183 protein-coding genes and 1 riboswitch (2 of these 184 running past the window's edge) are annotated in these 230,686 nt (G+C 64.0%); of the genes, 105 read left to right on the plus strand and 78 right to left on the minus strand.

Annotation, left to right across the window (positions count from 1 at the left end; genetic code table 11):
- Nucleotides 1-663, plus strand: the 3' portion of a protein-coding gene (locus tag AC3Z8Y_RS13780) for a LysR family transcriptional regulator (protein WP_490086269.1). The gene continues 237 nt to the left of window position 1, outside the view; only the last 663 of its 900 coding nucleotides appear in the window; its start codon lies off the left edge, out of view; it ends in the stop codon at nucleotides 661-663.
- On the opposite strand, the gene AC3Z8Y_RS13785 is transcribed toward AC3Z8Y_RS13780, so the two are convergent.
- Nucleotides 660-1,280, minus strand: a complete 621-nt coding sequence (locus AC3Z8Y_RS13785; RefSeq protein ID WP_490086270.1) for a TetR/AcrR family transcriptional regulator — start codon at nucleotides 1,278-1,280, stop codon at nucleotides 660-662. The genes AC3Z8Y_RS13780 and AC3Z8Y_RS13785 overlap by 4 nt on opposite strands.
- A gap of 126 nt (nucleotides 1,281-1,406) precedes the next feature.
- Here AC3Z8Y_RS13785 and AC3Z8Y_RS13790 point away from each other — a divergent pair, with 126 nt between their 5' ends.
- Nucleotides 1,407-2,786 (plus strand): aspartate aminotransferase family protein, encoded by a 1,380-nt coding sequence (locus tag AC3Z8Y_RS13790; protein WP_490086271.1) that lies wholly within the window; start codon nucleotides 1,407-1,409, stop codon nucleotides 2,784-2,786.
- A gap of 27 nt (nucleotides 2,787-2,813) precedes the next feature.
- On the opposite strand, the gene AC3Z8Y_RS13795 is transcribed toward AC3Z8Y_RS13790, so the two are convergent.
- Nucleotides 2,814-3,707 carry a LysR family transcriptional regulator gene (locus AC3Z8Y_RS13795; RefSeq protein WP_490086272.1) on the minus strand — a complete coding sequence of 298 codons (894 nt, stop codon included), beginning with the start codon at nucleotides 3,705-3,707 and terminating at the stop codon, nucleotides 2,814-2,816.
- Nucleotides 3,708-3,858: 151 nt separating this feature from the next.
- On the opposite strand from AC3Z8Y_RS13795, the gene AC3Z8Y_RS13800 reads away from it, so the two are divergent.
- The 9 genes from AC3Z8Y_RS13800 (at nucleotide 3,859) to argE (ending at nucleotide 12,315) form a co-directional block, all read left to right on the plus strand.
- Nucleotides 3,859-5,226 (plus strand): MFS transporter, encoded by a 1,368-nt coding sequence (locus AC3Z8Y_RS13800; protein WP_490086273.1) that lies wholly within the window; start codon nucleotides 3,859-3,861, stop codon nucleotides 5,224-5,226.
- Between the two features lie 14 nt (nucleotides 5,227-5,240).
- The gene (locus AC3Z8Y_RS13805) at nucleotides 5,241-5,693 is read left to right on the plus strand and encodes a type II 3-dehydroquinate dehydratase (RefSeq protein ID WP_490086274.1); all 453 of its coding nucleotides are present in this window, start codon (nucleotides 5,241-5,243) and stop codon (nucleotides 5,691-5,693) included.
- A 264-nt stretch (nucleotides 5,694-5,957) separates the two neighbouring features.
- Nucleotides 5,958-6,944, plus strand: a complete 987-nt coding sequence (locus tag AC3Z8Y_RS13810) for an ABC transporter substrate-binding protein (RefSeq protein WP_490086275.1) — start codon at nucleotides 5,958-5,960, stop codon at nucleotides 6,942-6,944.
- 10 nt (nucleotides 6,945-6,954) lie between these two features.
- On the plus strand, nucleotides 6,955-7,758 hold the full coding sequence (locus AC3Z8Y_RS13815; RefSeq protein ID WP_490086276.1) for an ABC transporter permease: 804 nt from the start codon (nucleotides 6,955-6,957) through the stop codon (nucleotides 7,756-7,758).
- Complete coding sequence (locus AC3Z8Y_RS13820; protein WP_490086277.1) at nucleotides 7,746-8,582, plus strand: ABC transporter ATP-binding protein; 837 nt, start codon at nucleotides 7,746-7,748, stop codon at nucleotides 8,580-8,582. Before AC3Z8Y_RS13815 ends, AC3Z8Y_RS13820 begins: the two co-directional genes overlap by 13 nt.
- Before the next feature lie 155 nt (nucleotides 8,583-8,737).
- Complete coding sequence (locus tag AC3Z8Y_RS13825; RefSeq protein WP_490086278.1) at nucleotides 8,738-10,057, plus strand: flavin-containing monooxygenase; 1,320 nt, start codon at nucleotides 8,738-8,740, stop codon at nucleotides 10,055-10,057.
- Nucleotides 10,058-10,059: 2 nt separating this feature from the next.
- Nucleotides 10,060-10,476: a RidA family protein gene (locus tag AC3Z8Y_RS13830; RefSeq protein ID WP_490086279.1), complete on the plus strand. Its 417-nt coding sequence runs from the start codon at nucleotides 10,060-10,062 to the stop codon at nucleotides 10,474-10,476.
- A gap of 13 nt (nucleotides 10,477-10,489) precedes the next feature.
- Complete coding sequence (locus AC3Z8Y_RS13835) at nucleotides 10,490-11,167, plus strand: DUF1028 domain-containing protein (RefSeq protein WP_490086280.1); 678 nt, start codon at nucleotides 10,490-10,492, stop codon at nucleotides 11,165-11,167.
- Nucleotides 11,164-12,315: an acetylornithine deacetylase gene (argE, locus tag AC3Z8Y_RS13840; protein ID WP_490086281.1), complete on the plus strand. Its 1,152-nt coding sequence runs from the start codon at nucleotides 11,164-11,166 to the stop codon at nucleotides 12,313-12,315. Before AC3Z8Y_RS13835 ends, argE begins: the two co-directional genes overlap by 4 nt.
- Nucleotides 12,316-12,365: 50 nt before the next feature.
- On the opposite strand, the gene AC3Z8Y_RS13845 is transcribed toward argE, so the two are convergent.
- Nucleotides 12,366-13,280, minus strand: coding sequence for a LysR family transcriptional regulator (locus AC3Z8Y_RS13845; RefSeq protein WP_181116558.1), 915 nt, complete (start codon nucleotides 13,278-13,280; stop codon nucleotides 12,366-12,368).
- A 260-nt stretch (nucleotides 13,281-13,540) separates the two neighbouring features.
- Between AC3Z8Y_RS13845 and AC3Z8Y_RS13850 the strand changes: the two genes are divergently transcribed.
- The 3 genes from AC3Z8Y_RS13850 to AC3Z8Y_RS13860 are packed head-to-tail and all read left to right on the plus strand — an operon-like array spanning nucleotide 13,541 to nucleotide 17,885.
- Nucleotides 13,541-15,028 carry an aldehyde dehydrogenase gene (locus AC3Z8Y_RS13850; protein ID WP_490086282.1) on the plus strand — a complete coding sequence of 496 codons (1,488 nt, stop codon included), beginning with the start codon at nucleotides 13,541-13,543 and terminating at the stop codon, nucleotides 15,026-15,028.
- Between the two features lie 18 nt (nucleotides 15,029-15,046).
- A complete protein-coding gene (locus AC3Z8Y_RS13855) occupies nucleotides 15,047-16,660 on the plus strand; it encodes a GMC family oxidoreductase (protein WP_490086283.1) in 1,614 nt (537 codons plus the stop codon).
- Nucleotides 16,661-16,700: 40 nt separating this feature from the next.
- Nucleotides 16,701-17,885, plus strand: a complete 1,185-nt coding sequence (locus AC3Z8Y_RS13860) for an acetyltransferase domain-containing protein (protein WP_490086284.1) — start codon at nucleotides 16,701-16,703, stop codon at nucleotides 17,883-17,885.
- 46 nt (nucleotides 17,886-17,931) lie between these two features.
- Here the strand turns inward: AC3Z8Y_RS13860 and AC3Z8Y_RS13865 are convergent, their stop codons facing one another.
- Both AC3Z8Y_RS13865 and AC3Z8Y_RS13870 read right to left on the minus strand, forming a co-directional pair.
- Nucleotides 17,932-18,834, minus strand: coding sequence for a hypothetical protein (locus AC3Z8Y_RS13865; RefSeq protein WP_490086285.1), 903 nt, complete (start codon nucleotides 18,832-18,834; stop codon nucleotides 17,932-17,934).
- On the minus strand, nucleotides 18,831-19,523 hold the full coding sequence (locus tag AC3Z8Y_RS13870) for a hypothetical protein (RefSeq protein WP_490086286.1): 693 nt from the start codon (nucleotides 19,521-19,523) through the stop codon (nucleotides 18,831-18,833). Before AC3Z8Y_RS13870 ends, AC3Z8Y_RS13865 begins: the two co-directional genes overlap by 4 nt.
- A 234-nt stretch (nucleotides 19,524-19,757) precedes the next feature.
- Between AC3Z8Y_RS13870 and AC3Z8Y_RS13875 the strand changes: the two genes are divergently transcribed.
- Complete coding sequence (locus tag AC3Z8Y_RS13875; RefSeq protein ID WP_490086287.1) at nucleotides 19,758-20,954, plus strand: DUF2252 domain-containing protein; 1,197 nt, start codon at nucleotides 19,758-19,760, stop codon at nucleotides 20,952-20,954.
- 122 nt (nucleotides 20,955-21,076) lie between these two features.
- Here the strand turns inward: AC3Z8Y_RS13875 and AC3Z8Y_RS13880 are convergent, their stop codons facing one another.
- Nucleotides 21,077-21,940 (minus strand): LysR family transcriptional regulator, encoded by an 864-nt coding sequence (locus AC3Z8Y_RS13880; protein ID WP_490086288.1) that lies wholly within the window; start codon nucleotides 21,938-21,940, stop codon nucleotides 21,077-21,079.
- A gap of 105 nt (nucleotides 21,941-22,045) precedes the next feature.
- Between AC3Z8Y_RS13880 and AC3Z8Y_RS13885 the strand changes: the two genes are divergently transcribed.
- Together AC3Z8Y_RS13885 and AC3Z8Y_RS13890 are read left to right on the plus strand one after the other, a co-directional pair.
- Nucleotides 22,046-22,438, plus strand: coding sequence for a tautomerase family protein (locus tag AC3Z8Y_RS13885; protein WP_490086289.1), 393 nt, complete (start codon nucleotides 22,046-22,048; stop codon nucleotides 22,436-22,438).
- Between the two features lie 57 nt (nucleotides 22,439-22,495).
- Entirely contained in the window at nucleotides 22,496-22,891 is a 396-nt protein-coding gene (locus AC3Z8Y_RS13890) for a GFA family protein (protein ID WP_490086290.1), read from the plus strand.
- Here the strand turns inward: AC3Z8Y_RS13890 and AC3Z8Y_RS13895 are convergent.
- Nucleotides 22,888-23,313: a DoxX family protein gene (locus tag AC3Z8Y_RS13895; RefSeq protein ID WP_490086291.1), complete on the minus strand. Its 426-nt coding sequence runs from the start codon at nucleotides 23,311-23,313 to the stop codon at nucleotides 22,888-22,890. The two genes, AC3Z8Y_RS13890 and AC3Z8Y_RS13895, sit on opposite strands and share 4 nt — an antisense overlap.
- A 251-nt stretch (nucleotides 23,314-23,564) precedes the next feature.
- On the opposite strand from AC3Z8Y_RS13895, the gene AC3Z8Y_RS13900 reads away from it, so the two are divergent.
- Nucleotides 23,565-24,209, plus strand: coding sequence for a hydrolase (locus AC3Z8Y_RS13900; protein ID WP_490086292.1), 645 nt, complete (start codon nucleotides 23,565-23,567; stop codon nucleotides 24,207-24,209).
- 53 nt (nucleotides 24,210-24,262) lie between these two features.
- On the opposite strand, the gene AC3Z8Y_RS13905 is transcribed toward AC3Z8Y_RS13900, so the two are convergent.
- On the minus strand, nucleotides 24,263-25,603 hold the full coding sequence (locus AC3Z8Y_RS13905; RefSeq protein WP_490086293.1) for an MFS transporter: 1,341 nt from the start codon (nucleotides 25,601-25,603) through the stop codon (nucleotides 24,263-24,265).
- A gap of 225 nt (nucleotides 25,604-25,828) precedes the next feature.
- Between AC3Z8Y_RS13905 and AC3Z8Y_RS13910 the strand changes: the two genes are divergently transcribed.
- Nucleotides 25,829-26,638 (plus strand): shikimate dehydrogenase family protein, encoded by an 810-nt coding sequence (locus AC3Z8Y_RS13910; protein ID WP_490086294.1) that lies wholly within the window; start codon nucleotides 25,829-25,831, stop codon nucleotides 26,636-26,638.
- 47 nt (nucleotides 26,639-26,685) lie between these two features.
- Nucleotides 26,686-27,459, plus strand: coding sequence for a substrate-binding periplasmic protein (locus tag AC3Z8Y_RS13915; RefSeq protein WP_490086295.1), 774 nt, complete (start codon nucleotides 26,686-26,688; stop codon nucleotides 27,457-27,459).
- 3 nt (nucleotides 27,460-27,462) lie between these two features.
- Here the strand turns inward: AC3Z8Y_RS13915 and AC3Z8Y_RS13920 are convergent, their stop codons facing one another.
- The 9 genes from AC3Z8Y_RS13920 to AC3Z8Y_RS13960 all read right to left on the minus strand — a co-directional run bounded on the left by AC3Z8Y_RS13920 (nucleotide 27,463) and on the right by AC3Z8Y_RS13960 (nucleotide 37,646).
- Nucleotides 27,463-28,473, minus strand: a complete 1,011-nt coding sequence (locus tag AC3Z8Y_RS13920; RefSeq protein ID WP_490086296.1) for a GlxA family transcriptional regulator — start codon at nucleotides 28,471-28,473, stop codon at nucleotides 27,463-27,465.
- A 105-nt stretch (nucleotides 28,474-28,578) separates the two neighbouring features.
- Entirely contained in the window at nucleotides 28,579-29,577 is a 999-nt protein-coding gene (locus tag AC3Z8Y_RS13925; protein WP_490086297.1) for an ABC transporter permease, read from the minus strand.
- Nucleotides 29,578-29,599: 22 nt separating this feature from the next.
- Nucleotides 29,600-31,129, minus strand: a complete 1,530-nt coding sequence (locus AC3Z8Y_RS13930) for a sugar ABC transporter ATP-binding protein (RefSeq protein ID WP_490086298.1) — start codon at nucleotides 31,127-31,129, stop codon at nucleotides 29,600-29,602.
- A gap of 75 nt (nucleotides 31,130-31,204) precedes the next feature.
- On the minus strand, nucleotides 31,205-32,290 hold the full coding sequence (locus tag AC3Z8Y_RS13935; protein WP_490086299.1) for a sugar ABC transporter substrate-binding protein: 1,086 nt from the start codon (nucleotides 32,288-32,290) through the stop codon (nucleotides 31,205-31,207).
- An 88-nt stretch (nucleotides 32,291-32,378) separates the two neighbouring features.
- Nucleotides 32,379-33,089: a ribose 5-phosphate isomerase A gene (gene rpiA, locus AC3Z8Y_RS13940; protein ID WP_181116682.1), complete on the minus strand. Its 711-nt coding sequence runs from the start codon at nucleotides 33,087-33,089 to the stop codon at nucleotides 32,379-32,381.
- A 21-nt stretch (nucleotides 33,090-33,110) separates the two neighbouring features.
- Nucleotides 33,111-33,950 carry a MurR/RpiR family transcriptional regulator gene (locus tag AC3Z8Y_RS13945; RefSeq protein ID WP_490086300.1) on the minus strand — a complete coding sequence of 280 codons (840 nt, stop codon included), beginning with the start codon at nucleotides 33,948-33,950 and terminating at the stop codon, nucleotides 33,111-33,113.
- Nucleotides 33,947-34,621 (minus strand): HAD family hydrolase, encoded by a 675-nt coding sequence (locus AC3Z8Y_RS13950; RefSeq protein WP_490086301.1) that lies wholly within the window; start codon nucleotides 34,619-34,621, stop codon nucleotides 33,947-33,949. Before AC3Z8Y_RS13950 ends, AC3Z8Y_RS13945 begins: the two co-directional genes overlap by 4 nt.
- Nucleotides 34,622-34,643: 22 nt before the next feature.
- A complete protein-coding gene (gene xylB, locus AC3Z8Y_RS13955; RefSeq protein WP_490086302.1) occupies nucleotides 34,644-36,158 on the minus strand; it encodes a xylulokinase in 1,515 nt (504 codons plus the stop codon).
- A 3-nt stretch (nucleotides 36,159-36,161) separates the two neighbouring features.
- On the minus strand, nucleotides 36,162-37,646 hold the full coding sequence (locus AC3Z8Y_RS13960) for an aldehyde dehydrogenase family protein (RefSeq protein ID WP_490086303.1): 1,485 nt from the start codon (nucleotides 37,644-37,646) through the stop codon (nucleotides 36,162-36,164).
- Between the two features lie 282 nt (nucleotides 37,647-37,928).
- Here AC3Z8Y_RS13960 and AC3Z8Y_RS13965 point away from each other — a divergent pair, with 282 nt between their 5' ends.
- From AC3Z8Y_RS13965 to AC3Z8Y_RS13975, 3 genes are read left to right on the plus strand one after another with little or no spacing between them, the layout of a single operon-like run.
- A complete protein-coding gene (locus AC3Z8Y_RS13965) occupies nucleotides 37,929-39,071 on the plus strand; it encodes a fumarylacetoacetate hydrolase family protein (RefSeq protein WP_490086304.1) in 1,143 nt (380 codons plus the stop codon).
- Nucleotides 39,068-40,033, plus strand: coding sequence for a C-terminal binding protein (locus tag AC3Z8Y_RS13970; RefSeq protein ID WP_490086305.1), 966 nt, complete (start codon nucleotides 39,068-39,070; stop codon nucleotides 40,031-40,033). Before AC3Z8Y_RS13965 ends, AC3Z8Y_RS13970 begins: the two co-directional genes overlap by 4 nt.
- Before the next feature lie 12 nt (nucleotides 40,034-40,045).
- Entirely contained in the window at nucleotides 40,046-40,807 is a 762-nt protein-coding gene (locus AC3Z8Y_RS13975; protein ID WP_490086306.1) for an SDR family NAD(P)-dependent oxidoreductase, read from the plus strand.
- Nucleotides 40,808-40,837: 30 nt separating this feature from the next.
- Here AC3Z8Y_RS13975 and galE read toward each other — a convergent pair whose 3' ends face one another.
- Nucleotides 40,838-41,905 carry a UDP-glucose 4-epimerase GalE gene (gene galE / locus AC3Z8Y_RS13980; protein WP_490086307.1) on the minus strand — a complete coding sequence of 356 codons (1,068 nt, stop codon included), beginning with the start codon at nucleotides 41,903-41,905 and terminating at the stop codon, nucleotides 40,838-40,840.
- Nucleotides 41,906-42,193: 288 nt separating this feature from the next.
- Between galE and AC3Z8Y_RS13985 the strand changes: the two genes are divergently transcribed.
- From AC3Z8Y_RS13985 to AC3Z8Y_RS14000, 4 genes are read left to right on the plus strand one after another with little or no spacing between them, the layout of a single operon-like run.
- On the plus strand, nucleotides 42,194-43,369 hold the full coding sequence (locus AC3Z8Y_RS13985) for a glycosyltransferase family 1 protein (RefSeq protein ID WP_490086308.1): 1,176 nt from the start codon (nucleotides 42,194-42,196) through the stop codon (nucleotides 43,367-43,369).
- Complete coding sequence (gene glf / locus AC3Z8Y_RS13990) at nucleotides 43,357-44,559, plus strand: UDP-galactopyranose mutase (protein ID WP_490086309.1); 1,203 nt, start codon at nucleotides 43,357-43,359, stop codon at nucleotides 44,557-44,559. The genes AC3Z8Y_RS13985 and glf overlap by 13 nt, the downstream gene beginning before the upstream one ends.
- Nucleotides 44,546-45,718: a beta-galactosidase gene (locus AC3Z8Y_RS13995; RefSeq protein ID WP_490086310.1), complete on the plus strand. Its 1,173-nt coding sequence runs from the start codon at nucleotides 44,546-44,548 to the stop codon at nucleotides 45,716-45,718. The genes glf and AC3Z8Y_RS13995 overlap by 14 nt, the downstream gene beginning before the upstream one ends.
- Nucleotides 45,715-47,481, plus strand: a complete 1,767-nt coding sequence (locus tag AC3Z8Y_RS14000; RefSeq protein ID WP_490086311.1) for an ABC transporter ATP-binding protein — start codon at nucleotides 45,715-45,717, stop codon at nucleotides 47,479-47,481. The genes AC3Z8Y_RS13995 and AC3Z8Y_RS14000 overlap by 4 nt, the downstream gene beginning before the upstream one ends.
- Nucleotides 47,482-47,499: 18 nt before the next feature.
- Here the strand turns inward: AC3Z8Y_RS14000 and AC3Z8Y_RS14005 are convergent, their stop codons facing one another.
- Nucleotides 47,500-48,351: an aldo/keto reductase family oxidoreductase gene (locus AC3Z8Y_RS14005; protein ID WP_490086312.1), complete on the minus strand. Its 852-nt coding sequence runs from the start codon at nucleotides 48,349-48,351 to the stop codon at nucleotides 47,500-47,502.
- A 99-nt stretch (nucleotides 48,352-48,450) separates the two neighbouring features.
- Here AC3Z8Y_RS14005 and AC3Z8Y_RS14010 point away from each other — a divergent pair, with 99 nt between their 5' ends.
- The 3 genes from AC3Z8Y_RS14010 to AC3Z8Y_RS14020 all read left to right on the plus strand — a co-directional run bounded on the left by AC3Z8Y_RS14010 (nucleotide 48,451) and on the right by AC3Z8Y_RS14020 (nucleotide 53,155).
- Nucleotides 48,451-49,395 (plus strand): LysR family transcriptional regulator, encoded by a 945-nt coding sequence (locus tag AC3Z8Y_RS14010; RefSeq protein WP_490086313.1) that lies wholly within the window; start codon nucleotides 48,451-48,453, stop codon nucleotides 49,393-49,395.
- Between the two features lie 64 nt (nucleotides 49,396-49,459).
- On the plus strand, nucleotides 49,460-50,497 hold the full coding sequence (locus tag AC3Z8Y_RS14015) for a GGDEF domain-containing protein (RefSeq protein ID WP_490086314.1): 1,038 nt from the start codon (nucleotides 49,460-49,462) through the stop codon (nucleotides 50,495-50,497).
- A 99-nt stretch (nucleotides 50,498-50,596) separates the two neighbouring features.
- Nucleotides 50,597-53,155 carry a bifunctional diguanylate cyclase/phosphodiesterase gene (locus AC3Z8Y_RS14020; RefSeq protein ID WP_490086315.1) on the plus strand — a complete coding sequence of 853 codons (2,559 nt, stop codon included), beginning with the start codon at nucleotides 50,597-50,599 and terminating at the stop codon, nucleotides 53,153-53,155.
- A gap of 38 nt (nucleotides 53,156-53,193) precedes the next feature.
- Nucleotides 53,194-53,382, plus strand: a riboswitch (cobalamin riboswitch).
- Here the strand turns inward: AC3Z8Y_RS14020 and AC3Z8Y_RS14025 are convergent.
- Nucleotides 53,352-53,507 (minus strand): hypothetical protein, encoded by a 156-nt coding sequence (locus AC3Z8Y_RS14025; protein ID WP_490086316.1) that lies wholly within the window; start codon nucleotides 53,505-53,507, stop codon nucleotides 53,352-53,354. It overlaps the preceding riboswitch by 31 nt.
- On the opposite strand from AC3Z8Y_RS14025, the gene AC3Z8Y_RS14030 reads away from it, so the two are divergent.
- The 6 genes from AC3Z8Y_RS14030 to AC3Z8Y_RS14055 all read left to right on the plus strand — a co-directional run bounded on the left by AC3Z8Y_RS14030 (nucleotide 53,506) and on the right by AC3Z8Y_RS14055 (nucleotide 59,352).
- Nucleotides 53,506-54,507 carry an ABC transporter substrate-binding protein gene (locus AC3Z8Y_RS14030; RefSeq protein WP_490090004.1) on the plus strand — a complete coding sequence of 334 codons (1,002 nt, stop codon included), beginning with the start codon at nucleotides 53,506-53,508 and terminating at the stop codon, nucleotides 54,505-54,507. The two genes, AC3Z8Y_RS14025 and AC3Z8Y_RS14030, sit on opposite strands and share 2 nt — an antisense overlap.
- Complete coding sequence (locus AC3Z8Y_RS14035) at nucleotides 54,504-55,532, plus strand: FecCD family ABC transporter permease (protein WP_490086317.1); 1,029 nt, start codon at nucleotides 54,504-54,506, stop codon at nucleotides 55,530-55,532. The genes AC3Z8Y_RS14030 and AC3Z8Y_RS14035 overlap by 4 nt, the downstream gene beginning before the upstream one ends.
- Entirely contained in the window at nucleotides 55,529-56,302 is a 774-nt protein-coding gene (locus tag AC3Z8Y_RS14040) for an ABC transporter ATP-binding protein (protein ID WP_490086318.1), read from the plus strand. Before AC3Z8Y_RS14035 ends, AC3Z8Y_RS14040 begins: the two co-directional genes overlap by 4 nt.
- A gap of 136 nt (nucleotides 56,303-56,438) precedes the next feature.
- Nucleotides 56,439-56,864, plus strand: a complete 426-nt coding sequence (locus AC3Z8Y_RS14045) for a DoxX family protein (protein WP_490086319.1) — start codon at nucleotides 56,439-56,441, stop codon at nucleotides 56,862-56,864.
- Nucleotides 56,865-57,014: 150 nt separating this feature from the next.
- Nucleotides 57,015-57,920: a glyoxalase gene (locus tag AC3Z8Y_RS14050; protein WP_490086320.1), complete on the plus strand. Its 906-nt coding sequence runs from the start codon at nucleotides 57,015-57,017 to the stop codon at nucleotides 57,918-57,920.
- Nucleotides 57,921-57,936: 16 nt separating this feature from the next.
- The gene (locus AC3Z8Y_RS14055; protein WP_490086321.1) at nucleotides 57,937-59,352 is read left to right on the plus strand and encodes an alginate export family protein; all 1,416 of its coding nucleotides are present in this window, start codon (nucleotides 57,937-57,939) and stop codon (nucleotides 59,350-59,352) included.
- Nucleotides 59,353-59,391: 39 nt separating this feature from the next.
- On the opposite strand, the gene AC3Z8Y_RS14060 is transcribed toward AC3Z8Y_RS14055, so the two are convergent.
- On the minus strand, nucleotides 59,392-60,807 hold the full coding sequence (locus AC3Z8Y_RS14060; RefSeq protein ID WP_490086322.1) for a Dyp-type peroxidase: 1,416 nt from the start codon (nucleotides 60,805-60,807) through the stop codon (nucleotides 59,392-59,394).
- A gap of 468 nt (nucleotides 60,808-61,275) precedes the next feature.
- On the opposite strand from AC3Z8Y_RS14060, the gene AC3Z8Y_RS14065 reads away from it, so the two are divergent.
- The 4 genes from AC3Z8Y_RS14065 to fes all read left to right on the plus strand — a co-directional run bounded on the left by AC3Z8Y_RS14065 (nucleotide 61,276) and on the right by fes (nucleotide 66,856).
- A complete protein-coding gene (locus AC3Z8Y_RS14065) occupies nucleotides 61,276-61,779 on the plus strand; it encodes an RNA polymerase sigma factor (protein ID WP_490086323.1) in 504 nt (167 codons plus the stop codon).
- Complete coding sequence (locus AC3Z8Y_RS14070; RefSeq protein ID WP_490086324.1) at nucleotides 61,776-62,753, plus strand: FecR family protein; 978 nt, start codon at nucleotides 61,776-61,778, stop codon at nucleotides 62,751-62,753. Before AC3Z8Y_RS14065 ends, AC3Z8Y_RS14070 begins: the two co-directional genes overlap by 4 nt.
- A gap of 85 nt (nucleotides 62,754-62,838) precedes the next feature.
- Nucleotides 62,839-65,241 carry a TonB-dependent receptor gene (locus tag AC3Z8Y_RS14075; protein WP_490086325.1) on the plus strand — a complete coding sequence of 801 codons (2,403 nt, stop codon included), beginning with the start codon at nucleotides 62,839-62,841 and terminating at the stop codon, nucleotides 65,239-65,241.
- A 1-nt stretch (nucleotide 65,242) separates the two neighbouring features.
- Complete coding sequence (gene fes / locus AC3Z8Y_RS14080) at nucleotides 65,243-66,856, plus strand: enterochelin esterase (RefSeq protein WP_490086326.1); 1,614 nt, start codon at nucleotides 65,243-65,245, stop codon at nucleotides 66,854-66,856.
- Nucleotides 66,857-66,866: 10 nt separating this feature from the next.
- Here fes and AC3Z8Y_RS14085 read toward each other — a convergent pair whose 3' ends face one another.
- From AC3Z8Y_RS14085 to AC3Z8Y_RS14130, 10 genes are all read right to left on the minus strand, one after another.
- Nucleotides 66,867-67,970, minus strand: a complete 1,104-nt coding sequence (locus AC3Z8Y_RS14085; RefSeq protein WP_490086327.1) for a catalase family protein — start codon at nucleotides 67,968-67,970, stop codon at nucleotides 66,867-66,869.
- 123 nt (nucleotides 67,971-68,093) lie between these two features.
- The gene (locus AC3Z8Y_RS14090) at nucleotides 68,094-69,092 is read right to left on the minus strand and encodes an MBL fold metallo-hydrolase (protein WP_490086328.1); all 999 of its coding nucleotides are present in this window, start codon (nucleotides 69,090-69,092) and stop codon (nucleotides 68,094-68,096) included.
- A 154-nt stretch (nucleotides 69,093-69,246) separates the two neighbouring features.
- Nucleotides 69,247-70,434, minus strand: coding sequence for an ABC transporter substrate-binding protein (locus tag AC3Z8Y_RS14095; RefSeq protein ID WP_490086329.1), 1,188 nt, complete (start codon nucleotides 70,432-70,434; stop codon nucleotides 69,247-69,249).
- Nucleotides 70,431-71,420 (minus strand): CobW family GTP-binding protein, encoded by a 990-nt coding sequence (locus tag AC3Z8Y_RS14100; protein ID WP_490086330.1) that lies wholly within the window; start codon nucleotides 71,418-71,420, stop codon nucleotides 70,431-70,433. Before AC3Z8Y_RS14100 ends, AC3Z8Y_RS14095 begins: the two co-directional genes overlap by 4 nt.
- Complete coding sequence (locus tag AC3Z8Y_RS14105; RefSeq protein WP_490086331.1) at nucleotides 71,417-71,716, minus strand: hypothetical protein; 300 nt, start codon at nucleotides 71,714-71,716, stop codon at nucleotides 71,417-71,419. The genes AC3Z8Y_RS14100 and AC3Z8Y_RS14105 overlap by 4 nt, the downstream gene beginning before the upstream one ends.
- Nucleotides 71,717-71,785: 69 nt before the next feature.
- Nucleotides 71,786-72,532, minus strand: a complete 747-nt coding sequence (locus AC3Z8Y_RS14110) for an SDR family NAD(P)-dependent oxidoreductase (protein ID WP_490086332.1) — start codon at nucleotides 72,530-72,532, stop codon at nucleotides 71,786-71,788.
- Between the two features lie 9 nt (nucleotides 72,533-72,541).
- Nucleotides 72,542-73,306 carry an SDR family NAD(P)-dependent oxidoreductase gene (locus AC3Z8Y_RS14115; protein WP_490086333.1) on the minus strand — a complete coding sequence of 255 codons (765 nt, stop codon included), beginning with the start codon at nucleotides 73,304-73,306 and terminating at the stop codon, nucleotides 72,542-72,544.
- Between the two features lie 13 nt (nucleotides 73,307-73,319).
- Nucleotides 73,320-74,645: an MFS transporter gene (locus AC3Z8Y_RS14120; RefSeq protein ID WP_490090005.1), complete on the minus strand. Its 1,326-nt coding sequence runs from the start codon at nucleotides 74,643-74,645 to the stop codon at nucleotides 73,320-73,322.
- 54 nt (nucleotides 74,646-74,699) lie between these two features.
- Nucleotides 74,700-75,581: a polysaccharide deacetylase family protein gene (locus AC3Z8Y_RS14125; protein ID WP_490086334.1), complete on the minus strand. Its 882-nt coding sequence runs from the start codon at nucleotides 75,579-75,581 to the stop codon at nucleotides 74,700-74,702.
- A gap of 77 nt (nucleotides 75,582-75,658) precedes the next feature.
- Nucleotides 75,659-76,999 (minus strand): amidase, encoded by a 1,341-nt coding sequence (locus tag AC3Z8Y_RS14130; RefSeq protein ID WP_490086335.1) that lies wholly within the window; start codon nucleotides 76,997-76,999, stop codon nucleotides 75,659-75,661.
- A 295-nt stretch (nucleotides 77,000-77,294) separates the two neighbouring features.
- Between AC3Z8Y_RS14130 and AC3Z8Y_RS14135 the strand changes: the two genes are divergently transcribed.
- Both AC3Z8Y_RS14135 and AC3Z8Y_RS14140 read left to right on the plus strand, forming a co-directional pair.
- On the plus strand, nucleotides 77,295-78,299 hold the full coding sequence (locus AC3Z8Y_RS14135; RefSeq protein ID WP_490086336.1) for a GntR family transcriptional regulator: 1,005 nt from the start codon (nucleotides 77,295-77,297) through the stop codon (nucleotides 78,297-78,299).
- A gap of 67 nt (nucleotides 78,300-78,366) precedes the next feature.
- Complete coding sequence (locus AC3Z8Y_RS14140) at nucleotides 78,367-78,879, plus strand: VOC family protein (protein ID WP_490086337.1); 513 nt, start codon at nucleotides 78,367-78,369, stop codon at nucleotides 78,877-78,879.
- Here AC3Z8Y_RS14140 and AC3Z8Y_RS14145 read toward each other — a convergent pair.
- Entirely contained in the window at nucleotides 78,863-79,606 is a 744-nt protein-coding gene (locus AC3Z8Y_RS14145) for an IclR family transcriptional regulator (protein ID WP_490086338.1), read from the minus strand. The two genes, AC3Z8Y_RS14140 and AC3Z8Y_RS14145, sit on opposite strands and share 17 nt — an antisense overlap.
- 81 nt (nucleotides 79,607-79,687) lie before the next feature.
- Between AC3Z8Y_RS14145 and AC3Z8Y_RS14150 the strand changes: the two genes are divergently transcribed.
- The 4 genes from AC3Z8Y_RS14150 (at nucleotide 79,688) to AC3Z8Y_RS14165 (ending at nucleotide 84,078) form a co-directional block, all read left to right on the plus strand.
- Nucleotides 79,688-81,229: an MFS transporter gene (locus tag AC3Z8Y_RS14150; RefSeq protein WP_490086339.1), complete on the plus strand. Its 1,542-nt coding sequence runs from the start codon at nucleotides 79,688-79,690 to the stop codon at nucleotides 81,227-81,229.
- Entirely contained in the window at nucleotides 81,226-82,257 is a 1,032-nt protein-coding gene (locus AC3Z8Y_RS14155) for an HlyD family secretion protein (protein ID WP_490086340.1), read from the plus strand. The genes AC3Z8Y_RS14150 and AC3Z8Y_RS14155 overlap by 4 nt, the downstream gene beginning before the upstream one ends.
- A complete protein-coding gene (locus tag AC3Z8Y_RS14160) occupies nucleotides 82,254-83,660 on the plus strand; it encodes an efflux transporter outer membrane subunit (RefSeq protein WP_490086341.1) in 1,407 nt (468 codons plus the stop codon). Before AC3Z8Y_RS14155 ends, AC3Z8Y_RS14160 begins: the two co-directional genes overlap by 4 nt.
- 85 nt (nucleotides 83,661-83,745) lie before the next feature.
- On the plus strand, nucleotides 83,746-84,078 hold the full coding sequence (locus AC3Z8Y_RS14165; protein ID WP_490086342.1) for a hypothetical protein: 333 nt from the start codon (nucleotides 83,746-83,748) through the stop codon (nucleotides 84,076-84,078).
- Between the two features lie 63 nt (nucleotides 84,079-84,141).
- Here the strand turns inward: AC3Z8Y_RS14165 and AC3Z8Y_RS14170 are convergent, their stop codons facing one another.
- The 5 genes from AC3Z8Y_RS14170 to tpx form a co-directional block, all read right to left on the minus strand.
- Entirely contained in the window at nucleotides 84,142-85,599 is a 1,458-nt protein-coding gene (locus AC3Z8Y_RS14170) for an efflux transporter outer membrane subunit (RefSeq protein ID WP_490086343.1), read from the minus strand.
- The gene (locus AC3Z8Y_RS14175; RefSeq protein WP_490086344.1) at nucleotides 85,596-88,703 is read right to left on the minus strand and encodes an efflux RND transporter permease subunit; all 3,108 of its coding nucleotides are present in this window, start codon (nucleotides 88,701-88,703) and stop codon (nucleotides 85,596-85,598) included. Before AC3Z8Y_RS14175 ends, AC3Z8Y_RS14170 begins: the two co-directional genes overlap by 4 nt.
- Nucleotides 88,700-91,888, minus strand: coding sequence for an MdtB/MuxB family multidrug efflux RND transporter permease subunit (locus tag AC3Z8Y_RS14180; protein ID WP_490086345.1), 3,189 nt, complete (start codon nucleotides 91,886-91,888; stop codon nucleotides 88,700-88,702). The genes AC3Z8Y_RS14175 and AC3Z8Y_RS14180 overlap by 4 nt, the downstream gene beginning before the upstream one ends.
- A complete protein-coding gene (locus AC3Z8Y_RS14185) occupies nucleotides 91,885-93,183 on the minus strand; it encodes an MdtA/MuxA family multidrug efflux RND transporter periplasmic adaptor subunit (RefSeq protein ID WP_490086346.1) in 1,299 nt (432 codons plus the stop codon). The genes AC3Z8Y_RS14180 and AC3Z8Y_RS14185 overlap by 4 nt, the downstream gene beginning before the upstream one ends.
- 164 nt (nucleotides 93,184-93,347) lie before the next feature.
- Complete coding sequence (gene tpx / locus AC3Z8Y_RS14190; protein ID WP_490086347.1) at nucleotides 93,348-93,848, minus strand: thiol peroxidase; 501 nt, start codon at nucleotides 93,846-93,848, stop codon at nucleotides 93,348-93,350.
- A 311-nt stretch (nucleotides 93,849-94,159) separates the two neighbouring features.
- Between tpx and moaA the strand changes: the two genes are divergently transcribed.
- The 9 genes from moaA to AC3Z8Y_RS14235 all read left to right on the plus strand — a co-directional run bounded on the left by moaA (nucleotide 94,160) and on the right by AC3Z8Y_RS14235 (nucleotide 106,997).
- Nucleotides 94,160-95,158 (plus strand): GTP 3',8-cyclase MoaA, encoded by a 999-nt coding sequence (moaA, locus tag AC3Z8Y_RS14195; RefSeq protein ID WP_490086348.1) that lies wholly within the window; start codon nucleotides 94,160-94,162, stop codon nucleotides 95,156-95,158.
- Between the two features lie 130 nt (nucleotides 95,159-95,288).
- Entirely contained in the window at nucleotides 95,289-96,248 is a 960-nt protein-coding gene (locus AC3Z8Y_RS14200; protein WP_225773632.1) for an AAA family ATPase, read from the plus strand.
- A gap of 10 nt (nucleotides 96,249-96,258) precedes the next feature.
- The gene (locus AC3Z8Y_RS14205; RefSeq protein ID WP_490086349.1) at nucleotides 96,259-97,224 is read left to right on the plus strand and encodes a DUF58 domain-containing protein; all 966 of its coding nucleotides are present in this window, start codon (nucleotides 96,259-96,261) and stop codon (nucleotides 97,222-97,224) included.
- Nucleotides 97,221-97,733 (plus strand): DUF4381 domain-containing protein, encoded by a 513-nt coding sequence (locus AC3Z8Y_RS14210; protein ID WP_490086350.1) that lies wholly within the window; start codon nucleotides 97,221-97,223, stop codon nucleotides 97,731-97,733. The genes AC3Z8Y_RS14205 and AC3Z8Y_RS14210 overlap by 4 nt, the downstream gene beginning before the upstream one ends.
- Entirely contained in the window at nucleotides 97,726-98,787 is a 1,062-nt protein-coding gene (locus tag AC3Z8Y_RS14215; protein ID WP_490086351.1) for a vWA domain-containing protein, read from the plus strand. The genes AC3Z8Y_RS14210 and AC3Z8Y_RS14215 overlap by 8 nt, the downstream gene beginning before the upstream one ends.
- The gene (locus tag AC3Z8Y_RS14220; protein WP_490086352.1) at nucleotides 98,784-100,505 is read left to right on the plus strand and encodes a VWA domain-containing protein; all 1,722 of its coding nucleotides are present in this window, start codon (nucleotides 98,784-98,786) and stop codon (nucleotides 100,503-100,505) included. The genes AC3Z8Y_RS14215 and AC3Z8Y_RS14220 overlap by 4 nt, the downstream gene beginning before the upstream one ends.
- 2 nt (nucleotides 100,506-100,507) lie before the next feature.
- Nucleotides 100,508-102,121, plus strand: coding sequence for a BatD family protein (locus AC3Z8Y_RS14225; protein WP_490086353.1), 1,614 nt, complete (start codon nucleotides 100,508-100,510; stop codon nucleotides 102,119-102,121).
- Nucleotides 102,122-102,135: 14 nt separating this feature from the next.
- Nucleotides 102,136-103,368 carry an exonuclease SbcCD subunit D C-terminal domain-containing protein gene (locus AC3Z8Y_RS14230; protein ID WP_490086354.1) on the plus strand — a complete coding sequence of 411 codons (1,233 nt, stop codon included), beginning with the start codon at nucleotides 102,136-102,138 and terminating at the stop codon, nucleotides 103,366-103,368.
- On the plus strand, nucleotides 103,365-106,997 hold the full coding sequence (locus AC3Z8Y_RS14235; RefSeq protein WP_490086355.1) for an AAA family ATPase: 3,633 nt from the start codon (nucleotides 103,365-103,367) through the stop codon (nucleotides 106,995-106,997). Before AC3Z8Y_RS14230 ends, AC3Z8Y_RS14235 begins: the two co-directional genes overlap by 4 nt.
- Before the next feature lie 233 nt (nucleotides 106,998-107,230).
- Here AC3Z8Y_RS14235 and AC3Z8Y_RS14240 read toward each other — a convergent pair whose 3' ends face one another.
- The 5 genes from AC3Z8Y_RS14240 to AC3Z8Y_RS14260 all read right to left on the minus strand — a co-directional run bounded on the left by AC3Z8Y_RS14240 (nucleotide 107,231) and on the right by AC3Z8Y_RS14260 (nucleotide 111,410).
- Nucleotides 107,231-107,416 carry a hypothetical protein gene (locus AC3Z8Y_RS14240; protein ID WP_181116827.1) on the minus strand — a complete coding sequence of 62 codons (186 nt, stop codon included), beginning with the start codon at nucleotides 107,414-107,416 and terminating at the stop codon, nucleotides 107,231-107,233.
- Between the two features lie 95 nt (nucleotides 107,417-107,511).
- On the minus strand, nucleotides 107,512-108,672 hold the full coding sequence (locus tag AC3Z8Y_RS14245; protein WP_490086356.1) for a lactonase family protein: 1,161 nt from the start codon (nucleotides 108,670-108,672) through the stop codon (nucleotides 107,512-107,514).
- A gap of 63 nt (nucleotides 108,673-108,735) precedes the next feature.
- A complete protein-coding gene (locus tag AC3Z8Y_RS14250) occupies nucleotides 108,736-109,008 on the minus strand; it encodes a DUF5629 family protein (protein ID WP_490086357.1) in 273 nt (90 codons plus the stop codon).
- A 63-nt stretch (nucleotides 109,009-109,071) separates the two neighbouring features.
- Nucleotides 109,072-110,064 carry an AraD1 family protein gene (araD1, locus tag AC3Z8Y_RS14255; RefSeq protein ID WP_490086358.1) on the minus strand — a complete coding sequence of 331 codons (993 nt, stop codon included), beginning with the start codon at nucleotides 110,062-110,064 and terminating at the stop codon, nucleotides 109,072-109,074.
- 35 nt (nucleotides 110,065-110,099) lie between these two features.
- Nucleotides 110,100-111,410 (minus strand): MFS transporter, encoded by a 1,311-nt coding sequence (locus AC3Z8Y_RS14260; RefSeq protein WP_490086359.1) that lies wholly within the window; start codon nucleotides 111,408-111,410, stop codon nucleotides 110,100-110,102.
- 197 nt (nucleotides 111,411-111,607) lie between these two features.
- On the opposite strand from AC3Z8Y_RS14260, the gene AC3Z8Y_RS14265 reads away from it, so the two are divergent.
- The gene (locus AC3Z8Y_RS14265) at nucleotides 111,608-113,347 is read left to right on the plus strand and encodes an IlvD/Edd family dehydratase (protein WP_490086360.1); all 1,740 of its coding nucleotides are present in this window, start codon (nucleotides 111,608-111,610) and stop codon (nucleotides 113,345-113,347) included.
- A 126-nt stretch (nucleotides 113,348-113,473) separates the two neighbouring features.
- On the opposite strand, the gene AC3Z8Y_RS14270 is transcribed toward AC3Z8Y_RS14265, so the two are convergent.
- A complete protein-coding gene (locus AC3Z8Y_RS14270; protein WP_490086361.1) occupies nucleotides 113,474-114,463 on the minus strand; it encodes a hypothetical protein in 990 nt (329 codons plus the stop codon).
- Between the two features lie 394 nt (nucleotides 114,464-114,857).
- Here AC3Z8Y_RS14270 and AC3Z8Y_RS14275 point away from each other — a divergent pair, with 394 nt between their 5' ends.
- From AC3Z8Y_RS14275 to AC3Z8Y_RS14295, 5 genes are all read left to right on the plus strand, one after another.
- Nucleotides 114,858-115,631: a hypothetical protein gene (locus tag AC3Z8Y_RS14275; protein WP_490086362.1), complete on the plus strand. Its 774-nt coding sequence runs from the start codon at nucleotides 114,858-114,860 to the stop codon at nucleotides 115,629-115,631.
- Nucleotides 115,632-115,764: 133 nt separating this feature from the next.
- Entirely contained in the window at nucleotides 115,765-116,514 is a 750-nt protein-coding gene (locus AC3Z8Y_RS14280) for a hypothetical protein (RefSeq protein WP_490086363.1), read from the plus strand.
- Nucleotides 116,515-116,571: 57 nt separating this feature from the next.
- Entirely contained in the window at nucleotides 116,572-117,324 is a 753-nt protein-coding gene (locus AC3Z8Y_RS14285; RefSeq protein ID WP_490086364.1) for a hypothetical protein, read from the plus strand.
- A 252-nt stretch (nucleotides 117,325-117,576) separates the two neighbouring features.
- Complete coding sequence (locus tag AC3Z8Y_RS14290) at nucleotides 117,577-118,464, plus strand: EamA family transporter (protein ID WP_490086365.1); 888 nt, start codon at nucleotides 117,577-117,579, stop codon at nucleotides 118,462-118,464.
- A 124-nt stretch (nucleotides 118,465-118,588) separates the two neighbouring features.
- Entirely contained in the window at nucleotides 118,589-119,311 is a 723-nt protein-coding gene (locus AC3Z8Y_RS14295) for a FadR/GntR family transcriptional regulator (protein WP_490090006.1), read from the plus strand.
- Between the two features lie 485 nt (nucleotides 119,312-119,796).
- Here the strand turns inward: AC3Z8Y_RS14295 and AC3Z8Y_RS14300 are convergent, their stop codons facing one another.
- From AC3Z8Y_RS14300 to AC3Z8Y_RS14340, 9 genes are all read right to left on the minus strand, one after another.
- Nucleotides 119,797-120,864 (minus strand): lytic polysaccharide monooxygenase, encoded by a 1,068-nt coding sequence (locus AC3Z8Y_RS14300; protein ID WP_490086366.1) that lies wholly within the window; start codon nucleotides 120,862-120,864, stop codon nucleotides 119,797-119,799.
- 208 nt (nucleotides 120,865-121,072) lie between these two features.
- Entirely contained in the window at nucleotides 121,073-123,466 is a 2,394-nt protein-coding gene (locus tag AC3Z8Y_RS14305) for an efflux RND transporter permease subunit (RefSeq protein WP_490086367.1), read from the minus strand.
- Complete coding sequence (locus tag AC3Z8Y_RS14310; protein ID WP_490086368.1) at nucleotides 123,463-124,449, minus strand: WD40/YVTN/BNR-like repeat-containing protein; 987 nt, start codon at nucleotides 124,447-124,449, stop codon at nucleotides 123,463-123,465. The genes AC3Z8Y_RS14305 and AC3Z8Y_RS14310 overlap by 4 nt, the downstream gene beginning before the upstream one ends.
- 146 nt (nucleotides 124,450-124,595) lie before the next feature.
- A complete protein-coding gene (gene pepN, locus AC3Z8Y_RS14315; RefSeq protein WP_490086369.1) occupies nucleotides 124,596-127,253 on the minus strand; it encodes an aminopeptidase N in 2,658 nt (885 codons plus the stop codon).
- A gap of 12 nt (nucleotides 127,254-127,265) precedes the next feature.
- On the minus strand, nucleotides 127,266-128,096 hold the full coding sequence (locus AC3Z8Y_RS14320; RefSeq protein WP_181121496.1) for a DUF2797 domain-containing protein: 831 nt from the start codon (nucleotides 128,094-128,096) through the stop codon (nucleotides 127,266-127,268).
- Between the two features lie 11 nt (nucleotides 128,097-128,107).
- The gene (locus tag AC3Z8Y_RS14325; protein ID WP_181116860.1) at nucleotides 128,108-128,368 is read right to left on the minus strand and encodes a YeaC family protein; all 261 of its coding nucleotides are present in this window, start codon (nucleotides 128,366-128,368) and stop codon (nucleotides 128,108-128,110) included.
- Nucleotides 128,369-128,384: 16 nt separating this feature from the next.
- Nucleotides 128,385-129,263 (minus strand): rhomboid family intramembrane serine protease, encoded by an 879-nt coding sequence (locus tag AC3Z8Y_RS14330; RefSeq protein ID WP_490086370.1) that lies wholly within the window; start codon nucleotides 129,261-129,263, stop codon nucleotides 128,385-128,387.
- Entirely contained in the window at nucleotides 129,260-130,231 is a 972-nt protein-coding gene (locus tag AC3Z8Y_RS14335; protein ID WP_490086371.1) for a metallophosphoesterase, read from the minus strand. Before AC3Z8Y_RS14335 ends, AC3Z8Y_RS14330 begins: the two co-directional genes overlap by 4 nt.
- Nucleotides 130,231-131,121, minus strand: a complete 891-nt coding sequence (locus AC3Z8Y_RS14340; RefSeq protein WP_181116870.1) for an NAD(+) kinase — start codon at nucleotides 131,119-131,121, stop codon at nucleotides 130,231-130,233. Before AC3Z8Y_RS14340 ends, AC3Z8Y_RS14335 begins: the two co-directional genes overlap by 1 nt.
- Before the next feature lie 121 nt (nucleotides 131,122-131,242).
- Between AC3Z8Y_RS14340 and AC3Z8Y_RS14345 the strand changes: the two genes are divergently transcribed.
- Nucleotides 131,243-132,181, plus strand: coding sequence for a DUF1853 family protein (locus AC3Z8Y_RS14345; protein ID WP_490086372.1), 939 nt, complete (start codon nucleotides 131,243-131,245; stop codon nucleotides 132,179-132,181).
- A gap of 108 nt (nucleotides 132,182-132,289) precedes the next feature.
- Here AC3Z8Y_RS14345 and AC3Z8Y_RS14350 read toward each other — a convergent pair whose 3' ends face one another.
- Complete coding sequence (locus AC3Z8Y_RS14350; RefSeq protein WP_490086373.1) at nucleotides 132,290-133,564, minus strand: MFS transporter; 1,275 nt, start codon at nucleotides 133,562-133,564, stop codon at nucleotides 132,290-132,292.
- Nucleotides 133,565-133,719: 155 nt separating this feature from the next.
- On the opposite strand from AC3Z8Y_RS14350, the gene AC3Z8Y_RS14355 reads away from it, so the two are divergent.
- Together AC3Z8Y_RS14355 and AC3Z8Y_RS14360 are read left to right on the plus strand one after the other, a co-directional pair.
- Nucleotides 133,720-134,256: a PaaI family thioesterase gene (locus AC3Z8Y_RS14355; protein ID WP_490086374.1), complete on the plus strand. Its 537-nt coding sequence runs from the start codon at nucleotides 133,720-133,722 to the stop codon at nucleotides 134,254-134,256.
- Nucleotides 134,257-134,473: 217 nt separating this feature from the next.
- On the plus strand, nucleotides 134,474-135,922 hold the full coding sequence (locus AC3Z8Y_RS14360; protein ID WP_490086375.1) for a high affinity choline transporter 1: 1,449 nt from the start codon (nucleotides 134,474-134,476) through the stop codon (nucleotides 135,920-135,922).
- Nucleotides 135,923-136,020: 98 nt separating this feature from the next.
- On the opposite strand, the gene AC3Z8Y_RS14365 is transcribed toward AC3Z8Y_RS14360, so the two are convergent.
- From AC3Z8Y_RS14365 to AC3Z8Y_RS14375, 3 genes are all read right to left on the minus strand, one after another.
- Nucleotides 136,021-136,746: a gamma-glutamyl-gamma-aminobutyrate hydrolase family protein gene (locus tag AC3Z8Y_RS14365; protein WP_490086376.1), complete on the minus strand. Its 726-nt coding sequence runs from the start codon at nucleotides 136,744-136,746 to the stop codon at nucleotides 136,021-136,023.
- 211 nt (nucleotides 136,747-136,957) lie between these two features.
- Nucleotides 136,958-138,286: an ATP-binding protein gene (locus tag AC3Z8Y_RS14370; RefSeq protein ID WP_490086377.1), complete on the minus strand. Its 1,329-nt coding sequence runs from the start codon at nucleotides 138,284-138,286 to the stop codon at nucleotides 136,958-136,960.
- On the minus strand, nucleotides 138,283-138,966 hold the full coding sequence (locus AC3Z8Y_RS14375) for a response regulator (protein WP_490086378.1): 684 nt from the start codon (nucleotides 138,964-138,966) through the stop codon (nucleotides 138,283-138,285). Before AC3Z8Y_RS14375 ends, AC3Z8Y_RS14370 begins: the two co-directional genes overlap by 4 nt.
- 132 nt (nucleotides 138,967-139,098) lie before the next feature.
- Here AC3Z8Y_RS14375 and AC3Z8Y_RS14380 point away from each other — a divergent pair, with 132 nt between their 5' ends.
- A complete protein-coding gene (locus AC3Z8Y_RS14380; protein ID WP_490086379.1) occupies nucleotides 139,099-139,902 on the plus strand; it encodes a TlpA family protein disulfide reductase in 804 nt (267 codons plus the stop codon).
- Between the two features lie 19 nt (nucleotides 139,903-139,921).
- Here AC3Z8Y_RS14380 and AC3Z8Y_RS14385 read toward each other — a convergent pair whose 3' ends face one another.
- From AC3Z8Y_RS14385 to AC3Z8Y_RS14410, 6 genes are all read right to left on the minus strand, one after another.
- Nucleotides 139,922-141,451, minus strand: a complete 1,530-nt coding sequence (locus AC3Z8Y_RS14385) for a DHA2 family efflux MFS transporter permease subunit (protein WP_490086380.1) — start codon at nucleotides 141,449-141,451, stop codon at nucleotides 139,922-139,924.
- Between the two features lie 52 nt (nucleotides 141,452-141,503).
- The gene (locus tag AC3Z8Y_RS14390; RefSeq protein WP_490086381.1) at nucleotides 141,504-142,712 is read right to left on the minus strand and encodes an EmrA/EmrK family multidrug efflux transporter periplasmic adaptor subunit; all 1,209 of its coding nucleotides are present in this window, start codon (nucleotides 142,710-142,712) and stop codon (nucleotides 141,504-141,506) included.
- A gap of 15 nt (nucleotides 142,713-142,727) precedes the next feature.
- Nucleotides 142,728-144,185, minus strand: coding sequence for an efflux transporter outer membrane subunit (locus AC3Z8Y_RS14395; protein WP_490086382.1), 1,458 nt, complete (start codon nucleotides 144,183-144,185; stop codon nucleotides 142,728-142,730).
- On the minus strand, nucleotides 144,182-144,655 hold the full coding sequence (locus tag AC3Z8Y_RS14400) for a MarR family winged helix-turn-helix transcriptional regulator (RefSeq protein WP_490086383.1): 474 nt from the start codon (nucleotides 144,653-144,655) through the stop codon (nucleotides 144,182-144,184). The genes AC3Z8Y_RS14395 and AC3Z8Y_RS14400 overlap by 4 nt, the downstream gene beginning before the upstream one ends.
- Nucleotides 144,656-144,831: 176 nt before the next feature.
- The gene (locus AC3Z8Y_RS14405; RefSeq protein ID WP_490086384.1) at nucleotides 144,832-145,431 is read right to left on the minus strand and encodes a MiaE family protein; all 600 of its coding nucleotides are present in this window, start codon (nucleotides 145,429-145,431) and stop codon (nucleotides 144,832-144,834) included.
- 85 nt (nucleotides 145,432-145,516) lie between these two features.
- Nucleotides 145,517-145,984 (minus strand): DUF1289 domain-containing protein, encoded by a 468-nt coding sequence (locus tag AC3Z8Y_RS14410; protein ID WP_181116905.1) that lies wholly within the window; start codon nucleotides 145,982-145,984, stop codon nucleotides 145,517-145,519.
- A gap of 392 nt (nucleotides 145,985-146,376) precedes the next feature.
- Here AC3Z8Y_RS14410 and acnB point away from each other — a divergent pair, with 392 nt between their 5' ends.
- Nucleotides 146,377-148,977, plus strand: a complete 2,601-nt coding sequence (gene acnB / locus AC3Z8Y_RS14415; RefSeq protein WP_490090007.1) for a bifunctional aconitate hydratase 2/2-methylisocitrate dehydratase — start codon at nucleotides 146,377-146,379, stop codon at nucleotides 148,975-148,977.
- 87 nt (nucleotides 148,978-149,064) lie between these two features.
- On the opposite strand, the gene AC3Z8Y_RS14420 is transcribed toward acnB, so the two are convergent.
- Nucleotides 149,065-151,716 (minus strand): glycosyl hydrolase family 28-related protein, encoded by a 2,652-nt coding sequence (locus tag AC3Z8Y_RS14420; RefSeq protein WP_490086385.1) that lies wholly within the window; start codon nucleotides 151,714-151,716, stop codon nucleotides 149,065-149,067.
- A gap of 235 nt (nucleotides 151,717-151,951) precedes the next feature.
- Here AC3Z8Y_RS14420 and AC3Z8Y_RS14425 point away from each other — a divergent pair, with 235 nt between their 5' ends.
- Nucleotides 151,952-152,944 carry an aldo/keto reductase gene (locus tag AC3Z8Y_RS14425; protein WP_490086386.1) on the plus strand — a complete coding sequence of 331 codons (993 nt, stop codon included), beginning with the start codon at nucleotides 151,952-151,954 and terminating at the stop codon, nucleotides 152,942-152,944.
- Between the two features lie 48 nt (nucleotides 152,945-152,992).
- On the opposite strand, the gene AC3Z8Y_RS14430 is transcribed toward AC3Z8Y_RS14425, so the two are convergent.
- From AC3Z8Y_RS14430 to AC3Z8Y_RS14445, 4 genes are all read right to left on the minus strand, one after another.
- Entirely contained in the window at nucleotides 152,993-153,475 is a 483-nt protein-coding gene (locus AC3Z8Y_RS14430) for a hypothetical protein (RefSeq protein ID WP_490086387.1), read from the minus strand.
- A gap of 112 nt (nucleotides 153,476-153,587) precedes the next feature.
- Nucleotides 153,588-154,097, minus strand: coding sequence for a hypothetical protein (locus AC3Z8Y_RS14435; RefSeq protein WP_490086388.1), 510 nt, complete (start codon nucleotides 154,095-154,097; stop codon nucleotides 153,588-153,590).
- 95 nt (nucleotides 154,098-154,192) lie between these two features.
- Nucleotides 154,193-154,702 carry a hypothetical protein gene (locus tag AC3Z8Y_RS14440; protein WP_490086389.1) on the minus strand — a complete coding sequence of 170 codons (510 nt, stop codon included), beginning with the start codon at nucleotides 154,700-154,702 and terminating at the stop codon, nucleotides 154,193-154,195.
- Between the two features lie 125 nt (nucleotides 154,703-154,827).
- Nucleotides 154,828-159,693: an NAD-glutamate dehydrogenase gene (locus AC3Z8Y_RS14445; RefSeq protein WP_490086390.1), complete on the minus strand. Its 4,866-nt coding sequence runs from the start codon at nucleotides 159,691-159,693 to the stop codon at nucleotides 154,828-154,830.
- A 550-nt stretch (nucleotides 159,694-160,243) separates the two neighbouring features.
- Here AC3Z8Y_RS14445 and AC3Z8Y_RS14450 point away from each other — a divergent pair.
- The 3 genes from AC3Z8Y_RS14450 to AC3Z8Y_RS14460 all read left to right on the plus strand — a co-directional run bounded on the left by AC3Z8Y_RS14450 (nucleotide 160,244) and on the right by AC3Z8Y_RS14460 (nucleotide 162,427).
- Nucleotides 160,244-161,260, plus strand: a complete 1,017-nt coding sequence (locus tag AC3Z8Y_RS14450; RefSeq protein ID WP_490086391.1) for a GlxA family transcriptional regulator — start codon at nucleotides 160,244-160,246, stop codon at nucleotides 161,258-161,260.
- A gap of 68 nt (nucleotides 161,261-161,328) precedes the next feature.
- Nucleotides 161,329-161,676 (plus strand): hypothetical protein, encoded by a 348-nt coding sequence (locus AC3Z8Y_RS14455; RefSeq protein ID WP_490086392.1) that lies wholly within the window; start codon nucleotides 161,329-161,331, stop codon nucleotides 161,674-161,676.
- Nucleotides 161,677-161,683: 7 nt separating this feature from the next.
- Nucleotides 161,684-162,427: an amidohydrolase family protein gene (locus tag AC3Z8Y_RS14460; RefSeq protein WP_490086393.1), complete on the plus strand. Its 744-nt coding sequence runs from the start codon at nucleotides 161,684-161,686 to the stop codon at nucleotides 162,425-162,427.
- A 71-nt stretch (nucleotides 162,428-162,498) separates the two neighbouring features.
- Here AC3Z8Y_RS14460 and AC3Z8Y_RS14465 read toward each other — a convergent pair whose 3' ends face one another.
- On the minus strand, nucleotides 162,499-163,032 hold the full coding sequence (locus AC3Z8Y_RS14465) for a hypothetical protein (RefSeq protein ID WP_490086394.1): 534 nt from the start codon (nucleotides 163,030-163,032) through the stop codon (nucleotides 162,499-162,501).
- A 48-nt stretch (nucleotides 163,033-163,080) separates the two neighbouring features.
- Nucleotides 163,081-165,714 (minus strand): DNA ligase D, encoded by a 2,634-nt coding sequence (gene ligD, locus AC3Z8Y_RS14470; protein WP_490086395.1) that lies wholly within the window; start codon nucleotides 165,712-165,714, stop codon nucleotides 163,081-163,083.
- Nucleotides 165,715-165,892: 178 nt separating this feature from the next.
- On the opposite strand from ligD, the gene AC3Z8Y_RS14475 reads away from it, so the two are divergent.
- The 6 genes from AC3Z8Y_RS14475 (at nucleotide 165,893) to AC3Z8Y_RS14500 (ending at nucleotide 173,207) form a co-directional block, all read left to right on the plus strand.
- Nucleotides 165,893-166,525, plus strand: coding sequence for a 2Fe-2S iron-sulfur cluster-binding protein (locus tag AC3Z8Y_RS14475; protein ID WP_490086396.1), 633 nt, complete (start codon nucleotides 165,893-165,895; stop codon nucleotides 166,523-166,525).
- Nucleotides 166,526-166,535: 10 nt separating this feature from the next.
- Nucleotides 166,536-167,549, plus strand: coding sequence for an FAD binding domain-containing protein (locus AC3Z8Y_RS14480; RefSeq protein WP_490086397.1), 1,014 nt, complete (start codon nucleotides 166,536-166,538; stop codon nucleotides 167,547-167,549).
- A 14-nt stretch (nucleotides 167,550-167,563) separates the two neighbouring features.
- Nucleotides 167,564-169,783 carry a xanthine dehydrogenase family protein molybdopterin-binding subunit gene (locus AC3Z8Y_RS14485; RefSeq protein WP_490086398.1) on the plus strand — a complete coding sequence of 740 codons (2,220 nt, stop codon included), beginning with the start codon at nucleotides 167,564-167,566 and terminating at the stop codon, nucleotides 169,781-169,783.
- A gap of 224 nt (nucleotides 169,784-170,007) precedes the next feature.
- A complete protein-coding gene (locus AC3Z8Y_RS14490; RefSeq protein ID WP_490086399.1) occupies nucleotides 170,008-171,903 on the plus strand; it encodes a type VI secretion system family protein in 1,896 nt (631 codons plus the stop codon).
- A complete protein-coding gene (locus AC3Z8Y_RS14495) occupies nucleotides 171,896-172,549 on the plus strand; it encodes a DUF2931 family protein (protein WP_490086400.1) in 654 nt (217 codons plus the stop codon). The genes AC3Z8Y_RS14490 and AC3Z8Y_RS14495 overlap by 8 nt, the downstream gene beginning before the upstream one ends.
- Nucleotides 172,536-173,207, plus strand: a complete 672-nt coding sequence (locus tag AC3Z8Y_RS14500; protein WP_490086401.1) for a DUF2931 family protein — start codon at nucleotides 172,536-172,538, stop codon at nucleotides 173,205-173,207. Before AC3Z8Y_RS14495 ends, AC3Z8Y_RS14500 begins: the two co-directional genes overlap by 14 nt.
- A 118-nt stretch (nucleotides 173,208-173,325) precedes the next feature.
- On the opposite strand, the gene aroA is transcribed toward AC3Z8Y_RS14500, so the two are convergent.
- The gene (aroA, locus tag AC3Z8Y_RS14505; RefSeq protein ID WP_490086402.1) at nucleotides 173,326-174,582 is read right to left on the minus strand and encodes a 3-phosphoshikimate 1-carboxyvinyltransferase; all 1,257 of its coding nucleotides are present in this window, start codon (nucleotides 174,580-174,582) and stop codon (nucleotides 173,326-173,328) included.
- A 79-nt stretch (nucleotides 174,583-174,661) separates the two neighbouring features.
- Nucleotides 174,662-175,561 carry an EamA family transporter gene (locus AC3Z8Y_RS14510; RefSeq protein WP_490086403.1) on the minus strand — a complete coding sequence of 300 codons (900 nt, stop codon included), beginning with the start codon at nucleotides 175,559-175,561 and terminating at the stop codon, nucleotides 174,662-174,664.
- Nucleotides 175,562-175,735: 174 nt separating this feature from the next.
- Here AC3Z8Y_RS14510 and AC3Z8Y_RS14515 point away from each other — a divergent pair, with 174 nt between their 5' ends.
- Nucleotides 175,736-176,641, plus strand: a complete 906-nt coding sequence (locus tag AC3Z8Y_RS14515; RefSeq protein WP_490086404.1) for a glycosyltransferase family 2 protein — start codon at nucleotides 175,736-175,738, stop codon at nucleotides 176,639-176,641.
- Here the strand turns inward: AC3Z8Y_RS14515 and AC3Z8Y_RS14520 are convergent.
- The 4 genes from AC3Z8Y_RS14520 to AC3Z8Y_RS14535 form a co-directional block, all read right to left on the minus strand.
- Nucleotides 176,616-177,668, minus strand: a complete 1,053-nt coding sequence (locus AC3Z8Y_RS14520) for a hypothetical protein (RefSeq protein WP_490086405.1) — start codon at nucleotides 177,666-177,668, stop codon at nucleotides 176,616-176,618. The genes AC3Z8Y_RS14515 and AC3Z8Y_RS14520 overlap by 26 nt on opposite strands.
- Nucleotides 177,661-178,746 (minus strand): glycosyltransferase family 4 protein, encoded by a 1,086-nt coding sequence (locus AC3Z8Y_RS14525; protein WP_490086406.1) that lies wholly within the window; start codon nucleotides 178,744-178,746, stop codon nucleotides 177,661-177,663. The genes AC3Z8Y_RS14520 and AC3Z8Y_RS14525 overlap by 8 nt, the downstream gene beginning before the upstream one ends.
- Before the next feature lie 75 nt (nucleotides 178,747-178,821).
- On the minus strand, nucleotides 178,822-179,289 hold the full coding sequence (locus AC3Z8Y_RS14530) for a PA2171 family ribosome-binding persister protein (protein WP_490086407.1): 468 nt from the start codon (nucleotides 179,287-179,289) through the stop codon (nucleotides 178,822-178,824).
- A 50-nt stretch (nucleotides 179,290-179,339) separates the two neighbouring features.
- Nucleotides 179,340-180,560 (minus strand): zinc-dependent alcohol dehydrogenase, encoded by a 1,221-nt coding sequence (locus AC3Z8Y_RS14535; protein ID WP_490086408.1) that lies wholly within the window; start codon nucleotides 180,558-180,560, stop codon nucleotides 179,340-179,342.
- 194 nt (nucleotides 180,561-180,754) lie between these two features.
- On the opposite strand from AC3Z8Y_RS14535, the gene AC3Z8Y_RS14540 reads away from it, so the two are divergent.
- The 8 genes from AC3Z8Y_RS14540 to cysC all read left to right on the plus strand — a co-directional run bounded on the left by AC3Z8Y_RS14540 (nucleotide 180,755) and on the right by cysC (nucleotide 197,989).
- The gene (locus AC3Z8Y_RS14540) at nucleotides 180,755-180,970 is read left to right on the plus strand and encodes a hypothetical protein (RefSeq protein ID WP_490086409.1); all 216 of its coding nucleotides are present in this window, start codon (nucleotides 180,755-180,757) and stop codon (nucleotides 180,968-180,970) included.
- A 139-nt stretch (nucleotides 180,971-181,109) separates the two neighbouring features.
- Nucleotides 181,110-184,424: an autotransporter outer membrane beta-barrel domain-containing protein gene (locus AC3Z8Y_RS14545; RefSeq protein WP_490086410.1), complete on the plus strand. Its 3,315-nt coding sequence runs from the start codon at nucleotides 181,110-181,112 to the stop codon at nucleotides 184,422-184,424.
- 169 nt (nucleotides 184,425-184,593) lie between these two features.
- Complete coding sequence (locus AC3Z8Y_RS14550; RefSeq protein WP_490086411.1) at nucleotides 184,594-188,010, plus strand: autotransporter outer membrane beta-barrel domain-containing protein; 3,417 nt, start codon at nucleotides 184,594-184,596, stop codon at nucleotides 188,008-188,010.
- Between the two features lie 132 nt (nucleotides 188,011-188,142).
- Nucleotides 188,143-191,076, plus strand: coding sequence for an autotransporter outer membrane beta-barrel domain-containing protein (locus tag AC3Z8Y_RS14555; protein ID WP_490086412.1), 2,934 nt, complete (start codon nucleotides 188,143-188,145; stop codon nucleotides 191,074-191,076).
- Between the two features lie 59 nt (nucleotides 191,077-191,135).
- Nucleotides 191,136-192,509, plus strand: a complete 1,374-nt coding sequence (locus AC3Z8Y_RS14560; protein WP_490086413.1) for a sigma-54 interaction domain-containing protein — start codon at nucleotides 191,136-191,138, stop codon at nucleotides 192,507-192,509.
- A 169-nt stretch (nucleotides 192,510-192,678) separates the two neighbouring features.
- Nucleotides 192,679-193,827 (plus strand): iron-containing alcohol dehydrogenase, encoded by a 1,149-nt coding sequence (locus tag AC3Z8Y_RS14565; protein WP_490086414.1) that lies wholly within the window; start codon nucleotides 192,679-192,681, stop codon nucleotides 193,825-193,827.
- 75 nt (nucleotides 193,828-193,902) lie between these two features.
- Nucleotides 193,903-195,342 carry a hypothetical protein gene (locus AC3Z8Y_RS14570; protein ID WP_490086415.1) on the plus strand — a complete coding sequence of 480 codons (1,440 nt, stop codon included), beginning with the start codon at nucleotides 193,903-193,905 and terminating at the stop codon, nucleotides 195,340-195,342.
- 112 nt (nucleotides 195,343-195,454) lie between these two features.
- Nucleotides 195,455-197,989: an adenylyl-sulfate kinase gene (gene cysC, locus AC3Z8Y_RS14575; RefSeq protein ID WP_490086416.1), complete on the plus strand. Its 2,535-nt coding sequence runs from the start codon at nucleotides 195,455-195,457 to the stop codon at nucleotides 197,987-197,989.
- Nucleotides 197,990-198,009: 20 nt separating this feature from the next.
- Here cysC and AC3Z8Y_RS14580 read toward each other — a convergent pair whose 3' ends face one another.
- Nucleotides 198,010-198,939 (minus strand): GNAT family N-acetyltransferase, encoded by a 930-nt coding sequence (locus AC3Z8Y_RS14580; protein ID WP_490086417.1) that lies wholly within the window; start codon nucleotides 198,937-198,939, stop codon nucleotides 198,010-198,012.
- Between the two features lie 182 nt (nucleotides 198,940-199,121).
- Between AC3Z8Y_RS14580 and AC3Z8Y_RS14585 the strand changes: the two genes are divergently transcribed.
- From AC3Z8Y_RS14585 to AC3Z8Y_RS14630, 10 genes are all read left to right on the plus strand, one after another.
- Entirely contained in the window at nucleotides 199,122-199,349 is a 228-nt protein-coding gene (locus AC3Z8Y_RS14585) for a hypothetical protein (RefSeq protein WP_490086418.1), read from the plus strand.
- A gap of 187 nt (nucleotides 199,350-199,536) precedes the next feature.
- Nucleotides 199,537-203,250 (plus strand): autotransporter domain-containing protein, encoded by a 3,714-nt coding sequence (locus tag AC3Z8Y_RS14590; RefSeq protein WP_490086419.1) that lies wholly within the window; start codon nucleotides 199,537-199,539, stop codon nucleotides 203,248-203,250.
- A 116-nt stretch (nucleotides 203,251-203,366) separates the two neighbouring features.
- Nucleotides 203,367-208,466 (plus strand): trifunctional serine/threonine-protein kinase/ATP-binding protein/sensor histidine kinase, encoded by a 5,100-nt coding sequence (locus AC3Z8Y_RS14595; protein ID WP_490086420.1) that lies wholly within the window; start codon nucleotides 203,367-203,369, stop codon nucleotides 208,464-208,466.
- 54 nt (nucleotides 208,467-208,520) lie between these two features.
- On the plus strand, nucleotides 208,521-209,399 hold the full coding sequence (locus AC3Z8Y_RS14600; RefSeq protein ID WP_490086421.1) for a LysR substrate-binding domain-containing protein: 879 nt from the start codon (nucleotides 208,521-208,523) through the stop codon (nucleotides 209,397-209,399).
- Nucleotides 209,400-209,489: 90 nt separating this feature from the next.
- Nucleotides 209,490-210,527 carry a putative 2-aminoethylphosphonate ABC transporter ATP-binding protein gene (locus AC3Z8Y_RS14605; RefSeq protein ID WP_490086422.1) on the plus strand — a complete coding sequence of 346 codons (1,038 nt, stop codon included), beginning with the start codon at nucleotides 209,490-209,492 and terminating at the stop codon, nucleotides 210,525-210,527.
- Nucleotides 210,527-212,233, plus strand: coding sequence for a putative 2-aminoethylphosphonate ABC transporter permease subunit (locus tag AC3Z8Y_RS14610; RefSeq protein ID WP_490086423.1), 1,707 nt, complete (start codon nucleotides 210,527-210,529; stop codon nucleotides 212,231-212,233). The genes AC3Z8Y_RS14605 and AC3Z8Y_RS14610 overlap by 1 nt, the downstream gene beginning before the upstream one ends.
- Nucleotides 212,234-212,253: 20 nt before the next feature.
- The gene (gene phnX, locus AC3Z8Y_RS14615; protein WP_490086424.1) at nucleotides 212,254-213,081 is read left to right on the plus strand and encodes a phosphonoacetaldehyde hydrolase; all 828 of its coding nucleotides are present in this window, start codon (nucleotides 212,254-212,256) and stop codon (nucleotides 213,079-213,081) included.
- 29 nt (nucleotides 213,082-213,110) lie between these two features.
- Entirely contained in the window at nucleotides 213,111-214,130 is a 1,020-nt protein-coding gene (locus AC3Z8Y_RS14620) for a putative 2-aminoethylphosphonate ABC transporter substrate-binding protein (protein ID WP_490086425.1), read from the plus strand.
- A 17-nt stretch (nucleotides 214,131-214,147) separates the two neighbouring features.
- Nucleotides 214,148-215,284 carry a TIGR03364 family FAD-dependent oxidoreductase gene (locus AC3Z8Y_RS14625; protein WP_490086426.1) on the plus strand — a complete coding sequence of 379 codons (1,137 nt, stop codon included), beginning with the start codon at nucleotides 214,148-214,150 and terminating at the stop codon, nucleotides 215,282-215,284.
- Between the two features lie 135 nt (nucleotides 215,285-215,419).
- Nucleotides 215,420-216,931 carry a phospholipase effector Tle1 domain-containing protein gene (locus AC3Z8Y_RS14630; RefSeq protein ID WP_490086427.1) on the plus strand — a complete coding sequence of 504 codons (1,512 nt, stop codon included), beginning with the start codon at nucleotides 215,420-215,422 and terminating at the stop codon, nucleotides 216,929-216,931.
- Here the strand turns inward: AC3Z8Y_RS14630 and AC3Z8Y_RS14635 are convergent, their stop codons facing one another.
- Nucleotides 216,932-217,984: a diguanylate cyclase gene (locus AC3Z8Y_RS14635; protein ID WP_490086428.1), complete on the minus strand. Its 1,053-nt coding sequence runs from the start codon at nucleotides 217,982-217,984 to the stop codon at nucleotides 216,932-216,934.
- A gap of 302 nt (nucleotides 217,985-218,286) precedes the next feature.
- Here AC3Z8Y_RS14635 and AC3Z8Y_RS14640 point away from each other — a divergent pair, with 302 nt between their 5' ends.
- From AC3Z8Y_RS14640 to AC3Z8Y_RS14655, 4 genes are all read left to right on the plus strand, one after another.
- Nucleotides 218,287-221,295 (plus strand): PAS domain-containing protein, encoded by a 3,009-nt coding sequence (locus tag AC3Z8Y_RS14640; protein ID WP_490086429.1) that lies wholly within the window; start codon nucleotides 218,287-218,289, stop codon nucleotides 221,293-221,295.
- 96 nt (nucleotides 221,296-221,391) lie between these two features.
- Complete coding sequence (locus AC3Z8Y_RS14645) at nucleotides 221,392-222,240, plus strand: transporter substrate-binding domain-containing protein (protein WP_490086430.1); 849 nt, start codon at nucleotides 221,392-221,394, stop codon at nucleotides 222,238-222,240.
- Nucleotides 222,241-222,273: 33 nt separating this feature from the next.
- A complete protein-coding gene (locus AC3Z8Y_RS14650; protein ID WP_490086431.1) occupies nucleotides 222,274-222,996 on the plus strand; it encodes an ABC transporter permease in 723 nt (240 codons plus the stop codon).
- A 9-nt stretch (nucleotides 222,997-223,005) separates the two neighbouring features.
- Nucleotides 223,006-223,743, plus strand: a complete 738-nt coding sequence (locus AC3Z8Y_RS14655; RefSeq protein WP_490086432.1) for an ABC transporter permease — start codon at nucleotides 223,006-223,008, stop codon at nucleotides 223,741-223,743.
- A 50-nt stretch (nucleotides 223,744-223,793) separates the two neighbouring features.
- Here the strand turns inward: AC3Z8Y_RS14655 and AC3Z8Y_RS14660 are convergent, their stop codons facing one another.
- The gene (locus tag AC3Z8Y_RS14660; protein WP_490086433.1) at nucleotides 223,794-224,000 is read right to left on the minus strand and encodes a DUF2934 domain-containing protein; all 207 of its coding nucleotides are present in this window, start codon (nucleotides 223,998-224,000) and stop codon (nucleotides 223,794-223,796) included.
- 198 nt (nucleotides 224,001-224,198) lie between these two features.
- On the opposite strand from AC3Z8Y_RS14660, the gene AC3Z8Y_RS14665 reads away from it, so the two are divergent.
- The 6 genes from AC3Z8Y_RS14665 to gspE form a co-directional block, all read left to right on the plus strand.
- Nucleotides 224,199-225,221, plus strand: coding sequence for an acyl-CoA dehydrogenase (locus AC3Z8Y_RS14665; RefSeq protein ID WP_490086434.1), 1,023 nt, complete (start codon nucleotides 224,199-224,201; stop codon nucleotides 225,219-225,221).
- A complete protein-coding gene (locus tag AC3Z8Y_RS14670) occupies nucleotides 225,218-225,982 on the plus strand; it encodes a PIG-L deacetylase family protein (RefSeq protein ID WP_490086435.1) in 765 nt (254 codons plus the stop codon). The genes AC3Z8Y_RS14665 and AC3Z8Y_RS14670 overlap by 4 nt, the downstream gene beginning before the upstream one ends.
- Nucleotides 225,979-226,578 (plus strand): class I SAM-dependent methyltransferase, encoded by a 600-nt coding sequence (locus AC3Z8Y_RS14675; RefSeq protein WP_490086436.1) that lies wholly within the window; start codon nucleotides 225,979-225,981, stop codon nucleotides 226,576-226,578. Before AC3Z8Y_RS14670 ends, AC3Z8Y_RS14675 begins: the two co-directional genes overlap by 4 nt.
- Nucleotides 226,575-227,237, plus strand: a complete 663-nt coding sequence (locus tag AC3Z8Y_RS14680) for a glycosyltransferase family 2 protein (protein ID WP_490086437.1) — start codon at nucleotides 226,575-226,577, stop codon at nucleotides 227,235-227,237. Before AC3Z8Y_RS14675 ends, AC3Z8Y_RS14680 begins: the two co-directional genes overlap by 4 nt.
- Before the next feature lie 340 nt (nucleotides 227,238-227,577).
- Nucleotides 227,578-229,302 (plus strand): subtype B tannase, encoded by a 1,725-nt coding sequence (locus tag AC3Z8Y_RS14685; protein ID WP_490086438.1) that lies wholly within the window; start codon nucleotides 227,578-227,580, stop codon nucleotides 229,300-229,302.
- A gap of 141 nt (nucleotides 229,303-229,443) precedes the next feature.
- A protein-coding gene (gspE, locus tag AC3Z8Y_RS14690) for a type II secretion system ATPase GspE (RefSeq protein ID WP_490090008.1) crosses the window boundary here: on the plus strand, nucleotides 229,444-230,686 show its 5' portion. It continues 479 nt past the right edge of the window; only the first 1,243 of its 1,722 coding nucleotides appear in the window; its start codon is at nucleotides 229,444-229,446; its stop codon lies beyond the right edge, outside the window.

Here is a 230,686-nt window from a genome sequence, read left to right on the forward strand (position 1 = left end):
AACTCCGCCCGCCGCCTGGCCCACGGCGAGGCCGGGCGGCTGATGCTGGGCTTCACAGCCGTATCCGGTTACGCGCTGATCCCGGGCATGCTTGGCCACGCCCGCACCGTGCTGCCCGATGTGGAAGTGGAGCTACAGGAGATGGTATCCGGGGCTCAGGCCGAAGCGCTGGTGGCGCAAATGATCGACATCGGCTTCGTACGCCGGGCGGTGGCGCAGGATGAAATGGACTATCAATTGATCTGCCGCGAACCGCTACTGGTCACCCTGCCCAGCGGGCACCCTTTGGCGGCTTATGAACGCGCGGGGTTAGCGGACCTGGCCGAACACCCCTTCGTGATGTACGCGCCCGACGAAGGCCGCTATTTCTATGACTGCATCGCTGGCCTGTTCGCAGCCGCCGGTGTCACCCCGCGCTACGTGTATCACCTGGGGCAAACCCATTCGATCCTGGGCCTGGTGCGCGCCGGGCTGGGCGTGGCGATCGTGCCCGCGGCAGCGCAGGACCTCTACCCTGGCCAGCTGGAGTTCCGCCCACTGCTGGGCGCCGAAGCGTTCGCCGAAGTCCACATGGCGTCGCGCAAGGATAACGATAACCCAGCGCTGGGCCCGTTCCTGCGAATGGCGCAGGCGTACTTCGCCAACCTTGGCCGCCCAGCCTAGTGGCGCAGCATTCCCGTACACAGCAGCTCGAACACGCTGCGCATATGCCGCGCATGCCCTGCCCGGTCCGGCTCGGCCTCGGTGGCCAGCCGAATGAACGCCACGTTGGCGTACTGGTTGAACACCGTGGCGGCCACGTCCACATCGGTGGCGTCGCTGATCAGGCCCTCGGCCTTGAAGTGCTCCAGCACCGCCCGGGCTTGCTCCACCACGGCGGCGTTCCAGGGTTGGAATATTTCCGCCAGCTCTCCGGTGAACAGGGAAGGCGCCAGCTCTCGCCAGAGCGAGGCCGGTAAGGCGTCCAGCTGATTGCGAGTCATCAGCTGTTCAAGGTCGCACAGCGCCTCCAGCGGATGCCGGTACGCTGGCAAGCGGTCACGAAATTCACGCATCGCTTGCTGGTCCGGCTCGCTGAGCAGCGCCAGCAGTATCTGTTGCTTGCCGCCGAAGTAGTTCACCACCGTGGGTGCAGACACCCCCGCGCGGCTGGCGATCTGATCAAGCGTGGTGGCCGCGAAACCATTGGCGACAAACGCCTCCAACGCGGCGGCAGCAATCTGCTGGCGGCGCTGCTGTTTCTGGCGGGCCCTCAGGCCAAGGGGTTCTGGGTCATTCATGGGCACGATTCGCGAGTGCAGGAGACGCAGACGCTACCGGAAATACTTTCCCATTAAAAATCTTTTGTTTACAAAAATAATTTTGCGTGCGAAGAATTGCTCTCCCCTTCCCCCGAGGACACGACCGTGGCCCAGCCTTCTATAAAACGCACCACCGAGGACTACCAGGCGCTGGATGCCGCGCACCATATCCATGCCTTCGTCGATCAAAAGGCGTTGAACGCGAGTAAGCCCCGGGTGATGGTCAAAGGCGACGGGCTCGCGTTGTGGGACAACGACGGCACCCGCTACCTGGACGGCATGTCCGGCCTGTGGTGCACCAACCTCGGCTATGGCCGCAAGGACCTGGCCGCCGCCGCCACTGCTCAGCTGGCCGAGCTGCCGTACTACAACATGTTCTTTCACACCACCCACCCTGCCGTGGTGGAGCTGTCCGAGCTGCTGTTCAGCCTGTTGCCCGGCCACTACAGCCACGCGATCTACACCAACTCCGGCTCCGAAGCCAACGAAGTGCTGATCCGCACCGTGCGAAGGTATTGGCAGGTGATGGGCCAGCCGCAGAAGAAGATCATGATCGGCCGCTGGAATGGCTATCACGGCTCTACCTTGGCGGCGACGGCGCTGGGCGGCATGAAATTCATGCACGACATGGGCGGGATGATCCCGGACGTCGCCCACATCGACGAGCCTTACTGGTATGCCCACGGCGGTGACCTTTCTCCCGAAGCCTTTGGCTTGCAGGCCGCCCGCCAGCTGGAAGAAAAAATCCTCGAACTGGGTGCTGAAAACGTGGCGGCGTTCGTGGCTGAACCCTTCCAGGGCGCCGGCGGCATGATCATTCCACCGGCCACTTACTGGCCGGAGATCCAGCGCATCTGCCGCCAATACGATGTGCTGCTGTGCGCCGACGAAGTGATCGGCGGCTTCGGCCGCACCGGCGAATGGTTCGCCCACCAGGCGTTCGGCTTCGAGCCCGATACCCTGTCCATCGCCAAGGGGCTGACCTCAGGCTACATCCCCATGGGCGGGCTGATCCTGTCGCGGCGCATGGCCGAGGCGCTGGTGGAGAAAGGCGGCGTGTTCGCCCATGGCCTCACCTATTCCGGGCACCCGGTGGCCGCCGCCGTGGCCATCGCCAACCTTAAGGCACTGCGGGACGAAGGCATCGTGGAGCGGGTGAAAAGCGATACCGGGCCATACCTCCAGCAGCGGTTGCGCGAAGCCTTCGAGCAGCACCCCTTGATAGGCGAGATTCAGGGCCTGGGCATGGTCGCCGCCCTGCAGTTCGCTGAAGACCGCGCCACCCGCAAACGCTTCGACAACGAGAACGACATCGCCTGGCGTTGCCGCACCATTGGCTTCGAGGAAGGCATCATCATTCGCTCCACACTGGGCCGGATGATTCTTGCGCCCGCGCTGATCGCCACCCACGCGGAAATCGACCAGCTGGTGAACAAGACCCGCCTGGCCGTGGACCGCACCGCCCAGGAGATCGGCCGCGGCTAACCCCGCTGGGCCGCGCCGCGTCTGCGTTCAGGCGGTTCGGTCCCAGGCATTGGCCTCTTCGATGAAGTGCAGCACCGCGCTGGAGCGTTCATCGATACGGGAAATGAGCGATAGCTCGCTGACCATTTCCGGCTGCGCCAGCGGCACGATGTGTACGCCGGGCATGGTCAGCCGCGCTACGGGCTCAGGCACGATGCTGACGCCGATACCGGCCGCCACCAGCCCCGGGATACTCATCAGCGAGGGCACGTAGCGGATGTTGCCCGGGTGCAGCTGGTTCTGCCGACACGCCTGCAAGGTATGCGAGGTGAGGCCGATGCCGGCCGGGTCCTGCAGGAAAATGAAGTGTTCATGCCTGAGGGCCGCCAGCTCTCCGGAAAAGCTGTGCGCCAGCCCGTGGTTATCGGGGATCAGCAGCACCAGCCTGGCGTGGCTGAACGGGTGCGTGCGCAGGCGCTCGGGCAGGTGGTCCTTGAACACCCGTGCAAAGGCCAGGTCGATGGTGTGGTCCAGCAAGCCCTCGAACTGGCCGCGAATGCCGGCGTCCACCAGCGCTACCGTCACCTGCGGGAACGCACTGAAGTAGTAGCGCAGCAGCTGTGGCAGGTTCGGCTCGAGCAGCGCCGAGTGGAAACCGATGTTGATCTCGCCCACTTCACCCCGCCGCGCCCGCCGTGCTGCGGCGATCGCACTTTCGCCCTCTACGATCGACTGCCGTGCATGGGGCAGGAAGGCGTGCCCTGCCGGGGTTAGTGCTACGCCCCGCCCTTCCCGCCGAAACAGCGACAGCCCGAGCTCTTTCTCGAGCGTGCGGATCAACTGGCTGAGCGCCGGCTGCGCGATCCCCAGGTGTTCAGCCGCCTGGCTGAAATGTTGGAGGTCGGCGGCAACCACGAAGGCTTTCAGGTGACGCAGTTCCATGGCGCGCACTCATAAGGCGGCCTTATGGATTTGCTCGGCCAATGCCAGTTATTTTGCTGGCACGTTGGAGTACCGTCCAGTGACGTCTTCCCCTGCACGTGCTTCGGCGCCAGGAGCGGGCCCATAACCATAAAAACAATGGCAGGCCTTTATGAACGCAACCTCCGATTCTCCCCACGCTTCGCACATGCCGCGCCGGGCCGTTACCGCCGCGACCATCGGCACGGCGCTGGAATGGTTCGATTTCACCCTGTATGGCGCGGTGTCGGCCACCGTTTTGCCCAAGCTGTTCTTCCCGGCGATGGAGCCCACCGCCGGGCTGCTCGCCTCGCTGGCGACCTTCGGTGTTGGCTTGGCGGCACGACCGCTGGGTGCGATCACCTGCGGCTACCTGGGCGACAAGCTGGGCCGCCGCAACCTGATGCTCGCCACCGTCACCATGATGGGCCTGGCCTCGGTACTGATGGGGCTGTTGCCTACCTACAACCAAGTGGGCGTATGGGCGCCGGTGTTGCTGGTAATGCTGCGCATCATCCAGGGCTTCGCGCTTGGGGGAGAGTCCACCGGCGCGCAGCTTATGGCACTGGAGCATGCCGCCCCTGACAGGCGCGGGCGCTATTCCGGCCTGCTGGGCTTGTGTTCGCCGCTGAGCCAGATACTGGCCAACGCAGTGCTGATGGCCCTCGCGGCGACGTTAAGCGCGCAACAGTTCGACAGCTACGGCTGGCGCATCCCGTTCCTGATGAGCTTTGTGCTGGTGGTGGTAGCCATATTCATCCGCTTGAAGGTGGACGAAACCCCGGCCTTCGTCGCGCTGAAATCCGCCCCCGTCAAGCAGGTGCGTAGCCCGTTGAAATCCGCCTTGAGCAGCCACGGCAAAACCATCACGCGGCTGATGCTGTTCTTCTGCTCGCCAGCGGCGCTGTTCTACCTGATCGTGATCTTCTCCCTCAGCTACCTTACCAAGCACCTTGGCTTGAGCCAGTCCACAGGGTTCATGTCGCTGATGGTCGCCAACGTATGCGCCATCGTTGGTGCATTGGCCGGCGGCTACCTCTCGGATCGCTGGGGCCGCAAGAAGGCGTTGGCCTTCGGTTCCTGCATGACCCTGCTGATCCAGATGGTGTACTTCCCGATCCTCGATACCCGCAACCTGGGCGCAATCATGGCGATCATGGGGCTGTTCCTGGGCTTTACCCAGTTCCAGAGCGGCATTCAGCCTGTAGCTTTCGCCGAGGCCTTCCCCACCCAGGTGCGTTACTCCGGCTCGGCGCTCGCCTACACCGGTGCCAACCTGCTGGTAGGCGGCCCTATGCCGATGATCGCAGTGTGGCTGATGAGCCAGTCAGGTAACTCCCCGTGGCCGCTGGTGTCGCTGTGCGCGGCGATCAACCTGATGTCTCTGGCGATGATCTGCATCGGCCCGGAAACCCGGGGCATCGACCTCAACCGCGTGGTGGCTGAACAGCCACACGGTGAGCAGCCCAATGCGCTTCTCGCCAAACAATTTTCCAAATGACCCGGCAGACCTCCATGAACCGTACCGTATTCGTGCTCAATGGCCCCAACCTGAACCTGCTGGGGCGCCGCGAGCCTCATATCTACGGCCATACCACGCTCGCCGACATTCAGCGGCTTACCGAAGCCACCGCTGCACAGCTTGACCTGCGCTGTAACTTCCGCCAGACCAACCATGAGGGCGTGATGGTGGACTGGCTGCAGGAAGCGTTCGAGCAGGGCGCGGCGGTGGTGATCAATCCGGCGGGCCTATCCTTCCACTCCATTCCTGTGCTCGATGCGCTCAAATTGATCGAAGCTCCTTTGATAGAACTGCACCTGTCCAACATCCATGCCCGGGACGAACTGCACCGCCACTCCATCATGTCCACGGTGGCCAACGCCGTGATCTGCGGGCTGGGCGCGCAGGGGTACCCGTTGGCGATCAGAGCGGTTGCCGGGTTGCTGGAGGTCAACACGAATCCGTAGCAGCAAGGCTTGCCTGCGACACGGCCACCGCGGAATCTGCGGCCCTGCCTGAGTGGTGGCGGCCGAAGATAGCTATGAGCCCCTCGCCGTTAGCTTTTTCCTCGCTCCAAACCACATATTTAATAATTTTCCTTCCCCGCCCAATCGGCCACCATCGCCTTGCCCCACCGATCAAGGCTCGTCAGAAGCCGTACCTTCCTTCGCTTTTCGCTTCCTGCCCAGACAACTCGAACAACCCTTCTCTGTCGATCTCGGGAGTGATTCATGGTCCATTCTTTCGTTTCGCGTTGCGCCACGCTGCTGGCATCCGGTGCGTTGCTGGCTGGCGCCGCTACTACGGTGCAAGCCGGCACGCTGTCCATCGGCCACACCACCTGGGTGGGCTACGGCACGCTGTACCTGGCCCAAGACCTGGGCTACTTCAAGGAGCAAGGCCTTACGGTCGAATTGCCCACCATCGAAGAAGCCTCCATGTACATGGCCGCGCAGGCGTCGGGGAAGTTGTCCGGCTCGGCCTCTACCTTGGACGAAATTCTCAAGTACCGCCCGCAGTTCTGCTTCAAGGCTGTGGCCGCGCTGGATGAAAGCTATGGCGGCGACGGCGTGGTGGTGGGCAAGGATGTAAACGGCCTCAGCGACCTCAAGGGCAAGGCCATTGCGGTGAACGAAGGCTCGGTGTCGCAGTTCTGGCTCAGCTACCTGCTCAAGCAGGCGGGCATGCAGATGAGCGACCTGAAGATCCAGAACATGACCGCCGATGACGCCGCCACTGCCTTCATTGCCGGCCGCGTGCCAGCCGCCGTGACCTGGGAGCCGCATTTGTCCATGGTGCGCAACAAGCAACAGGGCAAGGTGCTGGTGGACAGCAGCAGCACCCCGGGCGTGATCGTGGACGTGGTAGCACTGAGCTGCGACGTGATAGAGAAGCAGCCCGCCGACGTGAAGGCGCTGGTGAGCGGTCTCTATAAGGCGGTGCAATACACCAAGGACCATCCTGAGCAGGCCTATGCCGCGATGGCCAAGGGCGTGGGCGGTTACCTGGCGGACCCTAAAGAACTCGCCGCCGCCGCCAAGGGCGTGCGTTTCTACGACCAGGCCATGAGCGAGAAGCTGCTGGGCGCCAACGGCAAGCCAGGCGACGCCGCCGCGGTACTCAAACTGGCCAACGAAGCCGCCAGCGCCTTGCAAGGCAAACCTTACAACGTGACCTACGACGAACTGGTCGATAACCGCTTCGTCACGCCCAAGTAAGGAGCCTCTCATGTTCAAGCGCAGCTCATGGCTGAACCGGTGCATCACACCGAAAACCTCGTTGCCCATGCCCGTGGTATGGAGCGCCAGCGCCCTGGCCTGGGCCTTGATGATCGGCCTGTGGGCGGGTTTGTCGTACGGCGGCGTGGTGCCGGCGATGTTCCTGCCCACACCCGGTGCGGTGGTAGACGCCGCGCTGCGCCTGTCCCGGGACGGCGCGCTGAGCGAACACGTGTGGGCCAGCCTCGAGGTGGTGATGGTGGGCTTTATCGTGTCCTCCGTTGTGGCCGTACCGCTGGGGCTGCTGATGGGCAGCTTCCGGGTGGTGCAGGCGTTTCTAGAGCCGGTGGTGAATTTCATTCGCTACCTGCCGGTCACCTCCTTTGTGCCGCTGTTCATCCTGTGGATCGGCATCGGCATCGAGCAACGCGTGTCGGTGATTATCTTCGGTGTGTTCTTCCAGCAGCTTGTGATGATCGCAGACGTCTCCCGCGGGATTTCCAGGGACCTGGTGGACGCCTCCTACACCCTGGGCTCCAACCGCCGCGATGCCTTGGTGCATGTGATTGCCCCAGCCTCGGTGCCCGGCATTCTCGACACCTTGCGGGTGACCATGGGCTGGGCGTGGACTTACCTTGTGGTCGCCGAACTGGTGGCTGCCTCCAGTGGCCTGGGCTACCTGAGCCTCAAGGCCATGCGCGGCTTCCAGGTGGATGTGATCTTCCTGGCCATCGCGGTGATCGGCCTGCTGGGCCTGATCACTGACCAACTTTTCCGTCTGATCCGTTTGAAGGTGGCAGCATGGGCACAATAACCGCAGCGTCCAACCGTTTCGGCGGCGTGGCTGCCGGCCAGGCCGGCGCGCCTGCCGCCACCAGCTTGAAGATCGACAGCGTGAGCCTGCGCTATCCCACCCCGGATGGCGGTGTGTTCACCGCGCTGGAAAACGTGTCGCTGGAGGTCAAAGACCAGCAGTTCGCGGTGCTGGTAGGGCCTTCGGGCTGTGGCAAGTCCAGCCTGTTGTACCTCACCGCTGGCCTGGCTGAGCCCAGCGGCGGGCAAATTTTCGTGAACGGCAAGGCAGTGGACGGCCCCGGCGCGGACCGCGGCATGGTGTTCCAGGCCTACACGCTGTTCCCATGGCTCACCGTACGGCAGAACATCGAGTTCGGCCTCAAACGCCGCAAGGTCAGCGCCGCCGAACGCAAGGACATCGTGGAGCATTACCTCAATGAGGTGGGCCTGACCCGCTTCGCCGACAATTACTCCAAGCAGCTGTCCGGCGGCATGAAGCAACGGGTAGCGATCGCCCGGGCGCTGGCCAACGATCCGCAGATTCTGCTGATGGACGAGCCCTTCGGCGCCCTGGACAGCCAGACCCGCCTGCAGATGCAACAACTGCTGTTGAAAGTATGGGAACACAGCAAGAAGACTGTGTTGTTTGTGACCCATGACATTGACGAGGCCATTCTGCTCGGCGACCAGATCTTCGCCATGGGCGCCCGCCCGGGGCGTATCAAGAAAGTGCTGGACGTGCCCATCGAACGGCCGCGCCACCTGGACATGGTGATGGACCCAGGGTTTATATCGATGAAAAAAGAAATCTTCCACTTGTTACACGACGGCGAAGAGCATTGACCGCGCCGTTATATAACACAGGCCTTTCAAAGTTATTGACCTGCTACAGGCAAGCACTTCGCTCAAATATATTCAGTGGCTAACTTAATACTATTTTACCGGTGCCCTGCCCCGCTCTAGCCTGATGTAACACGGTCTTCTTCAAGGAAACACCGATGACACTGAACAATACTTTCATTGACACACTGGTGGTTGGCGCAGGGCAAGCCGGCGTGGCCATGAGTGAACACCTAGGCGCGCTGGGCGTGCCCCACCTGGTACTTGAACGTAGCCGTATTGCCGAGGCCTGGCGCACTGGCCGCTGGGATTCGCTGGTCGCCAACGGGCCGGCGTGGCACGACCGCTTTCCCGGGCTGGAATTTGCCAACGTTCACCCGGACGGCTTTGCCGGCAAGGACGACGTGGCCGCTTACTTCGAAACCTACGCACGCCAGATCGACGCCCCAATCCGCACCGGCGTGGAGGTCAAACGAGTGACCCGCAACGTGGGCCGCCCAGGGTTCACCGTGGACACGTCCGAAGGCACCCTCGAGGCCCGCCGCGTGGTGGCCGCCACCGGGCCGTTCCAGCGGCCAGTGATCCCGGCCATCGCGCCGGCCATCGAAGGCTTGCTGCAACTGCACTCGGCCGATTACCGCAACCCACGGCAGTTGCCCGAAGGGGCGGTGCTGGTGGTGGGCGCGGGCTCGTCAGGCGTACAGATCGCCGACGAGCTGCGCGGCGCCGGGCGGCAGGTCTACCTCTCCGTCGGCGCCCATGATCGGCCACCGCGCGCCTACCGCGGCCGGGATTTCTGCTGGTGGCTGGGCGTGCTGGGCGAATGGGACGCCGAAGTGCGCAAGCCGGGCCGTGAACATGTGACCATCGCGGTGAGCGGCGCCCATGGCGGGCGCACCGTGGATTTCCGCGCGCTGGCCCACCAAGGCATCACGCTCGTTGGCCTTACCCGCGCGTTCGATAACGGCGTGGTGAGCTTCGCCCCCGACCTAGCCGACAACCTTGCCCGTGGCGACGAAAACTACCTGGCCCTGCTGGACGCGGCAGACGCTTACATCGCCCGAAACGGCCTGGACCTGCCCGAAGAGCCCGAGGCACGGCGGGTGTACCCCACCCCTGCCTGTGTGACACAGCCGCTGTTGTCGATGGACCTCGCCGCCGCTGGTATCACCTCGATCATCTGGGCCACCGGCTACGCGGTGGACTTCAGCTGGCTGGAGGGCAATGGCCTGGACAGCGCCGGCAAGCCCCAGCACCAGCGCGGCGTCGGTAGCGAACCGGGCATCTATTTCCTTGGCTTGCCGTGGCTCACCCGCCGCGGCTCGGCATTTATCTGGGGCGTGTGGCACGACGCCCGCCACATCGCTGGCCACATCGCCAAGCAACGCACCTACGAGGCCTATGAAAGCGGCCCGCTGCCCGCCTCGTCCCACCACGCCAGCCTTATGCCGAAGCGTTCGGCCGCCGCAGGAGTTTGACCATGGCCCAGCCAACCCATACCCGCATTCGCATGTTCAACACCCGCGACACCTACCCCAACCAAACTCTGGACAACGACCTGTGCCAGGCGGTACGCGCCGGCAACACTGTTTATGTGCGCGGCCAGGTGGGCACCGATTTCGACGGCAAGCTGGTGGGCCTGGGTGACCCCCGTGCCCAGGCGGAACAGGCCATGCGCAACGTGAAGCAATTGCTCGAAGAAGCTGGCAGCGACCTCAGCCATATCGTGAAAACCACTACCTACCTTACCGACCCTCGTTACCGCGAGCCGGTGTACCAGGAAGTGGGCAAGTGGCTGAAGGGCGTGTTCCCCATCTCTACGGGGTTGGTGGTTTGCGCGTTGGGCCAGCCGCAATGGCTGATGGAAATCGACGTGATCGCAGTCATCCCGGAATGACAGGAGCCAGGCCATGACGTTTTCCATCGTTGGGCGGTGCGCCGAAACAGGGCAGCTGGGCATTGCCATCAGTTCTTCGAGCATCGCCGTAGGTGCGCGCTGCCCGTGGCTGCGGCCCGGCGTGGGCGCGGTCGCCAGCCAGAACATCACCCTTCCCGCACTGGGCCCGGAAGTGCTCGATGCGCTGGAGTCAGGCCTGGTGCCTGCCGAGGCCGTGGACCAGGCCCTCACCCGCAACGGCTATAGCCAATACCGCCAGCTCACCGCCATCGACCACCTGGGCCGCACCGCGCACTTCAGCGGCGGTGCAACCCTGGGCACACACAATGCGGTAGCGGGCGAGCAATGCGTGGCCGCCGGCAACATGCTGGCCGATGCGGCAGTGATCGCGGCAATGGTCGAGGCATTCGAAACCGCCGAGGGGCAACTGGCTGATCGACTGCTCGCGGCCCTTGCCGCGGGCCAGGTCGCCGGCGGTGAGGCCGGCCCGGTGCACTCGGCGGCGCTGGTTGTGGTAGGCGAACTCACCTGGCCAATCGTCAACCTGCGGGTGGACTGGGCCGACGCCGACCCCATCGGCGAACTGGGCAAATTGTGGCAGGCCTACCGGCCCCAGCTGCAGGACTATATCGACCGCGCGCTGGACCCGATGAAAGCCCCCGGTTATGGCGTGCCGGGTGACGACCGATGAGCCACAGCCAGGCCCTGTTGCGCGAGCTGGTGGCGTTCGACACCACCAGCCGAGAGTCGAACCTGGCCTTGATCGACTTCGTGGAGCGCTACCTGGCCCAGCACGGCGTGGCCGCGCAGCGGGTGTACAACACCGAGCGCAGCAAGGCCAACCTGTTCGCTACTATCGGGCCGGACGACTGCCCTGGCATCGTGCTGTCCGGCCACACCGACGTGGTGCCCGTGGATGGCCAGGCGTGGACGTTCGAGCCTTTCAATTTAAGTGAGCACAACGGCCGGTTGTATGGCCGCGGCACGGCCGACATGAAAGGCTATATCGCCTGTGTGCTGGCGCTGGTGCCCGCCCTGCTCGAAGCACCGCTGCGCCTGCCGGTGCACATTGCGCTGTCCTACGACGAAGAGGTCGGCTGCCTCGGTGTGCGTACGTTGCTGACGGCACTGGAAGCCCGGCCGATCAAACCGATGCTGTGCATCATTGGCGAGCCCACCGAGTTACGGCCCGTGCTAGGCCACAAGGGCAAACTGGCCATGCGCTGCGACGTGCGCGGCCATGCCTGCCATTCGGCGTATGCCCCACAAGGGGTCAACGCTATCGAATACGCCGCCGCACTGATCAATGAACTGGGCCGGATCGGCGACGGTTTGAAAAGCCCGGACCAGCACGATCCACGCTTCGATCCGCCCTTCACCACCGTACAAACAGGGATGATCAGCGGCGGCCAGGCGCTGAACATTGTGCCGCAGGAATGCCGGTTCGACTTCGAGATCCGCGCGCTGCCGGCGCAAGATCCGCAGGCCGTTGCTCAAACGTTGCAACGCTATGCCCAAGAGCACGTGTTGCCCCGCATGCAGGCGGTGAACGCCCAAGGCGATATCCGCTTCACCGAGCTCTCGGCCTACCCCGGCCTGGCCACCAGCCCGCAAAGCCAGGCGGCCGAACTGATCGCCACGTTTTGTGGCTCCGCAGCGTTTGACACCGTGGCCTTCGGCACCGAAGGCGGGCTGTTCGACGCCGCAGGCATCCCCACTGTGGTGTGCGGGCCTGGCAGCATGGACCAAGGCCACAAGCCCGATGAGTTCGTGCCGGTGGAACAACTGGCCGCCTGCGACCGAATGCTGCAAAAAATCCTTGCCTTCGCCCGCCAGTAGGAGCGGGTGAAACCCGCGAATGAACCCGGGGTGGATTTTTGCCGGGGCAATCAACCGCCCCGCCCCTTCCCCAGCTCCTCCTGGCAATAATCCACGAACAACTGCGCCGGCTTGGTCAACTGGCCCCGGCGCAGCCAGGCTGCGGACAGGCCGGATCCGGTAACAGTTTCGGCCAGGGGCACGCACACGATTTTCTGGCCGTCGTAGGCGTAGTCCGAGAAGGGCTTGGTCACCAGGATGGAAAACCCGAAGCCCCGGGCGACCATGCCTCGCACCATCTCGATCGAAGGCGAGCTGAACACGATATGGGGGTTGAGGCCGAGCTCCTCGAAGATGCTGACGAAATAGTTACGGCTGGGCAGCACGTCCAGCAGGATCATGGGCTCGAGCACCAGATCGTTCAGCGACACCTTCGCCTGCTGGGCGAAACGGTGCCCTTCGGGGAGCAGCGCATGGGGCTGCTGCGGGGGCATCAGCGCCACGGTTTCGATGGTGCTGTCCAGCTCGTGCTCGTACAGGATGGCCAGGTCGATGCTGCCCCCGGTGAGTGCCTGCACCAGCTCTTGCTGCTCGCCGTCGCGAATGCGGATTTCCACCCCCGGCCAGCGGTCCCGAAAGCCTGCGATCAACCGCGGCAAATACAACGGCGCCACGGTTTCGAAGCAGCCAATATCGATCTGCCCGGCCACCACATCGTTATCGGCCAGGGCGTTCTGCTCGAACTCGTGGGCTACCCGTAGCAGTTCCAGCGCCTTGCGGTAGAACCGCGAGCCGCTGGGCGTGAGTGACATGCCCTGGGCGTGATGACGGATAAACAGCTGCACGTTAAAGCTTTCTTCGAGCTGCTTGATCGCGGTAGATACTGACGGTTGGGCGATATACAGCTTGCGCGAAGCTTCAGCGACGCTGCCGCACTCTACCGTGGCAATGAAGTATTTAAGCTGGCGCAAGTTATAAGCGGCCATTGCAACCTCCCGATCATCATTGCCATAAAGCTTACCGATTTATCGGGTAAAAGCGCAGCGGAATAATTAGACGGGACCCACTTTACAAATAATGATCCGTTAACGTGCAGCGCCGCGTATAGCGCACCAGTAACGTGCTCGCTAGCGATGATTTGGATAACGCTAAAACATATTTTTAATAATTTATCGCCGCTTCGTGCAGGGCCACTATCACGGTAATTGCTCCACCAATCAAATTGCCCGCGTGAGGATACTACTGAATGGATTTTGACAGCTGGCAACGCCTTGCCAAACAGCAGACCTTCATCGACCGCGCGGTGATCAATGGCCGGCCGCACTCCGCCCAAAGCGGCGAGACGTTCGCGGTCATCAACCCGGCCACCAATGGCCTGCTAGCCCACGTGGCCGCCTGCGGCGAAGCGGACGTGGATGCCGCGGTACGGGCAGCCCGCCACGCCTATGATCAAGGCCCCTGGGCGAGAATGGCGCCGCGGGAGCGCAAGGCGGTATTGCTGCGCCTGGCCGAGCTGCTGTTGGCCCGCCGGGAAGAACTGGCCTTGCTCGATTCCATGAGCATGGGCAAGCCGGTGATGGATGCCTACACCATCGACGTGCCCGGCGCGGCGGGCGTATTCGCCTGGTACGGCGAGGCGCTGGACAAACTGTACGACGAAGTCGCCCCTACCGGGCGCGATGCCCTGGCGACCATCACGCGGGTGCCGCTTGGGGTGGTCGCGGCCGTGGTGCCCTGGAATTTCCCGCTGGACATGGCCGCCTGGAAGTTGGCCCCGGCCTTGGCGGCGGGCAACAGTGTAGTGCTCAAGCCCGCCGAGCAATCGCCCTTCTCTGCCCTGCGCCTGGCCGAACTGGCGCTGGAGGCCGGCTTGCCGGAAGGCGTGTTGAACGTGGTCACCGGCCTGGGCGAGCATGCCGGCCGCGCCTTGGGGCTGCACCCGGATGTGGACGCCCTGGCGTTCACCGGCTCCACCGCGGTGGGCAAGTTGTTCATGCAGTACTCGGCGCACTCCAACCTCAAGCAGGTATGGCTGGAATGCGGCGGTAAAAGCCCGAACCTGGTGTTCGCCGACTGCAAGGACCTGGCCCTGGCGGCAGAAAAAGCAGCCTTCGGGATTTTCTTCAACCAGGGGGAAGTGTGCTCGGCCAATTCCCGGTTGTTGGTGGAGCGCACCATTCATGACGAATTCGTCGAACGCCTGGCCGAGATAGCCCAGGCCTGGCAGCCGGGTGACCCCCTCAACCCCGCCAGCCGCATGGGGGCGATCGTGAATGCGCGGCAAACCGAGCGCATCGTTCAATACATCGCTGGCGCCGAGGCCAGCTCAGCTACCTGCGTCACCGGCGGCCAGCAGCTGACAATCAATGGCTCTAACAACTTTATCCAGCCCACCATCTTCACCGGCGTAACCGCCGCTCAACCGCTGGCGCGCGAAGAAGTGTTCGGCCCGGTGTTGGCGGTGACTGCCTTCGACAGCGAGGACGAAGCCGTGGCCTTGGCCAATAACCACATCTACGGCCTGGCGGCCTCGGTGTGGAGCGACGACCTCAACCGCGCCCACCGCGTGGCCGGGCGCCTTAACGCCGGCACCGTGTCGGTGAATACCGTGGATGCCCTGGACGTGACCGTGCCCTTCGGCGGGGGCAAACAGTCGGGCTTCGGGCGCGACCTGTCACTGCATTCGTTCGACAAATACACCCAGTTGAAGACCACCTGGTTCCAGTTCCGCTGAAGCCTCCAAGGAGCACCCATGAGCGGGGAATTCGATTACATCATCGTTGGCGCGGGCTCGGCAGGCTGCGTGCTGGCCAACCGCTTGAGCGCAAACCCGGCCAACCGGGTGTGCCTGATCGAGGCCGGGCGCCACGACAACAACGTGCGCATCCACACACCCGCCGGCACCATCACGCTGTACAAGAGCAAAACCTACAGCTGGAATTTCCTCTCAGCGCCGCAAAAAGCCTTGAACAACCGCCGCCTGCACACCCCGCGCGGCAAGATGCTCGGCGGCTCCAGCTCAATGAACAGCATGATCTACATCCGCGGCCATGCTTCGGATTACGACCGCTGGGCTACCGCCGGTTGCCCCGGCTGGGACTGGCAGAGCGTGTTGCCGTATTTCAAGAAATCCGAGCGTAACCTGCTGGGCCAGAGCACGGCCTACCACGGCAGCAATGGCGAGCTGCACGTAGACCAGCCGCGGGACCCTAACCCGGTGTCTCGGTTGTTCGTGACAGCCGCCGAGCGGGTGGGCTTGCGCCGCAACAACGACTTCAACGGCGCTGAACTCGAAGGCTGTGGCCTCTATAACGTGACCCAAAAGGACGGCAAGCGGCTGTCCAGTTACCGCGCCTTCGTGCAGCCGGTGCTCAACCGGCCCAACCTCACCGTGATCACAGACTGCGCGGTCACTTCGCTCGCACTGGAGGGCAAGCGCGTCACCGGCGTGAACATCAGCCAGGCCGGCGTGGCCCAGCAGTTGGTCGCACAGCGCGAAGTAATCCTCAGCGCAGGCAGCCTGGGCAGCCCTCATTTGCTGCTGGCATCGGGCATCGGCCCGGAACACGAACTGACACAAGCTGGGGTGCGGGTTCTGCATCATTTGCCCGGCGTGGGCAAGAACCTGCAGGACCACCTCGACGGGCTGATTACCATCCGCTCGAAAAGCGCTTCCACCCTTGGCTTTTCGTTGGGTGCGCTACCCAGCCTGATGACTGCGCCGTGGCGTTACCTGCGTGGGCGCAAGGGCTGGCTCACCACCAACTATGTGGAAGCCGGCGGCTTCGCGCGCACTCCCCTGGCGGATGCCTTGCCCGATGTTCAATTCCACTTTGTGCCGGGTTATCGCAGCCACCGTGGCCGGCTGTTCGAGTGGGGCCATGGCTACGCCGTGCATACCTGCGTGCTACGCCCTAAAAGCACCGGCGAGCTGTGGTTGCAGGCCAACGGCGAACTGGCCATCGACTTCAACTTCCTCGCCGATCCCGAGGACGCCAAGGTGCTGGTGGAGGGCCTGAAGCTTGCCCGCAACGTGCTGGCCGACCCGCTGTTCGCGCCCATCCGCGGTACCGAAATGCTGCCCGGCAAGCACGTGCAAACCGACGAGCAACTGCTGGCGTACATCCGGGAAAACGCTGCCACCGTGTTCCACCCGGTAGGCACTTGCAAGATGGGTGTGGACCCGCTCAGCGTGGTTGGCCCGGACCTTCGCGTCCATGGCCTGGAAGGGCTGCGGGTGGCCGATGCTTCGATCATGCCTACGCTGGTGAGCGGCAACACCAACGCGCCGTGCATCATGATCGGTGAGAAAGCGGCCGACTTGGTTCTCGCCGTCGATGCACAAGGGGAGATGAAACGCGCTTGAGTGCTATGTTATGTTGTAACGCCAACGACTGAGTTGCCGTATGTTGCGTTCACTGCGGGCCGTTCCCTTGTCGGCCCCCGCTTCCATTACCCCTACCACTCGTATGCCTGCGATTGACGCCCTGCGCGGGCTGGTGATGCTGTTCATGCTGGTGGACCACGCCCGCGAAACCTTCTGGCTGCACAAACAGGTCAGCGACCCCGTTGATGCGTTGACCGTGGACCCAGGCCTGTTCTTCACCCGGCTGCTTAGCGCCCTCTGCGCACCGGTGTTCATCTTGCTTACCGGGCTATCTGCGTGGCTCTATAGCCAGAAGCACAGCGCCCGGGACACGTCCGTGTTTCTGCTCAAGCGGGGCCTGTTTCTGATCGGGCTCGAACTCACCCTGGTGAACCTGGCGTGGAACGGTACGCTGCTACCCGAAACCCTGTGGCTGCAGGTGATCTGGTGCATTGGCGTGTGCATGGTGGTGTTGGCCGGCGCGCTGCATTTCAGCCGCTCCGTGGTAGTTGCCTTCGCTGTGGCGATCATTGGCGGGCATAACCTGCTGGACGCCGTGGTGTTGACCAGCGACTCATCGCTGTTCGTGCCCTGGTCGATATTGCATCAGCGATCGTCTATCGAACTGGCGGAGGGTATGCGTGCCCGCACCACCTACCCTGTGCTGCCGTGGATCGGGGTGATTGTGTTGGGGTGGGCCATGGGGCCGTGGTTCAGCCAGGCAGTGTCTTCAGCGCGACGATGCCAGCGCCTACTCAACGCGGGGATGGGGCTGCTGGTAGCTTTCGTGGCGATTCGCTGGGCGAATGTGTACGGCGAGCAGCCTTGGGTGCACACCGGGGATACGCTTCGAACCGTCATGAGCTTCTTGACAGCCCGAAAATACCCGCCTTCGTTGATGTTCCTGCTGCCTACCTTAGGGCTGGGCCTTCTGCTACTGGCGGCGCTCGAACGCGTTCAACACTGGCGCGGTACGGCAGTGCTGGCCCTGTACGGCGGCGCGCCAATGTTCTTCTACCTGCTGCATTTGTATGTATTGAAGGGCATGTATGTCGTTGCGGTCAGTGTGTGGGGCACGAATCAGGGTGCTTATTACGGGTTCGGGAGCCTGTCCGCAATCTGGCTGTGCAGTGCGATACTGGCCGTGTCGCTGTTCTACCCCACACGGTGGTTCGCCGCCCTCAAACAGCGGCGGCGGGATGTGGCGTGGTTGAAGTATTTTTAAGCCTGTCCAGCACGTTGCTGGCGACCGGGCGTGAGGTGTGGCCCGGTCAGGGCCGTGTATTGACGACAGTCGCCATCACCTGCCCCTCAAGCGCGACCGGCATGGCCTTGACGGTCCCGTCCAGTGCCAGGTACCGGAGGTAGCCTTCACTGCCAGCCAACAAACGCCCGCGCTCGACTACCCGCAGGCCATCGAGTACGTAGCGCAAGGTACGTTCCGGCCCGGCGGGGGCCGCTGTGCCGCTGATTTCCTGCGCCACCAGCCGCAGGGTTTCGCTGACACACGCTTCCAGGGCGGCATCCACCCGGGCCTGTTCGAGCTGCCCATCGTCGATGCAATCCGCGCCGCAGCGGCGCAGCGACGGGCTGCCAACATCCACCCGGGCGCTGTAGAGCGCGCCGCCGGCGATGTCTTCCAGGCGAACGTCGCTGCTCAGCACGAAGTGCGCACGGTCCGCGGTCAGCACGATATGCGGCGTGATTGCCAGCCGCGCGACCACCGCGCCCTTCCCTTCAGGCAGGCCGGAGGCAACGGCGGCCGCCTGGTAGCGGCGGGCAAGCTGGGTGTCCATCGGCAGGCCACTGAGCAGGCCCGCCAGGGGTTTCGCATCCTGGTCCGCTGCCGACTGTGCCTTGCGCTGCAACGCACCTGCACCGGACTGAGCGCTTACGGCGGAAGTGACCGCCAAGCCGATCAAACCATTGCCACGCATGTTCGCGGCCATCTGGTCCGTGGTCGCCTGGGCAGCGCTTGCAGTGGCCGAATCGATCACCAGCGCCGCGCTCACCAAGGGGCCCTTGGGCAGGCTGACGTCCACTCGCGCACCGTGCTCGGTCACGTAAGCCTGTGCATGGGGGGCGGTGAAATGCGCGGGGCCGGCCGGTGCCTGAGCACACCCGCCGAGCGTGGCGGCCAGCCCAAGGCTGGCGATGCAGGCGCGAACGGTCATGGCGCGAAGGGTGCCAGCACTTGCTGGCGCCCACCGTCCACGGCCTGGTACCAGGCATTGGACAGGTTGGCATAACCCGGCTGATCCCACTCGCCCTGAGCGGGCTGCACTACGGCGAACGGTTTGTACCAGATGAGGTGATTGTCGGCGGTGTCCATCAGCAGCCCTACGCCACCCACCTGTGGGGTAGGCGCGCTGGTGGGCACCACGCTGTAGTAACTGCGGAAGGCGCCCGTGGAATTGACCGACACCAGTAGCAGCCGGTCGATGCCGTACTGCGCCTTCAGCGCGCTGAGGTCGCGATCAACGAAGCCTTCACGCCAGCTGGTCTGTTTGTATTTGCTAAGGTCGATCTGCTCGGAAATGCGAATGACCTTGAAGCCCTTGGCCTCAAGCCGCGCGGCAAGGTCTTCGGGCAGGGCCTTGAAATCATCGGTGCCCCAGCCCGCAACGGCGGTGCTGAGCGTGTTGTTCACTGCGGTATTGATACCCAGTTCGATCAGCCCCTGATTACCGGTGAGCGCCAGGCGCGGCGGCGGCACGGGGCCCATGGCAACGCCAATCACAGGCTTTGTATCTGCCCAGAATTGCGGGTCCAGCCCTACCGGGTTCTGGTTGTGGGCGCAGCCGGTAAGGGCGGCCAGGGCAAGGAATACAAGGAACAGCAGACGGGAAGCACGGTAGCGCATGGTAGACAATCCATTCGAGCGGGGACGCCAGGGAAGGCCTTGGCCTGCGCCTGTGTACCCTCCCTGATACAGGATCCAAGGCTATCCAAAGTGATGTCAAAATACTAGCGTCAATCTTCGGTTTGTTTCACCGTTTGTCGATTTAGTATCAATGCGCCATCCAGTCTCAAGTAACAATCTGAAACATCTAAGCCCGGCGTCGGTCAATGGCACATCGCCCTCAGAACGTACCCCATGAAAGCCGTACATCCCGCCGAACGCCTCGAACCCCTTACTCAACTTCGCAACCTGAAAATGGCCCGGTCCGCGCATGCTTATGTGCGCGGCAGTACCGTCCAGTTTTATGAATGGCTGCACAGCCAGCCTGGGCGCCGGCTGCCCAGCGGCCCGCCGGTTTGGATCTGCGGGGACTGCCATGCAGGTAACCTTGGCCCTACCGGCAGCCTGAAGGGCAAGATCGACATTCATATACGCGACCTGGACCAGACAGTGATCGGTAACCCGGCCCACGACCTGGTGCGCCTGGGCCTGTCGCTGGCCACGGCCGCGCGCGGCTCGGACCTGCCCGGCGTCGCCACTGCGCGAATGCTCGAAGAAATGATGCGGGGGTACGAGCTGGCGTTCGACCCCGGCAACGATGAAGAGCCCGAGCGCCCGCCGCAGGTGAAGGGCAGCATGCGCAGCGCCGTGCAGCGCACCTGGAAGCACCTGGCCAAGGAGCGTATCGAACACCTGCACCCCACCATTCCGCTGGGCAAGCATTTCTGGCCGCTCTCCAAGGAAGAGCGCAAGGCAATCAAGGCCTTGTGCGAAGGCCCGGATATTCACGGCCTGGTGACGTCACTTAAAGGTCGCTCACACGAGGACGCGGTAACGCTGTTGGACGCGGCCTATTGGGTGAAGGGGTGCAGCTCGCTGGGCTTGTGCCGCTATGCGGTACTGCTGGGCGTGGGCCCTGAAGAAGAGCGGGACTATTGCCTGATCGATATCAAGGAAGCGGTGGGTGCCGCGGCGCCTCGGGCGGCCCGGGCCCCTATGCCTCGGGACAATGCGCAACGGGTAGTCGCCGGCGCGCGGCAGCTCTCCCCTGCATTGGGCAACCGCATGATCGCCACCCGCATGCTGGGCCGTGGCTTCTTCATCCGCGAACTGCTGCCGCAGGACATGAAGCTGGAGCTGGACGAGCTTACTCAAGCCGAAGCCATGACTGTTGCGACCTACCTTGCCCGCGTGGTCGGCAAGGCCCATGCCCAGCAAATGGACATGACCACCCGGCAAGAATGGGTGAACGACCTGCAACGCAACCGCTCCCGGGCGCTGGACGCGCCGTCATGGCTGTGGTCCAGCGTGGTGCAACTGGTGGGCAGCCACGAGAAAGGGTACCTGGAGCACTGCCGCCGCTATGCGCTGGAACAGAGCCGCAAGCAATGACCCTTTGCGAAATGGTAAAACCCTATTCGCGAGCTTTACCCGCTTCCAACGCAGGTCTGATCCTGGCCGGGCATTGGGGGAGCAAGCGAAGCCGCAGGCGGAGCTCGCGAATGGCGCCACGCTTACGCGAGCGTCTGCACAATCACCTCAGCCATGGCGCTCAACCGACCCCCCTCATCCTCACTGATCGGCAACAGCACGAAATCAACCTCCGGTAGCACCGGCAACACGCCCTCAGGCAGAGCAATCATGCTGTGCTCAATGATCGACGAAGCATTGAGGCACGCAATGCCCAGGCCCGCCGCAACTGCTGCCTGAAGTCCGGCTACACCCGAAGCCACATGGGTGAGCTCATGAAAAATGCCGTGCGCGTTCAATGCCTGGCAGGCCACCTTGTGGAGCATGCAGGTTTCGGGCAGTAGCGCCAGTTCAACCGCATTCCCTGGCTCAAATACCGTGCCACGCGCCGCCACCCATTGCAGCGGCTCGGTGCGCAGCACGTAGGCGCCGGTGGGCAATGCAGGCCGCCCCGACGCCACCTGCATCACCACCGCCAAATCAAGCTCGCCACTGCGATGCCCAGCGTTGATTTCAGCGCTTTTGCCAATCCGTGTTCTTATCCGCAGGCCGGGGTAATGGTGGGCCATGCGCCCCAGCAGCATCGTCACCTCACCGGGGCGCAAGTAATCCGAAATGCCCACATGCACTTCCCCAACCAGGGGCACGGCATGCATGTCGCGCCACGCCGCGTCCGCCAGGGCCAGAATCCCACGCGCATGGGCCAATAGCCGCTCCCCCGCTGCCGTCGGCTTCACACCCGACTTGCCACGCACCAGCAACTGCGCGCCGGCGAGCTCCTCGAGCTTGCGTAGTTGTTCGCTCAGCGAAGAGGGCGAAAGGCATCGCAAGGGCGCGGCTGCGGAGAAGCTGCCGCTATCCACGGCCGCGACCAGTGTCTTGAGCTGTTCCAGATCGAAGCCGCGCATTGCTTATCCACCCGTTTTTCCGATGGATGCCATCGTACCTTCCCGCTTTAACGACGGATACAACCTGTGCACAATGGGCTTCTTCCCGCCAAAAGGAGCCACGCCATGCCACATATCGATCTGAAGCTTTCCGGTAACCGCGACGCCGAACTCGGTCAGCAAGCAGTGGCCATCGTTCATCGCCTTACCGCTGACGTGCTGGGCAAGGCGCCAGAGCTGATGGCGACCACGGTTCAATACATCGGCGACCGTGACTGGTTTATCGCGGGCGAAGCCTTGGCGGAAACGGGCGGCACTGCCTTCCACCTGGACATCAGCATTACCGACGAGACCAACACCAAGCAGGAAAAGGCGCGGTTCATCCAGGAGGTGTACACCGCCCTCTCCCAACTGCGCCCCAACCCGGCCATATGCTCTTACGTGCACCTGATCGACGCCCGCGCAGCGGCTTACGGCTATGGCGGGCGCACCCAGGAATGGCGCCATCAGCACGGCTGAACACCGTGCCTGCTACGCTCAAGGGCTACCGAACTCAGCGATGAACCGGAGGCCCCCATGGACACCTTTCGCGGCAGCTGCCTATGTGGCGACGTGCGACTGCAGGCTTCAGGCCGCCCTTATCGGGTAGGCCTGTGCCATTGCCTGGATTGCCGCAAGCACCACGGTGCGCTGTTTTATGCCTTTGCCATCTTCCCGGAACATACCGTAACGGTTGAGGGCCAGACCCAAGCCTACGCCGGGCGACATTTCTGCCCACGTTGTGGCTCATCGCTGTTCGCCCACGATGGGGGCGATGAGATGGAGGTGAACCTGGGGGCGCTAGACGGCCCCAATCAGTTGGCGCCCACCTATGAGTGCTGGACGATCCGTCGCGAGGCCTGGCTGCCCCCCTTTCCATTGGCCAAACAGTACGAAAAGGACCGGGACAAGGCGCGCCGTACCGAGCCCTAAGCCGCGCGGGCGCGCCAGGCCCCCTCCCGTAGCGCGCCGATCACCAGCGGCCCCGGCCCGGTGAGGGCCAGCCCGCCGAACAGAATCGCCAGCAGCCAGGCGAACTGGCCTTCTTCAATCGTCCATTCCAGGTGCACCACCCCCAAAGCCACCGCCAGCACCCCGAGCACCGGCAGGCAGGCCAGCCGCGCGTAAATACCCAATATCAGCAATACCGGGCAGAACACCTCGGCGAAAATCGCGAAGGCAAGGCTGAAGGTCGGGCCCAGCCCAAAGGGGTCTTCGATCTTCAGCACCTCGGTGGACCAATGCAGCAACTTGGGCAGGCCGTGCACGTGCATGAGCAGCGCGGCGGCGGCTACGCGCATGAACAACAAGCCGTAGGCGAGTGAAGGGGGATAAGCGGAGCGTTGGGGTGCCATGGGTCATCTCCAGTCGACGGACCCGCCACTGTTACGCAGTGCCGGTGCTCTGGATTGGCCACTTGTGCTTTTAAGTGCCCAGCAAGCTGGACGTATTGTCTCCACAATTGAACCAGTGATGTTCAATTTCACAGGATTGTCGCCACATACGTGCTTCGACAGAATGGCAACCACACCGCAGCCAACGCCCAACGGCAAGCGCGGAACCCTTTTCAACTCAACGCACTCCCCACTTTCAAAAGGAAATGACCATGTCCAAGCGCGAACTCTTGAACCCTGCCAACTCTGCCTTGATCCTGATCGACCACCAGCCGCAGATGGCCTTCGGTGTTCAGTCCATCGATCGTCAGACGTTGAAGAACAACACGGTGGGGCTGGCCAAGGCCGCGAAGATTTTCAATGTGCCGACCATTTACACCTCGGTGGAAACCGAAAGCTTCAGCGGCTACATCTGGCCCGAACTGCTGGCGGTGAATCCCGGGGCCAAACCGATCGAGCGCACCTCGATGAACAGCTGGGAAGATGCCAAGCTGGTGGACGCAGTGAAAAGCACCGGGCGCAAGAAGCTGATCATCGCCGCGCTGTGGACCGAGGTCTGCCTTACCTTCCCGGCCCTGGAAGCGATGGAAGAAGGCTTTGAGGTGTACATCGTGACCGACGCTTCGGGTGGCACTACCCAGGAAGCCCACGACATGAGCATTCAGCGGATGATCCAGGCGGGCGCGATCCCGGTCACTTGGCAGCAAGTATTGCTCGAATACCAGCGCGACTGGGCTCACAAGGAGAGTTACAACGCCGTGATGGACCTGGTGCGCGAGCACAGCGGCGCCTACGGCATGGGCGTGGATTACGCCTACACCATGGTGCACAAGGCACCGCAGCGCACCCTCGGCTAACCCAGCGCGAACCCAACGCCCGCCACGGCTTGCCCTTGCGGGCGTTGGGCTTTTTACACCCGCCCCAGTGCCGGCTCGAACGGACCTTCCGCGTTTTCGCCGTGCAGCGAAATACGGTACGTCTCCGGCAGTGCCAGCCCACCCGCCAGCGCCAGCAGGGCGATCACTACCAGGTAGAACGCCGGCGCCAGGTTGCTCCCAGTCACCCCGATCAGCCAGGTTGCCATCAACGGCGCAGTGCCGCCGAACACGGTATAGGCCACGTTATAGGTGATGGCCGAGGCGGTGTAGCGGGTTCGGGTGGGGAAGGTTTCGGCCAGCAGCGCTGCCGTCACGACGCCACATAGCAAGGCGCCTACGGCCAGCAACAGCACACCGGCGATGGCCGGGCCTACCGAGCCGGACCCTGCCAGCCAGTAGGCCGGGAATACCGTGAGCATCACCCACAGGCAGGTGAAGCCTATGGTCTTGCGGCGCCCTACCCTGTCCGAAAACGCCCCCGCCGCCGGGCATGCCCCCGCCGCGAACAGCAGCGCCACGGTGGTGACCAGCAACGCCTGGGCGCGAGTAAGGTGGCCTGCCACCTGTAGATACGTGGCGAAATAGGTGGTGAACATATAAAACGACAGCGCGGTGAGCGAAATGAACGCACCCAGGCAGGCAATCGAGCCGGCGTGGTTGCGCAACGTTTCCTTGAGCGGCGAGTGGCTGTGTGCCTTGCCGTCGGCCTGCACGGCCTGGAACGCCGGCGTTTCCTCCATGCGCCAGCGCAGGATCAGCCCCACCACCCCCAGCGGCGCCGCCACCAGGAAGGGCACCCGCCAGCCCCAACTGGCCATGTCTTCGGGCGCCAGGCTGGCATCCAGCACATACGCCAGCACCGCCGCCACGGCAAAGGCCGAGAAGGTCGACACGGGCACGAAGCTGCCATACCACGCCCGCTTGTGGCGTGGCGCGTGTTCCATCAGGTACGACACGGCGCCTGCGTATTCACCCCCTGCGGAAAATCCCTGTACGCACCGCGCAACGGTGAGCAGTATCGGCGCGAGGATACCGATGCTCGCATAGGTGGGCAGCAGGCCGATCACCGTGGTAGCGCCAGCCATCATCAGGATGGTGACCGAGAGAATCCGCTTGCGCCCCAGCCGGTCGCCCAGCGCGCCAAACACGATGCCGCCCAAGGGCCGGAGGGCGAACGCCACGGCGAATACCGCGAACGTCTTGAGCAGTGCCACGCTGGGGCTGGTACTGGCGAAAAACTGGTTGGCGATGATCGTCGCCAGAAAGCCATACACCGCGAAGTCGAACCATTCCACGAAGTTGCCAATGGCCGCCGCGGCGATCACTTTGCGTAAGGTGGCCGGTGGAACCTGATCCAAGGTATGCGTCGCCATGCGCGAACTCCCAAGTGGTGATACTGAGGATTATCGGCAGTCGCCCAAACGGGCCTGTTCAGGAAGCGCCCCCGGCATAGCCAGAAACGCGATCAACCGCACCCGCTCTATGGCAAGGGTTCGTGGAGGGAGCGTTGGGCGAACAGTACGCCAATGCAGAACCAGACGTTGCAGCGGGGCCAGTTATCATCGCAACATGGCGCATCCCCCCACCGAGACGCTTTCATGATCCATGCCACCACCGGCCTGGTTGCCATCCTGGGAACCCCTATCGCGCAAGTGCAGTCGCCCACCAATTTCAACCGCTGGTTTCAGGCGCAGGGGCTGGACCTGGCCATGCTGCCTGTCGATCTCGCACCCGAAGCACTGGCCGGCTTCATCGCCAGCCTGCGCGGCTGGAACAACTTGCGCGGGTGCGTAGTTACGGTGCCTTACAAGCAAACGGTAGTGCCGCTACTGGATGAGCTGAGCACCCGGGCCCGGCTGCTGGGCTCGGTCAACGTGATCCGCCGCGAAAGCGACGGCCGGCTGATAGGCGATAACACCGACGGCGAAGGGTTTATCAAGGCCGCGGCGGCCCATGGGTTCGATGCCAAGGGCAAACACGCGGTGGTGTTGGGCGCGGGTGGCGCGGGCGCGGCAATCGCCTATAGCCTGGCCGAGGCCGGCATTGCCGTTCTCGACCTTGCCGACCCTACCCCCGGCCGCGCCGAAGCGTTGGCAACGGTACTGCGAACGGCCTTCCCTGCGTTGGTTGTTCGGGAGCAGATTGCGCCGCTGGCCGGCTATGACCTGTTGGTGAACGCCTCGCCTATCGGCATGGGCGAGGCTGGCCAACTCCCCCTCCCTGATGATCAATTGGCGCAGCTGTTGTCTCATACCCATGTGGCCGATGTAGTCACCAAGCCGGTGCAAACGCCGTTGCTCACGTTCGCGCAAGCGCGGGGTTGCAGCATTCAGACCGGCCCGCAAATGTCGCTGGCGCAAATGCCCGCCCTCGGCTTTTTCATGGGCGTGATGCCTGAAAGCCTCTGAGCCGCGCCTTCGCTTTATCTGATAGCCAACTCGGACGATTCGCAGCCATGAGCAGCTCACTGAAGTCTGTACTGCTAGCCACCGTTCTAACGCTGTTCCTGCCGACGGCGGCGCGGGCGGCCGGCGAGATCGAAGTGGTCACCGAAGAAATGCCGCCCTACAACATGACCGAGAACGGCAAGGTCACCGGCTTCAGCACCGACATCGTGCAGGCGGTGATGAAAGAGGCCGGGATCGACGCGCCTATCCAGGTAATGCCATGGGCCAGGGCCTACGACCGGGCGCTGAGCGTGCCCAACGTGCTTATCTATTCCATCGCCCGCACCCCCGAGCGCGAGGCGCTGTTTCAATGGGTAGGGCCCATCGCGCCAACCAACTGGTACATCTACAGCCTCGCCGAACGCCCGGTCACCCTGCATTCGCTGGACGATGCCCGAGGGCAGAAGATCGCCACGGTGAACATGGATGTGGGCCAGCAGTTCCTGCTCAGCCGTGGGTTCAAGATGGGCACCGAGCTGCAATCCACCGGCCGCTACGAGAACAACTACCGCATGCTCAAGATCGAGCACGTGGGGCTGTGGATTTCGAACGAACTGAATGCCATTTACCTGATGCGCCAGAACGGCGACGACCCCGAGAGGGCGTTGGTACGCTCGCTCCCACTACCCGAGCTGAGCAGCCCTGAAGGGCTGAGCCTGGCGTTCAGCAAAGGGACCTCCCCCGCCATTGTGGAGCGCTTCAAAAAGGCGCTGAACACGGTTCGCCAGAACGGTACGTATGAGGCGTTGATGCAAAAGTGGCTCTCAAGCGCCGATCACTAGCGCTCACTCCAGCCGTTTTTCCCTGGAAGGCGGGTGCCCGAAATACGCTGTGTAGCATTTGCTGAAATGGCTGGGCGATACAAAGCCGCACGCCACCGCGACCTGCACCACGGTGAGGTTGGAGTGCTGAAGCAGGCGGCGGCCCTCTGTGACCCGAAGCTCCAGGTAATAGCGCAAGGGCGTGGTGTTGAGTTGTTGCTGGAACAGGCGCTCGATCTGCCGACGCGAGCGGTTCACGTACTCGGAAATCTGGGTGAGGTCCAGCGGCTCGTCCAGGTTGGCCTCCATCAGCTTCACCACTTCGCGCAGCGGCGCGGTGAGCTTGAGCTGCAGCTTGGGGTTCACCCGTTTGTAGCGCGACGCCTCGAAGGCAAGGATATCGACAATCCCGTCTACCAGCGCCGCGCCATGGCTTTGGCCGATCCACTCCAAAACCATGTTGAATGCGCCGTTGGGGCTGGCGGCGGTGTAGCGGTTGCGGTCCACCATGTAACTCTCGGTGGTGACCTCGCTGTGCTGGGCAATTTCCGCCAGCGCTGGCCTGTGTTCCGGGTGGATCGCGCAGCGGTAGCCGTCCAGCAGGCCGGCTTGGCCAAGGAACCACGCCCCGTTCCACAGGCCAGCCAGTGCAACGCCCTTTTCTGCGGCGCGCTTGAGCACCGTGCGCAGTTCGGGCTGGCCACGCAACGGCGTACGTAACCCGCCACACACCACCAGCAGTTGCAGCTCTTCAAGCTTGCACTTGCCCAGGCTGCCGTCGGCTCGAATCACCAGCCCCAGGTCGCTGATCACATCCTGGCCGTCCAGCGTAAGCGTGCACGTGGTGAACAATTGGGCCTGCAACAGGTTGGCGGTGATCAGGGTGTCCAACGCCTGGGTGAACGCAGGCAGCGAAAAATGCTCCAGCAAAACGAAACCAACCCGCGATTGCGGGATGGCCATGGCGCTCCTGTTTTGTAGGTAGCGCAGGTTCTTGCCCTGCATGCCGCCACTGAACAGACGTCTGTCGATCATTCAATACTCGGTCAGGTGATCTGAAAGCCGCAGGCCATGGAGCCCTCACTGCCACGACGCGGGAATGCAGCCGTAAGCGAAGTTAGCGAAACAAAAGCGGTTGCGCTACCCGAAATACCGAACGCGGAATGCGTCTATCGCTACAGCGATGAAAATCATTACCCCACCGATCATGCCGACGTAGAACGAAGGTACATTCACAATCGCCAGGCCCACCTGGATCACGGTCAGCAACAGCACGCCTCCCAATACGCCCTTAACGTTGCCCCGGCCGCCAAATACGCTCACCCCGCCAATAATGGGCGCGGCGATGGCGTAGAGGAGGTAACTCGAGCCTTGGTTAGAGGTGATCGCCATCTGCCAGGATGCCAGCAGGAAACCCGCGAGTGCCGCCAAAAAGCCGGAGATCGTGTAGGTGATGATCTTGATACGGTTAACCCGGATACCCGCCGAGTTGGAAGCCACGGCATTGCCGCCCACGGCGTATACGGACCGGCCCAGCACCGTGCGGGTAAGTACGATACCCATCACCACCAGTGCCACGACGAACACCACGGGCATCAGGGGCCAGCCGCCCAGCGTTGCCTGGCCGATCCACACATAGCCATCGGACAGGTTGGTCAGGGTGGTGCCCTGAGTGAGGGCCAGCAGCGCGCCCTGAAGGATGATCATCATGGCCAGGGTTTCGATCAGCGAGACCATCTTCAAGCGAGTGATGCACAGCCCGTTGAAGAAGCCAATGAGGGTACCTACCAACAAACCGATCACCATGGCAACCGCCCACGGCAGCCCCCACTCGGAGTACGCCAGGGCGCCCACCGCAGCAGAAAACCCCGCGTTCGCGGGGATCGACAGGTCGATTTCAGCCACCAGCAGCGGCAAGGCCACCGCAAGCCCCAGGGTGCCCAGCACCGTGGCCTGCACCATTACGTTCTGCAGGTTGAAGAGGGTAAAGAAGAACTCGTTGAAGGCGCCGAAGAAGGCTACCAGTGCAATCAGCCAGATCCACACCACGTTGTGCAACACCCAACCGAGCACAGCCTGCCCGTTGAACCTGGTGGCGGCAGGCGACAGCCCGCGCCCGGCACTCGATACATTGCTCATTTGCAGGTCTCCCATCTTGTAATTATTCACGCGGTGCTTGCCCCTGTACTGATGCGCGCAGACGCTCGACAGTGATGTCCGCGCCGGTGAGCGTTTCCTTGATGCTGCCCTGATCGAAGATGCAAACGCGGTCCACGGCCCGTACCAGTTCGTCGGTATCGGTGGACACAATAATCACCGCAACGCCCGCCTCGCTCAGCTGGTCGATGATCCGCAACACGTCCTGCTTCACGCCCATATCGATGCCGCGGGTAGGTTCGTCGACCATCAGCAGCCGAGGCTTGGTAGCCAGTACACGGCCCAGGCAAACCTTTTGTTGATTGCCGCCACTGAGCGTATTCACGGTGTAATCGGGGTTAGGGGCCTTTACGCCCATCGCCTTGAAGTAATGCGTGACCACATCGCTTTCGGCGTCGCGGTCGATGAACCCGCCTTTGGTGCGCGCGCCGAGGGAAGACAACGCGATATTGGTGCCGATGGACATCGGCCCTACAGCACCATCGCGGCGGCGGTCGTCGGACAGATAAGCGATCCCGGCATCAAAGGCCGCCCGCGGTGAACGAGGCAGCGGGCGCTGCGCCTCGCCGTTGATCGAAAGCGTACCCACGGCCGGGTGCAGCCCGAAGATCGCGCGCGCGGTTTCCTTCGCGCCCGCGCCTGGCAAGCCGGTGAACCCCACCACCTCCCCTGGCGCGATATCCAGGCTTTCCAGTGACAGGTACTTGCCCCGGACTCCACGCAGCGCCACCGCCGGCGGTTTACCCGACGGGTCACGGCGCTTGCGCTGGAACAACTCCACGCCACGGCCGATCACCAACTCGGTGAGCTGCTCAGAGGACAGCCCGCTCACGTCACTGGAACGCCCCGCCAGGCTGCCATCGCGCAATACCGTGACCGCGTCGCAGATTTCCAGGATTTCGTCGTTGTAATGAGAGATGAAGATAAACGTAACGCCGCCCTGCTTGAGGCGCAGCATGAAGTCGAACAACTGGCGGCGGTCCGTCACCGTCAACGACGCCGTGGGCTCGTCCAGGATGATCACCTTGCCACCCGAAAACATCGCCCGCAGGATATTCAGTTTGCGCCGGGCAACCGCATCCAGGTTGCCGGCCAGCGCATCGGGATCGATGCCCGAGCCTTCGAGCATCCGCGCTGCATCGGCCCGCAGTGCTTTCCAGTCCACAAAACCATGGCGGGTGGGCCAGATCCCAAGCATGAGGTTCTCGGACGCGGTCATGTTGCCGATGATCATCGGCTCCTGGGTGACCAGAAACACGCCCGCCTGCTCCATGGCCTTCACGTCCACGTGTTCCAGCAGGTGGCCATTCATGAAGATCTGGCCGGAGGTGGGCACTACTTGCCCGGAAATAATGCCCACCAAGGTGGATTTGCCCGCGCCGTTCTCGCCCAGCAATCCGTGGATCGAACCGCGCTCGATCTGCGTAGTGACCCCTCGCAGCGCATGGACCGGGCCATAGCTTTTGGTCACATTCTCGATCCGCAGAATCGCGCTGTCTGCCACCAACTCATCACGCATGTCAGGTAAGGCCATGATTGTTATCTCGCTCAACGAATAACCACCGGAGCAGGGACGCGTCGCTCCAACGCAACAAGGCAACGCCGTGGATCAGGCCTTCACGCCCCAATCGTTCTCCGCGACGGAACCCCAATGGCGTTTATCCTTTGCATTCTCGGGGGTGATCACGAACGCGGGGATGATCAGCGTGGGCCCGGTCTTGCCTTGGACGATTTCGCCTTTCTCCCAGAAGTACTTCTTGTTTTCGTACGTACCCAGGGGCACTGGCTGGCCGTTGAGCGAGTGCTTGGTGATCATTTCCACGGCGATTTCGCCATATGCCACTGGGTCCTGGGAGATGCAGGCATCCATGTAGCCGTCCTGAATCCATTTGAGGGCAACCGGCTCACCGTCGATATTGACGAAAATGACATGCCCCTCCTCCCCGATCTTTTTCCACCGGTTCTTCTGCTGAAGCGCGGTCACGATGCCCCGCGACGGCGAATCGGATGGCGCGTGAACCGCGTCCAGGTCAGGGAACTCGGAGAGCGTAGAGAGCGTGACGGCGAGCATTTTGTCCAACTGGCCGTCTGTGGGCCGGGCAAGGTATTTGATATCCGGGTACTTGGCGAACACCGAGTCCATACCTTCCTTGCGCAGCCGCCAGGCCACTGAGGCAAGGGCACCGTAACAATTGAGCACGGTACCTTTGGGGCTGCCGTACTTCTGAACCAGGCGCTTCACGATTTCCTCGGCCGCCATTACCCCGCCCTGGTGATTGTCGAAGCTGACCGTGATTGCCACATCGCCGCCATCGGCGGGCGTGTCGATGATTCCCACCGGGATTTTCTGCCTGTTGTAGCGGCGGATCGCCGAGACGATGGCCTGGCTATCGATGGGGTCCGAAATGATCGCTGAGGGCTGAGACAACATCAGGCTCTGCCATTGCTCGAGCTGGCGGGTATTGTCGAAGCTGGCATTGGTGGCCTGGAACGTGCCGGAGCGCGCCTGCACCGCGCGCTTGACCGCCTCTTCCTGGATCACGAAGAAATAATAATCCAGGCTTTTGTTCGCGTAAGGGATCGACAGCGCGTTCTGGGCAAACGCGCCGCGGCCGAGCATCGCGCCCAGCCCCAGCACTATGCCGCCAGCCAACACATTGCGACGGCTCACTTGAGACAGGTTCGTCTTTTTCATGGGAGTGTTCTCCGTTTTATTCTTGTAGGGTTACAGCGTTGTCTCGCTTGCCTCACTGATGCTTTTCGAACGGCTGCGGGCCGGGGGGTTATCGCCGGGTCACATAGGAAGACCCATCGAAACAGCCAACCACCATGCCAACGGCTTCGCGGGTGAACAGCCCGTTCTCCACCACGCCAGGGATACGGTTAAGTTCGGTTTCCAAGGGCGCGGGCTGCGCGATGACCGGGCCGCAATGGCAATCGAGAATGAAGTTGCCGCTGTCGGTGACCACCGCCTGGCCGTCTCGCATACGACGAACAATGCGCGCTCCGGCGATGCCGTGGTCGGCCAATACCCGATCTACCCGACGTTCGGTCTGCTGCCAGGCGAACTGCACCACTTCCACGGGGAGGGGGAACGCGCCCAGGCAGTCCACGATCTTGGTTTCATCGCACACGCAGATCATTTGCCTGGAGGCATGGGCAATGATCTTTTCCCACAGCAGGCACGCCCCGCCGCCCTTGATCATGTTGAACTGGCGGTCGATTTCGTCCGGGCCGTCCACGGTCAGGTCCAGTTCGCCGATTTCGTTGGGGTCGAGAATTTCAATGCCCACTTCCCGTGCCACGTCGCTGGTAGAGCGAGACGTTGTAGTACAGGTCAGCTGCAGCCCTTGCGCCACCAGCTTGCCCAGCTCCCGGACGAAAAAGTGCGAGGTGGTACCCGAGCCGAGGCCCAGCTTCATGCCGTCGTGAATGAAGTCTTCGATCACTCGACGCGCCGCGACCTTCTTGGCTTCATTTTGTTGGCTGTTCATCTGTTGCTCCTGTGTGGCCGTTCAGATCTTGTCGGTACGCCATGAATCGAGCGCAGTGAGCTGGTCCGGGAACTCGCTGCCACTGGCAATCGCGATCGCGGCAACCAGCATATTGGTGACCAGGTGATGGTTCAGGCGCGAGGCCAATGGGGTCATCAATTCGGTATGTTCGTAGGGTTTGACGGCGATCAGCACGTCCGAAACCAGCGCCAGCGGGCTGTCATTGGCGGCGATCGACACAACCTTGGCGCCCGATTTGCGCGCGGCCTTGGCCACCTCCACCATTTGGCGGGTGTGTCCCGATTGCGAGTAGATCAACGCCACTTCCCCTTCCCGCGCACTGTGCACATGCATGTCCTGGCGCTTGGCGCCCAGCAGCGCCTGGCAACGCAGGCCAAGCCGCTGAAACTTGTGCTCGGCGTCCAAAGCGTTCACTTCGGAGATACCGGTGGCGTAGATGCCGGTCCAGGTGGCGCTTTGCAGGTAGCGGGCGGCTTCAGCCACGCGGTCGGGCGCCAGGTCCTCGGCGAGCCGTTGAATGGCGTTCAACGAGTTGCGGCAGGTTTTGCGCACAATGTTTTCAACGCTGTCATCAGGCGTGATCTGCTCGTAGGCGAACGGCGCCAGGGGTACCAGGTTCTGCACCAGGTGCAGCTTGAATTCCTGATAGCTCTCAAAGCCGAAGCGGCGGCAAAACCGCATCACCGTGGGATCGCTCACGGAACAGGTTTCCGACAGCTTGGCCATGCTCATTTGCAACACCTTGGATGGCGAGCTGGCGACAAAATCGGCCACTCTCCGCTCGGCCCGGTGCATGCCTTGGCTTTCCTGCTCGATCCGTTGCAGCAAACCAAGGGTCATGGGCGTGCCTCGACCGTTGCCGGGCTGCGCTGCAGCAAATCGGCCAGGCGACCGAGGCGTTGGCCTTGGGAAGTCACCACCTTGGCCCCTCCGCCCCAAGGCACCACAAAGAACGGAACCCCTGCCCCTGCCGCGGCCTTCTGATCCACGGTTGTGTCTCCCACGTACGCCCAGGCGCCTTCGCTGACGCTCATGGCCGTGGCAACAGCCAGCAAATGCGCCGGGTCGGGTTTACAAGCCGGGACGGCATCGGCCCCCAGCGCCACCTCGAACAACGAGGACAACCCCAATTGCGCCAGCACCTTGCCGGTTACCGCGTGGTTTTTATTCGTGCAGATACCTAGGCGGATGCCCGCATCCCGAAGTGCCTGCAGGTCCTCTCGCACATAAGGGAAAAAACGGGTGAGCCCTGCCGGGTCTTCAAGGTAGGCACGCAGGTAACCGTCAAAGGCCCGTTGCACCGCGGCCTCGTCATAGGCAATGCCAAGGTCTTCGAGGATATCGATGATCAAGCGGCGCGGACCATTGCCAATGAACTGCTCCACATGGTCGGGATGAAGTTCGGGCCAGCCGTTCGATGCAAAGCCCACATTCAGGGCCTTTGCGATGTCAGGCGCGCTGTCGATGAGCGTTCCATCAAGATCGAAAATAAGCGCGGAATAGGCGGACATGGAACACACTCCAAACAAATTACTAATCAAAAATAGGATCGCCGAGCGCTGCGAAGGTCTGCCGCAGGGCCGGGTACAAATGGCAATAGATGCCATGGGCGCGGGCCAATACCTCGGTGCTGGTGCCATCGGGCGCCTGGCGGGTAATGCCCCGGCAACTCGCCGCGGCGCTCGCGGCGTCTCGCCACACACCTATACCCAGCCCTGCCACGAGCGCGGCGCCAAACGCAGCCCCTTCGGCCGCGCCTTCGGTGGTCACCACGTCGCAGCCGAAGATATCCGCTTGCAGCTGGCGCCACAGCGGCGAACGCGCGCCGCCGCCCGATGCCTTGATCACGTGCCCGGCAATGCCCAGCGGGGTCATCAATGCATGCATGTCCGCCAAGGCGTGTACCACACCTTCCATCACGGCCCGGGCCATGTCTTCGCGCCGATGACAGGCCCGCAGGCCTACAAAAGCGCCGCGAGCGACCGGGTCCGGGTGCGGGCAGCGCTCACCGTTCAGGTATGGCAGGAACAGCAGGCCGCGGGCGCCAGCGGGGCTCAGGCTGGCCTCTGCGGCGAGTTGCTCGAATGACGGCACGTTGCCGCTGACGCCCGGGCCCAGAACATCGCGCAACCAACTCATGGCACAGCCGGCGTTCAGCGATACCCCCATGCAATGCCACTTGTCCGGGGCCACGTTACAGAACACCTGCAAACGCCCCTCCGGGTTGGCCTGGGGCGCATCCAGCGCGGCCGCGAGAATACCTGCCGTGCCGATGGTTGTCTGTATATCGCCCGGGGCGATTACCCCAGAGCCGAGCGTCTGGATCACCGAGTCACCTCCCCCGCCTACCACCGGAATGCCCACAGGCAGGCCCAGCAGCGCGGCCCCGGCGGCCGAAACCCGGCCACTGACTACCTGGGACTCAAACACGGGCGGCAGCAATGCGGGGTCGATACCCACACGCTCCGTCAACCCGGTTGCCCACTGCCGCTCACGCACGTTGAACAGGCCGGTGCCAGACGCATCCGACACTTCCGTGGCCACCTCGCCGGTGAGTCGCAAGCGCAGGTAGTCCTTGGGGTTGAGCACCGTGGTCATTCGCTCGAACAGGTCCGGCTCATGCCGGCGCATCCAGAGGATCTTGCCGCCGGTGTAGCCCACTAGCATGCGGTTGTTGGTGGCGGCCAGCAGGCCCTCCAGCCCACCGGCCGCTTCGGTGATCTGCGCGCATTCGGCGCTATTGCGCTGGTCGTTCCAAAGGATTGCCGGCCTCAGTACGCGGTGGGAGGCATCGAGCGGGACCAGCCCGTGCATCTGGCCCGACAGGCCGATGCAGACCACCTCTACGCCGGGCGCCTGTTGCAGCACACCGGCAACGGCCTGGCGCGCGCCGTCGATCCACAGCTGCGGGTCTTGCTCGGTCCAGCCCGGCCGGGGTTGAGATAATGGGTAGCTGGCGGTGTGCGAGGCAATCACCGCGCCCTGAGTGTCGAGCAGCAACGCTTTGCAGCCCGATGTACCGATGTCGATTCCAAGCAGCGCCTCCATGGCTCAGCTCCCCACACCGTGATGAAGCCTTACATGCTTGAAATGGAAATACTCGAGCAGGCCTTCACGGCCGTGCTCGTAGCCCACCCCGCTTTGTTTGCGGCCGCCATAGGGCGCGTTCATGATGCCGGCATCAACGTTGTTGATGGCGACGTTGCCGTAATCCAACCCGGCGGACAGGGTATGGATATCCACCAGGTCGCGGGCGTACACATACGACGCCAGGCCATAAGGCGTGTCGTTGGCCAGCGCCACCGCCTCGGCAAGGTCGTCAAAGGGGGCAACGCCCACCAATGGGCCGAAGGTTTCCTCGGTCATTACCAGCATGTGATGGGTGCAATCGGCGACCACCGTGGGCCGGAAGAAGTGCCCTGCCCCGTATTCCTCGCCCTCTGGTGCCATGCCACCGGCGACCAGCCGCGCACCCTTGGCAAGCGCGTCCTGCAGGTGCGCGCGGGTTTTGGCCAGGGGCTCGGCCGAGGCCATGGCACCGAGGTCGGCCGCAGGGTTTTCCAACCCGTTGTGTACGCTCAAGGCGTCGGCCGCCGCACCCAGCTTGCTGACAAACTCGGCATACACCGAGCGATGGACATAGATGCGGTTGATCGCGATGCAGATTTGCCCGCAATTGCGGAAGCTACGGCGCGTCGCGCCTTTCACGGCGGCGTCTATATCGGCGCTGGCGGTAACCACCAGCGGGCAGTTGCCTCCCAACTCAAGGGACATGCGCTTGACCTGCGGGCAGCTCTGCTGAATGTGCAAGCCCACCGCGCTGGACCCGGTAAAGGCGATTTTGTCGACGCCCGGATGGTCCACCAAGGCTTGGCCAACCTGTGAGCCTTTGCCGGTCAGCACGTTCACCACGCCATCCGGGATGCCCGCCTCAGCGCATTTGCGCGCGATGGCCAAGGCTGTGTAGGGCGTGAGCTCCGCCGGTTTCACAATAATCGTGCAACCGGCGGCCAGGCTGGCGCACAGCTTCCAGCCCACCAGCTCCGCAGGGTAGTTCCACGGGGTGATGGCGCCAACCACGCCTATGGGTTCGCGCACCACCAGGCTTTGGAACCCAGGCTGGTCGTTGGGTACGATCTCGCCATGCACGCGGGTGGCCTCTTCGGCATAAAAGTGGCACGCCTCGGCAAGCTTGAGTATCTCGCCCTTGGCTTCGTTGACGGGCTTGCCCTGCTCCAACGTCATCACCTGCGCCATGCTCAGGGCATCCGCCGCGATCAGGTCACCCAGGCGGTGCAATGCGGTAGCGCGCGCCTTGGGCAGTTGCCGGGACCAGCCGCGAAAGGCGGTACGGGCCGCGGTCACGGCATCGTCTACATCATCGGCAGTGGCAGCCGCGATATGGCCGATCACCTCTCCGGTAGCCGGGTTCTCTACCGCAAGGCGCTCCCCGGTGCCCTGGCGAAACTGGCCGTTGATGAACAATGCGCCGTCAAGCGCGGTAATCGAATCGAACAGAGCATTATTGTTATTCATGAGTCTCCGTCGCCGTCCTCTGTGGAATGGGCCAGTGATGCAACCGAAAATATAGTATTGCTAGCTTTTTGCAAGCGGGTTTTGGTGGCCGATGCGCCCGCCGCCAGCCGGACCACAGCCGCCAAACCTTCTCTAAAATCGTAGACATCTAGAATAATCAGCGTGTTATCGCTTTAAATGGTGTCAAACCCGCTACACCCTCTATTTTTCCACTACAACACTGCTTGACCGAATTCAAAATCGAAACGTAGCATTGCTAGATACCAACAAGGAGAAACGTCGATGCTGCCCACCTCCCTTAACAACGCGAAACTGGTCGGCCGGGTCTGGCTTCCCGGCAAAGGCCCTTCAGTGGTTATCCTGCGTGAGAACGTGCTGATCGACGTGACCCCTACGGTGGTCTCGATGGCGGATTTCCTAGATAACGATCCCGCCCAGCGCTTCGACGCCCTCACCGGGGATGCCGTGGGCACCGTCCAGGACCTGATCCTCGATGCCGAACAGATGGGCTACCACGCCCAGCGCCCGTGCCTGCTGGCGCCTTGTGATTTCCAGGCGCTCAAGGCCTGCGGCGTGACGTTTGCCAGGAGTATGGTCGAGCGAGTGATCGACGAACGCACGTCCGGCGATCCGGCCCGCGCCGATGAACTGCGCGAACGCATCGGCGCGTTGATTGGTGGCACCTTGTCCAACGTGCAGGCGGGGTCGCAGAAGGCAGCCGAGGTCAAGGCGGCGCTGATCGCCGAGGGTTTGTGGTCTCAATACCTTGAAGTGGGTATTGGCCCGGACGCCGAGGTATTCACCAAATCGCAGCCTATGTCGGCGGTCGGCTACGGCGCCCAGGTGGGCGTGAATCGTATCTCGCAATGGAACAACCCGGAGCCCGAAGTGGTACTGGCGGTCGACAGCCAAGGCACCATCCGAGGGGCCACCCTTGGCAATGATGTAAACCTGCGAGACGTGGAAGGCCGTTCGGCGCTGCTGTTGGGCAAGGCCAAGGACAACAATGCCTCGTGCGCCATCGGGCCGTTCATCCGGCTGTTCGATGACACCTTCACGCTCGGCGACATCGAGAACGCCACCCTGACCATGGCAGTGACCGGCGAGGACGGCTTCGAGATGACCGGCCGCTCCAACATGGCCGAGATCAGCCGCAAGCCCGCCGAACTGGTTGCCCAGACCCGCAGCGATTCGCACCAGTACCCCGATGGCTTCATGCTTTTCCTCGGCACCATGTTCGCGCCTACTCAGGACCGCGGCGAAAAAGGCTCCGGGTTTACCCACAAGCGCGGCGATGTGGTGGAAATCTCCACGCCGTTGCTGGGCACCCTGCGCAACACCGTTGTGTACGCCCACGAAGCGGCGCCCTGGACCTTCGGTACCCGAGCGCTGATGCGCAACCTCGCCAAGCGAGGCCTGCTATGAGCACGCCCTCGTTGAAGCTAGTGGTTACGGATCATGCCTTCGGAAACACCCGCTATGAAAAAGCGGCTGCCGAGGCGGCCGGCGCCGAGTTTGCCGAGCACCAATGCCGGTCGGAGGATGAAGCCCTGGAAGCCGTACGGGCAGCCAACGCGGTGGTCAACAATTTTGCGCCCATGACCCACCGGGTGATGCAGGCGATGGCCCCTGGCGCGGTGATCGTGCGTTACGGGGTAGGCGTGGATAATGTCGACCTCGCTGCCGCCAGGGCGCTAGGGGTGCGAGTATGCAACGTGCCGGATTACGGCGTGGAAGAAGTGGCCGATCATGCGGCCGCCATGACCCTGGCGCTGGCCCGCAAGCTGGACAACTTCGGCAAAGGGATCCGCGACGGTGACTGGAAGATCGGCCAGATGGTCGATGGCTTGCGCTCCCTACGCGATACCACGGTAGGCCTGATTGGCCTGGGTCGAATTGCCCGTGCCTATGCAGCGCGCATGGCGGTGTTCGGCTGTCGCATCGTGGGTCACGACCCCTACGTGGACGAGGAGCAGGCACGGGCGGCTGGCATCGAGCCCCTTTCGCGGGATGAAGTGATCGCCTGCGCCCATGTGCTATCGCTGCACGTGCCGTTGACCCCTGAAACACGCCACATGATCGGCGCCGATGCCATCGCGCGAATGCCTGATGGGGCGATCCTTATCAATTGCTCCCGCGGTGGCCTGGTGGATGAGGCGGCGTTAAGCGCCGCGCTGGTGAGCGGAAAGCTGTCGGGCGCGGGGCTGGATGTGTTCGAACAGGAACCGCTCCCCGCAGACTCGCCTTTACGCACGGCCCCTCACGGGCTGCTATCGCCCCATGCGGCGTTTTTCTCTGATGCATCAGTCGACAAGCTGCAGCGGCTGGCCGCTGAAGAGGCGCTGCGGGGCCTTCGTGGCGAGCCCCTTCGCTGCGCGCTGACTTGAGGAGTGAACCGGATGAACTACCGCGACAAACTTGACCTTACCGGGAAAACCGCGCTGGTTACTGGCGCCGGCCAAGGCATCGGCGCCGCCATCGCCGAGGCGCTTGCCGAAACCGGCGCGCGGGTGATCTGTACCGACATCCTGCGCGAGCGCGCCGAAGCGACCGCGCGGCATCTTGATACCAAGGGCTACCACGCCCGTGCCGAAGCGCTGGATGTGACGGACACCGCCGGCATCAACGCCCTGGCTGATGCCTTGCCCGCCCTGGACATTCTGGTGTGCAACGCCGGTATCGTTTCCAATACGCCGGCCGAGGAGATGTCAGACGCGGAATGGGACCGGGTGGTGCAGGTGAACCTGACCGGGGTATTTCGTACCTGCCGGGGGTTTGGCCGGCGGATGCTTGCCGCCGGGCGCGGGTCGATCATCACTATCGGTTCGATGTCCGGGCAGATCGTCAACGCTCCGCAACCCCAGTGTCACTACAACGCGTCCAAGGCTGGCGTACACCACCTCACCAAGTCGTTGGCGGTGGAATGGGCCACACGTGGCGTTAGGGTAAATGCCGTGGCGCCGACGTACATTGAAACGCCTTTGCTACACGGCCTGGAAAGCCAGCCAGGGCTGATCCAGAAATGGCTCGACATGACCCCCGCCGGCCGTATGGGCCAACCCCATGAAGTGGCATCAGTGGTGCAGTTTCTGGCCTCTGATGCCTCTTCCCTGCTGACCGGCGCCATTATCACAGCAGACGCCGGGTATACGTGCCTGTGAGGAACACCAGGGCGGCGGGTGCAGGCAGCCTCAACCCACCCCCTGCTCTTTCGCCGCCACCCTGCTCGCCGGCACGGGCCGGGCAGTTTCCTCGTAACCCATAGGGTTGGCCTGCTGCCAACGCCAGGCGTCGCGCATCATGGTGTCCAGGTCGCGCTGGGCCACCCACCCCAGCTCTTCGAAGGCCCGGGTGGGGTCTGCCCAGCACTGGGCCACGTCGCCCGGCCGCCGCTCACATCGGTCCAGGGGCAGGCTTACCCCACTCACCCGTTCGAAGGCAGCGACCAGTTCCAGCACGGAGTAACCCAGCCCGGTGCCCAGGTTCCACGCGCGAAGCCCGGCGTGTTGGCGCAGGTACTGGAGGGTATTCACGTGCCCTTCGGCCAGGTCGACCACATGGATGTAATCCCGCACGCCGGTGCCGTCCGGGGTGGGGTAATCGCCGCCGAACACCGGCAACGCCGGCAATTGGCCGCTTGCCACCTTCAGCAGGTAGGGCACCAGATTGTTCGGCGTGGCCCGGGGGGATTCGCCCAGTAGCCCTGAGGGGTGGGCGCCAACAGGGTTGAAATAGCGCAACACACCGATGCGCCAGCGCTCGTCGGCGCTGGAAAGGCTTGCGAGCATCTGCTCGGTCATCAGCTTGGACTGCCCGTACGGATTGGTGGGCTGCCCGCACTGGGTCGATTCATTGATCGGCATGCAGCGGCAATCCCCATACACCGTCGCCGAGGAACTGAACACCAGAGTGAACACACCGGCATACGCCATGGCCTGGCACAGGTTGATGCTGCCGCCCACATTGGTGTCGTAATACCGCAACGGTTGCCGAACGCTTTCCCCCACGGCCTTGAGGCCGGCGAAATGCATCACCGCATCGACCGGGTAGCGCACGAAGAGTTGGTCCAGCAGCGCTCGATTGCGGATGTCCCCGGCTACCCATTCCACTCGGCGCCCGCCGAGCTGCTGGATCCGCGGAATCGCTTCGCGGCTGCTGTTACAAAAGTTATCGAGGATGACCACGTCCTCGCCGGCTTCAAGCAGCGCCAACGCTGCATGTGCTCCGATATACCCTGCCCCACCCGTCACTAGAATCATGGGTCGTCCCTTGCGTTGGTAGCGGAAGAAAGGCGTACCGGTAATCGCGAGGTCCTCCGGCGCGTGCCCCCTTTAGTACGGAAGGATTAGCGAGGCGGACAGTTCCGTCGGGGTTGCGAGCGGTGATGTCGTTCGTCGCTCCGCTGGCTGACTGGGCGGAACGAGATGGCCAAGCGAAGCCTCCACTGCTTTGAGTGTCAGCGGCTGCACCTTCGCGGTTCTGCCAGGCGGCAGGGAAAGGGCCGCGCCGCGCATCAATAACGCGTAATGACGATCAGGATCCCTCCCATGACAGTGAAGCCCCTCCAGCTACTGGCCGCCGTAGCCGAAGAGAAAACCTGCGGGCAAATACCCGCCCTTGCCCCACGCCCCTTATTGGTCTGCCTCTCTCACCTTCGCTGGGGGTTCGTGTATCAACGGCCCCAGCACTTGATGTCGCGCATGGCACGTCGATACGACGTGCTTTTTTTTGAAGAGCCCCTCCCGGCGGACGGGGCTACGGCGTACCTGGACGTGTTCCCGCAGCCCAGCGGCGTAATGGTGGTCACCCCTCGCCTGCCCGCCGGGCTGGACGCTGCGCACACGGATGCCGCGCTGCGGGATTTGCTCGACGGTTACCTGCGGGACAACCCGCATCCTGAGCTGCTGTTGTGGTACTTCACGCCAATGAGCCTGACGTTCAGCGACCACCTTGCGCCCCGGGTAACCCTCTACGACTGCATGGACGAGCTGTCTGCCTTCCATGGGGCGCCACCTGAGCTGGTCGCCCGGGAAAAACAGCTCCTGGCCCGCGCGGATGTGGTGTTCACCGGTGGCGTGAGTATCTGGGAAGCCAAGCGAACCCAACACGCCAATGCCCACGCCATGCCCAGCAGCGTCGACATCGTTCATTTCGGCGCTGCGCGCAATGGCCTGGCCGAGCCTGAAGACCAAGCGTCGATCGCCCACCCCCGGCTGGGCTTCTTCGGGGTGATCGACGAACGTTTCGATATTGCACTGGTGGAAGCAGTGGCGCGCCAGCGGACGGAGTGGCAATGGGTGATCCTGGGGCCCGTGGTGAAAATCGACCCTGCTTCCCTGCCGCGGCTCCCCAACATTCATTACCTGGGTGGCAAGGCTTACGACCAGTTGCCCGCCTACCTGAGTGGGTGGGACGTGGCGACCATGCCGTTCGCCCGCAACGAGGCCACCCGTTTCATCAGCCCCACCAAAACCCCGGAATACCTGGCGGGCGGTTGCCCAGTGGTGTCCACCTCTATCACCGACGTGGTGCGCACCTATGGGAACAGCGAAGTGGTGCACATTGCCGACGACCCCGCGAGCTTCATCGCGGCGGTGGAACAGGCGCTCATCCAACGCCAGGCACCGGAGCAACTGCGCGCTGCGGCAGATGAAGCCCTTGAGGGCATGTCCTGGGACAACACCTGGAACGCCATGATGGAGCAGATCCAATGCCTCGGATAACCCTGGAACAGGCCTGCGCCAATGCGGCCACGGGCAGCGCCGAAGGCCGCCCCTACTACGATTACCTGGTAGTGGGCGCCGGGTTTGCTGGCAGCGTGCTGGCCGAGCGCCTGGCCGCGGGGCTGGGAAAGCGCGTGCTGCTGGTGGACCGGCGTGACCATGTAGGTGGCAATGCCTATGACCATCTGGATGAGGCCGGCGTGATGGTGCACCGCTATGGCCCGCACATTTTCCACACCAATGCCCAGCGCATCGTGGATTACCTCTCGCGCTTTACCGAATGGCGGCCGTACGAGCACCGGGTGCTGGCCCAGGTGCGCGACCAGCTAGTGCCCATTCCCATCAACCTCACCACCCTCAATACGCTGTATGGCCTCGATATGGATGAGGCTGGCGCGCAGGCCTTTCTGGCCGAGCGCGCCGAGCCGGTAGAGCCGCTGCGCACGTCCGAGGACGTGGTAGTGAGCCAGGTAGGGCGCGAACTGTACGAGCTGTTCTTCCGCGGCTACACCCGCAAACAATGGGGGCGGGACCCCTCCGAGCTGGACCGCTCGGTAACCGCGCGGGTGCCCACGCGCACCAATACCGACGACCGCTATTTCGCCGACACCTTCCAGATCATGCCGTTGCACGGGTATACGCAGATGTTCGAGCGCATGCTGGGCCACCCCGGTATCGATATCCTGTTGAGCACCGACTTCGCGAAAGTGGACCAGCAGATTGACCGTGGCCATCTGGTGTACTGCGGGCCGGTGGACGAGTACTTCGGCTTCAAGCTGGGGCGGCTGCCGTACCGTTCCCTGCGCTTCGAGCACAAGACCGTGGCCCAGGCGCAGTTCCAGCCGGTGTCGGTGGTCAATTACCCCAGCGAAGACGTGCCCTATACCCGCATCACCGAATACAAGCACCTCACCGGCCAACAGCATACCCACACCAGCCTCACCTATGAATTTCCCAGCAGCGAGGGGGACCCGTACTACCCCGTGCCGGCGCCGGAAAATGCAGCGCTTTACCAGCAATACAAAGCGCTGGCCGATGCTACGCCGAGCGTGACCTTCCTTGGCCGGCTGGGCACCTACAAGTACTACAACATGGACCAAGTGGTAGGCCAGGCGCTGGCGCTGTACCACCGCCTGGAGGCTGAGCACGGCGAGGCAGACGCGGGAGCGCAGACCTATGCATCGGCCTGAAGCCTTCGCGAGCTTTTTGATGGGAGGTTTCGAATGTTCCAGTTGCCGGCGCAAGGACGGGCGCCGGCTCGACCTGCTCGCCGGTACCGGCCACGACCGCTGGGCCACCCAGGATTATCAGGCGATACAGGCCCACGGCATGCGTACGGTGCGCGATGGGCTGCGCTGGCACCTGCTGGAGCCCCGCCCGGGCGTTTACGACTGGAACAGTTTCGATCACCAACTGGCAGCCGCCGAAGCGACCGGCACTCAGGTGATCTGGGACATTTGCCATTATGGCTTCCCCGATGGCCTGGACATCTGGCAGCCGGCCTTCGTGGAGCGCTTCGCGCGTTTTGCCGGCGCGGCCGCGGCGCATGTGCGGGAACGCAGTGACGCCGTGCCCTACTACTGCCCTGTCAACGAAATCTCCTTCTGGGCATGGGCCGGTGGGGACGTCGCGTACTTCAATCCGGGTGCCACGGGCAGGGGCCTGGAGCTCAAGCACCAACTGGTGCGCGCCAGCATTGCGGCAATCGAGGCGGTGCGGGCGATCGAGCCGAGGGCGCGCTTCGTGCAAGCTGACCCACTGATCAACGTGCGCGCTGCACCGGGCCGGCCGGGCGATGCGGAACCGGCCGAGCATTATCGGCAGGCACAGTTCGAGGCCTGGGACCTGCTCAGCGGAAAAGCCTGGCCAGGGCTGGGTGGCCGCCCCGAATACCTGGACATCCTAGGGGTGAACTTCTACCCCCACAACCAGTGGTACCTCGGTGGTGGGCACATCCCCTTCGGCCATGAACACTTCAGGCCGTTGGCCGGCATGCTCAAGGAAGCGCATGTACGGTATGGCCGGCCACTGGTGATCACCGAAACCGGGGCCGAGGGCGACACCCGCGAACCGTGGCTGGATTACATCGGCCAGCAGGTCGCCCAGGCCATGGCCGCCGGCGTGCCGCTGGAGGGGGTATGCCTGTATCCGGTGCTCGATTACCGCGGGTGGGATGACGATCGCCATTGTCATACCGGCCTGTTGGGGTTCGCCGATATCCACGGTCACCGACAGGTGCATGGCCCGTCCGCGGCCGCGCTCAAACGGATGGCGCAACGCTGTGGTATCGCCGCCAACCCGAATACCGCCGATCCATTGCCAGAAGAAGGAACTGCGGAGGTGTCATGAACAGGGGTATTCCGCCGCGCGGCGCAGGCCGGTTCCTGTGGCAGTACGTGTGTCGGCACCCGGTGGCCTATGGCAGCCTGGCGGTGTTCATTGTCGGCGGCGCCAGCTGCGCGGTCGCCGTGCAATACGGCATGAAACTGCTGGTAGACACCATGAGCGAGGCAGGCCCGGCCAGTAGTCGCGTATGGATGCCGTTCGGCCTGTTCATTGCGTTGATCGCCGTGGAAAACGTGTTCTGGCGCCTGGGTGGATGGCAGGGCTGCCGCACCGTGGTGAGAAGCTGCGCGGAAATGCGCGTAGACCTGTTCAGCCACCTCACCGGCCACCCCATGCGCTACTTCGCTGAGCATTATGCCGGCGCGCTGGGTAGCCGTATCTCCGCCACCGGCACCGCCGCTGGCGCGGTGTATGGCGCACTGATCTGGAAAATCACCCCCCCGTGCGTGGATTTCATCGGTGCGGTGGTGGTGCTTGCCACCGTCAGGGTTGAAATGGCCCTGGCACTGGTCGCGTGCGTGTTACTGGTAGCGGTGATCATCACGTATTTCGGCATACGCGGGCGCAGCAAGCATCAGCGTTTCGCCGCGCACGCCGCGAACGTAGGTGGGGAATTGGTAGACCTGGTTTCCAACGTGTGGACGATCAAAGCCTTCTCTGCCCGGGAGCGGGAGCGCAAGCGCCTGGACGGGAAAATCCAGGCCGAGGCGCGGGCGCAGCAACGCAGCTGGCTGTACCTGGAAAAGGCACGGGTATTCCATGACGTGTGCCTGGCGCTGATGGCGGGTGGGATGCTGGCGTGGGCCATCCAGTTATGGACCCGGCATCAGGTCACCGCCGGCGACGTAGTGCTGGTGAGCGCGCTGACCTTTCGCATTCTGCACGGCTCCCGCGACCTGGCCCTGGCGCTGGTGGACACCACCCAGCACCTGGGGGCGATCGCCGAAACCCTGAGCATTATCGCCCAGCCCCATGGCCTGCCCGACCACGACATGGACTGGCCGGTGCGCCAGGGCGCGATCGACATCGACCAGGTGAGCTACGCCTACCCGGGCGGCAACGGGGTGCTGCACGGCGTGAACATACGCATCGAGCCTGGCCAGCGTGTGGGTATCGTCGGCCCCTCTGGCGCCGGCAAAACCACCCTGATCGGGCTGCTGCAGCGGCTTGATGATGTAAGCCGAGGGGCGATTCGCATTGACGGGCGGGACATTCGCGAGATGAGCCAGGACAGCCTGCGCCGCCAGATCGCCGTGGTGCCGCAGGAGCCGGCGTTGTTCAACCGAACCATCTACGAAAACATCCTCTACGGCCGCCCCGAGGCCACCCGCGAGGAGGTATATGCCGCGGCGCGCAACGCCTACTGCCACGACTTCATCGACCAGCTGCCCCAAGGCTATGACACGCCGGTGGGCGAGCGCGGGTTGATGCTGTCCGGCGGCCAGCGACAGCGGCTGGGCATTGCCCGGGCGTTTCTCAAGAACGCGCCAATCCTCATCCTCGACGAAGCCACTGCCGCCCTGGATTCGCGCTCCGAAGCCGTGATCCAGGCGGCGCTCACCGACCTCATGCAAGGGCGCACCGTACTGGCGGTGGCGCACCGCCTGGCGACCATCGCCGCGTTCGACCGGGTATTGGTGATGCGCGCCGGGCAGGTGGTAGAAGACGGCCCCCCTGACCACCTGCGCCGTGGCGGTGGATTGTTCGAAGCGCTGTGGCAGGCGCAAACCATGCCTGAGGTATCGCCGGGGAACGAGGTTGGTTGAGCGAGATTCAGCCCGTGCTCAACCTATCGCTTCCAGCCGCGTCACCGCTTCCGGCGCCAGCTGTAGTTGCCCTGCGGCAACGTTCTCTCGCAAATGCGCCACGCTGGACGTGCCTGGAATGAGCAGGATGTTCGGCGAGCGCTGGAGCAACCAGGCGATAGCCACCTGCATCGGTGTTGCGCCCAGTTCCGCCGCTACTGCCTCCAGCTCGGTGGACTGCAATGGGCTGAACCCGCCCAGCGGGAAGAACGGAACGTACGGAATACCGTCGGCAGCGAGCGCGTCGATAAGCGGATCGTCGCCCCGGTTGGCCAGGTTGTAGAAATTCTGCACGCACACGATAGGCACGATCGCCCGAGCCTCCGCCACTTGAGTGGTCGTCACGTTACTCACGCCGATGTGCCGGATCAACCCTTGGGCCTTGAGCTCGGCCAGCGTGCCGACCGCCTCAGCGATACTGCCTTCCTCCGGCGCATGCAGCCCGTGCATGCTGCGAAAATTCACCACGTCCAGTTGCTCCAGGCCCAGGTGGCGCAGGTTGTCCTGCACGGCCGCGGTCAGCTCGGCAGGGGAAAGCGCCGGCAGCCAGCCGCCTTGCGCATCGCGCCGGGCACTCACCTTGGTGACCAGGGTAAGGCCTCGCGGGTAGGGGCGCAGTGCCTTGGCGATCAATTGGTTGGTCACGTGCGGCCCATAGAAGTCCGAGGTGTCGATGTGATTCACCCCAAGCGTTACTGCCTCCTGAAGCACGGCGATGGCGGCGTCCGGGTCCCGGGGCGGCCCGAACACCCCCGGGCCGGCCAGCTGCATGGCGCCGTAGCCCAGTCGGTTGACCTTTCGATCGCCCAGCACATAAGTGGTAGTGGTCATGGAACATGCTCCGTCAGCCAAGAGAGTGGCCACTATAGGTGGGCGGTGCCTGCGCGATAATTGGCTATAGTGCGCACACCCTGTACGGAGCGGCGAACAATGCCGGTAGACCTCAACGACGTGCGCGCCTTTATCGCCATTGCCCAGGCGAAGGGCTTTCGAGACGCCGCAAGGCGCACCGGCGCCAGTGCGTCGAAGCTCTCCGATGCCCTGCGCCGGCTGGAAGCGCAACTGCAGGTGCGGCTGTTGCATCGAAGCACGCGCAGCGTAGTGCTGACCGAGGCAGGGGCCAGGCTGCTCGAGGCGCTGGCGCCAGCGATAGCAGACGTAACCCGGGCACTGGACGCCGTGCGGGGCACGGACGAGCAGCCTGCCGGCACTTTGAAACTGAACGTGCCGGTGGTGGCCGCGCGGCTGATCCTGCCTCAGGTGTTGCCGGGTTTTCTGGCCAGCTATCCCGCCATCAAGGTTGAAGTGATCGCCGATGATCGCTTCGTGGATGTGCTGGCCAGTGGTTGCGATGCGGGTATCCGCTATGAGGAAGGGCTGCAGCAGGACATGGTGGCCGTGCCCATCGGCCCGCGTACCCAACGCTTTGCCCTGGCGGCCGCGCCGGCATATCTCGAGCGGCACGGCATTCCGCAGCACCCTGACGACCTCGCGGGGCACGCTTGCCTACGCGGCCGCTTCGCCAGTGGTGCCGTGCCCGCCTGGCTGTTCGAGCAGGATGGGCAGCAGTTGGAGGTGGAGCCCGAGGGCCCGCTGGAGGTCCAGATCGGTGGGGCCGCCGAGCTGCTGGTGGACATGGGGATCGCCGGCAGCGGGCTGCTGATGCTCTTCGAAGACTGGCTGCGCCCGCATTTTGCACGTGGGTTGCTGGTACCCGTGATGGAAGCCTGGTGGCCAACGTTCAGCGGGCCGTTTTTGTATTACCCGGGCCGCCGCCACCTTCCTGCCCCGCTGCGGGCCTTCGTGGATTACATCCGCGAGCAAGGCCAAGGCGGCCCTGCCCTCTTCGGCGAAGCCGCGCGTCCCCTGGCTTAAAGCCGCCCCACCACACGCCGATAACCCGTGAGGCAGCTACCTGCCTTTTCAGCGAGAGCGTTTGATGGACACCCTGTCGGCCAGTGACCGTGAGCATGTGCTCGAGACTGCCACCGCCCAGTTCTGGAAGCACATCGCCCCCGTGGTGAAAATCGCTTTCGGGATTCACGTGGTGCTGTTCGTGCTGTTTCTGGCGTTGGGCCTGCGGCCACTGTGGCTGGGCAACATGGCGAGTATCGCCGCCTATGTAGTGTGCATGCAGGCTATCGGGCAGCGGCGGTTCCAACTGGCAGGCATGGTGATGTGCCTGGAGATCATCCTGCACGCGATGCTGGCGACCTGGGTGCTGGGCTGGGACAGCAACTTCTACTTCTACCTGTTTTGCATCGTGCCGATTCTGTCGTTCAGCTTCCAGACGGCACCGCTGCGCCGGATGCTGCTGAGCGTAGCGATCCTGCTGGTGGCCCTCGGCGGTTTTGCCCTGCGCCATCGCCTGGGTGGAGGGAAGGTCGTTTCGCCTTGGCTGCTGGAAATTTTCGGCTTCACCAACTTGTTCACCGCGACAGCGCTGTTGCTGCACGCCACCGTGTTATCGGTTCGTTACTCGTTGACGATGCAGTTCCATCAGTTTCATAGCGCCAACCGCGACAGCCTCACCAACCTGTACACCCGCCGGCGGATACTGCAGCAGGCACGTCAGCTTCCGCAGAGCGTGCCGGTATCGGTGGTATTGCTGGACGTCGACCATTTCAAGCAAGTCAACGACCGCCACGGCCACGCCCAGGGCGACCGTGTACTGCAGCGGGTGGCCGCGGCCATCAGCGACAGCGTGCGGGATACCGACATGCCCGCGCGCTGGGGCGGAGAAGAGTTTCTGGTGTTGATGCTCGGCACGCCGCTGGCCGAGGCCATCGCGGTGGCCGAGCGTATCCGGGCGCGCCTGAGTGAAGTGCCCGAAGCCCAGACATTGCCCGTGACCGCAACCTTCGGGGTGGCGCAACTACGCCCGGGCGAGACATTTCGTGAGCTGTTCGGCCGAGTAGACCAGGCCTTGTACCTGGGTAAACAGCGGGGCCGCGACCGGGTGATGCTGGCTGAATGAACGCGCCGTTGGTCGCGCAACGGGCCATTGCCGCTGTAGCGCAACGGTGATACGGCCGATAGCCCGTTACAGCACTTTGCCACCTTTGAGCCGAGCCGTATGTCAACCGCCCTTCAGTCGTTCGAACCTCCGCGTTCCGGTAGCCATGCTCGGTTGGCCCGCCGTTCCGCCTGGCTGGTCACTGCCCTTATGTTGTGCCTGTTCCTGGGCGCCAGCAGCGTGGTCACTCAAGTGGCATCCACGCTCAACCATGATGAAATACAGCGCAACAAGCACCTGGCCAAGACGGCGGGCGAGGCCTGGCTCACCAACATCACCTTTACCTTGCTGGACTTCGCCTTCTGGGACGAAGCCTACGAACACACCCACGGCGAGGTGGATACTGCCTGGACCTCCGAGCAAGTAGGCATGGGGCGCTCGCTGTTGTCGCAATATGGGCTCAACGGTGTGTTTATCGTGGATGCGCGGCAGGTTACCCGCTACGCATTCGTGGCTGGGGAATTCGATAACCGGCAAGCCTCGGACTGGATCAAGGGTGACCTGTCAGCCCTGCTGGCCCAGGCTCGCACCAAGGCTGGCCAACGGGCCGCAGTGACCGGGTACTTCCTGGTAGACGGCCGACCGGCCGTTGTCGCAGCCGCCGCCATCCAGCCGCTGTCCTACACACTGACTACGCCCACCAACGAGTTGGCCTACCTGGTGTTCGTGGACGTGCTGGGCCCGGCTTCGCTGGAGCGCATGGGCAGCATCTACGGCCTGCCTAACCTGCGCCAAGGCAGCGCGCAGTCGCCTGTCAGCCTGCAGCTCAGCGCCGACCCGGCGGTGTACCTCACCTGGGACATCGCCACCCCCGGCGCTACCTTCCTGCGGCTGGTATTGCCGCTGGTACTCCTGACGTCGCTGATCTTCGGTGGCGGCGCCTGGCTGCTGCTGCGCCGCTCCATTCGCGCGGCCGAGCAGATCGACCGAGGCCGCGAAGCCATGCGCTTGAGCGAGGAACGCTTTCGCGATATCGCCGAGGGCGCCTCGGACTGGATCTGGGAAACGGACGCCAACCTGCGCGTCACCTACCTTTCAGGTCGTTTCCGCACTGCCACCGGGTTCGACACCTCGCAATGGCTGGGCAGGCCGCTGCACCTGTGCCTGAACCTCGGCGCGGGCGTATTCGACACTCTGGCCTCGCAGCCTGAAGGCCATCGCCAGGTAGTGCCCTGCGCCCACACCGACGCCCAGGGTGGTCAACGGCTGGGCAGCCTGCACGCGCGCGCCATCCGTCAGGGTGGATCGGTGATTGGCTATCGCGGCACCGTAAGCGACGTGACCGAGGAGGCCGAGGCGCAGGCGCGCATTGCCTACTTGTCCGGCCATGACGCGCTCACCGGGTTGCCCAACCGCGGGCAGGCCTATCGGGCGCTTCAAGCCCGGCTTGCCGATGGCACCTGTACCAGGGCGTTCGCGATCCTGTTCATCGACCTCAGCGGGTTCAAGCAGATCAACGACTGCCTGGGGCATATCGCGGGCGACCAGGTGTTGGTAAAAGTAGCGCGGCGCCTGGGCGAAGCCTTGCAACCCGACGATGTGCTGGCCCGGCTGGGCGGGGACGAATTCCTGATCATTACGCCCAGGGTTACCCAGCGCTGCCTGAGCGAACTCTGCGAACGGTTGCTGGGCGACTTCACTCCACCGATCGTTACCGCCGAGCACGAGCTTCGCCTGGGGCTATGCATCGGCATCGCCCAGGCACCGATAGACAGCACCGATGCCGAGGAGCTGCTGCGCCTGGCCGATATTGCGCTGTATGAAGCCAAAGGGAGGGGCCGCCACAGCTGGCAGCTGTACAACGCCGAGATGAAGACCCGCATCGAGGAACGCAGGCAGCTGGAGCAGGACCTCAAGCGCGCCGTGCAACATGATGAATTCAGCGTGGTGTTCCAGCCGCGTTTCGATATCACCGGCGCGCGTATTCTCGGCGCCGAGGCGCTGGTGCGCTGGCAGCACCCGGAAAAGGGCCTGCTCAGCCCTGCGGTGTTCATTCCACTGGCAGAGGAAACCGGCCTCATCGTCGCCCTCAGCGACATTGTGATGCGCCGCGCCTGCGCGCTGGTGGCCACCTGGCCCGAGCCGGTGTTCGTATCGGTGAACCTGTCCTGTATCGAATTCATGCGCAGCGACCTGGTCGCCCGTATCGAGCGAACCTTGGCGGGCACCGGGCTACCAGCCTCGCGCCTGGAGGTGGAAGTGACCGAAAGCGTGATGATCGACAATGCCGACGGGGCCCTGGCGTTGATGGTCCAGCTCAAGAAGCTGGGCGTGAAATTGTCCATGGACGACTTCGGCACCGGGTATTCATCACTGAGCTACCTCAGCTGTTACCCGTTCGATGGCATCAAGATAGACCGCAGTTTCGTGATGAACCTCAGCGACCCCAAGGCCAACAACCAGGCGATTGTCAGCGCGGTGGTGGCCATGGGCAAAAGCCTGGGCATGGTGGTCACTGCCGAGGGTGTGGAAACACCCGAGCAGCTCGAAGTGCTTGCCACTTTGGGCTGCGACCAGGCCCAGGGTTACCTGCTGGGCCGCCCCATGCCCCCTGACGCCCTGGCGACCTTGCTCCTGGCGCAGCATGCCGTGACCGCGCAAACCGAGGCCAGCTGTTAACCGGTGTATTGCCCCGCGGTTGCCAATCCTTTCGTTTCGGTTACTATCGCCCCGCCGGTTTCCGAGAGGAACTAACAGGGAATCCACCAGGCCACGGCCTGAAACGGAACTGCCCCCGCAACTGTAGGCGGCGAGCGTGCTCTACACAGGCCACTGGGAACACCCGGGAAGGCGTGGGCACGCCACGACCCGCCAGTCAGGAGACCTGCCGGCCATCCATACAACCACTGACCGGCGGGGTGCCCGGGAAGGGCATTTCCGTGACCCCGGCCATTGCCAGGCAGGGCTTGCGGCCATGTGCTTTCCAGCGCTCGCCGTGATGGCCCAACGCTGGAGACCTGCCGTTGAACATGCTCTGCCGCCCTGCCCTCACCCTGTTGCTTGCGTTGCCAGCGGCTGCCCTGGCCGCGCCGGTGCACTACCCGCTCACGGTTGAAAACTGCGGCAAGGCGCTCACGTTCACTCAAGCCCCCCAGCGCGCCGTGACCATTGGCCAGGCCGGCACCGAGCTGCTCTATGCGCTAGGGCTGGGGGACCGGTTGGTGGGCACTTCGCTGTGGTTCGATCAGGTACAGCCCGAGTACGCGGCGCAAAATGCCAAGGTGGAACGCCTGGCGGACAACGAACCGAGCTTCGAGGCGGTGCTGGCCAAGCGACCACAGCTGGTGGCGGTGCAGTTCGAATGGATGGTGGGCCCCCAGGGCGCAGTGGGTACCCGGGAGCAATTCCACGACCTGAACATTCCCACCTACCTGCTGCCTTCAGACTGCGAAGGCAAGGACAACCTCAAGGGCGCCGACGGTACCCGCCTCGAAACCTTCGATATCGCAAGCCTGTACAAGAGCGTGCGCCAGCTGGCCGACATCTTTGACGTAACGGCGCGTGGCGACGCACTGGTGGAGCAGTACAAGGCCCGGCTGGCGCAAGCGGTTACCCGCGCCGGGCAACACCCGGGTAAAGACGTTTCGGCTGTGGTGTGGTTTTCCAGCGCGGACCTCGCCAGCGACCCCTTCGTGGCAGGAAGAAAGGGCGTGGCAGACTTCATGCTCAGCACGCTAGGCATTCATAACGTGGTGGAGTCCAACGAGGAATGGCCGACCGTTGGCTGGGAAACGCTGGCCCGCGCCAACCCCAGCCTGATCGTGATCGCCCGCATGGACCGCCGCCGCTTCCCCGCCGATGACTATGCGAAGAAACTGGCGTTTCTGAAAAGCGACCCCGTTACCCGCAACATGGACGCCGTGAAGCATGACCGCATCGTGATCCTCGACGCCGATGCGCTGCAGGCAAGCACGCGGTTGTTCACCGGCATCGAGCAACTGGCCGAAGCCAGCGAGCGTTACGCCCGATGAGGCATGGCCCGCTGGCCCTCGCCAGGCCCCTGTCGTGGAGCCTTGCGCTACTGTGCGGCGCGTTGTTGCTGGCCACCGCCATCGGCGAAACCTCACTCGACATGAGCGTGGTGCTGAAGGTGCTGGCCAACAAGCTCACCGGCGCGGCCTGGGCAGTAGACCCGATCGACGACGGCATCGTATGGAATTACCGCTTGCCCCGTGCCTTGGTGGCTGGTGCCTGCGGCGCGGGCCTGGCGATCTGCGGGGTGATTCTCCAGGCCCTGTTACGCAATGCCTTGGCCGAACCCTACCTGCTGGGCATCTCCGCGGGTGCCTCCACCGGGGCGGTGATGGTGTCCGTGGTCGGCGTGGGCGGGGGCATCGTTTCGCTGTCGGTGGGGTCGTTCCTTGGCGCGCTGCTGGCATTCGGGCTGGTGGTTTTACTCGCCCGCTCCTCGCGGCTGAGTGGCAGTGCGGGATTGATCATCCTGGCGGGAATTGCCAGCTCGCAGCTGTTCAACGCACTCACTGCGTTCGTGATCGCCCGCTCGGCCAATGCCGAGCAAGCCCGCGGCATCCTGTTCTGGCTGCTGGGCAACCTCAGTGGCGTGCGCTGGCCCTCGGTGGGCCTGGCCGTGCCCGTCGCCGTGTTGGGCCTGGCTTTATGCTGGTGGCAGCGGCGGGCACTGGACGCGTTCACCTTCGGGGCAGATTCGGCCGCCTCGCTGGGCATTGCGGTGGGCCGGGTGCAGGTGCTGCTGATGACTTGTGCGGCGCTGGTTACCGCGGTCATGGTGTCCCTCGTGGGCTCCATCGGCTTCGTTGGCCTGGTGATCCCTCACGCGCTGCGCCTGTTGGCAGGGCCGGGTCACGCCCGGCTGGTCCCGCTGTCTGCCGTGGCCGGCGCGGTATTTCTGATGGCGGCGGACGTGGTGTCGCGCACCCTCATCAAGGGGCAGGTGCTGCCGATCGGAGTAATCACTGCGCTGATCGGGGCGCCGGTTTTCGCCGGGCTGCTGTTGTATGGAGAGCGGCACCGATGAACAGCGCCCCGCTTCTCGCCTGCCAGGGCGTATGTTTTACCCGCAACGGCGTGCCATTGCTGGCAGGTGTCTCGCTGGAGGTCTACCCCGGCGAACGGCTGGGCATTGTGGGGCCCAATGGCTCGGGAAAATCCACCCTGCTCAAGCTGCTGGCCGGGATCGCCACGCCAAGCGCCGGCCACGTTCAACTGACGGGCCGGGCAATGGCCAATTTGAACCGCCGGGAAGTGGCGCGCCTGCTTGCGCTGGTGCAGCAGCACGCGGACACCCGCGAACGCATTCGAGTATGGGATGCGGTGGCGCTGGGGCGCACGCCGTGGTTGACCGCGCTGGCCCCGTGGGGCGCCGAGCACGACACGGTTGTGGCACAGGCCCTGGAAGCGGTAAACCTGGCGCACCTGGCCCACCGGCCCTGGCACAGCCTTTCCGGCGGGGAACGGCAGCGAGCCCATCTGGCCCGAGCGCTGGCCCAGCAGCCGCGGTTACTGCTGCTGGACGAGCCCACCAATCACCTGGACATCCGCCAGCAGCTGTCGCTGTTGCGGTTGATCCACAGCTTGCCGGTCACCACAGTGATTGCCTTGCACGATCTCAATCAGGCGCTGGGCTGTGACCGGGTGGCGGTGTTGGACGGCGGGCGGCTGGTAGCGATCGGGGCACCTGCTCACGTGCTCACGCCAGAGCGCCTTGCTCACACGTTTGGGGTACACGGGCGCTGGCTGGAAGACCCCGGGCAGCGCCCTGTCCTGGTGTTAGCACCGCTGGAATGATTCGGTAAAATCAACTGTACCTAATTGGGAGACAGTGAAGTTCATTTGTACCAGATTGTCCCCATCCCTTCCGCTCCGTAAGCTTCTCTCCATCGCCGGCACACACGGCAAACCTTGAACTTACGGAGCGACTGACATGACCATCACCACCAAAGACACCACCGCCACCGCCGGCCGCGTTCTGCTGGCAACCCTGTTCCTGCTCAGCGGCGCCGCCAAGGTTGGCGCACCGGCGGCAACGCTCGCCTACATCCAATCCAGCGGCATGCCCTTCCCCACGCTGGGCTATGTCGGCGCCATTGGTGTAGAGCTGGGGTTGGCCAGCCTGTTGGTGATCGGTGCGCAGACCCGGCTGGTGGCCTTGCTGATGGCGGCCTTCGCGGTGGTTACGGCGGTGCTGTTCCACAACTCGCTTGGCGACCAGGGCCAGTTCATCAACTTCTTCAAGAACATTTCCATTGCCGGTGGCCTGTTGCAGGTTGCAGCCTTCGGCGGCGGCGCCCTGAGCGTCGACGGTTGGCTGGCTCGCCGCCGGGCTCACAGCTCCCTGCAGGCGGTGTAGGACCTGGCGAAGCCAGGGAACAGCGTTGCGCCAAGTCAAAAAAGCACAGAGGTACAAGCCCTGGCCTCACCCGCGCTCTAGCCTTGCTTGCATAGCCCAAGCCCCGCGGCAGAGCGCTCCCCTTTCCGAAATCCTGTTCAGGCGGTTCCCATGAAAGCATTTCGTTGCAAACCCTTGATGCTGGCCTTGGCACTGATTGGCGCCGGCCCGTTGGCCGCCCATGCGGCGCCTACCCCTGCCGTAGCCGTGGCGCCGCAATACGACACCAGCCACGTCTACGTGGCGCCTGCGGACGTGGACCGCTTCGTGCAAAGTTTTATTGGCACCTTCGGCGGCAAAAGCACCCCACAAGTGGTGGTGAACGTGCTGCCAGTACCTAGCAGCACCACCTCCCAGCTTCTGCAAACCCCCGTAGGCACGGTGTCGCTGTTCGGCTTCACCACCCCGGTGCCCTACCCCTTCGGCCAGGAACGCAATGGTTACTTGGTGAAGGACATGGACGCCGCCCTGGCCGCCGCCAAGGCCAATGGCGCCGACGTGGTCGTCCACGACTTCCCCGACCCCATCGGCCGCGATGCGGTAGTGCAATGGCCAGGCGGTGTGAATATGCAGCTGTATTGGCACACCAAGGTGCCTGATTACGCTGCCTTCCAGAGCGTCCCGGAAAACCGTGTGTACGTCTCGCCCGAGCGCGGTGACGCGTTCATCAAGTCGTTCGTGGGCTTCGCTCACGGCAGGGTTGTGGCAGATGACCGCCGCGCCGCGGGTGAACAGGTGGGCCAGCCAGGCAAAACGTTCCGCCGCGTGAGCCTGGCCTCGAATTTCGGCAAGATGACCGTGTTCATCACCGACGGCCACCTGCCGTATCCGTACGGTCACGACACTACGGGCTATGAAGTGGCAGACCTTTCGGCCACGCTGGCCAAGGCACAGGGTTCCGGCGCGACCGTGCTGGTGCCAGCCACGAAACAAGCGGACCGTACCGGTGCCATGGTGCAGTTCCCCGGCGGTTACGTGGCAGAAATCCACCAGCTCACCAACCCTGGGAAATCCTGAGCCCGTGGTACAGCGCATGAGCCAGCACTTGCGGCGCGTAACCTGTTCATGGGCATTGGCGCTGCTGTGCCCGCTGGGCTGGGCTGGCGCTCACGCGGCAGAGGCCAGCACCACGCCCGACAGGCCCGCCTTGAAGGCCAACCGCTGGCAAGAAGATTGGTCTGCCCTGCAAAACCCCGACGTGGCCCGCGAGCCGCTGGACAGCCTCAAGTACATCCCGTTATCTGCAGACGACCCCCAGCGCTACCTGTCGCTGGGGGCTACCTTGCGGGAGCGTTTCGAGATGAACGATGCCAAGGATTTCGGCACCCGGAACGCCCAGCGCGACAGCTGGCTGATCCAACGCTTGCAGGTACACGCAGACCTGCACCTGAACGAGCACTGGCGCGTGTTTACCCAACTGGAAGACGCCCGGGCGTTCGACAAGGCGGTGGTAGGTGGCGCCGACCAGAACCATCTGGACCTGCGCCTGGCGTTCGCCGAATACGTGAACCACCTGGGCGAATACACGTTCAAGGCGCGGGCGGGGCGGCAGGACTTTGCCTTCGACCTGCAGCGGTTCATTTCAAGCCGCGACGGCCCGAATGTGCGGCAATCCTTCGATGCCGTGTGGGCCGACTGGGAAACTCCGCTGTGGCGCTTCATCGCCCTGGCCAGCCACCCGGTGCAGTATCAGGACGATCGCCACTTCGACGACAAGTCCAATTCGGACGTGGCCTTCCATATGCTGCGGGTAGAGCGCCTGCTCGGCGGCAAGAACGAACTCTCGGCCTATTACGGGCTGTACGAGGAGCGCGACGCCAGTTACCTGGACGCCGAGGGCAGCGAGCACCGCTCGATCTTCGATGCGCGCCTGGGCGGCAGCGCGGCGGGCTATGACTGGGACCTTGAAGCGATGCTGCAACAGGGTTCGGTGGGCGCCAAGGACATCCATGCCTGGGCTGCCGGCAGCCGCACGGGTTACACCTGGGCATCACTGCCCTGGGCACCCCGCCTGGGCTTGCAAATAGATGCCGCCTCCGGCGACCGCCACGCTGGCGACGGCACCCTCGGTACGTTCAACCCGCTGTTCCCCAACGGCTATTACTTCTCGCTGGCGGGCTACACCGGCTACAGCAACCTGTACCACGTGAAGCCCTCCCTCACGGTCAAGCCGTTCGCGGGCCTTTCCGTGCAAGCGGCAGTGGGGTTGCTGTGGCGGCAAACCACCGAAGACGCGGTATACACCCAGCCCAACTTGCCGGTAGCCAACACCGCAGGGCACGGTGGGCGCTGGACCGGTTACTACAACCAGCTGCGCACCGATTACGCCTTCAACAAGCACCTTTCCGGTGCGGTGGAAGCCGTGCATTACGAGGCCGGCCAGGCGCTGCGTGATGCCGGTGGGCATGACAGCAATTACCTGGGCGTGGAAATGAAGTTCATGTACTGACATCCCGCGCCCGGTCTGCCGGCCGGGCGCGGCTGGGCGTCAGAGGTTCTTCAGCCCCTGCGGCGATGGTGTGTAGAAGTACTCGCCGCCCTTTAGATGAACGAAGCCGCTGAAGTCAGAGGGTGGGGGTATGGGAATGCCAGGCCATACATGGTCGGTTTGCGCCAGCGCCGCGTTGGCGGCCTTTGCCTGGCCGATGATCGGGTCGATGCCAACCGGTGCGTCAGCTTCATCGAGCTTGGGAAACTTGCGGTCGTTCGCCCACCGCACCTGCATGAAATGAAACTGATCGGCAATGGAGGCTTGATAACTCATGAACAGCAGCCCTACGCCGTCGTTGGGCTTGTCCACGAATTGCGCAGTGTCCGGGTGCTGCATTCTCGAACCGTAGGTGATGCCACGTCGGGCCATTTGTACACTTTTGTCAAAAGCCAGCTTGCCAGGGCTGGAGCCCCGGGGGTTGGTCTTGCGGATATGGCCCTGGAACGGGCAGCGCTCGCCCGCCTCGTCCTTGCTGTAGTCGAAGTCATTGGTCACCGGGTCGGCTTTGGGCGCCGGGCTCATGGTAACCGGCACGCCATTCTCGAACCGGCCTACCACCCGGGCGCCGGCGATTTCCTTGTTCCTTGGCACCGGCTTCACCCGGCCCTGCAGCGCCTCCTCGGCGTGCTTGAACCCGGCCACGTCCTGTTCCAGCTTGCGGAACACGAAGAGGCTTGCCAACCCTTCTTCGGGGGCGAGGGGATCTTTGAACATGAACTGGCGTAGCGGCGATTCCGGGTCGTACAGGAATTTTTTCTTACTCCCTTTCTCGCGTACGAGATCGCTTTTGATCATCAAGGGCTGCGAGCGGCCGTCTACATAACCGAAGTGTTCGATGCCTTCCTCGGCCTTGTTGAAGTACGCCCGCCCTTCCTGAGTAAACAGCACCGTGAAGCCGCTGCCTTCCTTCTCGAGGGTGCCCACGCTGCTGGCGGTTATCCGTGCCAGGTCGTCTTCATCGTCGTGGGCCAACAGCAGCAAGACATCCGCCGGCGTTCCAAGCGCCGATTGCCAAGAGTCGGTGGCTTGCTGGTCCAGCACCTCGGTATCCGCTGCCATGCCACCTTCGAAGAACTCGTCCAGTGGCGTGCCATCCTCGTGCTTGAACGCTGCTGCCTTGCCCAGCTTCACCAGGCCCGCGTGGCTGATGAACACCAACTGCACCACACCGCCCGGCTCGCCCGTGTCCTTGAAACGCTTCGTCTCGCTAAACTGGGTAGCGGAGTCAGTCACCTTGTACTGATGAAGGAATGTGCGGGCCTGGCCCACCTCGGTGATTTGCAAAAACACCAAGGCAATATGATGACGGCCGTGGCCCTTCAGAATATTGGCCTGCAGCGCCGAGAGGAAACGGCGGGTGTCAGGTTTGTCGATATTGTCATCGTCGAGTGTTCCGTTCAGATCAAAAGTCATCAAAAGCGCTCCTTGTCTTTCAGGCACATCAGGCCACTGCACTCGCGCGCGTGCGCGATGCAGCAATGGCATCGGTCAGGCGAAGGACTCGATAGTGGCCGCAAGGCAAGGGTTTCGGTGGATGTCGGCCGGGCAACGCGCTGTTTGCAACGCGCCACGCCAGGAATACGCAAAGGCTGGCTTCACGGAAACGGTGACGGCAGTGGAGCAACGATGTCTTTTTTTTGTTCGAGTCATGATGCTCCAATGTTGGGGGTATAGGCCTGCAAGGCGCGGCGTGCCAGGCCTTTGGTCGGATGGATGCGCGTGTGACCGCATGCTGATAAAGCGTAAGCACGCCGTGGCGCCGCCGCGCGCTGACGCGGCCTTGATTGATGGTAATGATTCCTGTTTACTTCCTCCCAGTCGCTTGTGCCCGACCCGTCGCGCCACAGGCTCTTTCTTCCTCGAGCGCAGTGTGCCGTTACCTTGCAATCCGTTATCGATGACCTCCTTGCCCAGTATGCGGACCTGCGTCGCTACCTCGCCGGCCGCCTTCGACATCGAGAGGACGCCGCCGACATTGCCCAGTCCAGCTTTGCCCAGGCCTACGCTTATGCGCTGAATTCGCCGGTGGAAAACCCCCGGGCACTGTTGTTTCAGGCAGCCCGCAACCTGTGCATCGACCGGTTTCGCAAGCGCCGGGCCGAGCGCGTCGCCCTGGAGGAATGGTGGCTACGCACCGAGGTGCTTACGCCGTCGATGGACGAGCTCGCCATTGCCCGCCAGCAACTACAGCATTTGATCGAGCGTATCGAGCGCATGCCGCCGCTACGCAGGGAGGTGTTTGTGCGGGTGCGCCTGCATGGCCACAGCCATCGCCAGGTGTGTGAAGCCTTGGCCCTGTCGGCTAAATCCGTGGAGTTGCACATAGCCCGCGCCGTCTTTGATATCGCCGAGTTGCGCATGGCCATTCGGGAAGGCGCCGTATGAGCGGGCCGGTTACCGTGCGCAAGGTGCACCAAGCGCTGGCCTACCTTGCGGCGTTGCATAGCGGGGACCCTGAGCGCGAGCGGCAAGCTGCCCGGCAGGCAGCCCGCTGGCGAGAACGCAGCCCCGTACACGAAAACGCCTGGCAAGAGGCCAACCAGCGCTGGCACTTGGTGCACGGTTACGCACCCCAACTGCGTGAGCAACTCATGCCCCGCCACGACCATGCTCCCACCCTGAACCGTCGAGCGCTGTTGCGGCGCGCCGGGCAGGCCGGTGGTGCCCTTGCATTCGCCGGCCTGGCCGGTTGGCTGGGCACGCTATGGCGCCGCGAAGTATTCGAACAGCACCTGCTTACCGTGCATGGCGAACCACCGCGCGCGGTTACGCTCGCCGACGGCAGCCGACTGCTGTTAGCCGCCGAAAGCAACGTGCAGGTGCGATATGGGTTAGGCGAACGCACCGTGATGTTGCTCCACGGCAAGGTGTTTTTCGACGTGGCGCATGAGCGTTTGCGCAGCTTCGTGGTGCGCACCCGCGTCGGGCAGGTCGCGGTGTTGGGTACGGCGTTCAGCGTGGTCGATCGAGGGGCAGCCGTAAGGGTTGAAGTAGCAAGGGGCCAAGTGCGAGTACGCGACAACCGCGGTGCTGAGCGGATATTGACAGCGGGCCAGGCAGTGAGCATCGACAGGGCCGGCGATCTTGGGCCGATAGAGCCCGGCACTGCCCGTGGAGCAGGCTTCGACGACTGGCAGCGTGGCTGGTGGAGCTTTACCAACACACCCTTGAGTGAGGTGGTAGGCGAGCTCAATGCCTGCCTCGCTGGCGTGGTGGAACTGGATGCGGCGGCGGCCGGCCTTCGCCTGACCGGCAGTTTCCGCATCGACCAGCCGCAACGGGTGCTGGGCGCCCTTCCCCGCGTGCTGCCTGTACGCGTGGTGGAGAGAGGCAATGGCCAACGCCTGGTGCTGAAATGATCCCTGCCTACGCAAAAAAAACACTGAGGGGTAAAGCACACGAGCGCCGTCTTCATGGAGGACCACATCATTACAAGGATTGATCATGTTGTTTTCGCGCTGCCCTCGCCCCTCGAACCTGCCCCCCGCCTTGTGCCGCATGGTAGTCGCCTGTGCCCTTGCGAATTCCCCTTGGTTGGCGCTGCCAGCGTGGGCCGAAAGCGCCTTGACCAGCGCGCGCCCGGTGCAGCTGGACCTGCCCGCCCAGCCGCTGGCCAGCGCGGTACAGGCAATCTCCCAGGCCTCGGGGTCGAGCATTGCGGCCGATGGCCATGTGTTGGAAGGGCGGCAGGCGCCGACGGTGCGAGGTGCGTATACCCTTCTGCAGGCATTGACACTGCTGCTCGATGGCACCGACCTGGCCGCCAGTGAAGAAAACGGCGTGATCATCATTCGTGCCCTGCCACGCTCTTCCAGCCTTACGCTCGATGCCATCCAGGTGAATGCCGACCTCGCCAACCAGCCGCCCGTTGCCTACAGCGGCGGGCAGGTAGCGACCGGAGCACGGCTAGGGGTGCTGGGCAATACAGACATCATGGACGCGCCGTTCAACATCACGGCCTACACCGCGCAACACATTGAAAATCAGCAAAGCGGCACGCTGGGCGCGCTTCTGCGCAGCGACCCCTCGGTGCGTTTCAGCACCGGCGAAGGACATGCGTACGAGAACTTCATGGTCCGCGGGCTGGCGCTCAATTCCACCGAGCTGGCCGTTAACGGCCTGTACGGTATGGCACCGGATGGTCACGTACCTACTGAATTCCTCGAGCGTGTCGAAGTGCTGAAGGGCCCGGGCGCACTGCTGTCCGGCATGTCCCCCGGTGGCAACGTGGGGGGCTTGATCAACCTGGTTCCCAAGCGCGCTGGCGCCCAGCCTCTCACGCGGCTCACCACGCGCTATGAAAGCGAGGGGTTTGTTTCCGAACATCTGGACGTAGGCCGCCGCTTCGGGGACGGCCAACAGTTCGGTGTACGTTTCAACGGCGTGTACGGAGACGGCGATGCGGGTGTGGAGGACCAATCCAAGACCCGTAACCTGGCCGCACTGGGCATGGACTACCAGGGCGATGGCTGGAAGCTCGACCTGGACGCGTACGAATCCCATGAGCGCACGGACAACGGCAGCCCCATGATGGTCGGCTTCGGCACCTTGGGCAGCGTGCTCAAAACACCGAAGAACGACACCAATATCCTGCGCGGCACCCAATCCAAGCAAATCACCCAGGCGATGATCCTGCGGGGGGAATACCAGCTCAATGAGCAGTGGGCTGTATACGCCAACGTCGGCGGTGGTCACACCCGCTACAAGGGTTTCTTGAACGGCACCCGGTTGCGGGTGAGCGACACTGCCGGCAATGCCACCGGGGAGACCTACAATCAGGCGGGCTACACCCACAGCACCGCAGGCGAGGCAGGCATACGAGGCAGCTTCGCCACCGGGCCGGTCACGCATGAGGTCACGCTAAGTGGCTCGGTGCTGCACCAGAACATCGGCCGCGCGGACACTGTCACAAGCGCCGGTTATGCAACCAATATCTATACCCCCAGCAGGCCGATCCTCGCTGACGCCCCTGGGAGTGCCGACAAGACCGGCGACAATACCTTGTCGAGCTTCGCAACCACCGACACCCTGGGGTTCCTCGACGATCGCGTGCGCCTTACCCTTGGTTTGCGCGCGCAGCGCGTCCGTCAGCGGCTGAGCAACCCCACGTACGATGACCAGGCGCTCACGCCGGCGGTAGGCCTTGTAGTCAAGCCATGGGATGCGGCGATCTCTCTTTATGCCAATTACATCGAAGGGCTGGCCCAGGGCGGGACGGTAAGCGACACCACTGCCGCCAACTATGGCGAGCAATTCGCGCCCTACAAAACGCGGCAGATGGAAGTGGGCGCGAAGTGGGATCTGGGCACCTTCACCCACACGCTGAGCCTGTTCCAGATCGAGCAGCCCAGCCTCATGCTGGACGCGGCAAGCAACCGCTACAGCGACAGCGGCGAGCAGCGCAACCGGGGCATGGAGTGGAACCTGTTCGGCAGCCTCACTCCCACGGTCAGGCTACTGGGCGGTGCCACCTACACGCGCGCGGTGCTTACCCGTACCGCGAACGGCCAGTACAACGGCCACACCGCCCATGGCGTACCCACCTGGACCGCCAACCTGGGCGCCGAATGGGATGCCCCCTGGGTGAGCGGCCTGACCTTGACAGGGCTGGTGATTCATACCGGTTCGCAGTACCTGGACGACGCCAATAACCTGAAAATCCCACAATGGACGCGTTATGACCTCGGCGCCCGGTATGCCACCCGGTTGGTGGGCAAGGATGTGACCTTGCGCGCCAGCCTGGAAAACGTTGAAAACCGTAGCTACTGGGCAGGCGTATTCAACGACGGCTTCGCGACCATTGGCGAGCCGCGCACCTTAAAACTCTCAGCAAGCGTGGACTTCTGACATGTACCTTTCCCGACCTTTCGTGGCCTTGGCTGCTATGCCGCTGGCGTGCGCGCTCTCCGTGGCATGGGCAAATACCCCACTCACCCCTGGCACCTCGGTAAGCGGCGACGTGCAAGCCGGCGGTGACCAGCACTGGCAACTTGCGCTGCATAAAGGCGACCTGGTGTTCGGGCTCCTGAAGGGCGACGCCAGCCTGCGCCTACTGGACGAGCAGGGGAAACCGCAACGCCTGCTGGTAGACGCCACCGACATGCTGCGCGACTTCATGTTCGTGGCCGACCGGGACGGCCCGGTTACCCTGCTCCCCGAGCGGGCTGGGGCCTGGCAGCCGACGCACTATGAACTTCAGATCTCGCGAATAGTGCCCATAACCGAGCAGCATCCCTCTGCCGAGCCCATTGAAAGCCCAACGCTGCAAGCGCTGAAAGCTTCCGTACTCAAGGGTGGCACCACGCAGGCGTTCTGGGCAGAGCGTGAGCGCCAGGGCACGCCGCTGGTAGAGCCCGTCGGCACTGGAAACGACGCCATGCGCGTCACGTTTCTGTGGAGGGGGGCCAGGCATGGCGTAACCCTGTTCGGCGCGCCCTCCGGCGACCACGACGCCTTGGCGCAGCTGGCGGGCACCGATGTGTGGTACCGAAGTTATGTGGTCCCGGCCGGCACGCGCATGAGCTATCAACTGGCGCCTGATGTGCCGCAACTGGACGAACGCTTCCCGGATCGCCGCCGCGCGGTGCTGGCCACCCTGCAACGTGACCCCCTCAACCCACTCACCTTCGCCAGCGAGGCCGGCGATGACAAATACCGGCAGCGGTCGCTGCTCGTGCTTCCGGGCGCGCCCGCGCAGCCCTGGCTGCAGGCCGATCCACAGGCAACGAAAGGTACGCTTGAACGGGTGGCAGTGGACAGCAAGGCGCTGGGCAACCGCCGCGATGTCTACCTCTATCGGCCAGCGGGCTGGCAGGCAGGCTCCGCCGAGCGAGGCTTGCTGGTGCTCTTCGACGCCCAGGCTTACCTGCGCCAGGTGCCTACCCCTGCCCTGTTGGACAACCTGATCGCGGCCAAACGCATTCCGCCCACCGCCGCGCTACTAGTGGGCAACCCCAGTGCCGAATCCCGCGGGCATGAGCTGCCGCCCAACCCGCTGTTCGCGCGCTTTCTATCGGAAGAGTTGTTGCCCTGGGCCAAACGCCAAGGCATTTCAGCCGAAGGCCATCGCACCGTACTCGCAGGCTCCAGCTATGGCGGAATCGCATCCACTTATGCGGCGCTGCGCCATCCGCAGCAATTTGGCAACGTGCTGAGCCTCTCGGGCTCCTACTGGTGGAGCCCGCACGGCGAGGAGCCTGGCTGGCTCACCCGTTTGGCCCGCGACGCCCAACCGGTGCCGGTGCGCTTCTTCATGCGGGCGGGCCTGTTCGAGCGCGGCCACGGCGGGCACATGGACCTGCTGGGCAGCAACCGCCACATGCGCGACGTACTGGTCGCCAAGGGTTACGCCGTGGACTATGGCGAGTACCCCGGCGGCCATGATTACGCCCAATGGGGCGGTGAGCTGGCCACCGGGCTGGAGGCGTTGCTGGGCAAGCCCGGTCAGGCGCTCCCGGATTGATGCACCGGGCTCAAGGCACATCGCCTGCCCGTGGCTCATGGATCGGGCACCCACGGTGCTGCGCCCGGAACCCGGCGGAATGTTCGTAGGCAGGCTTGCGCACCCGCATGATCCCGCCCAGTGGGCGGTGCGCCGCCAAACCGTGCCAAGGGCTGAAGGACATGCCGTCATCCACGGCGGCTATCCGCTCCGGTGCCCAGGCAGCTTGCCGGGGCACCTGTATGCGCGCCACGGCTACATAGGGGCTTAGATCTTCCGGCCAGGCGACCGAAGCGTCCTCGATCGGCATTTTTTCTACGTCGGTAGCCAGCTGCACCCGCACTTCCCACACACCGTCCTGCTCGGCGAAGAACGCCTGTACGGCCTCGCGCAGGCCGTCGGGCTTGTCGTCCAGGTCCAGCGCCTGGCCAGTCAGTGCTGTGAGCGATGGAGATACCGGCACCACGCTCAGCTTGGCGTAGTAGGCGCCATACAGCAGGGGCACGACGGTATAGAACGTTTCGCCCAGAAGGTGGGTCAAGGGGTGGCCGCCGAGGCTGCGCAGCGTGCCGCTTTCGCCGCCCATGGCTTCAACGGTGGTTTCGATCCCACGCAATGCGGCGGACATCGCTTTTTTGAGCGCGGGGGCCTTGTCGGTGGTTTTCGCCAACAGCTTCAGGGTTTTCAGGAAGGCCTTCGGCGTGGCCGCAGTGAATGCCTTGGCATTCTGCATCACGAAATCCTGGGTCACGTCGCCTTCGCTGCCGGGCAGGCGCTCACCTTGTACGCCGATCACTTTGAGCGCCATGCCGCGCGGGGTGGACACCTTGTCATCCAGAATGTCACCCGGGTTGGTGGACAGCCGCATCACCACCGGCAGAGTACCCGGGGTCGCGAACATGCCTTGAGCCAACGCTGGTGGCAAGTCGTCGAACACCGTCAGTGTGCCGGTGAGCAAGCCATGGGCCTTGGCATGGACGCTTCGCACCGCATGGCCATAGTCGGATGCGGTGGTTTCCAGAATGCTGTGCATGGCCTCGATCAGCGCCGCACTGGTTTCGGCCTCGTCGTCCGGCACCTGCTCGAAGGCCGGGTCAAAGAGTACAGGCACGGGCCCGGGTTGGCGCGTAGTCATGGCGTTACCTCACGGTTGGCTTGGGTTAGAAGCGGCGGGTTCTGATGACCCACTCAAGGGGATTTAAAATCGACCCTGTCCGCCATCCCGGCGTTCAACCCGCGGCATGCCCACCGCCTTGCGTCAGTTACCTGCCCACTCCACCACGTTCACGTCTTTGCCTACATAAATGCGCATGAGGTCGCTGCCCAGAAGGACCTTGCCATTGGGCCAGGCCTTTTTCGCCCGGGTGACCAACGCGTCGTCGCTGTTCGTTTCATCCTGCGGGCCAGGGCGGGAGATATGGGAGAACACCGCCAGCTTCGGCTCAGCCTTGGCAAATACTTCACCTGCCTGCTCGGCAGTGGTGTGGTGGCCCACGTTGGCCTTGGCCCAGTCTTCGTCCACATGGTGCGTGGACACGCCGCCTACCTCATGTACCAGCACGTCCGCGCCCCGGGCGTTTTCGATCACCCGCTCGTCGTAGCGGGTATCTCCCGACAGCGCCACGGTATGGCCGTTGTACTGAACCTTGTAGCCGTAGCTGGGCTTGATGCGATCGCCATGGTTGACCTCGAAGGCCGTGACCTTCACGCCCTTGCGCTCGAACACCACCCCGGGGCGGTTGAAGGTATGGGCGTTGATGCGCTGGGCTTCGGGCTTCACTTCGTTGTCGTCCCGGCGAATGCGCAGGTCGGCCGACATCATCATTTCCATGCCTTCGACCAGGGTTTGCAGGCCGGGCGGGCCATACAGCTCGAACGGCGCGGTACGGCGGTTCTGCGGGCTAGGCAGGAACCCCGTGGCCCAGAGGTCGGGCAGGCCGTTGATGTGATCGGAATGGTAATGGGTGAGGAAGGTCGCGCTGACCTTGCCCAGCGGAATACCCAGCTGAGCCAGGCGAATGGCGTTGCCGCGGCCGGCATCGAATACCAGGTTCAGGCCGTTGGCCTGTACCAGGGTGGAGTAGCCGAAGCGTTTGGGGTCCAGCGTGGGGGTGCCGGTGCCCAGCAGGGTGACCACCATGTCGGCGTCCTTGGCCAGGCTGTCGGCTTGCGGCGTTTGCGGCGCGGGCTCGGCATGGGCGGCAGCACCCACAGCAAGGGCTGCGGTAAACACGGCAAGCAGCGAGAGGTGTTTCATGGGGGGATCACATCCTTTGTAGGGGGGCTGACACGCCGGCCCGGTTCGCTTCGGCGCCAGCACGCTACCGCTCGCAAGCGACGCAAGACAGTGTAATTTTCTTCGTGTGGCAGCGGTTTTGTTTATACGCCCCGGCGTTCCCCGCCAAGGCGCATCAGTTGACCCGGCTGGCGCGAAGAAAATCCGCCCACTTGCGCACAAGGTAGTTGTGTTCGTCCATCACCGCGTTCCATACCCCGATGTGGCCCATGCGTTGTACATAGGCGCCGCCTTCGCGAACCTCGCCCGGTTCGATCAGCGGCTCGCCGTCACTGCCCGGCAGGGCTTCGGCGGCCGGCTTGCCGTCGTACCAGTAATCCCATTCGGCGGGGGATAAATGATCGCGGGCACGCGGCGGATTGGAAATGTAGAAGCCCTGACGCGCCATCATCGCGCCGGGCCAACCGGAGAGCCACCAGTTGAGGTAGGCATAGGCCGCGTCCTTTACCCGCCCTTCGAGACAGCGCGATAACGAGAGGCCGCCGAACCAGGCGCGATAGCCTTCCTGGGGAACGGCCAGGCGATACTTCAGGCCCGCGCGGTGCAGGCGCATCAAGGTAGGCGACCACAGGCTCTGAATATGCACATCGGGGCCAAGCATCAGCTCGCCGGCTTCGCGGTCGTCCGACCAGAAGGCCGCAAAGTGCCCTTGGCGCTGGCGCTGGATCAAGCACCGGGCCAGGGTGTCGATCTCATCCAGGCGCAGGTTGCCGATGTTGTCAAAGTGCGCCAGCCCGCTGGCCTGCACAGCCAGTGCTGCGTCCAGCGCACCAATGGCGGCGTCACTCTGCAAAGCAGCGTGACCACACCAGCCTTTTGCCAATAGCCACGCCCAGCTTTCGGTCTGGCCGGCCAGCGAAGGAGGGAGATGCTCCGGACGGTAGGCAAAGCTGTCAGCGTTGTGGGTGAGCGGCAGCATGCTGATGAAATCGCTGCGCTGGCTGCCCAGGCTACCGTTGTGCTGCACGAACAACCGGTCACACGGCAGGCTGCCCCGGGCCAGACGGTCGTTGGAATGCAAACGGCCCAGCTTGGGCAGGTCGTTGATCTCGTCCCACAGGGCCACGCGGCGGGTGTCGATCGGTTGGATGGCACGGGCTGGCCATACGAAATCGACGTTATGAAACCACTGGTCATAGAGGTCGTAACTGTGCGGCGCCATCACCGCAATGCGCTGGGCCTCCTGAATTTCATGAATGTGATATTCCAGGCGGATGCCCAGCTCCTGCTCGGCGCGCACACGAATGGTTTCGAGCAGCGTGACCGATGTACCTAATACGCGCAGCGTGATCGGTTGGCTCATGCCGCTTGGCCAACCTCACCTAGAAAAGCCCGGAAGGAGCGGCGCAGTTGGTGGGTGTCCAGGCCTCGCACGATGAACACCAGCCGTGAACGCGGCGTACCCCCCGGCCAGGCCGGCAAGTGCACGGGGGCATGCAAGCAGTGCTGTACGCCATGGATAACGATAGGTTGCGGGGAATCAATCACGTCGAGCAGGCCCTTGACCCGAAGAATACGTTCGCCGTGGCATCTTAACAGCATGGACAGCCACACCCCAAAAGCCACCCAGTCCAGCGGCCGATCGAATTCGAGGCAGCAGATTTGAGCGGTGCCGTGGCGGCTGTCGTCTACCGCGCCGAACAGCTGCCAGCCCCGTACTTCGGCGGCCGGGTCGCTGCCTCGCAGGCCTTCGCCGAGCAACAGCTGATCGCCCGCCACGATCCGCTGGGTCAATGCCTGGCTGGCGGAGGGGTTGAGCGCGGCCAGCCGGCGCTGCACGCTCGCCAGGGTAGCCGGCGCTACTCGATCAGCCTTGCTCAGCAGCAGACGGTCGGCTGCCGTCACCTGAGTGAGCCATTCGGAGTGCAAGCGTTCTTGCAGTTGCGCCTGCTCGACATCCACCACAGTCACCAGCAGGCCCAGGTGATAGCGGCCACGCAATTGAGGATCGCGCAATAGGGTGGCAACAATCGGCGCGGGGTCGGCCAAGCCGGTCGTTTCCAGCAGCACCCGGCGAAACGCCGGTATTTCCCCACGCTCGCGCCGGCCGTGAAGGTCGAGCAGGGCCTGACGCAAGTCCCCGTTCACGGTGCAGCACACGCAGCCGCCGGCCAGCAGGACCGTGCCTGGGGCCACTTCTTCCACCAGCAGGTGGTCAATGCCGACATCGCCGAATTCGTTGATCAGCAGCGCACTGTCGCCGAGGGTGTCGCCCGCCAGCAGCCGGTTGAGTAGCGTAGTCTTGCCGCTGCCGAGGAAGCCGGTGATCACGTTCACCGGAAGGCTCATGAGCGAGCCTCCAGGGCTTCAAGAATGCGTGGGTCGAGCGGGTCCAGCGGTTTGCCGATCAATGCCTGCGCCTGTTGCCACAGTTCTTCCAGCCCGGTAGCAAGAGCCTGACGCCCCGTGGCCCCTTGCAGCAGATAGGAAGCGCCTTGCACGTCGCTTACCGTGACCCGGAAAGGCGCAATCACGCGATTGATCGCGGCGATCCGGCGCAGCCGCTCACGCCGCCGGGGCAAGCTGTCCCCCAAGGGGTCGCTCCAGTGCCCGTCCTCGCCGATCAGCCCACATAAACCACACATGGTTGTCCTCCTTTATAAAAACGCCAGCCTATGCAGGCCTGTTCCCGGGTTTCGCCCGGCCCTACCGGCTCACGGCATCACATCCCCGGAGTTGGGCCCCAGGGTCTGGCCAACGAACAGGTTGCCGCCGGGCTCGGAGGCTAGCAGCACGGCCACAGGGGCAACCTCCTCCGCCCTGCCGAAGCGCCCTAACGGCAACTCCTTCGCCTTGGCGGTTTTCCAGGCCTGGCTGATGCCCTCCACCAAGGCAGTGTCGATCGGGCCAGGGGCGATCGCATTGACCAGTACATTGTGCTGGCTTACTTCCAGCGCCAGGGACTTGGTAAAGCCGATCACCCCGGCCTTGGCCGCGGCGTAGTGGCACAGCTCCGCCCCGCCCTTTATTCCTAGTTGCGAGGCCACATTGATGATGCGGCCCCAGCGCTGAGCAAGCATGTGCGGTAGCGCGCGCTGGCTGGCGATGAACACGCTGGAAAGGTCTACACGAAGCATGTCGTCCCACATCTGCTGGGTAAGGTCCACGCATGGCGCCTGGGTGAGCATACCGGCGTTATTCACCAGGATGTCGATGCCACCAAACGCCATCACGCAGGCATCAACCCCCGCTTGCGCGCCTTCACGCAGGCCCACGTCCGCCATGCACTCCACCACTTGCGCGCCCATGTGACGGCATCGCTCGGCGACTACCGCCAAGCGATCACCGTCGCGGTCACACAACACCAGCCGCGCCCCGGCCTCTGCATAGGCCTGGGCGATGGCCGCGCCGATGCCACTGGCGGCACCCGTGATCACCGCGCGTCGGTTATTCAAGTTCATGGCTCGCTCCTATTCCGGCCAACGGACGGTAAGCCCGCCGTCGACGATGATGCTTTGCCCAGTGATGTAGCTGGCCAGATCGCTTGTCAGGAACCGCACCAGCTCGGCGACTTCACTGGCCTTGCCTACGCGCCCCAGCGGAATGCCCCGCGCCGCCTGCGCCAGGCCCTCGGGCCCCAGCGAGTTCTGCGCGTCCAGCGACTGCGGGGTTTCGATCAGCCCTGGAATCACCGCATTGCAGCGGATCCCCCGCCCCGCCAGCTCCACCGCAAGCGAGCGGCACAGCCCCGGAACGCCGGCCTTGGCGGCGGCGTAATGGGCGTGGTCCTGCCAGCCGTAGACGCCGCCGGCAATGGAGGAAACCGCCACCAGCGCGCCGCCTTGCATGTGCCGCACGGCGCTGCGAAACGTGCGCATCACCCCCGTGAGGTCCACGTCGAGCATGCCGTTCCAGGCCTCGTCAGTCATTTCCAGCAAGGGCGCGCGTCGTAACAGCCCGGCGTTGGCCACGGCGTAATCGAGCCGGCCAAAGCGTTCAACGCCGGCAGCTGCCAGTGCGTCCAGAGAGGCGCCGTCGGTGACGTCCGCGGGCAACATCAGGCACTCACCGCCTGCAGCGGCTACCTGCTGGCGGGTGTGTTCGGGGTTGTGGGGGTCTCCCGGGAAATAGCCGCCTAGCACACGCACGCCGTTGCGCGCATAGGCCACAGCAAGGGCCTGGCCAATGCCGCTGGCGGCGCCGGTGATCAGCGCCACAGGTTGAGAGGTGCTCATACGGGTTCTCCGATCACTTGATGTGGGTGGGGTCGACGTGGCGCGCCGCCCACATCACCACCCCGGACAGGAAGCAAGGCAAGGCACCGAACCACAGCGCCGCGCTGTGCCACTCGCCGCCCGCGGACAGCACGCCGGTAATGCCCAGGCCGGCCAGGATCGCCCCGACCGGCCCCATGGCATGAACGATGGCGCCGCCGGTTGCGCGGATGCTGGTGGGGAAGCTTTCGCCCATGAAGAACAGCATGGCCGAGTACGGGCCGGTGAGGAAAAACAGGCCCAGGCTGTAAAGGGCGACCACGATGCCAAGCTGGCTTGGCGCCTGCACCATCGCGAAAAAGCTGACGCCGCCCAACATCCAGCCGATGGCCACAGTGTTGCGCCGGCCAATACGGTCACCCAGCCAGCCATGGAACAGGTAGCCGATGAAGCCCACCAGGTTCGACAGCACCAGAATCCACAGGGAGTTTTCGAACGACAGGCCGTGCACGCTCACAATCACCGACGTACCCAGCACGCTGAACACCTGGATCGCCGACCAGTTGAGGAGGATCGCCAGGCTCAACACCAGCGTTGGGCGCAGCGCGGCGCCACGGAAGGCCGCCGCCACGCCGGCCTTGGCGTGATCGTCGTAGTCCACTTCGTGCTCGTGGGCCAGTGCCCGGGCCTCGTTGTCTTGGCCCGCCTTGCGCAGCGCCTGGATGCGCTGATGGACCTGGAACTGCGGGCTCTCCTTCAGCTTGCGCGCTAGCACGGCTATCACAAACGCCGGCACGGCGGCGAAGATAAAGCATCCTTGCCAGCCGATGTGCGGCAGCAGCAGCGCCGTGAGCCCGGCGGCGATCAGCGCCCCCACCGGCCAACCGCTTTGCACCAGGCTATACACAAAGCCCTTGCGCTTGACCAGACGAGGGTCGTCGGAGGCGGCGTAGATCTCGGTGAGGTAGGTGGCGTTCACGCCCTCTTCCGCATAGCCCAGGCCGGCCACTGAACGCACGCCGATCAGCGCACCCTTGCCCATCCCGGCGCACACGGCGGTAAGCGCGGAACACAACGCCGCCCCGCCAATGGTGAACATGATGCCGCCGCGGCGGCCGATACGGTCCACCAGCGGGCCAATAGCAAAGGCCACCACGGCGCCACCGACGGCGACCCAGGTGGCAATCTCAGCCTGCTCCGCCTGGCTCCAGCTGAAATGCCCACCCATCACCGGCAGCAGCGTGCCGAACAGGATGAAGTCATACACAGCGAATACCCAGGCAAAGAAAGCTATCCAGGTGGCGTAGACGACATCCTTGGACGCCAGCGGAACCGGCGCCCAACTGTCCGACGGTGGCATGTGCAACGGCGTAGCGGTTTGCGTGGTCATGGTGAGGGTCTCGATGAAGGGGAATCAGCGTTGCCGGGGCTGGCGTGAAATAAAGTCGTCGGCGATTTCATCCATGGTGACGAAGCGCACGCCTTCATGGCCGCGGATGTACTCGATCAGCCGCTCCAGCATCAGGAGCACCTGTGGCCGGCCAGAGACATCTGGGTGGATGGTGATGGGGAACACGGCATAGTCCATTTCGCGGTACACCCAGTCGAACTGGTCGCGCCACATCACCTCGATGTCGCGCGGGTTGACGAAGCCATGGCTGTTGGGTGCTTTCTTGATGAACATCATTGGCGGCAGGTCGTCGAGGTACCAATTGGCGGGGATTTCCACCAGGTCGGTTTCCTGGCCGCGAACCAGCGGCTTCATCCAGGTGTCGGGGTGGGCGCTGTAGTCGATCTTCGTCCAGCTGTCCTTCACCCGTACGTAATAGGGGGTGAAGTCGTTGTGCATCAGGCTGTGGTCGTACTTGATGCCTTTTTTGAGCAGCAGCTCGTTGGTGACGTTGCTGAATTCCCACCAAGGGGCCACGTAACCGGTCGGCCGCTTGCCGGCCAGGGCCGTGATCAGCTCGATGGCTTTATCGAGCACCACCTCTTCCTGCTCGGGAGTCATGGCGATAGGGTTTTCGTGGCTATAGCCGTGGATGCCGATCTCGTGACCCGCCGCAGCCACCGCCTTCATTTGCTCAGGGAAGGTTTCCACCGAGTGCCCCGGGATGAACCAGGTGGTGCGCAGCTGGTATTTGTCGAACAGCTTGAGCAGCCTGGGCGCGCCCACTTCCCCGGCGAACAGCCCGCGGGAAATATCGTCGGGCGAATCCTCCCCGCCGTAAGAGCCCAGCCAGCCCGCAACTGCGTCTACGTCCACACCAATGGACACCAGGATTTCTTTTGCCATCGTTCAGTCCTCAACGTGCCCGGTACGGTGGTTCGGGTGCGAAGGCCGGGCCCCGCGCACTTACAGGCGATCAGGGGTCAGGCGCCGCGCACGATGGGCTCCATGGCCAGCGCGGCGCGCAGCAGAACGGCGTCATGCCCGCTGGGGGCGGCCAACAACAAGCTGGTAGCCAGGCCTTCGGCGTTTACCCCACTGGGCAAGGCAACGCCGGGCATGTCCAGCAGGCTGCCTGGCATGGTCAGGCGCAGGGTGGCCAGGTTCGTTTGCACGAACAGTTCTTCGTCGGCTTCCAGGGGCGCGAGTAGCGGCGCTACGTGGCCCACGGTGGGGGTGATCAGCAGCGCGCCGTCCAATTCATCGGCCATTTGTTGGCGCAGGTCGCGCGCGGCCTGGTACAACCTGATCTGCTCGCTGGCCGGAAAATGTCGGGCCCTTTCGAGGCGCTTGCGTACTCGCGGGTCGAGTTGATCGGCCGCCGGGCTGTCCAGCAATGATTGATGCAAGGCAAAGGCTTCGGCGCTGCCCAACCAGCCTCTGGTTTCGATCAAATGCAGCGAGGCGTGCAAGGTGTGGACTGGCCGCTCCTCAATCACTGCGCCAGCGCTCGCCAGCCGCTGCAAGGCAGCGAGCAGGTTATCGCGTACCGCCGGTTGAATGCGGCTGTCGCCCACTACTTGCGGGTCGAACCGCAGGCGCAAGCCCCCGAGCGAAAGCGGCTGGTCCTTGACCACGCCGCCCAGGAGCGTGTCCACACAAATCACGTCCCGCACGCTGCGCGCCAACGGCCCGAGCGCATCGAGGGACCGCGCCAAGGGAAATACTCCAGTGGCCGCATAGCGTCGACGGCTGCTGCGGTAACCTACCAGGCCATTGAGCGCGGCGGGTATGCGGATTGAGCCAGCGGTGTCGGTGCCCATGGCTAACGGCACCACGCCAGCGGCGACCGCGATGGCCGAACCTGAAGACGACCCCCCGGGCGCCCGGGCTGGCTCGGGGTACAGCGGGTTCACCGGCGTGCCGAAGTGCGGATTGAGGCCCAGCCCGGAGTACGCGAGCTCACTGAGGTTGGTCTTGCCCACGTTCACCAGGCCGGCACGGGTGAGCTGGCTCACCAGTGTGGCGTCCTGGTTGGCAGGTGCCAGCCCACCTCGCGCCACGGCGCCGGCCGTGGTCACGGTGCCGGCCAGGTCGAACAAGTCCTTCCAGGCAATCGGTACGCCATCGAGCGGCGATAAGGGTTGCCCCGCCGCCCAACGAGCGCTCGCGGCTGCCGCCTCACGCCGCCCACGTGTTTCAGTGAGCGAAATAAAGGCCGCGGGAGCCTGCCGGGCGCGCGCCAAGGTGGCCTCAAACGCCAGGTCGGGCGTACTAGCCCCTAGAGCGAAACCTTCAGCCAGCGCAAGCGCATCGATAAACATGCGATCTCCAAAAACGTATACATTTATGTTTTATACGTTTTTGCTTAGCAGCCTTCGTGCCAAGGCATCAGGTCTGCCCGGCAAAAAAGCCTGTATGCGTTGGAGCTGAGCGGCCAAGGCGTGGCACACCCCGGGATTCCTATAAATGTACATAAATCCAAATGATCCATTAATGAGCATTCCTGTAACACCCGCACCACAAACCGTCACAGTGAGCTGTTACCGCGAGCCTTACCTGTGAGCAGCGCCACGCTGTGAGACAATCCCCGCATGCTGTGACCTGGACCCCTGCCCCATGCCAAACGCCGCTCCCCTGGAAGACCGCTCTGCTTCACGCTACGAGATGATCCGCGACACGCTGCGCGGCGCGATCCTTACGGGCCAGGCAGTGCCAGGGCTGGTGTTGGTGGAAGCGCCGCTGGCGCAGCTGTTCGGTACCAGCCGAGTACCTGTACGCCAAGCGCTCAACCTGCTGCATGAGGAAGGTCTGATCCGCAGATTCGAAGGCCGCGGCTACCTGATCGATGCCCAAGGGGCCGACGTACCTCCCTTGCGCCTGGCGCTCACTCGTGAGCTGCTGGGCCTTGATAATCACGAGGAATTGATCGACACACGTTCACTGGGGGAACGGGTGTACGACGAGTTGTCAGGTACGGTCACGCGCTTCATGGTGTTCGGCCATTACCGCATCGACGAACAGCTTGCGGCCCAGGCCCTTAATGTGAGCCGCAGCGTGGTGCGCGAAGCACTCATGCGCCTGCGCGACAAGGGCCTGGTGGAAAAGGAGCCCTACGCTCAATGGCTGGCCGGGCCCCTCACTGCCCACGCGGTGACTGAAGACTACGAACTACGCGCCCTGCTCGAGCCCGATGCGCTGCGCCAGCGCGCCAGCGCCCTTCCCCGCGCTGAGCTGCAGGCCATGCTCGACCGTATCACCGCCGCGCAGCAGGCTGGTGCCGAGGCTAGCCGCGCGGCCATCGAGCAGATCGAGCAGGACCTCCACGTAACATGCCTGTCGGGCCTGCCGAATGCCCGCATGGCAGGCATCATCCGCCAGTGCCAGATCCCCATGAGCATTGGCCGGGTGCTGCACGAGGCGCTGGGTACCAGCATCGACGAGGCCATGCTGATCGAGCATCGCCTGGTGATTGAATCCTTGTTACACGGAACGGTGGATTCGGCCGCGCTGAATCTGCGCGAGCACCTGCTCAGGGCGCGAGAGCGCACCCTGCAGCGGCTTAAAGTGCTGTCGGTACTGCCCGAGCCGGAATTGCCCGGGTATATGGAGCGGTTGGCGTAGGCCTCGGGGAACCGCACCGTCAACCACCCACTAAACTTGTGCTTCCACCCAAGCGGAGCACACGACCATGGCCAGCAAAAATACCGTTTGCTTGTGGTACGACGGCACAGCCCTCGATGCCGCGACCTTTTACGCCGATACCTTCCCGAACAGCGCTGTGGGCGCGGTCTACCACGCGCCTGCCGATTTCCCCGCCGGCAAGCGAGGCGACGTGCTGACCGTCGAATTCACGGTGCTGGGCTTGCCATGCGTGGGGCTGAACGGGGGGCCGGCGTACCAACCCACCGAGGCGTTTTCTTTCCAGGTGGCCACTGAAGATCAAGCCGAAACCGACCGGCTGTGGAACGCCATCGTCAACAACGGTGGGCGGGAAAGCGCCTGCGGCTGGTGCAAGGACAAGTGGGGGGTGTCTTGGCAGATCACCCCGAAAGTGCTGCTCGAGGCGATCACCCATCCGGATACCGGCGCCGCCCAGCGAGCGTTTCAGGCCATGATGGGCATGGGCAAGATCGACATCGCGGCGATCGAGGCGGCGGTCAGAGGCGATTCACCTGCCACCGGCCTTACTCCTCCTGCGTAATCAACGCCTGGCATTCGAGCAGGGCTTGCTTGTGCGCTGCCTCGTTGGCGCGGATGCGCGCCGCTGGCCCCACCAGGCTGAGGCCGTACATACCCTGGGCCGTGGCCAGCCCCACCGCCATGGCACCCACGCCTGGCATGTGTTCCTCGTAGTCGCAGGAAAAGCCGGTGGCCCGAACCTCGTTCAACTCATTGATCAGTTGGTCGAGCGTGAGGGTGTTGGGCGTGAGCTGCCGTATGTTGCCTTCCAGCAGCTCGCGCACGGCCCGCTCGGGCATCTGCGCCAGGATCACCTTGCCACAGGAGGTGGCGTAGATACTCAGCAAGCTGTTCACCCCTGGGGCGACCCGCAGCTCCTGGCTGGACACCACACAGTGCAGGATCATCAACTCCAGGCCGCTGGCGTGGGCCAGCACGGCCGTTTCCCCGGTGCGCTGCGACAGGGCCTCAAGGTGCGGCCGGGCGCGTGCGGTGAGGTCCAGGTGGCTGCGCGCGGCCAGGCGCATCAACGCCGGGCCCAGCCGTACACCCGTTCCAGCGCTGGTTTCAAGCAGCTGTTCCACCGCCAGCGCATCCACCAGCCGCTGAACGGTCGAGCGTGGTAATTCGATACGTTTGGCGATCGCGCCAAGGCTCAAGCCCTGGGGTTCGGCCTCGAGGCAGCGAAGAATGGCAGCGGCGCGGGAAATGACCTGGATACCCCCACGGTCGGCATCTGACAGTGACACGGCATTGCTCCTTGTATTGCTGGCCGGTACACTGTACCGAAATTTCCTACGTAATGCCTTTTCTTTTCTGAAGGACCCTTCGTGAGTTCACCCATTCCAGCTACGGCACCCGCTACGGCACCTGCTGCTGCGCCCGCGCCGTTCACAGGCCGCCTGGCCTTGGGCCTGGTCGGCGTATTGATCGCCGCGCTCACGTCCGGGATCAATGATCGGGTGACGGACATTGCCCTGGCAGACCTGCTTGGCGCCTATGGCCTGGGCCACGACGAAGGTACCTGGTTCAGTTCGGTGTATGCCGCCGCCGAGGTATCGGCCATGCTCCTGGCGCCCTGGTTCGCGGTCACTTTCTCGCTGCGCCGATTCGCCGTGGTTGCCACCGTCGCATTCGGCCTCCTTGGCGTGCTGGCGCCGCTTGCGCCCAACTTTTCTACCCTGCTGTTGCTGCGGGTACTGCAGGGGCTAGCGGGCGGGGCGCTGCCGCCGCTGCTGATGACCGCCGCGCTGCGCTTTCTGCCGTGGCACATCAAGCTCTACGGGTTGTCGGCCTATGCGCTCACGGCCACATTCGGCCCCAACCTGGCGCTGCCGCTGGCGGCCCTGTGGACCGAGAACGCCGACTGGCGCCTGTTGATGTGGCAGATCATCCCACCGTGCCTGTTGGGCAGCGCCTTGATCGCCTACGGTTTGCCGCAAGACCCGCTGCGCCTGGAGCGCCTGCGCCAGTTCGACTGGCGGGGCGCGCTGCTGGGCGCGGGCGGGCTGAGCCTATTGGTGGTGGGCTTGACCCAGGGCGAGCGGCTGGACTGGTTCGAATCGCCGTTGATTACCGCGTTGCTGTTGGGCGCTGCGGTGTGCCTGCCGCTGTTCGCCCTCAACGAGTGGTTCCACCCGCTGCCGCTGTTCAAGCTGCAACTGTTGGGGCGGCGCAATTTCGCTTTCGGCATCGCCACACTGATGCTGTTCATGTTCCTAGGCCTGGCCGGCAGTGCCATCCCGTCGGCTTACCTGGCCAACGTGCAAGGCTACCGGCCGCTGCAAACCATGCCACTGGCGCTGACCATCGCCCTGCCTCAGTTGCTGGTGGCACCGTTCATTGCGTTCGTGATCAACCGTAACTGGGTGGACGCCCGCTACGTGATCGCTGCGGGCCTGGTGCTGCTGAGCATCGCTACCCTGCTCGCCTCCCAGATCACCAGCGTGTGGATTCGTGATGATTTCTACCCATTGCAAGTGCTGCATACCTTCGGCCAGCCCATGGTGGTGGTGCCCTTGCTGATGCTGGCCACCGGGGTGATTCACCCGCTGGAAGGCCCCTTTGCCTCCGCCATGGTCAACAGCCTGCGCGGGCTGGCATCAGTGGTGTCCGGGGTGGTGCTGGAAAACTTCATCACTCATCGCGAACACCTGCACTCCAATACCCTGCTCGACCAGGTCGCCAGCCGGTTGCCCTCCCTCCCGGCCGAACAGGCGGTGCAAATCGCCGGGCGGGTTCGGCAGCAGGCTTTGACCCTTACTTACGCCGACGCCTGGTTGGCGCTGATCGCAATCGCCCTGGCATTGGTGCTGATCCTCGTAACGCTGCCCGTGCGCGCCTATCCACCGCAACCTCCGGTACCCACATGAAACATAGAACTTCCCTTTCCCTGGCCGTGTTGGCGGTCGTTGCGTGTGTGGCTTACGGTGGCTGGCGCTTGATGGCCACGGGCTCGCTGGAGCGGACCGATGACGCCTATATTCGCGCCGACTCAGTGCTGGTGGCGCCGCGCCTGGCCGGGCAGATTGTCGAGGTGGCTGTCGATGACAACCAAAAGGTCAAGGCCGGCCAGTTACTCGCACGCCTGGACGACAGTGAATACCTTGCGGCGCAAGCAGCCGCCCGCGCCAACGTGGCGGGTGCCGAAGCGGAGTTGAAGAACCTGGAAGCTGGCATTCAGCGCCAGGCCGCGATCATCACCCAGGCCGGCGCGACCTTGCGCGCTACCGAAGCTTCGCTCAAGTACGCCCAGGCCAATGCCCAGCGCTACCTGAACCTGTCCAACAGCGGGGCTGGTACCCAGCAAGAGCGCCAACGCTCCGAAGCCGAACTGCTCGGCGCCCAGGCCGCCCGCGACCGCGACGCGGCGGCGCAAGTGGCGGCCGCGCGCAGCCTGGACGTGCTCAAAGCCCAGCACGAAGTGGCTCAGGCCACATTGGAGAAGGCCCAGGCAGACCTTCGCCAGGCCGACCTCAACCTCTCCTGGACCCGCATCGTGGCACCGCAGGATGGGCTGATCGGCCAGCGCTCGGCCCGCGTGGGTGCGTATGTTGCCCTTGGCACGCCGCTGATGGCCGTGGTACCGGTGGATGAGCTGTACGTGATCGCCAACTTCCGGGAAACCCAGCTGGAGCACATGCGCGCCAACCAGCCGGTGAACATCCGCGTGGACAGCCACCCCAACGTGCCCTTCCATGGGCATCTGGAAAGCCTGGCCCCCGCCACCGGCCTGAGCTTCTCGGCCATCTCGCCAGACAACGCCACCGGCAACTTCACCAAGGTGGTGCAGCGCATCCCGGTGAAAATCCGCTTCGACGACGCCCCCGAAGCCTTGCAGCACTTGCGCGTAGGCATGTCAGTGGTGGTGGACGTAGACGTAAGCGGGGGCGGCGAATGAACCGTTGGGTACTGATAGCAGGCGCGGCCATGCTGGCAGGCTGCAGTGTTGGCCCGCAATTCGAGCCGCCACAGGCCGCGTTGCCGGCCCAATGGGACGCCGCACAAACCCAGGGCAACCTGGACCCGCACTGGTGGCGGCAGCTGGGCGACGAACAGCTGAGCAGCCTGGTTGAGCGCGTCGCGCGCGACAACCTGGACGCCCAGATCGCCGCCAACCGCCTGGAGCAGAGCCGCCTCTTGCGTGGCATCAGCGCTGGCGACCGCCTGCCTACCGTGGGCGGCCGGGCTGGCTATAGCCGTGAGCGCAACAGTGGCGAAGGCCTGAGCGACCCGTCCGGCCAGAACGGCCAGGCCCCCTTCGAACTCTGGACACTGGCAGCGGACGCCAGTTGGGAAGTGGACCTGTGGGGGCGGGTACGTCGAGCAGTGGAAGCCGCCGACGCGCAGGTTGCCATCAGCCGCGCCGAACGCGACGGCCTGTTGCTCAGCCTGGCGGCCGAAACCGCCAGCGACTACCTGCAACTGCGGGGGGTTCAGGCGCAATTGGCGGTTACTCAGCAGAACCTGGAAATTGCCCGGCAAAGTCAGCAACTCACCCAAACCCGTTTTGAAAACGGCGTGACCACTCAACTGGACGTGGCCAACGCCGCCGCCCAGGTGGCAACGGTGTCAGCCCGGGTGCCGGTGCTCGAGGCGCAGCGTGCTCGCCTGATCAATGCGCTGAGCGCCCTGCTCGGGCAGCCGCCCCGTGCACTGTTTGCTGAGCTGATCGAGCCCCGGCCGCTGCCACAACCCCAGGACGCCATCCCCTTGGGCCTGCCCTCGGAGTTGGCACGGCACCGGCCTGATATCCAGCGCAGCGAGGCCGCCTTGCATCAGGCAGTGGCGGCCACGGGCGCGGCCCAGGCGGATTTCTACCCGCGGCTCACACTCGGTGCCAGCTTTGGCACTCAAAGCTTCAGCGGCAACGACCTCAACGACTGGGGCGCCCGCGACTGGTCGTACGGCCCCAGCCTGTACCTGCCGATCTTCCAGGGCGGCCGGCTTACCGGCACGCTGGCCCTGCGTGAACACGAACAGCAGGCCGCGGCCATCGACTACCGCCGCACCGTACTCGCCGCTTGGCACGAAGTGGACGATGCGCTGAACGACTACGCCGCCGAACGCCGGCACCATGACGCCCTGCAGGAAGCGGTGCAACAGAATGACCGCGCGCTGGACGTTGCCCGCCAACGCTACAAGGAAGGCGCAATCGACTTCCTCAACGTGCTTAACGTGCAACGCGCGCTGCTGGAAACCCAAAGCGCGCAAGTGTCCAGTGCCACCCAGAGCGTGCTGGACCGGGTGCGGTTGTACAAGGCGCTGGGTGGTGGATGGCCTGAGGGAGCCAGGTCTTTCTGAGGATACCGTCCGTCGCCCGCCGGGCACCTGGAACGCAGCGCCGTACCCAAACAGAGGTAATCCCCACAATTGCGGAGATTTACCCATGAACATAAAAACACTGACCGGCCTGGTATTGGCCGGTGTGCTGGGCGCCACATCAGTGGGCGCGCTGGCGGCGGAATCAACCAAAACCACGGCGCCAAGCAGCGGCAACACCACCAACCCTTCGACCACTGGCGGTGGTAACGGCAGCGACGCCGGCGGCATGGGCCAAAGCACCCCGGGCACCCCGGGTACTGGTACCGGCGGCATGAGTAACGGTACCGGCGGCGGCGCGGATGGTGGCGGCGCGGGCGATGGCGGCGGGTCCAGTGGCGGCGGCAGCGGCGCCGGTGGTTCGGGCGGCGGCTCGGGCGGTGGTGGTTCGGGCGGCTGATATACGCCTGCAATGACAGCCCGGCCGTTTGCCTTGCCCAACGGCCGGTTTTTTATGCCTGTATCAAGGCCGGGGAACCGCACCATCCCAGCCACCGCCCAAGGCCACCACCAGGTTGACACTGGCCAACAGTCGGCTTTGCAGCAGGTTCAGTGCGCTGCGCTCGTTGCTCAGCGCGGTCGCCTGTACGGTGACCACGTCCAGGTAACCGATCAGCCCGGCCTTGTACTGGTTGGTGGTCAACCGCAGCGAGTCCCGCGCCGCGGCCAGCGCCTCATCCCGCAGCACCGCTTCGTTCTCGTACACCTTCAGCTGGCTCAGGTAGTCCTCAACCTCACGCATGCCGTCGAGCACCGTTTGCCGGTACTGGGCCACGGTCTGGTCATAGGCGGCTTGGGTGCGGTCCACCTCGGCGGAGCGCTGACCACCATCAAACAACGTGAGGGCCAACTCAGGGCCTACTGACCAATAGCGGTTGGGCAGGCTCAACCAGTTCGATGACGTACTGGAGCTATAACCGCCACTCATGCTTAGGGTGAAATCCGGATAGTAGGCGGCCTTGGCCACGCCAATCTGGGCATTGGCGGCGATCACCGTGCGCTCGGCCGAGGCGATGTCCGGCCGCCGTTCCAGCCACTGGGAAGGCACGCCCACGGGGATATCAGGCAGCGCCGGAACCGTGGCAACTTCGGCCAGGCTGAAATCGGCGGGTGGCTGGCCCATCAGCACCGCGATGGCGTTCTCCAGTTGTGCGCGCTGCCATTGCAGATCCACCAGCTCGGCCTGGGTACTTTTGAGCTGGGTACGCGCCTGAGCGATGGCATCACTGCCCGCCACCCCGGCGCGGTATTGGTTCTCGGTGAGTTGCAGGGAGCGCTGATAAGTTTCCACGGTGGCCTGCAGCAGGCGCTTCTGCTCGTCCAGCACGCGGACCTGCAGGTAGTCCTGAACCAGTTCCGACTGCAGGCTCAGGCGCATGGCGGCCAGGTCGGCGAAGCTGGCGCCGGCATTGGCGGTGTCGGCTTCCAGGCCACGGCGCAGTTTGCCCCACAGGTCGGCCTCCCAACTCACCCCCACCTGCGCGTTATAGGTATCACGGATACCGCTGCTGGCATTACTCAGGCTCGAGCCGCTGCTGCCACTGCCTTGTGCCGCCCGGGTTTTGCCTACATTAAGGCCCACACTGGGATAGAACGCGCCCCGTGCGCTGCGCACCAGCGCCTGGGCTTGCCGATACTGGGCCTCGTACTGGGCAACCGTCTGGTTATTGCGGTCGAGGGTGGCCACCAACGCATCGAGTTGAGGGTCCTGATAAACAGTCCACCACGCCCCACGTGCCTGATCGTCGGCCGGCGCAGCCTGGCGCCAGCCTTCGGCCTGTTTGAACTGCGCCGGCGTTTGCAGGGTGGGCCGCTGGTAGTCCGGGCCCACGGCACAGCCACTCAGCCAGCCGGCGCAACAGGCCAGGGCCAGCAGGCGCAAAGGTAAGGCTCGTGGGCGAAAAGCAGGCAGTGCGGTCATAGCGGTCTTTCCAGGGCAGCGTCGGTGGCCACGCCGCGCCAGCCGTTATAGCGGTGGCGCAAGCGGTCGAGAGCGAGATACACCACCGGGGTGGTGTAGAGGGTAAGGACCTGGCTGAGCAGCAGCCCGCCGATGATCGCAAGGCCCAGCGGCCGGCGCATCTCGGCGCCGTCCCCGCTGCCTAGCAACAACGGCAGGGCGCCAAGTACCGCGGCCAATGTGGTCATGAGGATCGGGCGCAACCGCAACAGGCAAGCCTGCCGGATCGACTCCAGCGGCGCCAGCGCCTGCTCGCGCTCCAGCTGCAACGCCAGGTCGATCATCAGGATGGCGTTCTTTTTCACCACACCGATGAGCAGGAACAACCCCAGCAACGAGATAAGGCTGAATTCGCCCCCCGTGAGATAGATCGCCAGCAGTGCCCCTACCCCCGCGGACGGCAGCGTCGAGAGAATGGTCAGCGGGTGGATATAGCTTTCGTAGAGAATACCCAGGATCAGATACACCCCTACCAGCGCGCCAAGGATCATCCACGGCTGGCTCTTTTGAGAGTCCATGAACGCATTGGCGTTGCCGCCCGCTTTCACGATCAATTCATCGGGAATGCCCAGCCCAGCCAGGCCACGCTCGATGGTGGCGGTGGCGCGGTCCAGCGGCACACCCTCGGCGAGGTCGAACGAAATGGCTTCGGACGCGAATTGCCCGTCGTGGCTTACGCTGTCGTCCGCCAGGCTGTTCTCGTAGCGCGCGATCGAGGCCAGCGGCACCCGCTTGCCGCTGCTGGTAATCACCTGGACCTGATCGAGGGTGATCGGGTCCTGGGCATAGCGCGGGTCGATCTCCATCACCACCTGGTACTGGTTGAGGCTGTCGTAAATGGTGGAGATTTGCCGTTGGCTGTAGGCATTGTTCAGCACGGTCATCACGGTGTTCATGTCCACCCCCAGGCGCTTGGCCTGGTCGCGATCCACCACCAGTGTCACTTGGGCGGTGCCGGCACCATCCCGGGCGTCGATGGCGGTGAGCTCGGGCAGCGAACGGAATAGCGTCACCACCTTGGGGAACCATTCACGCAGAACGGCCAGGTCGCCGCTTTGGATGATGTATTGGTACTGGGAACTGGCGTTGTCCCTGGCGCCGCCAAATTGAAGGTCCTGGTCGGCGAACAGCATCAGCCGCCCACCCGGGATTTTCGGCACCGTATGCCGCAGGCGCTCGATCACTTGCTGGGACGACACCCTGCGCTCTGCCAACGGTTTGAGGCGCACCAGGATGGTCGCGTTATTGGTGCCGTTGTTGCCGCCCAGCGTCGCGGCCACGCTGAGCACGGCAGGGTCGGCCAGGATAGCGTCACGGAACTGGTGCATCTTGGGTTGCATCACCGTGAAGGACAGCCCGTCGTCACCTCGGATGAAGCCCATCAGCTGGCCGGTGTCCTGCTGCGGCATGAACGTCTTGGGCACCACTACATACAGCGCCACGTTCAACACAATGGTCGCCAGCAACGACAGCAGTGTGAGCACGGGATGGCGCAATACCCAGCCCAGCGTACGGTCATAACCGGCCATCAAGCGCTCGTTGGCAGCCTCGCTCCAACGCTCCAACCGGCCTTTCGGGCCGGGTGCTCGCGGCTTCAGCCAGCGGGCGCAAAGCATGGGCGTGAGCGTGAGGGACACCACCAGCGACACCACTACCGCTGCCGCGAGGGTAATGGAAAATTCCCGGAACAGGTTCTCGATGATCCCGCCCATGAACAGGATGGACAGGAACACCGCTACCAGCGACAGGTTCATGGCGAGCAGGGTAAAGCCCACTTCCTTGGCGCCCTGGTAGGCCGCCCGCAGCGGCGCCACGCCGTCGTCGATATGCCGGGAGATGTTCTCCAGCACCACGATGGCATCGTCCACCACCAACCCTGTAGCCAGGATAAGCGCCATCAGGGACAAATTGTTGAGCGAAAAGCCATAGAGGTACATCACCGCGAAGGTGCCGATCAGCGACACCGGCACGGCCAGGGTGGGGATAAGCGCTGCCCGGCCGTTAGCCAGGAACAGGAACACCACCAGCACTACTAGCACCACCGCGATCAGCAGCGTGCGCTCGGCTTCGTGGAGGGTGGCCTTGATCACCGTGGTACGGTCCATGGCCACGTCCAGTTGCACGTTGGCTGGCAACAGCGAGCGTAACGCCGGAAGGTGGGACTTGATCGCCTCCACCGTCTCGATGATATTTGCGCCCGCCTGGCGGTTGATCACCAGCAGCACCGCATCCTGGCGATTGTAGAAGCCACTGTTGTAGCGATCTTCCACGCTGTCGCTCACCCGTGCCACGTCACCCAGGCGCAGGATGGCGCCGTCCTGCTGGCGGATCACCAAGGGGCGATAGTCCTTGGCCTGTTCCAGTTGGTCGTTGGCCTGCACCTGCCAGGCGCGGTTCGCGTCTTCCACGAAGCCTTTGGGCTGGCGCACGTTGGCGTTGTCGATGGCCGCGCGCACGTCGTCCAGGGCGATGCCGTACTGGTTCAACCGCGCGGGCTCGAGTTCGATCCGCACCGCCGGCAGCGAGCTGCCCCCGATCTGCACTTCCCCTACCCCGCTCACCTGGGCGAGCGTCGGCGACAGGATGGTGGATGCCAGGTCGTACAGGCGGCCTTTTTCCAATGCCGGGGACGTGAGCGCCAGCACCATCACCGGCGCCTGGGACGGGTTGATTTTCTTGTAGGTGGGCATGCTTTTCATGCCGCTGGGCAACAGATTGCGCGAAGCGTTGATCGCCGCCTGTACGTCCCGGGCGGCGCCGTTGATATCGCGGCCTTGCTCGAACTGCAGGATCACCCGGGTAGAACCCTGGCTCGAGCGGCTGTTCATGCTGGTGACCCCGGAAATCGCCCCGAAGGCACGCTCCAGCGGCGTGGCCACCGAAGAGGCCATCACCTCAGGGCTGGCACCGGAGAGGTTGGCGCTGACCACGATCACCGGGAAATCCATCTGCGGCAGCGGTGCCACCGCCAACTGACCAAAGCTCACCCCACCCAGCAGGATGATCGCCAGGCTCAGCAGCAAGGTCGCCACGGGGCGACGGATGAACGGGCCGGAAAGGTTCACGCACGCACCTCGGTGCTGGCGCGGCGGGTGAAGCGTCGGCTGGTGCGATCAAACCACAGGTAGATCACCGGGGTGGTAAACAGGGTGAGCAGTTGGCTCACCAACAGCCCGCCCACCATCACCAGGCCCAGGGGCTGGCGCAGTTCGGCGCCAGAACCGGTCGCGAACATCAGCGGAACCGCGCCAAACAACGCAGCCAGCGTAGTCATCAGGATAGGCCGGAAGCGGAGCAAGGCTGCCTCGAAGATCGCATCCTGCGGTGCCAGGCCCCGCCCGCGCTCCGCCTCCAGGGCGAAGTCGATCATCATGATGGCGTTCTTTTTCACGATGCCGATCAGCAGGATGATGCCGATGATCGCGATCATGCCCAGGTCCTTGCCGCTCAACAGCAACGCCAGCAGCGCGCCCACCGCCGCCGAGGGCAAGGTGGACAGGATGGTGATCGGGTGGATGTAACTTTCGTACAGCACGCCCAGCACGATGTACATGGTGATCACCGCCGCCAGCACCAGCAGCAAGGTGCTGGACAGCGAGGCCTGGAACGCCGCGGCCGCGCCCTGGAACTGGGTTTGCACGCCCAGCGGCATGCCGATGTCGCGCTGCACTTGCTCGATCACCTGCACCGCTTCGCCCAGGGATACGCCATCGCCAAGGTTGAACGACAGCGTGACCGCCGGGAACTGGCCCAAGTGGGAAATCGCCAGTTGAGCCTGCCGTTGCTCGATCCGCGCCAGGCTGGACAGCCGCACTTGTGTACCGCTGGTATCGGTGCTGGTTTCAGTGGTGCTGTTTGCCGACGAGCCGGTGCCGCTGGCCATCTGCGTGTCACTACTGGTGCTGGCGCTGGTGCTCGAGGACGCTTTCACATACAGCTGTTCGAGCGCTTGCGGCCCGATGCGCCCACCATCGGCCGATTGCAGCACCACCCGGTACTGGTTGGCCTGGGTATAGATAGTGGAAATCTGCCGCTGGCCGAAAGCGTCGTACAGGGCATTGGTGATGTCCGACACCTTGACGCCCAGGCGCATGGCGGCGTCGCGGTCGATGTCCAGGTACACCTGCAGGCCCTTGTCCTGAAGGTCGCTGGCCACATCCTTGAGCTCCGGCCGTTCGTGCAGGGCATCCACCAGCGTGCCGGTCCACTGGGCCAGCAGTTCGGCGTCCGGCGAGGCCAGGCTGAACTGGTACTGGGTACGGCTGACACGGTCTTCGATGGTGAGGTCTTGCACCGGCTGCATGAACAACCGCACCCCCACCAGCCGGTTCACCTCCGGCTGAAGCCGGGCGATCACTTCTTCCGCGCTGAGGTCGCGCTCGGCATGCGGTTTGAGGTTGATCAGCAGGCGCCCACTGTTGAGCGTGGCATTGTCGCCGTCCACGCCGATGTAGGACGACAGGCTCTGTACTGCCGGGTCCCGCAGGATGATCTCGGCCAGCGCCTGTTGGCGCTCGCTCATGGCCTGGAAGGATATCGCCTGGGGTGCCTCGGAAACCGCCTGGATGAACCCTGTGTCCTGCACGGGGAAGAAACCCTTCGGCACGATCAGGTACAGCACCACAGTGAGGCCCAGCGTGGCCACGGCGACCAGCAGCGTCAGCGGCTGGTGCCGAAGTACCCAGCCCAGCCCGGTGGAATAGCGGGCCACCAGCCAATCCAGCCACGCGCCACTGGCGCGGTAGAAGCGCGACTGCTGACCCGCCGGCGGCTCGCGCTTGAGCATGCGGGCGCACATCATTGGCGTGAGGGTGAGCGACACCACCAGCGAAATCAGAATGGCCACGGCCAGGGTGATGGCGAACTCGCGGAACAGCCGGCCAACCACGTCCCCCATGAACAGCAGTGGAATCAATACGGCAATCAGCGAGAACGTGAGGGAAATGAGCGTGAAGCCGATCTGCCGCGCGCCCTTGATGGCCGCCTGCAGGGGCGTTTCACCCTCCTCTATATGCCGGGCGATGTTCTCCAGCATCACGATGGCGTCGTCCACCACGAACCCCGTTGCGATGGTAAGCGCCATCAGCGTGAGGTTGTTGACCGAGAAGCCCGCCAGGTACATCACGCCAAAGGTGCCGATCAGCGACAGCGGCACGGTGATCGAAGGAATGAGCGTAGCGCTGAGGCGGCGCAGGAACAGGAAGGTGACCATCACTACCAGCGCCACGGCGAACAACAGCTCGGTTTGCACATCGTGCACCGAGGCGCGAATGGTCTGCGTGCGGTCGCTGAGCACCGTCACGTCCAGCCCGGCCGGCATGCTCGCGGTCAGGGTGGGCAGCACGGCTTTTATACGGTCTACCACGTCGATCACGTTGGCGCCCGGCTGGCGCTGGATGTTCAGCAGCACCGCCTGGTTGCGGTTCGCCCAGGCGGCCAGGCGCTCGTTTTCTGCGCCATCGGCGATCTCGGCTACGTCCCGCAAGCGCAAGGGCGCGCCGTTCTTGTAAGCCAGAATGAGGCTGGCGTATTCCTCGGGCGAGCGCAGCTGGTCGTTGGCGTCCAGCATGGACACCCGGGTGGGCCCATCGAAGTTGCCCTTGGGCTGGTTGACGTTGGACGCGCCGATGAGGGTGCGCACGTCCGCCAGGCTGAGCCCGGCGGCGGCCAGCGCCTGGGGGTTGACCTTGATGCGCACTGCATGGCGCTGGCCACCGGCAATGCTCACCATGCCCACGCCGCCGATCTGCGCGATTTTCTGCGCCATGCGGGTGTCCACCAGGTCGTTGACCTTGGGCAGCGGCAGGGTGCGTGAGCTGATGGCAATGGTAAGCACCGGCGTGTCGGCGGGGTTGACCTTGTTGTACACCGGTGGCGCGGGCAGGTCGTTGGGCAGCAGGTTGTTCGCCGCGTTGATCGCCGCCTGCACTTCCTGCTCGGCCACGTCCATGTCCAGCGCCAGGCTGAAGCGCAAGGTAATGACCGACGCCCCGCCCGAGCTGGTGGATGCCATCTGCTCCAGCCCCGGCATCTGCCCGAACTGGCGCTCCAGCGGGGCGGTGACCGCGCTGGTCATTACCTGCGGGCTGGCGCCGGGATAGAGCGTCATCACCCGGATGGTGGGGTAATCGACCTGCGGCAGCGCGGACACGGGCATCAACCGCCAGCCAATAAGCCCAGCCAGCACGATCGCCAGCATGCTCAAAGTGGTGGCGACGGGCCTGAGAATGAACAGGCGGGAAAGGTTCATGCGCCAGCCTTGCTCGGGCCAGCGGCTTCACTCGGCGTGGTGCCTTGCAGGTGTTCCCCGGGGCTTGTCGGCAACGCACGGTTGTCATTGACCACTTCCACTTCACTGCCGTCGCGCAGCCGGTCGGTGCCTTCGAGCACGATACGGTCACCCTTGGCCAGCCCGCTTTCGATCACCGTGGAATTGCCATCGCTGGCGCCCACCTTCAGCTGGCGCACCCGCACCTTGTTCTCGCCCTCCAGCACATACACGAAGGTACCTTCGGTACCGAACTGGATCGCCGCGCTGGGCGCCAACACTACCTGATGCAGGGTGTTGACCAGCAACCGCACGTTCACGAACTGATTGGGGAAGAGGCGTTCGTCCTTGTTGTCGAAGCGGGCCTTGAACTTCAGGGTACCGGTGGAGGTGTCGATCTGGTTGTCCGGGCTTGCGAGCACGCCGCTGGCCACCAGCTCGCGGTCGGCCCGGTCCCAGGCCTCCACGCTCAGCTTTTGCCCGTTGCGGTACTGGGCAAGCACGGGGTCGATCTGGGTTTCGGGCAAGGTAAAGGCGATGCTGATCGGCTGCATCTGGGTGACCACGGCCACGGCGGTGCTGTCGTTGGCGGCCAGCAGGTTACCGGCATCGAGCTGGCGCAGCCCTACCCGCCCTGACAGCGGCGCGCGGATATCGGTGAATTGAAGGTTCAGGCGAGCGTCTTCCACCGCCGCGGTGTTGGTTTTTACCGTGGCCTGGTACTGCGCCACCAGCGCTTCCTGGGTGTCCAGGGTTTGCCGGGCGATACTGTCCTGAGCGAACAGGTCCCGATAACGCTTGAAGTCCACCTGGGCATTTTTAAGTTGGGCCTGATTCTCCCCCAACGTGCCTTCAGCCTGCTGCAGGGCGATGCGGTAGCTGCGGGGGTCGATCTGCGCCAGCAGGTCGCCGGCTTTCACCGCCTGGCCTTCCTGGAAATTGACTTTGACCAGCTCACCGGCTACGCGGGTACGCACATTCACGGTGTTGAGCGCGGTGACGGTGCCCAGCGCCTTGAGGTATACCGGGAACTCTCCCACGGTTACCGTGCCCACCCGCACGGGGGTTGGCCCGGCGGCATCCCCGCCGAAACCGGGGCGCATCGGGTTGCCACCCGCCCGACGGGCATGGCCCTGCGCCTTGGCTTGCTCCTGCCCCGCCGGGGCCTGGCGGTGATTCCAGTACCACAGGGCGGCGCCAGCCAACGCAAGCAGCAATAGCGCCAGCAAGGCGCGTTTGATCAAAGGGGAACGTGTTTGCTGCGAACGATCGACCATGGTGCGGCTCAGCTTTCCTTCAGGACGCTGAACGATAAGCACTTGGGCGTGTTTCGCAAAGCGCATTTACCGGTCTTTTACGTATTGGCAACAAGACGTTACCAAACCGTACAAGGGATGACTGCGAGTGGCGACGCAGCGAACAGGCCGCGCCGCCGGGGGGCTTACTTCAGAACAGCGAGCGCCGCCTCGTAGTTGGGCTCCTGGCCGATTTCCGGGACCAGTTCGCTGTGCAGGACGTTGTTCTGCTCGTCGAGCACTACCACGGCGCGCGCGGTCAGGCCCTTGAGCGGACCTTCGGCAATGGCTACGCCGTAGGCTTCGATGAACTCACGGCCGCGCAGGGTGGACAGGTTGACCACGTTGCTCAGGCCTTCGGCACCGCAGAAGCGCGCCTGGGCGAACGGCAGGTCGGCGGAAATGCACAGCACCGCGGTGTTTTCCAGCGTGCTGGCCTGTTCGTTGAACTTGCGCACGGAGGTAGCGCAGGTGGGCGTGTCGACGCTTGGGAAGATGTTCAGCACCTTGCGCTTGCCAGCGAAGTCGGCAAGGGATTTGTCGCTGAGGTCCCCGGCAACCAGGGTGAACGCCGGCGCCTGGCTGCCGGCCTCGGGAAGCTGGCCGTCAACACGGACAGGGTTGCCCTTGAGGGTCACTTGAGCCATGGACTGTTTCCTTCTATAGGAGGTGGATGGGAAACGGCGAGTTAACCATGAATAGCCGGGTACCACCATCGCCGGAATGTGGCTGGATCTGACAGCCCGGGCACACCGGCGCCGCTTCGGACAGAACCCCCACCCATCAAGGCGGTCTATCAGCCCATCGCAACCAGCAATTAGACGCTTGCTGCCCCGGGCCGTACCCTGTTCGCGCAAGGGATGCTGTTTCGGTTGGCCTGGCGTACCCTGTAGGGGTGCGGGCCGTAGCTGATTCCCAAGGCCGTGGCCAGGCGGCACACTTTCCAAGCGAGGCGCAGATGGCGCAGCGGTACCTTACCGACAGTTTTGCCAGAAGGGTCGACTACCTGCGGATGTCGGTCACGGATCGCTGTGACTTCCGTTGCGTGTACTGCATGGCCGAAGACATGCAATTCCTGCCGCGCCAGCGCATCCTCACCCTTGAAGAGCTCCACGAGATGGCGCGTGCCTTCGTGGCGCTGGGTACCCGCAAGATTCGCCTCACCGGTGGCGAGCCGCTGGTGCGCGCGGGCATCGTGGAGCTGTGCGCGAAGATCGCCGCCCTCCCCGGCCTGCAGGAGCTGTGCATGACCAGCAATGGTTCACAGCTCGGCCGGCTCGCCCAGCCACTGCGTGACGCTGGCTTGAGCCGGCTGAACATCAGCCTCGATAGCCTCGATCCCGAACGCTTCCGCGAGCTCACCCGCACCGGGGACCTGGCGCAGGTGATCAATGGCATCGATGCGGCCAACGCAGCGGGCTTTACCCATACCAAGCTCAATTGCGTGGTAATGAAAGGCCGCAATGATCACGAGATCAACCACCTCGTGCAGTTCGCCATCGACCGTGGGCTGGACATCAGCTTTATCGAAGAAATGCCTTTGGGCACTATCACCGAGCACAGCCGGGCTGAGGCCTTCTTTTCCAGCGACGACGTACGCGCCCGTATCGCCGAACGCTTTACCCTCCTGCCTGCCACGGATACCACCCACGGCCCGTCGCGCTACTGGCGCGTGGCCGAGGCGCCGAACAGCCGTATAGGCTTCATCTCGCCGCACAGCCATAACTTTTGCGCCACCTGCAATCGCGTGCGGCTCACCGTCGAGGGGCGGCTGTTGCTGTGCCTGGGCAACGAACATGCCGTAGACCTCAAAGCCGTGCTACGCGCCAACCCTGGCCAGCCCGAGCGGCTGGAGCGGGCAATCGTGGACGCCATGGCACTGAAGCCGCTGCGCCATGAGTTCAAGCTCAATGATGATGTGCAGGTGGTGCGCTTCATGAACATGACCGGCGGTTGAGCCCAGCGGGGCGGGCAAGCGCAACGGAATATCCTTTAAGGCCCGGCTGCATTAAAATGATGGCCCTCGACACCCCGCCGGGTGCCCGCTTTCCATGCCAGCGGCCTCAAGGCCATTCAGGAACCCACCGATGGAACATCGTGAAGCGCTGATCGCGCTGCGCACCTTTCTCTCTACCCAGATCCTCGGCCAGGACAAACTCATCGATCGTTTGCTGATCGTGCTGCTTGCCGACGGCCACATGCTGGTGGAAGGCGCGCCGGGGCTGGCCAAGACCAAAGCCATCAAGGAGTTGGCCGAAGGGGTGGAAGCCCAGTTCCATCGTATCCAGTTCACCCCCGACCTGCTGCCCGCCGACATCACCGGCACCGAGATCTACCGCCCGGAAACCGGCAGCTTCGTGTTCCAGCAAGGGCCGATCTTCCACAACCTGGTGCTGGCCGATGAAATCAACCGGGCACCGGCCAAGGTGCAATCGGCGCTGCTCGAAGCCATGGCCGAACGCCAGGTAAGCGTGGGGCGCAGCACTTACGACCTTTCGCCGCTGTTTCTGGTGATGGCCACGCAGAACCCCATCGAGCAGGAAGGCACCTACCCGCTACCCGAGGCGCAGCTGGACCGGTTCCTGATGCACGTGAAAATCGGCTTCCCCGACGCCTCGGTGGAACGGCGGATACTCCAGCAGGCCCGTGGCGAAGCCCTCAACGGCGAAACCAAGCCGGAACGCCGGGTAAGCCAGCAGGCGATCTTTGCCGCGCGCAAGGAAATCCTCGGCCTGTACATGGCCGACGCCGTGGAGGAGTACCTGGTGCAGCTGGTAATGGCTACCCGTACCCCGGCCAAATACGACGCCGAGCTGGCCGAATGGCTGACGTATGGCGCCAGCCCGCGGGGTTCGATTTCCCTCGACCGCTGCGCCCGGGCCCACGCCTGGCTGGCCGGGCGCGACTTCGTCAGCCCCGAAGACCTGCAGGCGGTAATCTTCGACGTGTTGCGTCATCGCATCATCCTTTCCTTCGAAGCCGAGGCCGCCGGGGTGGATCAGGATCGGGTTATCCAGCGAATTCTCGACGTGGTCGCGGTGGCCTGAGCCAGCGACCATGAACAGCAACCCACGGGCCACCCCAGGCATTACCGTTACCCTCGCCGAACTCATCGAGATGCGCCATCGGGTGCGCGAGGTGCAGCTGTTTTCCAAACCCGGCCAGCGTAGCCCCTTGATTGGCCTGCACCACTCCAAGCTGCGGGGGCGCGGCGTGGATTTCGACCAGGTGCGCGTGTACCAGGCCGGGGACGACGTGCGCAACATCGACTGGCGGGTAACGGCGCGTACCCAGGAGCCCCATACCAAGCTGTTCCATGAGGAGCGGGAACGGCCGATCTTCATTCTCGTGGAGCAAAGCCGGCAATTGTTCTTCGGTTCGGCCAGCGCATTCAAATCCACCGTCGCGGCGCGGGTGGCCGCGCTGTTCGGCTGGGCCACGCTGGAACACAACGACCGCATCGGCGGGTTGGTATTCGGCGACCTGGAGCACTACGAGATCAAACCCCGGCGCAGCAAACAAAGCCTGCTGCAATTGCTCGACCGCCTGGCCCGGGTAAACGCTGCACTGACCACCGACAGCGCCCCGGCCGCCGACCCTTTGGGCACCGCGCTTCGCCGCGCGCGGGAAGTGTTGCGCCCTGGCAGCCTGGCGATCGTGATCTGTGACGAACGCGCCCTGAGCGATGCCGCAGAGCAACAACTGAGCCTGTTGGCACGGCACTGCGACCTGCTGCTGCTACCCATCAGCGACCCCATGGACCACGCCCTGCCCGCCGCAGGGCTTCTGCAGTTCGGCCTGGGTGAAGCGCAACTGGAAATCGACACCAGCGATGCGCAGTTACGGCGCGGTTATCAGGCGCTCGCCGAGGCACGCCAGGCGCGCTGGGAACGCCTGGGGCAAAAGCTGGGGTTGCTGGTACTGCCGTTGAGCACCCGTGCCGACGCCGTGGACCAGTTGCGCGAATACACCAGTGCCAGGCCCCGGCCCGGCATGCTACCCGTGGCGAGCCCCGCACAATGAACCCGTTGGCACGGCTGCAGCCGTTGATCGAACCGCCGGCCGTTGGCGCCTGGCCGCTGGCTGCAGGCTGGTGGGTACTGGCGGCGCTGCTGGTAGCGGCGGCAATCACGGCGCTGTGGTACTGGCGCAGGCAACCCTTGCCCGCAGAGCCTCCTGTGGAGGTGCCCCCGCCTGTAGCCGATAACGCCGTGGACCCGGTACGCCTCGAAGCATTGGCCGAACTGGCGCTCATGCCCCGCCCTTACGACGGCGCGCCCGCCGGTGCCTGGCTGCAGCAACTCAACGCCCTGCTCAAGCGTGTGTGCCGCAACCATTACCCCGGGGCCCACAGCCACACCCTCAATGGCCGTAAATGGCTGGCCTTTCTGGACAACCGCTGCCCCGCTGCGGGGCTTACGCGCTGGATGATCCTGGTAGAAGGGGTGTACCGGCCCGAGTGCAAACTCGACGACAAAGCCATCAACGGGCTGTATCAGGCGGTTGAAACCTGGATTCGCAAACATGCTTGAGTTCGCCTGGCCGCTGATCTTTCTGCTCGCCCCCTTGCCGTGGCTGCTGCGCCGGGTTCTGCCGCCCGCCGACAGCGGGGAACAGGTGCTGCAAGTAGGCTTTCTCGATGACCTTGCCAACCTCAGCCGGCGCCGAGCCAGCCGCGGCCTGCCTGGCTGGCGCCAGCAACTGCCTTACGCCCTGGTGTGGGGGCTGCTACTGCTGGCGGCCGCCCGCCCGCAGTGGCTGGGCCCGCCACTGCCCCTGCCGGCCAGCGGCCGCGACCTGCTGGTGGCAGTGGACGTATCAGGCTCCATGGATTACCCGGATATGCAGTGGCAGGGCGAAAACGTAAGCCGGCTGGCTCTGGTGAAGCACCTGCTGGGGGACTTCCTGGAAACCCGCGAGGGCGACCGGGTAGGCCTGATCCTCTTCGGCAGCCGTGCTTATGTACAGGCGCCACTCACCTTCGACCGGCATACCGTGCGCACCTGGCTGGACGATGCCCAGGTGGGGATTGCCGGGCAAACCACCGCGATCGGCGATGCCATCGGCCTGGCGGTCAAACGCCTGCGCCTGCGCCCGGCGGACAGCCGGGTATTGATTCTGGTGACCGACGGCGCCAACAACGGCGGGCACATCCAGCCGTTGGTCGCCGCGCGCCTGGCGGCTACCGAGCAGGTGCGGATTCACACCATCGGCATCGGCGCCGACCCGCAAGCGACAGCGGCGAACGCTGCTCAGGGGCTGAACCCGACCAGCGACCTGGACGAAACCGCGCTGCAGGCGATCGCCAGCGCGACTGCTGGAGAATACTTCCGGGCGCGGGACGGCCGCGACCTGCAAGGGATCGGCGAGGCGCTGGACCGACTTGAGCCGGTGAATCAGCAGCCGACCCGTGTGCGCCCGGTCGATGAGCTGTATCAGTGGCCCCTGGCGGCGGCCGTGGTGCTGGTGGCATTAATGGTCTGCCAGCGCTTGTTGCCATTGCTGCGCCGCTACGCCTGGCTGCGATCGCTACGCTTGCCTGCCGCCTGGCGCAGCCGGGTTGGGCGTTGGAGGCAGCGCTCATGATTGAATGGTGGCCACACTGGGCACGCCCGGGCTGGCTTGCCGCCTGGCCGGTACTGGCCTGGCTGTGCTGGGCCTTGTGGCTGCGCCGCCGCCGCAGCGGCCGCTGGCAAGCGTTATTGCCGCGGGCCTTCCACGGCACGCTGCTGCGCGGAAGCCAGAGCGGCCGGCGCGAGCGAACGCCACGGGTATTGCTGGGCCTCGCCGCGGCGCTGGCCGGGCTGGCGCTGGCGGGCCCCGGCTGGGAGCGCGAGCAACAGATCAGCCAGCGGCCAGACGACCCGCTGGTGATCCTCCTTGAACTCACGCCGCACATGCTTGCCCGCGATGCGTCGCCGGACCGCCTCGGCCAGGCCCGGCGCAAGATCCTCGACCTGTTGCAGCATCGGGCCGACGCGCAAACCGCCATCGTCGTGTATGCCGGTAGCGCGCACACACTGGTGCCGCTGTCCAACGACCAGGCCACCAGCAGCAACCTGCTGGCGGCGCTCAAGCCCTCTCTTATGCCAGAGCCCGGCCAGCGTGCCGACCTGGCGGTGCGTCAGGGGCTGGACCTTCTGGCACAGGCCGGCCAGGGTTCCGGCCGTTTGCTGTTGATCTCCTCCAGCCTCACCGAGCAGGAACTGCAGGGGATAGACCACTGGCTCGGCAGGCGCGCACCGCCGTTGCTGGTGCTCGGCGTCGGCAGCCCTGAAGGCGCCCCCGTGGCGCTGGAGAACGGTGAACTGCTCAAGGGCGATGACGGCGGGATCGCATTGCCACGCCTGGATATACCCGCCCTTGCGGCAGCCGCGAGCCATGGCCATGGCCGGTATGAAACCGCTCGCCTGGACAATCATGACCTGCGGGCCCTCGGCCTGTTCGACGCGCCTCATACGCCACTGGCTGCCGATGACGGCCCGGCGCACCCACTGGACCGATGGGCCGATCAGGGGTACTGGCTGTTGCTGCCATTGCTGGCTATTGCCGCCCTGGCCGGGCGCCGTGGCTGGCTGCTGTGCCTGCCGCTATGGCTGTGCCTCGGCGGATTGCCCACGCCCGCCTACGCCTTCAGCCTGGCCGACCTGTGGTGGCGGCCGGATCAACAGGGCCAACGGCTGCTGGCGCAGGGGCAACCTGCCCTGGCCGCCCAACAGTTCAGCGACTTTCGTTGGCGCGGTGTAGCCCTGTACCGCGCCGGGCAATATGCCGAAGCAGCCAAGCAGTTTGCCCAGGGCGACACCGCAGCCGACCACTACAACCGCGCCAACGCGCTGGCCCTGGCCGGGGAACTGGATGCCGCAGTGGAAGCCTACGAGCAGGCGCTGGAGCGCCAACCCGCCTTGACCGCCGCGCGCAGTAACCAAACCCTGGTGAAGGCGCTGCTGGATGCCCGCAAGGCCGCCACCCCGCCCAATGAAAGCTCTGCGGCCCAGGCGTCGCCTTCCCAAGGCGAGGCGACCCCCGGCCAAAGCCAGGCCAAACCGGGCGATGCGACGGCACCGCCCACCGCCCCGCCGGGGCCAGATACGGCAGGCCAGGCCAGCTTGGCCACCAGCGGCGGAACGGGCGAAAGCGATACCTCACCCAAGGGCACCAGCGGCCTGGCCACTACCGCAGACTATCCCGAGGACGAGGCGCGGGAATCGCTGGAGCAATGGCTGCGACAGATCCCCGACGATCCGTCAGAATTGCTGCGGCGCAAATTCTGGTACGAACAGCAACAACGGCAGGAACAATAACGATGAGTCGGCTCTGTGCCTTTCTATTCTGCGGCTTGATCGCATTGCTGCCCCTTGGGGCGTCGGCGAGCGTGCTGGTGGCCAGTGTCGATCGAACCCGCCTGGCGGTGGGCGAGTCTTTCGAGCTCACCCTGCAGACCAACGACGTGACCCTGTTCGGCCGGCCGGATACCACGCCACTGCAAGCGCAATTCGACGTGGGCGATGTGCGCCAGGTGAACCAGCCGGCCAGCCTGGCGGATGACCGTGGCGCCAGCACCCGCTGGATCATCACGCTGGTGGCTCGCCAAAGCGGTACCCTCACCCTCCCCGGCTTGAGCCTGGGCGAGTTGCGCAGCCAGCCGATCGTGCTTCAGGTGCTGGACGCCGACACCCCGACCGCCGCCACCGCCAAGCCAGTATTCATCGAAGCCCGGCTGGATCAGGATCAGGTGTACGTGCAGGCGCAGGTGATCCTTACGTTGCGGGTGTACCACTCTGTTGCCCTCTATGACGACAGCACCTTTGCCCCACCGCAGCTGGCCGATGCGATCGTGGAGCCCCTGGGTAATCGGCGTACCTACGAGAAGGTCATCAATGGCGTGCGCCATGGGGTGATCGAAACACGCTATGCGATTTACCCCCAACGCAGCGGCCAGCTCATCCTGCCCGCGCTGCTGTTCACCGCTACCTCGGTGGAAACCGACGATACCGGCAAGCCCAGGGCGGGCGCGCAGCTTCGCGGGCGCTCTGCGCAGATCACCATCAGCGTTCTGGCCAAGCCTGCGGTGTATCCGGCAGACGCCACCTGGCTACCGGCACGCAGCCTGACCGTCACCGAAAGCTGGAACCCGGCGCCCGAGCAAGCCCGGGTCGGCGATTCACTCACCCGCACCCTCACCCTTCGCGCCGAGGGGCTTTCAGGCGCGCAGCTACCGCCGTTGCCCAGCGCGGAGCTTCCGGGTATTCGCCGCTACCCTGACCAACCCCAGCTCAACGACCAAGGCACCGAGCGCGGCCTGGTGGGCAGCCGTCAGGAGCGTGAAGCGCTAGTGCCCGTGCGGGCGGGCGATACGGAGCTACCACCTGTGGAAGTGGTGTGGTGGAACACGCGTGAAGACCACCTGGAGCGTACCAGCCTGCCGGCCCGCACCCTGCAGGTGACCGAGCGCGCCATAACACCCGTGGCGGACAAGCCCGCCACGGCCGCTCCCCTGCCTCGACTGCTATGGCCCTGGCAGGCGGCCACGGGGGTATTGCTGTGCACCAGCCTGTTGGGGTTCGGCCTGTGGTGGCGTGCGCGCTCGCAGCCCGCGGTGGCCCGGCTGGCCGCTGTGGGGCCCAGCCCTCGCAGCCTGCTGGACGACCTTCGGCGCGCCTGTGGCAACAACGACCCGCAGGCGTCTCGCCAGGCCCTGGATGCCTGGGCCCGCCAGCAGCCGGAAACCCTGGCCCAACTGGCCGAACGTTACCCGCCGTTGTCGGACGCCCTGGATGGCCTCAACGGCGCGCTGTACAGCGAAGCCGGGCGTTACTGGCAAGGGGCGCGCCTGTGGCAGGCGGTCAGCGCCATCCCGGCAAACAGCCGCCACGTCCCCGGGGCGGAAGAAAACCTTCCGCCGCTTTACCCTAAATAGTTTCGAGACTCCTCATGCGCGTGCTGCACACCTCCGACTGGCACCTTGGCCAAAGCCTTCACGGCCAGGACCGTGACCATGAACATCAGGCGTTCCTCACCTGGCTGCTGGCGCGCATCGTAGCGCTGGGCCCGGATGCCCTGCTGATCGCTGGGGACATCTTCGACACGGTCAACCCCCCGCTCAAAGCGCAGGAGCGCCTGTACGACTTTATCGTCAATGCCCACGAAGCCTTGCCTTCGCTCACCATCGTGATGATCGCCGGCAACCACGACTCCGGTTCACGCATCGAACTGCCCGCCCCGCTGATGCGCCGCTTGCGCACCCACGCACTGGGCCGCGTGCTGTGGCTGGACGACGGCAACCTGGATTGTGAACGCCTGCTCATTCCACTCAGCGATGCCAGCGGCGCCACTGCCGCATGGTGCCTCGCGCTGCCGTTCCTGCGGCCTGCCGAGGTGACCGGGCCGCACTTGGGGGAGGATTACCTGGGAGGCATCGCCCAGGTTCATCAGCGGTTGATCGCTGCCGCCAACCAGCGGCGGCAGCCTGGCCAACCATTGATCGCGATCAGCCATGCCCACATGGCGGGTGGTGCGGTGTCACTCGATTCGGAGCGCAGCCTGGTGATCGGCACCGCCGAAGCGCTGCCCGCCAGCCTGTTCGACGACAGCGTGGGCTACGTGGCCCTGGGGCACTTGCACAAACCGCAACAGGTGAACGGTGAACAGCGCCTGCGTTACAGCGGATCGCCCATCCCGTTGTCGTTTTCCGAAGTGGACTATCCCCACCAGATATTGCAGGTGGATTTCGACGGCGAGCAGCTCACTCAAGTGCTGCCCCACCGCGTGCCGCGTGCGGTTGACCTGTTGCGAGTAGGCCCGGCGCGCCTGGACGACGTGATCGCCAGGCTGGAAGCCTTGCCCCTGCCGGACCTGCTCGCCAGCGTTGTGCAGCACCCCTGGCTGGAGGTGCGGGTGCAACTCGACGAACCCCAGCCCGAACTGCGCACCCGTATCGAAACGGCCTTGGCCGGCAAGGCCGCGCGGCTGGTGCGCATCGCCGTGGAGTACATGGGCACCGGCAGCCGCGAAGACACCGCCGCCCTGCAGCACCTGGAGCAGCTTACGCCCGAGCAGGTGTTCAGCCGCGCATGGGAGGAGCAGTACGGCAGCGCCGTGGACGAGGCTACCCTCGGCGATTTTCTGCTGCTGATGCAGGAAGACGAGTTGGAGGAACAGCCATGAAAATTTTGGCGATCCGCCTGAAGAACCTGGCGAGCCTCGCGGGCCCGGTGGAACTGGACTTCACCGCCGAACCACTGGCCAGTGCTGGCCTGTTCGCCATCACAGGCCCTACCGGGGCGGGTAAAAGCACCTTGCTCGACGCCCTGTGCCTCGCGCTGTTCGGCAGCGTGCCACGCCTGGGCGACACGGGGCGGGATACCAAGGTGCCAGACGTGGACGGCGACATCGCCACGGGCGACCCACGTAACCTGCTGCGCCGAGGCGCCGGTGCGGGCTTTGCGGAGGTCGATTTCATCGGCGTGGACGGCGTGCGCTATCGGGCGCGCTGGGAGGCTAACCGCGCGCGGGAAAAAGCCGGCGGCAAGCTGCAACCCAGCCGTCAGACCCTGCTGGACCTGGACAGCGATCGGCTGCTAGCGACCCAGAAAGGAGAATACCGGCCCCTGTTGGAAGCACGGCTGGGCTTGAATTTCGAGCAGTTCACCCGTGCGGTGCTACTGGCCCAGAGCGAGTTCAGTGCCTTCCTCAAGGCCGATGACAACGAGCGCAGCGAACTGCTGGAAAAGCTCACCGATACGGCGGTATATAGCCGGCTCGGCCGCCGCGCCTATGACAAGGCCCGCGCCGCGCGGCAACAGCTTGAAGCGCTGCAAGCGCAGGAAGGTGCATTCTCGGCGATGGGCGAAGAAGAGCGCCTGGCCCTCGATGCACGCCTCGACGAAGGCCGCCAAGGGCTGTTGCAATCCCAGGCCGAGCGCCGCGAACACGAAGCCCAGCATCAGCACCATCAGGAGCGCGAGCGGTTGGCCACCGAGCGGGCGGCAGCGGCAGACGCGCTGGCCCAGGCCCGACTTCGCTGGGATCAGTTGGGCGATGACCGCCAGGACCTCGGCCACCTCGATGCCCTGGCGCCGCAGCGAGCGCCGCTTGAACGCCAGGCCCGCCTCACCGCTCAACTCGACACCCTCGGCCCCGCCTGCACCGAAGCTGCCGCATTGCTTACCCAGGCCGAACAGGTGTCTACCCAGGCGCAGGCCAAGCTTGAAGCCGCCGATAGTCACTTGAAGGCGGCGCTGGCGAGCCACGGCGAAGCAGCACCTGCGCTGCGCGAAGCGTTCGACCAACAGGCGGCATTGCATCACCTGGAGCAGGACCTGGGGCCCCAACAGGCGCGGCAGGCTCAGCTCGAACGGCAGCACCTTGAAGGCGAGCAAACGCTAGCCACCCTCGCCCAGGCCCAGAGGCAGGGTGCCGACGTGCAGCAGGCCATCGGGGCGCGGCTCGAGCAAAGCGCCGAACTGGCCCGGCTGGCGGATGCCTGGCAAGGCTACCAGCCACGGCTGCAACAGCTGGTGGAAGTGGCCAGCCGCGTCAGCCGGCTGGACGGTCAACTGCCGCCCTTGCAGGACGCTGCCCGGGTTGCCGGGCAGGCGCGGGCATCGGCGCAAGCCCTGCTCGAGGACGTGCAGGCCCGCCTGGGCGCCACCCATGACCTCGGCGAACGCCTGCAACTGCTGAGCGAACTGATCCGCGACAACCGGACGGCACTGGAACATCTCGGCGCACTGGAAGGCCAGTGGCGGCGCTGCGCCGAAGTGGAAGAGCGGCTGAGCGAACTCGCCACGCAACAGCATCGCCTGGCACAGCAGCGCGAGCAGCGCACCGCTGAAGGCAAGGCGGTCAACGCCGAGCATCAGGCCGCCAGCCAGGCGCTGGACGTGACCGTGCAACTGCTGGAACGCCAGCACCTGGCGCGGCTCAAGGCGGGGCTGATCCCCGGTGCACCCTGCCCTGTATGTGGCAGCGCCGAGCACCCAAGCCACGGCGCCAGTGCTGACAGCGTGCTTGAAACACTGGAAGCCCAGGACCTGGCGGACATCCAGGCGGCGCAAGACAAGGTAAAAGCACTGGCCGATCGCCTGGCCGAGTTGCGGGCCGAAGTGCGTGGCCTGATGGAGCAGCAAAAAGCCCTGCACGAACAGCAGCAGCGCGGCGAGGCTCACAACACTACGCTGTTGGATGCACTCAAGGCCCTGCCCCGTCATGACGCCTTGCTGGCGGTACCAGTGGCTGGGCGGCAGGCCTGGCTGAGCGAGGGGCTCGCCCGGCTGCGGGAGCAGATCGGTACGGACGAAAACCAGCTCAAGGCACTACTGGCCGCTCAGGCTCAGGCCACTCAACAGCAGAACGAACTGCGAGCCGCGCAGCAAGCCGCCGAGGAAGCCGAGCGCGCGGCGCAGGCCGCGCAGGAGCAGCGTACGCGGGAACAGGCGCGTTTCGACGAAGAACTCGAGGCGTTCACAGGGCTGCTGCCCGACGGCCTGCTGAAGGACCTGCGCACCGGTCCGGCGAAGGCAGTGGCTGCATTGGAAGCCAGCCTTGCCGAACGCCTCGGATTGCTCGAGCAGCAACACGCGCAGGCGTTGGCCCAGAGCCAGCGGCAGCAGCAGATTCAAGTGTGCGACGCCCAGCAGCAGGGGCTTGCCCAGCAACTGGAAACACTGCGTGAGAGCTTGCAGGGGTCGCAGGCGCGGCGCGAGCAACTGCGTGTCGGCTTAGCCGAGCGCCTTGGCGCCCATGCCAGTGCCCAGGCCTGGCAAACCACCCTGGAGCAAGCGGTCGAGGCGGCGCGCATCCAGTACGCCGAGGCCGGGCAGGCGTTGCAACGCGCTGGCAGCGACGTGCTCGCCGCGCAGGCCCGCCAACAGGCCTTGCTGGACCAGCAAGCCACGGTAACGGCAGAGCTGGCGGAGTTGGGGACATCGCTACAGGGCTGGCGCAACACCTGCCCTACCCTGGACGACCCGGCGTTGCAGCGTTTGCTCGCCGTTTCGCCCGAGGAGGTGGAGCAATTACGCGCTCGCCTGCGTGAAGCCCAAAGCGCTGTGGAGAATGCACAGGTGTTGGTGCAGGAGCGGGAGCAGCGATTGCAGGCGCATGTAGCGCAGGCCCGCGCCGATGCATTGGATGCCCAAGCCCTGGCCGGCGCGTTGGCGGCAATAGCAGCCGAATGCGAGCGCCAGGAGCAGGCTTGCGCCGAACTGCGCGCCGCCCAGCTGGAGGACGACCGCCGCCGCCAGGCCCGCGAAGCCCTGGCCGCGCAATTGGAGGCTGCACAGGCTGAATACCGCCGTTGGGGCCGCCTCTCGGCACTGATCGGCTCCGCTGAAGGCGACCGTCTGCGCAAGATCGCCCAGGCCTACAACCTCGACCTGCTGATCCGCCACGCCAATGCCCAACTGCTGCAGCTGGTTCGGCGTTACCGGCTCAAGCGTGGCGGCAGTGCATTGGGGTTGCTGGTGGTGGATACCGAGATGGGCGACGAAGTGCGCTCGGTGCACTCATTGAGCGGCGGCGAAACTTTCCTCGTTTCCCTCGCATTGGCGCTGGGGCTGGCGTCCATGGCGTCGAGCACGCTGCGGATCGAATCGCTGTTCATCGACGAAGGCTTCGGCAGCCTCGACCCCGAATCCTTGCAACTGGCCATGGATGCGCTGGACAACCTCCAGGCGCAAGGCCGAAAGGTGGCGGTGATCTCCCATGTACAGGAGATGCACGAACGCATCCCGGTGCAGATCCAGGTACGGCGGCATGGCAATGGCTTGAGCGAGGTGACGGTGGTGCCTTAGCTAGCGGTAACCCCTATGGGCCACTGGGTAGCCATTCGGGAATGGCTTTGACCCGGTTCGCAGGCTTCGCCTACTCCTACACCTGTGGGGCCCAGCAGTTGGTGTGGTATTACACCAACTGGCTGGCAATCAGTGCCGCAACCACCACCGCGCTGTAACTGGCCAGGGCGAAGCAGGCGCCTTGGCGGGCGGACATCAGAATGGCCTTGGCCATGGCGCGTTCTCCGGTCGGATCAATGTTCGTCGGCGATCTTGTGGTTCAGTGCCGCGTAGAAGCTGGCGCTCTTTTGCAGGTAGTGCTGGGTGTAGCTCTGGCTCGAACGGCTGGTCTTGTCGTCCGCAACCGTGGCGCCGGCAGGCAAGGCTACCGAGGCGGAAATGGCGGATGCAGCGATAACGGAAAACAGATTGAAGTTCATGATGGCGATCCTCCGGGACGTGAGTGACTGTGAGGTCAACTTACGCCCCGGAGCGCGGCGGCAGAAATTCATTGCGCCGTTATCGGGTATCACCGCTATTGATGCGGCGGCGCGAGAAACTTCAGATCGGAGGGCGAATCCTGGCGATAGTGTTGCACCGTGCGCTGCAGCATGCCGGTCTTCGCGTCCCGCTCCATCACCACGATCTCGTTGCTTTTCTGGTTGGCGATCAACACAAAGCGGCCGGTGGGGTCCAGCGTAAACTCACGCGGGTGGTCCCCTTCGATGGAGCGGCGTTGCACAAGCTTGAGCCCGCCTTCACGGTCCACCGCATACACCACCAGTTCGTTGACCGCGCCGCGGTTGGCCACATAGAGGAACCTGCCGTCGGGCGACAAGTGCAGCCCTCCGCCTGCCCCGGTGGCCGGCTGTTGGCCAGGCACCAGGTCAATCACTTGCGTGCGTACCAGGTTGCCCGCACGCCATTGGAAGCTAGCCACCTGGGCCGGCATTTCCAGGGTAAGCCAGGCATGCTCGCCGCTGGCATCGAACAGCAAATGACGGGGGCCGCTGCCGGGCGGCAGGGCAACCGAAGCCGGGCTGGCTGGGTTCAGCGGCGCCTGGGCGTTGCCTTGGAAGCGGTAAATGAACACTTTGTCCGCGCCCAGATCGCTGGCGTACAGGTAGCCCCGGTTGCCCACCACCGAGTGCACGTGGCCGCTGGCCTGACGCTCGGCATTTACCCGGCTGGGGGCGTTCTTGAACTGCTGGATCACCTCGCCAAGGCTGCCGTCCTCCTTGATCGGCAGCACTGCCAGGCTCCCGCCCGGGTCCGGTTGCACCGCATAGTTGGACACAAACAGGAACTGCTCATCTTCGCTCAGGCTCGCGTGGGTAGGCTCGTCACCCTTGGTTTCCACCTGGTTGACCAGGGCGATCTCGTGGGTAGCGGGGTCGATGCGGTAACTGCTTACCTTCCCGACCGGGTCTTTCTGCCCGGGGCCGTTCTCGTTGGCCACGAATAGCCGGGTCTGAGCCTTGTTCAAGGCCAGCCAGGAGGGGTTATCGGTTTTGACCACCTGCACCGGCTCGCTGGCAATCTGGCCGGTCTGGCTGTCGAAGCGAAGCCGGTAAAGGCCCTGGCTGCTAGCCTGGGTGTAGGTACCGACCAGAAGGTCGTAGGTGGTTGCACTGGCAAGGGTGGAGCCAAGGGTGGCGGCTCCGGCAAGAGTAAGCGACATCAGCACTCGCAGCATGTATGAATCCTCGTTGGAAGACCGTGGCCGCGCGCAAAAGTTGAACCCCAGACTGCCTGTTGCTTATTCCTGGTCGTCATCTTCTTCGGCAGAGAAGGCTTCCAGCAAGCGTAGCCGATGCTCAGCATCGGATCCGATGATTTTCCACTGGTCGCTCTCTGTCACGAAAATTGCGCTGGCCAAGGCTTCGAGGCTGAAATGCCAGCGCCGTTCCGTTCGTCCATCCATGGTGAGGATGGTGAGGCCGTTGTCGCCCAGGTCGAATTCGAAGGCGTACAGGTCGTCGATGATGAGCATGTCGGCGCTGTCGAGCGCTTCGGCGAGGGAGAGGGTCATGAGGGACTCCGCAAAGGTAGAGGGCGCATTCTACCCTTGCGGCGCGAGCGCGGCGTATGGCGCTTACAAAACCTGCACGCCCCCTGGCTGGAACACCGCTTCGGCGTGCGCGATGCCGTTTACCAGCGGCTCGCCAAAGGCATCCAGGCTGATCTCGAAATGGTCACCCGGCTGCGCCTTGATGCCGTCGGCGAAGGACAGCGTGGCCGTGCCGAAGAAGTGCACATGTACATCCCCAGGCCGCAGGAACTGCGCGTACTTGAAGTGGTGGTATTCCAGGTTCTCGAAGCTGTGGCACATGTTGGCCGCACCGCTGAGAAACTCCTTCTCCCACAGCACCTCGCCGTCGCGGCGAATGCGGCTGGTGCCGGCCAAGTGCTCGGGCAACGGCCCTACCCGCAACTCGGGGCCGAAGGCGCAGGCGCGAAGCTTGGAGTGAGCCAGGTACAGGTAGTTCTTGCGCTCGATCACATGGTCGGAAAACTCGTTGCCCAACGCATAGCCCAGGCGATACGGGCGGTGGTCCGGCCCGATCACGTACAACCCGGCAAGCTCGGGCTCTTCGCCGGCGTCTTCGGCGAACGGCGGTAGCGGGAACGATCCGCCCGGGCGCACCAGGATGCTGCCGTCCCCCTTATAGAACCACTCTGGCTGCACGCCCGCCTGCCCCGCCGGGGGCCTGCCGCCTTCCACGCCCCACTTGAACACCTTCATGCTGTCGGTGATGGCGGTTTCGTCGTTGGCCTGCTGATGCATCTTGTCCCGGGTGGAAGCGCTGCCCAGGTGGGTGAGCCCGGTGCCGGTAACCAGCACATGGGCGGTATCGGGATGGTCCAATGGGGACAGGATACGCTGCTCATCGAGCAGTTGCCGGTAGCTCAGGCGCTCACCCCGGCCGCAGAGTTCAGCCTGGGCCGCCAGGCTGCGGCCCTCGGCAATGGCGCGCAAGGCCAGCTCGCGGGTGGACTCTACGTCCGCCAGGATCTGCACCTGGTCGCCTTCTACTACACCAACGTGGCGGTTACCGGCGGCGGTTTGCAATTGTACTAAGCGCATAGCGGTCTCTCTCTACGATTCAGAGGCAGGCGAAGTCAGGAGCGGGCACTGGCGGCGAAGGCTTCCGGCGGCAGCGCGTGGCGCCGCTCCAGTACTCGGTAAACGATGAAGGTGAGCACCAGGCCGAACAGCATCACCCCGGTGAGGAAATACAAGCCGCTGGCGAGCTGGCCGGTGGCTTCCTTCAGGGCGCCGACCACGAACGGCCCCAGATAGCCGCCGAGGTTGCCCACCGAGTTGATCAGGGCGATCCCGGCCGCAGCGCTGGCGCCAGCGAAGAACCGCCCCGGCAGCGTCCAGAACACGGCGGTGCAGGAGAACAAGGCGAACGCCACCACGCACAGCGCGGCGAGCTGCAACATGGGCGCTGCAAACCAGGCAGCGCCGAACAGCCCGGCGGCGCCCAGCACATAAAGCACCGCGAGGTGGCCGTAACGGTCGTTGAAGCGGTCCGAGCTACGGGGAATGATCAGCAGGCCGATGATCCCGAACACATAAGGCACGGCTGACACGAACCCGGTGGTGAGGTCACTGCCGCCAAACTGCTTGATCAGCGTAGGCAACCACAGCCCCAGGCCATAGATGCTCAGGGTGACGGGCAAGTAGAACAGCGCCAGCAACAGCACGCGAAAATCTTTCAGCGCGTGCAGCGGGTTGCCATGGCGGGTTTGCCCGTACTCGCGCAGGTCCTTTTCCAGTTCACCGGTGAGCCAGTTCTTTTCATCCTCGCTCAGCCAATTCACTTGGTGCGGGCCATCGGGCAACCAGCGCAGCACCGGCCAGGTCAGCAGAATGGCCGGCGTGCCGATCACGATGAACAGCCATTGCCAACCGTGCAGCCCCAACACCCCTTCCATGCCCAGCAAGCCGCCGGACACCGGGCCGGTGATCATCATGGCGATGGGTTGGGAAAGAATGAACAGGCCGAGGATTTTGCCGCGGTGGCGCACCGGGAACCACTGGGTAATGTAGTAGAGCACGCCCGGGAAGAAGCCCGCTTCGGCTGCGCCTAGCAGCAGGCGCATCGTATAAAAGCTGTAAGGCCCCTGGATGAACGCCATACCAATGGTAATGGCGCCCCAGGTGATCATGATGCGGGCGAACCAGCGCCGCGCGCCGAAGCGCTCGAGCATCAGGTTGCTGGGGATCTCCAACAGGAAGTAGCCGATGAAGAACAGCCCGGCGCCCATGCCATAGGCAGCGTCGCCGATGCCAATGTCCGCGCCCATGTGCAGCTTGGCGAAGCCCACCGCCGAGCGGTCCACATAGGCCACCAGGTACAGCAATACAAGGAAGGGAATCAGTTTGAAGGTGATGCGGCGAATAAGCCCGAGTTCCTGGCTCATGGGTCGGTCTCCAGGTCTGTTGTTTTTATGAACCTGTCTGGAATGCGGCATTGCGGCGGTCGCCCGATCGCATGCGCTCAGTGTGTGGAAGGACTATATAGTATTACTATTTGAGCAACAAGGACTTCCCATACGGGCCGATACAGCCTATTTTAGAGGCACTTGCTACCATTAGTCTTACAATAAGAGAGCCTGACATGTCTGAGAAGAAACCCACCCTGCGCTCGGCCCAATGGTTCGGCACCAACGACAAGAACGGCTTCATGTACCGCAGCTGGATGAAGAACCAAGGCATCGCCGATCACCAGTTCCACGGCAAGCCCATCATCGGCATCTGCAATACCTGGTCCGAGCTTACGCCGTGCAACGCACACTTCCGCCAGATCGCCGAACACGTGAAGCGTGGCGTGCTTGAAGCGGGTGGTTTTCCTGTTGAGTTCCCAGTGTTCTCCAACGGCGAGTCCAACCTTCGCCCCACCGCCATGCTTACCCGCAACCTCGCCAGCATGGACGTGGAAGAAGCGATTCGCGGCAACCCGGTAGACGGCGTGGTGCTGCTCACCGGCTGCGATAAAACGACCCCTGCCCTGCTGATGGGTGCCGCCAGCTGTGACGTGCCGGCCATCGTGGTCACCGGCGGGCCGATGCTCAACGGCAAACACAACGGCCGTGACATCGGCGCCGGCACCATCGTGTGGCAGATGCACGAAGCCTATAAAGGCGGCCTGATCGGCCTGGACGAATTCCTTTCCGCCGAAGCTGGCATGTCCCGCTCCGCCGGCACCTGTAACACCATGGGTACCGCCTCTACCATGGCGTGCATGGCCGAATCCCTGGGCGTGTCGCTGCCCCACAACGCCGCCATCCCGGCAGTGGATTCACGCCGCTATGTGCTGGCGCATATGTCCGGCATGCGCGCGGTAGAGATGGTGAAAGAAGACCTGCGCCTGTCCAAGGTGCTCACCCGCGAAGCGTTCGAAAACGCCATCCGGGTGAACGCGGCCATTGGCGGTTCTACCAACGCGGTAATCCACCTCAAAGCCATCGCCGGCCGCATCGGCGTGGACCTGGAGCTGGACGACTGGACCCGCGTGGGCCGCGGCACCCCTACCCTGGTGGACCTGCAACCTTCCGGCCGCTTCCTCATGGAGGAGTTCTACTACGCCGGTGGCCTGCCCGCCGTGCTACGCCGCCTGGGCGAGAACAACCTGTTGCCCAACCCGGATGCCTTGACCGTCAACGGTAAAACCCTATGGGAAAACGTAAAGGCATCGCCGATCTATGGCCAGGACGAAGTGATCCGCGCCATCGACAACCCGCTGGTGGCCGATGGCGGCATTTGCGTACTGCGCGGCAACCTGGCGCCCAATGGCGCCGTGCTCAAGCCGTCCGCGGCAACGCCAGCGCTGATGCAACACCGTGGCCGCGCCGTGGTGTTCGAGAACTTCGAAGAATACAAAGCGCGCATCAACGACCCGGAACTGGACGTGGACGCCACGTCCATCCTGGTGATGAAAAACTGCGGGCCCAAGGGTTACCCAGGCATGGCCGAAGTGGGCAACATGGGCCTGCCTGCCAAGCTGCTTGCCCAAGGCGTGACGGACATGGTGCGCATTTCCGATGCCCGCATGAGCGGCACCGCCTACGGCACCGTGGTGTTGCACGTAGCCCCCGAAGCTGCCGCCGGTGGACCATTGGCCGCGGTGAAAGAAGGTGACTACATCGAACTGGACTGCGCCAGCGGCCGCCTGCACCTGGACATCAGCGACGAAGAACTGCAAGCCCGCCTGGCCGACTGGCAACCGGAGAAGAGCAACCTCATCCCCGGCGGCTATCGCCAGCTGTACATCGAGCATGTGATGCAGGCGGATCAAGGCTGCGACTTTGACTTCCTGGTCGGGTGCAGGGGGTCGGAAGTGCCGCGGCATTCGCATTGATGTGTAGTAGCTGCAAGACATTCTGGTAGCAAGCGGCGGGGCCGGCCATCCGGCGAAGCTCGCGAGGACATTCGCGAGCTTCGCCAATCTTATAGTTTTCGCGCGAAAAACCTCCTATCTAATCCATTAACCGATCTTCAGCGCATAGTTCTTACGAACGTGCTGGTTAATGTAGGTGGTCAAACCTGAGCCGCGCTTGGCCAGCCGCTGCATTTCATGCACAGCGGCAAGGCCTGGTCGGTTGGCGTCGTACACATACAACGTTGAACGGTCCACGAAGCGCAAGGTGATGCTGTCGCCTTCGATGAGGTAGGCAACAACGCCACTGCTGCCGTTCGGGCCGCCATAGGGGTGCATGGTGCCTGCCTGTTCTGGTGCGGGCTTGGGAGTTGGCTTGGGCTCTAGCAGTGCACGGGTACCGTCTTCGGCGTCCTTGATGGCTCGGTTGACTTTTTTTTGCCACTTTGAGAAGTCTTCCGGCTTGTCCTTTTTGGTGAAAAGATGCCGCTTGCTAAGGTATTCAGCTTCGAAAGCTGTACGGGTAACGGACCGCATTTCCGAAATCCATTTGCTCGAAGCTTTCAAATCGCCAGTTCGATTTGACCACATCGCCAGCTGAGCGATAAACCCGAGATTCGGGTTTTGCATATTTAACTCACCTGGGCCATTGGGGTTATTTTGAGCTGCCTTCAAAGCGCCTTCCACATGACCCATGATATTATCGAGCTGCTTGTCATCTACCTCGTCGACCAGCGCTTGGTGGCGCATCAAGGCCGCATCCACTTTTCCGATATCCGCCTCGCTAAGCAATTTGGCATTTTCAAGCGCGGCTTTATAAATAGCATCCGCTTTGGATTTTTCCATTTTTTGAGCAGCCACATCCGCATCAAGTATCTTTCTAAAATACTCTTGCGCCAATCCGTTCTCTGCGTATGGACCAGTGTCGTTCTGCATGCTTCCAAATGCCAAGCCGCTGTTCGCTGTCGATATGCTTGATTTATACGGATTGGTACGCGCAACTTCTCCACTCTTTACTGCCAGCCTTACATATTCTTTCAGGAAGGCGGGCGAAGGCCCTTTTTGCGTCTCCGGAGACTTCGATTCAATTTCACTCATACATCACATCCTTATGTGCGGTGAACAGACGGCTTGTCTGTAGGTCCGGATTGTGTGCATATCATTTTTGAATCGTAAGACTGAAAACATTCCCACCCTCTTAGCAACATAAAGTTGATCTTGCGAAAGCCCAGGCACAAACTCTACCCACCAGCGGCACCGCACGCGCTAGATCAGTAAGATTACTAAGACAATCGTAAGAAGCCCTTATCAAAACTGACCCATCACTCTGATAGTTAAGCTCGAGCGCAACAACCTGCATAGTTTTTGGGGTAATAATTCGTGCTGATCTATGTCAAAACACATATCGTGTTGCAAACGATCCTGCACGGCGCCTATCAATTCGATATAGCGCCATGCTTAAATATTTGCACTACCTACCTGAAGCATCCACATGAAGATACCCCTATATATTCTTACCGCAACACTATCAACTTCAATCATGGCCGACCAAATTGAGAACCCTGCCTCGTATCAGCAACGCGGCTATAAACTCGAAAGGCTTGACGAAGCTAGTGGAGGACAAGCTCTGGTGAACCTAAGAGCTATTGGGCTTTTTCAGCAAATGCGCGGAAGCGACAAAAACTGCAAGACTGTTTATCAACTATCTAACTCGCAGGGGCAGAGCATCGGCTATGGGTCAATCTGTGTGACACTTAATAAATACCGTAGGGATTTTTTTTGCTGGAACGCCTCAGGGGAACATTTCGGCTATGCGCCTGACGGTTACGAAGCAGGTCCCGAATGGATCGGAGATAGCATCCTCCAAGGCTGCGGAGGCGAGTTAGTAAGTTCACCAGGCCACCGAAAGCGAGGCGGCGAGGTCGAATCGAACCCCCAAAGGGGAACGTGGAAGTTGTCGGAGCTAGGATGGGGCAAGCGTCGCCCGGTGCTGAGGATGCTGGTAAGCGATATAGAGTATTACGGCTTTACAATTCCGCTTGATTATTGTGAGAAGACTCATTACATAAGCCTGGGCTGGGACAAGAATACATACTATGCAACTATCTGCGGCATCAAGGAAACAGGGAAAGAAGCCTTGATTTGCTTCGATAACGTGGCTGGACATTTTGCACTTTTTACTCGCCACCAAAGCACGCCAGAATGGATGGAAAATACTATCTATAGGCACTGCTGGGCAAGGAATGACTCGCTTACTATTTTCTAAATATTTAAGTGACCAAGCCCCCTTTGCGTCTTGTTGTTGGTTAACATCATGTCGCAAAGCCCTGCACCTCAGGGCTTTCCACATATGGACTACCGTGCTCAAATATCTAACACCACCTACCTGAAGCACGCCCATGAAGATATTCCCGCACGCCCTTGCCATTGCATTCTGCGCAACAGCCAGCGCTAATGAACGCGAAACAACCGATTTCTATGACAAGCTCAATTACCCCTTAAATGAAGTTACCCCCGAAAACAGAGCCGCAGCGCTGGAGCCTCTGGTCGAGATCAGAGAGTTTCAACGCATCCGAGGGCTTGCGGGGAGTTGTGAAACCATTTACCACCTCACCGATACGGATGAAAAAAGCGTTGGTTACGGTTCCATTTGCAGAACTGCCCAGGAATATCTAAAAGGTTTCTTCTGCTGGGACGCAGAGGGCCGGTACTTTGGTTATGCGACCAAGTACCAAGAGGATGACCCCGACTGGATTGGAGACAGCATCCTCCATGGCTGCGGTGGAGCGATGGTGCCTGAACCGGACTACAGGCACCTCATCCCTCCCCACCAGTTGGTTGCTAGCATAGACGGATGGGCCCTGCCAGAGGTTGGATGGGGCGAGACCCGCCCGGTCAAAACCATGCTGTATTCGGACCTTGCACGGCTTGGCTTCGACATAAACCCACGATGCCAGGATATACGCCTGATATACCGGGACCGTGAGTCGAATGATCACTATGCGGCAACGTGCAAAATCGACGAGGCAGATAACACGGCCGTGATCTGCTTCGACAATATAGGCCGGCACTTCGGCTTGTTCACGCGCCACCGCTCTACGCCCAAGTGGCCCGAACTCACCATTTACAGGTTTTGCTGGAACGGCTAAACCGGCAGCCCCCTAAGCCACTTCGCTGCCTTCCTACACAAACCATGAAAGCCCGACATGAAACTACCTTTATATTTCCTTACGGCTGTATTCTCTACATCAGTCCTAGCAGAACCCGACGAGCCACTTCCTTTCTATCAGCAGCGCGGCTACACCCTGGAAAAAGTTCCGGCATCACTCAAGGCAGAGGTGCTGGCGCCCTTAAGTAAAAATGAAGAATTCAGGCGCTTACGCGGACTAAAGAGAAGTTGCGAAATCATATATCATCTGGCCGACCCGGCAGGTCGAAGTGTCGGCTATGGCTCCATTTGTAAAACCAGTCACGAGAATGAAAAAGGCTTCTTCTGTTGGAATTCAGCGGGCCAGATCTTCGCCTACGCACGCAAGCTTTATGGGGCTGATGCACACTGGATCGGTGACGGCATTCTCCATGGCTGCGGCGGGGCTTTGGTGCCTACGGCAGAGACTGGCGACCGCATGACCGAACTTCCGGCAACAGCATCTACAGATGACTCATTGCTGCCAGAACTCGGCCTGGGCAAAAGAAGGCCGGTTCTGGCCATGCTTGAATCAGACATTGAAGACAACGGCTTTGACATATCCCTTGGCCACTGCGAAAAAATTCGCATCAGATGGCTCGGCCGGGAGAAAAACTCAGGGTACGCCGCAATTTGCCAAATTGATCAATCAGGTAAAAAGGCAATGATCTGTTTTGATAATTTTATGGGACACTTTGGCCTGTTTACTCGGTATCAGGATACGTCCAATTGGGCGGAGCATACGATTTATGGATTTTGCTGGGGCGGTTAGTTGATTTGCCATAGGATACACCAACCTGAACAGCGCCCGCCTCGACTTACAGACATACTAAAGATTTTATTTTGCGCGGCGGGACATACCTACGCGGGTTGGTAATATTGAAATATTCCGATACAATGTCTTATTTACGGAAAATCCGTCTTGACCTGCAGGTAGGCCCCAAGCTTGATGGGTTTGTAGGAAAAGTTACCTTGAGCGTCTTCAACTATTGCCCTAGACTTTTCGTACCTCTTGATCTCCCATATGCCTTTCCAAATCGGCAATGGGGTAATTATGAGTTTACTATTAGGCTTACTAACCGCCGCACTCTGGGGGCTGACAGACTTCCTCGTAGGCGTCAACTCCAAAAAGACAGGGGTTTTGTGGTCGTTACTGTTCAGTCATTTGGTGGCTTTCGTTGTACTGTCGTCCCTTGTGCTTACCGTATGGCCGTTCCACTTTGATCCAGCATATGCGGATACATATTTAAAGGCTTTTATCTCTGCCGTACTGATGTCCATCGGCGCCCTGTTGCTCTGCCTGGCTTTCAAGTGGGGCAAGATATCGATAATCGCGCCACTGGTAGCGACTTACGGATGCTTCACCGCCTTTTTCAGTTGGGCTGGGGGAGACGTCTTAAGCCAGGCCGAGTACTTAGGGATCGGCGTCTGCGCTGTAGGCGTTGTGTTTGTTTCTCAGTCCGGAAGAGAGAAAGCCGCCAGCTCAGGGGCTTCAGCCTTTCCAATACTGTCTGCCCTCTGTGCCGCATGTCTCTGGGGACTGAGTTTCTGGATTCAGGGCACATACGTTCTGCCTATTCTCGAACCCGCACAAATGCTGCTGTTGAATAGCGTCGTTGGGGTGGTCATGGTTGGGGCTGCTGTGACCGCTTTTTCTGTCAGGATCCCCCGACTTCAAACACGCAATTGCGTTTGCTTGTTAGGGGCTGGGGTCGCCAACGTAACGGGTTTCCTGTGTTTCGCCTGGGGATTGGCCAGTGGCTCACCGGCGGTGGTTACGGTACTGAGCACCTTGTCCGGAGCAGTGGCCTGTATCATCGCAGTGGTTCTACTCAGAGAAAGGTTGGCTCGTATTCAAATCATCGGTTGCGGCCTGATACTTCTAGGTGCGATGTTCCTGACGGGGGCGTAATCAAGCGCTATCTGGCAACCCGCCTCCCACATGCTCGAGGGGCGCCCAACAGCGCCCCCCTTCGGCATCCACCCCGCTTTGCGCTATCATGCCCGCTCCGCCCGCGCAGGTATTACCCCGCCCCATGGATTACCGCAAACCCTCCGAACGCAAGAGCATGCACGCCCGTATCGTCCAGGAGCTGGGCATGCACATTGTGTCTGGCCGTTTTTCGCCGGACCAGAAGCTGCCGCCCGAGGCGTTGTTGTGTGAGGAGTATGCGGTCAGCCGGCCGGTGTTGCGCGAGGCTACCCGGGTGCTGGTGGCCAAGGGGCTGGTGTATTCCCGGCCGCGGGTGGGCACGGTAGTGAAGCCGCGCAAGGAATGGCACCTGCTGGACCCGGATGTGCTGCACTGGGTAATGCAAACCACGCCGCAGAATGAATTCTTTGCGCTGCTCACCAGCGTGCGCGCGATCATCGAGCCGGCGGCCGCGGCGCTGGCGGCTCAGCACGCCACCCCGGAGGATGTCGCATCCATTGGCGAGGCGTATCAGCGCATGGAAGCGGCAAAAACACCGGAAGCGTTGTTGCAGCCCGACCTGGATTTCCATAGCCGCATTGCCGACGCCACCCATAACGACCTGCTGGCGCACCTGTGCAACATGCTGTCGATGGCCCTGCGCGAGGCGCTGCGCCACTCCAACCAGCGGCCGAATCTGCATGAGCTGGCGATGCCTCGGCACAAGGCGATCCTTACGGCGATCGAGAGCCGAGACCCTTTGGGCGCGCAGCATGCGGCGCTGGTGCAACTGGACGATGCGCGCAATGCCTTGAATGTTGTGTTGGGGAAGCAATTGGGGTTGTAAGCCTTTCTCATCGAAACAGCGTGCGAATGACTGTTTTTCGCGAGCTATGGCCGGATGGGCCGGCCCCGTCGCTTCCCCACAGGTGAGTACCAATGTCCTGACACGCGCCATTTTATAGGAGACCTCTAACCCTGTGGGAAGCGGGCGCCAGCTCGCGAATAGCCATTTTTCGCGAGCTGGCGCCCGCTTCCTACAAGGGTCCGCTGTCGCACTCTGAACAACTTTGTTCCATGAGAGTAGGCGAAGCCTGCGAACATTCCCGGGCTACGCCTACGGCTCCCCGGATGGTCGGGTGGCCGGCCTCGCCGCTTCCCCAGGCGTTTACAGCTTGAACCCGCCCATCCACTGCTGCGTAGCCAGGCCTGAACACCTGCTGTTGGGAATGACTTGAGAAAAACAGCTCACGACGGTTGCTTCCCACAACGTACTCGGCTGCGTACAAGGCGGGCGCCACCTAGGCGCCCTTTATGCAACGAGGGCTTAGCTCACCCCAGCGGCGCCCAGAACGGGAACTGGTCCGGCACGTTGGTCTGGGATTTGGCGATGTGTGCAGCCAGGCAGCGATAGGTCCGCTGCTGCCAGGTCACTTCATCGCCAATGTGGTAATGCGTGTTCAGCGCCCACGCCGTGCCACCGCTGTCGGCCTTGGTGGTGGCAGTCACCACGTTACTTTTCGCTGACCAGCGCCCTTGCGCATCAACCGCTATCACCGCGTACTCATAGGCCGTGTTGGGGGCAAGGCCGGCGTCGGTGTGCTGGGTAGTTACCCCGGCTACGGTCGCCACAACCCCGCCGTCACGGTACACCTCATAGTGCGCCACGTTTCCACCGGCGGATGCATTCCACATAAGCTGTATCGCGGTTGCCTCAGTGGCCATCACATGCAGATTGGTCGGCGCTTCCGGCGGGTTGCCAGGCTCCCCGTCGCCTTCGCCGAAGTCCAGATCAATTACCTGATAAAACGCCATTGCCGTGTTGGCAACTTCCCATACCGCCAGCAGCACGTGGTAGCCCCGGTAATCGGGCAAGTGCAGGCTGTGCACGGTGGGGTCGGCAGGTGTGAGCTCTGCGCCGTATTCCCAATGGGGTTGCCAGGTGAGCTCCACCGTGTGGAAGGGCTCTTCGTGGAACTGCGCCCGGGACAGCGGCGCGTCGGGGTTCCAGCCCGGCTTTGTGATGAAGTAATTCCAGCGCCGGGTGGTATGGATCGCGGAATAACTCCAGGAAATTTCCAGCGGCTGCAGGGGCTGGACCGAATGCTTGGCCCAATGCGCGCCAGCGGCGTCCAGAATGCTCGCATTCGGATTACCAGCGCTGGCGATCTTGCCATCGGCGGGCGGCGTGGCGTTCACCCCGTCCTGGGGTGCCAGTGGGTCGGCGAGGCCGCTGGCGGTCAGCGGAAAGAATTTACCGGCTTCCAGGGAGTTAGGGATTGATGCATCGAAGGCATCGTGGTCTTCGCGCATGATCACCGCCCGCGAGCGGGGCGTGATCACCCGGCCATGACGGGGCGTGGGCACAGCTGTCTGGATAAAGCCTGCTTTGCGTGGCATAGCTACCTCTACGAGCATTGCTTGAAAGGACGGCCGGCCTTCAATGGCCGACTGCTCGAGAGGGTGTGGCCCCCCAGAGCTGCCAACAAGCTGGCAAAGAGGTAGGTTTCTTGCGGCGTGCATTGAACACTGGCGCGCGATACAGGCATGAGGCGCCCAGCCCGCCCCGCCAGGTTTCAGCGGGGCAAGGCCTGAAAGCGCATTGCCGTCAGTGCAACAACGGGCCGGCTGTTGGCAGGCTGCCGCCGTTACGCCCCACTATCAGGAACCGCGCCAGCGCCGGCAGCAACCACAACGCGCCAAACATGTTCCACAACAGCATGAAGGTGAGCATCAACCCCATGTCGGCCTGGAACTTGATAGCCGAGAACATCCAGGTGGCCACGCCAATGGCCAGGCACAGCCCGGTGAACAGCACGGCTTTGCCGGTTGAACGCAGGGTCTGGTAATAGGCCTCCTGCAGGGGTAACCCGGCGCGAAGGAAGCTGGCCAGGCGGCTATAGATGTAGATGCCGTAATCCACGCCAATGCCCACCCCCAGCGCAATCACCGGTAGCGTGGCCACTTTCACCCCGATCCCCATGGCCGCCATGAGCGCGTTGCCCAGTACCGAGGTCAGCACCAGCGGCAGCACGATGCACAACGTTGCCGCCAGCGAACGGAAGGTAATGAAGCACATCACCGCAACGCACAGGTATACCAGCCCGAGGATGATCAACTCGGCCGAGGCGATCACTTCGTTGGTAGCCGCTTCCACGCCCGCATTGCCCGCAGCCAGCAGGAAGGTCATGCCGTCGCGGTCGTGCTCGGCGGCGAACGCCTGCACCGTGGCGGTCACTGCCTTGAGGGTCTGGGCCTTGTGGTCATTGAGGAATACCAATACCGGGGCCAGCGAGCAGTTGGCGTTGTACAGGCTGTCCGCGCGGGCGATGGAGTTGTTGAGTACGTCCTGGTTGCGCGACAGGCTTTCCCATTTCAGGCTGCCCTCGTTCATGCCCTTGATCACTTGCTTGGACACGGTCACCAGCGATACCGCAGACTGCACACCGGGCGTGCCTTCCAAGGCCCAGCTGAGCTCGTCGATGGCCGCCATTACCGGGTAGCTGGAGCATTGTTCGGCGCCGGTTTTTACCATCACCACCAGCACGTCGGAACTGGTGGAGTAATGCTGGATGATGAAGGCGTTGTCGCGGTTGTAGCGGGAATCGGCGCGCAACTCCGGGGCGCCTTGGTCGAGGTCGCCGATCTGCAAGCGCTGGCTGTACCAGAGCCCGGCGGCGAAGGCCACCAGTGCCAGCACCAGCGATACCCGGGCGACCCGTGGGCTGGCGAAGCCGGACAGCACCCGCCAGAACCGGTGGTCGCGGTGGGCATTGCGGCGGCTGCGTTCTATCGCGCGGCCGCTGATGCCCGCGTAGGAAATAGCCACAGGCAAGAGGATTAGGTTGGTGAACACGATCACCGCCACCCCTACCGAGGCGCCGATCGCCAGTTCACGGATCACCCCGATATCGATCACCAAGAGCGTGATAAAGCCCACGGCGTCCGCGAGGATGGCGATCATTCCGGGCAGGAACAGCTGGCGGAAGGTGCGCCGCGCCGCGATCAGTGCGTTGTCTGCATCACCGGACTGCAAGGCAATGCCGTTGATCTTCTGCACGCCGTGGGAAATGCCGATGGCGAAAATCAGGAACGGCACCAGCATGGAGTAAGGGTCCAGGCCAAAGCCCAACGCGTGCATCAGGCCCAGCTGCCACACCACCGCCACCAAGGTGGCCAGCAGCACCGCGACCGTACTGCGCAGGCAGCGGGTGAACGCCAGCAGCAGTACAAGGGTGACCAGCAGCACCACGGCGAAGAACATCACCACCATGAACAGCCCGTCGATCAGGTCGCCTACCTTTTTGGCGAACCCAACGATGTGAATCCGTACCTGAGGGTTTTGCGCCTGGTACTTGTCGCGCACCTTGGCTTCCAGGGCGTGGGAAAGTTGGCGGTAATCGAGCTGCACGACCGCGCTGGGGTTCTGCGGGTCGGCATAGCGCTCCAGCAACGGCACCTCGATGATCGTGGAGCGGAAGTCATTGGCGACCATCCGTCCCACCAGCCCGGACTTGAGCACGTTATCCCGCAGCTTTCCCAGGCTCGGGTCGGAGCCGTCGTAACCAGGAGGGATGATTTCACCGCCGGCAAATCCTTCCTCGGTGACTTCGGTCCAGCGCACACTGGGGCTCCAGAGCGACTTGAGCCCGGCACGGTCTACCCCGGGCAGGTAAAACAGCTCGTCGTTGATCTGCCGCAGGGTGTCCATATAGGCGGGCTGAAAGATATCGCCGTCGGTGGCTTCCACGGAAATGCGCAGGGTGTTGCCCAGGTTCGCCAGGTCGTTGCGGTGGGCCATCATGTTCTGGATGTAAGGGTGGCCCAGCGGGATCATTTTCTCGAAGCTCGTGGACGGGCGTATCTGCAACGCCTGCCAGAACAGCACCACGCTGGTGATCAGGCACAGCCCGATTACTGTCAGGCGATGGTCGAAGATCAGCCGTTCCAGCAAGCCGGCGCGTTGGGACTCGGGCGGTGGGGGTACGGTCGCCTGGTTCATTGCACAGCCTCCCTGGTTGCGTTTGCCTCTGAGCGGCGGGCGCCGCCCTGCCCCACCAGCCACAGCTCGCCCCCCGGTGCCTCGGTCACCGCCGCCAGCGATTGCCGGTCCGGGCGAATGAACGCGTTGAAGGTCGCGCCGTTATCGTCGCTGCGCAGTACCGCGCCGCCATTGCCCACGATCACCAGCCCACCGTTGCTCAGCAATGCGCCGCCTGCCAGCCCACTGTTCACCGGCGCCTGCTTGGTGCCTGGGGTAACCGTTTGCCAGGTGTCGCCATCGTCGGTGGAACGCAACAGGTTGCCCCGCAAGCCATAGATCAACACCGTGCCGGGTTCTTGTGTGGGCAGTACGCCGAACAGCGAGCCGTCATAAGGGGATTCGAGCCGTTCCCATTGTTCTCCGCCGTCGCGGGAGCGGAACAGGCTGCCCTGCTCGCCAACGATGAACAGGCTGCCATCGCCGCTGGCGCCAATGCCGTTGAGGTGCAGCTGGTCGGGGTTGTCCACGCGCTCGCTGGCATCTTCCCAATTTGCCCCACCGTCGCGGGTGGCCAACAGTTGCCCGTAGGCACCCACGGCTAGGCCGCGTTGAGCGTCGGCGAACCACACGTCCAGCAACGGCGCCTCGCGGGCGAGGTCTTCATGCTGCAGCTGCCAATGAGCACCGCCGTCGGTAGTGGCGAGTATCTGTGCATCATGGCCCACCGCCCAGCCATGTTGGGCATCGGCGAAATAAACGGCCGTCAGCAGGGCGTGGGTCGGCGCTTCGGCGAGTTGCCACTGCTCGCCCGCGTTATCGGAAAAAAGAATCTGCCCCCGGGCGCCGACCGCCACCAGCCGCTCACCCGCAGTGGTCACGTCCAGCAGCAAGCCATGAAGGGCCCGTTCAGCGGTAGCCTCGAGTGGCTTGGGTGGGTTTGCAGCTGCCGCGCAATACAGCGGGGCCAGCAATGAAAGCGCGAGCAAAAGCGTTTTCCCCATGGAGCCTTCCTTTGTTGTTGTTAGTGGCGGCCAGGAGGAGGTATAGCGCACAACCTACCCCTGCCGGGAGGCCATTCACGCTGGCGATAAGGCGAGTGTGGCGCGTCGCATGGCGCGCCCCGCGGGAGGCAGGGCGCGCCGGAGAGTTACGCGAGGCTTTTGCTGACCACTTCGAACACATCGCTGGACAGCGGGCCGCTGGCCTTGATGCGCTCCAGCTCGCCTTTCATCAAGGCCTGGCGTGCGCCGCCGAACTTGCGCCAGCGGGTAAGCGGCGTGAGCTGGCGTGAGGCGATCTGCGGGTTGAGCGCGTTGAGCTGGATCACCAGGTCCGCCAGGAAGCGGTAGCCGCTGCCGTCGGGCGCATGGAAGTTGATGTGGTTCTGCCCGGCGAACGCGCCGATCAGTGCGCGCACCTTGTTGGGGTTGCGCAGGCTGAATGCCGGATGCTCCATCAACGCCTTCACTCGCTCCAGCCCGCCAGGCAACGTGCTGGCCGCCTGTACGCTGAACCACTGGTCCATCACTAGCGGGTTGTCCTTGAAGTGCTCGGCGAAGGCTTCGAGCGCCTTGGCACGCTCGGCTTCGAATGGCGAATTCACCAGCACAGCCAGCGCGGTGAGCCGCTCGGTCATGTTGTCGCAGTGGTCGTACTGCTCCAGCGCGGCCTTCAGCACTTCATCGCGCCCGCTTAGCATCAGGTAAGACAGCGCGATATTCTGCAGGCTGCGGCGGGCAAAATGCTCGGCGCTCGCCTCGTAGGCCGTGTTGCGCGACACCTCGCGGTTGGCGCTGTAGCGGGCCCACAGCGCGTCATAAAGCTCATCGGCAATGCGCTTGCGAGCGAATTCGCGCGCGGCGTGAATGGCGTCCACGTCCGCCACTTCGCTCAACTCCATCAGGTAAGCCTCACCCGGCAGAGAGAGCATTTCGGCGACCATGGCCTGATCCAGGCTGTCATCTTTGAGCAAGGTGCCCAGCGCGGTGATCAGGCGAGGGTCCACTTCCAGCGGCTGGCCGGCCTGGTGTTGGCCGATCAGCTCCTGTAGCACTTGCACCGACAGTTGCTGCCCGGCCTCCCAGCGATTGAAGCCGTCGCTGTCGTGCTGCATCAGGAACATCAACTGGTCGCGGTTGTAGGGGAAGCTCAGCTTGACCGGGGCGCTGAAGCCGCGCAGCAGCGACGGCAACGGTTTTTCGGCAAGGCCGGTAAAGGTGAAGGTTTGCTCGACCTCGGTCACGGCCAGTACGCGGGTGGTAGCGCCGGGCGCGCCCTCGCCTTGCAACTGCAGCGCAATGTCCTCGCCTTGAGCGTTGAGCAGCCCAAGTGCGACCGGGATCACGAAGGGCAGCTTTTCCGCGCTTTCCGGGGTAGGTGGGCAGCTTTGGCGGAAGGTCAGGCTGTAGGTACCTGCGGCGCCATCGTACGCCTCGTTCACGGCCAGCCGCGGGGTGCCCGCCTGGCTGTACCAGCGCTTGAACTGGGTGAGGTCCGCGCCGTTGGCGTCTTCCATGGCCTTGATGAAATCGTCGCAGGTCACGGCCTGGCCGTCATGGCGCTCGAAGAACAGGTCGCTGCCCTTGCGGAAGCCCTCCGCGCCCAGCAGCGTACGGATCATGCCCACTACTTCAGCACCCTTTTCGTACACGGTGAGGGTGTAGAAATTGGAGATTTCCATGAAGCTAGCCGGGCGAACCGGGTGTGCCATCGGGCCGCCATCTTCGGCGAACTGGTGGGTACGCAGGTAGGCCACGTCCTCGATGCGCTTCACCGTGGCCGAGTTCATGTCGGCCGAGAAGCCCGCGTCGCGGTACACCGTGAAGCCTTCCTTGAGCGACAGCTGGAACCAGTCGCGGCAGGTCACGCGGTTGCCGGTCCAGTTGTGGAAGTATTCATGGGCCACCACCGCCTCGACCCGCTGGTGAGCGGCATCGGTGGCCGTTTCGGCCTTGGCCAGCACGCAGCTGGAGTTGAAGATGTTCAGGCCCTTGTTTTCCATGGCCCCCATATTGAAGTCGTTCACGGCCACGATCATGAAGATGTCCAGGTCGTACTCGCGGCCGTAGACTTCTTCATCCCAGCGCATGGACTTCTTCAGGCTGTTCATGGCGTGCTGGCATTTGTCGATGTTTTCCGGCTCGACATAAATGCGCAGGGTCACGTCGCGGCCGGAAGCGCGTGTGAAGGTGTCCTCGATGCACCACAGGTCACCAGCCACCAGCGCAAAGAGGTAGGCGGGCTTCTTGAACGGGTCTTCCCAGGTGGCCCAGTGGCGACCGTCTTCGTCTTCGCCGCTGGCCACGGGGTTACCGTTGGACAGCAAAATCGGGTAGCGCTGCTTGTCCGCGCTCAGGCTGGTGGTGAACCGGCTCATCACGTCCGGGCGGTCCAGGTACCAGGTGATCTTGCGGAAGCCTTCGGCCTCGCACTGGGTGCAGAACATCTTGCCGGACTTGTACAAGCCTTCCAGCGCGGTGTTGGTTTCCGGGTGAATGCGCACGCTGCTGTCCACCGTGAAACTGGCCGCCGAAGGCTGCAGCGTAAGGTGGGTGTCGTCGATGTGATAGTCGGCGGCGCCCAGCTCGCGGTCGTCCAGCTTGAGCGACAGCAGTTCCAACTCCTGGCCGTCGAGCACCAGCGGCGGCAAGCCTTCGCCTGCCTCGGGGTTACGCCGCATTACCAGTTGGGCATGCACGAGGGTGTGGTCCTCGTGCAACTCGAAGGTGAGGTGAGTTTCGTCGATCAGGTAGTCGGGGGCCTTGTAATCCTTGAGATAGATCGTTTTCGGCTGTTCTGTGCGCATGGCCTCGTCCTTCTACTGGTGCACGGCGAGCTGGTAGGCCGTGTATTTGCGAATGTTGATCACGCCGGTGTCGAATATCAGGTATTGACCCTTGATGCCGGTCAGGGTGCCTTCGACCACCGGGTCCTTGTCCAGGTTGAAGCTGGTGATCTTGCCGGGGTACGCCTGCACCGGATAGCCGATACGAACCACTTCGGCGTCTGGCAGGGGCTGGATCGCCTGCAGGCCGAAGCGCTCCTGCAACATCGTGATCCCCGCCCCGCAGCTGTCGAACAACTGCTCGCGTACCGCAATCAGGTCCACCTCGGCGGCATCGCCCTTGAGCAGCGCCCGCCAGTTGGTGCGGTCTGGCACTTGCGAGCGGAACAGGTCTTCCACCAGGCCGGACTGCTGACGCGTGGCCACGCGCAGGATCGGCAACGCCTGGCTCGCGCCTTGGTCCAGCCAGCGCGTCGGCAACTGCGTGGCGCGGGTAATGCCCACCTTGATACCGGAGCTGTTGGCCAGGTACACGATGTGGTCGGTCATGCAGAACTGCTCGCCCCAGCTCGGCTCACGGCAGGTGCCGTGCTCGTAGTGGCAGCGTTCGGGGCTCATGATGCACAGGTCGCAGGCGGCCAGCTTGGTCATGCAAGGGTAGCAGTAGCCTTGGCTGTAGCTGCTTTTGGTGCGTTTGCCGCAGTTGGTGCAGTGGATGGCCCCCAGGTATTCGAGCTTGAGGCGTTGCCCGATCAAGGCGTTGAGCGGCACCCGGGTGTCGCCGACACGCAGGTCGTAACAGGCACGGTCGTTTTCGATGCGGATGGCCATTTTGCTGACAGCGCCACGGCCCAGCTCGGTCATGGGTGTGCCGATCAATGGATGGCATCCGACTTGAACAGGATATTGCCGATGGGCGCGGATTTGGAGCTGCATTCCTGCGGCCCCATGTAACCGGTGCGCTGGTCTTCGGGCAGGTTCTGCAGCTCCCAGGCGATCACTGCCTGCAGCGACAGCTCCTTCTGTTCCTGGCTGAGCTTGCGGCCATCGGGCCATTTGCCAATCTCGACAGCCAACTTGAGGCTCTCGTAGATATCGGGGGTGATGTTTTCGATCATCTCGGCGAAGGTGGTCATCGCGGTTCCAGGCTATTCAAAGTGACGGTATTTTACGGCGTGCGAGGGCGCCACCCAATAGGCCCGTGATACAACCTATCAATAACCCGCCCAAATGCGCTCCATTGGCAATATCCCCGAAGCCCAGCACGCTCGCCGCGCCCAGCAGACACAGGCCCAGCCAGGCCAGCATCATGATGAGTACGCCCTTGGGCATGCGATACAACGGCGACGGCGCCAGCCAGTTGAACAGCCACAAGTGCCCAAGCAGCGCGTATAGCACACCGGACAACCCGCCAAACAAGGCCGGGCCGCTCCACAGGTATTGCGCCAGGTTGGATACCCCGGCGGACAGTACGGTGAGGCCAGCCAGGGCCCAGGAGCCCTGCCGCCACTCGATTCGCCGGCCAAGCTCCCAGAACCACAAGCCATTCATGGTGAGGTGGAGGATGCCGAAGTGGATGAAGATCGGGCTTACCAGCCGCCACCACTGCCCCGCTTCGAGGGTTTCGATCCACGGCACGAACCAGGCGTAGTCCCCTTGCTGGTGGAAATCCACGAAGGTCAGCCAATGCAACGGCTCCAGGTTCTCCCCCAGCAGGCTGATGGCCGCAACGATCAGGCAGATGAGCAACACGCAGGTGGTGACCGGACTGGCACGCAGTTGCCGCCAGGCGCCGGCCGCGCGGCCTGGCCCGGGCAAACCGGGCGGCGCGGTGCTCGGGGCATTGTCGCCATCCGGGTAGCGCTCGTGGAGCACGCGTACTTGTTCGGCCATATGTTCGGTGGGCACCCAGAGCACTTGCTCGTGGCCCTCCTCGGTTACCCGATGCGGCACTTGCAGCCGGCGCAGCAGGCGAACGAAGCCGCCAAGATCATGGGTAACAGGCAGGCGCAGCGCGGGAACCGGCTTCAATGGGCAGGCTCCGGCCGGGTGACATCCACCCACACGAACTTGGCGGGGTCGAGCACGGTTTCGTCATCCAGCCGATACGCGACCATCTTGCCGTAAAGCACTGCGCTGTAATCCAGGCACGCCAGGTTGGGGCGGATCGGCGCTGGATCACCGCTGCGCCAATAGTGGCCTACAAACAACAAAGGCTCATGCGGGCCGTAGCGCAGCAGCGCACGTTTGTCCCCCGGGCTCAATGGCCTGCGGGCGACGGCGTCAGGTAGCGCATCGGGCTGGAACACCACATCCCCATAGGTTTGCGGGTCATCTTCCCAGAACTTGGTACGGAAGAAGGCACGGGTAAGGCCGTCCCCGCCGGTGATGGCCATGCCATCGGGCAGGCGCATGTCGGTGCCACGCAGCAGGCGGTCGAAGACGGTCGCGGCAAAGCTGCCGGACACGCTGGAGGCCTGGACGAAATGGGCATCCACCCGGCCATCAGGGAAGGCTTGGCGCAGCGGCGTGATGAGGTTGCTGTCCCAGCAGGCATGCACCAGGCGGAACCGCCCTGCATCCACGAACAGCGGCATGTCGTAGAACCAGCCAAGGAAATCCTGCCAGTCCGCGGGGTGGTGTTCGAACTGGTCCAGCGTTGCCTGGATCAGCCGCTGGTGGCGCGGCGTATGCTCGCGTACGTAGGCTTTGCCTGAACCGGGCAGTGCGGGGGTGACCCAGCCCAGCGCATTGAATTCGTGGTTGCCCATGATGCACCAGGCCTGCCCGGCTTCCACCATGTCATGGACGATGTGCAAGGCCTCGCGGATGCGCGGGCCGCGGTCGATGATGTCGCCAAGGAACACTGCCTGGCGTTGCGGGTGGCGCCATACCCCGCCCTGGCGACGGTAGCCCAGGGTGTCGAGCAGGTGCTCAAGGGTGTGCGCGCAGCCGTGCACGTCGCCGATCAGGTCGTACCTTCGGGAAGGGTCGAGCATCACTCGCCTCCGCCGCCGAGCTTGCTGCCCCAGCCGAGCTTGGTGCGGCATACCTCGTAGTAGTTGTGGTCCAGCGGGTGGATCAGGCGAAGCTTCTGCGGTTTTTTCTTCACTGTCACGGTATCGCCCGGGGCGCAGGTGAAGTGGTTCTGCCCATCACAGGACACCTGCGGGTAGATGGTCATGTCCTTGGCTACCACGATTTTCAGCTCGCTGTTGCCATCCACCACGATGGGCCGGCCCGACAGCGTATGCGGGTACATGGGCACGATCACGATGGCGTCCAGCTTGGGGTGCATGATCGGGCCACCAGCCGACAGCGCATAGGCAGTGGAACCGGTGGGGGTGGCCACGATCAGGCCGTCGGCCTTCTGGCTGCACACGAACTGCCCGTCGATATAGATCTCGAATTCGATCATCCGGGTGGACTTGCCAGGGTGAAGCACCACGTCGTTGAGGGCGTCCCCCTGGCCGATGGCCTCGCCATGGCGGCGCACTTCGGCCTCGAGCAAAAACCGGCTTTCGACCAGGTAGTGCCCATCGAGCACCTCGGCTACCTTCACCTCAAGCTCGTCGGGGCGGATGTCGGTAAGGAACCCGAGGCTACCGCGGTTCACACCCAGCACCGGGATGTGGTGGCGGGCCAGTGCACGCGCCGCGCCCAGCAGGCTGCCGTCGCCGCCCACCACAATCACCAGGTCGCACACCTCACCCAGCATCTTGCGGGTAGAGGTTTGCAGGCCATGCCCGGGGAGCACTTCGGCGATGGTGTCTTCCAGAATCACGTGCAGGTGCCGTTCCACCAGGAACTTCTTCAGCCGGCGAATGGTGTCGAGCACCTGCGTGCTGCCCAGGCGGCCGATGATACCGATATTACGAAACTGCTCCATGGGGCTCCCGGTGGTCTGGTGAGGCAAAGCAGCGATTATGGGCCAAAGCGCCGGGCCAGACAAAAAGCATGCGGCTGAATTTGCAAGGGATGAAAACCGCTTCAGCGTCTATGCTGCGCAGATGAACCCTTTCGCCTCGCTTGTCGACCTTCCTCGCCTGCTGCACCGCCCGGCAGTGCGCGACCTTGCCTGGGTACTCACATCGCCGGCCATGCTGAGCCAGGCGCCCTGGGCCCAGCGCCACCCGTTACAGGGCAGCGAGTGGGCCGACGCGCCAGAGCTGATGGCCCGCTGGCTACGGCTGCTCGACCGTGACGATACTGCTTTGAGCGATTGGCTGGCTGTGAGTTCGACTCACCGGCTGGGCCTCTACTATGAACGTTTGTGGCAGTTTGCCTTGCGCGAGGCGCCGGGCGTAGAACTGTTGGCGGCCAACCTCCCCGTCCGCGAGAGCGGGCATACCCTTGGGGAAATGGACGCCATCCTGCGGGACCGTGACGGGTTGCACCACGTGGAGTTGGCCGTGAAGTTTTACCTGGGCCGTGATGACAGCAGCGGCGAGAACACCGCCGACTGGCTGGGCCCCGGCCGCGATGACCGCCTGGACCGCAAGCTGCTGCACCTGAGCAGCCATCAGTTGCCGCTCTCGAATCAACCGGCAGCGCGCCAACGGCTGGCGGCGCTCGGGCTGTCGGGGCCGGAGCCCTGGCTGTGGCTGGGCGGTTACCTCTTCTACCCTTGGCATGCCCATGGCGAGCCCCCGGCCGGCGCCAACCCGGAACATCTGCGCGGGGACTGGCTGCATCGTTGCCAATGGCCAGCGATGGCCGCCAATGCCCGCGGTTACTGGCAGCCCCTGCCCCGCGCCCGCTGGCTGGCACCGGCGCGGTGCCTCACGGCAGAGCTATGGGACACCTTTACCTTGCAGCACTGGCTGGATGAACTCCCTGCCGACGCCCCAGCCCAGTTGCTGGTACGCATGGTGCCCCAGGGCGAATATGCCCACGAGGCCCAGCGGCTGTTTCTGGTGAGCGATGGCTGGCCGGCGCTGCGCAGCTGATCTGCCCCCCCTTATTCGCGAGCTTCGCCTTCGGCTTCGCTTGCTCCTACGATAGGGAAGGGATTTTGCCTGCTTACGCGGACATTCCCGGGCTTTCGCCCGGTTCTACTACCTGCGCCGCAGCAGGCAACACGCTACGCCCACCAGCCCCATCAACACGCTGTAGCCCACCATCACCCAGGGGCTCCAGGGCACCAGGGCCAGCAATGCCAGCGGCGTGAGGCTGGCCCACAGCGCATAGGCCAGGTTATAGGTGAGGGAAATACCCGACACCCGCACCTCTGGCGGGAACAGCCCTACCATTACCGCGGGCACCACGCCCACCACGCCACTGCACAACCCTGCGACGGCATAGGCCAGGCCCGGGCTGCCAAGGCCCAGCACCAAGGTGCCGTACAGCACGGCCGTACCCAAGGGGAGCAGCAAGCTGTACACCAGCAAGGCTCGCCAGGCGCCGATGCGGTCCACCAGCAACCCTGCCAATACGCAGCCGATATTCAACGCCACGATGCCCAAGGCGCTTAGCCCGAAGGTATCGGCAGCGCTCAAGCCAAAGCGCTGCTGCATCAAGGTCGGCGTAAGCACCACAAGAATGACCACCGCAGTGGTCAGTACGCAGGTCATCACAACCGCTGGCAACAAGCTTGCCCGGTGCGCCTTCAACACCTGGGCCAGCGGTAATGTGGTACCGGCGGCCTGCCGCTCGCGCATCGCCAGGAACACAGGCGTCTCGCTCAGCAAGCGGCGCAGCCACACCCCGATGATGCCGAACAGCCCGCCCAGCAGAAACGGCAAGCGCCAGCCGTAGTCAAGCATCTGCTCGGGGCTGAGTGTACGTGCCATGGCCGTGGCCACCAGCGCACCCAGCAGGTAGCCAAAGGTCAGCCCCGCCTGCAGAAACCCCAAGGCATAGCCGCGCCGAACTGCCGGCACATGCTCGGCCACGAATACCCAGGCACTGGGTACTTCGCCCCCTACCGCCGCGCCCTGGAGCACCCGCAGTGCCAGCAGCGTGAGCGGGGCCCAGTAGCCGATCTGCGCATACACCGGGATCACACCGATGATCAGGCAGGGCAGCGCCATCATCAGGATGCTGAGGCTGAACACGCGCTTGCGCCCCAGCCGGTCAGCGTAGTGCGCCATGACCAGCCCGCCCAGCGGCCGCGCCAGGTAGCCCGTGGCAAATATTCCGAAGCTTTGAAACAGCCTTAGCCACTCGGGCATTTCAGGTGGGAAAAACACCTTCGACAACGTGAGCGCGAAGAACACGAAGATGATGAAGTCGTAGATCTCCAGCGCGCCGCCAAGCGCTGCCAGGCCAAGGGTTTTGTGGTCCGCTCGTGACAAGGCGGCGGGCCGATTCGCAACAGGGGCAATTTCCATAAAGGTCTCGATATGGGGCCACTTCCCTGTGGCGTTCGCTGAAGCGCCATGCGCAATAAGGCGCGCAGGATAACAAACCGGCCAAGAATTGGCGGCTTGCTTAATATTTCGGCCGTAATATGATCACCTCGAACCCCATCGCCAGGAGCTGCCCCATGACAGATCAAGTGCACCAGGAAACGCTGGAGCAATGGCTCGCCCAGGCTCAGGCCGTGCAGGAACGGCTAGGCGCGCCGGGCATCATCAGCTTGGCGCAGGCCAGCGCCTTGTCTGCGCAGGCCTTTTTCGAGCGTATCGCCGCAGGAGAACTGCCTTCCCCGCCGATCGGGGAGCTGGTGGGGTTCGTGCCCATAGAATGGGGCGAAGGGCGGTTCGTATTCCAGGGCACGCCCGAGGAGCGCCATTACAACCCGCTGGGCAGTGTGCATGGGGGCTATGCCGCCACCCTGCTGGATTCGTGCATGGGCTGTGCAATCCATACCCGGCTGCAGCAGGGCCAGGGCTACACCACCATGGAACTGCGGGTGAGCTACGTGCGGGCGCTTACCGCTGCCACCGGGCCGGTGCGTGCCATTGGCACCGTGGTGCACGTCGGCCGGTCGTCCGCGCTGGCCGAAGGGCGCATCGTGGATGTGCAGGGGCGGCTTTATGCCACCGCTAGCACCACCTGCATGATCCTTTCAGCCCGTTAATTATTGTCAGCACCGGGTGGGCATTTTGACCCACCTGACCATTTTTTTAAGCTTAACCGTCCAATATCGTTTGACATATTTTACAGGCTTGGCAGACTTCCGCCCCGTGCCCACCGAGGCTTTCGCGCCCCGGCTACGTGCCAACAAAAATAAACAGCCATTCGCGGTGCCGCCTCCTGCCGGGTCGCGACACTGGCCGAACCCACGGAACGAACACATGCTGATCTGGTTTGTCGCGATCTACCTGCTTATCACCGTCGCTGTAGGCTTTTATGCATCCACCCGGGTCAAGAACTCAGGGGACTTCGCATCCGGGGGCCGGAGCATGTCGTTCCCCTTGGTGGTCGCGATGGTATTTGCCACCTGGTTCGGCTCCGAAGCCGTGCTCGGCATTCCTGCCGCGTTCCTGCAGGAAGGCTTCTCGGGCATCATCGAGGATCCCTTCGGCTCCTTCGGTTGCCTGATGCTGGTGGGTCTGGTGTTTGCCCGCCCGCTATACCGCCTGAACCTGATGACCATCGGTGACTTCTTCCGAAAGCGCTTCGGCCCTCAGGTGGAGTTGCTCACCAGCCTGGTCATCATCGCCTCCTACCTGGGGTGGGTTGCCGCGCAGCTGACCGCGTTGGGCGTGGTGTTCAACGTGCTGTCCGACGGCGGCCTCACCATCACTCAAGGCATGCTGCTGGGCACGCTCATCGTGCTGTTGCACACCCTGTTCGGCGGTATGTGGTCGGTGGCCATGACCGACTTCCTGCAGATGATCATCATCGTGGCCGGCCTGTTCTACCTCACCTGGTTGATCGGCGGCATGGCCGGCGGCCCGCAGGTGGTGATCAGCCACGCTGCGGCGGAAGGCAAGCTGCACTTCCTGCAAGGGACCTCGCCCAAGGACATCGTCGCCTTCCTTGGCGCGGCCGTAACCATGATGTTTGGCTCTATCCCCCAGCAAGACGTGTATGCCCGCGTGATGTCGGCGAAGAACGAGACGGTGGCTTCCCGTGCCTCGATGACCGGTGCCTGTTTCTACCTGTGCTTCTGCATGCTGCCGATTTTCCTGATCTATTCGGCCAAGCTGATCGACCCCGTCATGGTTGAACAACTGTTGGGCACCGATTCGCAGCTGATTCTGCCGCGGCTGATCCTTGAACGTACCCCGCTGTTCGCTCAGGTGATGTTCTTTGGCGCGGTGCTGTCGGCCATCATGTCCACCGCATCGGGCACCCTGCTCGCCCCGTCCGTGACCTTCACCGAAAACATCCTGCGCCCCCTGCTGCCGAAGATGTGTGACAAGCAAGCACTGTTGGCGATGCGCTGCAGCGTGTTGGCCATGACTGCCGCGACCATTACCTTCGCGCTGCACTCAGAATCCAGCATCTATGAGATGGTCGGCAACGCCTACAAAGTAACCCTGGTAGCCGCGGTGACGCCGCTGTTCTTCGGGCTGTTCTGGAAACGCGCCACCACCCAGGGAGCATTCCTGGCCATGTTCACCGGCGTGGCCGTGTGGGGCGGGCTTGAATATACGCACCAGCCCGACGCCTTCTGGCCGCCTCAGCTGGCCGGCCTGCTGTGCAGCGCGCTGGGCATGATCGTGGGCTCGCTGATGCCGCAACTGTCGGCCAACCGTGGCGAGAAACTGGACTTCAGCGCCGCCACCAGCAGCTGACCGCTACGCTCGAGCCCGCAGGTGGCTTGAGCGTTACCCATAAAAAAACCGCTGGCAACGTTCGAGTTGCCAGCGGTTTTTTTATTCGAGCCTGAAGTTTACTGCGCCTTGAAGCGGCGGCATGCCTCACCGAAGGCTTCGAACAGTTTCACCGACACCGGGTTTTGTGTCGCTTGCCATTCCGGGTGCCACTGCACGCCCAGCAGGAACGGTGAAATGGCCGGCGCATGGAACGCCTCGATCACGCCGTCCGGGGCCTTGCCCAGCACTTCCAGCCCTTCAGCGAGGCGGTCGATGCCTTGGCCATGCAGGGAGTTCACGCGAATGCTCTCGGCACCCAGCGCCTCGGCCAGCCAGCTGCCCGGGGCAACATTTACGCCATGGCTGTCACCGTATTGGGCAGGCACAGGATCCTCCGGGTTTTCACGGTGATCCTGCACGCCCGGCACGGTGTACAGCTTCTGGTGTATATCACCGCCCAGGGCGACGTTGATTTCCTGCATGCCACGACAGATGGCGAAGATCGGCAGGCCGCGGTCAAGCGCGGCGCGAATCAACGGGATGTCGAAATTGTCACGGTCACGGTCCTGGGTCTTCTCTGGGGTGAGGTTTTCCTGGCCGTACAGTGCGGGGTCGATGTTGGAGCCCGCGCCGGTGAGGTACACACCGTCGGCCATGTCCAGGTAGTGGTCCAGGTCTTCGATGCCGCAGCAGGTCGGAACCAGCACCGGCACGCAGCCGGCAATGTCGACCAGAGGAGTGATGTACTTGTGAGTCATCACTTGATACAGGTGACCTTTACGCTCTTGCACGCCCATGGTCATGAGGACGACCGGTTTAGACCGGTTTTTTGTAGTTACGCTTTTCACGAAGCACCGCCGAGGCTGGTCAGTTGTAAAACATTTCAATCATCTCGCTTCAAGGATTGCCGGATACAGGGCGCATCCGAAGAAGGGGGGCGATTAATGTCAAACATAATAGACGATTGCCCCTACAGGCGGCAACTCGGCCTCGGCAAGCGGTAGGGGCTGGCTACTAGCCGCCTGCCATGGCGCCCAGTGGCAACCGCAACTCCACCTGCAGGCCGTCGGGCATCGGCTGGAAATCCAGCTGGCCCTGGCAGCGCTGAACAATGGCCTGCACGATCGCCAAGCCCAGGCCGCACCCTTGGCTATGGCTCGAACGCCAGAAGCGTTCGGTCAGGTGGGCCAGTTCGCTTTCCTTAATACCGGGGCCGCGGTCCCGCACCCGGAACAGTGCATGCTCACCTTCACGGCACACGTCCAACTGCACCGGCCGCTCGCTGCCCCCGTGGCGCAAGGCGTTGTCGAGCAGGTTGCGCAGGGCCGCCACAGCCAGCGTGAGTGGCACGCCCAAGGGCACTTGAGCAGTACTGTCCTCGACGTCCGTTTCGATCCGCCGGGCATCGCCGGTCGTGTCATTGATCGCCAGCCGGGCCACGTCCGCAACGGCGCAGCCTCGGTTCTCCTCAAAGGCCAGCCGCCCTTCTACCCGTGCCAGCAGCAACAGTTGATCCAGCGTACGGTGCAAGCGGTCGGCGCCCTCTTCTGCATTGGCCAGCGCGGCATCCCGGGCCGCGCCATCAGTCATGCGGGCGACCTGCAAGTGGGTTTTCACAGCAGTCAGCGGGCTGCGCAGCTCGTGCGCCGCGTCGTCGGTGAGCCGCCGCTCGCGCTCGATCGCCTCGCCAATGCGCAGGAACAGCTGGTTTTGAGTCTCCACCAAGGGCCGCAACTCGGCCGGCAATGGCCGCACCAGCAGTGGCTCCAGGGCATCAGGGCTGCGCCGGGTAAGGGCATCGCGAATACGGTTGAGTGGCGCAAGGCCCTGGCCCACGCCAAGCCAAAGCACCCCCAGGCTCCCCAGCAAAGCCACCACTACCGGAACGGAGGCCGCCAGCAGCACCGACTGGTTCAGTGCCTCGCGTTCCTGCTGGCGGTCGGCCGTGGTGATGCGCACGTCACCGTGGCTGAGGGTAAAGCTGCGCCAGTGCTCGCCATCTATAACCTGATCATGAAAACCACCACCCTCCTCCCCCAGTTCAGCCTCGACACCCTGATGGCTGGTGGCGAGAATTTCCCCGCGCAGCGAACTTACCTTGCACGCCATGCCATCGGGAATGCTGGACTGGTCCGCGCTGATGCGCTCGCCGTCCTGGGCCCGCAGCGGCTGCGGGAGTTGCTGCACCAGGCCGGCCACCATCCGCGCTGACGCCACCAGGCGCTGATCGAGGGAAAACATCATCTGCCCGCGCAGGTCGCGGAACATCCAGGCCGCGGCCAAGGCCCAGATGAGTACGAACGCGCCGCCCAGGATCAGCATCAATCGCACGCGCAAGCTCATGGCTGCACCTGCCCGGAGGTAGCCGCTGGGCCAAGCCGGTAGCCAAGGCCGCGCACGGTTTCCACGATACCGTTGCCCAGCTTTCGCCGCAGGTAATGGATGTGCACATTGAGCGCGTTGCTTTCCACTTCGTCACCGAAGCCATACACGCTGTCCTTGAGTTGCTCGGCACTGAGCACCCGGCCCTTGTGCTGCAACAGCGCTTGAAGCAAGGCCTGCTCGCGGCGGGAAAGGTCGACCGGCTGGCCATGGAGCCAGGTTTCGCAACTGCTGGGATCGTGGCACAGCGCGCCATGCTCGATACGATTGACGGTTCGGCCGGCCATGCGCCGCAGCAGCGTGTGCAGCCGGGCGCTCAGCTCGCGCAGCTCGAAGGGCTTGACCAGGTAATCATCGGCACCCGCCTCCAGCCCTGCCACGCGGTCGGTTACCGCATCGCGGGCCGTCAGCACCAGTACCGGAAGGGCCTGGCCTTGCTGACGCAGGCGCTTGAGCAGCTTCAGCCCGTCTTCATCAGGCAGGCCGAGGTCCAGCACCATCACATCGAACTGCGCGGCCTTGAGCAAGGCTTCGGCAGCGCTGGCGGTGCCTACCCGGTCCACCACCGCGCCCTGGGCGGTGAGCCCGGCAACGATGCCGCTGGCAATCAGGTCGTGGTCTTCACAAATCAATACGTGCATGGGGGTAACCTTTTCACAGGCGGCCAGATTACCTCGCGGCCATTAAGCCTGCATTAGCCGCCCGGCGCCGCGTTTAACCGCCGTTTAACCGGCCGCGTTCAGGGTGCGCGCTGAACCTTGCTGGAGTGCGTCATGTTAAGCGTTTCCCTGGGGCCGTTGGCCCTGTCTATTTCCAATGTGGTGTTACTGCTGGCGCTGGGGCTGGCGATGCTGGTCGCTCGGCGCTGCTCGCTCGTGAAAGGCAGCACACTTTCGGATTCACTGGTGTTCTGGCTGTTCGTGCTGGCAGTGGTGGCGGCGCGATTCGCTTTCGTATCGGTGTATTGGGCGCAATACCGGCTTGCGCCCTGGCAGGTTCTCGACCTGCGCGATGGAGGCTTCGTGCCCTGGGCGGGCATTGCGGTGGCGGGCCTGGCGGCGCTGACCTTCGGCTGGCGCAAGCCTGCACGAAGGCGGGCACTGGGTTGGGGCATTACGGCTGGCCTTGCCGTGTGGCTGGCCGGTGGCTTGGCGCTTGGCTGGCAACAGGCGCGCAGCAGCCTGCCGCACCCACCGCTTGTTGATAGCGACGGTGCCCCGGTTACGTTGAGCCACTATAGGGGCCAACCCTTGGTGGTGAACCTCTGGGCCACCTGGTGCCCACCATGCCGGCGGGAAATGCCCGTGCTGGTGGCCGCGCAAAAAACGCGGCCCGGCGTGCGGTTCGTGTACGTGAACCAGGGCGAAACGCCGGCGATGGCGGCGACCTTCCTGGGCACCACCGGTGTCAACCCTGCCGACGTGCTCTACGACACCAGCGGCAACCTGGCCCGGGCAGTCGGCGCCATGGCCTACCCGACCACGTTGTTCTACGGGCCGGATGGTCAATTGAAGGGTAGCCATCTTGGAGAGCTGTCCGGCGCCAGCCTGGCGGCGGCGCTGAAGGTGTTTGAGTGAGCGCCCGCTTCCCGCTACCTCAATGCCCGCTTGCCTCCGGCCCGCCCTTGGCGGTGAACGGTGGTTTGGCGAAGCACACCAGCAGGATCAGCGCCGCGAAGATCCAGCCCAACAGGGTAAAGTAGTCCACGGTCGACAGCATGTAGGCCTGGGCGTTAACCATCTGTTCGAGCTGCGCATAGCTCTTGTCCGTCGCCCCGCCCAGCTGTTGCAAGGCCTGCTGGGTAGTGGGGTCGAGCGTGCTGATGTTCTCGCTCAGGTAGGCATGGTGCTGGATGGCGCGACGGCTCCAGATCCAGGTAGTGAGCGAGGCCGCGAAGCTACCGCCCAGGGTACGCAGGAAGGTGGCCAGCCCGGAACCATCGGCGATCTGCTTGGGTGGCAGGTCCGATAGCAAAATGCTGAGCGTGGGCATGAAGAACAGCGCCACCCCGATCCCCATGAACAGCTGCACCAGCGCGATATGGGTGAAATCCACCTCGGTGTTGAAGCCAGCTCGCATGAAGCAGCTTAGGCCAATCGCCGTGAAGGCAAGCCCCGCCAATACGCGCAGGTCGAACTTGTGGGCGTACTTGCCCACGAAGGGCGACATCAACACCGGAAGTATCCCCAGCGGCGCCACGGCGAAGCCGGCCCAGGTCGCGGTATAGCCCAACTGGGTCTGCAACCACTGCGGAAGGATCAGGTTGATCCCGAAGAAGCCCGCGTAGCCACCCACCAGCACCGCCGTGCCCACGCGGAAGTTACGGAACGCAAACAGCCTCAGGTTCACTACCGGGTGGGCATCGGTCAGCTCCCAGATTACGAAAATGGCCAGGAATATGACCGAAATCACCGTGCCGATGATGATGAATTGCGACTCGAACCAGTCCAGGTCATTGCCCTTGTCGAGCACCACCTGCAAGGCGCCCACGCCGATGATCAAGGTGATCAGGCCCACATAGTCCATCGGTTGCCGGCTGGTCTGCACCGGCCGCTTGGCCAATTGCTGGCGTACCACGGCGGCGGCGAACAGGCCCACCGGTACGTTGATGAAGAAAATCCACGGCCAGCTGTAGCTGTCGGTAATCCAGCCCCCGAGTATCGGCCCGGCGATGGGCGCCACCACCGTTACCATGGCCAGCAAGGCCAGGGCCATCCCCCGTTTCGCTGGCGGGTACACGGCTATCAGCAGCGTTTGGGTCATGGGGTACAGCGGGCCCGCAACCATCCCCTGCACCACCCGAAAGCCGACCAACTCGGGCATCGAGGTGGAAATGCCGCAGAGGAACGAAGCCAGCACGAACAGCAACGTTGCCCAGATGAACAGCTTCACTTCACCGAAGCGTCGGCTGAGCCAGCCGGTGAGCGGCAGGGCCACGGCATTACTCACGGCAAACGAGGTGATCACCCAGGTGCCCTGCTCCGCGCTCACCCCCAGGTTGCCCGAAATGGTGGGCAGCGCCACGTTGGCGATGGTGGTGTCCAGCACCTGCATGAACGTCGCCAGCGACAGGCCGATGGTGCTGAGCACCAGGCTGGGTGGCGTAAAGGATGCGTTGGAGCTCATCGCTGTATCCCGCAAACAGAAAGGGCGCCCCGCTCACGGGGCGCGGGTGGGCTCAACGCTGGGCGGTCTTGCCCGGGGCGCTGTTGTCGTGGATCAGCCGCGCAATCATGCTGTCGGCTTCGTCCAGCTGCTGCTCGTATACCCGGGTAGAGAACGTGGCCTGCTGCGTCGATTGTTGCGTCAGCACGGCGCCGGTCTGGTCGTGAAGGTCCACGGTGGCGACAGTGGACAGACCAATGCGCAACGGATGGTCCTTCAGTGGCTGCGGGTCCAGCTTGATCCGCACCGGCACCCGCTGAACGATCTTGATCCAGTTACCGGTGGCGTTCTGCGCCGGCAACAGCGAGAAGGCGCTGCCGGTGCCAGCGCCGATGCTTTGCACGGTGCCGCCATAGGTCACGTCATCACCATACAGGTCTGTTTCCAGGGTCACCGGCTGGCCGATGCGCATATCGTGCAGCTGTGTTTCCTTGAAGTTCGCGTCTACCCACACCTGATCCAGCGGGATCACCGCCATGGTCGGCGTGCCGGGCTGAACGCGCTGGCCCAGCTGCACGGTGCGCTTGGCCACATAGCCGGTGACCGGGGCGACCAGCGTGGTGCGCGCGCGGGCCAGGTAGGCATCACGCAGCTGCGCGGCGGCGGCTTGCACATCGGGGTGCGAGGAAATGACGGTGTCGTCGACCAGTGCCACAGTGCCGGCCAATTGCTGCTGAGCGGTACCGAGCGCGGCCTGAGCCGCAGCCAGGTCATCGCGCGCATGGGACAGCTCCTCCTGAGAGATCGCCCCGCTGGCGGCGAGCGTCTTGCGACGGTTGAAGTTCTCTTGCGCCTTTTGCAGCTCCACCCGACGGGCATTGGCCTGGGAGCGCTGGCTGTCGACATTGCTGTACATGCCGCGCACCTGGCGAACCGTGCGAGCCAGGTTGGCCTGGGCGTTTTCCAGCGCGATACGGGCGTCGGCCGGGTCGAAGCTGATGAGCGTCTGGCCTTCCTGCACCAGGTCGCCGTCATCGGCACCGATGCTTACTACGGTACCGGCGATCAGCGGAGTCACCTCAACCACGTTGCCGTTCACATAGGCATCGTCGGTTTCTTCATAGAACCGGCCGTGCAGTTCGTGCCAGGCGAACACGGCAATGCCGGCGATCACGACCACCAGCAATAACAGGAACAGCATCAACTTGCGCTTGCGCGGGTTGCCCTGGGGTTGGGCGTTATCAGCCTTTTCGCCGGTGGCTTGGGGGTTGGCAGTGGCCATGGGAAGTTACCTTGGTTAATCGCGTGGGGCCTGGGCGCTGGCCAGGGTGTCGCCCTGATAACCGCCGCCAAGGGCCTGCATAAGTTGAATCGAAACGTCGATACGCTGAGCATTGAGCCCTGCTAGCTGCTGTTGCGCGCCCAGCAGTTGCTGCTCGATGGTCAGTACATCCAGGTAGTTGCCGATGCCTGAGCCGTAACGCTGCGTGGCCGTATCGAAGGATTGGCGCGCCACATCGGCCGCGCGCTGCTTGGCGTCGACTTGGCGGCCCAAGGCTTCGAGGCGGTTGATGGCGTCGGCCACATCCCCCAGCGCACCCACCAGTGCCTTGTTGTACTGCGCCACCGCCAGCTCGTAGTCGGCATCGCTGGCGTCCAGGCCGGCGCGCAGGCGGCCGCCGTCGAACAGCGGCAACGACACCGCCGGGGCGATGTTGAAGAAGCGGCTGGCGCTGCCGAACAACGCGTCCCCCAACAGTGACTGGGTGCCTGCCGCGGCGGTGAGGTTCAGGTTGGGGTAGAACCGCGTCTTGCTCACTTCCACGTTGCGGCTGGCGGCTTCCACCCGCCAGCGCGCGGCAATCAGGTCTGGGCGGCGACCCAGCAGGTCCGCTGGTAATTGCGACGGCAGTGCTACCGCTGCAGGCTTGAGTACCTGCGGCCGGGCGATTTCGTTGGCGCGGTCCGGGCCCTTGCCCAGCAGGATCGCCAAGGCGATACGGGCACTGCGCAGTTCCTTGTCAGCGTTGATCGCCTGCTCCTGGGCACTGGCTTCCAGGCTTTCGGTTTGCTGAAGCTGGTATTGGCTGTCAATGCCGGCGGCCAGCCGCTGACGGCCCAACTCCAGCATGCGCCGCGTACGCGAGAGGTCTTCCTGCGCCAGGTCGGCGGCAATATAGGCATGGCCCAGGTCGCTGTAGGCCCGTGCAACGTCCACGGCCAAGGTCAGCCGGGCGGCTTGACGGTCCACTTCCGCCGCCCGGGCCTGGCCCAATGCCGCTTCCCAGGCCGCGCGCTCGCCGCCCCAGAGGTCGAATGTATAGTCGAACGTCACTTCCGCGCTGCGCAGCGTGGAATAACGGTCACCCTCGAGCAGCGGGTCTTGCACCTTGGCCAGCCGGGACCTCGACACATTGGCATCGGCGCCGATGTACGCGCTACGGTCGGCATCGGCGGCATTGGCGGCAGCGGTTGCCTGATGAGCACGCGCAGCGGCCACTTGCAGGTCCGGGCTGTCGCGCAGTGCCTCGTCAATCAACGCATTCAATTGCTGGTCGCCCAGGCTGGACCACCAGGTCGCCGACGGCCAGGCGGCCGGGCTCACGGTCACTGCGGCCAGGCTGCGTGTGGCGTTCAGGCCGCCGGGTTGCGCCACGGCGGCGTCCGGTTTGAGGCCGTGGTCGTTGGCACATCCGGCGAGTGCCACGGCGAAGGCCAGGGGCAGTAATTTCAAGGTAAGCAGTTGGGGCTTCATTTTTTACCCAAGCGCCAGCAGGCCACGGGGTCGCCGGCATCGATCAGAATTTTTTTGAGCAACCGTTCCAGCTCTGCCAGTTCGTGGCCATCCAACACGCCGGCCAGCCGGTTCATCGCCTCCGCCCCGATCTGTGGCAGACGCGCTGCCAAAGCCTGGCCTTCTTCCGTGAGTGCGATGCAGATCTGCCGACGGTCCGCCTCACTGCGGCTGCGGCGAATCAGCAGCTTCTGCTCCAAACGGTCGAGCATGCGGGTCATCGAGCCGCTGTCCAGCGACAAATGCCGGCACAGGTCACCCGGCGAGTTCAGGCCCCACTCGGCCACGATGATCAACACCTTGAACTGCGCCGAGGTCACACCGTAAATCTCCAGGTGCTGGTCCAGAATGCGGTCTTTCAGGCTATTGGCGCGGCCCAGCAACATGCCGATCTGGCTGTCGTGGAAGTTTTCAGGAGTGAAATGGCTCATCGAAATATGGCAGATAACTGCTCAGGCAGAGAATATTGCGAGATATTACTGCCTAGGCAGCTAATGTCAAGACACCTATCAGGGGGCTAACTACCTGAGCGGCATTTTTCCTTCATTCGCGAGCTATCGCCGGATGGCCGGCGGAGCTCGCGAATAGGTTTAACGGGGAAAGCGAATCAGGCAGGCACGCCGCTATGAAAGCGCAATTCCTCATCCGCGCTTTCGATCAGGGCCACTTCCGCCTCGCGCACCCTGGCGATAGTGTTTTGAATGTCGGCGGCATCGCCGTAGTGATAGGCCAGCTTCAGGTAGCCCTGGAAATGCCGCGCTTCGCTTTTGAGCAACCCGTGGTAAAAGCCGCCCAGGTCCGCGTCCAGATGTGGCACTAGCGCTTCGAACCGTTCGCAGCTGCGGGCTTCGATGAACGCGCCCACCACCAGGGTATCCACCAGCTTCACCGGCTCATGCGAGCGCACCAGCTTGCGCAGGCCCGAAGCATAGCGGCCGGCATTGAGGGGCCGCAGCGGCACGCCACGCTTTTTCATCCAGCGCAGCACCTGCTCGTGGTGCACCAGCTCCTCACGCGCCAAGCGGGACATGAAGTGGATGAGGTCAACGTGGGTGTTGTATTTGGCAATCAGGCTAAGCGCCGTGGACGCCGCCTTGAACTCGCAGTTCTTGTGATCGATGAGCAGGGTTTCCTGGTCTGCCACTGCGGCATCGACCCAGGCCTGGGGCGTGCGGCAACCAAGGAACTCGTGAATGTCGGGCAGCATGCGCCGTCTCGTGTGGCTGGAAAACGGCGCAGTATACGCGGGGCGCCACAGCCAGGCATCGCCGTTCAAGCGATTGACCCAGCGCCTACTCCAACCCTTCCAGCAAAAACGCAGGCGCGATGTAGCGCTGGTAATGGGCTTCGGACAGAAGGAAGAATTCCCGATCGATGGCGTCACGCAGGGCGGGCAGGTCCCAGTCGCGAAATTCGGGCAGCAGTACGATGCCGTAGGCGTCCAGCTGGTTGATCACCCGGGCGCCGCGGGCGATCAGCTGATAGGCCCAGCAGTATTCGGACTGTTGTGGCTGGAAGCGGATCTGCCGTTGCTCGAGCTGCAAGCGCAGCCGTGCCGGGTCGAACACCTCGAGCTTGCCCTCCATCACTTGCGCCAGCAGTTGCTCCAGGCGCAGCCATACGGCGCGTTTCTGCTCGTCGTCGTAGGTGTTCCAGTGGATCACTTCGTGGTGAAAACGCTTGCAGCCACGGCACACCAGGTCCCCGTAGACAGTGGAGCAGAGGCCTACACAAGGCGTTTTGATCGTTGATTTGGCCATGGTAATCAGAGCATCGGCGAAGCGGCGAGCCGCCTATCTTAGCCCTTCGTCGTAGTGCTTTCACCTCTTGCTGGCGAACGGGCAACTTACTTTCGGGGAAATTTTGCCGTAGAATCGTTCGGCCTGCTTGAAGGCACCAATGTCCATCTGGAAGCTGTTTTCAAAGCGTCACGAGCACAGTCGATCCGTCAGAATGCAGTGGCACGGTTCCCCTCCTCACCGTGCCAGCCCTCATCCGCTCAGCATTCTGCCGGCGTAAAACTTTGAAAGCAGCTTCTGCCTGGCACTCATCGACACTCCGGTCAATCGGCTTCAAAAGCCGCATGGCCCCGGCGTGCGAGGGTGCCGCTGGATAAGCGTCCCACGCGGGACCACTGATGAGGGTAATAACTGTGCTTGAAGCCTACCGCAAACACTCCGAAGAGCGTGCCGCCCAGGGTATCGTGCCCCAGCCGCTGAACGCCGAACAAACCGCAGGCCTGGTCGAGCTGCTGAAGAACCCGCCCGCCGGCGAAGAAGCTTTCCTGGTAGACCTGATCACCAACCGCGTACCGCCGGGAGTGGACGAAGCCGCCTACGTGAAGGCCGGCTTCCTGTCCGCGCTGGCCAAAGGCGAAGCTTCCTCGCCGCTGATCGACAAGAAGCGCGCCACCGAACTGCTGGGCACCATGCAGGGCGGCTACAACATCCATACCCTGGTCGACCTGCTGGACGACGCCGAGCTGGGCAGCGTGGCTGCCGAACAACTCAAGCACACCCTGCTGATGTTCGACGCCTTCCACGACGTGGCCGAGAAAGCCAAGAACGGCAACGCCCACGCCAAGGCCGTGCTGCAATCCTGGGCCGACGGTGAGTGGTTCACCAAGCGCCCGGCCATCGCCGACAAGTACACCCTGACCGTGTTCAAGGTGCCTGGCGAAACCAACACCGACGACCTCTCCCCTGCCCCGGACGCCTGGTCGCGCCCTGACATCCCGCTGCACGCCCTGGCCATGCTGAAAATGGCCCGCGACGGCATCGTGCCCGAGCAGCAAGGCGCCATCGGCCCGCTCAAGCAGATCGAAGAAGTGAAAGCCAAGGGCTTCCCAGTTGCCTACGTGGGCGACGTGGTCGGTACGGGTTCTTCGCGTAAATCGGCCACCAACTCGGTGCTGTGGTTCTTCGGCGACGACATCCCCTACGTGCCGAACAAGCGCGCCGGTGGCTTCTGCTTCGGCACCAAGATCGCTCCGATCTTCTACAACACCATGGAAGACGCCGGCGCCCTCCCGATCGAGTTCGACGTGTCGAACCTGAACATGGGCGACGTGATCGACGTGTACCCGCACGCTGGCAAAGTGTGCAAGCACGGCACCGATGAGGTGCTGGCCACCTTCGAGCTGAAAACCCCTGTGCTGCTGGACGAAGTTCGCGCCGGCGGCCGTATTCCGCTGATCGTGGGCCGGGGCCTTACCGACAAGGCGCGCGCCGAGCTGGGCCTGCAAACGGCCAACCTGTTCAAGCTGCCGGAAGCCCCCGTCGACACCGGCAAGGGCTACACCCTGGCGCAGAAAATGGTCGGCAAAGCCTGTGGCGTCGAGGGCGTGCGCCCTGGCACCTACTGCGAACCAAGGATGACCACCGTCGGCTCCCAGGACACCACTGGCCCGATGACCCGCGATGAGCTCAAAGACCTCGCCTGCCTGGGCTTCTCCGCTGACCTGGTGATGCAGTCCTTCTGCCACACCGCGGCGTACCCCAAGCCGATCGACGTCACCACCCACCACACCCTGCCCGACTTCATCCGCACCCGCGGCGGCGTGTCGCTGCGCCCAGGCGACGGCATCATCCACAGCTGGCTGAACCGCATGCTGCTGCCGGACACCGTGGGCACCGGTGGTGACTCCCACACCCGCTTCCCGATCGGTATCTCCTTCCCGGCCGGTTCCGGCCTGGTCGCGTTCGCCGCTGCCACGGGTGTGATGCCGCTGGACATGCCGGAATCCGTACTGGTTCGCTTCAAGGGCAAGATGCAGCCTGGCATCACCCTGCGCGACCTGGTGCATGCGATTCCGTACTACGCCATCCAGAAGGGCCTGCTCACCGTCGAGAAGAAGGGCAAGAAGAACGCCTTCTCCGGCCGCATCCTGGAAATCGAAGGCCTGGACGACCTGACCGTCGAGCAGGCATTCGAGCTGTCCGATGCCTCGGCCGAGCGTTCCGCCGCCGGTTGCACCATCAAGCTGCCGGAAAAGGCCATCGCCGAGTACCTGCAGTCCAACATCACCCTGCTGCGCTGGATGATCAGCGAAGGCTACGGCGATGCCCGCACCCTGGAGCGCCGCGCTCAGGCGATGGAAGCCTGGATCGCCAACCCGGCGCTGCTGGCCGCCGATGCCGACGCCGAATACGCCGAAGTGATCGAGATCGACCTGTCCGAAGTGAAAGAGCCTGTGCTCTGCGCACCGAACGACCCGGACGACGCCCGCCTGCTGTCCACGGTGGCTGGCGAGAAGATCGACGAAGTGTTCATCGGCTCGTGCATGACCAACATCGGCCACTTCCGCGCTGCGGGCAAGTTGCTGGACAAGGTCAAGGGTGCCATCCCGACTCGCCTGTGGCTGTCGCCGCCCACCAAAATGGACGCGCACCAGCTTACCGAAGAAGGCTACTACGGCATCTACGGCAAGGCCGGCGCCCGTATGGAAATGCCAGGCTGCTCGCTGTGCATGGGTAACCAGGCACGCGTGGCCGCCAACTCCACGGTGGTCTCCACCTCCACCCGTAACTTCCCCAACCGCTTGGGCGATGGTGCCAACGTGTACCTGGCCTCTGCGGAACTGGCGGCAGTCGCGTCGATCATGGGCAAACTGCCTACGGTCGAGGAGTACATGCAGTACGCGCAGAACATCGACAGCATGGCTGCCGACGTTTACCGCTACCTGAGCTTCGACCAGATCGCCGATTTCCGTGATGCTGCGGAAAAGGCCAAGATCCCGGTCGTTCAGGCGTAAGGCTGTGAGCTGCAAGTTGTAAGCTTCACGCTGCAAGAAAAACCCGCCGTCACTGGCGGGTTTTTTATTGGCGAGGTTTCATCGTTCCTACGCGGCCAAAGCATCCCCTATAAGGATGAGGTCGGTATCTTGCACCGAAACGGGCGCAGCCTCAGACGCAAACACAAGATTCTGCGGGGCAAGGGTCTGGCGGAAATCCCCCGCCAGCGCCACTTCGAACCGGTGGCCTTCCTCGTCCGATTCCAAGGAACGCAGGTAGGTGCGGTCACTTGTTACGCTGTACGCAAGCTTCAGCGTGCCCGCCGTACCATCACCCAGCCCGGTAAACCCCAGTGCCGACACGTCTATGCGGTCGGCTGAGACGAGGAAGTCCTGGATCACGTCCACCCCGCTGTTGGTGCTGTCACTCACATGCTGGTAAAGAAAAGTATCAGCCCCGGCGTCGCCGGTAAGCAGGTCGCCACCGCCTTCACCCTGGATTACATCATCACCGGCGTCTGCATGGAGGTCGTCCCGCTGTGCGCTGCCGATCAACATATCGTCGAGCAGGGTGCCATAGCTGTAGGTCCTGGGTGAATCGGTAGCGCCTGTTTGCGGCGTTGACGGCGCCAGGATAAACGCATCGGCCAGTGACGAAACGAAGCCTGGATGCAGCCCATCCACAAAGGCATCCAGCAGGGTAATGACGAAACGGTTTCCCGCCGCATCGGCCTCGAGGGATTCGACCGTGGTACGGTCGGTTGCAGAGTCGTAGGTCACTTTGAGGCTACCGTCATGGCCATCCCCTATACGGGTAAAGCCCAAGGCGGAGACGTCAATCAGGTCAGCCTCCGTCATGCTGAGGTCAGCTACCATGTCGATGTGTTCGGTGTGGCTCGCCGTGTTGATGCCAGAGTCGGCCATACGCGTGTAGACCCATGTGTCCTGGCCGGCGCCGCCCGTCAGGCGATCTGCGCCACCATTACCCTCCAGGCGATCGTCACCCGCGCCGCCGGTCAGCGTGTCCTCGCCCCCGCGCCCCACCAGCAGCTCGCCGCTGGCGCGCGTGGCGATAAGCGTGTCAGGGCCGTTGGTGCCGTCCTGGCGGCCCACGAAGTCGGCGTCGGCCAGGCGGTCGCGGTAATCACCCGCGAGCGCCAGCTTGAACCGATAGCCATCGGCGTCGGCGTCCAGGCTTTGCAGGTAGGTGGTTTCGGTGCTGGTGTTGTACGTGAGTTGCACAGTGCCGTTGTGCCCATCGCCCAGCCCGTGCAAGCCCAGCGAAGCGAGGTCGAGGTAGTCTTGCCCAGGGGCGAAATCCAGGAGGCGATCATGCGCATCCCCTGTGCTGCTGGCGTAACTGTCTTGCCGACGGGCATACACAAACACATCGTCGCCCGCGCCGCCGGTGAGGCGGTCCGCGCCCTTGTCACCCTGGAGCACATCGTCGCTCTCTCCGCCATCGAGAGTGTCGCGGCCGGCGCCCGCCTTCAATACCTCGACTGCGGCGGTCCCGGTGAGATGGTCTGTGGCCTGCGTACCCACTAACGTGAAAGCGGGCAGCGAGGAGAACAGATTCAGATAAGCCTGGTCAGTCGCCAGATGCCCGCTACGCAAGTTGCTGAGGGTGTTACCCACCCCGGCGCGGTGAGGGGCTTCGCTGGCAGGTGCCTGGCGGTCGTCCAGCCCGTAGGTTGACTGCTCGCCGCCAACGATGGTGTTTCTGGCCAGGTCCAGCACGTTATCAGCGCTGTAAACCCGCCCTTGCGTGTTGGTATAGGTGCCTACCAGAACCTCCGCCGCCGGGCCAGCTTGCGCATTATCGTGTAGATAATTGCTGTACACCTTCTGCTCGTGCGTGCCCAGCAATGCGAGGCCCTGGCGGCCGTTGTCGTAAATCTCTACCTCACTGATGGTGCCGCCGCTGAACCCTTGGATACTGATGCCCGCACCACCATTGCCATACACCTTGCCCCCAACAATGCCTTCCTGCTGCCAGCGGGACCGCTCCGGGTCAGGCTGGTCAACCCCGGTTATCACCAGACCGCTGCCTGCATTGTCGTACGCATCGTTGCTGCCGAACGTGTACGCTTGCTCCCTGCGACCAGGCAGGCTCACGCTGGTGTAAGCAGCCGCCAACACATTGAAGCCATCGCCGCCGTTGCGATATGCCTGGTTGTCACGGAAGCTGATGGTGTCGTCGCGCACCTGCCTGGGCTGGAACTCGGTAGCAAAGCCATCGCCGTCGTTATCATGGGCCAGGCTGTCATTCACATTCATCGCGAACGTGAGCGCCTGAGCCCGCAGGCCGTCCCCACTCAGCTGCTGCAACTCGACGCCGGCGAGGGTCAGGCCAACGGTGTGCGCTGTATTGCCGGTGGCGCTGCCGGTCACAATACCGTCGACGGTGCCGCTGGTGTTGGCCTTGTTACCGTCAAGCGTAAGGTTGCGGATGGCGGCATCGAGCGTATTGGCATCGCTTACGGTATGGATCAGCCCCGCAATGTCATCGCTGGAACCATCGGCCAGCTTGAACGTGGCCAGGCCCATCCGCTCGCCATTGAGGCTTACATTACTCTTGAGGGTAAGGCAGCCTCCATCGCTGTTCGGCCCGCTGAGCATGTAGGTGCCCCCGGGCACATACACTTCGCCCCCGCCCGCCTTGGCGGCGGCATCGATCGCCTGTTGAATGGCCTGGGTATCGTCCGCGATGCCATCGCCTTTCGCGCCGTAATCGCGCACGTTGAAGAGTATTGCCATGACTGTTACCTCCGAGAGAATTACGGAGCCAGGCCGCAAGCTTCCAAAGGCAGGAGACGTGTGACTGCAACGAACTGAAGCACGCGCGACGCGGCTTGGAGGGGCACAGCCCCGAAAGGGGTACAAGGGAGCGTAGCTCATTCGGTACTTTTTATCGGCATGGCGTTGGACCGAGCCGGGCTAAGCCCACAGAACGGCTACGCTTAGTCGCTCATGATGAGAAAGGAGCATAGGGATGAAAACCAGAACACTGGGCCAAGGCCTGGAGGTATCAGCTATTGGCCTGGGCTGCATGGGCATGAGCTTCGCCTATGGCGGTGCGCCGGAAGCCGAGTCGATCAAGACCCTGCACCATGCATTGGAGTTGGGGGTGACCTTCTGGGACACCGCCGAGGTATACGGCCCCTTCGAGAACGAGGAGCTGCTGGGCAAGGCGCTGAAGGGCCGCCGCGATCAAGTTCAGGTCGCCACCAAGTTCGGCTTCAGGATTTCCGATCAGGGCGTTGGCCGCGAGCGCATTGCTGGCGTGGACAGCCGCCCGGAGCATATCCGCGAGGCGGTAGAAGGCTCGCTCAAGCGGCTAGGTATCGAAACCATCGACCTGCTGTACCAGCACCGGGTGGACCCGGCTGTGCCGATCGAGGATACGGTGGGTGCTATGGCGGAGCTGGTACACGCGGGCAAAGTTCGCTTCCTCGGCTTGTCGGAAGCTTCAGCCGCCACTCTGCGCAAAGCCCATGCGGTTCACCCAATCACGGCGCTGCAATCGGAGTATTCACTGTGGTACCGCGAAGCTGAGAAGGAAGTGCTGCCTACGTGCGCCGAACTGGGCGTGGGGTTTGTGCCCTACAGCCCGCTGGGCCGTGGGTTCCTTACCGGCAAGTTAAAGGTCGAGGAGTTGGACGAGAAAGACATGCGCCGCGGACTGCCGCGCTTCCAGGACGAAGCCCTGAAGCAGAACATGCGCTTGGTGGAAGCCTTGAATCAGCTGGCCGAACAGCGCGGCTGCACCGCGGCGCAGCTGGCCCTGGCCTGGCTGCTGGCACAAAAGCCGTGGATCGTGCCGATACCAGGGGCGCGGAAGATTCACCACCTGGCGGATAACGCCGGTGCCGCCAGCGTGGAGTTGGATAGCGCCGCGGAACAGGCCATCACCCAAGCCCTGCCAGCCGACGCCGTTGTAGGTGAGCGGTACGACGAAAAGAACCAGCGCATGACCAACCTGTAAAATGACCACTGGGCTGCGCTGTGAGTGTCGCAGCCCAGCGGCACTTACTTACAGGTAAGTCACGATGTGAGCACGGAAGCGAACGGTGTCTTTAGCTTCCACGTTCAGGTAACGCACTTGGCGGCCACCACCTGCGGGCTCGCTTTTGGAGCCCACACGGTAGCCTCTGTAGTCACGCAACACGAATTCGAAAGCGTCCGGTGTCCCCGGGTTACCTTCGAGGTCGACCCTCCACAAATCGTCCACCTCGGCTACCTGGTAGAATCCCAGATAGCCATTACGGCTCACGCCGACCTTCGCCCCGTCGTAGCCAGTTCCCGGTGCGGCGCTGATTTTGCAGTGAAGCACACCTCCCATTACTTCCAGGAAGTCGAATCGGAAGATCGGATGGGTCTGCTCCTGTTCGCTCTGGATCAGCCAGCCGTCTTCGGCTACTGCTGAGCGATCCGTACTATGGGCGACGGGCCGAAACCCCTCCCCGGCGTCCATTGAAAGTTTAGCAATCAAAGATTTTCCTGCGATTTCGGCCATGTGGCACTCCTTTGCGTCGCGGTGTCATTGGTAGCGCTTTCTTAGCGCCAGGCCAACATAAACGGCCCTCAAGAGCGGTCATAGTTGGAAATATGCCCACTGCGGGCCTTACTCAAAGCTCGGTAATGATCTCACCTCGGAAGTGGACGATATCGCCCGCCTCCACATTCAGAAAACGCACCTGCCTTGCACTTTGGGCAGGATGAAATGACGTCCAGAAGCCACCTTGCGGCTCAATCACCGAGCCCACCCGATAACCCCGATGGTCACGTAATACGAACTCGAAGGCGTCCGGGTCTACCTGGTTGCCTTCGAGTTCGATTTTCCAGAAATCGGACACCTCGGCGATCCGGTAGAACCCCAGATACCCGTTACGGCTGATACCCACCTTGGCGCCTTCATAGGCGGTGCCAGGCGCGGCGCTGATGGTGTAATGGAGCCGATTGCCCACCGCTTCGATGAAGTCGAAGCGGAAAACGGCGTCGTGCTGCTCCTGTTCGCTCTGGATCAGCCAGCCGTCCCCGGCTACGGAGGCGTCCTTGAGATAGCCTACCGGGAAGAACCCGTCCCCGGTGGTGCTCAGCAGCGTTGCAATGAAGGATTTTCCTGCGATATCGGCCATGTGGCACTCCTTGAATCAACGTTATCGGCAAGCGCCATCCTGGCGCCGCCGCAACCACCCAGCTGACGACAGGCGTCAATGCCGAGGGTCACTGATTAAAGCGTTTGGAGAATGCGCCCTGTGAAATGGACGATGTCGCCCTTTTCGACGTTGAGATAGCGCCGGACGGTGGTAAAGGAAGGGCCAGTGCCCGTGGGGTGTTCAGGCAGTGTGTAAGTTTCCTCCTCGCACGAGGAAGCCACCCGGTAGCCACGATGGTCACGCAGAAGGAATCGGAAGCTCTCGGGTTCACTCTGGTCTCCCTCCAGCTCGACCTTCCAGAAGTCGGACACCTCGGCAAACTTGTAAAACCCGAGGTAGCCGTTGCGGCTTACCCCAAGCTTGGCACCTTCATGGGCAGTACCAGCGGCGCCCTTCAGGATGTAGTGAAGGCGATCCCCTACCGCTTCGATAAAGTCGAAGTGGAACGCGACCGGCTTGTGGTGATCCTGATAAAGCCAGCCGTCATCCCCAAGTAGGGTAGGCCGGGAACATACCGGGTAGATGCCGCCCCCCGTAGTGCTCAGCAGCGTTGCAATGAAGGATTTTCCTGCGATATCCGCCATGTGGGCCTCCTGTGGCTCGCTTATGTTTATGTCAGCGCTTTCTCAAGCGCTGGCGGAACATAAGCGGCCCACATAAGGCTTCACAGCCGGAACCACGCCCTCCCCAAAGGAAGGGCCCGGCTCACTCAGGCCACGGCGTGAGACACCGCAGGGCTGAGCGCAAGGTCGGCGAGTTCGCGGTTGGCTACGGCATACATGGCGTAGTCGCTGCCGGTGGCCGCGCGCAGGTCCTCGAGGATCGCGCGCCAGCGCTCCACGTGCACCCGGTGCTGTTCAAGCCACAGGGATACCCTGGCGTCCACGTCCTCCGGTGCATCCTGCAGTTGCAGTACCGAGATGGTGATTGCCCGCTGTTGCAGGTCCAGATCATCGCGGAACGCTTCCCGGGCCAGCGCTTGCCAGTTGCTCTGCACCGGCAGGCTGCTGATCTGTTGCAGGTACCAGTTCAGGTCCAGCGCGCTGCCGCTGGCGAAGAACGCCTTGGCCACGCTGGCGGCACTTTGACCGGTGAGGTCCGAGGCCTCGATGATCGGCAGCAGGTTATAGAGGTACGTGGTGCCGGCCACCATACGCGCCAGCAACTCCGGCACGCCTGCCTCTACGTACGCCTGGTAGCGGGTTTCCCACTGGCGCTGGGTTGGCCCTTGCAGCAACTCGTTGAGCTTGAGGCCCAACGCGGTGATGTGCGGGCCGAAATGGGCCACGTCACGGCCGGCGTCCTGGTCGCTGCGGCGGTTGCGCAGGAACCAGCGCGTTGCCCGGCGCCCAAGGCGCATCAGCTCTTCCATGAGGCTGAGCTGGATATCGGCGGGCACCTGGTAGTCCAGCGCTTCGATCTGACGGAACCAGTGCGGCAAGTGGAAGATATCCCGCACCACCACATAGGCACCGGCCACATCCGCCGCGCTCATGCCCGTGGATTCCTTCAGCCGCTGCACGAAGGTGATGCCCATGTGGTTCACCAGGTCGTTGGCGATCTGGGTGCTCACGATTTCGCGCTTCAGGCGGTGGCGACGCATGGCCGGGCCGTACTTGGCCACCAGGCTGGGCGGGAATGCGGTTTCCATGTCCCGGGTGAGGTAGTCGTCATCCGGTACGCGGGAGTTGAGCAGGGTCTCCTTGAGGTCGATCTTGCTGTAGGAGATCAACACGCACAGCTCGGCGCGGGTCAGGCCCTGACCGGCCGCAGCGCGTTCGGCCAGCTGTTCTTCGTTGGGCAGGAACTCGATCGCCCGGTCCAGCTTGCCCCGGCTTTCAAGGTCGGTAATCAGCCGCTTGTACTCGGCCAACCGATCGTTGGCGCGGCGCGCGGCAATGGACAGCGCCTGGGTCTGCTTGTAGTTGTTGCCGAGCACCAGGTGCGCGACCTCGTCGGTCATGCTACCCAGCAGTTCGTTGCGCTGCTTCTCGGTAAGGTCGCCTGCGGCCACCGCCTCGTTGAGCAGGATCTTGATGTTCACTTCATGGTCGGAGCAGTCCACGCCGCCGGCATTGTCGATGAAGTCGGTGTTGGTGGCGCCGCCGTTGAGGCCGAACTCCACCCGGCCCAGCTGGGTCATGCCCAGGTTGCCGCCCTCGCCCACCACCTTGCAGCGAAGCTCGTCGCCGTTCACGCGCAGCGCATCGTTGGCCTTGTCGCCCACGTCGGCATGGCTTTCCTCGCTGGACTTCACATAGGTGCCGATACCGCCGTTCCACAGCAGGTCCACCGGGGCCTTGAGCAACGCATGCAATAGCTCGGTCGGGGTGAGGCGGTCGGCCTTGATGTCGAACCGGGCTTTCATTTCAGGGCTGATGGCAATGCTCTTGGCGCTGCGCTGGAAGATGCCACCACCGGCGGAAATCAACGATGCGTCATAGTCGCTCCAGGCCGAGCGTGGCAGGTTGAACAAGCGCTGGCGCTCTGCAAAGCTGCTGGCCGCATCCGGATTAGGGTCGATGAAAATGTGCAGGTGGTTGAAGGCAGCCACCAGCTGGAGCTTGTCGGACATCAGCAGGCCGTTGCCGAACACGTCACCGGCCATGTCGCCGATGCCGATCACGCTGATGTTGTCTTTCTGTACATCAATGCCGCGCTCACGGAAGTGGCGTTGAACGCCCACCCACGCGCCGCGGGCGGTGATGCCCATGCCTTTGTGGTCATAGCCGGCCGAACCCCCGGAAGCGAAGGCGTCGCCCAGCCAGAAGCCGTAGCTGATGGCGATGCCGTTGGCGATGTCGGAGAAGGTCGCGGTGCCTTTGTCCGCGGCCACTACCAGGTACGGGTCGTCGCTGTCGTGACGCACCACGTTGGCCGGCGGTACCACTTCACCTTCCTTGAGGTTATCGGTGATGTCGAGCAAGCCGGAAATGAAGATCCGGTAGCAGGCGATCGCCTCGTTCTGCACCTCATCGCGGCTGCCGCCCTGGGGCAGGCGGCGCGGAATGAACCCGCCCTTGGCGCCCAGTGGCACGATCACGGAGTTTTTCACCTGCTGCGCCTTCACCAGGCCCAGCACTTCGGTACGGTAGTCTTCTTCGCGGTCCGACCAGCGCAGCCCCCCGCGGGCCACGTTGCCGAAGCGCAGGTGCACCCCTTCCACACGCGGCGAATACACGAAGATCTCGAACTTGGGCACCGGCCGTGGCAGCTCGGGAATCAGCGCCGGGTTGAACTTGAAGCTGAAGTAGCGCTTGGGCTGGCCGTTGGCGTCGGGCTGATAGAAGTTGGTGCGCTGGGTGGCCTTGATCAGGTCCAGGTAGCGCCGCAGGATGCGGTCCTCGTTGAGCACCTGAACGTCGTCCAGGGCCGTGAGGATCGCCTGCTCCAAGCGCTGTTGCTTGTCGTCCAGGTCGTCGCCGGTCAGCTTGCGCGCCAGGTAGAAGCGCGTTTTGAACAGGCGGGTAAGCTCTCGGGCGATGTCCGTGTGGTTGTTCAGCGCAGCGGCGATGTAACCCAGGTCGAAGCCCAGGCGGATCTGCTTGAGGTAGCGCGCATAGGCACGCAGCAGCGCCACGTCTCGCCACGGCAGGCCAGCGGTAAGCACCAGCCGGTTGAAGGCATCGTTCTCGGCCTCACCGTTGACGATATGCACGAACGCATCCTGCAGGGTGTCGTTGAGCTGTTGCAGGTCCAGTTTCAGGCCTTCGGCATAAGTGAAGGCAAAATCGTGAATCCAGAACTCGCGGCCGTTGCGATTGCGCAGGCGGTAAGGGAACTCGCCCAGCACGCGCAGGCCGAGGTTTTCGAGGATCGGCAATACGTCCGAGAGCGCCAGCGGCACGTCGGCGTGGTACAGCTTGCAATGCAACTGGCGCTCGCCACCCTGGGCCAACGGCTGGTAGAAGCTCATTACCAGTGGCCGCGCGTCCGAAAGCGCCTGCAGGTGCTGCATGTCGACCACCGCCGAATGCGCGGCGAACCGCTCGCGATAGCCGGCCGGGAAGCCTTTCGGGAATTCGGCCAGCAGGTTGGTGCCCTGGGCCTCGCCGAAGTTTTCGATGGTGAGGGCGTGGTAGTCGTCCTGCCAGGAGCGGCAGGCTTGCACCACTTCGCGCTCCAGCTGCTGCGGGTCGATGTCCTGGCGGTTGGCGGGGTCTACCCGAAGAATCAGCTGTACCCGGGCCAGCACGGACTCGGAGAAGAACGTCCAGAATTCGCAGTCGCTCGCCTTGAGCCGATCCATCAAAACCTGCTGGATTTTCTGCCGCACTTCGGTCGAGTACACGTCACGCGGCACGTAGGCCAGGCAGTAGTAGAAACGCCCGTAGGGGTCCTTGCGCAGGAACACGCGAATTTTCGCGCGCTCCTGGATCTGCACGATGGACATCACTGTGTTGAACAGCTCATCCACGGGGGTCTGGAACAGGTCGTCACGGGGCAGCACCTCGACCACCTGAGCCAGTTCCTTGCCCAGGTGCGCGCGCATATCGAAGCCCGAGCGGCGTTCGATCTCGGCGACCTTGCTGCGCACGTATGGAATCTGCTGCACCGTAGTGGCGTACACCGCCGAGGTGTACAGGCCCATGAAGCGGCATTCCTTGATTACCCGGCCGGTCGCGTCGATCTGCCGGATGGACACGTAATCCGGGTAGGCCGGGCGGTGCACACGGCTGGGTTGCGCGGCCTTGGCGAAGGACAGCAACAGCGGTTCACGCAGGTACTTGACGGCAAAGTCCTCGATGCGCAGGTCTTCGGCGCTGAGGCCAGCGCGCAGAAGGCGCGGGAGGCCGAGGAAAGACTGCTCGTCGTACACCAGATGGGCGCCCTGGGCGTCTTCACGTACTTCGAATTCCTCGTAGCCCAGGAAGGTGAAGTTGTTGTCCACCAACCACTCGAGGAAAATCTTCACCTCGGCCTTTTCAGCGCCATCCACCGGCCAGGCGCTGTTGTCAACCAAGGCCAGCATGTCGTGGACCCGCGCCTTCATGGGTTCGAAATCGGCCACTGTGGCACGCACCTCGCCCAGCACCTCCAGCAGCGCCGCCGCCAGGCCAGCCAGCCCTGCAGCCGTGGCGCAGCGGTTGATCTCCAGGTACATCAGCGATTCCTGGGCAATGCCCTCGCCCTGGGTGTTCTTCGGCATCACTTCCAGCAATTCGCCGCCCGGCCCACGCCGTACGCTCAGCACGGCGGTTTGCAGGGTATGGATGCTATAGCCGCGGCGATTGAGCTCGGTGCGTACCGAGTCCACCAAAAATGGAAGATCCTGATGCAGCACTTCGACCACGCTATGGGTGGATTGCCAGCCATGGCGTTCGTAATCAGGGTTGTACACCCTCACCTGGGGCTGCGCGGGCTCGAACCGCTGCATCAGGCGCCAGGCCGAGAGGGTGCAGCCGGCGAGGTCGGACAGCCGCCGCTGGGTCAGCTCGTCAAGGGAAATGATGCCGAAGAACTGATCGGCGAACAGGGCTACTTGTGGCAGGGCCTGCTCGTCAACGTGCTGGGCCAGGACCGCCTGCAGTTGATGCTGGAAGTCGGCTTTGCTGGCCGCGGTGAAAAACGCCATCTGTGGTACTCCGCTCGGGCTTTGTATTTGGTGGAAGCGTAGCGTGTATCCCTTGCCGGGCCGGTGGATGACCGCACGCCGTGCAAGAGTGATGAAGCTTTTGGGTCACGACAGTGGAGGTTGGTTCAGCATTCAGCGCCAGTGTCATGGACAGTTCAGCTTAGCGACACATCCCCTGGGACATCTTGCCACAGGGCGACATATTCGGTCAGCCTCGGGTTGCACCTGGCGCAACCCGCCTCGAGTTGCAAGGGACAAGCTGCAAGCGGCATGCGGGAACATGCCCCACCGCGTACCACAGTGCACTATGGCGGCGCGCGGAAAGCTTTCGCAGAGCTACGACATGCGCTGAAGCGGTCCAGCGTGATCGCCTGTAACAGGGGTTTCATCCAGCTTGCGCACACTAACGCCGTACAACCGCACGCCTTTGCCTGATTCTTGCTAGCCCAATGGCACACCTGACACCTGAACGACGGCGAGCAGTGCGCAGTTCTCGTCCAAGCCCGGCCATGGCCCTGGGCCCTGGCCTTCCCCGGCGAGACGTCTCCTCATGCGCAAGATCCTGATTGGCATCCTGGTGTTTCCCGGTTTTCAGCTGCTGGACATCGCAGGGCCGCGCAACGCGTTTGGCGAGGTGCGAGTGCTGGGCGAGCATCAATACGAAATCGTGACGGTGGGCACCACGCGCACGCCGCTGCGTTCGGCGTGCGGTTTGACAGTGGTCGCCGACCGCAGCATCTACGAGCCCTGCCCCTTTTTCGATACCCTACTCGTACCCGGCGGCATAGGCGTGTACGACGTGTATGAAGACCCTCGCGTGGCCGCCTGGGTCGTCCGCCAGGCCAAGCGTTGCCGACGGTTGGCAGCGGCCTGCAGCGGGGTGTTCGTGCTCGGCGGTGCCGGTTTGCTCGACCAGCGCAAGGTGACCAGCCACTGGAGCGAAGCGGCCCGGTTACGCGCTGCGTTTCCCCAGGCAAAGGTGTACGCCGAGCCGTTGCGCCTGAAGGACGGCCCTGTGTACACAAGCGCGGGTGCCAGCGCTTCGATGGACCTCGCCCTGCTGCTGATTGAAGAAGACTTCGGCCGCCGGTTTGCCCTCAAGGTGGCCAAATACATGTTGGTGTATTTACAGCGGCCGGGCGGGCAGGCTCAATTCGGCCCCTTGCTCGACCGCCAGGCGCATGGCGATGCGCAGGTGCACGCGGTGCGTGACTATGTGATCGACCGGCTGCAGTACCCCCACACCCTCGCCTCCCTGGCGGAGCGCGTGCATATGAGCCCGCGCAACCTTACCCGCCTGTTCAGCAAGCAGACCGGCATCACGCCCATGGCGTTCGTCAATGATGCGCGCATCGACGCGGCCCGCGAGCTGCTTGAAACCACTGACCTGCCGGTAAGCGAGGTGGCCGAGCGCTGCGGCGTGGACAGCGCCGACAACCTGCGGCGGATATTCGGCAAGCGCCTGGGGCTGAGCCCGCTGGAATACCGCCAGCGTTTCCAGGTGATGGCCAGCCAGGCGGACCTGGAAGCCACCTCCGGGCCCTTGCCTGCGCCGGTAATGTCCTGAGTATGTGCCGGCTGTGCAAAGCCTGGCGGCGTGCGACAATGGCCGTACTTTTCGTGGAAGCCTGACCCATGCATATGAAAGCCGCCCTGTTGATGGGCAATCCTTGCGACGAAGAAGAAGACGACCTGGCATTGCTGTGCTGCCAGGGCACCGACGGCGAAATGCTGTTGTTGTCCCGGGCGCCGGGCGAGGACGACGTGGAACTGGTGTGGGACGAGCAGTCCATCCTGGTGCGTGATTTCAAGGTAACCCTCAGCGAACGCCGCTTGACCATTGACCTTCCGGCAAACGCCGAGGCGCCGTTCGCGAACGTGCAAGTAATCGCGGACCTTGAAGATGCAGTGGCCGACCTGGACGACGCCGAGGCTGCGCTGCACGTGATTCTCGAGGGTACGGGCACTTTCGTTAAGGAGTGAGCCAACGGTGATCTTCGACGCCCATTGCCACATCATCGACCCGCGTTTTCCCCTTATCCCCAATCAGGGTTACCTGCCACCAGCCTTCGATGTGGCAGCCTACCAGGCCCTGGCCGGGCCGCTGGGCATCGCAGGCGGTGCGGTGGTTTCCGGCTCGTTCCAAGGCTTTGATCAAAGCTACTTGATGGACGCGCTGGCACGCCTGGGTGAGGGGTTCGTCGGGGTGACGCAGGTACCGGTAGACATTACCGATGATGCCTTGGCGGATTTGCACCGCCATAACGTTCGCGCGCTGCGTTTCAACCTGCGGCGCGGCGGCTCCGAGCCGCTCGAGCAGCTGGAACGCATGGCCCTGCGCGTTCATCGAGGGTTTGGCTGGCATGTGGAACTGTACGTGGACAGCCGCGACCTGGCCGAGCTGGCACCGCGCCTTTCGCGGTTACCGGCCCTGAGCATCGATCACCTGGGCCTGAGCACCGAGGGTTTGCCTCACCTGCTGCGGCTGGCCGAGCAAGGCGCGCGAGTGAAAGCCTGCGGCTTCGGTCGGGTCGACTTCCCCGTGGCGCCAGCGCTGCAACAGCTTCACGCTGCCAACCCCGAAGCGCTGATGTTCGGCAGCGACCTGCCTTCCACCCGAGCGCCAAGGCCGTTCGAAGCGGCGGATATCACGTTGATTGGCGAAGCGTTGGGAGACGCGGCGGCGCGCGCGGTGCTCTGGGACAATGCCCGGAGGTTTTACCGGTTGGCGTGAGGCCAACTTTAGGGGCTCAGCTCACCCTGTAGGACTGGGCGGAGCCCGGGAATGGCATCGGCTGCGCTGTACTACCCGAAATACTGCAACCACACCGAAAACACCCCCAACACCACCCACACGCCGGTGAAAATCCACGGGGTGCGCATGGAGAACAACAGCGACTGCTTATAGCCCTTCTCCTGAGCCTCATACTTGCTGAACAGCGGGGAGTCGTCGTACGCCATGCCCATGGCGGGCTCGGCACGCAGCAGCTGGTATTGCTTGAAATGCCAATGGTCAATGATGTCGTAGGCGGCGCGGATGCCCGGCCAGGCGTGCAGCGAGCTTACGATGCCCAGTAGCGCAAGGATCGGCGGCACCACCAGGGTGAATACCTTGCCCCAGTCGGGGTTCAGGTTAGCCATGGACGAGGCATAGGCGATCACCAGGAACGACTGCGCGGACAGGTAGGCGTTGGTGCGGTTGGACATCAGCGTGGTTTCGTACTGAATCTCGTGACGGTAAAAGTCCAGCCGGGCCTTTGGCGTGCCGAACATGGCGTTCTCGCTCGCTTCCTGGGCCTGGCCGGGCGTTTCCGGCAGTTCGGTAATGATCTTGCTCATGGTTCTCCGCAGGCTTGAGCCCGGGCCGGGGCGCGGGCCGCAGCCGGGTCAGCTTTTCATGTTGAGCTTCTTGCGCATGGTGCCGGTGATGGTTTGCCGCACCTTGGCGTAACCGGCCCAGGGGTCGTTGCCTTCCATTTCCCCGAGGCGCTCGTGAATGTTGTGGATGTTCCACTGGTTGCCGCCCTTGAGTTCGGCAACTTCCTCGCGGAACACCGGGACCGATACCGGCAACCCCTCGCGGGTGCGGGCAGCGAACGCACAGATGGTGGTAGCCCCCTGTGAATTGCGCAGGTAATCCACGAAAATCTTGCCCACCCGGTTCTTCGGCCCGGACACCGCCGAGAACCGATCGGGCAACAGTTTGGCCAGATGGTTCACCACCGCCTGGGAGAACGCCTTCACGCTGTCCCAGTCATCCTTGGGCTTGAGCGGCACCACAATGTGCATGCCCTTGCCTCCGCTGGTCTTGAGGAAGCTCTTGAGGCCCAGCTCGTCGAGAATGGTCAGCGTAAGCTGCGTAGCTTCCACCATGGCCTTCCACGGCAGCGCGGGGTCGGGGTCCAGGTCGAGAATGAAGCGGTCCGGGTGTTGGCCGTCCTTGGCGGTGGCATTCCAGGTGTGAAATTCCACCGTGCTCATCTGCACCGCGCCGATCAACGCTTCCGGGTTGTCGACGATCATCACCGGCTGCCCGGAAAACTCCGAGCCCAGGCTGGTCACTCCGGGAATTTTCAGCCGTTCGGCGTGCTTCTGGAAGAACAGTTCACCCGCAATACCCTCTGGCGCCCTTACCAACGCCACCGGCCGTTGCTTGAGGTGAGGGAGAATCCACGCTGCCACCTGGGCGTAATACTGGGCCAGCTGCAACTTGGTGGTGCCGCTGGTGGCGTCGATCACCCGGTCGGGATGGGTAATGCGTACCTCGCCGGCAGTGGCTTCGTTCTTTCCCGCCCTGGCCTTTTTCGGTGCTGCCGCCTTCGTGGGGGCTTTTTTCGCAGGCTTTTGCGCAGGCTGGTCATCCGGCTTGAGCTGGCTCGCTTCCACGGGGGTCTCCTGGGTGATCTCAGTGGCGGGCTTGTCCTGGCGAAGGCCATGGAACACCGCATGGCGCACCGAGCCTTCGCGGGTCACCTCCGCATAGGCGACCTCGGCCAGCAGCGATGGCTCCAGCCAATGCACCCCCCGCGCCTCGGCGCCGGTGGGCGGGTTGACGACGGCGGGTTTTTTCACTTCCAGAGGGCGCAGTTCGGCGAGGATGCTTTGCAGCGTGGCCTCGTTGAAGCCCGTGCCTACCTTGCCGGCGTAGCGCAACTTGCCGCTGTCGGCGTCATGCAGCCCCAGCAGTAGCGCGCCGAAGCCATTGCGGGCGCCTTTGGGCTCGGTGTAGCCGATGATCACGAACTCCTGCCGGTGCTTGCATTTGAGCTTGATCCAGTCGTTGCTGCGCCGGTTGACGTAGGCGCTGCCGAGGCGCTTGCCGATCAGCCCTTCCATCTTCATCGAGCACGCGCTATCGAGCAGCGCCGTGGCCGATTCATCGAAGCTCGACGAGAAGCGCAGCGCTTCGTCTTCGTGCTGCTTGAGCACGGCTTCCAGCGCGGCGCGGCGCTGCTCTACCGGCACGCGCGAGAGGTCCATGCCGTTGAGGTACATCAGGTCGAACAGGTAAAACACAATGGAATCGGCGCGGCTGGTTTCGAAGGCGTTCTGCAGTGCCTGAAAATCCGGAACGCCGTCTTCATTGGCAACCACCACTTCACCGTCCAGCCAGGCTGAATCCAGCCCAAGTGCCTCCAGGGCACGGGCCTGCCGAGGCATCTTCGCCGTCCAGTCGTGGCCATTGCGGGTGAACAATTGCGCCTTCCCGTTCTCGATCCGGGCCAGGATGCGGTACCCGTCAAACTTGATCTCGTAGCTCCACTCACCCGCTGGTGCGGTTTCCACCAGCGTGGCCAGTTCGGGCTTCAAGGTTTCCGGCAGGGGTGCTGCCACGGCGCCTTCCAGGCTGGCAGCCTTTTCGGCATGTTTGCCGGTGGCACGGGTTCTGGCAGGTGCCTTCACGGGCGCAGCCGATGCCTTTCTCGACCGGGCGGCCTTGCCACGCACCTTGGGCACCAGGGTACGGTCGCTCAGTACGCTGTCCGGGGCGGCTTCCAGTACGTCGTATTCGTCGTGGTCGCGCGCGGCATCGTCGTGGGACTTGATCAGGAACCACTGGGTCTTGTTGCCGCTCATGTGAGTGCGCACCAGATTCCACACGCCGCTGAGCTTTTCCCCCTGAAGGCGGAACTTGAGCTTGCCCTTTTCAAACGCCTTGTGCGGCTCGTCCTCGGGCTCCCACACGCCGCGGTCCCAGACGATCACGTCCCCTGCCCCGTAGTGCCCCTCGGGTATGTGCCCTTCGAAGCTGGCGTAGTCGATGGGGTGGTCCTCTACCTGAATGGCCAGGCGGCGGTCGCGAGGGTCCAGCGACGGGCCTTTGGGCACCGCCCAGCTTTTGAGGGTGCCATCCAGTTCCAGGCGAAAATCGTAATGAAGGTGGCTGGCGTCGTGCTTCTGGATGCAGAACTGCAGGGCCCGATCATCCACCGCACCCTTGCGCCCTTTGTTCCCACCCGACGGCTCTGGCGTGGCTTCAAAATCACGCTTGCGGTTGTATTCCTGCAGGGCGTCACTCATGTCGCGGCCTCCTTGATCACCTAGGGTTGTGAAGCGATGACGCCGCTGGAGTTCCCGCCGCCAGCCGACCGGCGGGCTGAAACGATTGAACGGTAGCCCAGCCGTGCGGCCCAACCCGAACTACCCTGAAAAATGCCGTGTCAGCGCCCGCAGAGGCGCACCTGATGGAGAACCACTCATGTCGAAAAAGCCTCTGCCCTCGACCGAGGGTAACGCCGGGCACTTGCCCTTTTCCCGCCGCTTGTTGCTCCAGGCCATGGGTGTAAGCGGCACCGCTGCGGCATTGGGTGGTGGCCTTGTAGCCGCCACGCAGGCCACAGGCGCAGAGAATGCAGTGCCTGCCGAGCCTGGCGAGCAAACCCTCACGCTGAAGGTGAACGGCGACCCGAAAACCCTTCAGGTAGACCCGCGCACTACCCTTTTGGATGCACTGCGCGATCGGCTGCAACTTACCGGTACCAAGAAGGGCTGCGACCACGGCCAATGTGGTGCCTGCACGGTGCATGTGAATGGCCGGCGAGTGAACAGCTGTTTGAGCCTGGCGCTAATGCACGACGGGGATGACATCACCACCATCGAAGGCCTGGGCACGCCGGACAAACTCCACCCCATGCAGGTGGCGTTCGTGGAGCAGGACGCCTACCAGTGCGGCTACTGCACCAGCGGGCAGATCATGTCGGCGGTGGCCCTGGCGCACGAGCCATACGGCGACTCCGCAGCGGAAATCAAGGAAGCCATGAGCGGCAACATCTGCCGCTGCGGGGCGTACTCGCACATCCTTGCCGCGATCGAACACACCCGCAAAGCCTGAGGCCGCCACCATGCAGAACTTTACCTTCACCCGCGCCAGCAGCGCGGAGCAGGCGGTACGACTGGCCGCCGCCACGCAAACCGCTCAGCAGGGCGCGCAAGTGCGCTTTATCGCGGGCGGCACCACCCTCACCGACCTGATGAAGCTTGGGGTTGAGCAGCCCGACCAGGTGGTGGACATCAACCGGTTGCCCTTGGCCGATGTGAGCGATACGGCCGATGGCGGCCTGCGGATCGGCGCACTGGTGCGCAACAGCGACCTGGCTTGGCACCCAAGGGTGAAAAACGAGTATCCAGTGCTGTCCCAGGCCTTGCTGTCAGGCGCTTCCGCCCAGCTGCGCAACATGGCCACCACTGGCGGCAACCTGCTGCAGCGCACCCGTTGCATGTACTTTCGCGACAACCTCAGTGCCTGCAACAAGCGTGAACCGGGCACCGGGTGTTCGGCCATCGACGGCGCCAACCGGAACCTGGCGGTGTTCGGCACCAGCGAGCACTGCATCGCCAGCAACCCTTCGGACATGAACGTGGCCCTCACCACCTTGCAGGCCCAGGTGCACATTCTAGGCAGCGGCGGCGAACGCGCGGTGCCGATCAGTGAGTTCTTCCTGCTGCCGGGCGACACGCCTCATCTTGAAACCGTGCTGCAGCCGGGCGACTTGATTACGGCAGTGACCCTGCCGCCGCCCGTCAAAGGCGCTCATTCGGCTTATCTCAAACTGCGTGACCGAGCCTCCTACGAATTCGCCCTTGCCTCTGCCGCCGTGCTGATGCGGGTAGACGACGGCCGCGTGGCCGAAGCCCGAATCACCCTTGGCGGCGTAGGCACCCGCCCCTGGCGGGCCACGGAGGCAGAACAGGCGTTGATTGGCCGGCCCGCGACCGCCGCCAGCTGGCAATTGGCTGCTGAAGCGGCTGTACGCAACGCCACCCCACACAGCGAGAACGGCTTCAAGGTGGAACTGGCCAAGCGCTGCGTGGCGCATTGCCTGGCCACCGTGGCGCTGACGGCGCAAACCGCATGAGCGAGGGCACACCCATGGCACAGACTTCCGAACGCTTCATCGGCCAGGGCCTGCCGCGCATCGATGGCCCGAAGAAGGTCAGCGGCCTGGCCCGCTACACCTCCGACCACCACTTCCCGGGCCTGGTGTACGCGGTACCGGTTACCGCCAGCATCGCCAAGGGGCGTATCACCGGCCTGGACACCCGCGCCGCCGAGGCTTCGCCGGGGGTGATCGCGGTGTTCCATCAGGGCAACCTGGCCGGCAAGCTGTTCCGTCGCCAGCCCAACAAGGGCAAGAGCGACGAGGCCCGCCCGCCCCTTTCCGATGACAAGATCACCTATTACGGGCAATACGTGGCGCTGGTGGTGGCGCGTACCTATGAGCAGGCCAAGGCAGGCGCGGCGGCGGTAAAAGCCACCTATGCGGCCGAACCGGTGGACGTGAGCACGCGGCTCAGCCCTGAAGCGCCGGAGAAAGTGGACACCGAGCGCGGTGACGTGGAAGCCGCCTTTGACGCCGCACCGGTGAAAATCGACTACACCTACACCACCCCGCCGCAAACCCACAACCCGATCGAATTGCACGCCAGCGTCGCGATCTGGGATGGCCAGGCCTTTACCCTCTACGAAACCACCCAGGCAATCATGAACCATCAGCTGGTGATGGCGCAGATGCTGGGGGTAGCGCCGCAGCAGGTGCGGGTGATCACCGAATACCTGGGCTCGGGCTTCGGCGGCAAGCTGTGGCCCTGGACCCATTCACTGCTGGCCGCCGCGGCCGCGCGCGAGCTGGGCAAGCCGGTAAAGCTGGTGGTAGACCGGCGCATGATGTTCCAGACCGTGGGCCACCGCGCCAACACCCAGCAGCGCCTGCGCCTGGCTGCCACGGCGGATGGCAAGCTGACCTGCCTGCGCCACGACTACCTGTTCCATAACGCGCGGCTGGACAGCTACAAGGAAAACTGCGGCGAAGCCACGGGTTTCCTCTACAGCACCCCCAACCTGAAAGCCGCCTGGTCGGTGGCCAAGCGCGACGTAGCGCCGCCCACGTCCATGCGCGGCCCGGGCGCGGTGCCGGGCTTGTACGCGGTAGAGTCAGCGATGAACGAACTGGCCATCGCCCTGAACATGGACCCGCTGCAACTGCGGCTGCAGAACCAGCCCGACCACGACGAAAGCACCGGCCAGCCGTTTTCTTCTCGCCACCTTATCGAGTGCCTGCAAACCGGCGCCGGGCGTTTCGGCTGGAAAAGCCGCGATCCGCAGCCGGGCAGCATGCGCAACGGCGCCGGTGAAGTGATCGGCTGGGGCATGGCGGCCTGTTCCTGGATGGCCAAGGCCCTCCCCGCCAAAGCCACCGTGCAGCTGGGCAGCGACGGCCGCGCCAAGGTGTTCTGTGGCACCCAGGACATCGGCACCGGCACCTATACCGTGATCGCCCAGATGGTGGCCGAATTGACCGGGCTGGAGCTGGCCCGCATCGATGTGCTGATCGGGGATACCCGCCTGCCGCCAGGCCCGATGTCGGGCGGGTCCATGGCCACCGGCTCGCTGGTGCCGGCGATCCAGCAAGCCACCCGCGAGGCCATCGATGAGGTGCTGGACGCGGCCCTGCGCAGCCATCCCACGTTCAGCGGCAAAACCAAGGACGACCTGGTGTTTGCGGACATGGCCGTAAGGCTTAACGGCAGCTCGGGCGAAGCGGTGCCGCTGCCGGCCATCCTTTCCGCAGCCGGCATGGACCATGTGAGCGGCGACGGCGAAGGCAAGGGCAGCGAGGAAGCGGCGAAGAAGGTGTCGCTACATTCCTACGGGGCGCACTTCGTGGAGGTGGTGTGGCAACCGGAAATCGCCCGGCTGAAGGTGAACCGTATCGTTACGGTGATCGACGCCGGCACCATCCTCAACACCCGCACTGGCCACAACCAGATCGAGGGCGCGTTGATGATGGGTGTGGGCATGGCGCTGTTCGAGGCCACCGAATACGACCACCGCAACGGCGCGCCGGTGAACGCCAACCTGGCCGATTACATCGTGACCACCCACGCCGACGCGCCGGAGGTGGACATCATCTTCCTCGACTACCCCGACTACGCCCTCAACCCACTGGGCGCGCGAGGCATCGGCGAAATCGGCCTCGCCGGCATCGCCGCCGCGATCACCGACGCGGTGTGCCACGCCACCGGGGTAAGGGTGCGGGATTTGCCGGTGAAGATCGAAAACCTGCTGGGCACGCCGCAAGTGAGAGCGTGAGGAAGCCCGAGGCATCATAGGAAAACCTTCACGTCCATAGGCGGCCTTGGTTCGCGGCGGTCTATGGAATTTTCCCACAACACATAGAGAATCCTCCGGCATTCAAGCCGGTACCGCTTCTCTAGCATGGCGGCTCCTGCGCGTTCTGCGCCTGTTTCCGGAGCCCCGTCCATGCCTTCACTGGCTCTTCGCGCCTGTGCCTCTCACTGCCCGGAGCGATGGGCATGAAGCGCTATCACATCTTTCGCGGCGACAAAACCACCGCCGGCGGCACTGTCATCAGCGGCAACCCCGCGTGCAAGCTGGAGGGCCGGCCGGTAGCGTGCGAAGGCGACAAGGTGGAGTGCCCCGCCTGCGGCACCGTGGGCGTGATCGTGTGCACCGGCCCTCATCGGCATGCTTACGTAGACAAGGCACAATGCGCGCTGGAAGGCGACCAGTGCCAATGCCAATGCTCGCCAGCGCCCACCCTGATCGCCAACCAGACCAGCATATCTTATGACTTCGGCCCGTCTTCGCTGCCTTTGGTGGGCATGGGGAAGATGGGCGCAGGGCGGTACCGGGCCGCTGCCACGCGTTCAAGTACGCCCGGCGTCGTATCGCACACCCGGGTGACCGCCCCGCCGGCCACAACGCTTGGCCAGCAGCTTGTCGAGGAAGAAGAAGAGGAAGAACCTGCCGAAGGCATCATCGTGCGGATCGGGCTGTTCTTCGACGGTACCGGGAACAATATGGCCAACGCCGAACTCACCGCCGACTGCCAGGCGAGCGACGTGGGTTATACCGAACAACAGGCGCGGGAGATCAGCGCGTACTGTACCCGGGAAGGCTTTGAGGGCGCCGGTGGCGTGCCGGACAGCAGTTATGGGAATGCGTCGAGCAATGTGGCGCGGTTGTATGATTTGTACGTGGATGAAGCGACTACCCAGCTGAGCGAGGATGCCTCCGAAGCGAGCGTCAAGGTATACCTGGAAGGCATTGGCACCAGCAGCGGCCAACCTGATTCGCTGTACGGGCAGGGGTTGGGGATTGGCGCGACCGGTGCGGCGGCGCGGGTGGAGCAGGCGCCGCCGCTGGTGGTGGAAAAGCTGCGACAACTTAGGCGCCATAACCCTGGCCTCGTCGTTCGCCGCATTGAATTTGACCTGTTCGGCTTCAGCCGCGGCGCGGCGGCCGCTCGCCATTGTGCCAATGAGCTGCTCAAAGGCACCAAGAGTGGCTTGGCTAAAGCGCTGCCGGCGGGGTCTCCATTGTTCGCGCCGGTTTTCCGTTGGCGCCATGGCCAAGACTTCATCATCAACTTTATCGGCCTGTTCGACACAGTGCCCGGGATTTCCAACCCGCTACTGGGGGATTTCACCCCTCACGATGGCCACAACCCGGGCCTCGACCTGCGCCTTGCGCCAGGGTGCGCGAAGAAGATCGTGCAACTGGTGGCCCAGCACGAGTTCCGCCACAACTTCTCGGTAATGCTCAGCGACCACGACATTCGCGTGCCTGGCGCCCATTCGGACCTGGGCGGCGGCTACCCGCCGGCGATCAGGGAAACCGTACTGCTCACCCGGCCCGAGCACAGCGAAATACCCTATGAGCAACCGGCCCGTGAATCGCAGGCCTGGCGAACGGCGAAGCGTCAGGTTGAGGCTCACATGCCACCGTACGGCAATGCGTTCACCCAGCCCGGCCAACCGTTGAGCGTGCAGCCCTGGGCCATCGCCCTGCCGTACAACCCGCACCAGGACGCGCGCCGGCTCAAGCGGGTGTATGCCGCGGTGGTCAGCAAGCGGGTGGTGCGCGGGGCGTTGTCGCTGGTGTACCTGCGCGTCATGCGCAAGCTGGCCGTGCGGGCGGGCGTGCCGTTCAAACCCATCGACAAACGCGACAATCGACTGACCTTGCCGGCGGAGCTAAAACCCATCTCGCGCAAGCTGACGGCCTACGCCCTGGGGGAAGCCCCCAATACCCTCACCGAGGCCGAGATGGACCTGCTGCGCCGCTATTACATTCACCTGTCCGCCAACTGGAACGCCGCCCGGGGCAAGAACAACTCCGACCTGTCCGTGCTGTTTATCAACCGCCCGGCAAGTGAGGGGCGGCGTGCCGAATATCCCAATGAATAGCCTGTGGCGGTGGCTCACACTGATCGCAATTCTGACCTTGAGCGCCTGTGCCAAAGGCCCCCATGGGCTTCCCTACGACTCCTGGTATATCGGCGCGCTGGCCCCGCCTTACATGGACGTATGGATCGAAACGGTGGATGTTGCCGATGCCCGAGGCCAGGTGTACAAGCAGGTCGTGTCCGGCGTGGCATCGATGAGCAGCCCTCCCAAGCTGAACGTGGATCCCAGGGGGTGGGCTAGAACCCCTGGCTGGGGCGCCGGCAAGCATGTGCTTGGTGCAGACTTGCCGCTGTGGATCTACGTGCGCTGGCAGTCGCTGGTCGAGCCTGAAACCTACGAAGCCTTCATTCGCGTCGATGCGGCCATGCGCAAGGCCATGGTCACAGGCGAAAGGGCCTTCTGCGCAGCGGACGGCAAATGGATCACCGACTACCCCTACGCCGTGAACATCGGCCTGGCCCCGGGCGGCATCGCCCGGGTCTGGATCGCCGGCCAATGTACCCGCAGCGTGCCCATAGCTCGCGTTCAAGGCCGCGTCGTCGAGGCCGGCCCGTACAACGGCCAGTCTGACGGGCACTATTACCCGCTCGACGACGTCTCCAAAGCCTATATCGAGAAATACGGTGTGCCCTATGGCAGCTGGTAACCGGTGTCGCGGGCCGGGCCTGCTGCTTATAGTGATAGCCACGCTGGCATTAAGCGCCTGCGCCAAGGGGCCTCACGGGCTTCCCTACCATGCTTGGCGGATCGGTCTGTTCACACGCCCTTATATGGACGTGTGGATCGAAACGGTGGATGTCGCCGATGCCCGTGGCCGCGTGTACAAGCGGGCGATGTCAGGGGTGGCGGCAATCACAAGCCCTGCCAGCTTGAAGGCCGACCCGAAGGGCTGGCCGATTGATCCCGCCTGGGGGGCCGGCAAGCACGTGCTTGGCGCAGACTTGCCGCTGTGGATCTATGTGCGCTGGCAGTCGCTGGTGGAACAGCAAACCTACGAAGGCTTTATCCCTGTGGACGCTGCCACCCGCAAGGCCATGAAGCAGGCGGAGCGGGTGTATTGCGATTTCGACGGCAAATGGATCACCGACCACCGCTTCGCCGTGGTGCTCGGCCTGGCGCCTGGCGGCATCGTGTGCATGTGGATCACCGGCCCCTGCCTGAGCTCTGTCCCCATAGCCCGCGTTCAAGGCCGCGTCGTCGAGGCCGGCCCGTACAACGGTCAGTCCGACGGGCACTATTACCTGCTCGATGACGTGTCCAAAGCCTACGTCGAAAAATACGGTGTGCCCTATGGCAGTTGGTAATGCGGGGTACAGCCGCAGGCGTAACCAGAGATAAAATGGCCCACCCTGCCCGCAGGCTGGCACCTACCCACAACCGGCGATGGCGATCCGATGGGGGCGCAAGGCCCCCGCCTCGGCCTCAGGCAAACACCAGCTCCACGCCTAGCTCGCGCAGCGCATCCCAGTAGCCGGGGTAGGTCTTGCCCACGCAGGCGGGGTCCTGGATGCGAATACCGCTGACTTTCAGCCCCGCCAGGGCGAAGCACATGGCCATGCGGTGGTCGGAGTGGGTGTCGATCTGCGCGTCGGTCGCAGTGCCGGCCAGCGCAGGGTCGGCGGCCACCAGCAGGTCATCGCCTTCTACTGTGGCCAGCCCGGGCCGAATGGCGTTGAGGCCGTCGAACAACGCCTGCACCCGGTCGCATTCCTTCACCCGCAGGTTGGCCAGTTGAGTGAAACGCACCGGGGTGGTGTTGAACGCGGCCAGCACGGCGAGGGTGGGCACAGCGTCCTGCATCTGCGAGCCGTCGATCACTGCATCCATATGGGGGAAGCGTGCGATATGCGCCTGCGCCTGCGCGTCCGGCTGAGTGAACGCCTCGTTGGCCACGCCCAGGTCGATACGGCCGTGGGTGAGCGCCTCGGCGGCCCACAGGTAAGTGGCCGCAGAGGCATCTGGCTCGATCAGGTAGTCGTTGGCCCGGTAGCCGGTGGCGGCCACGCGCCAGGTGCTGTCGTCCACGGTCTCCACCTGCGCGCCAAAGGCCTGCATGCAAGCCAGGGTGAGGTCCACATAGCCCCGCGCGCCGATGTCCTTGCCGGTGAGGGCTACTTCAATGGGCGCTTCGCCCAATGCGGCGAGCATCAACAGCGCCGATACATACTGGCTGGACAGCCCGCCGTCGATTTCCAGCCGGCTCACCTGCAGCTTGCCGTTGCCACGCACGGTCACGGGTGGGCAGCCGGTCGGGCTGCTAGCGTCAACCCCCGCCGCGCGCAGGGCCTCGAGCAAGGGGCCGATGGGGCGCTTTTGCATGTAGGCGTCGCCGTCCAGCACCACTTCACCTTGAACAGTGGCGACCGCGGCCGTTAGAAAGCGCACCGCCGTGCCCGCGTTCCCCAAAAACAGTGGCCCTGCGGGCGGCTGCAATACGCCACTGCTGGTGACCACGAACGTGGTGGCGTCGGGCTCTTCGATGGTTACGCCCATCTGCCGCAAGGCCTCGGACATGTGCCGGGTGTCGTCGCTTTTAAGCGCGCCGGTCAGGCGGCTGGTGCCCTTTGCCAGCGCCGCCAGTAACAGGGCGCGGTTGGTGATGGACTTGGACCCCGGTGGCGCCACCCGCCCCTGCAAAGGTGTGCCAGGCGGGACGACGGTGACGGTAGGCAGGCTCATGCGCTTCTCCAGGGGCAAACGGGGAAAAGCGCCGATGATGCCATAAAGCGGCAATCACCGGCAGGGCCGCCATGCCGGTTCAGCGGCCCGAGGTGGCTGGCTGTGCGCCCGGGCGCGCTGCCCACAGGCGCGGGCCGAACACATTGATCAGCAGCCCTACCATCACCAGCGCGCCGCCCACCCATTGCAGGGCACCCAGGCGTTCACCCAGCAAGAGGGCCGATGAGCTGAGCCCGATCACCGGCACCAGCAACGAAAACGGCGCCACCTTGCCGGCGGGGTAACGCGACAGCAGGGTGCTCCACAAGCCGTAGCCAAGCATGGTGGCGATGAAGGCCAGGTACGCCAGGCTGAGGATCGAGCTGAGCTGAATGTGCACAAGCGAATCGACGATCCGCTGCTGGCCGTCAAGCCACCACGACAAGCCCAGGAACGGCAGCGGCGGAATCAGCGCGCCCCATACCACTAGCCCGACCAGGTTCACGTTGCCGAACCGCCGGGTGATGATGTTGCCCATGGCCCACGAGGCCGCGGCACAGAGGGTAAGCAACACCGCCAGCAACGGTGTGGGGTGCGCCCCTTCGAAGCCGATCAGCGCCAGGCCGCCGGCCGCCACCAATAGCCCCAGCACGCTAGCCGGGCGCAGGCGCTCGCGCAGGAACAATGCGGCAAAGAACAGGGTGAAGAACGCCTGGCTCTGCAATACCAATGAAGCCAGCCCCGGCGGCATGCCGTTGGCCATCGCCTCGAACAGGAACGCGAACTGCCCCAACGAAATGGTTACCCCATAGGCCAGCAGCCAGCGCCATGGCAGCTTGGGCCGCTTGATGAACAGTGCGGCAGGGAACGCGACCAGGGCGAAGCGCAGCGCACCGAGCAACATCGGTGGCAAGCCATCGAGCCCGACCTTGATCACAACGAAATTCAAGCCCCAGGCGATAATCACCACCAGCGCCAACAACAGATCCTTGGGTGACATGCTTACTCCTGCGCGTGGCCGGCGACACTGGTCGACGGGAAGAAACCTTTACCTTTGCCAGACGGTCGACCAAGGCAAGCGGGAGGACTCTGAAAGTCCATGCAGCGCACGATGTTACGTGCAACGCCTTCACACCGCCAACCTACGCCTGGTTTATGTTTCGGGAGCCTTCGAATGACCGCTACCCCTTCCCTGATGGACCCGCCTGCCACCACTCCTGCCAAACGCCCTGCCGGTGTCTGCGTGATCACCTTGGTCCACGGCCGCCGGGCCCACCTGGACAACCTCCTGCTGGGCCTGGAGCACTCAACCCTGCTCCCGCTGGGGGTATGGGTGATCCATATGAACGAGCCCGCAGCCGGGTTGCACAGTAACCGCTTCCCTGTTCACGAGATCGTGGTGGAGGGTACCGGTGGCCTGCCGCTGGCACGGGCGCGCAATGCCGTGCTAGGGCTGGCGGCGCCCGGCCCATGGGTGTTCATCGACGTGGACTGCATTCCCTCCGAACACATGCTTGAGTATTACCACGCCGCCCTTACCGCCTACCCGCACGACCTGCACCTGGGCGCGGTGCGTTACCTGCCCGAAGGGGCCAATGCGCCGGGCTGGACCGAAGCCAGCCTGCAGGCGCAGAGCGTTGCCCATCCCTTGAGCGTGTACCGGGGCGAGCCGGGCGACGAGCTGGAACACTCATTGTTCTGGTCGCTCAACTTTGCCTGCACCCGAGAAGTGTTCGAACGTGTTGGCGGGTTTGACGAGGGCTATACGGGCTATGGCGCCGAGGACACTGACTTTGCCTTCCGCGCCCAGGATCGCAAGGTGCCCTTGCGGGTAGCCGAAGCCTTGGCCTTCCATCAGTACCACCCCACGTACAGCCCTCCGCTGAACCACTTTGACGACATCATCAGCAATGCCCTGCGTTTTCATCAGCGCTGGAAAGTGTGGCCCATGGAAGGCTGGCTGCGCAGCTTCGCCGAGCGTGGCTTGGTGAACTGGGAAGGTGACACGTTGGAGGTGCTGCGCGCGCCGCGTCAGGACGAAGTGGAGGCGTGCTTCAATACCGCCCGCCAGGGCTTCTGAACAAGGCGTAGGCCTGCTCCTGGATGATCGCCGCCGCTCGCGCACTGGCGGCGATATCGGCCCATTGGCGCCATCGGCTGCCCTCCAGCGCGAATGCAGCCTGCAACACGGCGGCCCACTCGGGTGCGGCCGGCCACCGCTCCAGGCCCACGGCCACGCCCAGGGCCTGCAGTTGCCGCGCTTGATGCAGCTGCTCATCGAAAGGGCGTTCTTCGGCAACCGCGACGAAGCGGCAGCCCAGCGAGGCCGCCTCGGAGACCAGGCTGTCGCTGGCACTGCCCATCACTACGCCAGCGCGGCGCATTTCCTCCACAGGGTTGGCCAAATGGCCCAGCGGGACGAGGTTCGATGGGCCACCCGCCAGCAACGCTGCGTCCACTCCAGCCACTCGCAGCTGCACCTGCGGGCAAGCAGTGGCGGCTGCGTTCAACAGTGCTGGGGTAAGCCCGCTGCCCCCTCGGCCGCAGATCACCAGTACCCGACCAGGTTCCGGCGCGGCAGCGGGCTGCTCGGCAAACCGCGACAACCAGCCGCTGTAGTGGGTGTTGGCTCGCAACGGGCCAGGCACGTCGGGCGCCTCCATTTCCTCCGGGTAGGGCGCCAGCAGGGCGCTGGCGCTCTGATACGCCAAGGCATGAGCGGGGTCATCGCGCCGGCCGTGCTGGCGGACATAAATCGTGGGCACCGAGCACAGCCGTGCCAGCAAGGCCACCTCTACGGACACATCGACCACCAGCAAACAGGGCCAATGGTCGCGGAACCAGTTCGCCATCGTTGCCATGCGAACCCGCAGGCCTTCGACCCCCAGCGGCGCATAGTGCAGCGCGTCGAAGGTGTCCTCCTCTACGCCTTCAGCGGTGTCCGGCGGCAACTGCAGGCGTTCGATATGGGGCGCCAACGGCCCTTCGGGCAAGCGGCTGCCCATTAAGGTGACCGGGTATCCCAACTGCTCGGCGATGGTCAGCGCACGCACGCCATGACCCGCGCCGTGGTGGTGCACGTAGTAGCCAATATGAATGTCACGCATGCGCAGCTGCGACCTCCCTGAGCAGGCGCTCGTAACGCCCCAGCATAAGGTCGTAACCCCAGTTGTGTTCGGCGTGGGCCCGGCAGGCGTCGCGGGATTTCCCCGCCGCTTCGCGCAGGGCGGTCGCCAATGCAGCGGTGTCGTTGGCGGGCACCACTACGCCGGTGTCCTCGGTAACAAGGTCTGCTATCGCGCCGCGGTCAAAGCCGGCCACGGGTGTACCACAGGCCATGGCCTCGGCGACCACCAGCCCGAAGGGCTCGTCCCAGCAAGGGGTCACCAGTGCTACCTTGGCATTGGCCAGCGCACACGCCAGTTGGTCCCGCGGCAGGTGGCCCAGGTGATGCACGCGCGGCCCAAGCAAGGGCTCGATATGGCTGCGGAAGTAATCGTCATCCGCCATGTTACCGGCCAGGTGAATTTCCATACCTGCCTGCCGGGCGGCCTCGATCGCCAGGTGGGCGCCTTTTTCCGGCACCAGGCGGCCGAACCACAGGGCGTGCTCACCGGGCGGTTCGACAGCGGGCGCCCAGGCGTCGAGGTCAATGCCGTTGGGGATGACCGAACACTCCGGGATCAGGTGGCGCCAACTACGGGCGTTGGCCGCTGAAACGGTGCAGAAGTGCCCGGCGGCGCGCCCATTGGCGTAAGCGTTGATGAGCTCAAAGAACGGCGGCGTGTGCAGCACTGTGAGCATCGGTGTGCGCAACAGCCCGGCCATGGTGGCGGGCACGTAATGCAGCGCGTTGTTGAAGATCACGTCGAAGCCCAGGCTGTCGATCCGCTGCATCAACCCCATGTAAGCGTGGTGCTCGGCCATATAGCCTTCGCTGAGGCTGATTGGCTGGCAGCGGTGCTCGATGATGGGGTCCGCGTGCAGTACTTCGGCGCTGGCGTCGCGGGCGAACAGGGTCACATGATGGCCCCGCGCCCTCAGGCCCAGCACGATGTCGTGGGTGAACGCTTCCAGGCCGCCGGCAAAGGGCTGGCGGATCGGAAACTGAATATGGGCGATCACCCCGATGCGCAGGGGGCGGCCGTGAGCGGCAGGTTCAACAGGTGCGGAAAACGAAGGCATGGGGGTGTCCGTTGGTGGCGTCCGCCGGCGCGGGCTGCAGCCCACTGCGCGCCGGCGATTGCCTGCAAGGCCGTATCAGGCGGCCTTGCGGGTCAGGTCCTTCTTGAGCTGCTGGCGCAGCTGCTCCATCTGCTGGCCAAGGGTCTCCAGCTGGTCGCCCAACAGTTCCTGGGCCTTGGGGAACATCTCCTCTTCCTCTTCCTCGATGTGGTGCTCGAGCATCTCCTTGCACACTTTCACCCGGCCAGTGAATTCAGGGGTGCCCGGGTCGGTGGCCTTAAGGTCCGGCAGCACCAGCGAATCCACCGCGCGGTGCTCCTCCTTGGCCTCGTAATACATCACGTCTTCTTCCTTGGTACCGGCCTTTTTGAACGCCGGATAGAGGATGTCTTCTTCGATATGGGTGTGCAGGGTCAGCTCCATTTCAAGCTTGCCGAGCAGCTCGGCGCGTTTTTTCACGCCACGCTCGGTGGTCTTGCTCAGCTCCTCCAGCAAGCCCTTGATGCGCTCATGGTCCTGTTCCAGCAGTTCGATAGCGTTCATGGTGGTGTCCTCGGGCTAAGTCGACGGTTCGTTATAGGTGCCTCAGGGGCTCAGGCCAGCACGCCGTCAGTCGTGGTTGGCGCTGGAATCACTACATCCGGTGTGCCAGGCGTAAGAATGATCTTGCGGCAGTCCTCTTCTTTCTTGTCGAAGATCTTGTAGCCTTCGGCAGCCTGTTCGAGGGACATGCGGTGGGTGATGATCGCTTCGGGTGAAAGCTTGCCCTGTTCGATATAGCCCAGCAGTTCCGGCAGGTAGCGCTGCACGTGGGTTTGCCCCATGCGGAAGGTGAGGCCTTTGTCGAAGGCGTCGCCAAACAGGAAGCCATGGATAAAGCCGGCATACACGCCCGGCACACTGACCACGCCGCCGCGACGCACGGCCGCAATGCACTGGCGCAGGGCCTTGCCGCTGCTGCCCTCAAGCTTGAGGTTGGCCAGGATGGTTTCGGTGGTGCTGCCCTTGGCTTCGAAGCCCACTGCGTCGATCACACCGTCCACCCCACGTTTGCCAGCGGTCTGGTTGATGATGATGTCGGCAGGATCGTCGTCTTTGTCGAAGTTGATCGGGATCACGCCGTAGGTCTGTTGGGCATAGGCCAGGCGATAGTCGTGATGGTCGACCATGAAAATCTGCTCGGCGCCCAGCATGCGGGCGCAGGCAGCACTTAACAGGCCCACCGGGCCGGCACCGTAGATCGCCACGCTCGAACCCTGGCCAATGCCTGCGTTGGTCACTGCCTGCCACGCGGTGGGCAAAATGTCGCTGAGGAACAATACTTTCTCGTCGGCCAGGGTGCCGGGCACCTTGAAGGGGCCCACGTTGGCCTTAGGTACGCGCACGTACTCGGCCTGGCCGCCCGGGATGCCGCCGTACAGGTGGCTGAAGCCGAACAATGCCGCTCCCGGCGGAATGGACTTCTTGTTGAGGATCGCACCGCGGCCGGTGTTGGTGGTTTCGCACGCCGCGAACAGGTCGTGCTGGCAGAAGAAACAACCCCCACAGGCAATCACAAAGGGGATCACCACGCGGTCGCCTTTCTGCACAGCGGTCACGCCCGAGCCTGTTTCCGCGACAATCCCCATGAACTCATGGCCGAAGATGTCGCCGTGCTCGGTGTGTGGAATCTTGCCCCGGTACAGGTGCAGGTCCGAGCCGCAAATGGCAGTGGCGGTCACCTGGAGAATGATGTCATCAGGCTCTTGGATAACCGGGTCCGGTACGGTATCGACTTTGACGCTATGGGCGCCGTGATAGGTCAGTGCACGCATTATGGAAGTCTCCTGATCGTCATTAATGCTGAGCGAGGCGGTGGAACAATGGTTCCGAAATACCACTTGGCGGCGGATGAGCGGCAGCGCTTCATCGCCGTTCGAACCAAGCGCCCCAGCCGTACTCGAAAACCTTGCTGGCCTTGCGCTGAGCAAGGCCGAACGTTCACCGCTTCAATCGGAGGCTTTACTTGATGAGTACCCAGGACGATCGCCAACAACCGGATGCGCCTGTCACTGACACCGAGGGCAAGCCAGTGAATGTGGTGGAGCGGGACATCGAAGAGCCTGATTCGCCCGCGCAGGACTTCGACGAAGCCATCACGCCTACCTCGATCAAGCGCAAGGAACAGGATGCCGAAACGTTGGAACGTCGCAATCAGGACGTGGAACGCCAGCTCGATGATTGACCCGCTCCATAACTGACAGCACGCACCTTGAGCGCAGCGAGGAGGCTGCGCTTGTAACGCGCCCGATACACGGCTTTGACAGCACCGTGGCGGGGTTCTATACCCAAGGCTCCTTTTCCACCGCAGGCAGGGTAGCCTCATGGACATTCGCAGCCCTGGTCAGCCTCTGCAGTCGACCGATCCCCGCCGTACCTCCCCTTCTTCCGTATTCGCACCCCAGCACCTCGCCGTAGCTGTCGTCCTGGCGATGGGCTGCATGGGCAGCGAATACGCCAGCGCCGGTGGTAGTTGCACAGCGGCCAGCAGCGTCATCAGCGGCCCGGTCAGCACGGCCTGCATACTGGATGACAATGCCAGCGTGCGGGTGACCGAGACGGGGAGCATCGACGCTGCCACCGGCGCGAGCATCCGGGGTGCGGGCGCGTTTGCCCGGCAGATCGACAACGCTGGCACGCTACGGGGCGATTCCGGTATCGCCCTTGACGGAGGGAGCCTGAGCGGGCGGTTATATAACGCCAGCACGGGGGTAATCCAGGGGGCGTCCGGGATTGTGATTACCAATATCCAGATCGCGGGCAGCCTTACCAATGCCGGCGCCATCGTCGCCGACGGCGGCTCGGGCATCCGCGCCGACAACGTGGGCGTGGCTGGCAATATCCTGAACAGCGGCCGCATTCAGGTGAACGACGGCGACCACGGGCTGGCGGTACTCAACAGTTCGGTGACCGGCAGCATCAGTAACAGCGGCGAGATTATCGGCGGCGGCGACACGCTGCTGGTGCAGAACTCGTTCGTCGATGGCTCGATCCGTAACAGCGGCACCATCGACAGCAGCAGCCACCCGTTGCGGATCACCGGTGGCCTGGTGGCCGGGGATGTGATCAACAGCGGCACCCTGGATGGCGCTACCTACCTGGAAGACGGGCAAATCAATGGGCGCTTCGTCAACTCTGGCACGATGTTCAGCGGCATCACCGCCCTGAGCATCACCGGGATGACCATCCAGGGTGGCATCGTTAACACCGGCTTTATCAATTCCGGCTCGGGCGTGTCGATCTACAACAGCCGCTTGGGCAGTTTCAGCAACAGCGGCACGCTGTATGTGAGCAGCGGCGACCTCCACCTGATGAACACCGTGATCACCGGTAGCGTGGTCAATACCGGGAAGATCAGTTCCGGCACCGATGGCTACGGGGCCCTGTCCCTCTACGGCGGCGCGATCGGCAAGGACGTGAACAATGCGGGCACCCTGGACGGCGGTTTTCTCGGCGTAGCGTTGCGAAGCGACCGTGATGCGCTCATTTTCGGCGATGTGATCAACAGCGGCCGCATGACCGGAGCGACCGCCGTGCTGCTCAACGCCACCCATATCGGCGGCAGTTTCATCAATACCGGCAAGATCACCGGCAACGTGCGCACCATCGAGCACCGGGGCAGCGGCGTGATCATGACCGGTACCAGCATCGACGACGACTTCATCAACAAAGGCCGCATCGAGGGGCTCACCCGCGCGGTGTTGCTCGATGGCGTAACGATCAAGGGCACCCTGAACAACAGCGGCACGCTAAATGCCGCCCAGGGCGCGGTGGAATTGACCAACACCACGGTGGACGGTGCCTTTATCAATACCGGGGCGATCAGCACCAACCTCAATGCCGACAAGGACCCGGACGACTATGACGCCACCAGCCGCGGGGTAAAGATCGGCGGCTCGACGATCACCGGCCAAGTCGTCAACAAGGGCACGGTACGGGGCAACGCCATCGGGCTTGAAGTATTGGACAGCACATTATCCGCAGGGGTGGTGAACAACGGCTTGCTCAAGGGCGCGGACTATTCGTTGTACATCAGCGACGACAGTACAGTGAAGGCGCTGTACATCGGCGGTGCAAACACGGCGCGCTTCGCTGGTGCCGTATACGCGCCAAATACCACGGCCTACGTTTACAGCAATGCCACCTACACCCTTGAACCCGGTGACCGCTGGACGGTAAACAGCCTGACCAACCGCGGCACCCTGGTGCTGGGCGCGCCGGCCAAGCGCGGCACGGTGGCCAGCGTGACCGGCGACTACGTGCAGCCCACCGGCGGCGTGCTGCGCACCGAAGTGACCGATGCCACCCACTACGGCCAACTGGTGGTCGGCGGCACCGCCACCCTGCCCAGCCAGGCGCGCATCGACGTGGACGTGGCCTCGGCCAACCAGCCGTTCACCGTGAGCCGGCTGCAGGACGTGATCAAGGCCGGCACGCTCAAGTCCAACGGCACCTTTGCCGTCACCAGCAACTCGGCGCTGTTCAACTTCGGCGCGGTGAAGGATGCCAACACCGTGGACCTGACCCTGGCCGCCAAAACCTCCAGCGGCGTCGGGGTGGCGGCCAGTGAAGCAGGGTTGACCGGTGCCAGCGGCGCCGCCCGGGTGCTGGACCAGCAGCTCGCTTTGGGCAATGCCAGCGCACTCACCCCCTACTTCGTGAGCGCCACCAGCAACGCCGAGGTGGCCAGCCGGCTGGCGCAAACCCTGCCGCAGACCAACGCCTCCTTGCGTGCCAGCCAGGCGGCGCTGTCGGCCATCGGCCTGGCGGTGCAGGAACGCATGGGCATCGCCAACGGCCTGCTCTCGGCCGATGGTTTGAACAACACGCCGGGCCTATGGAGCAAACCGTTCAGCTACGCCAGCGGGCGCACCGGGGGCAGCAGCGGTTCGGTAATCGGCATGGACACCCGCCTCTCTTCCACCTCCCGCGCAGGCTTTGCGTTTGCCTACGCCAACGCGGAAACCGCCAACGTGCAGGGCGCCGCCCAGAGCAGCCAACTGGATTTGTGGCAGTTCCTCGGCTACCGCAGCTACGCGCTGGACCGCACCACCGAGCTGATGCTGTACGCCGGTGCCGGCAACAACAGCGTGCAAGGCGAACGCACCCTGGCCCTCAGCGGCGTGAGCGGCACCGCCAAGGGCGACTACGACAGCGTGATCGCCACCGTCGGCGCCAGCCTCGGCCGTACCTTGCAGCTGAGCGACACTACCCAACTGCTGCCCGCGCTGCGCCTGGACTTCAACCATATCCGCGACGAGGCCTACCGCGAGCATGGGTCCAGCGGCCTGGCGCCGCTGCTGCTGAACGTGGAAGAACGCCACAGCAACCAGCTGATCGCCGGCCTGGACGGCACCCTCGCCCACGCCTTCACCCCGCGCACCGCCCTGAAGCTGAACCTGGGCGTGGGCTACGACCTGATCAACGACGACGGCGCGGTGAAAGCGGCGTTTGCCGGCGCGCCGGACCAGACCTTCACCACCACCGGCGAAAAAGCCAGCCCCTGGCTATGGCGTAGCGGTGCGGGCCTGGCCACCACCTTCAGCAACGGCGCCGAGCTGTCGGTGAATTACGACGCGCAAACCCGCAGTGACTACACCGACCAAACCGCCTCGGTGAAATTCAGGTTGCCGTTCTAGCGCGCAGCCTTGGTTCGGGAGCTATCGCCCCCTTCTACACTTGCAGACCCGGCGTAGCCGGGGAATGGCCTCACGGCGGTCCCCGGCGTGTATTCTCCCCGATACACGGCTTTGACAGCCCCTCCTTGCCTGGCCTATACCCAAGCAGACAATCAAGGCGGGGTGCAACATGGACAATCGCAACCCTGGCCAGCCTTCGCAGTCGGCCCGCTGCCTCGAGCGGCACCCTTCCCATACCCCTCACCGCCTCGCGGTGGCAGTGGTGCTGGCGCTGGGCACCCTGGTCGCCCAGCAGGCCGAGGGCAGCGGCAGCTGTACCCGGGCGAACACAGTCATTTCTTCCGCAGCCACCCGTGCCTGCGTACTGGGCAATCAACAAAGCCTGGAAGTGACCGCCAGCGGCGCCATCACCGTCGCGGACGGCGCAGCGGTAAGCGTAGGCAGCGGCACCACGGCCAAGCGTTTCATGAACAACGGCAACATTTCCGGCGGCTACGGCATGCTGATTGACGGCGGCAAGGTCACCGGCAGCGTGGTCAACGCCAGCGGCAGCATGCTCGAAGGGGCGATGGGTGCGTTTTCCATGAACAAGGGCACCATTACCGGCGCCTTGAGCAATGCCGGCACCGTACACATGAGCGGCACCGGCGCCGCAGGCATGGCCATCGTGGAGTCGGCCCTCAACGGCGGGCTCAACAACAGCGGCACCATCAGTGCACCCTCTGGCGCGGCCGGGCTGGCGGTGGTCAGCAGCACGGTAAAAGGGGACATCAAGAACAGCGGCGCGCTTACCGCAATCTCTCAAGGGCTGCTGCTCGACCACAGCCAGGTGACCGGCGCGCTACGCAACTCTGGCACGTTGCGCAGCGGTAGCCATTCATTGCTGATGAACGAAAGCAGCCTGGGCGGCAGCCTGGTCAACAGCGGCGAATTCCTCGCCACCACGCTGATCTACAACAGCACCATCGGCGGCGACTTCTTCAACAGCGGGCGACTGTTCAGCGGCTACACCGGGATGGTGATGTTCGGCAGCACGGTCAAAGGCAGCTTCACCAACCGCGGCACCATCAGTTCAAGCTCCGGCGTGCTCATACGCGAAAGCACCCTGGGCAGCCTGCTCAACACTGGCACCATCAAAAGCCACAGCAGCGACTTTTCCCTCTACGACACCATCGTCAAAGGCGATGTGATCAACCGTGGCACCTTCACCACCGGGCCCAGTGGCTACGCCGGGCTGTCACTGGTGGGCGGCAGCATCGGCGGCAACCTGATCAACTACGGCACGCTCTCCGGCGGTGACGCGGCGATTGCGCTGCGCGGCGAACAGGAAGCGACCGTGGTGGGCAGCATCATCAACCGGGGTAAGGTCACCGGTGCCACGGGTATTGAACTGAAGAACACTCACATTGGCGGCAGCCTGATCAACAGCGGCACGATCACCGGGGCCATCAGCGCCGATTACGATGGCAGCGGGCTGGGGCTCGAAAACACCGAGATCAAGGGCGACTTCCGCAACAGCGGCAGCATCACCGGTGCCACCTATGGCGCGGTATGGGCCGCGGTGACGGTAGGCGGCAGCCTGATCAACAGCGGCACCCTGGCGGCCGACAGCAGCGGGCTGGTAATCGCCGGCTCCACCATCAGCGGCGACCTGCTCAACAGCGGCCGCATCACCGGCGCGGTGGCCGGGATGATCCTGGGCACCGACCAGATCGATGGCGATGTGATCAATACCGGGACTATAAAAGGTGGCGCCTACCCCTTTTACCTCAATGACACCACGGTCGGCGGCCGGGTGGTCAACCGCGGCAGCGTGAGCGGCGATACCGGCATCAACCTGATCAAGAGCACGGTAGGCGGTATCGAAAACCGTGGAAGCGTGCGCGGCACCGGTACCGGGCTGCGGCTCACCGGTACCGCTGTGAGCGGCGCCCTGGTGAATACCGGGCTGATTTCCGGCAGCAAGTATTCACTGTACGTGGACGCCGCCAGCAGCCTGAAAACCCTGACCGTAGGTGGCAATGATACGGCCCGCTTCCAGGGCGCGCTGTATGCGCCCAAGACCGATGCGTACCTTTATAGCGGCGCCACCTACACCCTCCTGCCTGGCGACCGCTGGACAGTAAACAGCCTGACCAACCGCGGCACCCTGGTGCTGGCCGCGCCGGCCAAGCGCGGCACGGTGGCCAGCGTGACCGGCGACTACCTTCAGCCCACCGGCGGCGTGCTGCGCACCGAAGTGACCGATGCCACCCACTACGGCCAGCTAGTGGTCAGCGGCACCGCCACCCTGCCCAGCCAGGCGCGCATCGACGTGGACGTGGCCTCGGCCAACCAGCTGTTCACCGTGAGCCGGCTGCAGGACGTGATCAAGGCCGGCACGCTCAAGTCCAACGGCACCTTTGCCGTCACCAGCAACTCGGCGCTGTTCAACTTCGGCGCGGTGAAGGATGCCAACACCGTGGACCTGACCCTGGCCGCCAAAACCTCCAGCGGTGTTGGGGTGGCGGCCAGTGAAGCGGGTTTGACCGGTGCCAGCGGCGCGGCGCGGGTGCTGGACCAGCAGCTCGCTTTGGGCAATGCCAGCGCACTCACCCCCTACTTCGTGAGCGCCACCAGCAACGCCGAGGTGGCCAGCCGGCTGGCGCAAACCCTGCCGCAGACCAACGCCTCCTTGCGTGCCAGCCAGGCGGCGCTGTCGGCCATCGGCCTGGCGGTGCAGGAACGCATGGGCATCGCCAACGGCCTGCTCTCGGCCGATGGTTTGAACAACACGCCGGGCCTATGGAGCAAACCGTTCAGCTACGCCAGCGGGCGCACCGGGGGCAGTAGCGGTTCGGTAATCGGCATGGACACCCGCCTCTCTTCCACCTCCCGCGCAGGCTTTGCGTTTGCCTACGCCAACGCGGAAACCGCCAACGTGCAAGGCGCCGCCCAGAGCAGCCAACTGGATTTGTGGCAGTTCCTCGGCTACCGCAGCTACGCGCTGGACCGCGCCACCGAATTGATGTTGTACGCCGGTGCCGGCAACAACAGCGTGCAGGGCGAACGCACCCTGGCCCTCAGCGGCGTGAGCGGCACCGCCAAGGGCGACTACGACAGCGTGATCGCCACCGTCGGCGCCAGCCTCGGCCGTACCTTGCAGCTGAGCGACACTACCCAACTGCTGCCCGCGCTGCGCCTGGACTTCAACCATATCCGCGACGAGGCCTACCGCGAGCATGGGTCCAGCGGCCTGGCGCCGCTGCTGCTGAACGTGGAAGAACGCCACAGCAACCAGCTGATCGCCGGCCTGGACGGCACCCTCGCCCATGCGTTTACCCCGCGCACCGCCCTGAAGCTGAACCTGGGCGTGGGCTACGATCTGATCAACGACGACGGCGCGGTGAAAGCGGCGTTTGCCGGCGCGCCGGACCAGACCTTCACCACCACCGGCGAAAAAGCCAGCCCCTGGCTGTGGCGCAGCGGTGCCGGCCTGGCCACCACCTTCAGCAACGGCGCCGAGCTGTCGGTGAATTACGACGCGCAAACCCGCAGCGACTACACCGACCAGGCCGCCTCGGTGAAATTCAGGTTGCCGTTCTAGCGCGCAGCCCTGATCACACATGTGGGACCCGGCGTAGCCGGGGAATGGACTAAAGCAGGCCCAAAGTTCGGGGGCTCTCGCCCCCTCCTGCAGTCAAGACTCACCGTTTTGATAACAACAGGGTGCACCTTTATGGACAACCGCAGCCCTCACCTCTCCGGCCTCGGCGGCCATCCTTACCATCGCTTGCAGGCCGCGCTGTTGCTGGCCCTCGCCGGGCCGCTGGGCCTGGCCGAAGCGGCTGACAGCTGTACCACGGCAATCACCACCGTGAGCAGCGCTATTACGGTGGCGTGCAGCTTGAGTCAGGGGCAAAGCCTCACGGTTACGAACAGTGGCGCCATCGAGGTGCCCTCCGGCGCCGCCGTAACCCTTACCGGCTACAACCACACCCTGGCCAACAGCGGTACCCTCAGCGGCGACTACGGTGTGCGCATCACCGCACAAGACACCACGTTCGACAGTTTCGTGAACACCAGGACCGGCCATATCACGGGCGCGGTCGAAGGGGTTTCCATCAGCCACGCGGGCGTAGGCGCCTTCACCAATGCAGGCCACATCACCGGCAACGTCGCCATGCACCTCTCGGACGTAGGGCTTGCCCGTTTCGAAAACACTGGCCACATTGACGGCAGCGAAGACGGCCTGGTGATCGAACACAGCCTTATCAATGAAGATTTCCATAACAGCGGCACCATCACCGCATTCACTCGGGGCCTCACCCTGACCAATGACACCATCCTTGGCAACTTTGTGAACACCGGGCGGCTGGCTTATACGGCACTGACCAGTACCTACGTGTCCGGGCAGTTCGTCAACGACGGTTCGATCGCCTCAGGCTTCACGTCCCTGGGGATCGGTGGCAGCACGATCGAAGGCGGCTTGATCAATCGCGGCCTGATCTACGGAGGCAGCTTCGTCGGCATCAGTGACAGCGTGCTGGGCAGCCTGGTCAACGAAGGCACCATCACGGCCGGCACCGGTGAATTCGACGTGACCGACACGCTGATCAAAGGCGACCTGGTCAACACGGGCATCATGCGCTCGCTGTATGGCGGGCTGCCGGCGTTGCACATGTACGGCGGCGCGATCCTCGGCGACGTGATCAACAGCGGCCGCATCGATGGCGATTACCACGGCACCGGCATCGAGCTGGACCGCGGCGCCAGCGTGTTCGGCGATTTCATCAACACCGGGCTCATCCTCGGTGCCGACGGCGCCATACTGACCCGCGCACAGCTGGCGGGCAACTTCATCAACCGCGGCACCATTCGCTACAACAGTTATGACGACGGCTACCTGGGCAGCGCCGTGCGCCTCACCGACAGCACTGTGCGCGGCAGCATGATCAACAATGGCTTGATGAGCGGGCGCGGCGCGGGGGTCACGCTAACCAACAGCAGCCTGGGCGGCCTGGTAAACACCGGGACCCTGGCCGGCGGGCAGTATGCGCTCTATGTGGACAGCACCAGCACCCTGCCCACTCTTGCCATCGGCGGCGACGGCACCGCGCGCTTCAAAGGGGCGGTGTACGCGCCCAATACCAAGGCCTACCTCTACAGCAACGCGCGCTACAACCTGGCGCCGGGTGATCGCTGGACCGTAACCAGCTTCACCAACCGCGGGCAGCTTGTGCTCACCGCGCCTGTGGCTGCAGCCAAGCCCGCGCGCATTACCGGCGACTACCTTCAGCCCAGCGGCGGCGTGCTGCGCACCGAAGTGACCGATGCCACCCATTACGGCCAACTGGTGGTCAGCGGCACCGCCACCTTGCCCAGCCAGGCGCGCATCGACGTGGACGTGGCCTCGGCCAACCAGCCGTTCACCGTGAGCCGGCTGCAGGACGTGATCAAGGCCGGCACGCTCAAGTCCAACGGCACCTTTGCCGTCACCAGCAACTCGGCGCTGTTCAACTTCGGCGCGGTGAAGGATGCCAACACCGTGGACCTGACCCTGGCCGCCAAAACCTCCAGCGGTGTTGGGGTGGCGGCCAGTGAAGCAGGGTTGACCGGTGCCAGCGGCGCCGCCCGGGTGCTGGACCAGCAGCTCGCTTTGGGCAATGCCAGCGCACTCACCCCCTACTTCGTGAGCGCCACCAGCAACGCCGAGGTGGCCAGCCGGCTGGCGCAAACCCTGCCGCAGACCAACGCCTCCTTGCGTGCCAGCCAGGCGGCGCTGTCGGCCATCGACCTGGCGGTGCAGGAACGCATGGGCATCGCCAACGGCCTGCTCTCGGCCGATGGTTTGAACAACACGCCGGGCCTGTGGAGCAAGCCCTTCAGCTACGCCAGCGGGCGCACCGGTGGCAGCAGCGGTTCGGTGATCGGCATGGACACCCGCCTCTCTTCCACCTCCCGCGCAGGCTTTGCGTTTGCCTACGCCAACGCGGAAACCGCCAACGTGCAGGGCGCCGCCCAGAGCAGCCAGCTGGATTTGTGGCAGTTCCTCGGCTACCGCAGCTACGCGCTGGACCGCACCACCGAGCTGATGCTGTACGCCGGTGCCGGCAACAACAGCGTGCAGGGTGAACGCACCCTGGCCCTCAGCGGCGTGAGCGGCACCGCCAAGGGCGACTACGACAGCGTGATCGCAACCGTCGGTGCCAGCCTGGGCCGCACCTTGCAGCTAAGCGACACCACCCAGTTGCTGCCCGCGCTGCGCCTGGACTTCAACCACCTCCGCGACGAGGCCTACCGCGAGCACGGGGCCAGTGGCCTGGCGCCGCTGCTGCTGAACGTGGAAGAACGCCACAGCAACCAGCTGATCGCTGGCCTCGACGGCACCCTTGCCCATGCCTTCACCCCGCGCACCGCGTTGAAGCTGAACCTGGGCGTGGGCTACGACCTGATCAACGACGACGGCGCAGTAAAAGCGGCGTTTGCCGGCGCGCCGGACCAGACCTTCACCACCACCGGCGAAAAAGCCAGCCCCTGGCTGTGGCGCAGCGGCGCCGGCCTGGCCACCACCTTCAGCAACGGCGCCGAGCTGTCGGTGAACTACGACGCGCAAACCCGCAGTGACTACACCGACCAAGCCGCCTCGGTGAAATTCAGGTTGCCCTTCTGAGGGGGCCCCGCCTGCAAAATCCCTTAAACTCCGCTTGAGCACCCCAGGCGGAGAACCCGGTGAATATCAGCGATTCGAGTTTCGAAGAACTCCTCAATGCCCTTCACGATGGGGTGTACATCACCGACGGTGAAGGCATCACGCTCAAGGTGAACCGCGCCTATGAACGCCTGACCGGGCTGGATGGCGAAACGTTGCTGGGCCGGCCGATGCAGGCACTGGTCAAGGAAGGGGTGATTTCCCAGTCCGCTTCGCTGCGGGTGTTGCAGGACGGCCAGCCCGTATCGGTGATGCAGAGCCTCAGCCAAGGCAAACAGTTGTTGGTGAGTGCCACGCCGATCTTCGATGACATGCGGCGCATCCGCTATGTGGTAAGCACGGTGCGGGACATGACCGAGTTGCTGCGCATGAAGCACGAGCGGGATGAACTCGCTCAATTCAAGCAGCTGCGCAACAGCACTGCCCGGCTGCATGCCGGCCAGCGGGATAACCTGCTGCAATCGCCGATGGTGGCCCATCAGGAAGTGTCTGGGCAGGTGTTCGCGCTGGCCCGGCAAGTGGCCGCCAGCTCGGTGAAGGTGCTGCTGCAAGGCGAAACCGGCGTTGGTAAAACCCTGGTCGCGCAGTTCATCCATAACGCCAGCCCTCGCGCCAAAGAGCCCTTCCTGGCGCTCAACTGCGGCGCCCTGCCAGAAAACCTGATCGAGGCAGAGCTGTTCGGTTATGCCCCCGGGGCGTTTACCGGGGCCGGCCCCAAAGGCAAGCGTGGCCTGTTGGAACTGGCCCACCATGGCACCTTGTTCCTCGATGAAATCGGCGACCTGCCGCTGGCGGTGCAAGTGAAGCTGCTCAAGGTCATTGAGGAAAACCGCTTTATCCCGGTGGGCGGGCTGGAGCTCAAGGAGGTGGACGTACGCATCATCAGCGCTACCCACCACGACCTCAAAAGCCAGGTGGCCGCGGGCAGGTTCCGCGCCGACCTTTTCTACCGGCTCAACGTGGTGCCCATCAGCATCCCCGCGCTGCGCGAGCGCCGGGAAGACATCCCTCCGTTGCTGGAGTACTACCTGGCCAGCTTCAACGGCCGCTACGAGCGCGAGGTGCAGCTGAGCCTCGAGGCCCTCGACCTATTGTGCGACTACACCTGGCCCGGGAACATTCGCGAGCTGATCAATATCGTGGAGCGGCTGGTAGTGACCAACCACACCGGCACCATAAACGCCCTGGACTTGCCCGAAGAAATCCTCAAGCTGGCACCTTCGCCCGCCGAAAACAGCCGCCTACCGCTGCGCAAGGTGTTGGAGAACGCCGAACGCGCGGCCATTCGTGCAGCGCTGCAGGCACACAAAACCACCCGCCTTGCCGCCAAGGCGCTGGGCGTAAGCCAGGCCACTGTGGTGCAGAAAATGAAACGCTGGGAACGCTCCGATTAGGATTTCAATCAACGCAGCCAGTTTTGATTCGATTGCCAATCGCCGCAGGCCGCTCTGCCGCTCGGAAAAATCCCTAAACCGCTCTAGCCCACGGCCTGCGTAGGGTTGGCACAGCTTTAGCTACGTCTGCTAGGCACGCTCCCCACAACAACGCCTACAGGACGAGCCGATGAGCCTCTCTGCCTTCAAGATCGCCAACACCCTCATTACCGGTGCCGCCGCGCTGGAGCAATTGCCGGCCGAACTCACCCGCCTGAACGTACGCAACCCGCTGATCGTCACCGATGCCATCCTGGTGAGCTCGGGCACCGTGGCGCTGGCGCTGGCGCAACTGGGTGGGCGCGAGCATGGCCTGTTCGATCAGGTCAAGCCTGAACCCGAACTCTCGATCGTCGAGGACTGCACCCGAGCCTACCGCGAGGGCGGCCATGACGCGTTGATCGCCGTGGGTGGCGGCAGCGCCATCGACATCGCCAAGGGCGTTGCCGCCTTCGCCCACCACGACGGGCCGTTGGCCGAGTTGTTCGGGGTAAACCTGGTGAAGCGCAAGGGCCCGCCCCTGATCGCCATCCCCACCACGGCCGGCACGGGCTCGGAAGTGACCAACGTGGCGATATTCTCGGACAAACAGGCCCAGCTGAAGAAAGGCATCGTCAGCGATTACCTCCTGCCGGACGTAGCCTTGGTGAGCCCGGTCATGACCCTCACCTGCCCTCGCAGCGTGACCGCCGCCAGTGGCGTGGACGCCCTGGTGCACGCGGTGGAAGCCTACATATCGGTGAACGCTTCGCCCATCACCGATGCCATCGCGCTGGGGGCAATCAAATTGATCAGCCGCGCATTGCCCAAGGCCTACGCCAACCCTTCGAACCTCAGCGCCCGCGAGGACATGGCCACCGCCAGCCTGATGGCCGGCATGGCGTTCGGCAACGCCGGCGTGGGCGCGGTGCATGCGCTGGCCTACCCGCTGGGCGGGCGCTTCAACATTGCCCACGGCGTGAGCAATGCCCTGTTACTGCCCTACGTGATGGCCTGGAACAAAATGGCCTGCCTGGAGCGCTTCCGCGACATCGCCGAGGCCATGGGCCTGCGCGTGGCCCACCTGAGTGACCGGGACGCCGCCGACCTGGCCGTGCAGGCCATGAGTGATTTGTGTGCCGCCGTGGACATCCCCACCGGCCTACGCAGCTTCAATGTGCCGGAGGATGCGATCCCGGCCATGGCCGAGGAAGCCAGCAAGATCGACCGGCTGATGCGCAACAACCCGCGCAAGCTCACCGCGGGTGATATCGAGAAGATCTACCGCAGCGCGTACTGAACGCCAGGCCGAATGCTACAAGCCTGGGTTCGCCCGGGCCTCACCCTTATAAAACCAATAAATCAGGTGCCCCTCATGTCCGATACACCGCTTGCGGGCCGCGAAAGCCCTTACATCCCGCTGGGCCCGTTCAAGGTCCGGTTGCCGTTCCTGCATTACAAGCTCGAGATGCCCGACTACCTGCAGGGCCTGCTGATGTGTGCGGTAGACCTGGCGGCGATCCCGCTGATGACCGAGTTGCTGGGCATGCCATTCGAGGTGGCCCTGGCAGTCGTGATGCTCAATGGCTTGCTGTACCTGACCCATCACCTGCTGGGCGACCCCACCGTGCCAGGCTGGATCACCCCGGCGGTGCCGCTGCTGATGACCTACTGCGCACAGTTCCCCATGGGCCCGGAACGGGTGCACGCCCTGATTGCCTTCCAGTTGATGCTGGGGGTGTTCTCCATTGCGCTCGGGGCCACCGGCATGGCCCGCAAGGTGGTGGAATACGTGCCGCCGGCGATCAAGTCAGGGATTATCGTGGGCGCCGGCCTCAGCGCGGTGATCGCCGTGTTCCAGGTGGGCGGCAAGTTCAACGTGTTGCCCATGACCATCTCGATCGCGGTGGGCCTCGCCTTCTATTTGATCTTCTCCACACACTTCAATGCGCTCAAGCAGCGCAACCGCTTTTGGTGGAACTTCGCCAAGCTGGGGATCCTCCCGATCATCCTGCTGGCGGTCGTGATCGCGCCGCTGTTCGGCGAAGCGCCATGGCCGACCATCCAGTGGGGCATCAGCCAACCCGACTTCGCCGGGCTGTGGCACGGCTACACGGTGTTCGGGCTGGGCATGCCACCGCTGTCGATGTTCCTTTCCGCCGTGCCCACCATGCTGGCGGTGTACATCATCGTGTTCGGCGACGTGCTGAGCGCCAAGGCCCTGCTTGACGAGGCCGAGACGGTGCGCACCGACGAGGCCGTGGACTATAACCCCGACCGCGCGCACCTGATCTTCGGCGCGCGCAATGCCTTCATGAGCATCTTCGGCCCGGACGTGGCCATGTGCGGGCCCAAATGGGCGGCCATGCTGGTGGTGGTGATCGAGCGCTTCAAGGGCGGGCCCAAGGCGATGAAGTCCATCATCGGCGGCGTTGGGTCTTTCCGTTGGGGCACCAATACGGGCCTGCTGCTGTTGCCAGTAGTAACGCTGGTGCAACCCATTCTGGGCGTGGCGCTGTCGCTGACCTTGCTGATCCAGGGCTACGTAAGCGTGCGCCTGGGCATACTCGAAGCGCGCAGCCAGCGCGACCTGGGAATCGCTGGCGTCATCGGCGCGGTGCTGGCGATCAAGGGTGCCAGCTGGGCCTTCGCCATCGGTGTGGTGCTGTGCCTGTTGATCTACGGCAAGGGCTTCTTCAAGGGTGAGGTCGACGGCACTTTCGCCAAGGACGTGAAACCTCAGCCAGCGCCCGCTGTGCCGATGCCCGCTGCGCCCAAACACGCCCGGGCCGCCGAGCAGGCACTGGCCGACTGAGGCCTGGCAAACCCGTGCCGGCGAAGGTCGGCAAGGGATCGTAGCGGCCGTGCTACGCAGTGACCGCCGGTGGGCTATGCTGCTGCGACCACTGACCGGAGCAAGCGCTGTCGTGACCACTACCCCAGCAACCTCTTCTTCACGCGCGGGCGCCGTGCTTTGGCTGACCGGGCTGTCTGGCGCAGGCAAAACCACCCTGGCCGAGGCCGTTGCCGAGCGCCTGGGCGCTGCGGGTTACCCATGCTACCTGCTCGATGGCGACCGCCTGCGCACCGGCCTGAATGCCGACTTGGGGTTCAGCCCCGAGGACCGCAGCGAAAACGTGCGGCGCACTGCCGAGGTGGCCGCGCTGTTCGCCGATGCTGGCCTGCTGTGCATCGTGTCGCTGATTTCCCCTTACCGCGCGGACCGCGAGCGCGCCCGCAAAGCCACGCCCCGCTTCCATGAGATTCACGTGGCCGCCGACCTGGCCACCTGCGAACAGCGAGACACCAAAGGCCTCTATCGCCGCGCCCGCGCGGGTGAGCTCCCCGCCTTCACTGGCATCAGCGCCCCTTACGAAGCGCCGACGTCGCCGGAGCTGCGCCTGGATACCCACCGCGAAAGCCCGCAAGCGAGCGTGGAGCGTTTGTACCGCTACGTGCTCGAGGCGCTGCCGCTGGCCCGCCAGCAGAGCGCGCCGCTGGACGTGCGCCATGAGCAGGCGCTGCACCTCTACCGTAACGGGCAGGTGCCTGAAGCGCTGCAAGCCATGGCACGGCTGATCGAAGAGGCGCCCAATGCACCGCTGCTGCACAGCAACCTCGCCGAAATGCTCCGCCAGCAGGGCCAGCCCCGCCCCGCCGTGGCCCATGGCGAACGCGCGGTAGCCTTGGCGCCCGCGCTGGCGTCGGCGCACAGTAACCTGGGCCTGGCCTGGTTCGACCTCAACGAGCTGGACCGCGCCGAGGCCTGTCACCGTACCGCACTGCAATTGCAGCCGACCATGGTCCCCTCCCTGAACAACCTGGCCAGTATTGCCCATGCCCGTGGGCAGCTCGAAGCGGCTATCCATGGCTACCGCCAGGCACTGCTGTGCCGCCCTGACTACCCAGAAGCGCTGTCCAACCTGGGCACTGTGCTGATGGAAGCCGAGCGCCTGGACGAAGCCGTTCAGGCACTGGAACAAGCCACCGAACTGGCGCCCACGTCCGCCGACGCGGTGTGCAACCTTGGCCTGGCACGGCTTCGCCAGGCTCGCCCGGCCCAGGCCCGCCCGTTGCTCGAACACGCCTTGCAACTGCGCCCAACGCACATCAAGGCATGCGCCGGGCTGGCCCGTTGCCTGGCCGAACTGGACCAGCGAGAGCAAGCCTTGCAACTGCTGCAAGCCGGCCTGGAGCGTACGCCAGACAGCGCTGAAGCCTGGTGCCAACTGGGCACGCTGGCGGCCGAGGCGGGCGAGCCGCAGCGTGCCGAGCAAGCACTACGCCGGGCGCTGGATTTGCGACCTGGCTTCCCCGAAGCCTTGGTGGGGCTGGCCAGCCTGGCGCTGGAGCGCGGCCATCAGCCAGAAGCCGTCACGTTGCTGGAGCAAGCCATAAGCCAGGCGCCGGACAACCATGGCGCCCGTTACCACCTGGCCCAGGCGCGAAAGGCCAGGCCAGGGGACGACAACCTCGAACACATGGAAACGCTGCTAGCCGGGGCCGCCCAGGCCAGCCCCGGCCGGCGTATTGCCTTGCATTACGGGCTGGGCAAGGGCTACGACGAACTGGGCGATTACGCCCGCGCCTTCGCCCACTTCGAGCAAGGCGCGCGGCTGAAACGGGCCACGTTCGACTACAGCAGCGAGGCGGACGAGGCGCGCATCGAGGCAATCATCCAGCACTTCGACGCGTCGCGCCTGCGGTCACTGGAAGGCCAGGGCGACCCCAGCGACTTGCCGATCTTTGTGCTGGGCATGCCACGCTCCGGCACCACGCTTACCGAGCAGGTGTTGGCCAGCCATCCACAGGTAACAGGGGCCGGCGAGCTGCACGACCTCATGCAGTTGCTGCAAGCGCCGCTCCCCGGCCAGCGGCCCCTTCCCTACCCGATGAACCTCACCCAGGCCAGCGCTGGCGACCTGGCCGCGCTGGGCCGCGACTACCTCGCCAGGGTGCGCCGTCATGGGCCACAGGCACGGCGGATCACCGACAAGCTGCCGGCCAACTACATGGGCGCCGGGCTGATACCGGCAATGTTGCCGAACGCGAGGATCATCCACGTGCGGCGCGACCCGGTGGACACCTGCCTGTCGTGCTTCACCCGGCTGTTCAGCGAACATCAGGAAGCGACCTATGACCTGGCCGAACTGGGGCGGCATTATCGCCATTACGTGCGGCTGATGGACCACTGGCGAGCCGTGATGCCGGCCGGCAGCCTGTTGGACGTGCGCTACGAAGACCTGGTGGCCGACCTGCCCGGGCAAACCGCCCGCCTGCTGGAGTTCTGTGGCTTGCCTTGGGATGACGCGTGCCTGGCGTTCCACCGCAACGAGCGCAACATTCGCACGGCCAGTGTGACCCAGGTGCGCCAACCGCTGTACAGCTCATCGGTGGCGCGCTGGCGCAATTACGAAGCCTACCTGGGGCCACTGCTGGAGGCCTTGGGCGACTGCCGCTGAGTACGCGCCCGAGGCGACGCTCAGCGCCAGTCGTCGAACACCCAGCGGTCGGGCTGGTCGTAGCCGCCGCTGCCACGGTGCATGGTCACGCCCAGAATGCGCATGGCGAAACCAGCGGCCAGCACGTGCTGATAAGCGTCCCGGCGGCCGGTGTTCACGCCCAGCATCACGCTGCGCTGGCCGTTGGCGATGGCGAGCGCGTCACAGGCGGCCAGCAAGCGGTTCATTCGAACCGGCGCCTGATCGCCCCCCCGCACTGCAGCGAATTTCACATAGCACACCCCGTCGCCGGCCTCGCTGTGGGGGCCGAAGTGGCAGGCCGCGAAGGCTTCGAGTTCCCCATCGGGTGAATGCAGCAGCAGGTTGGCGCCCAGCTTGAGTTGTTCCACCGCCAGCAGCTCGCCGCGCACATCCAGGCCTTCGGCGATGCTTTCGGTAAGGCCGGCGCACGCCTGAAGCACCGGTTCGGTCAATTCAACAGGCGGTGTTGTGGCGCCGGGCTGCGCTGAGGTTACTGACCTTTCCATCACGGCGGTCAGCGCCTGGGGCCAGAAGCCGAAGCCCTGATACAACCCCAGATGGCGCGGGCTGTCCGGGAAGGTGAACAACCCCGCATGGCTCACGCCCCAAGCGTCCAGTTGCCCGCTTACCGCGGCCATCAACGCCTTGGCCACCTTGCGCTCCCAGAAGGCCGGCCGCACGGCCACCGGCCCCACCACGGCATGGCTGCCCCATCGGGCAACGCCCGCCACCCCAGCGAGGGTGCCGCCCAGCCGGATCTTGAACCACGCCGTATGCGGCGCGCGCCAGCGGCCCTCAACATAATCCCGGTCATTCCAGAACTCGCCCGGTGCGGCTACCCCCATGAAGGTGGCAAACGCCTCGCGCACCACTTCCCGCGCCTCGGGCAGGTCGGCTTCAAGCAAAGGCTGGATAAGGATGTCGGACATGGGGGCCTCGGTTGAGCAATGAAGCGCGAACGATACCGTGGGAACAAATCCCCTGCAAAGCTATGGGGCCGAGGCTATCGGGGGACCGGCCATGAGGTTGTTGATCGAAATATCCCGACCACCGGCTCGAACCTTTTGGTTTTCCACCGTTCTATCCTTACACACTCACACGGAGGTGGCACATGGCCGCACTTCAATCGAACCTCGCAGGTCTGGATTTCGCACTGGACGCGATAACCGCCTGGGAAACGCATTGGTCGCTGCGCGACGATCGCCTGACGTGCCGCCATTGCGGTTCCAGCCAGGGCCGCTGGCAGAGCCGGCAACCGTTCCAGCATCGTCGCGGCTGTGATGGCGAGTTGTTTGCGGATGAGATGCCGTGGGCATCTGTGCCCGGTTGGCAAGGTTGAGTTGATACCGCGGTAATCTCCTGGATTCATAGCGGCATACCGCTGACGTCAAACGCGCTTCCCACCGCAGGAAAGCGCCGCTTGTCCGTGCCTGAGATCAGCTGAATGTTTCAGCTTTGACACACCTTCCGCTGCTGACTATACCCAAGTCCTCTCTACAACATCGGCGACGAGCCGGGGGTGGGCCATGGTACGGAATAACCGGAACGGGCAGTGCAGTAGGCGCCTGGGCGACCTTCACACACACCACTCTGCTCGAACCCTGGCTTGGGCAATCACCCTGGCAATCGGCGGCCTTGCGGCACAGCCGGCGCTCGCGGCATGCGGCAGCGCCGGCACCATCGTGATCGGCGGCGCGGCCAGCGGCCCTTGTGTGCTGGTGGCCGGGAGCATCCTTAAGGTCACCAGCACCGGCACCCTTGGCAGCAGCACTGCCGCCGGGGCCAGCGGCAACAAAGTCAACGGCAGCCTGCAGATCCTCAACGCCGGCACGGTACGGGGCAAGCCCGCGATCTCACTCACGAACAGCTCCATCAACGGCGGGATCACCAACTACACCAGTGGCAACCTGGCGGGCGCGGGCACCAACGGCACGGCAGTGCTGATCGACAGCACGCGCCTCAGCGCAGGCATCACCAACAACGGTAAGGTGCAGTCCGGGACAACGTCCGGCAATGGTATCGACATCGAATCCAGCATCGTCGGCGGGTTACGCAACCGCGGCCAGATCGACGCCGCCGTGTATGGGCTGCTTGCCCTGGAAACGACCGTCAACGGGGACGTAAACAACAGCGGCAACATAAAGGGCGACGTGGTGGGTGTGGCACTGAACAACGCCATCGTGCATGGCAACGTGTTGAACACCGGCACGGTCAGCGGGGGGCAATATGGCCTGGCGCTGACAGGCACCCGGGTGAGCGGCGACGTGCGCAGCACCGGCACGCTGCGGGGTAGTTCCGACGCCCTGCGGTTGGTGAACACTACTGTCAGCGGCAACATCCTCACCCAGGGAACCCTCACCTCCAATGGCACCGGGGTGCAGCTGTCCAGCGGGCGGTTGGCAGGTAACCTGGTAAACGAAGCGGACCTCACCGCTGTCGCGGGCATATTGGTGAACAGCAACGTGCGCGGCAACATCATTAATCGAGGCACCATCGTGGCGTCCAGCAGCGCGCTGGCCCTGTACAACGCCACGGTCAAAGGCACGGTGCAGAACACCGGTAGCCTGTCGCTGGAAGGGGGTACGGTTCAGGCCCCGGATATCCCACAAGCGGTGCTGGGTATTCATAGCGGTTCGGTGATCGGCGGCCTGTACAGCACGGGCAGCGTCACCAGCACCGACCGCATTGCGGTACAGGTCGACACCGCCACCGTGGGCAGCCGCGGCATCAAGAACGTGGGCGGCACCTGGAGCGGGCGCACCGGGCTGTTTCTTGACAACAGCCGGGTGGCCGGCAGCGTGATCAACACCGGCACCATCGCCGGCCTGGGCGGGGTGGAAGGCGCCGCGGGGGTGAAGGTTCGCGCCAGCCAGATCGAAGGCAGCTTCAGCAATGCCGGCACCATTATCGGCACCGCCACCGCCGTGAGCCTGGACAACAGCGGTATCGGCGGCAGCCTTGGCAACAGCGGGGACCTGCGCGGGGTCAATGGCTTGCGCCTGGAAGACACCAACGTGGGCGGCAGCCTGCTCAACAGCGGCAACATCCAGGCTGACGGCACCGGCATCGCCTTGCTGGGCAGCACGGTGGACGGGGATATCAACAACAGCGGCGTATCGTTCGGCTGGGACTACGGCCTGCGGCTCAGCGACACCTCGGTGTACGGGGAGCTACGCAACAGCGGCACGCTGCAGGCGCATACCTACGCGCTGAACGTAGGGGGTTCGTACATCAAAGGTGGCATCGTTAATACCGGGCGCATTGAAGGCCCCGCCGGCGTGGCGGTGGGGAACAGCCGCATCGCCAGCTTCGACAACCGCGGGGTGATCCAGGGCGGCGACGACGGCGTGCTGACCATTGCCAGCACCCAAATCAGCGGTGACCTTAGCAACAGCGGGCAAATCCGCTCCGATCCCACCTCGCCGTTCACCGTGCTGCTGGTGGATACCCAAGTGGGCGGGCGCCTGGTCAACAGCGGCACCATCGCCGGGCAGGCGGGCATCTACCTGCGCAACAGCGACATCACCGGTGGCATTGATATCAGCGGCGCGGTACTCGCCGACCCGATCAGCGAGTACGCGGTGAACATCGACAGCGACTCCAGCGTGCCGCAGCTGCGAATCAACGGGAAGGACACCGCCCGGTTCAGCGGTACGGTTCGGGCGCTGGCCACGCCCGTGGTGGTGACCACCGGCAGCACCTTCACCCTGCAGGATGGCAACCGCTTCGAGGTACCTACCTTCGAAAACCGCGGCACCCTGGCCGTAGCGGCGCAAGGGCCGGACCCGGATGACCCCAGCGCGCCGGGCGACAGCGCAGTGGCCACGATCCAGGGCAATTATGTGCAAGCCAGCGATGCTACCTTCAGCACTCGCGTGCTCGACGGCACGAACTACGGCCATCTGGTGGTGAGCGGCACGGCCACCCTGCCCCACCTGGCCAACGTGTATGTGAACGTGGCCGCCCCCTCGCAACCGTTCACGGTCAGCAGCCTGAGCAACGTGATCTCCGCAGGCACCCTTGCTTCCGATGGCACCTATAACGTGACCAGCAATTCCCACCTGTTCAACTTCACTGGCGTGAAGGACGCCAATACCCTGGACCTGAACCTGGCCGCCAAAAGCCCCACGGGCGTTAGCGACGCCGTGAAAGGCAATGCCGCCGCGCAGGCCGCCGCTCACGTATTGGACAGCCAAATGGCCAAAGGCACCGGCAGTGAACTGTCCAGCTATTTCGTGAGTGCCACGTCCAGCGCCGAGGTGGCGCGGGCTGTCAGCCAAAGCCTGCCCCTTACCAATGCCCTGCCCGCCAGCCAGTTCATGCTTGAACAGATCACCGATACCCTGCGCGAGCGGCTGGCCGAATCGCCCATGCTTGGCGCCAGCTTCGCGCAGCCGCAGGGCGGGGTGTGGATCAAACCCTTCGGCGCGCGCATGGCCGACAACCAGCGCACCGCCGGCAATGGCTTCGCGGCGAATGTAGGCGGCACGCTGTTGGGCGCCGAGGCCGTGTTGTCCAGGGCCACACGGTTTGGCGTGGCCTTTGCGTACGGCAGCAGCGAGGCTACTGATGCAGACGCTGGAAGTAGCCGGAACAACCAGCTGGAGCTGTACCAGTTCACCGCCTACGGCAGCCACTTGCTTGACGACATGACCGAGTTGAGCGTGCACATGGGCATGGGCCATAACCAGAGCGACGGCCGCCGGACCTTGAACTTTGGCGGCAACAACACCCAAGCCAGCGCCAGCGTGGATAGCCAGATCCTCACCAGCGGCCTGGCGCTATCCCGCCGGGTACCACTGAGCGAGGCAACCACGGTCACGCCGGCCCTGAGCGCCGATTACACCCGGGTGCACGACGACGCCTATCGCGAAAGTGGCGCCTCCAGCATTGCGCCTCTGCTGCTGGACGTGAAGGCCCGCACCACGGACCAGCTACTGCTGGGGTTCGATACGCGTGTAAGTCACGACCTGGCGCCAGGCATTCAGCTCAAGGGCAAACTGGGTGTGGCTTATGACGTGCTCGATGAAGGCAACGTGGTCACCGCGGCGTTCGCCGGGGCACCCGGGCAGACATTCCGCACGCCTGGCAGCGATCTGGGCCCGTGGGTGCTGCGTGGCGGGCTGGAATTTGCCTCGGTAAGCCGTGGCGGCACCAGCGTGTCGTTCTCCATGGACATGCAGACCCGCGCCGGGTACACCGAGCAAACCGGAACGATGCGGGTCAGCGTGCCGTTCTAACGCTCGCTTTGGTGGGAAGCAGCAGCCCCGGCCACCGATTGCGCGTGGTGACGATGCAGGTAAGATGGCCACTATCCGGCGGGCCAGTGGGGCCCGCTTCCTGGCCAAGGGCAGCCATGGACGCTGTGTATGCAAGCGAAGACGGCCCTGTGCCTGGCTTCGATTCGTTCGACGAACATTGGCTTGCCGGCCTGCATTGGGCCCCCCTGGATGTCGAGGACGGCATAAGCCGCTGGCGCGTGAGCAGCGCCGATGGCTTGCGCCGCTGGCTGCTGGTACGGGCAAACCACCCTGCCACTGCTGAAGCTCAAGCCTGGCTTGACCGTGAATACGCCCTGGCCCCGAGCCTGGGCGCCGCCGGGGCATTGCGCCCCCTCGGCCGCTTGACCACCCGCGAAGGGCCCGCCCTGATACTGCAGGACGGCGGCCAGCCGGCTTCCACCGTAGCGGGCACCATGCCGCTGGAAGGCTTCCTTACCCTTGCGATCAATGCCAGCGCTGCCCTTGCCATTGTCCATGAGCGCGGCATCACCCATAACCACCTGTGCCCGCGCCATTTGATGGTGGGCAACGACGGGCGAGTGAGGCTGACCGGCTTCGGCGCGGCAGGAGGACTAGACAACAATACCAGGGCCGCAACCGGTGCCCGGCCGAGCCGCTACGCCTACCTCGCGCCGGAAGCGCACACCCTTGGCGCTGCGTCGGCGCGCCCCGAGGTAGACCTGTACGCCCTTGGCGTTACCTTCTTCGAGCTGCTCACCGGGCGCTTGCCCTTCGAAGCGAACGATCCACTGGAATGGCGCCAGCAGCACCTGGCGGTCACCCCGCCGCGGCTGTCCCGTTTTCGCCAGGGCGTGCCCGAACCCCTGGAGCAGCTGATTGCCCGCCTGCTCAGCAAGCAACCGGAACACCGGCCGGCGTCGGCGCGCCTGCTCGAAGCCCAACTGTGGCGCTTTCATAATGAATGGCGCGAATACGGCACCCTTCAGGCCGGCACCGAAGCACCGCCCCGCCCTCCCTTGGCGCTGAGGCTGGTAGGCCGCGAGGCACCGATGGCGGTATTGAACGAGGCGGTTCAAGCGCTTTACGACGGGCACGGCGGCGCGGTATTCATCAGCGGCGAGCCGGGCATCGGCAAGACCAGCCTGGTACGTGGCATGCGCCAACGCTTGGGTGCGCAAGCGCCGCTGTTCGCCAACGCAAAATGCGAGCTGGCACGCCATCCCCTGCCTTACGGTGCCCTTTGCGCGGCCTTGGGTGCGCTGTTCACCCGGCTGGCGGGCGCCTCGCCGGAGCAGGCGCAACCCGTGGCCGAGCGCGTGCGCCAGGCCTTGGGTGATCAGGGCGATACCTTGAGCCGCCTGGTACCGGAGCTGCAGTGGCTGACCGGGGTGCTGCCCGCCGCCAGCGAACCCTCGGTGAGCGAAGCGCGGCGCAACCTTTTGGGGCTGTTCCAGCGGCTTCTGACCGCCGTGGCCACGCCCCAGTGCCCCGTGGTGGTGTTCCTCGATGACGTGCAGTGGGTGGATCACGAAACCCTGTCGTTCCTCGCCGAGCTCAGCGCCCGGGACTTGCGCCACGTTCTGCTGATCGCCGCCTCGCGCGGCGATGCCTTGGCGACAGACCCTGCCCTGGTCCGTTTACTGGGGCACTTCCAGGCGTTGGGGGAGCGCTGCAGGGAAATCACCCTCCTCCCTCTTGGTGTGGATGATATCGCCACCGTGCTCGACACCCGCCTGAACCTGCACAGTGCCGAACGCGACGCGCTGGCGCACCGACTGCATCAGCGCGGTGCTGGCAACCCGCTGTATATCGACCAGGTGATCGCCGTGCTGGGCGAGCTCGAGCGCCCGGAGGCCACGATTGACCTTCCCGTGTTCGCCGACGTGGAAGCATTGTTCACGACCCGCCTGGATGAACTGCCCGAGCGCACCCGGGAGCTGCTCAGCGTGCTGGCCATGCTCGGCAACCACTCCCCGCTGGATGACTTGGCGGCTGTGACCGCAACCGAGCCTGCAGCACTCAACGCCCTGCTGCGCCCCGCGATCAGTGCCGGGCTTGTGGCGCAGAGCCGCGGCGGGCTGGCGTTCATGCATGACTCGATGCTTGAAGCCGTTCGCGCCCGCCTGCGCGATGACCTTCAGCAGGCCATGCACCTTCAATTTGCGACCATTCTGCTCGGGCGGTTATCGGCCCAGGCCGATGCGCAGGCGTTGTTCCGCGTTGCCGGCCAGGTGCTGCGCGTGGACCACGCGCTGCTTGGCAATAGCCAACGGCAGGCGTTCGTGGCGGTGCTGGTCCGCGCCGCGGATACTGCCCGAGCGGCTGCGGCACCAAAAATTGCCTTGCGCTATCTGGCTCAGGCGCAGCGCATGCTCGCCGCCGCCTCTGCGGGGTTGCGGGCACTGACCCGAGAGGTAGATCTCCTCCAGGTGCAGTGCCTTATTCTCGATGCCGACCATCTGGCGGCGGAGCGGCATATTGCAGCGTTGCTGCAGCACCCGCTGGACGCCCTGGAAGGGGCCAGCCTTTATCGGCTCGCCAGCGAAATACGCGCCTTGCGAGGTGATTACAGCGGGGCCGTGCAAACGATCATCAATGGGCTGGCCAGCCTGGGCGTAAGCATGGCCTCTGACCCTTCCCCGGGGCAGGCTGAACAGGCCTGGGAAGGGCTGCTTCGCGACCTCGCAGGTCGATCGCCCGGTGTTTTTCTGAGCCTACGCCCGGCGGCTGATCCGCCCGTGGAGGCTCTGATCGAACTGTTGGCCAGCGTACTCATTCCCGGGTCGTTCATCAGCCCCACGCTGATGCTGGTCACGGCCTGCCAGATCGCCCGCCTTACCCTCGCCCACGGCCTTACCGCTGCCAGCATTCCCGGCCTTGCCTGGTTGGGTGTGACCTGTGCGCACCGCTTTGACGCTCACGCGCTGGGGTTCGGTTTCAGCCACTGCGCCGCCACGCTGGCCGAGCAGCCACGCTACGCCAGCGGGCGGGTGGCAGCCCTGGTGGCGCTGGACCAGGTAAGCGTGTGGACCCAGCCCCTGCCCTTTGCGCTCGAATGCGCCGAGCAGGCGTACAGGTTGAGCCTGGCGCAAGGCAGCCCGAGCCTGGCGTGCTTCTCCAACAACCATATCGTGTCGGACCTGCTGGTGGTCGGCGCGCCCATCGAGCGCATGCTCCGGCAAATCGACGCCGGCCTGAACCTTGCGACCAACTTGGAGTACGCCGACGCGCAAAGCATTCTGTATATCCAGGCCCGGTACATTCGGCGCCTGGCCGGGGATGTGGGGGGGGCTGTGCCTATCCCCGATCGCGCGGAGCTGGCCCGGCGGGTGGAAGCCAGCACCATGGGCCCGTTGCATTTCTGGTGGGAGTTGTTCGACGGCCTGTTCGAATTTCTCGAAGGCAACTTCGCAGCCGCCGCCTGCCGTATGGATGCCGCCTGGGCGCTGGCCTGGGCGGTACCGGCGCACATCCACCTGATCGACCTGGCCCTGTTCACGGTGTTGAACCGCGCGGCGCTGCACAGCGCCACCGGTATCGCGCAGAATTTCGACTGCCCGCTGGGCTGTCTGCGCCTGTGGGCAGGGCTCAACCCTCGGTATTTTGCCGACCGCCTCGCGCTGGCCGAAGCCGAGGTGTGCCGGGTCAAAGGTGACCACCTGGGCGCGCTCCAGGGCTATGAAGCCGCGATCGCCCATGCGACCCAGTGCGGCGCCATTCACATTCAAGGCCTGGGCCATGAATTGGCTGCCCGCTGCCACCACAGCGCGGGGCTGGAGGTGTCGGCCCATCATCACTGGCGGCTGGCGCGCGATGCCTGGGTGCGCTGGGGCGCGGGCGTGCTGGCCCGGCAACTGGAGGCCGAGCACCCGTTCCTGCTGGAGCCCGATCGCTTCGCGTTCAGCCATCCCGCGCAGGCCACCGCGCAGCCGCTGGACGTGATGTCGATCACCCGTGCATGCCAAGCGCTTTCCCGGGAGATCGAACTGGATGCCTTGGTGAAGAACCTGCTGTCCACTACCGTGATGTATGCCGGGGCCACCGATGCCGCGCTGCTGCTGGCCGAAGGCGACGACCTCACGCTACGCGCAACAGCCCACGCCAATGTTGGCGGCGTGGAGGTGCAGCTGTGCGAGGCCCAACCGTCACCTGCGGCGCTGCCCCTCAGCCTGATCCATGCCAGCCTGCGAGGGCGGGCCTCGCTGGTGGTGAACCGGCCCGAGCAGCTGCGCGGCTACGCCGATGACAGCTACCTGCGGCGGCTGGAAAATGGCTCGGCGCTGTGCGTGCCATTGCTCAAGCAAAATACCGTGATCGGCCTGTTGTATCTGGAAAACAGCCTGGCCCCCGAGGTGTTCGAGCCCGCGCGGGTAGAGGTGCTGGAATGGCTGGCGGCACAGGCGGCGATCTCCTTGAGCCATGCCCGCTTGTACAGCAGCCTGGTGGAGGAGAACCAACGTCGGCGGCAGACCGAAACAGCCCTGCGCGCGGCACGCGGCGAGCTGAACCGCACCGCCCAGGCCACCATCCTTGGCGAACTGGCCGCCTCCATCGCCCATGAAATCAACCAGCCGCTGCTGTCGATTCTTACCAATGCCGGCGCCAGCCTGCGCTGGCTTCAGCGGCCACAGCCGGAAATCGGCGAAGCCAGCGAAGGCCTGCGCGACATCAAGAGCGAGGCCCAACGCGCCGCCGACATTGTTACCGCAATTCGTTCTCTGGCCCGCCAGGCCCTGCCGGAACGCAAGCCTGTGGCCCTAGATGCCCTGATCCGGCAGGTACTGGCGGTCACCCAGGCAGACATCGACGACCGCCAGGTCGCGCTCATCCTCAACCTGCAGTCGCCCGCCCTGGTCGAAGCCGACGCGGTACAGGTTCAGCAAGTGGTGCTGAACCTGGTAAACAACGCGATGGACGCCATGCAAGCCCTGCCGGCGCCCCAGCGGCGCCTCACCGTGAGTACCGAACCGGTGCCTGGCGGCGTGCTGGTGATGGTCGAAGACACCGGCGCAGGCATCGCCCCTCACCAGGCCGACAAGGTTTTCCAGGCGTTCTACAGCACCAAGGCCAGCGGCATGGGCATGGGCCTGGCGATCTGCTCCTCGATCATCAGTGCCCACGGCGGCGCGTTGCACACCCACACCGGGCGCGAGGGTGAGCATTTGTTCCTGTTCACGTTGCCAGGGGTGGAAAGGGGCCTGCCCCCTGAATGATTTCGTACGTGCGCCTCTGTTACCCTGCGTGCACCTTCACCCGAGCCCCACTCAATGCTTGCCTCCGAGCTCAAGGCCTTTTACATGGTTGCCCGCCTGGGCAGCATCACTCAGGCAGCGAAGAAGCTTGGCCTCAGCCAGCCTACGGTCACTACCCAGATCCGCAACCTGGAGGCCCAGTACGGCATCGAGCTGTTTTATCGAGGCGGGCGGCGCCTGGTGTTGAGCGACGAAGGCGCGCGGTTGTTGCCCATGGTCAAACAGCTGTTGCAGCAGGAAGCGGACATAGAATTCCACCTGCGTAACGCCAGCCAGCTGCAAGGGCAGCTGCGGCTCGGGGCCACCGCGCCCTACTACGTGCTGGATCTGGTAAAGCGGCTGCGCGAGCGTCATCCGCACATTCAGGTCAGCCTGGAAATCGGTAACTCCCAGCAGGTCATCGAAGCGCTGGAAGAGCACCGCGTGGACCTCGCCGCATCCTCGCAACTGGAAGAAGACACCCGCTTCACCCGGCTGGTACTGGGCCACGACCCTCTGGTGGTGGCCGCTCATCGCAGCCATCCCCTGGCCGCCTGTGCCGCGCTGCCGCCCGCCGCGCTCGCAGGGCACTGCCTGCTGATGCGCGAGGCTGGGTCGACCACGCGCCTGCTCACCGAGCACATGCTGCAAACCGCGGGCGTAAAAGTGAACGCCATGGTGGAGATCGGCAGCCGCGAATCCATCCGCGAGGCGGTGTTGCGTAACCTGGGGGTTAGCGTGATTGCCCGCCACGAGGTACCGGAAAACCCTGACTTGCGTGTGATCGCCCTGGAGGGGGCACCACTGATCGCCGAATACCTCTACTGCCTCAAGGACCGGCGCCATGCCCGCCTGCCCGCGGCGTTGCTGGCGCTCGCTCGGGAAACCGCGCTGCCCGCTTCGCAAAACCACTGATACGCCTATCGCTGCTTTTGGGTTAACTGCCATCAAGGCTTAGCAGGCCGCGCCCACCATGGGCTTCGTTTCCTTCAACGAGGCTGGTCCATGGGTACGGTAAGTTTGCACATCAGTGGCATGCATAAAGCTTTCGGCGCCTTCAAGGCGCTGGACGGCGTTTCGCTGGACGTGCGCGCCGGCGAACTGGTTTGCCTGCTGGGCCCCTCCGGCTGTGGCAAAACCACACTGCTGCGTTGCCTGGCCGGGCTCGAGCGGCAGGATCGCGGGCGTATCGTCCTTGGCGAGCGCGACGTGTCCACATTGCCGCCCGCTGCCCGCGACTATGGGATCGTGTTCCAGAGCTACGCGCTGTTCCCAAACCTCAGCGTGGCGCAGAACGTTGCCTACGGCCTTGCAGCGTTGCCCCGCCAGGCGTGCCGTGCCCGAGTGCAGGAAATGCTTGACCTCGTCGGCCTTCAGGGCAGCGATCGCAAGTTCCCCAGCCAACAGTCCGGCGGCCAGCAGCAGCGGGTAGCGCTTGCAAGGGCACTGGCACCCAACCCTTCTCTACTGCTGCTGGACGAGCCGCTGTCGGCGCTGGATGCGCAGGTGCGTGACCACCTGTGCGCAGAGCTTCGCCAACTGCAACAGCGCCTCGGCATCACCACCTTGATGGTCACCCACAACCAGGACGAAGCCATGTTGATGGCAGACCGTATTGCGGTGATGAACCAGGGCCGGGTGGAGCAATACGGCACTGCCGGGGAACTGTATCAACAACCCCGCACACCGTTCGTGGCGCGATTTTTCGGGCAGGGCAACTGGCTGCCGTTTCACCTTGAGGGCCAACAGGCCCGCGTAGGTACCCTGAACGTGCATCTGCCCGCAGGCCCCTTGCATACGCAGGGCCGATTGTTCTGTCGCCCTGAAGCCGTGCTGGTCAACCCGCATCCGGGCGAAGAAAACCGCTTCAGCGCGCAACTGCGCGGCGAGACCTTTCTGGGCAATCACCGCCGCCTGGCGTTCGAACTGGATGCAATGCCCGGCCATACCTTACAGGCGGAGCTACCGGCGATGGCGCCACCGCTGCGCCCAGGGCCGTTATGGGTGGCCCTGCCCTCGCGGCATTTGCAGGTATTTGCCTGATGGACCGTGCTATCCCGCTGCGGGAGGCCGCGCCCGCCCGCCGCCTGCCGGCCAACCTCGGCGACCGCCTGCTGATCGGCGCTGGCATGGCTGCACTGCTCGGTTGGTTGACCCTGGCCCTGGTGTGTCCCTTGCTGGCCATGCTCTGGCGGGCCCTGAGCGATACCCCTGGGCAAGGCGGTGGCCTGAAGGCCGCAACGGCGATGCTCAGCAGCGAGCACTTGCACTGGTTGCTGACCAATAGCCTGGCCAGTGCCCTGGCCGTCACCTGCCTGGTGCTGCCGCTTGCCTATGGCTTCGCTTATGGCCTGCAGCGCGCCTGCGTTCCAGGCCGGCCGCTATGGCGAGGCGTGGCGCTGCTGCCGCTGCTGGCACCCTCGATGCTACCCGGCACTGCGCTGATCTATCTGTTCGGCAACCAGGGGGTGCTCCGCGAATGGCTACCGGGGAACCTCTACGGCTTCTGGGGCATTGTGCTAGGCCAGGCCATTTATTGTTTCCCCCACGCCTTGATGGTGTTGATGTCTACCCTCGCGCTCGCGGATCGGCGGCTGTTCGATGCCGCGGCCGGCATGGGCGCGTCATCTTGGCGGGCGTTTCACACCATCACCTGGCCGTCTTCCCGGCAGGGGGTGTTCGCGGCGGGCTGCCTGGTGTTTACCTTGTGCGTGACGGATTTCGGCGTGCCGGTAGTGGTGGGCGGCGATTACCAGACGCTGGCGCTGGAAGCCTACAAGGCCGTGGTGGGCCAGCAGCAATTCGGCCGCGGCGCACTGGTAGGGCTGATGTTGCTGGTGCCCGCCCTGTTGAGCTTCGGGGTGGACCTGTGGCTGCGCCGACGCCAGCGCGACACCATGAGTGGCCGCGCTCAAGCCTGGCATCCGCAGCCTTCGCCAGGTCGTGATCGAGTGTATCTGCTGCTGATACTGCTGGTATGCGCCGCGTTCATCGGTGTGTTCGGCATGGCGGTGTATGCCTCGCTGGCGCGGTTCTGGCCGTACGACCTGTCGCTCTCGCTGCAGCACTATGGCTTTTCCGATCTACCGGGCGGATGGCAGGCGTATCGCAACAGCCTGGCCTTGGCCCTGGGCACGGCCAGCGGCGGGGTAGTGCTGGTGTTCCTTGCCGCCTGCCTGTTGGAAAAAACCCGCGCCACGGCACTTACCCGCACCCTGCGCCTGCTGTTGTTCATTCCCATGGCGGTCCCCGGGCTTGTGCTGGGGCTGGGTTATGTCTTTTTCTTCAACCTGCCTGACAACCCGCTTCACCTGCTATATGGCAGCCTGCCCTTGCTTGCGATGTGCACCATCGCGCATTTCCTCACCACCGCGCATTTTACCGCCAGCGCGGCGGTGCGGCAGCTGGACACCGAGTTCGAGGCCGCGGCGCTTTCGCTGAAAGTCCCTCTGCTGCGCCACTTCCTGAGGGTAACCCTGCCCCTGTGCCTGCCTGCGCTGCTGGACGTGTTTCGCTACCTGTTCGTGTCGGCGATGACCACGGTGTCGGCGGTGATCTTCCTCTACAGCCCGGACAGCATGCTGGCGGCCATTGCGGTGCTCAACCTTGACGATGCGGGGAACACTGGCGGCGCCGCCGCAATGGGCTCGCTGATTCTGCTGACCAGCGCCCTCGCCTCCCTCCTGCTGGCGGCCCTCTCCCGCCGCGCCGTACGCCGTAGCCAAGCCTGGCGCGCAGCCACTCATTAACCTCAGACGGAACCTTGCCCATGACCTATCAACCTCCCACTCACTTGCACGCCGCCATTCTCGACTGGGCCGGCACCGTGGTGGATTTCGGCTCGTTCGCGCCAACCCGCATTTTTGTCGAGGCCTTCGCCAGCTTCGACCTGGCCCTCAGCCTGGAGGAAGCCCGGGGGCCCATGGGGCTGGGCAAATGGGCACACATCCGCGCGCTGTGCGACCAGCCCGCCGTGGCAGAACGTTTCAAACGGCGCTTCGGCCGGCTGCCCACGGATGCCGATGTCACCGCCTTGTATGAGCGGTTCATGCCCTTGCAGATCGAAAAGGTGGGCGAGCATTCAGCGCTGATTCCCGGCGCCCTGGGCGCTATCGCCAGCCTGCGGGAGCGCGGCCTGAAGATCGGCAGTTGCTCGGGCTACCCGCGCGCGGTGATGAACAAGGTGGAAGCCATGGCCAGCGAGGCCGGTTATCGCCCTGACCATGTGGTGGCCAGTGATGAGGTGCCACGCGGGCGGCCCTCCCCCGCGCAAGCGCTGGCCAATGTGATTGCCCTGGAGATCGAGGACGTGGCGGCGTGCGTAAAGGTGGACGACACCGCTCCCGGGCTGCTGGAAGGTCGCCATGCCGGCATGTGGACGGTGGCGTTGCGCTTTTCCGGCAACTGCCTCGGCTTGAGCTGGGAGAGCTATCAGGCCCTCGGCCATGAACAGCGTGCCGCCGCGCGCCAGCGGATCGACGCCGAGCTTGGCCCGTGCAGGCCTCATTACCTGATCGACACCATCGCCGAACTGCCCCCCATCGTTGACGCGATCAATGCCCGCCTCGCCCGCGGTGAACTGCCGAACGCCCATTGACCCGCCCTTTCATGAAAACGGAGCGCTCCATGATCAAACCTGCCGCTTTGGCCGTTTCGCTGTGCCTCATCGTCGCTGCTCACGCCCATGCCGACACCGAACTGACGGTGTATACGGCACTGGAAGTAGAGCAACTCAAGCCCTACCAGGCCGCATTCGAAAAGCAGAACCCGGACATCCGTATCAAGTGGGTGCGCGATTCCACCGGTATCGTCACGGCCAAGCTGCTGGCCGAAAAAGACCGCCCCCAGGCCGACGTGGTATGGGGCCTGGCGGGCTCCAGCCTGGCAATACTTGAACAGCAAGGGTTGCTGCAGCCCTACGCACCGGCAAACCTGGGGCAGATCGGGCCCAATTACCGCGATGCCGCCAACCCGCCCGCCTGGGTGGGCATGGACGTGTGGGCCGCCACGGTCTGCTTCAATACCGTGGAAGCGGAAAAACAAGGCCTGCCCCGCCCCACCAGTTGGGCCGACCTCACCAAACCGGTGTACAAGGGCAAGATCGTGATGCCCAACCCCGCGTCATCCGGCACCGGTTACCTGGATGTCAGCGCCTGGTTACAGCGCTTCGGCGAGGCGCAGGGCTGGGCCTACATGGACCAGCTGCACCAGAACATCGGCCAGTACACCCATTCCGGCTCCAAGCCCTGCAAGCAGGCCGCGGCCGGTGAGTTCCCCATCGGTATCTCGTTCGAGTACCCGGCCGTGCAACTCAAGCGCAAAGGCGCTCCTCTGGATGTGATCCTGCCGAGCGAGGGGCTGGGCTGGGAAATCGAAGCCACGGGCATCATCAAGGGCACCCCGAAACTGGAGGCTGCGCGCAAACTCGCCGATTTTTCCGCCAGCCCCGCCGCCATGGCCCTGTACCGGGAAAACTTCGCCGTGCTGGCGCAACCAGGCCAGGCGGCCCCCTTTGCCGAACTGCCCGCCGACTACGAACAGCGACTGATCAAGAACGACTTCACCTGGGCATCGGAAAACCGCGACCGCATCCTGGCTGAATGGCGCAAGCGCTACGACGGCAAATCCGAACCCCTTGCTCAATAAGCGCGCTGGAGCCTTGCATGAATGAATCACACAGCGACCTGATCATCGTCGGCGCCGGCATCCTCGGCCTGGCACATGCCTGGGCAGGCGCACGCCGGGGCTTGCGGGTGACGGTATTCGAACGCAGCCACACACCCTTGGGCGCGTCGATACGCAATTTCGGCCAGGCGTTGGTCAGCGGCCAGGCGCCGGGACCGATGCTGCAGCTGGCCCGCGAGGCCCGTACACTCTGGGCCACGTTGGCCGCGCAGGCCGGGCTGCACCTGCGCCAGCAGGGCTCGCTACTGTTTGCCCGCACCGAAGCCGAAGAAGCATTGCTGGACGCCTTCCGCGCCGGCCGTGGCGAAGCGCTGGGCTACCGCACCGAACTGCTGCGCGGCCCCGCACTGGCCGCGCTTTACCAAGGCCGCTTCGCACATCATCGGGCCGCCTTGCATGGGTTGGACGATCAACAGGTGTATTCGCGTCAGGCGCTGCCTCAGATAGTGGACTACCTCTGGCGACATCTGGGCGTGACGTTTCACTTCTCGACACTGGTGCGTGAAGTGTCTTGCGGCGAAGTGACCACCACCCAAGGCCGCTTCACTGCCGGCCAGGTGGTGGTGTGCTCGGGCCATGACTACCAGACTTTGCTGGCCGAACCGCTGGCCAGGCTGAACCCACAGGTGTGCGCGTTGCAAATGCTCCGCGCGCGCCCCCGCCAGCCGCTGGACCTGCACCATGCCCTGCTCACCGGCCTGAGCTGCGTGCATTACGGCGCCTATGCCGACTTGCCTGAAGCCGAAGCCATCCGTGAACAGATCCGCCGTGAGCAGCCCGAGCTGGAAACCCACGGCATTCACCTGCTGATCAGCCCGACCCCCTACGGGGACTTGATCATCGGTGACTCCCACGCCTACGGTTCCGACGCCTCGCCTTTCAATGCCGAAGCCGTGGACGGCCTGTTGCTCGAACTGGCCGAGCACACGCTTGGTTGCCAGGTAGACGTTGTTGAGCGTTGGCAGGGCGTGTACGGCTGCCGTGGCCCCGGGCCATTCAGCGTTACTCGCGCAGGCGACGGGGTGACGGCGGTATTGATGCATACGGGGCTGGGCATGAGCGTAGGGTTGGCGCTGGGGGAACAGGTGGTCGCCGAACTGTTCGGCGCCAGGTAGGCGCTGGCGGCAGCCAGCGAACACAGCCTCTGCGCATTTCGCCCTGGCAATGCACACCCTGCTACGCTGCATTGACTACCACGGCAGGTCGTCCGCTATTGCCGTGTGGTCCCGCGGATACCCGCTGAGGTCACCATGGATGCGCTTCGTGTCTCGCACGCCCCTGCCGGGGCCATCTGGCTGCTCATGTCGAGCCTGCTTGCCGGTTGCGCCGCGGCCCCCAGCGGGCCGGAGCCTACCCCGAATGCCGATGCCTCCCGGGGTCAAACCCTGCAGTTGGCCAAGGAGCCTGACCAGGGCGGGCCCAGCTGTATCCCCGACGGCCAGGTAGACCTGCGAAACACTGACCCCGACGACAGCTATGAGCAGGTCACTGCCCGCTGGAAACAACTGGCCTGCCGCTATAACGCGACCCAGGGGCGCAAACTGCTGGTGTTCCTGGACGGCACGGCAAACAACAAACAGAGCAGCACGAACATTTGGCGGTTGTACGATCTGGCGCTGAAGGCGGCGGACCACGGCCAGCCGGTGATCCCGTATTACGACCAGGGCGTGGGCAATGACAAGCGCTCACAGGTGAGCGGCAACCTGTTCGGCTCGGGTGTGAGCCTCAACGTACGCCAGGCCTACCGCTTCCTCGCCCAGGCGTACCGGCCGGGAGACGAGATCTACCTGTTCGGTTTCAGCCGTGGGGCCTTCACGGCTCGCTCGCTCAACGGCTTTATCGAGTTCGCCGGGCTGCTGGATGCTAAGGCGCTCGGGGCCGACTGGGGGGATCGCATGCCGGCCTTTATGGGGCTTACCCGGCTGCATCGAGAGGCTAATCACCTGTACGAAATCTACTTCAGCCGCGACACCGGCAGTGCCCGTTTCGAGCCCACCCTGCGCAAGCATCTGCAAGATTATGAGAAGCAACATGGCCTGCCGGTGCGCCCGGTGACGGTCGAAGCCATCGGCGTGTTCGACACCGTGCCGGCCGCCGGGCTGCTGCGCGACGAGGAGCCGGACGACCATCGCATCGGCCTGTACGCCCGGCGGGGGTACCATGCGATGTCCCTGGACGAGCAGCGTGACGACTTTCGCTTGCAGCGCTTTTTCGCCCCCTTGCGTGACGGGCAACGTTTACAGGAGGTGTGGTTCGCCGGCGTGCACGCGGATGTGGGGGGCGGCTATGGCGCGCCGGCGCTCAGTGGCTGCCCTCTCGACCCAAACCTTCCCAAGGCGCAGCAACCCATCGGGTTGGAAGCAACGCCGCTGCGCTGGATGCTGGGCAACTTCACTGACGATCGCATTTTCGCCGACGCTCCTTGGCCGCAGGAATGCCTGGATGGCCGCCTGCACGACGAGTTCCTCGACAGCGTGGGCCTGAGACAGCGGGTATTCCGGCTGGCCGGCCTTAACCGCCGGCACCCCGTGGTGGGGGACACCGTGGACGGCAGCGTGCTTTGCCGTATGCAGATCACCTTGGCCGAGGGGGTGCGGCACTGCGAACGCGAGCCCGAGGGGCACTATCGCCCGGCCAACCTGGGGGATGATCCGCGGCGGCTGTTCAAGGTGCTGCCGCGCGCCTGCCCGGCGACGGCAGGGCCGCAGGCCCAGCGCGAGCAAACCGCCGACGCGCCGGTCACCCGCTGCGCCACGCCCTGATCACACCGGCAGTTCCTGCAACCACAAGCGGTTCTTGCCGCTGTGCTTGGCGCGGTACAGCGCTTCATCGGCTGCTTGAAGCCAATCCCGCTCGCAGGTGTACTTGCGTGAATAGGGCACCAGGCCAATGCTCAGGCTGGCATGGGCCACCGGCGAGGCGCCGTCGGTCCAGTCACTGAAGCGCTTGCGAATATCGTTGAGCTGGTCGAAGGCCTGGCTCACGGTGACGTCGTAGAGAATCACGCAGAACTCGTCGCCGCCGTAGCGCCCAGGCACCGCTTGTGGCCCGAGCCCGGCACGCAGCAGGTTGGCCAGGCGGGCAATGATGGCATCGCCGACCAGGTGGCCATGGTTGTCATTGATGGTCTTGAAATCGTCGATGTCCAGCAGGGCGAGGATGGCGACTTTCTGACCGCCGCGGCATTCGCGCCAGGTGGCGCGCAGGCGCTCCAGCCAGGCGGCCTGGTGCAGCAGGTTGGTCATGCCGTCCAGCGTACTGATCAGCTTGAACGCTTTTTTGTGCACCGCCAGCTGTACGGCCAGCCGGTAGCTTGCGCTGCCCACCGCCAGGGGATAGACCACCAGCATCGGCAAGCAAGCGAGCATCTGCAGTTCGGTGGTGTGGGGTGCCAACTCCAAACCTGTGAGCGCCAGGGCCGCCACCACGCCGATCCCTTGCAACAGGACCGTCCAGCGCAACAACGCCCAACCGCCAGCGGCCACCGCGTTCATCAATACCATGGCCAGCAGCAACACCGAGGGCAACAGGTTGAGCGCCATCTGGCCAGCCCACAGGCCCGCAAATGCGCCGTCCAGCAGCAGGCTGCGGCGCTCTGCCGTGTAGGGGTCAAGCGCGGCCCGGTTTACCCGGTAGGCCAGGGTGGGCCACACGAACGCGTTCAGGCCTATCAGGGCCCATATCCAGCCGCTGGTGCCGCCACTACCAAGCACCACCGCAACGATGAATACCGCACTGAGCGCGCACCCCAGCGACCGCGGGCCATAGATTCGGCGGGCAAAATCACGGCCCAGTTCGCGGCGGCTGCTCGGCATGGCTTGGTCATTCCTGGTGGCTTGCAAACGGATAGCCAACGCCGGCGTTCATGCTCGCACAGGTGGCAGGCGAGCAGAGACGCTCACGGGGCGGGATAATGTCACTTTGATATAGGCGGAACAATGGCCAATGTTCTACATTGCATGGCCTTCCGACCGGCGTAATAGAGCCGCCGGGGCGCCGTGGCACAGTCACGCGTGCGCCGATAATCCGTAATCCCTGCCGCTTTGCCAGGTTATCCCCTACACTTGCGCGCCGCACATTCTCGGCGGATTCAAGGCGTGGCCAGGGCAGCAGTACCATGACACAAACCGACATTACCTTCGCGCTGGGCTTTCTCTCCGGCGGCGGCGAAATGGGCGCGCGCATCCGCGCCTTCGATTGGGCCAGCACGCCGCTGGGTAACCCGCAGGGCTGGCCCCAATCGCTGCAGTCGGCCATGAGCATCTGCCTCAATTCCAGCCTTCCAACGGCGATCTACTGGGGGCCGGACCTGCGCCTGCTTTATAACGACGCCTGGGCATTCGTGCCGGGTGAGCGCCACCCAGGGTGCCTGGGCCAACCCGCTGCCCAGGTGTGGGGCGACATCTGGCACATCGTTGGGCCGCAGTTGAATCAGGTACGGCACAGCGGTGAGGGCATCACCGTGTTCGACCAGTTGCTGCCGATGATGCGAAACGGTGAAGTGACCGAAAGCTACTGGAACTACAGCCTTACGCCTATCCGCGGTGAAACGGGTGACATCGCGGGCATTTTCAATCAGGGCCACGACACCACCCAGCGCGTGTTGCATGAGCGCCAGCGTGAAGCCGACCTGGCCCGCCAAAAGCGAATGTTCGAGCAGGCCCCAGGCTTCATGACCATATTGCGCGGCCCCGAGCATGTGTTCGAGTTTGTAAACAGCGCCTACCTGCGGCTGTTCGGGCACAGGGATTTTATCGGCAAGCCTATCCGTGAAGTATTCCCCGAGCTTGAAGGCCAGGGCTTTTACGAGTGGCTGGACCGCGTGTACACCACGGGTGAACGTTTCGTGGCCAAGCGCACCCCGATCATGCTGGCCTATGAGGGGGCGCCCAGCGAACAGCGCTACCTGGACTTTATCTACGAACCGCTCACGGACGAAGCCAACCGGGTGATCGGCATCTTCTGCGAAGGCTTTGACGTGACCGAAGCGCACCTGGCCCAGGCCGCGCTCGCTGCCAGCGAAGAGCGTTTTCGCGCGGCACTGGCCATAGATACTGTCGGCGCGGTGTTCTTCACCGACGACGGCGTATTGACAGACGCCAACGAGGCCTTCCTGCGCATGAGCGGCTACAGCCACGAGGACGTGCAGGCCGGCCGGTTGAACTGGAAGATGCTCACCCCGGCCGAATGGCGCCGGCCCTGGCTCAAGGCAATGGCAGAACTGAAGGCCAGCGGAGTCGCCACACCGTTCGAGCGCGAACATTTGCGCAAGGACGGCAGCCGCTGGTGGTCGTTGGTTGCGGCCAAACGCCTGCCGGACGGCAGCTGTTTCGAACTGGTGGTGGACATCAGCGCCCGGGTGCGCGCCGAGGAAGCCCTGCGCGAACAAACCCGTACCCTGGAAACCCTCGACCAGATCAACAAACTGTTGGCCGGCGACCTGGACCTTGAGCGGGTGGTGCAAACCTTGACCGATGCCGGGGTAGCGCTTACAGGCGCCCGGTTCGGCGCGTTCTTCCATAATGTGCTGGACGACAGTGGCGAGCACCTCACCCTGTTCACGCTTTCCGGCGCAGAACGGGAGCAGTTTTCCTCCCTCGGCGGGTTGCGCGCCACGCCGGTGTTCGCGCCAACCTTCCGTAACGAAGGGGTGGTGCGCTCCGACGATATTCTTGCCGACCCTCGCTACGGGCAGCGTGGCCCCCACCACGGCATGCCCGAGGGCCATCTGCCGGTGCGCAGCTACCTGGCGGTGTCGGTGGTATCCCGGGCAGGCGAAGTGCTCGGCGGGCTATTTTTCGGGCACCCCGAACCCGGCCGCTTTGGCGAGCGCCACGAGCGGGTAATGGTGGCCCTGGCTGCCCAGGCCGCTATCGCCATCGACAACGCACGGCTGTTCCAGCAAGTACAAACCGCCAATGAAACCCTCGAGCAGCGGGTAGCCGAGCGCACCGAAGAGCTCACCCAGGCACACGAGGCCCTGCGCCAAGCGCAGAAAATGGAAGCAGTAGGGCAGCTCACGGGGGGCATTGCCCACGACTTCAACAACTTGCTGGCGGGCATTATCGGGGGGCTGGAAATCGTCGAACAGCGGCTCAGGGCCGGCCGTTCGGATAACCTCGATCGCTTCCTCAAGGGCGCTCAGAACTCCGCCCAGCGGGCGGCCGCACTCACCCAGCGACTGTTGGCGTTTTCCCGCCGGCAAACCCTGGCGCCCCGGCCCCTGGACGTGAACCAGCTGGTGATGGGCATGCAGGAGTTGATCGGGCGTACGGTGGGCCCGGCGATCGAAGTGCGAGTGAGCGTCACAGCGGGCCTGTGGCCAGCCTGCGTTGACGCCCCTCAATTGGAAAGCGCACTGCTGAACCTGGCCATCAACGCGCGGGATGCCATGCCTGCGGGTGGCCACATCACACTGGAAACCAGCAACCTGCACCTGGACAGCAAAGCTGCCGCAACCTATGACCTTCCACCGGGCGAGTACCTGCGCATTGGCGTGACAGATACCGGCGCGGGCATTCCCGGGAACATCATCGAGCGGATCTTCGACCCCTTCTTCACCACCAAACCCATCGGCCAGGGCACCGGGCTGGGCCTGTCGATGGTGCATGGCTTCGTGCGCCAGTCTGGCGGCCAGGTGCGGGTTCATTCCGAGGTAAACCTGGGCACTACGGTTAACCTTTACCTGCCCCGCTACCTCGGTGAGACGGTGCCGGAGGGCAAGCCTGTACCCCTCGCCGCGGCGGAAACTGGCATGGGCGAAACCGTGCTGGTGATTGATGACGAGGCCACCGTGCGCATGCTGATGGTGGAGGCGCTGCAGCACGCCGGTTACCGCACCCTGCAGGCCAACGATGGGCCAGCCGGCCTCAAGCTGCTGGCAAGCGAGCCCCGCATCGACCTGCTGGTGACTGATGTGGGCTTGCCCGGTGGCATGAATGGCCGCCAGGTGGCTGACGCGGCGCGCGTGGCACGCCCTGCGCTTCAAGTACTGTTTGTGACCGGCTTCGCCGAGCATTCGGTGCTGGCTGCGGGAGACCTGGAAGATGGCATGGCCGTTTTGAGCAAACCTTTCTCGATGGCCAGCCTGGCAGCGAAGGTCGCCCGGATGCTCGGCAACGCCTGAGCCTTTTGCGTTTTTGTTGTGCCGTTGCGGTAACAGCTAACCTGTGAATGTGTCGAAACGGGGCGCGGTTATCCATCACCACACAGGAACGCAACGATGCGAAAGAGCGATAAACACTGGGCCATGGGGCTGCTTGCGGCCTGCCTGCTGGCAACCGGAACGGCCCATGCCAAGGAGTGGAGCCGCGTAAACATTGCCACTGAAGGCAGCTACGAGCCCTGGAACCTCACCCTGCCGGGGGGAAGGGTGAGCGGCTTCGAGCCTGAACTGATGGAGGTGCTGTGCCAGCGCATGAAGCTCGAATGCGTGCTGAAGGTACAGAACTGGGACGGGATGATCGCCAGCCTCAACGCAGGCAAGTTCGACGTGTTGATGGATGCGATCGTGATCACCGAGGAGCGCAAGCAGGTGATGGCGTTCTCCACCCCTTATGCCCGCACGCCCGCCAGCTTCGCGGCCATGGACGCTAACCTCTTGCCCGGCAAGCCTGGCAAGGAAGGCGCCATCACCCTGGCCAATGACCCCGCGCAGATCAAGCCGGCCGTCGAAGCGTTGCGCAAGGCACTGGACGGCAAAACCATCGGCATCGCCTCCGGCACGGTGTACACGCCGTTCATCGACGAGTACTTCAAGGACGTGGCCACGGTGCGCGAGTACAGCACCTCGGCGGACGCGATCCTGGACCTGAACGCCGGGCGTATCGACGCGGTGTTCGACGACGTGACCTTCCTCAATGCCACCCTGGAAAAGCCCGACAATAAAGGCCTGACGTACACCGGGCCGGAGATTGCCGGGCCCATCTGGGGCGAAGGCGAGGCGTTGGGCTTTCGCAAGGCTGACACCGACCTCAAGGCTCGTTTCGACACCGCCCTCAAGGACGCCATTGCCGATGGCACGGTCAAGCGTTTGAGCGAGAAGTGGTTCAAGGTAGACCTCACCCCGTAATCGCCCTTGCCCGACCACGAAGGAGGCACCCGCATGACGCTTGTGGAGTTACTGGGCTTCAGTGAACACGGCTGGGGCCCGACGCTGCTTCAAGCGGCAGGCATGACCTTGGTGCTCACGGCTGTTGCGCTGTTGATTGGCGCGGTGGCCGGCGCCTTGGTGGCGATGGCCAAGTTGTCATCGCGGCGGGCGCTGCGCTGGCTGGGTGAGCTGTATTCCATGCTGTTTCGCGGTATTCCGGAATTGCTGGTGATCTACCTGTTCTACTTCGGCGGCGCCACCATGGTGTCGGCGGTGGCCTACTGGTTTGGCGGCGGTGGCTACATCGACGTGCCGCCCTTCGCGGTGGGCGCGCTGGCGGTGGGGCTGATTTCGGGTTCGTACCAGGCCGAGGTGTACCGCGGCGCGTACCTGGCAGTGCCCAAAGGCGAACTGGAAGCGGCCAGCGCGATCGGCATGTCCCCTGCCCTGCGCCTGCGCCGGGTACTGATCCCGCAGGTGCTGCGCTTTGCCCTGCCCGGCCTGGGTAACGTGTGGCAGATGAGCCTGAAGGATTCGGCACTGATATCGGTGATCGGGCTGGTGGAGCTGATGCGCGCCAGCCAAGTGGCGGCGGGCTCGACTCGCCAGTATTTCACCTTTTACATCGTGGGCGGCCTGGGCTACCTGATGCTTACCTGGCTGTCGGGCCGGGTGTTCGCCGCTGCTGAAGCCCGCGTGCGCCGCACCCGCCGCGCCAATGCGATGCACTCCTGAGGGCCTGTAGTGATCGACGTCGAATTTCTCGGTAGCACCCTTCTCAAGCTGATGGGGGCGCTGCCGACCACGCTCGGCTTGTTCTTCGCCTCACTCGCGCTGGGGTTGTGCCTTTCGCTGGGGGTGGTGGCCTTGCGGGTGAACCGGCGGCCCTGGTTGAGTTACCCCGCGCGCGCCTATATCGCACTGTTTCGCGGTACTCCGTTGTTGGTGCAGATGTTCCTGATCTACTACGGCCTGGGGCAGTTTCCCGAGGTGCGCCAGAGCTTCGCCTGGGTGGTGCTGCGCTCGCCCTATGCCTGCGCCGTACTCTCGCTGGCCTTGTGTACCGCAGGCTATACCGCCGAAATCATCCGCGGTGGCCTGCTGAGCGTGCCTCAAGGGCAGATCGAAGCGGGCTTGGCCATCGGGCTCTCCCGCTGGCAGTTGCTGCACCGAATCATTGCCCCCATCACCTTGCGCCAGGCGCTGCCGTCGTACTCCACGGAGGCGATTCTGCTGGTCAAATCCACGGCGCTGGCCAGCCTGGTTACCGTATGGGACGTTACTGGCGTTGCCCAGCAGATCATCCAGCGCAGCTACCGCACCCTTGAGGTGTTCGCCTGCGCCGCAGCGATTTACCTGGTACTGAATTTCCTGGTAGTGCGCGCGGTGGCGTGGCTGGAGCACCGGCTGGCCGTGCCGACGCGCCCCTTGGAAAGCGATGCCCCGGCCCAAGCCACGGCGCCCCTGCCGACCGACCCCTGACGCTGACTGTGCTGAACCGGCTCGGCCTGCCTACCTGCCCGCCATCAGGCTTAAGGCTTGGGCATCGGCTGCGCCACGCCGCTTTCTACCCCACCGGATGCATCGTCGAGGGTATCGGCGTTGCTGGTATCGCTCGCTTCGGATTCCAGCTCGTCGCTGGCCTGCTTCCAATGCGAATGCGCCGCGCCTTCCGGGCGGCCTTCGCGTTCCCAGAGTTCGTACGCACGGTCTCGGATCCTGCTTTCGTCCACGCTCATGGCCGTAGTCCTCGTTCGCTGATGGGTGTTCCCACATCGACCCGGCAACGGGCCGTAAGTTGGATGAAAGCGATACCGTGCCGACGGCTGGCCAGGCCCGCCGAGGCTTCTGACAGAAAGCACGCGGGCCGATGAAATGTGCTGAACCCGTTGCGCTTGTGCAACTCCTATACAAAACGCAGCGACGGGACACTTTTGATGAGCACAGCAGCGGCTTACCGCGGCCAGGGTACCGCTCGCCCCACAGGCGAGCCGATTGCCAGCGCCGAGGTGGATATCGAGCGGTACCTGCGTGACCTGATCGACACCGGTAAGGCCCCCCTGCCATTGCCCGGTGGGGGTCACACCTTGCAGCGCTGGCGGGCCCTGGCACAGGTCGCCGCCATTGACCTCTCGCTGGTGAAGTTTTACGAGGCGCATACCGACGCACTGGCGATCCTCGCTGAACTGACGCCCCGACAGGCCATAGGTGAGGGCTTGTGGGCTGTCTGGGCTTCCGAACCGCCCAATGTACGGGTGCGGGCTGAACGTTCGAGCGGTGGCCAGTTGCGCTTGCACGGCACCAAAGCCTGGTGCTCAGGCGCTGCGCAGGTCGATCACGCGCTGGTCACGGTATGGAGCGCCAACGACGAGCCCTGGTTGGCGGCGGTCGACCTGCACCAACCCGGGATCGAGATAGTCGACGGCGCCTGGCAGGCAGTGGGCATGGCGGCCACGGCCAGCCTCGACGTACGCTTCGATGGCGCCGTGGCACAGGTGATTTGCGCCGGTGACGGTTACCTTCAGCGGCCGGGGTTCTGGCAAGGCGGGGCCGGCATCGCTGCCTGCTGGTACGGCGCCGCTACCCGCCTGGGCGAATACTTGCGCGACGCCAGCAAAACCGACCCCCATGCGCTGGCCCATCTGGGCGCCGTGGATGCCAGTTTGTCCATGGCTGCCGCCAGCCTGCGTGAGTGTGCGCAGTGGATAGATACCCACCCCACCCATAACGCCGAGCTGCCGGTACGGCGGGTGCGCGCCCAGGTCGAACATACCGTGGAAGCCGTGCTGCGCCATGTGGGCCGCGCCCTGGGCGCTACCCCGTTCTGTCGCGACCGCCACTTTGCCCGGCTCGCCGCCGACCTTCCTGTATTCGTGCGCCAAAGCCATGCCGAGCGTGACCTTGCCGCTTTGGGGGCCCTGAGCCGCCAACCCTCCCAGGCCGGAGACTGGCGCCTATGAGCAACGCCGAAAATCTTATACAAACCGAAGGCACCCCGCTGGAGGCCTGGCAGCGCTCCCGGCGCCTGGCCGCAGTGCCGGCCATCAGCCTCGATGAACTGGCCCCGCCAGGCCACCGGGTGGTGGTAGTGGCCCCTCACCCCGACGACGAAGTGATCGCCTGTGGTGGCTTGCTGGCGGCGCTGACAGAGCGCGAGCAGGAATTGCTGTTGGTGTCCGTGACCGATGGCGAAGGTAGCCACCCCGGCTCTCTGGACTGGCCGCCGGAGCGCTTGCGTCAGGCCCGTTACGCCGAAAGCGAGGCGGCCTTGCGCGCCCTGGGCCTGGCGCCGGAGCGGCTGGCATGGCAGCGCCTGCATGCACCTGACAGCCAGGTGGGCGACGACGAGGCCGGCCTTGCCGCCGCCCTGAGAGCGCTGCTGCGGCCCACCGACCTCGTATTCACCACGTGGCGGCTGGACGGCCACTGCGACCACGAAGCCGTTGCCCGCGCCTGCCTGGCCGCCACCGCAGACGCAGGGGCGCAATTGCGCGAAATTCCCGTATGGGCCTGGCATTGGGCTACCCCCGAGGACGATCGCCTTCCCTGGGGACGGGCCCGACGCCTGGCACTGACGCCGCAGTGGCTGGCGCGTAAACAGGCGGCGCTTCATGCGCATCAGAGCCAGCTCCACCGCGACCCCACCACCGGCGCCGACCCTGTATTGAGCGAAGAAGCTCTTCGGCGATGGCTGCAACCCTACGAGGTGGTGTTCCTATGACAGACCCGGAAGGCTACTTCAACAACTTGTACGACGGCGACCCTGACCCCTGGGCCTACCGGCGCCGCTGGTACGAGAAACGCAAGCGCGACCTCACCCTCGCCTGCCTCCCGCGCCAACGTTACCGCCGTGGCTTCGAGCCCGGCTGTTCGAACGGAGAGCTGAGCGCGGAGCTGGCCCAGCGCTGCGACCAACTGCTGTGCACTGACCTCAACGCCCAGGCCGTAACCCTGGCGCAAGAACGGTTGGCGGGCATCGAGGGGGTGGACGTGCGGCAGTGTTCGCTGCCCGAAGACTGGCCGGCCGGCGAGTTCGACCTGATCGTGCTGAGCGAAGTAGGCTACTACCTGGCCCCCGACGCCTGGGAGCACGTGGCGGCCCGCGCCGGCAAGAGCCTGGCCGCTGGCGGGTGCGTATTGGCCTGCCATTGGCTGCACCCGATCGAGGGCTGCCAGATGGATGGCCATGTTGTACATCAAATACTGGCGCGGAAGCTGGAACTTGAGCCCTTGATTCACCATCTTGAGAAAGACTTCATTCTGGAACTCTGGGGCCACCAGCCGGTTGGCTTCGATTTAAGCGAGGTGGTCGAATGATCGGCGTTCTGGTCCCGGTTCATAACGAAGAGCAGCTGCTGGGGGCTTGCCTGACTTCCGTGCTCAAGGCAGCCAGGCATCCTGAGCTTGCCGGGGAAGCGGTAGAAATACTTGCTGTGCTGGATGCTTGCACCGATGGTTCGCATGCCATCGCAACGGCCCTGGGCGTGCATACCCTGAGCGTGAACAGCCGCAATGTGGGCCATGCCCGTAGCGTGGGCGCCAGCTACCTGCTCGGCCGCGGCGCGCGCTGGCTGGCCTGCACCGACGCCGACAGCCTGGTGGGCGAAGACTGGCTGTGCAACCAGCTGAAATTCGGCGCCGAGGCCGTGTGCGGTACCGTGCACGTCGAAGACTGGAGCGGCCATTCCGCCGATGTGCAAGCCCGGTACATGGCCAACTACCAGGACCGCGACGGCCACCGGCACATTCACGGCGCCAACCTGGGCGTGTGTGCCAAGGCCTACCGCCGCGTGGGCGGCTTCCGCCCGCTCAGCGCCCACGAGGACGTGCACCTGATCCAGGACCTGGAACGCAGTGGCGCCCGCATCGTATGGACACACCTCAACCGGGTGATCACCAGCGCCAGGTTCGATTGCCGAGCGCAGGGCGGGTTCAGCGATTACCTGAAAGGATTGGCGGAGGGCGTACAGCCCTGATATCAACTTTCTTATAGTCTGATATCAAAAAGCCGGCACTCACGCCGGTTTTTTTATTTCGCCACCGATACATTCAAATAAACAGAACGCATACCTTCTGCACTTCAAAGGCATTACCCCGAAGTTATCCCCGCCCCTATATTCAAGCGCGCCGGCTACGTTCCGGCATTGCTTGCCAATCGGCCCACCATGGGCCGCCATGGGCTTACCTGACAAAAGCAAATCAAAGGTAACTCTGGGCTACGTACGCCGAACGGCGGGGCTCTGCCCTCACGCCTCACCGCTTTGCCTGAACTTCCGTTGGACGATAACAACAACTAACTCTTCAAAGGATATGACCATGCGAATGAACACCGCAGCCAAGCCTTTTGCTCGCGCCGCCTTGTGCCTTGCATTGACTGCCGCACTGGGTAACGCCGCCCACGCCAGCGGCAAAAACAGTGACGATACCTTGAAGTTCGATTCCAGCACGGGCGGTACGGCAGGGTCGGTAACGGTATTCGGGCAGACGGTAACGTACACCGCGTACACCGTGACTTACGTCGCCAAGCCCAACGACCCGGCCCAGCAAGTAATGACGGTTTACATTCCGTCCACCGCGACCCAGGCTTCGCCCATCTTCATGCCGCTCAATACCGGCGGCTATATGCAGCTGGACCTGCTCACCCCCGCTGATGTGACCACCGCCGATGAAACCGGCGCCAACCGCGCGGCGGCCATGGCCTTGGCCAAGGGCATTGTGGTGGCTTCCGCCGCAGGCCGGGGCCGCAACTCCACGTTGGTGGTCGACGGCGTGACCACCGAAGTGGGCGATGGGCCGTCGGCGATCGTGGACCTCAAGGCCGCGGTGCGCTACCTCAAGCACAACGACAAGGCGATGCTGGGCAACGCCGAAAAAATCATCATCAGTGGCACCAGCGGCGGCGGCGCCTACAGCTCCCTGGTGGGCGCCACCGGCGACAGCCCGCTGTACAAGAGCTACCTGAACGAGCTCGGCGCCGCCCAGGAAAGCGACGCGGTCTTCGGCGTGGCGCCCTACTGCCCCATCACTGACCTGAACAACGCCAACGCCGCCTATGAGTACTACTTCAACGGCACCGGTATCACCGTGGCCCATCCCAACGGCGGCACGCTCAACCTGAGCACCAATGACCAGGCGCTGTCCACGGTGATGGCCAACCAGTATGTGGCCTATCTCAATGGCCTGGACCTCAAGCACCCGCGCACCGGTGCGCCGCTCAAACTCAACAGCTACAGCCCGGACGCGGTACGCGGCGGCAGCTATCGCAATTATGTGTACAGCGTGCTGAGCGACTCGGCCACCCGGTTCATTCTGCAGAACGGTTATGTGAACGGTGACGGCAGCCTCAACAGCGCCGGGCAAACCTACATGAGCACCGCGGCCACCATGAACGGCCTGGCGTCCGGGCTCGCGCCGAAGGACTTCATCAGCTGGAATGCGGCCACCCGCACAGCCACCCTCACCAGCTGGAAAAACCTCATGCTGTTCATGAACCGGATGAAGCCGGTGGGCGCCTTCGACAACGGCTTCGCCAGCGTTACCGGCGAGATGGACGCCTTCAACACCGACCCCACGGTGCTCAGCAACGATGTCACCGTGGCCAAAGGCTGGAACCACTTTGACGAGAACCTGGGCGAGGCGATCGCCAAGGCCGGGCTCAAAGGCGTGACCGGCTACACCAGCGTGAAAGGCTTTGTGGTGAAAGACGCAGTGGCCAAGTGGGCGGCGATGATGAACCCCATGTACTACATTGTGAAAAGCCCTCGTAATACCGGCCTTGACGTCAACCCCTACGCTGCCCAGGCCTATGGCTCCAGCGAAGTGGCGCGGCACTGGCGGATCCGTGTGGGCTCCTATGACCGTGATTCCTCACCGTTCGTCAGCCTTAACCTTGCCACCGTGTTGCAGAACCGGGGTGCCGGCGTGAACTACAAGATCGCCTGGAACCAGCCTCACGCCGGTAACTACGACAACAGCGAGCTGATCGCATGGATGCTCAAGGTTGCGAAAAACGATTCGCGTGGCGATTCACGGCACGACTGAGACCACGAGCCTGAACAGGACGTAGCGACAGGGGAGCGCTTGCCGCTCCCCTGCGCGCCTTGCGCTACGAGGGGACGCATGATGCAGGCAACCGAAGCCAAGAAGGCAGGCGGGGGGCAAATGGCGCTGGTTTGTGCGCCGATGCCGGAGCTTTGTGGAGAGGCCGCCGAGCGGGCACTCTGCGACTATCTGGTGGCGGCGGGCCAACTCAAGGCCCTGGACCATGAGCGCGCGCGCCGCTTGTACGTTGGCGCCGACACCGCTTCGCCACCCACCGAAGCCTTCACGGCATTCCTGCTGCGCCTGGGGCTGGTAGCCGAGCGAGACCTGGCGCACGCCTGGGCCAGCCTGCTGAATGTGCCCGTGGTCGATGCCGAGCAGCCGCCGGCGGCGCCAGAGGCACTGCCATCCCTGCCGTTGCGGTTCCTCGAACAGTTCCAACTGGTGCCGGTAAGCAAGGATCCGGACGGCACCTTGCATATCGTGCTGGCAAACCCGGCCGACCCTTACCCGCTCGACGCCATCGCCTACGCCTGTGACTGCCCGGTACGGGTGTCCATCGGCCTGCGCGGCGACATCCAGGCCATGATCGAACGCTATTACGGCCAGGGCCGCTCGGCCATGGGCGCCATCGCCCAGGGCATGGGCAACGACACGCAGTCGCTGGACGACATCGAACACCTGAAAGACCTGGCCTCCGAAGCGCCGGTGATCCGCCTGGTGAACCTGATCATCGAGCGCGCGGTAGAGCTGCGCGCCTCGGACATCCACATCGAACCCTTTGAAAACCACCTCAAGGTGCGCTACCGCGTTGACGGCCTGCTGCAGGAATCCGAAGCGCCGCCGCCCCGCTCCACCGCTGCGGTAATTTCGCGGGTGAAGATCATGGCGCGGCTGGACATCGCCGAGCGCAGGCTGCCTCAGGACGGGCGGATCATGCTGCGCATACAGGGCAAGGAACTGGACCTGCGCGTGTCGACGGTGCCCACCAGCTTCGGCGAGTCGGTGGTGATGCGCCTGCTGGACCGTGCCTCGGTGCGCTTCGACTTCGCCAGCCTGGGGTTCGCCGGCCAGGCATTGGAGAACTTCCTGCCGGTACTCGAACGGCCCCACGGCATCGTGCTGGTGACCGGGCCCACTGGCTCGGGCAAAACCACCACGCTGTACACCGCCCTGGCCCGGCTCAATACCGCCGAGCGCAAGATCATCACCGTGGAAGACCCGGTGGAGTACCAGCTCGAAGGCATCAACCAGATCCAGGTCAAGCCCAGCATTGGCCTGGGCTTCGCCGGCGCCCTGCGCGCCATCGTGCGGCAGGACCCGGACGTGATCATGATCGGCGAAATGCGCGACCTGGAAACCTGTGCCATCGCTATCCAGTCCG

The sequence above is a fragment of the Pseudomonas sp. 3MAES_34.3B genome (assembly GCF_058145875.1).

Bases quoted from the DNA above. Each gene is read 5' to 3' on its own strand.
- AC3Z8Y_RS13785 (WP_490086270.1), bottom strand. From the start codon at position 1,280: ATGAATGACCCAGAACCCCTTGGCCTGAGGGCCCGCCAGAAACAGCAG.
- AC3Z8Y_RS13795 (WP_490086272.1), bottom strand. From the start codon at position 3,707: ATGGAACTGCGTCACCTGAAAGCCTTCGTGGTTGCCGCCGACCTCCAA.
- AC3Z8Y_RS13800 (WP_490086273.1), top strand. From the start codon at position 3,859: ATGAACGCAACCTCCGATTCTCCCCACGCTTCGCACATGCCGCGCCGG.
- AC3Z8Y_RS13805 (WP_490086274.1), top strand. From the start codon at position 5,241: ATGAACCGTACCGTATTCGTGCTCAATGGCCCCAACCTGAACCTGCTG.
- AC3Z8Y_RS13810 (WP_490086275.1), top strand. From the start codon at position 5,958: ATGGTCCATTCTTTCGTTTCGCGTTGCGCCACGCTGCTGGCATCCGGT.
- AC3Z8Y_RS13815 (WP_490086276.1), top strand. From the start codon at position 6,955: ATGTTCAAGCGCAGCTCATGGCTGAACCGGTGCATCACACCGAAAACC.
- AC3Z8Y_RS13820 (WP_490086277.1), top strand. From the start codon at position 7,746: ATGGGCACAATAACCGCAGCGTCCAACCGTTTCGGCGGCGTGGCTGCC.
- AC3Z8Y_RS13825 (WP_490086278.1), top strand. From the start codon at position 8,738: ATGACACTGAACAATACTTTCATTGACACACTGGTGGTTGGCGCAGGG.
- AC3Z8Y_RS13830 (WP_490086279.1), top strand. From the start codon at position 10,060: ATGGCCCAGCCAACCCATACCCGCATTCGCATGTTCAACACCCGCGAC.
- AC3Z8Y_RS13835 (WP_490086280.1), top strand. From the start codon at position 10,490: ATGACGTTTTCCATCGTTGGGCGGTGCGCCGAAACAGGGCAGCTGGGC.
- argE (WP_490086281.1), top strand. From the start codon at position 11,164: ATGAGCCACAGCCAGGCCCTGTTGCGCGAGCTGGTGGCGTTCGACACC.
- AC3Z8Y_RS13845 (WP_181116558.1), bottom strand. From the start codon at position 13,280: ATGGCCGCTTATAACTTGCGCCAGCTTAAATACTTCATTGCCACGGTA.
- AC3Z8Y_RS13850 (WP_490086282.1), top strand. From the start codon at position 13,541: ATGGATTTTGACAGCTGGCAACGCCTTGCCAAACAGCAGACCTTCATC.
- AC3Z8Y_RS13855 (WP_490086283.1), top strand. From the start codon at position 15,047: ATGAGCGGGGAATTCGATTACATCATCGTTGGCGCGGGCTCGGCAGGC.
- AC3Z8Y_RS13860 (WP_490086284.1), top strand. From the start codon at position 16,701: ATGTTGCGTTCACTGCGGGCCGTTCCCTTGTCGGCCCCCGCTTCCATT.
- AC3Z8Y_RS13865 (WP_490086285.1), bottom strand. From the start codon at position 18,834: ATGACCGTTCGCGCCTGCATCGCCAGCCTTGGGCTGGCCGCCACGCTC.
- AC3Z8Y_RS13870 (WP_490086286.1), bottom strand. From the start codon at position 19,523: ATGCGCTACCGTGCTTCCCGTCTGCTGTTCCTTGTATTCCTTGCCCTG.
- AC3Z8Y_RS13875 (WP_490086287.1), top strand. From the start codon at position 19,758: ATGAAAGCCGTACATCCCGCCGAACGCCTCGAACCCCTTACTCAACTT.
- AC3Z8Y_RS13880 (WP_490086288.1), bottom strand. From the start codon at position 21,940: ATGCGCGGCTTCGATCTGGAACAGCTCAAGACACTGGTCGCGGCCGTG.
- AC3Z8Y_RS13885 (WP_490086289.1), top strand. From the start codon at position 22,046: ATGCCACATATCGATCTGAAGCTTTCCGGTAACCGCGACGCCGAACTC.
- AC3Z8Y_RS13890 (WP_490086290.1), top strand. From the start codon at position 22,496: ATGGACACCTTTCGCGGCAGCTGCCTATGTGGCGACGTGCGACTGCAG.
- AC3Z8Y_RS13895 (WP_490086291.1), bottom strand. From the start codon at position 23,313: ATGGCACCCCAACGCTCCGCTTATCCCCCTTCACTCGCCTACGGCTTG.
- AC3Z8Y_RS13900 (WP_490086292.1), top strand. From the start codon at position 23,565: ATGTCCAAGCGCGAACTCTTGAACCCTGCCAACTCTGCCTTGATCCTG.
- AC3Z8Y_RS13905 (WP_490086293.1), bottom strand. From the start codon at position 25,603: ATGGCGACGCATACCTTGGATCAGGTTCCACCGGCCACCTTACGCAAA.
- AC3Z8Y_RS13910 (WP_490086294.1), top strand. From the start codon at position 25,829: ATGATCCATGCCACCACCGGCCTGGTTGCCATCCTGGGAACCCCTATC.
- AC3Z8Y_RS13915 (WP_490086295.1), top strand. From the start codon at position 26,686: ATGAGCAGCTCACTGAAGTCTGTACTGCTAGCCACCGTTCTAACGCTG.
- AC3Z8Y_RS13920 (WP_490086296.1), bottom strand. From the start codon at position 28,473: ATGATCGACAGACGTCTGTTCAGTGGCGGCATGCAGGGCAAGAACCTG.
- AC3Z8Y_RS13925 (WP_490086297.1), bottom strand. From the start codon at position 29,577: ATGAGCAATGTATCGAGTGCCGGGCGCGGGCTGTCGCCTGCCGCCACC.
- AC3Z8Y_RS13930 (WP_490086298.1), bottom strand. From the start codon at position 31,129: ATGGCCTTACCTGACATGCGTGATGAGTTGGTGGCAGACAGCGCGATT.
- AC3Z8Y_RS13935 (WP_490086299.1), bottom strand. From the start codon at position 32,290: ATGAAAAAGACGAACCTGTCTCAAGTGAGCCGTCGCAATGTGTTGGCT.
- rpiA (WP_181116682.1), bottom strand. From the start codon at position 33,089: ATGAACAGCCAACAAAATGAAGCCAAGAAGGTCGCGGCGCGTCGAGTG.
- AC3Z8Y_RS13945 (WP_490086300.1), bottom strand. From the start codon at position 33,950: ATGACCCTTGGTTTGCTGCAACGGATCGAGCAGGAAAGCCAAGGCATG.
- AC3Z8Y_RS13950 (WP_490086301.1), bottom strand. From the start codon at position 34,621: ATGTCCGCCTATTCCGCGCTTATTTTCGATCTTGATGGAACGCTCATC.
- xylB (WP_490086302.1), bottom strand. From the start codon at position 36,158: ATGGAGGCGCTGCTTGGAATCGACATCGGTACATCGGGCTGCAAAGCG.
- AC3Z8Y_RS13960 (WP_490086303.1), bottom strand. From the start codon at position 37,646: ATGAATAACAATAATGCTCTGTTCGATTCGATTACCGCGCTTGACGGC.
- AC3Z8Y_RS13965 (WP_490086304.1), top strand. From the start codon at position 37,929: ATGCTGCCCACCTCCCTTAACAACGCGAAACTGGTCGGCCGGGTCTGG.
- AC3Z8Y_RS13970 (WP_490086305.1), top strand. From the start codon at position 39,068: ATGAGCACGCCCTCGTTGAAGCTAGTGGTTACGGATCATGCCTTCGGA.
- AC3Z8Y_RS13975 (WP_490086306.1), top strand. From the start codon at position 40,046: ATGAACTACCGCGACAAACTTGACCTTACCGGGAAAACCGCGCTGGTT.
- galE (WP_490086307.1), bottom strand. From the start codon at position 41,905: ATGATTCTAGTGACGGGTGGGGCAGGGTATATCGGAGCACATGCAGCG.
- AC3Z8Y_RS13985 (WP_490086308.1), top strand. From the start codon at position 42,194: ATGACAGTGAAGCCCCTCCAGCTACTGGCCGCCGTAGCCGAAGAGAAA.
- glf (WP_490086309.1), top strand. From the start codon at position 43,357: ATGCCTCGGATAACCCTGGAACAGGCCTGCGCCAATGCGGCCACGGGC.
- AC3Z8Y_RS13995 (WP_490086310.1), top strand. From the start codon at position 44,546: ATGCATCGGCCTGAAGCCTTCGCGAGCTTTTTGATGGGAGGTTTCGAA.
- AC3Z8Y_RS14000 (WP_490086311.1), top strand. From the start codon at position 45,715: ATGAACAGGGGTATTCCGCCGCGCGGCGCAGGCCGGTTCCTGTGGCAG.
- AC3Z8Y_RS14005 (WP_490086312.1), bottom strand. From the start codon at position 48,351: ATGACCACTACCACTTATGTGCTGGGCGATCGAAAGGTCAACCGACTG.
- AC3Z8Y_RS14010 (WP_490086313.1), top strand. From the start codon at position 48,451: ATGCCGGTAGACCTCAACGACGTGCGCGCCTTTATCGCCATTGCCCAG.
- AC3Z8Y_RS14015 (WP_490086314.1), top strand. From the start codon at position 49,460: ATGGACACCCTGTCGGCCAGTGACCGTGAGCATGTGCTCGAGACTGCC.
- AC3Z8Y_RS14020 (WP_490086315.1), top strand. From the start codon at position 50,597: ATGTCAACCGCCCTTCAGTCGTTCGAACCTCCGCGTTCCGGTAGCCAT.
- AC3Z8Y_RS14030 (WP_490090004.1), top strand. From the start codon at position 53,506: ATGCTCTGCCGCCCTGCCCTCACCCTGTTGCTTGCGTTGCCAGCGGCT.
- AC3Z8Y_RS14025 (WP_490086316.1), bottom strand. From the start codon at position 53,507: ATGTTCAACGGCAGGTCTCCAGCGTTGGGCCATCACGGCGAGCGCTGG.
- AC3Z8Y_RS14035 (WP_490086317.1), top strand. From the start codon at position 54,504: ATGAGGCATGGCCCGCTGGCCCTCGCCAGGCCCCTGTCGTGGAGCCTT.
- AC3Z8Y_RS14040 (WP_490086318.1), top strand. From the start codon at position 55,529: ATGAACAGCGCCCCGCTTCTCGCCTGCCAGGGCGTATGTTTTACCCGC.
- AC3Z8Y_RS14045 (WP_490086319.1), top strand. From the start codon at position 56,439: ATGACCATCACCACCAAAGACACCACCGCCACCGCCGGCCGCGTTCTG.
- AC3Z8Y_RS14050 (WP_490086320.1), top strand. From the start codon at position 57,015: ATGAAAGCATTTCGTTGCAAACCCTTGATGCTGGCCTTGGCACTGATT.
- AC3Z8Y_RS14055 (WP_490086321.1), top strand. From the start codon at position 57,937: ATGAGCCAGCACTTGCGGCGCGTAACCTGTTCATGGGCATTGGCGCTG.
- AC3Z8Y_RS14060 (WP_490086322.1), bottom strand. From the start codon at position 60,807: ATGACTTTTGATCTGAACGGAACACTCGACGATGACAATATCGACAAA.
- AC3Z8Y_RS14070 (WP_490086324.1), top strand. From the start codon at position 61,776: ATGAGCGGGCCGGTTACCGTGCGCAAGGTGCACCAAGCGCTGGCCTAC.
- AC3Z8Y_RS14075 (WP_490086325.1), top strand. From the start codon at position 62,839: ATGTTGTTTTCGCGCTGCCCTCGCCCCTCGAACCTGCCCCCCGCCTTG.
- fes (WP_490086326.1), top strand. From the start codon at position 65,243: ATGTACCTTTCCCGACCTTTCGTGGCCTTGGCTGCTATGCCGCTGGCG.
- AC3Z8Y_RS14085 (WP_490086327.1), bottom strand. From the start codon at position 67,970: ATGACTACGCGCCAACCCGGGCCCGTGCCTGTACTCTTTGACCCGGCC.
- AC3Z8Y_RS14090 (WP_490086328.1), bottom strand. From the start codon at position 69,092: ATGAAACACCTCTCGCTGCTTGCCGTGTTTACCGCAGCCCTTGCTGTG.
- AC3Z8Y_RS14095 (WP_490086329.1), bottom strand. From the start codon at position 70,434: ATGAGCCAACCGATCACGCTGCGCGTATTAGGTACATCGGTCACGCTG.
- AC3Z8Y_RS14100 (WP_490086330.1), bottom strand. From the start codon at position 71,420: ATGAGCCTTCCGGTGAACGTGATCACCGGCTTCCTCGGCAGCGGCAAG.
- AC3Z8Y_RS14105 (WP_490086331.1), bottom strand. From the start codon at position 71,716: ATGTGTGGTTTATGTGGGCTGATCGGCGAGGACGGGCACTGGAGCGAC.
- AC3Z8Y_RS14110 (WP_490086332.1), bottom strand. From the start codon at position 72,532: ATGAACTTGAATAACCGACGCGCGGTGATCACGGGTGCCGCCAGTGGC.
- AC3Z8Y_RS14115 (WP_490086333.1), bottom strand. From the start codon at position 73,306: ATGAGCACCTCTCAACCTGTGGCGCTGATCACCGGCGCCGCCAGCGGC.
- AC3Z8Y_RS14120 (WP_490090005.1), bottom strand. From the start codon at position 74,645: ATGCCACCGTCGGACAGTTGGGCGCCGGTTCCGCTGGCGTCCAAGGAT.
- AC3Z8Y_RS14125 (WP_490086334.1), bottom strand. From the start codon at position 75,581: ATGGCAAAAGAAATCCTGGTGTCCATTGGTGTGGACGTAGACGCAGTT.
- AC3Z8Y_RS14130 (WP_490086335.1), bottom strand. From the start codon at position 76,999: ATGTTTATCGATGCGCTTGCGCTGGCTGAAGGTTTCGCTCTAGGGGCT.
- AC3Z8Y_RS14135 (WP_490086336.1), top strand. From the start codon at position 77,295: ATGCCAAACGCCGCTCCCCTGGAAGACCGCTCTGCTTCACGCTACGAG.
- AC3Z8Y_RS14140 (WP_490086337.1), top strand. From the start codon at position 78,367: ATGGCCAGCAAAAATACCGTTTGCTTGTGGTACGACGGCACAGCCCTC.
- AC3Z8Y_RS14155 (WP_490086340.1), top strand. From the start codon at position 81,226: ATGAAACATAGAACTTCCCTTTCCCTGGCCGTGTTGGCGGTCGTTGCG.
- AC3Z8Y_RS14160 (WP_490086341.1), top strand. From the start codon at position 82,254: ATGAACCGTTGGGTACTGATAGCAGGCGCGGCCATGCTGGCAGGCTGC.
- AC3Z8Y_RS14165 (WP_490086342.1), top strand. From the start codon at position 83,746: ATGAACATAAAAACACTGACCGGCCTGGTATTGGCCGGTGTGCTGGGC.
- AC3Z8Y_RS14170 (WP_490086343.1), bottom strand. From the start codon at position 85,599: ATGACCGCACTGCCTGCTTTTCGCCCACGAGCCTTACCTTTGCGCCTG.
- AC3Z8Y_RS14180 (WP_490086345.1), bottom strand. From the start codon at position 91,888: ATGAACCTTTCCCGCCTGTTCATTCTCAGGCCCGTCGCCACCACTTTG.
- AC3Z8Y_RS14185 (WP_490086346.1), bottom strand. From the start codon at position 93,183: ATGGTCGATCGTTCGCAGCAAACACGTTCCCCTTTGATCAAACGCGCC.
- tpx (WP_490086347.1), bottom strand. From the start codon at position 93,848: ATGGCTCAAGTGACCCTCAAGGGCAACCCTGTCCGTGTTGACGGCCAG.
- moaA (WP_490086348.1), top strand. From the start codon at position 94,160: ATGGCGCAGCGGTACCTTACCGACAGTTTTGCCAGAAGGGTCGACTAC.
- AC3Z8Y_RS14200 (WP_225773632.1), top strand. From the start codon at position 95,289: ATGGAACATCGTGAAGCGCTGATCGCGCTGCGCACCTTTCTCTCTACC.
- AC3Z8Y_RS14205 (WP_490086349.1), top strand. From the start codon at position 96,259: ATGAACAGCAACCCACGGGCCACCCCAGGCATTACCGTTACCCTCGCC.
- AC3Z8Y_RS14210 (WP_490086350.1), top strand. From the start codon at position 97,221: ATGAACCCGTTGGCACGGCTGCAGCCGTTGATCGAACCGCCGGCCGTT.
- AC3Z8Y_RS14215 (WP_490086351.1), top strand. From the start codon at position 97,726: ATGCTTGAGTTCGCCTGGCCGCTGATCTTTCTGCTCGCCCCCTTGCCG.
- AC3Z8Y_RS14220 (WP_490086352.1), top strand. From the start codon at position 98,784: ATGATTGAATGGTGGCCACACTGGGCACGCCCGGGCTGGCTTGCCGCC.
- AC3Z8Y_RS14225 (WP_490086353.1), top strand. From the start codon at position 100,508: ATGAGTCGGCTCTGTGCCTTTCTATTCTGCGGCTTGATCGCATTGCTG.
- AC3Z8Y_RS14230 (WP_490086354.1), top strand. From the start codon at position 102,136: ATGCGCGTGCTGCACACCTCCGACTGGCACCTTGGCCAAAGCCTTCAC.
- AC3Z8Y_RS14235 (WP_490086355.1), top strand. From the start codon at position 103,365: ATGAAAATTTTGGCGATCCGCCTGAAGAACCTGGCGAGCCTCGCGGGC.
- AC3Z8Y_RS14240 (WP_181116827.1), bottom strand. From the start codon at position 107,416: ATGAACTTCAATCTGTTTTCCGTTATCGCTGCATCCGCCATTTCCGCC.
- AC3Z8Y_RS14245 (WP_490086356.1), bottom strand. From the start codon at position 108,672: ATGCTGCGAGTGCTGATGTCGCTTACTCTTGCCGGAGCCGCCACCCTT.
- AC3Z8Y_RS14250 (WP_490086357.1), bottom strand. From the start codon at position 109,008: ATGACCCTCTCCCTCGCCGAAGCGCTCGACAGCGCCGACATGCTCATC.
- araD1 (WP_490086358.1), bottom strand. From the start codon at position 110,064: ATGCGCTTAGTACAATTGCAAACCGCCGCCGGTAACCGCCACGTTGGT.
- AC3Z8Y_RS14260 (WP_490086359.1), bottom strand. From the start codon at position 111,410: ATGAGCCAGGAACTCGGGCTTATTCGCCGCATCACCTTCAAACTGATT.
- AC3Z8Y_RS14265 (WP_490086360.1), top strand. From the start codon at position 111,608: ATGTCTGAGAAGAAACCCACCCTGCGCTCGGCCCAATGGTTCGGCACC.
- AC3Z8Y_RS14270 (WP_490086361.1), bottom strand. From the start codon at position 114,463: ATGAGTGAAATTGAATCGAAGTCTCCGGAGACGCAAAAAGGGCCTTCG.
- AC3Z8Y_RS14275 (WP_490086362.1), top strand. From the start codon at position 114,858: ATGAAGATACCCCTATATATTCTTACCGCAACACTATCAACTTCAATC.
- AC3Z8Y_RS14280 (WP_490086363.1), top strand. From the start codon at position 115,765: ATGAAGATATTCCCGCACGCCCTTGCCATTGCATTCTGCGCAACAGCC.
- AC3Z8Y_RS14285 (WP_490086364.1), top strand. From the start codon at position 116,572: ATGAAACTACCTTTATATTTCCTTACGGCTGTATTCTCTACATCAGTC.
- AC3Z8Y_RS14290 (WP_490086365.1), top strand. From the start codon at position 117,577: ATGCCTTTCCAAATCGGCAATGGGGTAATTATGAGTTTACTATTAGGC.
- AC3Z8Y_RS14295 (WP_490090006.1), top strand. From the start codon at position 118,589: ATGGATTACCGCAAACCCTCCGAACGCAAGAGCATGCACGCCCGTATC.
- AC3Z8Y_RS14300 (WP_490086366.1), bottom strand. From the start codon at position 120,864: ATGCCACGCAAAGCAGGCTTTATCCAGACAGCTGTGCCCACGCCCCGT.
- AC3Z8Y_RS14305 (WP_490086367.1), bottom strand. From the start codon at position 123,466: ATGAACCAGGCGACCGTACCCCCACCGCCCGAGTCCCAACGCGCCGGC.
- AC3Z8Y_RS14310 (WP_490086368.1), bottom strand. From the start codon at position 124,449: ATGGGGAAAACGCTTTTGCTCGCGCTTTCATTGCTGGCCCCGCTGTAT.
- pepN (WP_490086369.1), bottom strand. From the start codon at position 127,253: ATGCGCACAGAACAGCCGAAAACGATCTATCTCAAGGATTACAAGGCC.
- AC3Z8Y_RS14320 (WP_181121496.1), bottom strand. From the start codon at position 128,096: ATGACCGAGCTGGGCCGTGGCGCTGTCAGCAAAATGGCCATCCGCATC.
- AC3Z8Y_RS14325 (WP_181116860.1), bottom strand. From the start codon at position 128,368: ATGACCACCTTCGCCGAGATGATCGAAAACATCACCCCCGATATCTAC.
- AC3Z8Y_RS14335 (WP_490086371.1), bottom strand. From the start codon at position 130,231: ATGCTCGACCCTTCCCGAAGGTACGACCTGATCGGCGACGTGCACGGC.
- AC3Z8Y_RS14340 (WP_181116870.1), bottom strand. From the start codon at position 131,121: ATGGAGCAGTTTCGTAATATCGGTATCATCGGCCGCCTGGGCAGCACG.
- AC3Z8Y_RS14345 (WP_490086372.1), top strand. From the start codon at position 131,243: ATGAACCCTTTCGCCTCGCTTGTCGACCTTCCTCGCCTGCTGCACCGC.
- AC3Z8Y_RS14350 (WP_490086373.1), bottom strand. From the start codon at position 133,564: ATGGAAATTGCCCCTGTTGCGAATCGGCCCGCCGCCTTGTCACGAGCG.
- AC3Z8Y_RS14355 (WP_490086374.1), top strand. From the start codon at position 133,720: ATGACAGATCAAGTGCACCAGGAAACGCTGGAGCAATGGCTCGCCCAG.
- AC3Z8Y_RS14360 (WP_490086375.1), top strand. From the start codon at position 134,474: ATGCTGATCTGGTTTGTCGCGATCTACCTGCTTATCACCGTCGCTGTA.
- AC3Z8Y_RS14365 (WP_490086376.1), bottom strand. From the start codon at position 136,746: ATGACCATGGGCGTGCAAGAGCGTAAAGGTCACCTGTATCAAGTGATG.
- AC3Z8Y_RS14370 (WP_490086377.1), bottom strand. From the start codon at position 138,286: ATGAGCTTGCGCGTGCGATTGATGCTGATCCTGGGCGGCGCGTTCGTA.
- AC3Z8Y_RS14375 (WP_490086378.1), bottom strand. From the start codon at position 138,966: ATGCACGTATTGATTTGTGAAGACCACGACCTGATTGCCAGCGGCATC.
- AC3Z8Y_RS14380 (WP_490086379.1), top strand. From the start codon at position 139,099: ATGTTAAGCGTTTCCCTGGGGCCGTTGGCCCTGTCTATTTCCAATGTG.
- AC3Z8Y_RS14385 (WP_490086380.1), bottom strand. From the start codon at position 141,451: ATGAGCTCCAACGCATCCTTTACGCCACCCAGCCTGGTGCTCAGCACC.
- AC3Z8Y_RS14390 (WP_490086381.1), bottom strand. From the start codon at position 142,712: ATGGCCACTGCCAACCCCCAAGCCACCGGCGAAAAGGCTGATAACGCC.
- AC3Z8Y_RS14395 (WP_490086382.1), bottom strand. From the start codon at position 144,185: ATGAAGCCCCAACTGCTTACCTTGAAATTACTGCCCCTGGCCTTCGCC.
- AC3Z8Y_RS14400 (WP_490086383.1), bottom strand. From the start codon at position 144,655: ATGAGCCATTTCACTCCTGAAAACTTCCACGACAGCCAGATCGGCATG.
- AC3Z8Y_RS14405 (WP_490086384.1), bottom strand. From the start codon at position 145,431: ATGCTGCCCGACATTCACGAGTTCCTTGGTTGCCGCACGCCCCAGGCC.
- AC3Z8Y_RS14410 (WP_181116905.1), bottom strand. From the start codon at position 145,984: ATGGCCAAATCAACGATCAAAACGCCTTGTGTAGGCCTCTGCTCCACT.
- AC3Z8Y_RS14420 (WP_490086385.1), bottom strand. From the start codon at position 151,716: ATGGCAATACTCTTCAACGTGCGCGATTACGGCGCGAAAGGCGATGGC.
- AC3Z8Y_RS14425 (WP_490086386.1), top strand. From the start codon at position 151,952: ATGAAAACCAGAACACTGGGCCAAGGCCTGGAGGTATCAGCTATTGGC.
- AC3Z8Y_RS14430 (WP_490086387.1), bottom strand. From the start codon at position 153,475: ATGGCCGAAATCGCAGGAAAATCTTTGATTGCTAAACTTTCAATGGAC.
- AC3Z8Y_RS14435 (WP_490086388.1), bottom strand. From the start codon at position 154,097: ATGGCCGATATCGCAGGAAAATCCTTCATTGCAACGCTGCTGAGCACC.
- AC3Z8Y_RS14440 (WP_490086389.1), bottom strand. From the start codon at position 154,702: ATGGCGGATATCGCAGGAAAATCCTTCATTGCAACGCTGCTGAGCACT.
- AC3Z8Y_RS14445 (WP_490086390.1), bottom strand. From the start codon at position 159,693: ATGGCGTTTTTCACCGCGGCCAGCAAAGCCGACTTCCAGCATCAACTG.
- AC3Z8Y_RS14450 (WP_490086391.1), top strand. From the start codon at position 160,244: ATGCGCAAGATCCTGATTGGCATCCTGGTGTTTCCCGGTTTTCAGCTG.
- AC3Z8Y_RS14455 (WP_490086392.1), top strand. From the start codon at position 161,329: ATGCATATGAAAGCCGCCCTGTTGATGGGCAATCCTTGCGACGAAGAA.
- AC3Z8Y_RS14465 (WP_490086394.1), bottom strand. From the start codon at position 163,032: ATGAGCAAGATCATTACCGAACTGCCGGAAACGCCCGGCCAGGCCCAG.
- ligD (WP_490086395.1), bottom strand. From the start codon at position 165,714: ATGAGTGACGCCCTGCAGGAATACAACCGCAAGCGTGATTTTGAAGCC.
- AC3Z8Y_RS14475 (WP_490086396.1), top strand. From the start codon at position 165,893: ATGTCGAAAAAGCCTCTGCCCTCGACCGAGGGTAACGCCGGGCACTTG.
- AC3Z8Y_RS14480 (WP_490086397.1), top strand. From the start codon at position 166,536: ATGCAGAACTTTACCTTCACCCGCGCCAGCAGCGCGGAGCAGGCGGTA.
- AC3Z8Y_RS14485 (WP_490086398.1), top strand. From the start codon at position 167,564: ATGGCACAGACTTCCGAACGCTTCATCGGCCAGGGCCTGCCGCGCATC.
- AC3Z8Y_RS14490 (WP_490086399.1), top strand. From the start codon at position 170,008: ATGAAGCGCTATCACATCTTTCGCGGCGACAAAACCACCGCCGGCGGC.
- AC3Z8Y_RS14495 (WP_490086400.1), top strand. From the start codon at position 171,896: ATGAATAGCCTGTGGCGGTGGCTCACACTGATCGCAATTCTGACCTTG.
- AC3Z8Y_RS14500 (WP_490086401.1), top strand. From the start codon at position 172,536: ATGGCAGCTGGTAACCGGTGTCGCGGGCCGGGCCTGCTGCTTATAGTG.
- aroA (WP_490086402.1), bottom strand. From the start codon at position 174,582: ATGAGCCTGCCTACCGTCACCGTCGTCCCGCCTGGCACACCTTTGCAG.
- AC3Z8Y_RS14510 (WP_490086403.1), bottom strand. From the start codon at position 175,561: ATGTCACCCAAGGATCTGTTGTTGGCGCTGGTGGTGATTATCGCCTGG.
- AC3Z8Y_RS14515 (WP_490086404.1), top strand. From the start codon at position 175,736: ATGACCGCTACCCCTTCCCTGATGGACCCGCCTGCCACCACTCCTGCC.
- AC3Z8Y_RS14520 (WP_490086405.1), bottom strand. From the start codon at position 177,668: ATGCGTGACATTCATATTGGCTACTACGTGCACCACCACGGCGCGGGT.
- AC3Z8Y_RS14525 (WP_490086406.1), bottom strand. From the start codon at position 178,746: ATGCCTTCGTTTTCCGCACCTGTTGAACCTGCCGCTCACGGCCGCCCC.
- AC3Z8Y_RS14530 (WP_490086407.1), bottom strand. From the start codon at position 179,289: ATGAACGCTATCGAACTGCTGGAACAGGACCATGAGCGCATCAAGGGC.
- AC3Z8Y_RS14535 (WP_490086408.1), bottom strand. From the start codon at position 180,560: ATGCGTGCACTGACCTATCACGGCGCCCATAGCGTCAAAGTCGATACC.
- AC3Z8Y_RS14540 (WP_490086409.1), top strand. From the start codon at position 180,755: ATGAGTACCCAGGACGATCGCCAACAACCGGATGCGCCTGTCACTGAC.
- AC3Z8Y_RS14545 (WP_490086410.1), top strand. From the start codon at position 181,110: ATGGACATTCGCAGCCCTGGTCAGCCTCTGCAGTCGACCGATCCCCGC.
- AC3Z8Y_RS14550 (WP_490086411.1), top strand. From the start codon at position 184,594: ATGGACAATCGCAACCCTGGCCAGCCTTCGCAGTCGGCCCGCTGCCTC.
- AC3Z8Y_RS14555 (WP_490086412.1), top strand. From the start codon at position 188,143: ATGGACAACCGCAGCCCTCACCTCTCCGGCCTCGGCGGCCATCCTTAC.
- AC3Z8Y_RS14565 (WP_490086414.1), top strand. From the start codon at position 192,679: ATGAGCCTCTCTGCCTTCAAGATCGCCAACACCCTCATTACCGGTGCC.
- AC3Z8Y_RS14570 (WP_490086415.1), top strand. From the start codon at position 193,903: ATGTCCGATACACCGCTTGCGGGCCGCGAAAGCCCTTACATCCCGCTG.
- AC3Z8Y_RS14580 (WP_490086417.1), bottom strand. From the start codon at position 198,939: ATGTCCGACATCCTTATCCAGCCTTTGCTTGAAGCCGACCTGCCCGAG.
- AC3Z8Y_RS14585 (WP_490086418.1), top strand. From the start codon at position 199,122: ATGGCCGCACTTCAATCGAACCTCGCAGGTCTGGATTTCGCACTGGAC.
- AC3Z8Y_RS14590 (WP_490086419.1), top strand. From the start codon at position 199,537: ATGGTACGGAATAACCGGAACGGGCAGTGCAGTAGGCGCCTGGGCGAC.
- AC3Z8Y_RS14595 (WP_490086420.1), top strand. From the start codon at position 203,367: ATGGACGCTGTGTATGCAAGCGAAGACGGCCCTGTGCCTGGCTTCGAT.
- AC3Z8Y_RS14600 (WP_490086421.1), top strand. From the start codon at position 208,521: ATGCTTGCCTCCGAGCTCAAGGCCTTTTACATGGTTGCCCGCCTGGGC.
- AC3Z8Y_RS14605 (WP_490086422.1), top strand. From the start codon at position 209,490: ATGGGTACGGTAAGTTTGCACATCAGTGGCATGCATAAAGCTTTCGGC.
- AC3Z8Y_RS14610 (WP_490086423.1), top strand. From the start codon at position 210,527: ATGGACCGTGCTATCCCGCTGCGGGAGGCCGCGCCCGCCCGCCGCCTG.
- phnX (WP_490086424.1), top strand. From the start codon at position 212,254: ATGACCTATCAACCTCCCACTCACTTGCACGCCGCCATTCTCGACTGG.
- AC3Z8Y_RS14620 (WP_490086425.1), top strand. From the start codon at position 213,111: ATGATCAAACCTGCCGCTTTGGCCGTTTCGCTGTGCCTCATCGTCGCT.
- AC3Z8Y_RS14625 (WP_490086426.1), top strand. From the start codon at position 214,148: ATGAATGAATCACACAGCGACCTGATCATCGTCGGCGCCGGCATCCTC.
- AC3Z8Y_RS14630 (WP_490086427.1), top strand. From the start codon at position 215,420: ATGGATGCGCTTCGTGTCTCGCACGCCCCTGCCGGGGCCATCTGGCTG.
- AC3Z8Y_RS14635 (WP_490086428.1), bottom strand. From the start codon at position 217,984: ATGCCGAGCAGCCGCCGCGAACTGGGCCGTGATTTTGCCCGCCGAATC.
- AC3Z8Y_RS14640 (WP_490086429.1), top strand. From the start codon at position 218,287: ATGACACAAACCGACATTACCTTCGCGCTGGGCTTTCTCTCCGGCGGC.
- AC3Z8Y_RS14645 (WP_490086430.1), top strand. From the start codon at position 221,392: ATGCGAAAGAGCGATAAACACTGGGCCATGGGGCTGCTTGCGGCCTGC.
- AC3Z8Y_RS14650 (WP_490086431.1), top strand. From the start codon at position 222,274: ATGACGCTTGTGGAGTTACTGGGCTTCAGTGAACACGGCTGGGGCCCG.
- AC3Z8Y_RS14660 (WP_490086433.1), bottom strand. From the start codon at position 224,000: ATGAGCGTGGACGAAAGCAGGATCCGAGACCGTGCGTACGAACTCTGG.
- AC3Z8Y_RS14665 (WP_490086434.1), top strand. From the start codon at position 224,199: ATGAGCACAGCAGCGGCTTACCGCGGCCAGGGTACCGCTCGCCCCACA.
- AC3Z8Y_RS14670 (WP_490086435.1), top strand. From the start codon at position 225,218: ATGAGCAACGCCGAAAATCTTATACAAACCGAAGGCACCCCGCTGGAG.
- AC3Z8Y_RS14675 (WP_490086436.1), top strand. From the start codon at position 225,979: ATGACAGACCCGGAAGGCTACTTCAACAACTTGTACGACGGCGACCCT.
- AC3Z8Y_RS14680 (WP_490086437.1), top strand. From the start codon at position 226,575: ATGATCGGCGTTCTGGTCCCGGTTCATAACGAAGAGCAGCTGCTGGGG.
- AC3Z8Y_RS14685 (WP_490086438.1), top strand. From the start codon at position 227,578: ATGCGAATGAACACCGCAGCCAAGCCTTTTGCTCGCGCCGCCTTGTGC.